The organism is Cohnella luojiensis (assembly GCF_004564235.1).
Classification (GTDB): domain Bacteria; phylum Bacillota; class Bacilli; order Paenibacillales; family Paenibacillaceae; genus Cohnella; species Cohnella luojiensis.
On sequence record NZ_SOMN01000001.1, the window covers coordinates 57672 to 288357 of the forward strand.

212 protein-coding genes, 1 other RNA gene, 2 pseudogenes and 2 other annotated features (2 of these 217 only partly in view) are annotated in these 230686 nt (G+C 51.6%); of the genes and pseudogenes, 185 read left to right on the forward strand and 30 right to left on the reverse strand.

The features are described 5' to 3' along the window. The 9 genes from E2980_RS23980 to E2980_RS00285 all read left to right on the forward strand — a co-directional run. A protein-coding gene (locus E2980_RS23980; RefSeq protein ID WP_167746921.1) for a hypothetical protein crosses the window boundary here: on the forward strand, positions 1 to 40 show its final stretch. It extends 98 nt beyond the left edge of the window; the window shows 40 of its 138 coding nt (coding positions 99-138); its start codon lies beyond the left edge, outside the window; its stop codon occupies positions 38 to 40. 18 nt (positions 41 to 58) lie between these two features. Next, the gene (locus E2980_RS00250) at positions 59 to 481 is read left to right on the forward strand and encodes a DUF86 domain-containing protein (RefSeq protein ID WP_135150125.1); all 423 of its coding nucleotides are present in this window, start codon (positions 59 to 61) and stop codon (positions 479 to 481) included. Positions 482 to 1233: 752 nt separating this feature from the next. Next, on the forward strand, positions 1234 to 1731 hold the full coding sequence (locus E2980_RS00255) for a DUF485 domain-containing protein (RefSeq protein ID WP_135150126.1): 498 nt from the start codon (positions 1234 to 1236) through the stop codon (positions 1729 to 1731). 4 nt (positions 1732 to 1735) lie between these two features. Next, positions 1736 to 2086: a YtxH domain-containing protein gene (locus E2980_RS00260; RefSeq protein WP_135150127.1), complete on the forward strand. Its 351-nt coding sequence runs from the start codon at positions 1736 to 1738 to the stop codon at positions 2084 to 2086. 171 nt (positions 2087 to 2257) lie between these two features. Next, positions 2258 to 3070 carry a glutamate racemase gene (gene racE / locus E2980_RS00265; RefSeq protein ID WP_135150128.1) on the forward strand — a complete coding sequence of 271 codons (813 nt, stop codon included), beginning with the start codon at positions 2258 to 2260 and terminating at the stop codon, positions 3068 to 3070. Positions 3071 to 3207: 137 nt separating this feature from the next. Beyond that, complete coding sequence (locus E2980_RS00270; protein WP_135150129.1) at positions 3208 to 4101, forward strand: M14 family metallopeptidase; 894 nt, start codon at positions 3208 to 3210, stop codon at positions 4099 to 4101. A gap of 67 nt (positions 4102 to 4168) precedes the next feature. Continuing rightward, on the forward strand, positions 4169 to 4405 hold the full coding sequence (locus E2980_RS00275; protein WP_135150130.1) for a hypothetical protein: 237 nt from the start codon (positions 4169 to 4171) through the stop codon (positions 4403 to 4405). A gap of 68 nt (positions 4406 to 4473) precedes the next feature. Then, positions 4474 to 4776 (forward strand): iron-sulfur cluster assembly accessory protein, encoded by a 303-nt coding sequence (locus E2980_RS00280; protein WP_135150131.1) that lies wholly within the window; start codon positions 4474 to 4476, stop codon positions 4774 to 4776. Beyond that, positions 4763 to 5017, forward strand: coding sequence for a YuzB family protein (locus E2980_RS00285; protein WP_135150132.1), 255 nt, complete (start codon positions 4763 to 4765; stop codon positions 5015 to 5017). Before E2980_RS00280 ends, E2980_RS00285 begins: the two co-directional genes overlap by 14 nt. Before the next feature lie 59 nt (positions 5018 to 5076). Here E2980_RS00285 and E2980_RS00290 read toward each other — a convergent pair whose 3' ends face one another. Next, positions 5077 to 7068, reverse strand: coding sequence for an LTA synthase family protein (locus E2980_RS00290; RefSeq protein WP_135150133.1), 1992 nt, complete (start codon positions 7066 to 7068; stop codon positions 5077 to 5079). A 167-nt stretch (positions 7069 to 7235) separates the two neighbouring features. On the opposite strand from E2980_RS00290, the gene E2980_RS00295 reads away from it, so the two are divergent. From E2980_RS00295 to tyrS, 7 genes are all read left to right on the forward strand, one after another. Continuing rightward, positions 7236 to 7874, forward strand: a complete 639-nt coding sequence (locus E2980_RS00295) for an O-methyltransferase (RefSeq protein ID WP_135150134.1) — start codon at positions 7236 to 7238, stop codon at positions 7872 to 7874. Positions 7875 to 8362: 488 nt separating this feature from the next. Continuing rightward, positions 8363 to 10051: a peptide ABC transporter substrate-binding protein gene (locus E2980_RS00300; RefSeq protein ID WP_167746922.1), complete on the forward strand. Its 1689-nt coding sequence runs from the start codon at positions 8363 to 8365 to the stop codon at positions 10049 to 10051. A 118-nt stretch (positions 10052 to 10169) separates the two neighbouring features. Next, on the forward strand, positions 10170 to 11105 hold the full coding sequence (locus E2980_RS00305; RefSeq protein ID WP_135150136.1) for an ABC transporter permease: 936 nt from the start codon (positions 10170 to 10172) through the stop codon (positions 11103 to 11105). A gap of 42 nt (positions 11106 to 11147) precedes the next feature. Continuing rightward, positions 11148 to 12044 carry an ABC transporter permease gene (locus E2980_RS00310; protein ID WP_135150426.1) on the forward strand — a complete coding sequence of 299 codons (897 nt, stop codon included), beginning with the start codon at positions 11148 to 11150 and terminating at the stop codon, positions 12042 to 12044. Positions 12045 to 12077: 33 nt separating this feature from the next. Next, positions 12078 to 13094: an ABC transporter ATP-binding protein gene (locus E2980_RS00315; RefSeq protein WP_135150137.1), complete on the forward strand. Its 1017-nt coding sequence runs from the start codon at positions 12078 to 12080 to the stop codon at positions 13092 to 13094. Beyond that, positions 13091 to 14047 carry an ABC transporter ATP-binding protein gene (locus E2980_RS00320; protein WP_135150138.1) on the forward strand — a complete coding sequence of 319 codons (957 nt, stop codon included), beginning with the start codon at positions 13091 to 13093 and terminating at the stop codon, positions 14045 to 14047. Before E2980_RS00315 ends, E2980_RS00320 begins: the two co-directional genes overlap by 4 nt. 86 nt (positions 14048 to 14133) lie before the next feature. Next, positions 14134 to 14366: a binding site (T-box leader), on the forward strand. A gap of 49 nt (positions 14367 to 14415) precedes the next feature. After that, positions 14416 to 15702 carry a tyrosine--tRNA ligase gene (gene tyrS, locus E2980_RS00330; protein ID WP_135150140.1) on the forward strand — a complete coding sequence of 429 codons (1287 nt, stop codon included), beginning with the start codon at positions 14416 to 14418 and terminating at the stop codon, positions 15700 to 15702. Positions 15703 to 15762: 60 nt separating this feature from the next. Here tyrS and E2980_RS00335 read toward each other — a convergent pair whose 3' ends face one another. After that, positions 15763 to 16971, reverse strand: coding sequence for an MFS transporter (locus tag E2980_RS00335; RefSeq protein WP_135150141.1), 1209 nt, complete (start codon positions 16969 to 16971; stop codon positions 15763 to 15765). A gap of 185 nt (positions 16972 to 17156) precedes the next feature. Here E2980_RS00335 and hemE point away from each other — a divergent pair, with 185 nt between their 5' ends. The 9 genes from hemE (at position 17157) to E2980_RS00380 (ending at position 27763) form a co-directional block, all read left to right on the forward strand. Next, positions 17157 to 18215, forward strand: coding sequence for a uroporphyrinogen decarboxylase (hemE, locus tag E2980_RS00340; protein ID WP_135150142.1), 1059 nt, complete (start codon positions 17157 to 17159; stop codon positions 18213 to 18215). Further along, complete coding sequence (gene hemH / locus E2980_RS00345) at positions 18212 to 19156, forward strand: ferrochelatase (RefSeq protein WP_135150143.1); 945 nt, start codon at positions 18212 to 18214, stop codon at positions 19154 to 19156. The genes hemE and hemH overlap by 4 nt, the downstream gene beginning before the upstream one ends. Beyond that, positions 19156 to 20661: a protoporphyrinogen oxidase gene (gene hemG, locus E2980_RS00350; protein WP_135150144.1), complete on the forward strand. Its 1506-nt coding sequence runs from the start codon at positions 19156 to 19158 to the stop codon at positions 20659 to 20661. Before hemH ends, hemG begins: the two co-directional genes overlap by 1 nt. A gap of 20 nt (positions 20662 to 20681) precedes the next feature. Next, a complete protein-coding gene (gene mobA / locus E2980_RS00355; RefSeq protein ID WP_135150145.1) occupies positions 20682 to 21296 on the forward strand; it encodes a molybdenum cofactor guanylyltransferase in 615 nt (204 codons plus the stop codon). A gap of 14 nt (positions 21297 to 21310) precedes the next feature. After that, a complete protein-coding gene (locus E2980_RS00360) occupies positions 21311 to 22567 on the forward strand; it encodes a molybdopterin molybdotransferase MoeA (RefSeq protein ID WP_135150146.1) in 1257 nt (418 codons plus the stop codon). 18 nt (positions 22568 to 22585) lie between these two features. Beyond that, positions 22586 to 23101: a molybdopterin-guanine dinucleotide biosynthesis protein B gene (gene mobB / locus E2980_RS00365; RefSeq protein ID WP_240702781.1), complete on the forward strand. Its 516-nt coding sequence runs from the start codon at positions 22586 to 22588 to the stop codon at positions 23099 to 23101. A 328-nt stretch (positions 23102 to 23429) separates the two neighbouring features. Further along, complete coding sequence (locus E2980_RS00370; protein ID WP_135150148.1) at positions 23430 to 25160, forward strand: proline--tRNA ligase; 1731 nt, start codon at positions 23430 to 23432, stop codon at positions 25158 to 25160. Between the two features lie 277 nt (positions 25161 to 25437). Continuing rightward, entirely contained in the window at positions 25438 to 26469 is a 1032-nt protein-coding gene (locus E2980_RS00375) for an alpha/beta fold hydrolase (RefSeq protein WP_135150149.1), read from the forward strand. Between the two features lie 355 nt (positions 26470 to 26824). Then, on the forward strand, positions 26825 to 27763 hold the full coding sequence (locus E2980_RS00380; protein WP_135150150.1) for an aminoglycoside phosphotransferase family protein: 939 nt from the start codon (positions 26825 to 26827) through the stop codon (positions 27761 to 27763). Here E2980_RS00380 and E2980_RS00385 read toward each other — a convergent pair. The 3 genes from E2980_RS00385 to E2980_RS00395 are packed head-to-tail and all read right to left on the reverse strand — an operon-like array spanning position 27749 to position 30154. Continuing rightward, the gene (locus tag E2980_RS00385; RefSeq protein ID WP_135150427.1) at positions 27749 to 28486 is read right to left on the reverse strand and encodes an ABC transporter permease; all 738 of its coding nucleotides are present in this window, start codon (positions 28484 to 28486) and stop codon (positions 27749 to 27751) included. The genes E2980_RS00380 and E2980_RS00385 overlap by 15 nt on opposite strands. Before the next feature lie 52 nt (positions 28487 to 28538). Continuing rightward, positions 28539 to 29342, reverse strand: coding sequence for an ABC transporter permease (locus E2980_RS00390; RefSeq protein WP_135150151.1), 804 nt, complete (start codon positions 29340 to 29342; stop codon positions 28539 to 28541). Next, positions 29339 to 30154: an ABC transporter ATP-binding protein gene (locus E2980_RS00395; RefSeq protein ID WP_240702782.1), complete on the reverse strand. Its 816-nt coding sequence runs from the start codon at positions 30152 to 30154 to the stop codon at positions 29339 to 29341. Before E2980_RS00395 ends, E2980_RS00390 begins: the two co-directional genes overlap by 4 nt. 187 nt (positions 30155 to 30341) lie before the next feature. On the opposite strand from E2980_RS00395, the gene E2980_RS00400 reads away from it, so the two are divergent. The 8 genes from E2980_RS00400 (at position 30342) to E2980_RS00435 (ending at position 40422) form a co-directional block, all read left to right on the forward strand. After that, entirely contained in the window at positions 30342 to 30848 is a 507-nt protein-coding gene (locus E2980_RS00400) for a hypothetical protein (RefSeq protein WP_167746923.1), read from the forward strand. A 2-nt stretch (positions 30849 to 30850) separates the two neighbouring features. Continuing rightward, positions 30851 to 31777: a signal peptidase I gene (gene lepB / locus E2980_RS00405; protein WP_135150154.1), complete on the forward strand. Its 927-nt coding sequence runs from the start codon at positions 30851 to 30853 to the stop codon at positions 31775 to 31777. Between the two features lie 693 nt (positions 31778 to 32470). After that, the gene (locus tag E2980_RS00410; protein ID WP_135150155.1) at positions 32471 to 34321 is read left to right on the forward strand and encodes a cache domain-containing sensor histidine kinase; all 1851 of its coding nucleotides are present in this window, start codon (positions 32471 to 32473) and stop codon (positions 34319 to 34321) included. Then, on the forward strand, positions 34321 to 35952 hold the full coding sequence (locus E2980_RS00415) for a response regulator (RefSeq protein ID WP_167746924.1): 1632 nt from the start codon (positions 34321 to 34323) through the stop codon (positions 35950 to 35952). The genes E2980_RS00410 and E2980_RS00415 overlap by 1 nt, the downstream gene beginning before the upstream one ends. Positions 35953 to 35969: 17 nt before the next feature. Next, on the forward strand, positions 35970 to 37568 hold the full coding sequence (gene nagZ / locus E2980_RS00420) for a beta-N-acetylhexosaminidase (protein WP_276322217.1): 1599 nt from the start codon (positions 35970 to 35972) through the stop codon (positions 37566 to 37568). Between the two features lie 122 nt (positions 37569 to 37690). Then, entirely contained in the window at positions 37691 to 38947 is a 1257-nt protein-coding gene (locus tag E2980_RS00425; protein ID WP_135150429.1) for a CapA family protein, read from the forward strand. 58 nt (positions 38948 to 39005) lie between these two features. Beyond that, positions 39006 to 39776, forward strand: coding sequence for a glycerophosphodiester phosphodiesterase (locus E2980_RS00430; protein ID WP_240702783.1), 771 nt, complete (start codon positions 39006 to 39008; stop codon positions 39774 to 39776). Beyond that, a complete protein-coding gene (locus E2980_RS00435; protein WP_135150157.1) occupies positions 39769 to 40422 on the forward strand; it encodes a fumarylacetoacetate hydrolase family protein in 654 nt (217 codons plus the stop codon). The genes E2980_RS00430 and E2980_RS00435 overlap by 8 nt, the downstream gene beginning before the upstream one ends. A gap of 81 nt (positions 40423 to 40503) precedes the next feature. On the opposite strand, the gene E2980_RS00440 is transcribed toward E2980_RS00435, so the two are convergent. Then, positions 40504 to 41643, reverse strand: a complete 1140-nt coding sequence (locus E2980_RS00440) for an HD domain-containing phosphohydrolase (protein WP_135150158.1) — start codon at positions 41641 to 41643, stop codon at positions 40504 to 40506. Between the two features lie 172 nt (positions 41644 to 41815). Here E2980_RS00440 and E2980_RS00445 point away from each other — a divergent pair, with 172 nt between their 5' ends. The 4 genes from E2980_RS00445 to E2980_RS00460 all read left to right on the forward strand — a co-directional run bounded on the left by E2980_RS00445 (position 41816) and on the right by E2980_RS00460 (position 45657). Next, on the forward strand, positions 41816 to 43210 hold the full coding sequence (locus tag E2980_RS00445; RefSeq protein ID WP_135150159.1) for an extracellular solute-binding protein: 1395 nt from the start codon (positions 41816 to 41818) through the stop codon (positions 43208 to 43210). Positions 43211 to 43315: 105 nt separating this feature from the next. Next, positions 43316 to 44194 (forward strand): carbohydrate ABC transporter permease, encoded by an 879-nt coding sequence (locus E2980_RS00450; protein WP_135150160.1) that lies wholly within the window; start codon positions 43316 to 43318, stop codon positions 44192 to 44194. Next, the gene (locus E2980_RS00455) at positions 44194 to 45024 is read left to right on the forward strand and encodes a carbohydrate ABC transporter permease (RefSeq protein WP_135150161.1); all 831 of its coding nucleotides are present in this window, start codon (positions 44194 to 44196) and stop codon (positions 45022 to 45024) included. The genes E2980_RS00450 and E2980_RS00455 overlap by 1 nt, the downstream gene beginning before the upstream one ends. 111 nt (positions 45025 to 45135) lie before the next feature. Continuing rightward, positions 45136 to 45657 (forward strand): DNA-deoxyinosine glycosylase, encoded by a 522-nt coding sequence (locus E2980_RS00460; protein WP_240702784.1) that lies wholly within the window; start codon positions 45136 to 45138, stop codon positions 45655 to 45657. A 20-nt stretch (positions 45658 to 45677) separates the two neighbouring features. Here the strand turns inward: E2980_RS00460 and pepF are convergent, their stop codons facing one another. The 3 genes from pepF to E2980_RS00475 form a co-directional block, all read right to left on the reverse strand. Further along, complete coding sequence (gene pepF, locus E2980_RS00465; protein WP_135150432.1) at positions 45678 to 47468, reverse strand: oligoendopeptidase F; 1791 nt, start codon at positions 47466 to 47468, stop codon at positions 45678 to 45680. 157 nt (positions 47469 to 47625) lie between these two features. Then, positions 47626 to 47805, reverse strand: a complete 180-nt coding sequence (locus tag E2980_RS00470; RefSeq protein ID WP_135150162.1) for a hypothetical protein — start codon at positions 47803 to 47805, stop codon at positions 47626 to 47628. Positions 47806 to 47834: 29 nt separating this feature from the next. Beyond that, on the reverse strand, positions 47835 to 48068 hold the full coding sequence (locus tag E2980_RS00475; protein ID WP_135150163.1) for a hypothetical protein: 234 nt from the start codon (positions 48066 to 48068) through the stop codon (positions 47835 to 47837). 379 nt (positions 48069 to 48447) lie between these two features. Here E2980_RS00475 and E2980_RS00480 point away from each other — a divergent pair, with 379 nt between their 5' ends. Continuing rightward, positions 48448 to 48645: a cold shock domain-containing protein gene (locus E2980_RS00480; protein ID WP_135150164.1), complete on the forward strand. Its 198-nt coding sequence runs from the start codon at positions 48448 to 48450 to the stop codon at positions 48643 to 48645. Positions 48646 to 48808: 163 nt separating this feature from the next. Next, positions 48809 to 49555, forward strand: a complete 747-nt coding sequence (locus tag E2980_RS00485) for a YebC/PmpR family DNA-binding transcriptional regulator (RefSeq protein WP_135150165.1) — start codon at positions 48809 to 48811, stop codon at positions 49553 to 49555. An 89-nt stretch (positions 49556 to 49644) separates the two neighbouring features. On the opposite strand, the gene E2980_RS25060 is transcribed toward E2980_RS00485, so the two are convergent. Beyond that, on the reverse strand, positions 49645 to 50277 hold the full coding sequence (locus E2980_RS25060) for a transposase (RefSeq protein WP_135150166.1): 633 nt from the start codon (positions 50275 to 50277) through the stop codon (positions 49645 to 49647). 450 nt (positions 50278 to 50727) lie between these two features. After that, positions 50728 to 51897, reverse strand: a complete 1170-nt coding sequence (mnmA, locus tag E2980_RS00495) for a tRNA 2-thiouridine(34) synthase MnmA (protein ID WP_167746925.1) — start codon at positions 51895 to 51897, stop codon at positions 50728 to 50730. A 229-nt stretch (positions 51898 to 52126) separates the two neighbouring features. Here mnmA and cymR point away from each other — a divergent pair, with 229 nt between their 5' ends. The 15 genes from cymR to E2980_RS00575 all read left to right on the forward strand — a co-directional run bounded on the left by cymR (position 52127) and on the right by E2980_RS00575 (position 68247). Beyond that, complete coding sequence (gene cymR, locus E2980_RS00500) at positions 52127 to 52546, forward strand: cysteine metabolism transcriptional regulator CymR (protein ID WP_135150167.1); 420 nt, start codon at positions 52127 to 52129, stop codon at positions 52544 to 52546. A gap of 16 nt (positions 52547 to 52562) precedes the next feature. Continuing rightward, entirely contained in the window at positions 52563 to 53714 is a 1152-nt protein-coding gene (locus tag E2980_RS00505) for a cysteine desulfurase family protein (RefSeq protein WP_135150168.1), read from the forward strand. Between the two features lie 29 nt (positions 53715 to 53743). Then, positions 53744 to 54286, forward strand: coding sequence for a PRC-barrel domain-containing protein (locus tag E2980_RS00510; protein WP_135150169.1), 543 nt, complete (start codon positions 53744 to 53746; stop codon positions 54284 to 54286). Between the two features lie 6 nt (positions 54287 to 54292). Continuing rightward, positions 54293 to 54499 carry a hypothetical protein gene (locus tag E2980_RS00515; RefSeq protein ID WP_135150170.1) on the forward strand — a complete coding sequence of 69 codons (207 nt, stop codon included), beginning with the start codon at positions 54293 to 54295 and terminating at the stop codon, positions 54497 to 54499. A 153-nt stretch (positions 54500 to 54652) separates the two neighbouring features. Next, positions 54653 to 55723 carry an AI-2E family transporter gene (locus E2980_RS00520; RefSeq protein ID WP_135150171.1) on the forward strand — a complete coding sequence of 357 codons (1071 nt, stop codon included), beginning with the start codon at positions 54653 to 54655 and terminating at the stop codon, positions 55721 to 55723. Positions 55724 to 56084: 361 nt separating this feature from the next. Then, positions 56085 to 58718, forward strand: coding sequence for an alanine--tRNA ligase (gene alaS / locus E2980_RS00530; RefSeq protein ID WP_135150434.1), 2634 nt, complete (start codon positions 56085 to 56087; stop codon positions 58716 to 58718). Between the two features lie 319 nt (positions 58719 to 59037). After that, a complete protein-coding gene (locus E2980_RS00535) occupies positions 59038 to 59313 on the forward strand; it encodes an IreB family regulatory phosphoprotein (RefSeq protein WP_135150173.1) in 276 nt (91 codons plus the stop codon). A gap of 3 nt (positions 59314 to 59316) precedes the next feature. Continuing rightward, a complete protein-coding gene (ruvX, locus tag E2980_RS00540) occupies positions 59317 to 59730 on the forward strand; it encodes a Holliday junction resolvase RuvX (RefSeq protein WP_135150174.1) in 414 nt (137 codons plus the stop codon). 10 nt (positions 59731 to 59740) lie between these two features. Continuing rightward, positions 59741 to 60052, forward strand: coding sequence for a DUF1292 domain-containing protein (locus tag E2980_RS00545; RefSeq protein WP_135150175.1), 312 nt, complete (start codon positions 59741 to 59743; stop codon positions 60050 to 60052). A 10-nt stretch (positions 60053 to 60062) separates the two neighbouring features. Then, entirely contained in the window at positions 60063 to 60335 is a 273-nt protein-coding gene (locus tag E2980_RS00550; RefSeq protein WP_240702786.1) for a DUF1292 domain-containing protein, read from the forward strand. A gap of 66 nt (positions 60336 to 60401) precedes the next feature. Beyond that, positions 60402 to 61697, forward strand: a complete 1296-nt coding sequence (gene mltG / locus E2980_RS00555) for an endolytic transglycosylase MltG (protein WP_240702787.1) — start codon at positions 60402 to 60404, stop codon at positions 61695 to 61697. 162 nt (positions 61698 to 61859) lie between these two features. Further along, positions 61860 to 62744, forward strand: a complete 885-nt coding sequence (locus E2980_RS00560) for a peptidase U32 family protein (RefSeq protein WP_135150436.1) — start codon at positions 61860 to 61862, stop codon at positions 62742 to 62744. 25 nt (positions 62745 to 62769) lie between these two features. Continuing rightward, positions 62770 to 64029: a peptidase U32 family protein gene (locus E2980_RS00565; RefSeq protein WP_135150177.1), complete on the forward strand. Its 1260-nt coding sequence runs from the start codon at positions 62770 to 62772 to the stop codon at positions 64027 to 64029. Positions 64030 to 64194: 165 nt separating this feature from the next. Beyond that, positions 64195 to 66309 carry a methyl-accepting chemotaxis protein gene (locus E2980_RS00570; protein ID WP_135150178.1) on the forward strand — a complete coding sequence of 705 codons (2115 nt, stop codon included), beginning with the start codon at positions 64195 to 64197 and terminating at the stop codon, positions 66307 to 66309. A gap of 102 nt (positions 66310 to 66411) precedes the next feature. Beyond that, on the forward strand, positions 66412 to 68247 hold the full coding sequence (locus E2980_RS00575) for a peptidoglycan D,D-transpeptidase FtsI family protein (protein ID WP_135150179.1): 1836 nt from the start codon (positions 66412 to 66414) through the stop codon (positions 68245 to 68247). Here E2980_RS00575 and E2980_RS00580 read toward each other — a convergent pair. Continuing rightward, entirely contained in the window at positions 68180 to 69325 is a 1146-nt protein-coding gene (locus E2980_RS00580; RefSeq protein ID WP_135150180.1) for an AI-2E family transporter, read from the reverse strand. The genes E2980_RS00575 and E2980_RS00580 overlap by 68 nt on opposite strands. A 179-nt stretch (positions 69326 to 69504) precedes the next feature. Here E2980_RS00580 and E2980_RS00585 point away from each other — a divergent pair, with 179 nt between their 5' ends. Continuing rightward, complete coding sequence (locus tag E2980_RS00585) at positions 69505 to 70959, forward strand: polysaccharide deacetylase family protein (RefSeq protein WP_135150181.1); 1455 nt, start codon at positions 69505 to 69507, stop codon at positions 70957 to 70959. Positions 70960 to 71255: 296 nt separating this feature from the next. On the opposite strand, the gene ilvD is transcribed toward E2980_RS00585, so the two are convergent. Further along, positions 71256 to 72926: a dihydroxy-acid dehydratase gene (gene ilvD / locus E2980_RS00590; protein ID WP_135150437.1), complete on the reverse strand. Its 1671-nt coding sequence runs from the start codon at positions 72924 to 72926 to the stop codon at positions 71256 to 71258. 299 nt (positions 72927 to 73225) lie between these two features. Here ilvD and E2980_RS00595 point away from each other — a divergent pair, with 299 nt between their 5' ends. From E2980_RS00595 to E2980_RS00620, 6 genes are read left to right on the forward strand one after another with little or no spacing between them, the layout of a single operon-like run. Beyond that, positions 73226 to 73528: an urease subunit gamma gene (locus E2980_RS00595; RefSeq protein ID WP_135150182.1), complete on the forward strand. Its 303-nt coding sequence runs from the start codon at positions 73226 to 73228 to the stop codon at positions 73526 to 73528. A 47-nt stretch (positions 73529 to 73575) separates the two neighbouring features. Continuing rightward, positions 73576 to 73938, forward strand: a complete 363-nt coding sequence (locus tag E2980_RS00600; protein ID WP_135150183.1) for an urease subunit beta — start codon at positions 73576 to 73578, stop codon at positions 73936 to 73938. A 56-nt stretch (positions 73939 to 73994) separates the two neighbouring features. Beyond that, complete coding sequence (gene ureC / locus E2980_RS00605) at positions 73995 to 75707, forward strand: urease subunit alpha (protein WP_420808597.1); 1713 nt, start codon at positions 73995 to 73997, stop codon at positions 75705 to 75707. A gap of 7 nt (positions 75708 to 75714) precedes the next feature. Continuing rightward, entirely contained in the window at positions 75715 to 76449 is a 735-nt protein-coding gene (locus E2980_RS00610; protein WP_135150185.1) for an urease accessory protein UreF, read from the forward strand. Positions 76450 to 76494: 45 nt separating this feature from the next. Further along, positions 76495 to 77175: an urease accessory protein UreG gene (gene ureG / locus E2980_RS00615; RefSeq protein ID WP_135150186.1), complete on the forward strand. Its 681-nt coding sequence runs from the start codon at positions 76495 to 76497 to the stop codon at positions 77173 to 77175. Beyond that, complete coding sequence (locus E2980_RS00620; protein ID WP_135150187.1) at positions 77159 to 78121, forward strand: urease accessory protein UreD; 963 nt, start codon at positions 77159 to 77161, stop codon at positions 78119 to 78121. The genes ureG and E2980_RS00620 overlap by 17 nt, the downstream gene beginning before the upstream one ends. 316 nt (positions 78122 to 78437) lie before the next feature. Here E2980_RS00620 and E2980_RS00625 read toward each other — a convergent pair whose 3' ends face one another. Both E2980_RS00625 and sigK read right to left on the reverse strand, forming a co-directional pair. Continuing rightward, the gene (locus E2980_RS00625) at positions 78438 to 79100 is read right to left on the reverse strand and encodes a 3'-5' exonuclease (RefSeq protein WP_135150188.1); all 663 of its coding nucleotides are present in this window, start codon (positions 79098 to 79100) and stop codon (positions 78438 to 78440) included. A gap of 193 nt (positions 79101 to 79293) precedes the next feature. Then, a complete protein-coding gene (gene sigK / locus E2980_RS00630) occupies positions 79294 to 79995 on the reverse strand; it encodes an RNA polymerase sporulation sigma factor SigK (protein WP_135150189.1) in 702 nt (233 codons plus the stop codon). A gap of 180 nt (positions 79996 to 80175) precedes the next feature. On the opposite strand from sigK, the gene spoVAC reads away from it, so the two are divergent. The 17 genes from spoVAC to E2980_RS00715 all read left to right on the forward strand — a co-directional run bounded on the left by spoVAC (position 80176) and on the right by E2980_RS00715 (position 96789). Then, complete coding sequence (spoVAC, locus tag E2980_RS00635) at positions 80176 to 80688, forward strand: stage V sporulation protein AC (protein WP_135150190.1); 513 nt, start codon at positions 80176 to 80178, stop codon at positions 80686 to 80688. After that, positions 80672 to 81712, forward strand: coding sequence for a stage V sporulation protein AD (spoVAD, locus tag E2980_RS00640; RefSeq protein ID WP_135150191.1), 1041 nt, complete (start codon positions 80672 to 80674; stop codon positions 81710 to 81712). The genes spoVAC and spoVAD overlap by 17 nt, the downstream gene beginning before the upstream one ends. Then, positions 81712 to 82062: a stage V sporulation protein AE gene (gene spoVAE / locus E2980_RS00645; RefSeq protein ID WP_135150438.1), complete on the forward strand. Its 351-nt coding sequence runs from the start codon at positions 81712 to 81714 to the stop codon at positions 82060 to 82062. Before spoVAD ends, spoVAE begins: the two co-directional genes overlap by 1 nt. Positions 82063 to 82225: 163 nt before the next feature. Then, entirely contained in the window at positions 82226 to 83179 is a 954-nt protein-coding gene (locus tag E2980_RS00650) for an AAA family ATPase (RefSeq protein ID WP_135150192.1), read from the forward strand. Positions 83180 to 83181: 2 nt separating this feature from the next. Then, positions 83182 to 84423, forward strand: coding sequence for a DUF58 domain-containing protein (locus E2980_RS00655; RefSeq protein ID WP_135150193.1), 1242 nt, complete (start codon positions 83182 to 83184; stop codon positions 84421 to 84423). After that, entirely contained in the window at positions 84420 to 86639 is a 2220-nt protein-coding gene (locus tag E2980_RS00660) for a transglutaminaseTgpA domain-containing protein (protein WP_167746926.1), read from the forward strand. Before E2980_RS00655 ends, E2980_RS00660 begins: the two co-directional genes overlap by 4 nt. 149 nt (positions 86640 to 86788) lie before the next feature. Continuing rightward, positions 86789 to 87313 carry a YqeG family HAD IIIA-type phosphatase gene (locus E2980_RS00665; RefSeq protein WP_135150195.1) on the forward strand — a complete coding sequence of 175 codons (525 nt, stop codon included), beginning with the start codon at positions 86789 to 86791 and terminating at the stop codon, positions 87311 to 87313. Position 87314: 1 nt separating this feature from the next. Then, the gene (yqeH, locus tag E2980_RS00670; RefSeq protein WP_135150196.1) at positions 87315 to 88436 is read left to right on the forward strand and encodes a ribosome biogenesis GTPase YqeH; all 1122 of its coding nucleotides are present in this window, start codon (positions 87315 to 87317) and stop codon (positions 88434 to 88436) included. A gap of 34 nt (positions 88437 to 88470) precedes the next feature. Next, positions 88471 to 89313: a shikimate dehydrogenase gene (gene aroE / locus E2980_RS00675; protein WP_135150439.1), complete on the forward strand. Its 843-nt coding sequence runs from the start codon at positions 88471 to 88473 to the stop codon at positions 89311 to 89313. 281 nt (positions 89314 to 89594) lie between these two features. Beyond that, a complete protein-coding gene (gene yhbY, locus E2980_RS00680; RefSeq protein ID WP_135150197.1) occupies positions 89595 to 89891 on the forward strand; it encodes a ribosome assembly RNA-binding protein YhbY in 297 nt (98 codons plus the stop codon). Between the two features lie 23 nt (positions 89892 to 89914). Beyond that, a complete protein-coding gene (locus E2980_RS00685) occupies positions 89915 to 90502 on the forward strand; it encodes a nicotinate-nucleotide adenylyltransferase (RefSeq protein ID WP_135150198.1) in 588 nt (195 codons plus the stop codon). Then, positions 90492 to 91082 carry a bis(5'-nucleosyl)-tetraphosphatase (symmetrical) YqeK gene (yqeK, locus tag E2980_RS00690; RefSeq protein WP_135150440.1) on the forward strand — a complete coding sequence of 197 codons (591 nt, stop codon included), beginning with the start codon at positions 90492 to 90494 and terminating at the stop codon, positions 91080 to 91082. The genes E2980_RS00685 and yqeK overlap by 11 nt, the downstream gene beginning before the upstream one ends. 3 nt (positions 91083 to 91085) lie before the next feature. Then, a complete protein-coding gene (gene rsfS / locus E2980_RS00695) occupies positions 91086 to 91430 on the forward strand; it encodes a ribosome silencing factor (protein ID WP_135150199.1) in 345 nt (114 codons plus the stop codon). Beyond that, positions 91427 to 92350, forward strand: a complete 924-nt coding sequence (locus tag E2980_RS00700) for a CvfB family protein (protein ID WP_135150200.1) — start codon at positions 91427 to 91429, stop codon at positions 92348 to 92350. The genes rsfS and E2980_RS00700 overlap by 4 nt, the downstream gene beginning before the upstream one ends. 50 nt (positions 92351 to 92400) lie before the next feature. After that, entirely contained in the window at positions 92401 to 93198 is a 798-nt protein-coding gene (locus E2980_RS00705; protein WP_135150201.1) for a class I SAM-dependent DNA methyltransferase, read from the forward strand. A 54-nt stretch (positions 93199 to 93252) separates the two neighbouring features. Beyond that, positions 93253 to 93497 (forward strand) — a binding site (T-box leader). A 68-nt stretch (positions 93498 to 93565) separates the two neighbouring features. After that, positions 93566 to 96001, forward strand: a complete 2436-nt coding sequence (gene leuS, locus E2980_RS00710; protein WP_135150202.1) for a leucine--tRNA ligase — start codon at positions 93566 to 93568, stop codon at positions 95999 to 96001. A gap of 116 nt (positions 96002 to 96117) precedes the next feature. Continuing rightward, positions 96118 to 96789, forward strand: a complete 672-nt coding sequence (locus E2980_RS00715; protein ID WP_135150203.1) for a hypothetical protein — start codon at positions 96118 to 96120, stop codon at positions 96787 to 96789. A gap of 776 nt (positions 96790 to 97565) precedes the next feature. Here the strand turns inward: E2980_RS00715 and comER are convergent. Further along, complete coding sequence (comER, locus tag E2980_RS00720; protein ID WP_135150204.1) at positions 97566 to 98399, reverse strand: late competence protein ComER; 834 nt, start codon at positions 98397 to 98399, stop codon at positions 97566 to 97568. A 177-nt stretch (positions 98400 to 98576) separates the two neighbouring features. On the opposite strand from comER, the gene E2980_RS00725 reads away from it, so the two are divergent. The 7 genes and pseudogenes from E2980_RS00725 (at position 98577) to holA (ending at position 105518) form a co-directional block, all read left to right on the forward strand. After that, positions 98577 to 99062, forward strand: a complete 486-nt coding sequence (locus tag E2980_RS00725; RefSeq protein WP_205699903.1) for a ComEA family DNA-binding protein — start codon at positions 98577 to 98579, stop codon at positions 99060 to 99062. 31 nt (positions 99063 to 99093) lie between these two features. After that, positions 99094 to 99245: pseudogene (locus E2980_RS24530) on the forward strand (PLP-dependent transferase); the annotation flags it as partial. 26 nt (positions 99246 to 99271) lie between these two features. Continuing rightward, a complete protein-coding gene (locus E2980_RS00730; RefSeq protein ID WP_135150206.1) occupies positions 99272 to 99793 on the forward strand; it encodes a deoxycytidylate deaminase in 522 nt (173 codons plus the stop codon). Positions 99794 to 99891: 98 nt separating this feature from the next. After that, positions 99892 to 102468: a DNA internalization-related competence protein ComEC/Rec2 gene (locus tag E2980_RS00735; protein WP_135150207.1), complete on the forward strand. Its 2577-nt coding sequence runs from the start codon at positions 99892 to 99894 to the stop codon at positions 102466 to 102468. A gap of 267 nt (positions 102469 to 102735) precedes the next feature. Next, positions 102736 to 103284, forward strand: coding sequence for an RNA polymerase sigma factor (locus E2980_RS00740; protein ID WP_135150208.1), 549 nt, complete (start codon positions 102736 to 102738; stop codon positions 103282 to 103284). Then, positions 103281 to 104243 carry a zf-HC2 domain-containing protein gene (locus tag E2980_RS00745; RefSeq protein ID WP_135150209.1) on the forward strand — a complete coding sequence of 321 codons (963 nt, stop codon included), beginning with the start codon at positions 103281 to 103283 and terminating at the stop codon, positions 104241 to 104243. Before E2980_RS00740 ends, E2980_RS00745 begins: the two co-directional genes overlap by 4 nt. Before the next feature lie 243 nt (positions 104244 to 104486). After that, positions 104487 to 105518: a DNA polymerase III subunit delta gene (gene holA / locus E2980_RS00750; RefSeq protein WP_135150210.1), complete on the forward strand. Its 1032-nt coding sequence runs from the start codon at positions 104487 to 104489 to the stop codon at positions 105516 to 105518. Between the two features lie 108 nt (positions 105519 to 105626). On the opposite strand, the gene E2980_RS23985 is transcribed toward holA, so the two are convergent. Both E2980_RS23985 and rpsT read right to left on the reverse strand, forming a co-directional pair. Next, positions 105627 to 105806, reverse strand: a complete 180-nt coding sequence (locus E2980_RS23985; protein ID WP_167746927.1) for a hypothetical protein — start codon at positions 105804 to 105806, stop codon at positions 105627 to 105629. Between the two features lie 102 nt (positions 105807 to 105908). Then, positions 105909 to 106181, reverse strand: coding sequence for a 30S ribosomal protein S20 (gene rpsT, locus E2980_RS00760; RefSeq protein WP_135150212.1), 273 nt, complete (start codon positions 106179 to 106181; stop codon positions 105909 to 105911). A 128-nt stretch (positions 106182 to 106309) separates the two neighbouring features. On the opposite strand from rpsT, the gene gpr reads away from it, so the two are divergent. From gpr to E2980_RS00780, 4 genes are all read left to right on the forward strand, one after another. Next, the gene (gene gpr, locus E2980_RS00765; protein WP_135150213.1) at positions 106310 to 107314 is read left to right on the forward strand and encodes a GPR endopeptidase; all 1005 of its coding nucleotides are present in this window, start codon (positions 106310 to 106312) and stop codon (positions 107312 to 107314) included. A gap of 183 nt (positions 107315 to 107497) precedes the next feature. Continuing rightward, complete coding sequence (locus E2980_RS00770) at positions 107498 to 108727, forward strand: stage II sporulation protein P (RefSeq protein WP_135150214.1); 1230 nt, start codon at positions 107498 to 107500, stop codon at positions 108725 to 108727. Between the two features lie 19 nt (positions 108728 to 108746). Then, the gene (locus tag E2980_RS00775) at positions 108747 to 109142 is read left to right on the forward strand and encodes a hypothetical protein (RefSeq protein ID WP_135150215.1); all 396 of its coding nucleotides are present in this window, start codon (positions 108747 to 108749) and stop codon (positions 109140 to 109142) included. 113 nt (positions 109143 to 109255) lie between these two features. Further along, positions 109256 to 110308, forward strand: coding sequence for an undecaprenyldiphospho-muramoylpentapeptide beta-N-acetylglucosaminyltransferase (locus E2980_RS00780; RefSeq protein WP_135150441.1), 1053 nt, complete (start codon positions 109256 to 109258; stop codon positions 110306 to 110308). 358 nt (positions 110309 to 110666) lie between these two features. On the opposite strand, the gene E2980_RS00785 is transcribed toward E2980_RS00780, so the two are convergent. After that, positions 110667 to 110894, reverse strand: a complete 228-nt coding sequence (locus E2980_RS00785; protein WP_135150216.1) for a hypothetical protein — start codon at positions 110892 to 110894, stop codon at positions 110667 to 110669. Between the two features lie 30 nt (positions 110895 to 110924). Between E2980_RS00785 and E2980_RS00790 the strand changes: the two genes are divergently transcribed. The 3 genes from E2980_RS00790 (at position 110925) to hemW (ending at position 116075) form a co-directional block, all read left to right on the forward strand. Next, the gene (locus tag E2980_RS00790) at positions 110925 to 112868 is read left to right on the forward strand and encodes an endonuclease MutS2 (protein WP_135150217.1); all 1944 of its coding nucleotides are present in this window, start codon (positions 110925 to 110927) and stop codon (positions 112866 to 112868) included. Positions 112869 to 112973: 105 nt separating this feature from the next. Next, a complete protein-coding gene (gene lepA, locus E2980_RS00795) occupies positions 112974 to 114791 on the forward strand; it encodes a translation elongation factor 4 (protein ID WP_135150218.1) in 1818 nt (605 codons plus the stop codon). Positions 114792 to 114875: 84 nt separating this feature from the next. After that, a complete protein-coding gene (gene hemW / locus E2980_RS00800; RefSeq protein ID WP_135150219.1) occupies positions 114876 to 116075 on the forward strand; it encodes a radical SAM family heme chaperone HemW in 1200 nt (399 codons plus the stop codon). On the opposite strand, the gene E2980_RS00805 is transcribed toward hemW, so the two are convergent. Further along, positions 116072 to 116491: a DUF1572 family protein gene (locus E2980_RS00805; protein WP_135150220.1), complete on the reverse strand. Its 420-nt coding sequence runs from the start codon at positions 116489 to 116491 to the stop codon at positions 116072 to 116074. The genes hemW and E2980_RS00805 overlap by 4 nt on opposite strands. Positions 116492 to 116528: 37 nt before the next feature. On the opposite strand from E2980_RS00805, the gene E2980_RS00810 reads away from it, so the two are divergent. The 13 genes from E2980_RS00810 to deoC all read left to right on the forward strand — a co-directional run bounded on the left by E2980_RS00810 (position 116529) and on the right by deoC (position 128200). Next, positions 116529 to 117029 carry an N-acetyltransferase gene (locus tag E2980_RS00810; RefSeq protein ID WP_135150442.1) on the forward strand — a complete coding sequence of 167 codons (501 nt, stop codon included), beginning with the start codon at positions 116529 to 116531 and terminating at the stop codon, positions 117027 to 117029. 136 nt (positions 117030 to 117165) lie between these two features. Further along, positions 117166 to 118191: a heat-inducible transcriptional repressor HrcA gene (gene hrcA / locus E2980_RS00815; RefSeq protein WP_135150221.1), complete on the forward strand. Its 1026-nt coding sequence runs from the start codon at positions 117166 to 117168 to the stop codon at positions 118189 to 118191. A gap of 55 nt (positions 118192 to 118246) precedes the next feature. Next, the gene (gene grpE, locus E2980_RS00820) at positions 118247 to 118840 is read left to right on the forward strand and encodes a nucleotide exchange factor GrpE (protein ID WP_135150222.1); all 594 of its coding nucleotides are present in this window, start codon (positions 118247 to 118249) and stop codon (positions 118838 to 118840) included. Positions 118841 to 118896: 56 nt separating this feature from the next. Then, positions 118897 to 120744 (forward strand): molecular chaperone DnaK, encoded by a 1848-nt coding sequence (dnaK, locus tag E2980_RS00825; RefSeq protein WP_135150223.1) that lies wholly within the window; start codon positions 118897 to 118899, stop codon positions 120742 to 120744. Between the two features lie 85 nt (positions 120745 to 120829). Beyond that, positions 120830 to 121954: a molecular chaperone DnaJ gene (gene dnaJ, locus E2980_RS00830; RefSeq protein WP_135150224.1), complete on the forward strand. Its 1125-nt coding sequence runs from the start codon at positions 120830 to 120832 to the stop codon at positions 121952 to 121954. Positions 121955 to 122087: 133 nt separating this feature from the next. Continuing rightward, on the forward strand, positions 122088 to 122231 hold the full coding sequence (locus E2980_RS00835) for a YfhD family protein (RefSeq protein WP_135150225.1): 144 nt from the start codon (positions 122088 to 122090) through the stop codon (positions 122229 to 122231). A gap of 11 nt (positions 122232 to 122242) precedes the next feature. After that, the gene (locus E2980_RS00840) at positions 122243 to 122617 is read left to right on the forward strand and encodes a hypothetical protein (RefSeq protein ID WP_205699905.1); all 375 of its coding nucleotides are present in this window, start codon (positions 122243 to 122245) and stop codon (positions 122615 to 122617) included. A gap of 454 nt (positions 122618 to 123071) precedes the next feature. Beyond that, positions 123072 to 124076, forward strand: coding sequence for a 50S ribosomal protein L11 methyltransferase (prmA, locus tag E2980_RS00845; RefSeq protein WP_135150227.1), 1005 nt, complete (start codon positions 123072 to 123074; stop codon positions 124074 to 124076). Beyond that, a complete protein-coding gene (locus E2980_RS00850; RefSeq protein WP_240702790.1) occupies positions 124073 to 124738 on the forward strand; it encodes a site-2 protease family protein in 666 nt (221 codons plus the stop codon). Before prmA ends, E2980_RS00850 begins: the two co-directional genes overlap by 4 nt. 75 nt (positions 124739 to 124813) lie before the next feature. Further along, positions 124814 to 125581, forward strand: a complete 768-nt coding sequence (locus E2980_RS00855) for a 16S rRNA (uracil(1498)-N(3))-methyltransferase (protein ID WP_135150228.1) — start codon at positions 124814 to 124816, stop codon at positions 125579 to 125581. 2 nt (positions 125582 to 125583) lie between these two features. Further along, a complete protein-coding gene (mtaB, locus tag E2980_RS00860) occupies positions 125584 to 126936 on the forward strand; it encodes a tRNA (N(6)-L-threonylcarbamoyladenosine(37)-C(2))-methylthiotransferase MtaB (protein WP_135150229.1) in 1353 nt (450 codons plus the stop codon). A gap of 102 nt (positions 126937 to 127038) precedes the next feature. Continuing rightward, the gene (locus E2980_RS00865; RefSeq protein ID WP_135150230.1) at positions 127039 to 127470 is read left to right on the forward strand and encodes an NUDIX hydrolase; all 432 of its coding nucleotides are present in this window, start codon (positions 127039 to 127041) and stop codon (positions 127468 to 127470) included. Positions 127471 to 127501: 31 nt separating this feature from the next. Next, entirely contained in the window at positions 127502 to 128200 is a 699-nt protein-coding gene (gene deoC / locus E2980_RS00870) for a deoxyribose-phosphate aldolase (protein ID WP_135150231.1), read from the forward strand. On the opposite strand, the gene E2980_RS00875 is transcribed toward deoC, so the two are convergent. Further along, the gene (locus E2980_RS00875) at positions 128187 to 129140 is read right to left on the reverse strand and encodes a Na/Pi cotransporter family protein (RefSeq protein WP_135150232.1); all 954 of its coding nucleotides are present in this window, start codon (positions 129138 to 129140) and stop codon (positions 128187 to 128189) included. The two genes, deoC and E2980_RS00875, sit on opposite strands and share 14 nt — an antisense overlap. Positions 129141 to 129229: 89 nt before the next feature. Between E2980_RS00875 and E2980_RS00880 the strand changes: the two genes are divergently transcribed. The 37 genes from E2980_RS00880 (at position 129230) to rnpB (ending at position 171064) form a co-directional block, all read left to right on the forward strand. Further along, the gene (locus tag E2980_RS00880; RefSeq protein WP_240702791.1) at positions 129230 to 130624 is read left to right on the forward strand and encodes a class I SAM-dependent rRNA methyltransferase; all 1395 of its coding nucleotides are present in this window, start codon (positions 129230 to 129232) and stop codon (positions 130622 to 130624) included. A gap of 130 nt (positions 130625 to 130754) precedes the next feature. Next, on the forward strand, positions 130755 to 130976 hold the full coding sequence (locus tag E2980_RS00885; RefSeq protein ID WP_135150234.1) for a hypothetical protein: 222 nt from the start codon (positions 130755 to 130757) through the stop codon (positions 130974 to 130976). Positions 130977 to 131132: 156 nt separating this feature from the next. Next, positions 131133 to 134669 carry a helicase-exonuclease AddAB subunit AddB gene (addB, locus tag E2980_RS00890; RefSeq protein ID WP_135150235.1) on the forward strand — a complete coding sequence of 1179 codons (3537 nt, stop codon included), beginning with the start codon at positions 131133 to 131135 and terminating at the stop codon, positions 134667 to 134669. Next, the gene (locus E2980_RS00895; RefSeq protein WP_135150236.1) at positions 134666 to 138565 is read left to right on the forward strand and encodes a UvrD-helicase domain-containing protein; all 3900 of its coding nucleotides are present in this window, start codon (positions 134666 to 134668) and stop codon (positions 138563 to 138565) included. The genes addB and E2980_RS00895 overlap by 4 nt, the downstream gene beginning before the upstream one ends. A gap of 22 nt (positions 138566 to 138587) precedes the next feature. Further along, a complete protein-coding gene (locus E2980_RS00900) occupies positions 138588 to 139205 on the forward strand; it encodes a hypothetical protein (protein WP_135150237.1) in 618 nt (205 codons plus the stop codon). A gap of 87 nt (positions 139206 to 139292) precedes the next feature. Next, positions 139293 to 139703: a hypothetical protein gene (locus E2980_RS00905; RefSeq protein ID WP_338080584.1), complete on the forward strand. Its 411-nt coding sequence runs from the start codon at positions 139293 to 139295 to the stop codon at positions 139701 to 139703. A 131-nt stretch (positions 139704 to 139834) separates the two neighbouring features. After that, positions 139835 to 140194 carry a histidine triad nucleotide-binding protein gene (locus tag E2980_RS00910; RefSeq protein ID WP_240702792.1) on the forward strand — a complete coding sequence of 120 codons (360 nt, stop codon included), beginning with the start codon at positions 139835 to 139837 and terminating at the stop codon, positions 140192 to 140194. A 150-nt stretch (positions 140195 to 140344) separates the two neighbouring features. Next, positions 140345 to 140518, forward strand: coding sequence for a 30S ribosomal protein S21 (gene rpsU, locus E2980_RS00915; RefSeq protein ID WP_115990702.1), 174 nt, complete (start codon positions 140345 to 140347; stop codon positions 140516 to 140518). Positions 140519 to 140533: 15 nt separating this feature from the next. Next, complete coding sequence (locus E2980_RS00920; RefSeq protein ID WP_135150239.1) at positions 140534 to 140977, forward strand: GatB/YqeY domain-containing protein; 444 nt, start codon at positions 140534 to 140536, stop codon at positions 140975 to 140977. A 155-nt stretch (positions 140978 to 141132) separates the two neighbouring features. Beyond that, positions 141133 to 142512 (forward strand): NfeD family protein, encoded by a 1380-nt coding sequence (locus tag E2980_RS00925; protein WP_338080586.1) that lies wholly within the window; start codon positions 141133 to 141135, stop codon positions 142510 to 142512. A gap of 75 nt (positions 142513 to 142587) precedes the next feature. Next, complete coding sequence (gene floA / locus E2980_RS00930) at positions 142588 to 143577, forward strand: flotillin-like protein FloA (protein ID WP_276322226.1); 990 nt, start codon at positions 142588 to 142590, stop codon at positions 143575 to 143577. A gap of 37 nt (positions 143578 to 143614) precedes the next feature. Next, on the forward strand, positions 143615 to 144091 hold the full coding sequence (locus E2980_RS00935; protein WP_135150241.1) for a hypothetical protein: 477 nt from the start codon (positions 143615 to 143617) through the stop codon (positions 144089 to 144091). A 156-nt stretch (positions 144092 to 144247) separates the two neighbouring features. After that, positions 144248 to 144544, forward strand: a complete 297-nt coding sequence (gene yqfC, locus E2980_RS00940) for a sporulation protein YqfC (RefSeq protein ID WP_135150242.1) — start codon at positions 144248 to 144250, stop codon at positions 144542 to 144544. Positions 144545 to 144649: 105 nt separating this feature from the next. Beyond that, on the forward strand, positions 144650 to 145843 hold the full coding sequence (gene yqfD / locus E2980_RS00945; protein ID WP_135150243.1) for a sporulation protein YqfD: 1194 nt from the start codon (positions 144650 to 144652) through the stop codon (positions 145841 to 145843). A 15-nt stretch (positions 145844 to 145858) separates the two neighbouring features. Beyond that, a complete protein-coding gene (locus E2980_RS00950; protein ID WP_135150244.1) occupies positions 145859 to 146824 on the forward strand; it encodes a PhoH family protein in 966 nt (321 codons plus the stop codon). Between the two features lie 23 nt (positions 146825 to 146847). Beyond that, positions 146848 to 149115 (forward strand): HD family phosphohydrolase, encoded by a 2268-nt coding sequence (locus tag E2980_RS00955; protein ID WP_135150245.1) that lies wholly within the window; start codon positions 146848 to 146850, stop codon positions 149113 to 149115. Then, the gene (ybeY, locus tag E2980_RS00960) at positions 149112 to 149648 is read left to right on the forward strand and encodes an rRNA maturation RNase YbeY (protein ID WP_135150246.1); all 537 of its coding nucleotides are present in this window, start codon (positions 149112 to 149114) and stop codon (positions 149646 to 149648) included. Before E2980_RS00955 ends, ybeY begins: the two co-directional genes overlap by 4 nt. Further along, positions 149645 to 150019: a diacylglycerol kinase family protein gene (locus tag E2980_RS00965; protein ID WP_135150247.1), complete on the forward strand. Its 375-nt coding sequence runs from the start codon at positions 149645 to 149647 to the stop codon at positions 150017 to 150019. Before ybeY ends, E2980_RS00965 begins: the two co-directional genes overlap by 4 nt. Positions 150020 to 150044: 25 nt before the next feature. After that, a complete protein-coding gene (locus E2980_RS00970) occupies positions 150045 to 150470 on the forward strand; it encodes a cytidine deaminase (protein WP_135150248.1) in 426 nt (141 codons plus the stop codon). A gap of 23 nt (positions 150471 to 150493) precedes the next feature. Continuing rightward, positions 150494 to 151396 carry a GTPase Era gene (era, locus tag E2980_RS00975; RefSeq protein ID WP_135150249.1) on the forward strand — a complete coding sequence of 301 codons (903 nt, stop codon included), beginning with the start codon at positions 150494 to 150496 and terminating at the stop codon, positions 151394 to 151396. A 110-nt stretch (positions 151397 to 151506) separates the two neighbouring features. Continuing rightward, positions 151507 to 151656: a YqzL family protein gene (locus E2980_RS00980; RefSeq protein ID WP_135150250.1), complete on the forward strand. Its 150-nt coding sequence runs from the start codon at positions 151507 to 151509 to the stop codon at positions 151654 to 151656. 6 nt (positions 151657 to 151662) lie between these two features. Then, positions 151663 to 152475, forward strand: a complete 813-nt coding sequence (recO, locus tag E2980_RS00985; RefSeq protein WP_135150446.1) for a DNA repair protein RecO — start codon at positions 151663 to 151665, stop codon at positions 152473 to 152475. Positions 152476 to 152799: 324 nt separating this feature from the next. Beyond that, positions 152800 to 153687, forward strand: coding sequence for a glycine--tRNA ligase subunit alpha (glyQ, locus tag E2980_RS00990; RefSeq protein ID WP_135150251.1), 888 nt, complete (start codon positions 152800 to 152802; stop codon positions 153685 to 153687). After that, positions 153680 to 155761, forward strand: coding sequence for a glycine--tRNA ligase subunit beta (gene glyS, locus E2980_RS00995; RefSeq protein ID WP_135150252.1), 2082 nt, complete (start codon positions 153680 to 153682; stop codon positions 155759 to 155761). The genes glyQ and glyS overlap by 8 nt, the downstream gene beginning before the upstream one ends. 25 nt (positions 155762 to 155786) lie before the next feature. Beyond that, the gene (locus E2980_RS01000; RefSeq protein ID WP_135150253.1) at positions 155787 to 156593 is read left to right on the forward strand and encodes a pyruvate, water dikinase regulatory protein; all 807 of its coding nucleotides are present in this window, start codon (positions 155787 to 155789) and stop codon (positions 156591 to 156593) included. 232 nt (positions 156594 to 156825) lie between these two features. Next, on the forward strand, positions 156826 to 157959 hold the full coding sequence (locus tag E2980_RS01005; protein WP_135150254.1) for a glycosyl hydrolase family 8: 1134 nt from the start codon (positions 156826 to 156828) through the stop codon (positions 157957 to 157959). Beyond that, the gene (locus E2980_RS01010; protein WP_135150255.1) at positions 157956 to 158804 is read left to right on the forward strand and encodes a GGDEF domain-containing protein; all 849 of its coding nucleotides are present in this window, start codon (positions 157956 to 157958) and stop codon (positions 158802 to 158804) included. Before E2980_RS01005 ends, E2980_RS01010 begins: the two co-directional genes overlap by 4 nt. A 70-nt stretch (positions 158805 to 158874) precedes the next feature. Further along, entirely contained in the window at positions 158875 to 160449 is a 1575-nt protein-coding gene (locus tag E2980_RS01015; protein WP_167746928.1) for a polysaccharide deacetylase family protein, read from the forward strand. Continuing rightward, positions 160446 to 161696, forward strand: a complete 1251-nt coding sequence (locus tag E2980_RS01020; protein ID WP_135150257.1) for a glycosyltransferase family 2 protein — start codon at positions 160446 to 160448, stop codon at positions 161694 to 161696. Before E2980_RS01015 ends, E2980_RS01020 begins: the two co-directional genes overlap by 4 nt. An 18-nt stretch (positions 161697 to 161714) precedes the next feature. Next, on the forward strand, positions 161715 to 163952 hold the full coding sequence (locus tag E2980_RS01025) for a cellulose biosynthesis cyclic di-GMP-binding regulatory protein BcsB (RefSeq protein ID WP_135150258.1): 2238 nt from the start codon (positions 161715 to 161717) through the stop codon (positions 163950 to 163952). A gap of 217 nt (positions 163953 to 164169) precedes the next feature. Beyond that, positions 164170 to 164640, forward strand: coding sequence for a YaiI/YqxD family protein (locus E2980_RS01030; RefSeq protein ID WP_135150447.1), 471 nt, complete (start codon positions 164170 to 164172; stop codon positions 164638 to 164640). Between the two features lie 87 nt (positions 164641 to 164727). Further along, complete coding sequence (gene dnaG, locus E2980_RS01035; protein WP_135150448.1) at positions 164728 to 166551, forward strand: DNA primase; 1824 nt, start codon at positions 164728 to 164730, stop codon at positions 166549 to 166551. A 33-nt stretch (positions 166552 to 166584) separates the two neighbouring features. Next, entirely contained in the window at positions 166585 to 167727 is a 1143-nt protein-coding gene (gene rpoD / locus E2980_RS01040) for an RNA polymerase sigma factor RpoD (protein ID WP_135150259.1), read from the forward strand. Between the two features lie 88 nt (positions 167728 to 167815). Then, a complete protein-coding gene (locus E2980_RS01045) occupies positions 167816 to 168649 on the forward strand; it encodes a hypothetical protein (protein WP_135150260.1) in 834 nt (277 codons plus the stop codon). A gap of 11 nt (positions 168650 to 168660) precedes the next feature. Next, positions 168661 to 169479, forward strand: coding sequence for a tRNA (adenine(22)-N(1))-methyltransferase (locus E2980_RS01050; RefSeq protein WP_167746929.1), 819 nt, complete (start codon positions 168661 to 168663; stop codon positions 169477 to 169479). Continuing rightward, positions 169446 to 170561, forward strand: coding sequence for a Nif3-like dinuclear metal center hexameric protein (locus tag E2980_RS01055; protein WP_135150262.1), 1116 nt, complete (start codon positions 169446 to 169448; stop codon positions 170559 to 170561). The genes E2980_RS01050 and E2980_RS01055 overlap by 34 nt, the downstream gene beginning before the upstream one ends. Positions 170562 to 170651: 90 nt before the next feature. Next, an RNA gene (gene rnpB, locus E2980_RS01060) (RNase P RNA component class A) lies at positions 170652 to 171064 on the forward strand. A gap of 58 nt (positions 171065 to 171122) precedes the next feature. On the opposite strand, the gene E2980_RS01065 is transcribed toward rnpB, so the two are convergent. Continuing rightward, positions 171123 to 172988 (reverse strand): S8 family peptidase, encoded by a 1866-nt coding sequence (locus tag E2980_RS01065; protein WP_240702793.1) that lies wholly within the window; start codon positions 172986 to 172988, stop codon positions 171123 to 171125. A 224-nt stretch (positions 172989 to 173212) separates the two neighbouring features. Here E2980_RS01065 and E2980_RS01070 point away from each other — a divergent pair, with 224 nt between their 5' ends. From E2980_RS01070 to thiI, 5 genes are all read left to right on the forward strand, one after another. After that, entirely contained in the window at positions 173213 to 173713 is a 501-nt protein-coding gene (locus tag E2980_RS01070) for a DUF3907 family protein (protein ID WP_135150263.1), read from the forward strand. 80 nt (positions 173714 to 173793) lie between these two features. Beyond that, positions 173794 to 174009 (forward strand): DUF1540 domain-containing protein, encoded by a 216-nt coding sequence (locus E2980_RS01075; protein ID WP_135150264.1) that lies wholly within the window; start codon positions 173794 to 173796, stop codon positions 174007 to 174009. A gap of 103 nt (positions 174010 to 174112) precedes the next feature. After that, a complete protein-coding gene (locus tag E2980_RS01080) occupies positions 174113 to 174793 on the forward strand; it encodes a lytic transglycosylase domain-containing protein (protein WP_240702794.1) in 681 nt (226 codons plus the stop codon). 117 nt (positions 174794 to 174910) lie between these two features. Beyond that, positions 174911 to 176089 (forward strand): cysteine desulfurase family protein, encoded by a 1179-nt coding sequence (locus tag E2980_RS01085; protein ID WP_135150266.1) that lies wholly within the window; start codon positions 174911 to 174913, stop codon positions 176087 to 176089. Further along, a complete protein-coding gene (gene thiI / locus E2980_RS01090) occupies positions 176086 to 177318 on the forward strand; it encodes a tRNA uracil 4-sulfurtransferase ThiI (protein ID WP_135150267.1) in 1233 nt (410 codons plus the stop codon). The genes E2980_RS01085 and thiI overlap by 4 nt, the downstream gene beginning before the upstream one ends. A 29-nt stretch (positions 177319 to 177347) precedes the next feature. Here the strand turns inward: thiI and E2980_RS01095 are convergent, their stop codons facing one another. After that, positions 177348 to 178091, reverse strand: coding sequence for a TerC family protein (locus tag E2980_RS01095; RefSeq protein ID WP_135150268.1), 744 nt, complete (start codon positions 178089 to 178091; stop codon positions 177348 to 177350). A 122-nt stretch (positions 178092 to 178213) separates the two neighbouring features. Here E2980_RS01095 and E2980_RS01100 point away from each other — a divergent pair, with 122 nt between their 5' ends. From E2980_RS01100 to nasC, 9 genes are all read left to right on the forward strand, one after another. After that, on the forward strand, positions 178214 to 178876 hold the full coding sequence (locus tag E2980_RS01100) for a YjbE family putative metal transport protein (RefSeq protein WP_135150269.1): 663 nt from the start codon (positions 178214 to 178216) through the stop codon (positions 178874 to 178876). A 99-nt stretch (positions 178877 to 178975) separates the two neighbouring features. Beyond that, on the forward strand, positions 178976 to 179458 hold the full coding sequence (locus E2980_RS01105) for a hypothetical protein (protein WP_135150270.1): 483 nt from the start codon (positions 178976 to 178978) through the stop codon (positions 179456 to 179458). Positions 179459 to 179688: 230 nt separating this feature from the next. Continuing rightward, on the forward strand, positions 179689 to 181530 hold the full coding sequence (gene typA, locus E2980_RS01110) for a translational GTPase TypA (protein WP_135150271.1): 1842 nt from the start codon (positions 179689 to 179691) through the stop codon (positions 181528 to 181530). 13 nt (positions 181531 to 181543) lie between these two features. After that, entirely contained in the window at positions 181544 to 181861 is a 318-nt protein-coding gene (locus E2980_RS01115) for a YlaH-like family protein (protein ID WP_135150272.1), read from the forward strand. A 46-nt stretch (positions 181862 to 181907) separates the two neighbouring features. Next, positions 181908 to 182222: a hypothetical protein gene (locus tag E2980_RS01120; RefSeq protein WP_135150273.1), complete on the forward strand. Its 315-nt coding sequence runs from the start codon at positions 181908 to 181910 to the stop codon at positions 182220 to 182222. Next, positions 182219 to 183319, forward strand: coding sequence for an LCP family protein (locus E2980_RS01125; RefSeq protein ID WP_135150274.1), 1101 nt, complete (start codon positions 182219 to 182221; stop codon positions 183317 to 183319). Before E2980_RS01120 ends, E2980_RS01125 begins: the two co-directional genes overlap by 4 nt. A gap of 374 nt (positions 183320 to 183693) precedes the next feature. Then, complete coding sequence (gene nirB, locus E2980_RS01130; RefSeq protein ID WP_135150275.1) at positions 183694 to 186153, forward strand: nitrite reductase large subunit NirB; 2460 nt, start codon at positions 183694 to 183696, stop codon at positions 186151 to 186153. A gap of 4 nt (positions 186154 to 186157) precedes the next feature. Then, on the forward strand, positions 186158 to 188512 hold the full coding sequence (gene nirB, locus E2980_RS01135; RefSeq protein WP_135150276.1) for a nitrite reductase large subunit NirB: 2355 nt from the start codon (positions 186158 to 186160) through the stop codon (positions 188510 to 188512). After that, positions 188513 to 190636 (forward strand): assimilatory nitrate reductase catalytic subunit NasC, encoded by a 2124-nt coding sequence (gene nasC / locus E2980_RS01140; protein WP_135150277.1) that lies wholly within the window; start codon positions 188513 to 188515, stop codon positions 190634 to 190636. A gap of 324 nt (positions 190637 to 190960) precedes the next feature. On the opposite strand, the pseudogene E2980_RS25065 reads toward nasC, so the two are convergent. The 3 genes and pseudogenes from E2980_RS25065 to E2980_RS01155 form a co-directional block, all read right to left on the reverse strand. After that, positions 190961 to 191153, reverse strand: a pseudogene (locus E2980_RS25065) (transposase); the annotation flags it as partial. Between the two features lie 463 nt (positions 191154 to 191616). Next, positions 191617 to 192843 carry a nitrate/nitrite transporter gene (locus E2980_RS01150; protein ID WP_135150278.1) on the reverse strand — a complete coding sequence of 409 codons (1227 nt, stop codon included), beginning with the start codon at positions 192841 to 192843 and terminating at the stop codon, positions 191617 to 191619. Positions 192844 to 193109: 266 nt separating this feature from the next. Further along, the gene (locus E2980_RS01155; RefSeq protein ID WP_135150279.1) at positions 193110 to 193667 is read right to left on the reverse strand and encodes an ANTAR domain-containing response regulator; all 558 of its coding nucleotides are present in this window, start codon (positions 193665 to 193667) and stop codon (positions 193110 to 193112) included. A gap of 418 nt (positions 193668 to 194085) precedes the next feature. On the opposite strand from E2980_RS01155, the gene nirB (E2980_RS01160) reads away from it, so the two are divergent. The 4 genes from nirB (E2980_RS01160) (at position 194086) to E2980_RS23990 (ending at position 198252) form a co-directional block, all read left to right on the forward strand. After that, a complete protein-coding gene (gene nirB, locus E2980_RS01160; protein WP_135150280.1) occupies positions 194086 to 196578 on the forward strand; it encodes a nitrite reductase large subunit NirB in 2493 nt (830 codons plus the stop codon). A gap of 229 nt (positions 196579 to 196807) precedes the next feature. Continuing rightward, on the forward strand, positions 196808 to 197143 hold the full coding sequence (gene nirD, locus E2980_RS01165) for a nitrite reductase small subunit NirD (RefSeq protein ID WP_135150281.1): 336 nt from the start codon (positions 196808 to 196810) through the stop codon (positions 197141 to 197143). A 21-nt stretch (positions 197144 to 197164) separates the two neighbouring features. After that, on the forward strand, positions 197165 to 198007 hold the full coding sequence (locus E2980_RS01170; protein ID WP_135150282.1) for a uroporphyrinogen-III synthase: 843 nt from the start codon (positions 197165 to 197167) through the stop codon (positions 198005 to 198007). Positions 198008 to 198108: 101 nt separating this feature from the next. Beyond that, positions 198109 to 198252: a hypothetical protein gene (locus E2980_RS23990; protein WP_167746930.1), complete on the forward strand. Its 144-nt coding sequence runs from the start codon at positions 198109 to 198111 to the stop codon at positions 198250 to 198252. Between the two features lie 50 nt (positions 198253 to 198302). Here E2980_RS23990 and E2980_RS01175 read toward each other — a convergent pair whose 3' ends face one another. Continuing rightward, positions 198303 to 198842, reverse strand: a complete 540-nt coding sequence (locus tag E2980_RS01175; protein WP_240702795.1) for a YhcN/YlaJ family sporulation lipoprotein — start codon at positions 198840 to 198842, stop codon at positions 198303 to 198305. A gap of 200 nt (positions 198843 to 199042) precedes the next feature. On the opposite strand from E2980_RS01175, the gene E2980_RS01180 reads away from it, so the two are divergent. After that, the gene (locus tag E2980_RS01180) at positions 199043 to 200374 is read left to right on the forward strand and encodes a PhoH family protein (protein WP_135150283.1); all 1332 of its coding nucleotides are present in this window, start codon (positions 199043 to 199045) and stop codon (positions 200372 to 200374) included. 8 nt (positions 200375 to 200382) lie between these two features. Here the strand turns inward: E2980_RS01180 and E2980_RS01185 are convergent, their stop codons facing one another. Further along, complete coding sequence (locus E2980_RS01185; protein ID WP_135150284.1) at positions 200383 to 200880, reverse strand: hypothetical protein; 498 nt, start codon at positions 200878 to 200880, stop codon at positions 200383 to 200385. A 97-nt stretch (positions 200881 to 200977) separates the two neighbouring features. Between E2980_RS01185 and E2980_RS01190 the strand changes: the two genes are divergently transcribed. After that, positions 200978 to 202309, forward strand: a complete 1332-nt coding sequence (locus tag E2980_RS01190; RefSeq protein WP_135150285.1) for an extracellular solute-binding protein — start codon at positions 200978 to 200980, stop codon at positions 202307 to 202309. 4 nt (positions 202310 to 202313) lie between these two features. On the opposite strand, the gene E2980_RS01195 is transcribed toward E2980_RS01190, so the two are convergent. After that, the gene (locus E2980_RS01195; RefSeq protein WP_135150286.1) at positions 202314 to 203399 is read right to left on the reverse strand and encodes a hypothetical protein; all 1086 of its coding nucleotides are present in this window, start codon (positions 203397 to 203399) and stop codon (positions 202314 to 202316) included. A 91-nt stretch (positions 203400 to 203490) separates the two neighbouring features. Here E2980_RS01195 and E2980_RS01200 point away from each other — a divergent pair, with 91 nt between their 5' ends. Then, on the forward strand, positions 203491 to 204660 hold the full coding sequence (locus E2980_RS01200) for a class I SAM-dependent methyltransferase (RefSeq protein WP_135150287.1): 1170 nt from the start codon (positions 203491 to 203493) through the stop codon (positions 204658 to 204660). 75 nt (positions 204661 to 204735) lie between these two features. On the opposite strand, the gene E2980_RS01205 is transcribed toward E2980_RS01200, so the two are convergent. Further along, entirely contained in the window at positions 204736 to 204972 is a 237-nt protein-coding gene (locus tag E2980_RS01205; RefSeq protein ID WP_135150288.1) for a DUF2626 family protein, read from the reverse strand. A gap of 305 nt (positions 204973 to 205277) precedes the next feature. Between E2980_RS01205 and E2980_RS01210 the strand changes: the two genes are divergently transcribed. The 22 genes from E2980_RS01210 to ftsZ form a co-directional block, all read left to right on the forward strand. Further along, positions 205278 to 205922, forward strand: a complete 645-nt coding sequence (locus tag E2980_RS01210; protein WP_135150289.1) for an RsfA family transcriptional regulator — start codon at positions 205278 to 205280, stop codon at positions 205920 to 205922. A gap of 108 nt (positions 205923 to 206030) precedes the next feature. Next, positions 206031 to 206951, forward strand: a complete 921-nt coding sequence (locus tag E2980_RS01215) for a ketopantoate reductase family protein (RefSeq protein WP_135150290.1) — start codon at positions 206031 to 206033, stop codon at positions 206949 to 206951. A gap of 17 nt (positions 206952 to 206968) precedes the next feature. Continuing rightward, entirely contained in the window at positions 206969 to 207367 is a 399-nt protein-coding gene (locus tag E2980_RS01220; RefSeq protein WP_135150291.1) for a DUF3397 domain-containing protein, read from the forward strand. A 141-nt stretch (positions 207368 to 207508) separates the two neighbouring features. Beyond that, positions 207509 to 209152 (forward strand): bacillithiol biosynthesis cysteine-adding enzyme BshC, encoded by a 1644-nt coding sequence (gene bshC, locus E2980_RS01225; RefSeq protein WP_167746931.1) that lies wholly within the window; start codon positions 207509 to 207511, stop codon positions 209150 to 209152. Positions 209153 to 209176: 24 nt separating this feature from the next. Further along, complete coding sequence (locus E2980_RS01230; protein ID WP_135150293.1) at positions 209177 to 210439, forward strand: adenosylhomocysteinase; 1263 nt, start codon at positions 209177 to 209179, stop codon at positions 210437 to 210439. Positions 210440 to 210574: 135 nt separating this feature from the next. After that, positions 210575 to 211747 carry a DUF4349 domain-containing protein gene (locus E2980_RS01235; protein ID WP_135150294.1) on the forward strand — a complete coding sequence of 391 codons (1173 nt, stop codon included), beginning with the start codon at positions 210575 to 210577 and terminating at the stop codon, positions 211745 to 211747. Positions 211748 to 211875: 128 nt separating this feature from the next. Next, the gene (gene mraZ / locus E2980_RS01240; protein WP_135150295.1) at positions 211876 to 212313 is read left to right on the forward strand and encodes a division/cell wall cluster transcriptional repressor MraZ; all 438 of its coding nucleotides are present in this window, start codon (positions 211876 to 211878) and stop codon (positions 212311 to 212313) included. 74 nt (positions 212314 to 212387) lie between these two features. Continuing rightward, positions 212388 to 213344, forward strand: coding sequence for a 16S rRNA (cytosine(1402)-N(4))-methyltransferase RsmH (gene rsmH, locus E2980_RS01245; protein WP_135150296.1), 957 nt, complete (start codon positions 212388 to 212390; stop codon positions 213342 to 213344). Between the two features lie 43 nt (positions 213345 to 213387). Further along, positions 213388 to 213798 (forward strand): cell division protein FtsL, encoded by a 411-nt coding sequence (ftsL2, locus tag E2980_RS01250; RefSeq protein WP_135150297.1) that lies wholly within the window; start codon positions 213388 to 213390, stop codon positions 213796 to 213798. A 30-nt stretch (positions 213799 to 213828) separates the two neighbouring features. Continuing rightward, a complete protein-coding gene (locus E2980_RS01255) occupies positions 213829 to 216072 on the forward strand; it encodes a penicillin-binding transpeptidase domain-containing protein (RefSeq protein ID WP_135150298.1) in 2244 nt (747 codons plus the stop codon). Positions 216073 to 216159: 87 nt separating this feature from the next. Next, positions 216160 to 218082 carry a stage V sporulation protein D gene (locus E2980_RS01260; protein ID WP_135150299.1) on the forward strand — a complete coding sequence of 641 codons (1923 nt, stop codon included), beginning with the start codon at positions 216160 to 216162 and terminating at the stop codon, positions 218080 to 218082. A gap of 101 nt (positions 218083 to 218183) precedes the next feature. Further along, positions 218184 to 219671 carry a UDP-N-acetylmuramoyl-L-alanyl-D-glutamate--2,6-diaminopimelate ligase gene (locus E2980_RS01265; RefSeq protein ID WP_135150300.1) on the forward strand — a complete coding sequence of 496 codons (1488 nt, stop codon included), beginning with the start codon at positions 218184 to 218186 and terminating at the stop codon, positions 219669 to 219671. After that, positions 219671 to 221071 carry a UDP-N-acetylmuramoyl-tripeptide--D-alanyl-D-alanine ligase gene (locus tag E2980_RS01270; RefSeq protein WP_135150451.1) on the forward strand — a complete coding sequence of 467 codons (1401 nt, stop codon included), beginning with the start codon at positions 219671 to 219673 and terminating at the stop codon, positions 221069 to 221071. The genes E2980_RS01265 and E2980_RS01270 overlap by 1 nt, the downstream gene beginning before the upstream one ends. A 4-nt stretch (positions 221072 to 221075) precedes the next feature. Continuing rightward, positions 221076 to 222038 (forward strand): phospho-N-acetylmuramoyl-pentapeptide-transferase, encoded by a 963-nt coding sequence (mraY, locus tag E2980_RS01275; protein WP_135150301.1) that lies wholly within the window; start codon positions 221076 to 221078, stop codon positions 222036 to 222038. A gap of 24 nt (positions 222039 to 222062) precedes the next feature. Beyond that, positions 222063 to 223484 carry a UDP-N-acetylmuramoyl-L-alanine--D-glutamate ligase gene (gene murD / locus E2980_RS01280; RefSeq protein ID WP_135150302.1) on the forward strand — a complete coding sequence of 474 codons (1422 nt, stop codon included), beginning with the start codon at positions 222063 to 222065 and terminating at the stop codon, positions 223482 to 223484. 44 nt (positions 223485 to 223528) lie between these two features. Next, positions 223529 to 224626 carry a stage V sporulation protein E gene (gene spoVE, locus E2980_RS01285; protein WP_135150303.1) on the forward strand — a complete coding sequence of 366 codons (1098 nt, stop codon included), beginning with the start codon at positions 223529 to 223531 and terminating at the stop codon, positions 224624 to 224626. A 5-nt stretch (positions 224627 to 224631) separates the two neighbouring features. Further along, a complete protein-coding gene (murG, locus tag E2980_RS01290; protein ID WP_135150304.1) occupies positions 224632 to 225741 on the forward strand; it encodes an undecaprenyldiphospho-muramoylpentapeptide beta-N-acetylglucosaminyltransferase in 1110 nt (369 codons plus the stop codon). A gap of 158 nt (positions 225742 to 225899) precedes the next feature. Further along, positions 225900 to 226805 carry a UDP-N-acetylmuramate dehydrogenase gene (gene murB, locus E2980_RS01295; RefSeq protein ID WP_135150305.1) on the forward strand — a complete coding sequence of 302 codons (906 nt, stop codon included), beginning with the start codon at positions 225900 to 225902 and terminating at the stop codon, positions 226803 to 226805. A gap of 16 nt (positions 226806 to 226821) precedes the next feature. Beyond that, positions 226822 to 228096 (forward strand): UDP-N-acetylglucosamine 1-carboxyvinyltransferase, encoded by a 1275-nt coding sequence (gene murA / locus E2980_RS01300; RefSeq protein WP_135150306.1) that lies wholly within the window; start codon positions 226822 to 226824, stop codon positions 228094 to 228096. A 103-nt stretch (positions 228097 to 228199) separates the two neighbouring features. Then, positions 228200 to 228988, forward strand: a complete 789-nt coding sequence (locus E2980_RS01305; protein WP_167746932.1) for a cell division protein FtsQ/DivIB — start codon at positions 228200 to 228202, stop codon at positions 228986 to 228988. A gap of 187 nt (positions 228989 to 229175) precedes the next feature. Then, positions 229176 to 230423 (forward strand): cell division protein FtsA, encoded by a 1248-nt coding sequence (gene ftsA, locus E2980_RS01310; RefSeq protein ID WP_135150308.1) that lies wholly within the window; start codon positions 229176 to 229178, stop codon positions 230421 to 230423. Positions 230424 to 230475: 52 nt separating this feature from the next. Beyond that, positions 230476 to 230686, forward strand: partial view of a cell division protein FtsZ gene (gene ftsZ, locus E2980_RS01315; protein WP_135150309.1) — the beginning only. It continues 917 nt past the right edge of the window; the window shows 211 of its 1128 coding nt (coding positions 1-211); it begins with the start codon at positions 230476 to 230478; its stop codon lies beyond the right edge, outside the window.

Below are 230686 nucleotides of genomic sequence, written 5' to 3' on the forward strand. Positions count from 1 at the left end.
GGTTTGGTTGAAGCGCAGAGGCAGGCGCAAGAAGAAATAACAAGGGGGCAATTCGCCCATGTACGATGTGAACGTAAAAATGATTCGTGCTCGTCTAGCGTGTCTTCCGGAGCTGTCTCAAGCTCTGTCGGCTTCGACGGTGTCGTGGAAAGGCGGATTAATCGAAGGCTTGGCGCAGGAACGCGCGCTTCATCTTGCGGCGGAAATCGCAACGGATGTAGGGCATGCGCTAATCGACGGATTCATTATGCGCGATGCTAGCAGTTATGAGGATATTATCGATATTATCGCCGGTGAAGGGGTTATTACCGATCAGGTAGCGGTTCCATTGCGCAGACTGGTCTTACTGCGCAAGACGCTCGTGCAAGAGTATGACCAATGGCCGAGGGCCGAGCTGCACCCGCTGACGGCCGACCTGCCGAGGGTGTTAATGGGCTTCTCCGACCAAGTGGAGGAATACCTTCGCAAAGAGTTGATTTAACTTAACTGATTTACCCTTATCCGTCCATCGAATATGGCCCGGCTGCTTATGATAGCAGCGGGCTGTTTTTTTTGACCTAACCGCCAACCGCCAACCGCCAACCGCCAACCGCCAACCGCCATGCCGGCCTCGGTCGATATAAACGTATACTGCCGTCTGAAGGACGACGAAGCCGGTTTTCTTAACCTATCAGAAAGTATAAATCCCTGCCCTATTTCATTCCAAGGCAGCAATGGCTGGGATTGCCGTTACGATTGGAGTTAGGCAAGCCGGTGGAACGGTTAACGGAAGGAATTGCCGTTACGGTTGGAGTTAGGTAAGCCGGCGGAACGGTTAACGGCAGAAATTGCCGTTACGATTGGAGTTAGGCAAGCCGGCGGAACGGTTAACGGCAGAAATTGCCGTTACGATTGGAGTTAGGCAAGCCGGTGGAATGGTTAACGGCAGAAATTGCCGTTACGGTTGGAGTTAGGCAACCGGTGAGCCGGTCACCTCTAGAACGTTGATAATACGGCATACGATGACCTAAGTTGGAACTCCCGCCAAAGGCAAACGTCTAATTTTGTATCGGATCGTTCACGAGGCATTCGTCTTGTTCGCTAAAGTTTCAAATATCCTCCACCCCAAAAGACCGTCAGGCTTTGACGGTTTTTTTTGGCTTGTTTCGTGTGTCAAGACGGGCTATTGCTACTTATAATGTCATTAACCGCATGGGCATTCGCCCGGGTTTGGTTGCTAGGGAGGGTTCGCGGATGGCATGGGATCTGGCGGCATATGGGATAACGTTTGGCGTTATGGCTATTGCCATGGCTTTCGTCATGGCCGTGTTGACTATCTCTCGGTCGCTTAGACGTCTTGATCGTGCCGTGGCTCAGGTCAGCAAGGAAGCAGAGCTTTCCATGCAACACTGCAGGCAGTTGGCCGATGAGGCTAGAGAGACCATTGCCGCATCCAAGAAGAGCCTGGAGGGCTTCGCTACGCTTGCGGAGGGGGCGCGGGCGCTTGGCGAAGCTGTGCAGACGGCAGCGCAAACGGCCGTTCATGTGACGGACCTATACCGGGAATGCCTTATCTCGCCATTCCAAGCTTCTTCCGGATTTCGCGAAGAGAAGATCGATCGGTCATCGGATCTTATGGATATGGGTCGCAAGCTGTGGTCCATGTGGAAGAATCGACCCGACGGTAAAGGCTCGCCGGCCAATAACTGCCACAACCCGGAACCGAGTGCGGATCCATCTAGAGGAGAGTGAGAGTATGAGTGAAAAAAAATCCGTAAAATCGTTTCTATGGGGAACTCTTGCGGGCGCCGTTACAGGGGCGGTTACCGCCTTGTTATTCGCTCCTAAATCCGGCCGCGAGCTTCGCGGGGACATAGCGGATACCGCACAGAAGGTCGGAGAGAAAACGGCGGATATAAGCCGTCAAGCAGGCTCCGCCGTGCAATCGCTGACGAAACGGACTTCAAGCTTAGTCGTTGATGCCAAAGAAGCTGCCGGTCGGCTCGTGACGGATATCCGTTCGCGCAAAAATACGGATTCTTCATTAAGCGACGAGGTTGCCGCCGCGGAAGAATCATACACCGAAGACAAATCGTCCGCACTTTGACCCTAATAAACTAGTCCCATAACGAATTCAAGCACCGCCCCTCCCGCAGGGCGGTGCTTTCGTGCGTTGAACCTTGTCCGAATTTAAGCTAAGATGTAGGTACCTTTTACGGATTGGTCTCATAAATTATCAAGAAACGACCTTATCATACATGAAGAAAGCGGTGTTTCCGTGCAGCAAGCGATCGCAGTCCTTGACTCCGGCGTGGGAGGGCTGACCGTCGTGAAGGAAGTCATGCGTCAGCTACCCCGTGAGAAAATATTGTATTTCGGCGACACTGCAAGAACGCCTTATGGTCCAAGAGATGCAGAAGAGGTCATCGCATTCACGCGCGAGATCGTGGATTATCTCGTACAATACAAACCCAAAATGATCGTCATTGCCTGTAACACGGCAACAGCAGTTGCGCTGGATGAAATCCGGCACATGATCGATATGCCGATCATCGGCGTAATTAATCCAGGTGCCAGGGCAGCGATCAGCCGAACTAAGACCGGAATCGTTGGCGTCATCGGTACGGAAGGCACGATTAAGAGCGGTGCATACGATCTGGCGCTAAAACGGCTATCTCCGCGCGTAAAGGTTATCAGCCGTGCTTGCCCGTCCTTCGTGCCATTGGTCGAAGACGGCAATTTTCGCTCTCACGAAACGTTCCGAACCGTATCGGAATCCTTATTCGCTCTGAGAGATTCGGCAATGGATTGCTTGATTCTCGGCTGTACGCATTATCCTTTCCTGGCGGACAGCATATCGGAGGCGATGGGTCCGGAGGTTATCCTCATTAATTCGGCCGAAGAAACCGCTCGGGAAATCAGCGCTATCCTGCATGAAAATAATAGTCTGGCGGGAAGGGACGAAGTTCCCGTTCACCAGTTTTTCTGCAGCGGCGATCCAAGAAAGTTTCAGGACATCGCCCAAGCCTGGCTGGGAGAACAGATTCGGATAAATCCCGTCGTATGGCAGGTTCCCCATATTGGGGCTTAATGCTCTATCCAGCTCGAGAGAGTCGAACGCTTAAGAAGCGGTTGGCTATCCCGGGCTTTTTTTTGCCGGCGGCGGGTCATATGTCGAAGATGTTGCTCATACACCAATAGAACCTAAACGGAAGAGGAGGAATTACGATGACAATTAAAGCGGATTATGGACCGGAATTGATGATGAAGGACCTAAAACGGCTGGTTCGCAAACATCCATTCGTAAGCACAGGCTCGATAGGCAAGAGCGCGCTTGGGAAACCGATTCCTTACCTGAGAATAGGGGCCGGTCCGTTTCGTTGGCACTTTAACGGGGCTTGCCATGCCAATGAATGGATTACGACTCTTCTATTGATGAGGTTTGCGGAGGATTATGCTCACGCTTGCTCTAGGCGGCACCCCTTCTGGGGGAAGTCGGCTAAGGATTTGTTTTCACGCTGCAGCCTATGGATTGTTCCAATGGTTAATCCGGACGGAGTGGAGCTCGTTCAGCGGGGGATGACCGCCAAGCACCCTTACCATAAGGAATTGCAAGAATGGAACCGGGGCTCCAATCGGTTCCATAGGTGGAAAGCCAACGCGAGGGGAGTCGACTTGAACGATCAATTCCCCGCGCATTGGGAAGAGGAACGTAAGCGCCGGGGAATCCATGGACCGGGACCTCGCGATTATAGCGGGGAGAAGCCGTTGTCGGAGCCTGAAGCAGCGGCGCTTGCGCAGTTTACGGAACAAACGGACTTTCAAGCGGTTATCGCGCTTCATACGCAGGGAGAGGAGATCTATTGGAATTACAGAGACTGCGAACCGTCCGAATCACGGGCGTGGGCGGATCGCCTTGCCCTAGCGGCAGGTTATCGGGCCGTATATCTCGAAGGCAGCGATGCAGGCTACAAGGATTGGTTTATCTCCCGATTTCGCAGACCCGGCTTTACGGTGGAAGTCGGTTGGGGCCGCAATCCGCTTCCTTTAGCCGATTTTGATTACATTTACGACGATGTAGCAAGGCTGCTAGCCGAAGCGCTTGATTGCGCGCCCGTATGATTCGTTCAGGGGTTAGAGGGGTAAACTTGATAAAGCTCATGCTACAAGAGTAAGGAGGTACCCTCGCATGGCCCGTAGATCTTGGTTGGCATTATGGAGACATCTCCCCGGACGAGTGTGGTATATTCTGCGTTCCGAACGAGTAACGCTGCGGGACAAGCTGATCTTTATCATTCCGGTGGCGTTATATTGGGTATTGCCTGATTTCATGCCTTTCCTGCCGATCGACGACGCCGCATTTACCGCGTTAGCGGCTGGTTGGTATGCGCACGCGATGGAGCGCAAGTACGCAATCGGCAAGTAACGCGATCTTGCATGAATCCGGAGGTTTCATTACAATAGAACGAGAAACCGACGGGAGTGAAGCGCGATATGAATTGCAAAATAACCCGGAACGCAGCTAACGTTCTGCGCCGTGAATTGGACAAGCCGGAAAACGCGGACAAAAAATTAAAAGTATTCATCACCCATAGTCACGGAGACCATGCGCACTATGGTATGGATTTGGGCCAGCCGACGGATAAGGATGAGGTCGTCTCGACAGACAAGGAGATCGATGTCATTCTGACTAAAGGGGAAGAACTTCTCGACGGCGTCAAGATCGACTACCTGTATTTCCCTAAGGAAGGGTTTGTCATTACGAATCCAAGCAAGGGCAATCATGGAGACCACTGATAAAGAGCAACTCGCTCCGCTTAACGATATCCGGATCTGCGACAAATGTAAGCATATGCGGGTAAAGACGATGCTGTCCAAGTTGCAGAAGCTTGCGCCGGAAGCCGAGATCAAGGTAGCTTGCAAGTCTTATTGCGGTCCATGCTCCCGATATGCCTTCATCTTCATTAACGGTCGATATGTCACCGCTCCGACTGAGGATGAAGCGATTGAGAAAGCGCGCAAATACGTAAAGGTTTAATTTTGGCGAAAAAAGAACGCGGAAAGGGAAGACCTCCGCGTTCTTTGTTTGTGCGATTTTTACTTCTCGTTCTCGTCCTCGTCGTGGAACGTAGATATAAGGTCGTTCTCGATGACTCTGTCGGATATATTAAGATCCTGTTTGGCCGACTCCGCACCGGCGGCGCAGCTCGCTGAATCCGTAACGGCGGCGTCCCCGCCGTTAATGGAGTAGCAAGTGCCGCTTCCGGTGATACCATTGCCGCTCGGGACGAAATAGAATTTGCCGTCCGTATAGCCGCCATTGCGGAATACAACGGACTTCGGCGCTTCGGATAACATGCTGACTCCCATGAGGTATCGTCCGTCCATCGGAATTCCCAGCAGGTGCATGACGGTCGGCGTCGTATCGATCTGACCGACTGCTTTTTCCACTACGCCCGTATGCTCGTCATTAGGAAGATGGATGAAAAACGGAACTTTACGGACGATTCTGTCCTTGTCGATATCAGACACGGGGGCTCCGAAAAATTGCTCGTACAGCGTCCAATCGTATACGGAATTATCGTGGTCCCCGTAGAACATCAGGATAGTATCCTCCCATAATCCTGCATCCTTGAGGTATTCGATCAACGAACCTACGGCAGAATCCACGTAATGGGTTGACTGCAAATAATCGCCCATAATCGTGCCTTGCAGCTCGCCGACATGCAGCTCCTGGTTGGAATAGGGCAACTTGTAGGGGTGATGGCTTGACAAGGTGATCGTAAGGGCATAGAAGGGCGATTTGTTCCGCTCTTTCAGCTGTTCTACCGTCTGGCGGAAGAAGGACTCGTCGCCAAGCGACCAGCCGATCGGCTCATCGATCGTATAGTCCTTGATGTTGTAAAATTGGTCGTAATCCATGTTGCGATACATGTTATTCCGATTCCAGAAGCTTCCGTCATACGCGTGATGGACGGTTGCGTCATAGCCATCGCCCTTCACGATAGACGGGGCGCAATCGAATTCGTTGGCCGCGAAGCGAATGAAGGCGGATCCGGTTGGCAGCGGATGCATGGAGCAGCTTGTCAGTAAATCCGCATCCGACGTTCTTCCTTGTGCCGTCTGGTGATAGAAGTTAGGGAAATAAACGCTTTGCCCGATGAGCTTGTTCAGGTTGGGGGTGATTTCCTCTTCTCCTATCGACCGTCCGATAACGAATTCCTGGAATGCTTCCATTTGGACGATCAGCACGTTCTTCCCTTTGTATTGCCCGAAAAGAGGTTCATTCTCCATTTGCTTCTGAAGCTTAAGCCGATCTGCAAACCATTCCTTGGTTTCTTGGACCTCAGAGTCGGATATTTTCTCTCCGAACCAATGCTCTTTGGCGTATCGATAAGTATCATAACCATGAAAACCAAGCAAACCGGTTACATTGTAAATGGGGATGTTCCACCAGTTGCCGACGAACAGGCCTCTTGCCCAGCCATTCTTTTGCTCTACGACCGGGAAATAGATAAGAGCCCAACCGATTGCGAATACGAGGGTAGCGGGAATGAACTTTCGCCATAGGGTTTTACGAGGTGACAAGTAAGCGGTTCGGATAGCATGGGGATTGCGTTTGGCTGCATGCCGCCGCAAAACCCATCCCGCAAGGGCAAACGCTACAGGGATATCGGCAAAGAGGAGGAGGTCCTCCGCCCGGATCAGGCTCCATATGCTCGCTTGTAATTCGCCGACTTGACCGGCTTGAAGAAGAACCGGCACGGAAATGAAATCTTTGAAGTATCGGAAGTAAATCAGATCCGCGAATAGAAGAATAGATAAGATGAGCCCAAGCAAAGCGAGCGAAACCGCTCTTGCGCGGCGTCCAAGGAAGATGGTCCAGAAAGAAGCCAGCAGAACGGCGCCGAGATTCACGGCCCACTTCCAGTAGTTCATGCCGCCAACGTTGAATTGATGATCCAGCTCATTCAATTTAAACAACATTGAAGCCACGAGCAGGGTGATACCCCATAGAGGCCAAAACTGGAGCCCTTTAATTGACCATTGAAGGCCGCTGAGGGCAACGGTGCGTAACCGCGCTAACATGACAAAACTTCCTTTCCGCGAACGGCGATTTCTTAAGAATCGCCTAACCTAATGATTAACGCAATGTAAATAGTAAATAAAAAACAGTATAGCTCTTATGAAGGGGGATATTCAAACATTGTGGTAAAATGAAAGGATAAAGCCCAAAAGCGGAGGTATGTATTCTTATGAGCGTTTCGCCTGATCAATATTTCGACCGTCTATACGATAAAGATGAGGATTTGGAGAGAGTTATCGCAAGCATTCGAAAAGCCGGGATGCCGGAAATTTCAGTGGCGCAAGGCTATGGCAGGTTACTAACCTTCTTGATTTCGCTATCCCATTCGAGTTCCGTCTTGGAAATCGGTGCCTTAGGCGGATATAGCGGTATATGCTTGGCGAGAGCGCTGCCGGTAGGAGGGAGACTCGTTTCATTAGAGCTTAAGCAGGAATATGCGGACCTGGCACGGTCGAATATGGAGGACGCTGGATTAGGGGAGAAAGCAGAATATCTCGTTGGGGATGCATCGGATAGTCTTGCCGAGCTGATCCGACAAGAAGCTCGCTTTGACTTTTTCTTCATTGATGCGGATAAGGAAAGTTACCCTCATTATTTGGAGGAGTGCATAAAGCTTGCTAACGATGGGGCAATCATTGCGGCTGATAATACGCTCTTGCGAGGAAAGACGATCGATGATCTTAAGCAAGGACCTTCCGTGCTCGCCATGCGGCGATTCAACGAGATGATTGCACGGGACCCAAGGCTGATGGGAGTTCATTTGCCAGCCTACGATGGATTGGCATTAGCGAGAATTAAGCCAAAATAAGACACTTTGGGATCGGGAAACCCATCAAAAGCGAATTTTAAGTAAATTTTCGATACTTTTTCGCAAATGTATAAAGTATTCATGAGATTAATTTAAATTTAGTTAGGATTATACTAATTTTTTACCCATCCACATGCTATAAATGCAATAAAAAGGAATTAATATGAACAATTTTTCATAAAGCAAAAATCACTTTTTACAATTTAATCAAATGCGGTGAATGAATATACGAAAAAAATGATTATTAAACAAAAAAGTAAGCGTTTTCTGTTATTTTAATGTCATTTTCAGTTACTTTTGATGTAATGTAAAATTACACTGCCATAAACTCTCATTGCATAAACCGAACAATAATAGTACTATTTCTAATGTTCCAGCAAATTTCAATAACTATGAGATGGGTAAAATCATTGGATAGAATGAAGTTTGTTTGAGCGATGCATAGCATTAAATGCAATGATAGTCAAAAAAATCGGGGAGGCAACAGAATGAATTTTAAGAAGATTTTCTCGACTGCGATGGCAGTCACGTTAGCAGGATCGTTGCTTGCGGCTTGCAGCAACAACAATAACAAAGGCGGGTCCGAAGCGAGCTCTTCGCCATCTGCAAGTCAAGCGTCCCAGACGCCGGCTGAAACCAAAACGCCTGCAGAAATTCGTTTCACGCTTGCAAGCGAGCCGCCTAGCTTGGATCCGGCTTTGATGGTTGACGCTCAGTCCTCGATCGTAGCTTCCGGATTGTTCGACGGGCTTACGCGCCTTAACTCTGCAGGCGAGCCTGAGCCTGCAATCGCTAAAGATTGGAAAGCTTCCGACGATGGATTAACGTACACCTTCAATCTCCGCGATGACGCAAAATGGAGCAATGGAGATCCGGTAACCGCACATGATTTCGAATATTCTTGGAAACGAGCTCTGGCTCAAGAGACGGCTTCCGATTATGCTTACATGCTGTTCTATCTCGTGAATGGCGAGAAATACAACTCTGGCGAAGCTACTGCCGATCAAGTCGGTGTCAAAGCGACGGGAGATTATACTCTGGAAGTGAAATTGAATACGGCTACTCCGTACTTCAATAGCCTTGTCGCTCACTACACGTACTGGCCAGTAAACAAATCCGCTGTCGACGGCAAGCCGGAATGGGCTGCGGATGCTTCTACGATGGTTACAAACGGACCTTTCCTTCTGAAAGAATGGAAACACGGTGACAAGCTCGTACTCGAGAAAAACCCGAACTTCTACGACGCGGCTAAAGTCGGCTTCGACATGGCGACGATTACCCTTGTAGAAGACGCGTCCACCGTATTCAGCCTGTTCAACACAGACAAAATCGACTGGATCGGTGCCCAAGCGGGTGAAGTGCCGAGCGACCAAGTTCCGGGCATGGTTAAAGAAGGCAAAGCCGAAATCAAAACGATCGCTTCGACGTACTACTACTTGTTTAATACAAAACAAAAACCATTCAGCAATGTGAAAATCCGTAAAGCTTTCTCGATGGCGATTGAACGTCAATCGATCATCGACAACGTAACGAAAGCAAACCAAACACCTGCATTCGCTCTCGTACCGCCAAGTATCGCGGGTTCTGAAGGAAAATCTTTCCGCGAAATGTATCCGGACCAATCGTTCTCTTCCGAGAATGTGGAAGAAGCTAAGAAATTGCTCGCTGAAGGCCTGAAAGAAGAAGGTCTCGACAAGTTTCCTGAAACGACGTTGCTGTACAACACGAGCGAAGGCCACAAAGCAATCGCTGAAGCGGCAATCGACATGTGGCGTAAAAACCTCGGCATCGAGTTGAAGCTGTCCAACCAAGAGTGGGGTACGTTCCTCGAAACGAGAAAAGCAGGTCAATTCGGTATCGCTCGCGCAGGCTGGGGAGCTGACTTCAACCACGCGATCAACTTCACGTACGACTTGATCCACTCGAAATCCGGCAACAACGACGGTAAGTACAACAATCCGGAAGTTGACAAGCTGCTTGACGGTTCTTTCAGCGCAACGGATGACGCGTCTCGCCTTGACATGATTTCCAAAGCAGAGAAAATCGCTTTGTCTGATGACATGGCCGTAATGCCGATCTACTACTACACGACGGTAACGATGCAAAAACCAGGATTCAAAGACGTTGTATCCGACTACGCCGGTCACTTGGATTGGGCATTCGGAAGCAAAGAATAAGAATAAACCAATTCAATTTAAGCACCTCGGTAACTCATGACTTTGAAAGGTATATATAGATGCCTATATATACCTTTCATCGTTATATATCATTGGTAGAACGGGCGGGTGGGATCAATTGATTCGCTATGTATTAAAAAAATTCATGTTCATGCTGATGTCGTTGTTTTTCTTGATAACAGCGACATTTGTGCTTATGAACGCCGTGCCAGGAAGTCCGTTGCAATCCGAAAAAGCAACTAGCGAACAAATCCAGAAAAATCTAGAAGCTTATTATGGCTTGGATAAGCCGTTAATCGTACAATACGGAGTTTATTTGAAAAACCTCGTGCAAGGAGATCTTGGGATCTCCATGAAAAAGAAATTTCAAGCAGTGGACAAAATCATCGGTGATTCTTTCAAATATTCACTTAAACTTGGCCTCGTGTCCATAGTTACTTCGGTAGTTGTGGGTTGCATTCTGGGCATTATCTCAGCGATGTATCATCGCAAGTTTCTGGATAATTTCTCGATGATTTTAGCCGTTATCGGTTTATCTATTCCAAGTTTGGTCATTGCTCCGGTATTACAGTATTTATTGGCCGTGAAAATTGAGGCGTTTGAAGTGGCTGGCTTGAATCGTCCAATGGATTACGTACTTCCGACGATCGCACTATCTGCCGCTTCAATCGCTTTTATCGCCAGGTTGATCCGTTCAACCATGATAGAAGTTTTAAATTCCGATTTTATTAAAACCGCGAAGTCCAAAGGTCTTGCCGGACATCTGATCGTATGGCGGCACGCGCTGCGTAATTCGATGTTGCCCGTCGTGACGTTTCTTGGCTTCCTGATGGCTAACGTTATTACCGGTTCCGTCGTCATCGAGAAAATTTTCGCGATCCCGGGACTAGGCAAGTTCTTCGTCGAAAGTGTCTCGAACAGGGACTATCCGCTCATTATGGGCATTACGATTTTCTACGCCGTTATTCTTATGATAAGCCGACTATTGGCCGATATCGCCTATGTTCTGGTGGATCCACGCATAAGAATTTCCGGCGGAAAGGCAGGGAAGTAAACCGTGCAATCCGAATCCAAATCGGGCGCGATTCGTCCAGACATGTTTACGCCCGTTAACCGCGACTCCAAACAATCGGAAAAAATCGAAAGGCCAAGACTAACCGCTTGGCAAGATATACGTCTTCGTCTGCTTAGTAACAAACTGGCCATGACGGGCTTATGGATCATGGTCGTTGTCGTCTTATTCGCCATTTTTGCACCTATTTTTTCGTCCTACGATCATTTCACGAACGATCTGAGCAATACGAATCAAGCGCCTAGCAAGGAGCACTGGTTCGGTACGGATGATTTGGGCCGTGATTTGTTCGCAAGAACATGGAAAGGCGCTCAAGTGTCGTTGTTCGTAGGGATCGTTGCCGGTTTGATTGATTTGTTCTTCGGTATCATTTACGGAGGCATCATGGGATATTACGGCGGAAAAGTGGACGAATTCATGAACCGCTTCGCCGAGATTCTTTACGCGATTCCGTATTTGCTCGTTGTTATTCTTCTGCTCGTGGTTATGGAACCGAGTTTAACGACCATTATTGTCGCGATGTCGATTACCGGTTGGATCAACATGGCCTGGATCGTCAGAGGCCAGATGATGCAATTGAAAAACCAAGAATACGCGCTGGCATCCAAAGCGCTTGGCGCAGGCTCGATGCGTATTATATTCCGGCATCTGATACCGAACGCTATGGGTCCGATTCTCGTTACGCTGACGCTTACTGTGCCTAGCGCGATTTTCACGGAAGCGTTCCTTAGCTTCCTCGGGCTCGGCGTTCAATCGCCTGTGGCCTCTTGGGGGACTATGATCAACGATGGGGTTAAATCGATGACCATTTATCCATGGCGTTTGCTGTTCCCTGCGTTCTTCTTAAGCTTGACGATGTTCGCCTTTAATGTGTTCGGTGACGGATTGCGGGATGCGTTCGATCCGAAGCTGAAAACCTAAATAGAAAGACGCTGAAAGGAGGTCATGACCTTAATGAAATCGATTCTAGACGTTCAAAACTTAAGCGTATCGTTTGCCGTATACGGAGGCGAGGTTCAGGCGGTCAGGGATGTCAGCTTTGACGTTAAGGAAGGGGAAGCCGTCGCGATCGTCGGTGAATCCGGCTCGGGCAAAAGCGTTACGGCCCAAACGATCATGCGACTCATTCAGACGCCTCCCGGAAAAATCAAAAAGGGGAAAGTGTTTCTCGATGGCCAGGACTTGATGAGCTTGTCCGAGAAAGAGATGCAAAAAGTACGTGGCAACAAAATCGGGATGATCTTCCAAGATCCGATGACCTCGTTGAATCCGACGATGACGGTCGGCAAACAGATTATGGAGGGTTTGATTCAGCATCAGAGCTTAAGCGGCGCGAAGGCCAATGAACGCGTCCTTGAGTTGTTGACGTTGGTCGGCATTCCAAATCCCGAAACGCGCATCAATCAATACCCGCACCAATTTTCCGGGGGCATGCGTCAACGGGTCATGATCGCGATCGCGCTCGCTTGTACACCCGCCCTACTCATCGCGGACGAACCGACGACCGCTCTCGATGTGACAATTCAAGCTCAAATTTTGACTTTAATGAAAGATCTCCAAGAGAAAACGAAAACCTCGATTATTTTGATCACGCACGATTTGGGCATCGTAGCGGACATTTGTGACCGAGTAATCGTCATGTACGCCGGACAGATCGTAGAGACGGGTACGAAACATGAGATATTCAGTAACCCGCAGCATCCGTACACGAAAGGGTTGCTGAAATCTTTGCCGCGTTTGGATCAAGCGAAGGATGAGCCGCTTATTCCGATTTTCGGTACGCCGCCCGATCTTATCAAGCCGCCGCAAGGCTGCGGATTTTGCAGCCGTTGCGATTCGGCGATGCGCATTTGCGAAACGGAAATTCCGGAACAGACGAAGATCAGCGACACGCAATCGGTACGTTGCTGGTTGCAGCATCCTTACGCGAAAGAGCAAGGTTCGGATGCCGGCAAGGAGGCAAGCGCATGAGCAAACCGTTTATTGAAGTTCGAGGATTAAGCAAATTCTTCGATATCGGCAATAATAAAATACTAAAAGCCGTTAACAATCTCAGCTTCTCGATTCAGAAAGGCGAAACGTTAGGTCTCGTCGGAGAATCGGGATGCGGCAAGTCGACGGCCGGCCGAACGTTAATCCGTTTATACGAACCAACCGCGGGCAACGTCCTGGTCGACGGAACGGACATCACGAAATTATCGAAATCGAAGCTGAAAGCCCAACGCAGCAAAATGCAGATGGTTTTTCAGGATCCGTACGCTTCATTGAATCCGCGCATGACCATTTTGGACATTATTGGAGAAGCGCTCGATATTCACGGATTGGCCGGAAGCAAATCGGAAAGAAAACGCCGTGTGGAAGAGCTACTTGAATTGGTCGGCTTGAATGCCGAGCATGCCTCACGTTATCCGCATGAATTTTCCGGCGGGCAGCGTCAACGGATAGGCATCACGCGCGCGCTTGCGGTCAATCCGCAATTCATCGTATGCGACGAGCCGATCTCAGCGCTAGACGTATCGATTCAAGCGCAAATCATCAATCTGCTCATTGAGCTACAGAAGAAGATGGACCTCACTTATTTATTCGTTGCGCATGACCTTTCGATGGTTAAGTACATGAGCGACCGCGTCGCCGTCATGTACTTAGGCAAAATCGTCGAGATGGCGCGAAGTGAGGATCTGTATGCCAATCCGCAGCATCCTTACACAAAGGCGCTACTCTCTGCGATCCCAGTTCCGGATCCCGAAGTGGAGGCAGGCAAAGAGCGCATCGTTCTGAAAGGCGACTTGCCTAGCCCGGTCAATCCGCCAAGCGGTTGCCCGTTTCGTACCCGCTGCCCTGCGGCGACGGAGAAATGCAAATCGGATGTGCCGGAATTCCGCGAAGTCCGTCCAGGTCACTTCGCTTCCTGTCATTACGCTTAATCGAAACGCAAAAAACCATACTGGCGAACAACAGAAAGCTCCCCATTGACATGGGGAGCCAAAATGTTATAAAGTAATTCAAACGAATAGATGCGAAGAAGGGAATCAGTAGCGTTCGTATCCCGTGTTCCAGAAAGCCGGCGGCCGATGCAAGCCGGTACACGAGCAAACGCGAATTACGTCCCGGAGCTTCTTGAACCGAAACCGCGCTGCACCGAGCGGAAGGTCAAGACGGCCGTCGGCCGATATCCGGCAAGAGTGGAGAATGCGCTTGGCGCGTTTTCAATTTAGGGTGGTACCGCGATGACTCGTCCCTGTCTATGGACAGGGCGGGTCTTTTTTGATCCTAAAATGAAGGAGAGATTACGATGACTGAGCAAGCGACGCCTAACCCGTCTTTCGATTTATTAGAGGATTTGGAATACAGAGGATTGATTCACCAAACGACCAACCGGGAAGCTTTGCAAGAGAAGCTGGGCAAGGAAAGGGTAGTGTTATACTGCGGGTTCGATCCTACGGCGGACAGCCTTCACATCGGGCATCTGCTTCCGGTGCTTATACTTCGCCACTTCCAGAAGGCGGGCCATAACCCGATCGCGTTGGTCGGCGGAGGCACGGGCCTGATCGGCGACCCGAGCGGTCGTTCGACCGAACGCTCCTTGAACACGGCAGATACGGTGGCGGAATGGACGGGAAGGCTGAAGGGACAACTAACCCGTTTCCTGGATTTCAATTCCGAGGCGGCCGGCGCCAAGCTTGTTAGCAACTACGATTGGATCGCGCCGCTGGATATCATCACCTTCCTGCGCGATATCGGCAAGCATTTTACGGTCAATTACATGCTTGCGAAGGATTCGGTCGACTCACGGCTCGCTAACGGAATCTCCTTCACGGAATTCAGCTACATGATCCTGCAATCGTACGACTTCTACAAATTGCTCGCGGATCACGGCTGTACGTTGCAGATCGGGGGCAGCGACCAATGGGGCAACATTACTGCAGGTCTCGACCTCATCGGCAAAATGGGCGGAGGTAACGCCCACGGGATGACCTTCCCTCTGGTGACGAAAAGCGACGGAAAGAAATTCGGCAAATCAGAATCCGGCGCCGTCTGGTTGGATCGCAATAAGACTTCGGTATATGCCTTCTATCAATTCTGGATCAATACGGACGACAACGATGTAATCAAGTTCCTGAAATACTTCACGTTCCTGGACCGGGAGCAAATCGCCGAGTTGGAGGCGGAGCTTAACGAACGACCGGAGAAGAGAGCCGCGCAGCGCGAGTTGGCACGCGAAGTGACTCGCCTCGTGCACGGTCAGGAGGCCGTCGAAAGCGCCGAGAAGATTACGCAAGCATTATTCTCGGGAGATGTTACCCAGTTGAACGAAGCTGAGCTTGTCGAAGCGCTGCAGGACATGCCGACGACTGTCGTTAACGGAGAGGAAGTCCCCTTGATGGACCTTCTGATCACGGCCCAAGCGGCCCCTTCCAAGCGCCAAGCGAGACAGGATATCGAGAGTGGAGCGGTATACGTGAACGGCGAGAGGAATACCTCCGTCGATGCGGTAATCACGAAGCAACAACGGCTTCATGGTAAATACGTCGTGCTTCGCCGCGGGAAGAAAAACTACTTCTTAGTCAAATTCGAATAGGCATGCATCTAAAAAAACGGCAGCCCGGGGCTTGAGGATATCCATGCTCCGGACTGCCGTTTATGCTTGTTTCGAGGATTGTCTAGCCCGCAATGCTCCGGTCGCCCACACGCAGGTCATGATCAATAAAGCGCCAGACAAGATGAATAACCCCTCGATGCCGAAGAAACCGGAAAGTGCGCCTCCGACTATCGGTCCCATCATATTTCCGAGGCTAAGGGCGCTGCTGTTAAAGCCGAACGAACGGCTTTCCATCCCGTCCGGCGTATTCTTGCGAATGAGCGAATTGACGGTTGGGATCAACCCTCCCAAAAAGCAACCGAGCAGGAAGCGGAACGCAAGCAGCTGACCGACCGATTCGGCGAAGGCTTGCGGGATGAGCATAATTCCCGCGCCTGCCAGCGAGACGAGCAGGATCCGCGAAGGACCGATCCGGTCGCTTAAACGGCCGAGCAACGGCGCGCAGACCATATTGGAGATGCCGGTAACCGACCCGACGAAGCCTGCATAGAAGGCCAGATTCTCGGTCGTTCCGTGCAGCTTCTGCACATAGAGAGGAATCAGCGGCATAGGGCTTAACATCGCGAACTGAATCAAGAAAGTAATCGTAAGCAGGACCGGGAGCTGACGGATGACCATTAAGTCCTTGAAGCCCTTAAACACGCTAACCTGCCGCTTCATCGCTGCTGCGGTACGATCGAAGCTCTCGTGAACCATTACCCAGGAAATCGCGGACGCGAGGAACAACAGCGCACCCGTTATGTAGAAGATGGGACGGAACCCGAAGCTGTCCGCGAGCAATCCTCCGATAAACGGTCCGAGAATCGTCCCCGCCGTACCGCCGGATTGTAAAGTGCCCATGGCGAAACCCATTCGGTCCTTCGGCGTCGTTGCCGATACAAGGGTGATGGCCGCGGGAGTGAAGCCGGAGATGACCCCGTTAAGCATCCTCAACGCCAGCAAGTGCCATGGAGCCGTCGCAAAACCCATTAACACCATGACGATCGCCATCCCGAAGCCGGAGCGCAGAAGCATCATTTTCCGCCCATACTTGTCTGACAGCTTTCCCCATATCGGTTGGAACAGAAATGCGGTAATAAAGTTGGCCGCGAAAATAAAACCCGCCCATATGCCTATCTGATGCTCGTCGGTTAAGCCCAGATCCTGCTGCAAATATAAAGAGAGGAAAGGGATGATCATCGTCATGCCTGCCATAACCAAGAAATTTCCGATCATCAATACGGCCAAATTCACTTTCCAGCGTTGCATCGGGTGCTCCTTTCCCTACCGTTCTGTATGTATGGTAAGTATATCATAGGCTGAATACGCTCCTAATGACAGCATTGTCAAACTATTGTCATACTCCTGTGGGAGGATGAGGTTGTTCGGACGGTCCAAAAGGGGCATAATGAAAGCAAAGAATGCTAATACGATACATAAAAGAGGCAACCTAAATGATTAATAACGACGTTTTTTTGCGAGCCTGTCGCGGAGAGCAAGTAGAACGGGTACCCGTGTGGTATATGCGCCAAGCCGGACGTTACGATCCCGATTACCGCAAAATAAAAGAAAAGTACACGCTGCTTGAAATTTGCAAACAGCCGGAGCTTGCGGCGGAGGTTTCCCTAATGCCGGTACACAAGCTCGGAGTGGATGCCGCTATTCTTTATTCCGACATCATGAATCCGGTCGCCTCGATCGGTATCGACTTCGATATCGTGAAAGATATCGGACCCGTCATCCATAATCCCGTCCGAAACGCTGGCGATGTTGACCGCCTTAAGCCGATCGACGTGGAACGGGATCTCTCGCACGTGCTGGAAACGATCAAGATACTAGATCGCGAGCTGAAGGTACCGCTAATCACGTTCGCGGGAGCACCTTTTACCCTTGCAAGCTATATTATCGAGGGACGTCCAACCAAATCCTACATCCGGACGAAGACGCTCATGTACAGCGAGCCGAAGATTTGGCATAGCCTGATGGGGAAGCTGGCGGATATGGCCGCTACTTATTTGCGCGCCCATATTCAATCGGGAGCCAAAGCCGTTCAATTATTCGATAGTTGGGTAGGATCGCTAGCCCCTCATGACTTCAAGGAATTCGTGCTCCCCCACGTGGAGAGCATTTTTGCCAGCCTATCGGATTTGGATACGCCGAAAATCTATTTTCCCGGAGTAAGCTCAGGAGAATTGCTGCCTCATCTGACGGATTTGCAGGTTAATGTCATCGGATTAGATTGGCGAGTACCTCTGACGGAAGGCAGACGCCGGATCGGGGGCAAGTTCGCTATTCAAGGAAATCTCGATCCTTACGTGCTGACAGCCCCATCGGACGTCATTCACGAACATGCGCGTCGCCTGCTTGACGAAGGAATGAAAGAACCCGGTTTTATTTTTAACTTGGGTCATGGATTGTTCCCGGAAGCCTCCTTGGAAAAATTAAGGGACCTAACGGAATACGTCCACGCGTACAGCGAGGAGCGTATAGCCGCTTCAGGGGTGAACGCATGAGCCGTGCGGAAAGCAAAGCCATAGGCGTACTGGTCATGTCCTACGGAACACCAGAGAGCCTGGATGGCGTTGAAGCGTATTATACGCACATCCGCAGAGGAAATCCGCCTTCGGCCCAGCAATTAGAAGATCTTACGAGGAGATACCGTTCCATCGTGGGCGGCGTCTTTCCATTACGCGAGAATACGAACGGTCAAGCGGCAGCCCTGCAACGGACGCTCGATGAACGGGCAGGCTATGGAGCCTACGTTTGTTATCAAGGCCTGAAACATGCCGCGCCTTATATCGAAGACGGCGTTGCGGCGATGGCAGCGGACGGGATAGAGGAAGCCATTGGTATCGTGCTTACTCCCCAGTATTCCGCAATGAGCGTTGGCGGTTACATGAAGAGGGCGCAAGAGGAAGCGGCTAAACATGGCATAACGCTAATGGACGTGCAAGAATATCATTTGCATCCGGAGCTGATTGATGCGCTGAGCCGACGGGTGATAGAGGGATTAGACCGATTCGGCGAAAAGCGTTCGGATACGTTAGTGTTGTTCAGCGCTCACAGCTTGCCTGCTAAAGTTCTGGAGATGAACGATCCGTATGCCGACCAGCTTCTGGCTACTTCCCATGCGGTTGCCGAGGCGGCGGGAGTGGAGAATTGGCAGTTTACTTGGCAAAGCGCCGGACAAACCGGACAGCCTTGGTTAGGACCCGATATTCTGGAGACGCTGGGACGATTAAGCGACGAGGGCGTAAAGTCCGTTCTCGCAGCGCCGGTCGGATTCGTATCGGATCATCTTGAGGTGCTGTACGATATCGACATCGAAGCACGGAAGTTCGCGGAGGAGCGCGGCATCCGGCTGGAACGGATTCGCATGCTGAACGATGATCCGCAGTACATGGCCGCATTGGCCGATTCGGTTATCGGAATGGCCAACGGGAGGGCGAACTGATGGCAACGGGGAACATTCGCCGAGTGGCGGTGCTAGGCGGCGGTATTACCGGCCTTAGCGCCGCCTTTTATTTGCTGAAGCTCGCTAAGCAACGCGGAGAAGTGATAGAGGTTACGGTATTGGAAGGTTCGAATAGGCTTGGCGGTAAGATCAATACGCTGCGCCGCGATGGCTTCGTCATCGAAAGGGGTCCCGATTCGTTCCTCGCGCGGAAGCTTCCCATGATCGAGCTGGCTCGCGAGTTAGGAATAGAGGGGGAGCTGACCGGAACTAACCCGAAAGCCAAGAAAACGTATATCGCATTGGACGGTAAGCTCCATCCGATGCCGGAAGGACTCACGCTGGGTATCCCTTCCGATCCGGAGAAATTTATGAAGACGGAGCTAGTATCCGAGGAGGGTAAACTTCGGGCCTTGGAGGATTTGAACATTCCATCGGGCGAAGACCGGGGCGATGAACCGGTCGGGGAATTCCTAGAACGCCGGATGGGCAGGGAAATGGTAGAGCGGATATTCGAGCCGCTGCTTGCGGGCATCCATGCGGGAGACCTGTACCGACTGGGGCTTCAATCAACCTTCCCGCAGTTCAAGCAAATGGTTCGGGAACACGGCAGTCTGATCGCCGGTACGAGGGAAGCGCAAAGAGCCGCTTCCGAAGCAATAGGGAAGACAGAGCAAGCGAGCGCGGCCGCAATGGATGCTTCGGCAAGCCTTGTTCCGGTACATGATTCAAGCGAGTTGCCTTCTTCCGTATTTATGACGTTCCGCAACGGTTTGTCTACTGTAATCGAGGCGCTGGAGTCGAGCTTAATCACAGAAGGGGCGAAGATTAGTTTTGATGAGCAAGTCGAAGCTTTGGAGCTTGTTCCCGGTGAAAGTAAATCTAGTCGGAATGCTTACCGGCTTCGAATGGATGGCGATACGACGTTTGATGCCGACGAGGTGCTGATCACGCTGCCAGCCTATGAGACGGCAGGGCTGCTAGCGCCTCATGTCGACGTTTCCGCGCTCACGAACGTTCGCTATGTCTCGGTGGCCAACGTCGTCCTTGCCTACGATGAAGCCGGCTTCAATCAAGACCTTGATGGTTCCGGTTTTCTCGTGCCAAGAGGAGAGCACAGACACATTACGGCGAGTACTTGGACTTCATCCAAGTGGCTGCATACCGCACCCGAAGGCAAGCGCCTAATTCGCTGCTACGTCGGTCGGGCAGGGGACGAGAAGGGTGTCGAGCTAAACGATGTTATTCTCTCCGCGGTCGTGCAACGCGATTTGCATGATCTTACGGGACTTACGGCAACTCCCGAATTCGTCGAGATAACAAGGCTTCGTCATTCCATGCCTCAGTATCCGGTTGGGCACTTAGATGCGATTGCCGCATTGCGCGAGAATTTGATCACGCAGCTCCCGGGGGTCGTCGTGACTGGCGCGGCATTCGGCGGGGTAGGCCTCCCGGACTGCGTAGCTCAAGGAAAGCAGGCTGCCGAAACGATTCTGGCTAGGTGAAATCGGAGGGAGATGGCGCCATGGATAGGACCGCGGTTATTTTGGCCGGTGGCCAGGGACAGCGCATGGGCGGCGTAAATAAGGCCTTTCTCTCGCTAGGAAACGAGAGGTTCATCGAGCGCCAGATTAGAGTAGTCAGAGAATGGACGGACGAAATTATAGTCGTGTCGAACGACGAGCATTACAATTCGCAGCTTAAACAATATATCGATATAAGAATCGTTCGCGATGTTTACGAAGGCGAAGGTCCATTAGCGGGGTTCCATGCGGGAGTTTCGGCGGCAACCCGGTCGAACGTCTGGGTATTGGGCTGCGATCAGCCCTTCCCGGATGCTGCGGCTGCCGAGTATCTTCAAACCCGTTTGGACGGTGGGGCATTCCAAGCGGCAATTCCCCTCATGGAAGGCAGACCGCAGCCGCTGCATGCCATTTACCGGAAGGAAACGGGGATTATCGCGGAAAAGCTGCTTAAAGCTGGCGAACGCAAATTCCTTGCTCTGCTGGATCATTTTCATTGGTGCGGAATAGAGGAAGGGGAGTTTATCGAGCGTGGAATTTCATTAGTTTTTAACCATGACGTCGATACCCCGGAGCAACACGAGAAAGCAAATTTCTTATTTTCAGAGGAAAAATAAAGGAGCTACTCTTGATGCAGCCTTTGGACAGAACCGATAGGTTTAGACGGACGGCCCTGCAGCCGGAAGAAGCGTTGAAGCTTATTCTGGAAAGAGTAAGTTCCCTTTCCACGGAATGCGTTCCGTTAGCGGAAGCCTGGGGCAGGCGGTTAGGAGAGGCTCTAGTCTCTCCTCATCCGTTTCCCCCGTTTCGCCGTTCCGGAATGGACGGTTACGCAGTGCTTGCGTCGGATTTGCTGCAAGCCGCCCCGGACACTCCCGTCACGTTAGCCGTAGTGGAGTCGGTGCCAAGCGGTGTAGAACCCAAGCTGCCGGTCGAATCGGGACAAGCGACCCGGATCATGACCGGCGGCATGGTGCCGGAAGGCGCGGATGCCGTCGTGATGCTGGAGATGACGGCGACGGAGACCAGGGACGGGCAGCTCTTCGTCCAAATCGGCAAAAGCGTAAAGTCCGGGCTAAACATTGCGGACGTCGGTTGCGAGATCAAGGAAGGGGCTATGCTGCTCCCGCCCGGCCATTTGATAGGCTCGGGCGAGTCGGCTTTGCTTGCTTCATGCGGTTATGCGCAAGTCTCGGTCATACGGCGTCCGCGAGTCGCCATTCTGTCAACAGGCAGCGAGCTGCTCGAAGTAGATCAGCCGCTTGCTCCAGCCAAAATCCGTAACAGCAATGCTCCCATGCTAGCTGCCATGGTTAGGGAATGCGGCGCGGAGCCCATCATGCTCGGCAAAGTCCCGGATGATGCTAACGCGGCTCAAACGCTTGTTAGACAAGGGTTGCATGACTGCGATCTGCTGCTTACTTCAGGCGGCGTATCCGTTGGCGACTACGATGTGATGGTGGATGTGCTTGCCGCTCCCGACGTAGAGCTGTTATTCAATAAGATCGCCATGCGACCCGGAAGTCCGACAACGGCAGCAATCCTCAATCATAAGCTAATCGTCGCGCTTTCCGGTAACCCGGGCGCATGTTTCGTTGGCTTTCATCTATTCGTCGTTCCCGCGCTTAAAGCGATGCAGCTGGAGGCTCAGCCTGCGATGCTAAGCTTTCAGGCCTACCTTGGTACGGAGTTTCCTAAAATAAACGCTTATCGAAGATATATCCGGGCTCGAACCGAGCTGCGGGAAGGAACCGTATGGGTAACCCCTACAGGCGATGATAAATCAAGCCTTATGACCACGATCATCGGAGCAGATTGCCTTATCGAAATTCCCCCGTTAAAGAAAAGCTTGGAGATGGGGCAAATGGTTACGGCTTGGAAATTGTAGCGGTGGAGGCGGAGAATCGTGCATATCATACAAATCGTCGGGTTCAAAAATGCAGGGAAAACAACGTTAACCTGCGAGCTTGTCCGAATGCTCGCCGCCGAAGGATATCGAGTCGGCACCCTGAAGCATGACGCCCATGATTTCGAACCGGATGTTCCCGGCAAAGACACGTGGCAGCACCGGCAAGCCGGCGCGCACGTTACCGCAATCACTTCGCCTTCACGCACGGCATGGATTCAGGAGCAAACGACCCCTGTCGATGAATTGGTGTCCCGAATGGAATCCCATTCCCTCGATTATTTGATCGTCGAAGGCTTCAAATCGGCCCCGTATCCGAAAATCGTCCTTCTCCGAAGCGAAGAGGATTGTATGCTGTTGAACCTTCCAAACGTTATTGCCGCCTGTTATCGGGAGCCGAATTTACTAATCGAGACGGAAGCGGAAGCTTGCCATATCCCTATCTTTCTTCAGCCGGATATTCACTCCTTCGCGCCGCTGTTCCAATATCTACTCCCGCATTTAGGCTTGACATAAAGCGTCGAGTGATGTAAATTTACTGAAATCTATTCCATACTTTCATACACACAGGCTTTGACCGAGGATATGAGATTCGATACTTGTTGTTCCAGAGAAGAAACCCTTGGATGCGAGGTTTCGCAACAGTATGGTTTACTCCCCACCTTGCGAGCCGCGGCGGTGAAATTCAAGTATCCGCTGCCGGGAATTCCCGTTATCCGATCGAGGAATGCCATGATTTCATGACATTCGAATTTAGGGTGGTAACACGAACACATTCGTCCCTGGCGAATGTGTTTTTTTGTGCAATCAAGATCGAAGATCATACGAGGAGGTCGTCGAACGGATGCGACAAAGTACATTATTTGCCTTAACTTTTCGAGAAGCGCCATCGGATGCCGAAGCTATCAGCCATCAATTGTTGCTCAAAGCCGGATACATCAGACAACTAGCGGCAGGAGTATATGCGTATTTGCCATTGGGATGGCGCGTTCTGCGCAAGTTAGAGCAGATCATTCGGGAAGAAATGGACCAGGCCGGCGCTCAGGAATTGCTAATGCCGGCTATGCAGCCGATTGAGCTGTGGAAAGAATCCGGACGCTATTCGGTGTATGGACCTGAGCTCATCCGTTTGCAAGATCGTCACGAGAGGGAGTTCGCGCTCGGACCTACGCATGAGGAAGTGGTGACGACGCTAGTCCGTAACGAGATCAACAGCTATCGCAAACTATCCTTTACCTTGTATCAAATCCAAACCAAATTCCGGGATGAACGACGTCCGCGATATGGTTTGCTGCGGAGCAGAGAGTTTTTGATGAAGGATGCTTATTCGTTCGATGCGGATTGGGAAGGGTTAGACCGAAGCTATAGAAATATGTTCGAGGCTTATCGGCGTATTTTTGATCGTTGCGGATTGAATTATCGGGCTGTGGAGGCGGATGCCGGATCGATAGGAGGCGAAGGCGGAACGCATGAATTTATGGCGTTAGCCGATGTCGGCGAAGATACGGTCGTATGTTGCTCGGAATGCGATTACGCCGCGAACGTAGAAATGGCGGAAGCAGGATCGGCTTTGACTGCTTTCGACAATTCGTCGGCATCGTGCCCAATGCCAGAGGAATTCCACACTCCGGATCTTCGAACCATTGATCAGTTGGTTCAATCCTTGAATCTTGAAAGATCACGATTGATGAAAACGATGATTTATCAGGTTGATGATAAGGTCGTGGCCGTATTGGTCCGGGGCGACCATGAAGTCAACGAGATCAAAATCAAAAATTATATGCACGCAGAGACGGTAGTCATCGCGGATGCCGACACCGTCGAACGGGTAACCGGAGCTCCATCGGGCTTCGCCGGACCTGCAGGTCTCTCCGTTACGTTATTAGTCGATTATTCGATTGCTAATCAAGACGATTGGATTGCCGGAGCTAACCGAAGGGATCATCACGTTCGCCATATTCGTCCCGGCAGGGATTTCTCGATCGCGCATATCGGAGACTTCCGTAATATCGTTGAAGGAGATTCTTGTCCTAGATGCGCCAACGGATCCATCCAATTGTTCAAAGGAATTGAGATCGGTCATGTGTTCAAGCTTGGAACGAAGTATAGCAAGATACTAAACGCTTCTTACTTGGATCAAGAAGGTCAATCGAAGAGCATGATCATGGGCTGTTACGGAATAGGGGTATCGCGGCTATTATCCGCAATCGTCGAACAGAATCATGACGAGGAAGGGATCAAGTGGCCAACATCCATCGCGCCTTTCCATGTTCACATCATTCCTATTTCGACTAATGATCCCTTACAAGCGGAAATCGCCGAACGGCTATACGAGCGATTCCGGCATTCCGGAATAGAGGCGTTAATGGATGATCGTCAAGAGAGGGCCGGAGTGAAATTCAAGGATTCCGACCTGATGGGGATCCCTGTTCGAATCGTCATCGGCAAACTAGCTAACCAAGGCTTAGTCGAGCTGAAGCAACGCGAGCATGACGAGAATGAAACGGTGAAGATCGAGGATGTTTATGTTAAAGTTAAGGACTGGATTGACAAGACGGTTAGCCATCTCCTTTAATCATGAGGCATGACTTTTGGCATAAGGCATGAAATTTTTCATGCTTAAGCGTTCAAAAGTTGTGCTTTTTCTTTTGTAAATACATGACTTCCCATAGGTTTGCATTCGTTCGTTTCTTGTTAAAATCCATGTGTAAGGAAAAGGAGGGTTGCTCCGAGTTGGTATCTGAACTCATGCATACCTTATCTTGCAAAGGGGAATTGTAATGTCGTTGTAATTGGGGGGGAACTAGGTTTTATGTTGTAACAACCAAAATATTTTTAATGGAGGATTTATTATGTTAAAAGGAACAACGAGAAAGTATGCCAAATTTAGCGCATTTTTTCTGTTGGTAGCGCTTGTGTCCGCTCTTATTACAGCTTTCACAACAAACAACAATCAGAATAATGATCCATCCATAAACAAAGCTTATTCTGATAAGGAACTCGTCAAAACACTTCCAGGATTCAAAAACGCATACAAAACGGTAAATGGAGTCAAGCTTCACTATATTGAAGGGGGTAAGGGTGAACCGCTATTCCTTCTTCCAGGCTGGCCGCAAACATGGTATGCGTATCACAAAATTATGCCGGAACTAGCAAAGAAATATCATGTTTATGTCGTTGAATATCGTGGAATGGGCAGCTCTGACAAGCCTGCATCAGGCTATGACAAGAAGACAATGGCGTCGGATGTCTATGCCTTGGTCAAAGAGCTTGGCTATTCCAAAGTGAATATGGCAGGACATGACATTGGGGCATTTGTTGCTTATGCTTATGCAGCCAATTACCCTCAAGCTACGAAAAAACTAGCTTTGTTGGACGTTGCTCATCCATCTGATCGCTATCTGACAATCCCTCTCTTGCCGCCACCGGGAGTATACGATACAAGCGTTAAAGACCATCCTATTTACCCTTGGTGGTTTGGGCTCAACTCGGTTCCAGAGTTGCCGGAGAAATTACTGCAAGGAAACGGAATGCGTATTTATCAAGATTGGCTGTTTGACTATTTGGCCTATGGCAAGCCTGCAATGACCAAAGAGGTCAAAGAAGTCTACTATGCGGCCTATTCAAGTCCCGATGCCATTCGCGCAAGTAACGGGTGGTATAAAACATTCAGGCAAGATATTGAAGATTTGAAAACTTATCCAAAACTATCCATGCCAGTACTCGGTATTGCCGGCTTTGATGCCACATTTACTAATCTTGATGCACATTTGCGTCAATATGCGACTGATGTAAAATCGGTGAAACTGGATGGAGCAGGACACTGGATCGCAGAGCAGAAACCGCAGGAAACCATTAAACTGTTTAATGAGTTTTTCCAGTAACAAAAAAAGCAGTGCATGGCAAGTCTAAGCCATGCACTGCTTTTTTTCGTTCATCAAGAACGATAACCTGATTTACGGGTTAATGAGTTATCCGAAATCCGATTCAAGTCAGAAACCAAGCGTTTTTCCGTGAACAATTGTATCGAGATTGGGTTGCTGAAGTAGGGAATATTACCATTCAAAATGCAAAAAACCATCGCCCGTGGCGATGGTTTTTAACGTTTCAGGGAGTCCGATATTCAATAAAGACCTTATTCAACATCATAAATGACCGGAAAGAATAAGTCTATTTCTTTCTTCCTTTTCGTGTAACAATTTTATTAATTCCGGTAAAGATGAGGAGCGTTGAAGGACGATGATTCCAGAAAAAATGTTGAGCTTTCGCGGTAGATTCCCAGATTTCGAAGAAGTAATCGGATGGCAGCTGTTACGGAAATGGTCGTTGTCCGAGGTGTATCGAATGACCTTCGCAACGGGCAATTCGCGGATTGCGAAGTGGGGCGGCAATGAGATGGCCAGAGAGATGGACATTTATTTGCAATTGCTCAAGCCGCTTCAAATCCGGTCCCCGCAAATCTACGATTGCCATAAAGATTTCAGCGGTGGGTTTATCGTGATGGAGGATGCCGGCGAGAAGGACTTAGAGCAGCAGCCCTTCGCCCGGTATTTTATTGAAGCGGCCAAGGAGCTCGCGAGGATGAGGAAGACAGCTGCGGCATCATTGGAGCGCGATGAAATTCCAATGGATATCCGGAACTACTATTCGGTAACCTCTGCTGATTTTCTTGCTCAGCTCGAAGAGTTGCTCGCTAGCAAAGCATTATCCGATAATCCCATTATTCAACGCACTAGAGAGTGGTTCCCGGAACAGTTGGAACGGCTTTACCGGGAACAACCTTTAACCCTCGTTCACCATGATTTTCATGCGAAAAATCTCCTCGTTCAAGGAGAGCGTATTTTAATCATCGATTGGTCGAACGCCTATTTAAGCCCCCACCTTGGAGATTTATATTGCTTAGCAAAGGAAGCAAGCTCGTTCTGCGGCCTGACAGATAATGAAATCATGGATGCATATATAACGGAGTTTTGGAAAGAAGAATCAAGCAGAGATCAACTGGCTTGGCAATTGAAGATAGGAGGCATATGTTGGTTAATCCGTACCATCAAATGGCTCGTTTACGGAGGCACGGACGCGATTCCGGGCTCGGAAGCATGGATACCGGATTTGTTGGCCGACATGGAAAAGCTGCTGGATGATTCAGCGCTTACGGATAATGCGCTACGACCCCGTTGACCGGTAATGCCTTACGCCGAACCGCCATAAAAGCAAGCATGGGATGATGAACGCGCATCCCGCTAGAGGCGTTAGCATGTAGAGAAAAGAGTTTCCTTCGGTTCTGCCCAGGATGTATAGGAGAGGCAAGTAATTAACGCAGCCGAAAGGGATTACGTACGTGAAGAAGCGAGTGACCCATTTCTGGTAGATGTTCAACGGGTATTGCGCCATCTCCCTTCCACCGTCGGTGAAAATGTTGGCGATTTCCAGCCCTTGTATCGTCCAGAAGCACATCGTAGCCGTCAAAATAAAGATACCGGAGAAAATAAACACGCCGCTTACGATCATGAAGATTAAGGTAAGAGATTTCGCGATTGTCCAATCCACATGAATCTGACTTACGGCCCAAGCCAATACGAGTGAGCTTTGCAACAGCCTGCCGATGCGCGTGAACTCGAATTTGGAGCCGAGCACTTGGAGGACGGTGCTTCGAGGACGCACGAGAAGCCGATCGAATTCTCCATTCGCTACGAGGCTTGAGAACATATCGAAACCGCGGACGAAGCATTCGCTAATGGCGAAAGCCATATGAATAACGCCGAAGCTAAGTGCCACCTCGAAGAAATCCCATCCTTTGATTTGCCCGAATCGCTCGAATAGGAAATAAAGACCCGCGAAGACGGAGAAGGGGATGAAGAATTGACCGAACGATAACAGCCAGAATGACGTGCGGTATTGCATCTGGGATTTGAATAATATAAGCAAGTATCTGCCGAACAATTTCACTTAGGACTCATCCTCCTTGTACGACGACTCTTCGAAGGGCTTTACCCATCGCGTATTTGCCTATGGCAACCAACGCGGCCAGCCATAGGAGCTGAAGCGGGATAATCTCTAAAGCTTCCCACTTTGGAATGTGCCCCGAGTATACGCGAAAAGGGAAATCCGCCGTTAATCGGAAGGGCAGTACGTTTACGATCGACTGAAGCCAAGAAGGCATAAGCGGAATCGGGATGACCATGCCCGCCAGAAATTCGCCAATGACTCCGAACATGAGCAGGGAACCGGCAGCGGACATCGTAACAAAGGTAGAAATATAGATAAGCATGGATATGGCGACGAGGATAAAAAGTCCAAGAAGAAGAGCGATGATGAACAGTACCGCGGTGGCCATATCAACGGGTACCGATAAACGATAGGGCTGCGGCAAGAACACGGCGACGATGAGAATCGGTAAACACCTAAGCGCGGCGCTTGCGAGACGTTGCGCGAGCAGCTTGGCATACCAGAAGCCGTATATGCCGCTCGGACGGCAAAGCTCGTAAGCGATGTTGCCGGACGTGATGAGCTGGAACAGCTCGTTGTCGCGGAACCAGAGCATAATGAAGGCGAGGAATGCTTGTTGAAGCCATACGTAAGTGATTAGCTGGGATAACGAAATGGGAGGGGTTACGGGCGATTGGTTATAGAAAGCTTCGAATACCATGATAATGATGAAGCCCCAGAAAAACTGCGTAGCGATGCCGGCGAGCGCGGCGGAACGATACTGTAGGCCATTGGCTAGGCGCAATCGGAACACGGACAGATAGGCCTTCATGTGATTTGGTACTCCTTGTACATCCGTACGATGATATCTTCTATGGAAGGTGAATCGGATTGGGAATCCTCCACGTATCTCTCGCGCAGCGTAGTCAGATCTCCATCATACAGCAAGCTTCCTTTGCCGATCAGCAGGATCCTTTGGGCGAGCGCTTCGATATCATTCATATCGTGCGTGGTCAGGATGACGGTCACGCCTTTTTCCTTGTTGATTCGCGTAATGAATTGCCTGACCGCGATTTTGGAGACGGCATCGAGTCCGATCGTCGGCTCGTCGAGGAACAATATGCTGGGGTTGTGAAGGAGAGAGGCCGCGATCTCGCAGCGCATGCGCTGTCCGAGGCTCAACTGGCGCACCGGCGTTCGGATAATGTCTTCCAAGTCCAACGTTTCCGCAAGCAGCTTAAGATTGCTCCGGTACTCGGCTTCCGGTACGTTGTAAATGTCCCGTAGGAGATCGAAGGAATCAATGACCGGAACGTCCCACCAGAGCTGGGATCGCTGCCCGAACACGACGCCGATGTTCTTCACGTAAGCGACGCGGTCCAGCCATGGCGTATACCCCATGATCGTGCACGTTCCTTGATCCGGAACGAGAATGCCGCTCATTACTTTAATCGTAGTAGACTTTCCCGCGCCGTTCGGACCGATGTAACCGACGATTTCCCCGGGCGCTATCGAGAAGGAAATATCATTTAACGCTGCCACTTCCGAATACTCCCTGCGAAATAACGCTTTAACCGCGTTACCCACCCCTGAAGTTCTTTTCGCCACCTTGAAGCTCTTGCAAATTCCGCTAACCGTTATCAAATGTTTGTCCTCCTGTATGGAATAAAAGCGAAAGGAAGAAGATCTTACCATTCGCTTGGAAACGGTGTCAATAGAAAAGTGAAACCTCTCATAAATCAGTTTGAGGTAAAACCAGCTGCACTTTTATCAGTTAAACATGGAACTTATTTCCTTATAAAGCGTCTTTTAAGTGAAGGAGATGGAGGATATGAAGAGGCTTCGAATATTTGCAATCTTATTGAGCTTAACGATAGTTCTCGTAGGCTGTGACCATCCGGACAACGTGAATACGATGCCGGAAAAAATGCCGGACGATTTTAACTTTTCCGTGCGCTTCGGCATTACCAGCAAAAACGAAGTAAACACCTTCGATTCCACGGTTACGAAGGACCTTGTTGTTAATGGCACAGCGAAGGCAACGATTCGGCTTTCCGAGAAGGAGATGACCGATATTTATAACCAAATGCGCGAAATCGATATTTTAAGGGACTTAAAACTAGTAGCCCGATCGAATTGTTACAAAACCCCGTATTCTGAAGACTTTTGGAAAGTTCAATTGAACGCACAAGCAGTAATGTTCGACTGGTCCGATGAAGCTTGCGAAATGACCGAAAATGCCGAGAAGTTAAAACAATTACGCCAATTTATTCTCGACATCGTAAAGAAGAAGCCAGAGTATAAGGAATTGCCCGAGGCTGAAGGAGGTTACGATTAACGATGAAACGAATGACAATCATTTTTTCGTTCCTCATTATTTCCGTTATGACGATGAATGGTTGCGCGGATACAACGATCACTGATACGGTAACGGAGAAGAAAATAAAACAAATGAACATCCTCACCCCATCCTTAAGCTTGGTGAAAGTTGAAACGGACGGCATGTTATCGGATGTCGGTTACGCCGGATACCACCCGTTCGGGCTAGGAAGCAACGTGGTGGTTGATATGAGTTTCTATGCAAGCAACGAAGTTTCCCGTGGGGATATCGTCTTATTCAAGACAAAGAACAACAACAATCAAAACACGGATATGGCAAGAGTCGTCGGGCTACCAGGAGAATCGGTGAACATCGAAAAAGGCCAAGTCTATATCGACGGAAATAAACTGGATACGTTCTATGGGGATGACAGCTCTTCTAAAAACAATGATTCGATGGATGAACCGTTGACGTTACACGAAAACGAATATTTCATATTAGCGGACGTGCATTGGAGAGGGTTCAATGATAGCCAAACAACGGGTACCGCGTTTAGTAAAGAGGAGATTCTGGGAAAAGTCGTCGGGTATAACAAAAAACTGAACTACGATTTGGATTTTATCAAAAATAATGCAAGAATCGGTATGTCTGATCTCGAAGTCAGAGCTATGCTTGGCAATGACAATTATTCGCAGCATGTCGATAACAGCGATGTATGGATGTATGAATCCAAGAAGGCGGATGGTAAGCCGAGGAACTTAAACGAAGTGGCTTTCGAGGAAATTCAAAAGGGTACTTTGCGATACCAATTGTTCATCATCTGGAAAAAAGACAAAACCTTTATGTATTCGTACTTTTATAAGGGTGAAGACGGCGATGTATGGAACTTTAGCATTAATCCCGATGGAACAACGCAGCAAAATTCAGCTTCCAATCCAGTGAGCTAGAAATAAACCGTAATAATCACCTTAATAAATAAATGGCAGAGCTGTCTCAAAAGTGGATAACTTTTGAGCAGCTTCTTTTATTAATAATGGATTCACCAACTCTTGCTTAACGGCAAAACCTGCCGCTATGCGGTCCGTTGCCCGCCACTTGCGGGGGCTTAACGGCAAAACCTGCCGCTACGCGGTCCTTACCTCGCCACTTGCGTGGTCTTAACGGCAAAACCTGCCGCTAAGCGGTCCTTACCTCGCCACTCGTACGGTCTTAACCATGCCACGAAGCAAAGGGCAGCAGGCGCCCTACCTGCGTCCCCCTTCCCCCAGAAGGTTTTTGCAATGGAAAAATGGCGGGAGCTAGAGGCAGGAAGCGGGTATAGGTCTCGGAAGAGCGGAGCGTCCGCCTCTGTAAACCCTTTGCCACCTTTTCTGCATTTATCCATCAGGCAAAGGGTTTACAGGAAGCGGCTGGAGAGACTTATACCCGCGTACTGCCGCCTTAGCTCCCGAACCTCCTGAACCTCTCCTTTCAAAAACCACTGTCCATTTTTATCCCCCCATAATCGGAATAACATCTTATAGCCGCTCGAAGCCCTCTTTATAATGAAGGGAGCGGCAACTTTCCGCTACTCGCAACAACCAGATTACACCTGTCCTGTTATAATAAAGTCATATTATCGAGAGGACGGGCACCTGCAGATGAGTTTGAGCAAACGTATCTTTGCCGCTTTTTTCGCGTTCATCATCGTTCCGTTGTTCGTTCTTGGGAGCGTTTCCTACCTCGTTTTCCAGAAAGTCACACAGGAAAAGTACGCGGAGCAGACGGAATTAACCCTTAAGGCAATCGGCAGGAACATTAACAACATGATTAAAGAAGCCAACTACTTCTCCGACTTCTGGGTAACGACGGAGGATAGCGTGGAATCCGTGGAACAGGCGATAGACGCCAACACCGGCAGCGCAGAGATCGGAGGCGAGACCCCGCGGAGCCAAGAGTACATCGAATTGCTTGAGAAGGAGAGGCTTCGCCAGAGAGTGTTGTTGACTTATCCGGGAATCAAATCCGTGACCTTATATGGTAACGATAATCGGGAAGTCTCGGTCAATTTTACCAAAGACACGCCAATCAATCGCGAGAATCTCGAGAGCAATCCCATCTATGCCGAGGTACTGCGGAAGAACGGCGCACCCGTATGGGTAGGCCCGAACGAGGACGTCGATTTAACTGGCGAGAGTAATCTTTTTACGCAAATCCGGGTACTGCTCGACATTGATTCGCTCAAGAGCAAAGGGATACTGGTCACGCGCTTTCAGATGAGCGAGATTAACCGGATTTTCAGCTTCTACAGCAGCCAAGGGAAGATCGATCGCCGTTTTCTCATTGTCGCCGGGAATGGCAAGGTCGTATTCGACAACGAATCCGTAGCTGAAGGTGAAAATATCTCGAATTTCGTGGATACCGTCGATGGTATCGATATGGAGAGCGGCAAATCCCAGAGTACGACATTATCCTTCGATGGCCGCAAAAGCCTAGTGTCCGTTCAGGATTTACAATTGCAGCGCCTTGGAGTCGGGGATTGGAAGCTTGTCATGGTGACGTCCTGGCAGTATTTGTCCGGCGATATGGCTCTCGTGCTTCGTTGGATGGTTGCCATCACCGCCGTTTCTCTTATTCTGGCGCTTGTGTTTAACCTCATGTTCGTGCGCAGAACGGTTACCTTTATCGTGCGAGTCGTTAGGGCGATGCGTCAGGTAGAGCGTGGCGACCTCTCTACGCGGGTCAAGGTCGTAGGCAAGGATGAGACGACAACGTTGGCCCGCGGATTCAATAGTCTCGTCATGCGGATTTCGGAGCTGCTTGACGACGTTAAGCAAGAACAGTCGCGTAAGCGCAAGGCGGAGATGATGCTGCTGCAAGCCCAGATCAAGCCGCATTTCCTGTTTAACGCGCTCGAGTCCATCAATATTTTGGCGGTACAGAACGAAGGTCACAAGGTTAGCAAAATGGTGCAAAGGTTAGCGAACATTTTCCGGATCAGCATTCAGCAGAAGGAAGAAATCACGATCGAGCAGGAGCTGGAGCATCTTATCAGCTACCTGGAAATTCAGAAATACCGTTTCGAGGAATTGTTCGAATATACGATCGACGTTCCAAGGGAGCTCCTGAGCAGTACCATATTGAAATTAACGCTTCAGCCTCTGGTGGAGAACAGCATCCAGCATGGGTTCGAAGGAGTCGATTACATGGGACGAATTAACGTTTCCGCCCGCGCGGAAGGACGTAACATCGCCTTCTACATCGAAGACAACGGGATCGGAATCGACGAACAGCAGATGGCACGATTCGTTTCCAGCGGAATGACTACCCTGCAGCAAATGTATGAGGAAAATCCGGAAACCGGGGAACGTCGCGGGCTTGGTGTCGGGAACGTGGCCGATCGTCTTCGAATCCATTACGGCAACGGGTTTGGGCTTATCTTGTGCAGCGCGCCGGGGCACGGAACGGTTATCAAATGTCTTATTCCGCAAGAAGCGGGGAGTGGTACTTAATGAAGCTTAAAGCATTGCTGGTGGATGACGAAGTAAACATCCTGAAGAACCTGCAATTGGTCATCCCTTGGGATACGCTCGATATCGAATTAATCGGCACGGCACGTAACGGGGAGCAAGCTCTCGAGCTGGCGCGTTCGATGAAACCGCAGCTGATCCTTTGCGATATTCGGATGCCGGTCATGGACGGAATCGAATTTTTAAGCGCGCTTCGCGAGTTCGATACGGAAGCGGAGGTCATCATGATGACCGGGTATCAGGATTTTAGCTATGTCCGATCGGTTATACGCTATGAAGTAAAGGATTACATTCTGAAGCCGATCGATTACGAGGAGCTAGCGGAAACGATCAGGCGCCTTGCGGAAGGCGTTCGGGAAAGAAGCATCGAACAGCATTCCATGCAGCAAGAATGGAAACAGGTATTCCATCTGGCCTACGAGAAAGTGCTCTATGATCGGATAATCGATCTGGGGGGGACGTCGAACCGTTCTTTCCTGAAGCTCAGCGAAGCGGAGGGAGAGAATCTAGCCTTCGCCATGATGCTGGTGGACGTCGCGGACTATTCCAAACGGGAGAGGTCTTGGGAGGATAAGGAGCGCAAGCTTTGGAACTTTGCCATTCATAACATCCTTCAGGAGAATCTCGTTTCCTTCGAGGTTCCACACTCCGTATTGCAGGTGAGAAGCGGCGAGTGGTGCGTATTGATCGAACGGATTCCGCCGGATATTTACGACCGCGGGCAATGCATGGCTTGGGCGGAAAAGCTGCGTCAAGCGGTAGAAAGCTATCTGAAGCTAAACATCAGAGTCGCATTGCATCCATCCGAGGTGAGCCTGAAGCAGCTGGCCAAATCGTACAAGAGCCTGCAACGTTCGCTAAATCTGTCTCCGGCTGCGAATAAGGGCGTCATCATCTCCGAGAAGTCCAGAGGAAACGCGGATACGTCGCAGCAACTGTGGGACAGCATTGAAGAAATGGTGACGGGATTGAAGAGATGCGACCGACGCCGTACGGAAACCGCTCTGAAGGAGCTGAACGACAGCTTCCGATCGCTGCCCGAAACCTCATTCGAACGGGTCGCTCCTATCGTGCATTATTTGTGCATCCATTTGTTGCGGGAGATGCGCGCGATGGAAGTCATCAATCGAGACGAGGAGCTCGCGATTTGGAGTCAAATCGACCAGCATCATGGCATTCGCGAAACGCTGCTGGTCATCAATCGGCTCGTGGACCAATCTCTCGAAAGCGTCATGAAGAAGAAGACCAGCGATGTGCTTATGTTATCTGCAAGGGATTATATCGAACGCAACCTGTCGACAGAGCTTAGCATCGACCTATTGGCCGATTATTTAGGAATTAGCGGCAGCTATTTCAGTCTATTGTTTAAGCAGCATGTCGGGGAGACCTTCGTTGAATACGTAACGAAGCAAAGGATGGAGATGGCTAAGTCTTTGCTTGCCTTAAGCGATAAGAGCGTTACGCAGGTCGGCCAGATGGTCGGTTATGCGGAAAGGCGTTATTTCACGCGGGTGTTCAGCAAATATACGGGGATGCTTCCGTCTGAATTCCGCGAAAGGCAACAAAATCAATCCGGAGCGGAGCTGCCTGCTTGGGTGAATCACGAAGGATGATAGGGGGAGAGAAAATCGTGGCAGCGAACAAGAGCAATCGTTTTGAGCGGTTGGGATTGAAGGAGAAAATCGGACAGCTCTTCATGTGCGGCTTCGACGGCTTGGAGCCGACGAAAGGCTTCATGAATTTAATAAAGGATTACGGGCTTGGCGGCGTCATTTATTTCCGCAGGAACGTTCGGAACGCCGCTCAAGTCAAAGCTTTGTCAGCCAAGCTGCAGGAGGCATCCGCAGCTCCGTTATTTATAGCGATCGATCAGGAAGGCGGAATGGTCGTACGCTTGGAGGAAGGCGTAACGGTAATGCCTGGAGCGATGGCGCAAGGGGCGGCAAGCAATGCCGAGTTAACGCGCGAGGCGGCGAAATGGTCCGGCGCGGAGCTGCGCGAGATCGGGATCAACATGAATTTCGCTCCATGCTTGGATGTCAATAATAACCCGAATAACCCGGTTATCGGAGTCCGTTCCTATGGGGAAGACCCGAGTCATGTTGCCCGTTTGGGCACGGCTGCTATACATGGATATCGCGAAGGGGGCATCGTTGCCGTCGCTAAGCATTTTCCCGGCCATGGCGATACGGCTGCGGATTCCCACCATGAGCTGCCTTCCGTCCCGCATAACGTGGACCGCTTGAATGAGGTGGAGCTGCTGCCGTTTCGCAAGGCAATCGAGCAGAAGGTGGACGCCATCATGACGGCTCACGTGGTGTTCCCCGCTTTCGAACCCGAAGGCATTCCAGCTACGCTATCCCGGAGGATATTGTCCGGACTGTTGCGGGACGAACTAGGCTTTGAGGGCGTAATCGTGACGGATTGCTTGGAGATGAACGCGATCGCGGAGACGATCGGAGTAGCAAGAGGAGCGGTAGAGGCCATTAAAGCGGGTGCGGACCTGATACTGGTCAGCCACCGTTTGATTAGGCAGACCGCGGCTTTGGAGGCCGTGATGGAAGCTGTCATGACAGGGGAAATCCCCGAGTCGCGCATCGATGAGGCCGCGCGGAGAATATGGGAGCTTAAACAGTCGCGAGGTCTGTTCGTGAACGCGGCTCCCGCAACGAATCGGGCTCGTGCCGAAGAGGTACGGCGTCAATTAAGCGAAGCGTCGGTCACGGTCGTGAAAGGCGGAGAAGCGATTCCGTTATCGAAGAGCAGCAGTACGCTTGTCATATGGACGGAAGCTCGCGTCGGCACCGAGGTGATCGAGGTCATTTCTCAAGATTGGACGTTGGGTGCCGCTTTGGCTCAGTCGGGCTATGACATTCGGGAAATCAGAATCGGAATCGATCCGACGGCTGAAGAGGCCTCGGAAGTTCGCTCGGCGGCGGAAAGCTATCAGACGGTGATATTCGCCTCCTACGATGCTGGTTTCTCGTCCGGACAAACCGGATTGATCCGCGAATTGTCAGCGGACGGAAGGTTCAAGTTCGTATGGGTATCTCTGAGGACGCCTTACGATCTCTTGGTCGCTCCGGATGCCCCGACTTACTTGTGCGCTTTCGAGAACAAGCCCGCGATGATGACGGCAATAGCCGGAATCCTTTCCGGGGAGCTTGATGTGCTGGCGAAGCTGCCGGTGACGATTGGTGAGCATGAACGGTTATCCGTAGAAGAGTAAGCTGGGATGGGCGACAAAAGACGATTTTCTTCTCCGTTTCATTAGCGGTGGAAATCGTCTTTTTTGTCTCCTTGATGTATAATAACGGGCAGGAGAGAGACGACGGAAGGGCGGTATATCCCATGACTTATTCGCGTTCGAGGACGCAAAATCAACAGAAAACGAAACGTCGAAGCAGAACGCGGTTGTTATTTCTCGTTAATGCGATTTTATTGTTAGGCATCATCACGGTCGTTGCGCTCGTTTGGAAATCGAATCAGGATGGACAAGCCGTTAATTCCGGCAAACCGCAAGCCCAAAGCGAGGCATCTCCGAGCGACGAATGGCAGCCTTCTGAGATAACCCAGGAGCCGGCGGAAGAGGAGGGAGAGGAACCTGCCGCGTCGCCATCCGAAGAGGAAGATGACGTTTCCGTACCTTTGGAGGGCGATGGAGAAACCGTTTCTCTAGCGCTAGTAGGCGATATTCTTCCTGCAGCCAAGGTATTGGATCTTATGAAGATCAATGGATTCGATTATCCTTTCCGCGAGGCTAAGGCGGTGTTGGAAGCGGCAGACGTTACGGCCGGAAATCTAGAGACTCCGATCACGACGCGGGGCACGCCTGCCAAGAACAAGCAATACGTGTTCCGGGGAAGCGCGGAAGCCGTTCCGGCCCTGAAGGAAGCGGGATTCGATTTCTTATCCCTCGCGAATAATCATACATTGGATTATGGCTGGCAAGGCTTGAGCGACACGATGGACGCGCTTGACGATGCCGACCTGCAGCATGCGGGATCCGGTAACGACGATCGAGAAGCATTCGCTCCGGCATACATAGAAAGCAAAGGGATTACGGTTGGATTCGTAAGCGTTACCCGCGTCGTTCCGGAGGTGTCATGGAAGGCGGACCGCTCTCATCCGGGAGTAGCGGAAGCCTACTCTCCGAATCGCGCGGTCGCGGCGATCAAGGAAGCGAAGGAAAATGCGGATATTGTCGTCGTAATGGTGCATTGGGGCGTTGAAAGAGCCGAACGGCCTGTCGCGCATCAGACGGATCTGGCCCATCGGTTTGTCGATGCCGGTGCGGATTTAGTGACCGGAAGCCACCCGCATGTGCTTCAAGGCTTCGAAGCGTACAAAGGGAAATGGATTGCGTATAGTTTAGGCAACTTCGTATTCTCGACGACAGCGTCATCGAAGACGTCGGAAACCGGCGTATTGAATGCCGATTGCGGGAAGGATGGAACGTGCTCTTTACGGTTCGAGCCGATGTTCTCGAAGAATTCCCAACCGGCTCCGATGGATGACGTCGCAGCCAAAGCGCTCTTAGCCCGTCTGTCGACATTGTCTTATGGAGCCTCCGTGGAGGAGGATGGAAAGATTGTGGCGCAGAATTAGGAGTAGAACGAAAGGACTTGTAAATCTGCCTTTCCGATTTCCTTTGAGAGGGGTTAGTATGATGGATATAAGCAGGCGTGCTGCTCTCCATCCTTGCGTGGCCCATAGGGGATTCTCCGGCATGGCGCCGGAGAATACGTTGGCAGCCTTCCGGTTGGCGATGAGCCAGCCCTACGTGCAATGGATCGAACTGGACGTGCATCTATCCCGAGACGACGTACCTGTCGTTATTCACGACAGCACGTTGAAGCGAACGACAAACGCACAGGGATTGGTCAAGGATTACACGGCGGAGGAGTTAGGTCGACTGGATGCGGGAGGCTGGTTTCATCCGTCATTCTCGTCAGAAGGCATTCCCACGTTGGATGAGGTTCTTGCCCTGACGTCAGGAACCTGCAGGCTTAACGTAGAACTAAAGGGCGAATATGCGGACCGTGAGCTTCTTGCCCGTCAAACAGTAGAGGTTATTCGTTCACGTCATTTAGAACAAGATACCGTCATAACCTCGTTTGAGCCGGATATTCTTCAGGCAGTCCGTCGCTATTCCCCAACCTTGAAGACGGGGCTTATCATAGACGATCGACCTTCGGACCTTGTCGAGAAGATTAAATTCATCGGGGCATCATATTTATCCATAGGGTTCCAGCACTTGAACGAACGTTTGCTTGAACGGACGGCCATCTCGGCAATCGACGTCATGGCATGGACGGTTAATTCGGTTTCCGATTTACGCAGGTTATCCAGGCGTCCGGAGCCGTTCCAGTTATGCACGAATTACCCGGACCGCTGGTTAGCGGTTATGAAAGAGGAGAACCCATCCCATGAGTGAAAATAGAGCGCACCTGACTCCGTTAGATTTCCGCAACATCTATTGCGTTGGACGTAATTACCGGCTGCATGCCGCGGAATTGGGCAATGAAGTTCCTACGTCTCCGATGATTTTTACGAAGCCGACCCATGCCGTCATCGAGATGACGGACGGCAGCCTTATTGTCCCTGGATCGCAAGGAAGCGTACATTACGAAGCGGAGCTCGTATTCGCCGTAGGAAGAACGTATGAAGCGAGAATCGACTGCGGTGAGTTGTTGTCTTCGTTCACCGTAGGGCTGGATTTAACGCTCCGGGATGTACAGGAAAGGCTGAAGGCGAAGGGACAGCCGTGGCTAGCGGCCAAAGGCTTCCGCAATTCGGCTACGCTTGGACGTTGGAAGGATTTTCAGGGAATGAATGCTATGGAGGAGCAGGATTTCGGGCTTCGGATCAATGATAAAGAAGTACAACGGGGTAACGTTCGGGATATGGTATTCGATTTGCAAACTATCATAGATTTTATCGGACAAAATTATGGTTTAGCGGCGGGAGATTTGATCTATACGGGAACTCCCGCGGGAGTAGGTTCGCTGAACGAAGGGGATCTGCTGGAGGTTTGGTGGAACGAGGAGAGCTTAGGTCGAGCCCAGGTGAAAATGGGTTAGAGTAATCATATTTGTAAATCGTAAGCAATAACAAAGGAGCTATCTCAGGCGTCTGCCTGCAGATTAGCTCCTTCGTTGCTGCTACTCAGCTTCGTCGGTGAGCCTTTGGCGAATGTCCAGCAACTTCGGCAATTGTTCGAAGAAGACGTCCACGACAGCCGGGTCGAAATGACGTCCCCGTTCCTCTCGGAATAGATTCTCGATTTTCTCAATGGGCCATGCCGCCTTGTATACCCGTTCTGCGCTTAACGCGTCGAATACGTCGGCAACGGCCGTAATCCGGCCGAAAATGTGGATATCCTCGCCTTTCCTGCCCGCCGGGTATCCATTGCCGTCCCACTTCTCATGATGCTGCTCCGCGACGATCGATGCTGTGCGCAGGAGCTCTCGCTTGGATCCCCGGAGCAATTGGTGGCCGATCTTCGTATGCGATTTGATAATATCGTATTCTTCCTCGGTTAATTTTCCCGGCTTATTCAATACCGCATCCGGAATGGCGACTTTACCGATATCGTGCATGGGAGAGGCGGTTCTAAGCAATTCGGCCTGACTCGCGCTGAGTCCAAGTCCGATCGCTAGAACATAAGAGTATTCCGCGACGCGTTTCACGTGGTTCCCGGTTTCCTTGGAACGAATCTCGCCGACCTCGCCCATCGTGGAGATGATCTCACGCTGCGTATCGATAATTTCCTGGTGAAGCATGACGGATTCCAGCGATTTGCCGGCGTAGGAGGCGGCCAAAGACAGCAATTCGAGATCCCGGGCAGTGAAATATCCTACGGCCGTCAGCTTGTTGATGGCCTGATAAGCACCGATAATCTCTCCGTCATTGTTACGGAAAGGGACGGTGATGATCGATTTCGTATGGTAACCGGTCTTCCGGTCATTCTCGTCGTTATGCCTAGGATCGTTATAAGCATCCTCAATGATGATCGGTTCCCCGGATAGGACCGCGCTGCCCACCAACCCTGTTCCGAAGGGGATGCGGATTTCGTCAACGCCATGGGCGACGGTCGTGTAAAGCTGATGGTTGGGTTCGTCGATCAGCCAAACGGTGCATCTATCGGATAAGATCATTTCCCGGCCCATATCCGCCATGTGGACAAGCACCGCATTCAATTTCCGCTCGCTGGCGATCTTGGCCGTATAATCGAATATAATTCGCAGCAAGTCTTCCGGGGTCAGCTCTTTTTTAACCAAGTTAATCCACTCCTTAGCCATTCCCTATCCCTTATTCGCGGGAATCTTGTCGAATCCTGCTTAATCCCTCCAAATAATTGGAACGGAAGATGATCTTATCCCTCCTTAGTTGTTTCACTCCCTTACTTTGGTAGAATTTGCTCTTACAATAAGGGAGTAAGCAGCAAACACAAATCTTTGGGAGGTCTACCAAGTGAAAAGAAACGTAATGGTCATCCTTACCCTGATTCTCGCAATGTCGACAATGTTGGCGGCGTGCGGCGGAAAGAATAACAACAACGAAGCTTCTTCCCCGGCCGCATCGCCTAGCGCTTCTCCGAGCGCACCGGCTTCGGAGTCCGCTTCCCCAAGCGAAGAAACCGTAGAGCCTTTCACGGTATCGCTTCGCCATATTCAAATCGGCGAACCGCAAAAATTCCGCAAAGCGATTCTCGACGAAGTCGTTAAACGTTCCGAAGCGGAAGTTCCGGGCGTGAAATTCGAACTCGACGGTATCGAGGATGCAGTCAACCGCTTCACGAAGCTTCCTGCCGAGATGGCTGCAGGCAACCCTCCGAAAATCTTCGACTTATTCGGCGGTAACGCTGACGCGTTGAAATACGCGAAAGCAGGTCGTCTGCTCGACTTGACGCCAATCCTTGATGAACTGGGCATTAAAGACAAGTTCCTTAACGTATTCGGCCAATTCACGTTGGACGGCAAAATCTACGGCTTGCCGATCGGCGGTTCCGTAGAGGGCGTATTCTATAACACCGAAATTTTCCAAGCGAACGACTTGAACGCTCCTACGACTTGGGATGACCTGGTTAAAGCGGCAGACGCATTGAAAGCTAAAGGAATTACGCCTTTCGCAATGGGATCCCAAGCAGCTTGGGTACCGAATATGCTCGTAGGCACATTGGTCGGCCGCTTCGCTAACGGATTCCCGAACGGAATCGTAACCGGCGAAGTAAAATGGAACTCTCCGGAAGTCGTTGGAGCACTCTCCCTGTACCAAGATTGGGTTAAAAACGGTTACTTCACTAAAGGCGAGCTTGGCAAATCCTACGATGATATGCTGAATGACTTCGCTGCCGGCAAAGCAGGCATGATGTTCGACGGCAGCTGGCGTTCGTCCGCGTTCAAAGAAGGCGCGGTAGCAGCTTCCATGACCGGTAAAGTCGGTTTCGTAGCATTGCCTGCCCTTCCTAACGCCGCTGGCGACCAAACCTCGCTTAACGCAAACTTCAGTAACGGTTATGGCTTCTCTTCAGATCTGGACGAGAACGAGCTGAAAGCAGTTAAATCTTTCATCAAAAACCTGTACAACGACGAAATGCAGCTGCGCGGATTGCTTGAAGACGGCGTTCTTCCTTCCATGAAGCTGTCCGACGAGTCTTTGGCGAAAGTTACGGATCCGGTTGTTAAACAAGTTCTTGACGTGATGAAAGCAGCCGGTTCGACGTTCGTTCACTTCGATGCGATCGCTCAAAAACCCGTATACAGCGAAACCGAACTTCAATTGCAAAAACTGATCGCCGGTAAAGCGACTGCTCAAGAATTCGGCGACGCGGTCCAAAAGGTACAGGAAGTAGAAAACGCGAAATAATCGTAATCTATAGATATAAAGATTATCCATCTAGCTGGAAGTTTGGTAAGGAGGCACCACCCGCCCAGAGGGGGTGGGCCTTCTTCTCCATAGCGGGGAGGAACCATGAAAAACGCGCTCAGAAATCCTGCATCCTACTTAATGTTCATCATTCCAACGATTGCACTGTACGGGTTGTTTTTCCTGTATCCCATGTTCTCTTCCGTCGTTTATGCGTTTACGAACTGGAACGGTTTGGAGGAAACGAAGTTCATCGGCATGGCGAATTTCGAAACGGCGTTCGGAGATTCGAATTTCCGCAGCGCCATAATCAACAACATGTATTTCATCGTTTTCTCGGTAGGACTTCAGGTCCCGATCATCGTATTGCTTGCGCTGTTGATCAGCAACGTTAAACGTTTTAAGGGCTTTTACAAAACGACGGTATTCATTCCGTCCATTCTGTCCACATCCGTTATCGGGATTTTGTGGGGCTTCATCTATGATCCGGACATTGGACCGATCTCGGCAGCGCTCAAGTTCTTCGGCATCGAGCCCATCTATTGGTTGGCGGATTCGAAGTGGGCTATGATCGCTTTACTGCTCACGAATGCGTGGCAGTGGGTCGGCTTTTTTATTGTTTTAATCCTGGCGGCTATTCTCGCGATTCCCAAGGATATCGACGAAGCCGCAGCTATCGACGGTGCCAACGGCACGCAGCGCGCCTGGTACTTGACTATTCCGCTGATAAAACCGATTATCTCCGTTGTGGTCATGCTATCTATTGCCGGAGCGATGAGGGTAGTCGACATCGTCCTCGTCATGACGAACGGCGGTCCGGCAGGCACTACGGAAGTTATGGCTTCCTACATGGTGAATAAAGCGATCAAGTATGGCGATTACGGCTATGGCATGGCGCTGTCGATTATCATTTTCGCATTCGCGCTCGTATTCACCGCTATTTATCAGCTTACGCTCGGTAAGACGGAAAGGATTGAATACTGATGCCGGCCTCGATCAAAAAAACAATGCCTCACATCGTTTTGATGGCCTACGTCGTCATCATATTGTTCCCTTTCGTATTCGTCGTGTTTTCTTCCCTGAAGGAAAATAACGTTGAGATCTCGCAGGCACCGTTCGCCTTCCCGAAAGCCCTGTATTTCCAGAACTACGTAGACGCATGGGTACAAGCAAGCATCGACGTTTACTTCTGGAACAGCGCCTACCTCGGAATATCCTCGGCCGTCCTTGGCGTACTGCTGGCAGCCGGAACTTCATTCGCCCTCACGCGGATGAAATTCAAATTCACGAGCAAACTCATTTACCAGGTGATTTTGCTAGGGATGCTCATACCGGGTAACGTTCTGTTCATCGCGCAGTACATTCTGATGATGGATCTGCACATCTTGGGCAAGCATTGGGCTTTGTTCTGGCCATATACCGCGGGGGCGCTGCCATTTAGCGTATTGCTCATCTCCGCATTCATGAAAGCCATTCCTGCCGAACTGGAGGAAGCGGCAATCATCGACGGGTTGAGCGCTCCGGGATTGTTCGCGCGCATCGTCTTGCCGCTTACGGTGCCTGCGCTAGTTACCGTGTTCATCATCAACTTCCTCGGGAACTGGAACGAATATTTGCTTGCTAGCTTCTTTATCAGCAAAGATGCTCTTCGTACGTTGCCGACCGGGATGGTCGGTTTCCGGGACGCTTACCAGACGAACTATGCCTTGATCTGTACGGGGATCGTATTCAGCGTAACTCCGGTATTGGTCCTGTATGCTTTCTTGCAGGAGCAGATCATCGAAGGAATTACGGCGGGTAGCGTCAAAGGTTGATTGGATCGGAAGTTAGAAAAAAATGGCGTCGTCCCGAATTAGGGGACGGCGCCATTTTTATGTTATAACGAGGATAAAGGATAGAAGCAACCAAGAGGAGGTCGTTCATCCGTGCACGTTCATTCTTTTCCGCCCATCGTCGATTCAGGAGCCCGGATGTTGATTCTGGGCAGCATGCCCGGCGTCGCGTCCTTGAAGGCCCATCAGTATTACTGGAATCCGCGCAACTATATGTGGCGGATTCTATATGCGTTATTCGGCAAAGGTCAGGAGCCTGATGAGGAATACGAGAACAGAATATCGTTCGCCCTTCGAAACGGCATCGCATTATGGGACGTCATTGCCAGCTGCGAGAGGGAAGGGAGCCTGGATAGCAACATCAGGCTCGCGGTTCCCAACGACATTCCGGGTCTGCTCGAGAGATATCCGAACATCGCGGTTATCGTTTGCAACGGCACGAAGTCCTACGCCGAACTGAACAAGCATTTCGGCAAACATCCGGAGCTATTGAAGCGCAAGATCGTCCGCATGCCTTCGACGAGTCCGATTCCGACGAGGGATTATCGCGGATTGGACGATCGTCTAGAGGCATGGAGGGCAATTACCAGCCTTGACGTTTGCGCAAGGACGTGATGTGCGCCGCGTCGCGTTTATTACTTCGTTAGCTGTTCCATCTGTTCGATTAGTCCTTCGAACACGCTCATCGCTTGGCGGATCGGCTCAGGCGTGGACATATCGACTCCGGCTTCCTTCAGAATGTTGATGGAGTAGTCTTTTCCGCCGCTCTTCAGGAATCCGAGGTAACGTTCGACCGCCGGTTCGCCTTCGTCCAAGATCTGCTTGGCAAAGCTCGTCGCCGCGGAGAATCCCGTCGCGTATTTGTACACGTAGAAGCTATTGTAGAAGTGGGGAATACGCGCCCATTCCATCTCGATATCTTTGTCGACGACCATACCTTTGCCGTAGTAGTTCAGGTTGAGATCATAATAGATCGAGCTGAGCTCCTGAGGGGTCAGCGCTTCGCCGTTTTCCGCTTTCTCGTGAATGATTTTCTCGAATTCCGCGAACATCGTCTGACGGAAAACGGTCGTCCGGAATTGATCCGCATAATAAGTGAGGAGGTACATTTTCTCCTTCGGATCCGTCGACTTCTCCAGCAGGTTGTTCATGAGTAACGCTTCGTTTAGAGTGGAAGCGACCTCGGCCAAGAAGATCGTATATTGCGCATCGCGGTAATCGTTGCTTTTATCCGAATAATAAGAATGCAACGCGTGGCCCATCTCATGCGTTAACGTGAACATGCTGTTCAGATTGTCGTTATGGTTGAGCAGCACGTAAGGGTGGGTTCCGAACGCTCCCCAACTGTAAGCGCCGCTTCGTTTGCCCTCGTTCTCGTAGATGTCGATCCAACCGCCTTCGAAACCTTCTTGAAGCACCTTGCGGTAGTCATCCCCTAGCGGAGCTAGGCTTTCATAGACTTTGGTTTTTGCTTGCTCGTAACTGATTTCCATGTCGAACTCTTCAACGAGCGGAGCGAATAAATCGTACATATGTAACTCGTCCAGCTTGAGCAGCTTTTTACGTAAATCCATGTACCGGTGCATAAGGGGCAAATATTCATGAATGGTGGAAATCAAATTATCGTACACGGACTGCGGGATGTTGTCTCCGAACAGCGACATTTCAAGAGCCGACGGATAATGACGAGCTTTGGCATAGAAAAGATTCTTGGTCACGTTGGCATTCAGGGTGGATGCGAGTGTGTTTTTCCACTTGCCGTAAGTGTCGTACATCGCTTTGAAAGCGTCGCGCCGTACTTCTTGGTTTTTGCTTTCCAGGAACTGAATGTAACGGCCGTGCGTTAATTCGACTTCCTCGCCTTGCTCATTCTTGACCTTAGGGAACTTCAGATCGGCATTGTTCAGCATCCCGAATATCGTACCCGGCGCTTGAGAGACGTTGCCGGCTTGAGCAAGAAGAGATTCCTCGTTCTTGGACAAGATATGCGGCTTTTGGCGAAGCATCTCTTCCAGCGTACGCTTGTATTTCGCTAAGGACGGATCCGCAATAAGGCCGGTTAGTTGTTGCTCCGACAGGCTTAAAATTTCCGGCGTGATGAAGGAGGTGGCTTCGCTAACCTCTACGCTTATTTTCTTGGATTTATCCGACAAAGCTTGATAGGTAGGCTCGGCGGTATCCTCGTGGTGGCGCATGTTGGCGTATACGTAGAGTCTTTCGGTCAAGAGAGAGATTTCGTCATCTAAGGCAAAGCAGCTCGCGATGGATGACGCATCCTTGAGTTTGCCTTGATAGCTAGAGATTTCGCCGATAAGGCCCTTTACGCGACTGAATTCGGCGTTCCAAGCGGCTTGGTTCGGATACAGATCTTCCAGTTTCCAACGGTGCTCCTGCGGGGTTTCGGTTCTTTTGGCTACTTGTTTCATGGGCAAATTCAACCTCCTAGATAAAGTATCGTGTGCAGCGGTCGCAGATGTGCAAAGCAATGAAATGGCCACCATCGAGGCGGTCAACGTCAGGACATACGGTTTCATGGAACGCCTCCGGTAAGGAATGAGTTACCATAATAGTATGATCCTGGCGCTAGGTGCCTATCCGGAAGAAGCTGTACACGATCAGGAAGAAAGCAAATATCACGAGTAAAATGGACGTGATCGCCATCGGCCTGCGCAGGGGCTCGGGAATCCGCTCCCTGGACATGATTAGAATGACCGCCAAGCTGAAGGACGCAATAATAAAAATAATACTCGCTTCGGTGTTCATTAACGAAAACCTCTTTCCCCAGTTGTGGGTTATATGCTTTTCAATTTCTCCATCGTTTCGCGAAGACCTTCTTCGCCATCGGGGAAATCTGTGGCGAGGAACCGTTTCTCCGCCCAATCCATCATTTCGGGACGGCTAATGAATTTGTGGCAGACTTCTCCCCATTGATCCGATATTTCCCTGACGACAAGCGTTTTTCCTTGAACTTCTACAGTCAGCATATTGTAGTTATCGTGCTTATAGACGGTGTGTTTTGTAAACATGTTAGTCTCCTGATCTGGGCAGTTTTGCCGTTTTTCTCATCATAGAAGAGATGAACTGAGAAATCAACGTAACGATGGAAAAAATAGGTTGACAGCACATGCGGCCACTATTTGTTTCTTTACGAGCTAAGAATCTATCCATAAATTTATATGTAATGGGAGAAATACCCTTTCATTACTGATATCTTTAGAGAGTTGGGCAACTTTGCGATGAAAGGGTCTCATCCTTCGGGATCAACGTTCATTCTAGTCCCAAGTCACTTGCTGCGCATGGTTAAAAGGGTTAAAAGTCAAGGTTGAATATATTGCAGAAAAGGGTAATTTCGGTTATAATTATCTTATTCGCCGACTGACGGCGAGATTTTAGGAGGTTTTTCATTTGAGAGGAACAGTAAAGTGGTTTAACGCGGAGAAGGGCTACGGTTTTATCTCCATCGAAGACGGAAATGATGTATTCGTTCATTTCTCTGCAATCCAAGGCGAAGGCTTCAAAACTTTGGAAGAAGGCCAAGCGGTAGAATTCGAAATCACGCAAGGCAACCGCGGTCCGCAAGCATCCAACGTGGTTAAGCTGTAAGTCACGCGAGCGCGTTGACTTATTATCATATCACGATCTAGCAAATCAACCCCTGGCGGCTGTCAGGGGTTTTCTCTTGATTACCTTTGACCTTGCCTCTGGCGAAGTGGTACACTATTTCTGGGTTTTTATCGATAATAAAGTTTCTCGGGGGTAAACGGTTATGCCAAAATTCAAGCTTTTTGCGGGCCGCAAAGGTAAAGCGGATCAAGCCAAAAACAATCGTTTCGTAAAGCTGGCACGTGAGATTTACGTACAAGCACGCAGGGGCGGTCTAAACCCTGAAGCCAATTACGGCCTCAAAACGGCGATTGCAAACGCGCGCGCGATCCAAATGCCCGCTGACAATATTGAAAGAGCGATAAAAAAAGCGGCCGGTGGGGCTGACAGCGTTGATTACGAAGAAATACTATACGAGGGATACGGACCAGGCGGCGTTGCCATCATGGTAAAGTGCCTTACTGATAACCGCAATCGCACTGCCGCGGACGTTCGCTCTATTTTCGGCAAGCGTGGAGGAAACCTGGGCGAGACGGGTTGCGTAGCCTATATGTTCGACCAGAAGGGCTTGCTTGTATTGACTCGAGAGGAAGACGATGGGCTTGACGAGGACAGCTTCATGATGGAAGCCCTGGAAGCAGGGGCGCAAGATGTCGTAAGCGAAGAAGGAAGTTTTGAAATCTTGACGGCGCCTGAAGATTTCGATAACGTCAAAAGCAATCTGGAAGCTGCCGGTTATAAATTCGAGACGGCGGGAGTTCGCTGGTTGCCGCAAAATACGGTAGCTGCCGATGGCGAGAACGCCGATAAGCTCCTAAAGATGATGGATGCCTTCGAGGACAACGACGACGTGCAGGACGTCTACCACAACTTTGAGATCAGCGATGACGAAATGAGCCGTTTGGGTTAATCCGCAATGGGTCATTCCCCGCATTCAGCTTTATCAGTATTCACTCTGTACCTAACAAGAGGCCGAAAGGCCTCTTTTTTCCTACTCTATCAAGCGATTGTTCGTTTTATTCTATATTCATTTAGTGAGTAAATTGTTGTGGAACAATACATAGTTAGCTTGTCTATTGCAGTAGAGGGGTCATGTTGGTTGTTATTTCGGAATCGAAATTCGTAGAAATAGCTTTCTCTACGACGCTCGGAAATGTGCCGATAATGCTTGCGAATGAACCGCTCAGCCTTCTTAAGCAATCTGAGCTTAGCTTTCTTCACGATGTGAGGGGTTTGTGGCTCATTGGGTATCCAAAAAGCGAAATACGCATCGTATTCGCCTTTATACATAGCGAGTCTGACATTATAAAGCAATAGCAAAGCGGTTCGGTAATTAAGTTTCAGCGTTTTGGAAATTTTGCGTGCGGAACATCTTTCCCCAGATGCAACCCAATAGAACGTTAGCAGCCAGTAACGGAGAGGGAGCTTCGTGCGGTGCATGATGGTATTGGATGTAGTTGAGGTCTGAGTCTTGCAATAAGAACATTCGAATAAATTTCGAGTTTTGATGTAGCTGTATTTGCTTTCCCCGCATTTCGTGCAAATAAAGCCGCGGGGCCACCGGACTTGGAACAAATAATCCCTGCAAGCTTGTTCATCGGGGAAGCGTTCCATGAATTTTCGAATGGACATTAGACGTATAACTGCCACATCCTCTTGAAAATACGAATATATGTTCCTGTTAATTTCATTATACAGAACACATGTTCCCTTTTCAATACTTTTTTTATAAATATTTCAGATTTTTTTGGTTTGATTACCCGATAATAAGCTCCTGAGTCATCTGCATATATAGTTTCTACGAAAGGTATATGCAGATGGCTCAGGAGAAGGCGAAAAGTGAGACATTCGTTAGAATCAAGGGAACGGTGTGTGCAGATGGCTCAGGAATCGATGAAAGGTGAGACGATCGTTAGAATTAAGGGAACGGTGTGTGCAGATGGCTCAGGAGACACCAAATGGAGTTTAGATCATTGGTTGAGTAGAGGAATTAGAATTGAGAGGTGAGAGTGGCGAGAAGTAACTTGTTAAAGGGAAAAGCCGCCAACCACGAAGGTTGGCGGCTTCTATTAGTGTAACTGCTTAAGCAGTTGTACCAGCAACACCAGCTGGCTCTAACATTTGAACTTTATTGATCGTCCCTCCGCCAAGGCAAGTATCGCCTTCGTAGAAAACGACTGCTTGGCCGGGGGTGATCGCTTTCTGTGGAGCATCGAATTCTACGAGATAGGTTCCGTCATCATGAGGAGTAATCGTAACCCCCTGATCTGGCTGGCGATATCTGAATTTTGCTGTACACCTGATGGGCGATCTAGGTGTTTGCGGGCTGATCCAATTGACGCCAGCAGCGGTTAGGCTTACGGAATAGAGGCTCGTGTGAGTATCCCCTTGCACGACGTACAAGGTATTGCTATCTAAGTCTTTGCTGGCAACGAACCAAGGCTCCCCATTGCCGGAGCCGCCAATACCAAGGCCTTGGCGTTGGCCTAGCGTGTAATACATGAGTCCGTCATGCCTGCCTTTTACTTCTCCGGACACAAGGTCTACCATGTTTCCTGGTTTCGCGGGCAAGTATTGGCTCAGAAACTCTTTGAAGTTGCGTTCGCCTATAAAGCAAACGCCGGTGCTATCTTTCTTCTTGGCGGTCGCGAGACCGGCTTCTTCCGCGATTTTGCGGACGTCCGGCTTGTTGAGATGGCCAATCGGGAACATCGCCTTTGCAAGCTGCGACTGATTCAAAGCATGCAGGAAGTACGACTGGTCTTTGTTCGTGTCGACGCCGCGCAACAGCTCGTATTTGCCGTCCCGAAGCTCAACGCGCGCATAATGGCCGGTTGCGATGACTTCTGCGCCTAAATCCAATGCCTTCTGCAGAAATTCGCCGAATTTGATCTCCCGGTTACACATGACGTCCGGATTTGGCGTCCTGCCGCGCCGATATTCCTCAAGAAAATATTCGAATACCTTATCGCGATATTCCTCTTCGAAATTGACCGTATAATAAGGGATTCCGATCTGATTGCACACCCGACGTACGTCCTCGGCATCTTCCTCCGCGGTACACACGCCGAACTCATCGGTATCGTCCCAATTTTTCATGAATACCCCGACCACGTCGAAGCCTTGCCTTTTCAACAGGAGCGCCGTAACCGAGGAGTCTACTCCTCCGGACATGCCCACGACGACGCGAACCTTGGATGGATCAGGGAACCTATCTGCAATAGAAGCCATAGAAGCCTCTGCATTACTCATAACTCATCTCTCCTTACTGCTAGCTTTTCCGATTACCTTCTTATTTTATCACAATCCCTATGATTTCTCATGTGAGGCGGGTCCTTCATGAATATGTCACGTTTTTTTTGACCACAAAGGAAATAGTTGTGATAACATAGATTTATTATGGGGATACCCTCCATTTAACTATGCGATTAAGACACATGGTAAACAATTCTATGCTTAGCGCATGAAAGCAGGTGTTCTCTTGAAAATTTCGACGAAAGGCCGCTACGGCTTGACAATCATGATGGAACTTGCGGCTAAATTCGGCGAAGGGCCGATTTCCTTAAAAAGCATAGCGGAGAAGAATGGTCTTTCCGAGCATTATTTAGAACAATTAATCGCTCCGCTCCGCAATGCGGGGCTCGTCAAGAGCGTTAGGGGAGCCTATGGCGGCTATATTTTGTCCAAAGATCCGGAAACGATCACCTCGGGAGACGTGATCCGCATTCTGGAAGGTCCCATAAGTCCCGTTGATTTTACGGAGGAAGACGACCCTGCGAAACGCGACCTGTGGTTGCGAATTCGCGACAGCATAGCAGAGGTTCTCGACTCGACGACGCTGCAAGACCTAATCTCCTATAAAGGCGCGGACGAGCTCGACAATTACATGTTCTACATTTAGAAGAAGGTGCAAGGGCATGAACTCCATCTATTTTGATCACGCGGCGACGACGGCCATGAGCCCGGAAGCGCTCGAAGCTTACATTGAGGCAGCCACTGCAGGTCCGGGGAATGCTTCGAGCCTGCATGCTCATGGGCGAACCGCTAAAGAAAGGATTTCCTTGGCCAGAGACTTATTCGCAAGTCTATTGCAGTGCGAAGCCTCGGAAATTATATTTACGGGCAGCGGAACGGAAAGCGACAATTCCGCTTTGTACGGTGCGGCCTATGCTCAGCGCAAACGAGGTCGAAACCGTATCGTAACGACAGCGGTCGAGCATCACGCCGTATTAAACGCATGCCGTCATCTAGAAACTCAAGGATTTTCCTTGACGGTATTGCCTGTGGACGAATACGGGCGCGTCGAATTATCGGATGCGATGGCCGCGATCGATGATACGACGGCGATCGTCAGCGTAATGGCGGGCAATAATGAAACCGGGACGATACAGCCGATTGCCGAAATCGGCGAATGGGCTCGCAAGCATAAAGCGGTAATGCATGTCGACGCGGTACAAGCCTTTGGTTATCTCGAAATAAACCTAAAGGAACTTCCTATCGATCTCTTAAGCCTGTCCGCCCATAAAATTAACGGGCCGCAAGGCGTGGGATTGCTCTACGTGCGCAAGGGAACTCCGTTTCAACCGACGCTTTACGGCGGATCCCAAGAGCGTAACAGAAGGGCCGGAACGGAGAACGTGCCCGGCATCGTCGCTTTCGCTAAGGCGGCGGAACTTGCATGCGGACAGCTTCAACGGAGAAGGAACCATGCGGAGGAAGTCCGCGGAGCTTTACTCGTCAAGCTACAAGAAGAGCTTGGACCAGGCCAATTCGTCATGAATGGTCACCCGGATGAGCGGCTCCCGCACATTCTAAATTTGAGCTTCGCCGGCATCTCATCCGAAAGCATGCTGATGAATCTCGATTTGGCGGGGGTTTCCGCTTCCGGCGGATCGGCGTGCACTTCGGGGTCCTTAAAACCTTCGCATGTTTTGTCGGCGATGAAAATTTCTTCCGAAAGAGTGTCATCTGCCGTACGATTTAGCTTCGGTTTGGGCAATACTAGGGAAGAAGCCAATAAAATGGCGAAAATAACTGCAACCATTTCCGCTCGTTTGCGTAATAGATAACAAGCGCAGGAAATGTTAGGAGCCCGGTTATGATCCAAGTGGAGCGGGTTCTCGGCTTGCCGGTGCTGCTCGAAAGCGGTAAATGCATTGGGAAAGTCAAAGACCTATGGTTCGACGAGTTCTGGAGCTTGGTAGGAATTGTCCTAGACAAGCATGCCCGTTCCGGCCTCATACGCAAAATGCCCAAGATCGTCTATTGGGAAGATATCGTTCACTGCGGTGAGGATGCCCTGTTGATTCGCGACAGTACGGTAATTGCCATTAAAGACAGCAGGCAACTGTTACGGACTTTCCATACGGGTGTCGTGCGGCTGAAATGCATGCCGGTCTACACGATTGAGGGACAACATTTAGGTGAAGTATCGGACGTTTACGTTAAGACGACCGAGGGTACACAAATAATAGGATATGAATTAACAGACGGTTTTCTTGCGGACTTATTCGAGGGAAGGCGGAAATTATTCCTGCCGGAATCACCCGAGAATATAACGTTGGGCGAGGATGCCATCTTGGTACCGGCTTCTTACGAGCGGATACTTACGAGAGACCATACGGTGGAAAGTGACAGGTGAAGACGGATGATGAGATGCCCGAATTGCAGTTCCAAAGACATCGGTAAAATCGGTTCCCATCAATTTTATTGTTGGAGCTGTTTTATCGAACTAACGGTGAACGGCGAAAAAATGTCGGTGTACCAAGTCGAAGAAGATGGGACACTAAGCTCCCTAGACGATTTATTTTTTGAGGAGCCCATTCCGGCTCAGATTCAAGCGAACGGAATGTAAGATCGGAACACATGCGAAACATCGAGCACTCTGCCCCTCCTTTGGGAGGAACAGGGTGCTTTTTTATTTGACATGGTTTACCTGCATGGACAAGTACATATACTAGAAAAGAACGTGAAAAGCCTGTTGTTGGGTAATCGGGAGGTGGGGAAGATGGGCCGGTTCGCTCAGAGCCGATTGTTTACTGTGCTTGTCTACGCCATACTTTTCTTGCTGGTAATGTTCCTTATCGTCTTAGTGCGGCCAATGCTCATGTCCGTCTATGATTTTCTAAAAGCGGTGCTGGCTCCGTTTCTCGTCGCGATGGTGATCTCTTATACGCTTAATCCGATCGTAAACCTGCTTCACGACCGGAAAGTACCGCGAACGGCTGCGGTCCTGCTTATTTATGCGGTATTCATATCCGTATCCGTCGTGATCCTGATGAACGTCATTCCGATGTTCATGAATCAGGTTGAGGAACTGAATGAGCATATGCCGGATTTAACGATGAGAGCGCAAAGCATAGTGGATCATTTCAACAACAACAAGCTTCTGCCGGGGACCGTAAGAGAAGGAATCAATAGCTCGATCAGCAGCTTGGAAAAGCAAGTCGAACAGCGGATCGCGGATTTTCTGAACAATATCGGCGCCGTAGTGAACGTTCTATTCATCGCGATGATCGTGCCGTTTCTGGCTTTTTACATGATGAAGGACCTGGATGTGTTCGAACGCGCGGCATTGCAATACGTCCCCCGCGCTAGGCGCAAGCATGCGGTTAGACTCATGAAGGACATCGACGCGGCATTGGGGAGTTACATACGCGGACAGCTGATCGTATCCGTATGCATCGGAGTGTTGGCTTATATAGGATACTTGATAATTGGGATGCCGTATCCATTGCTCATGGCCGGGTTTGTCTCGTTATTTGACATCATTCCCTACTTGGGTCCTTTCTTCGGTGCATTACCCGCGTTGCTCATGGCCACTACGATTTCTTGGAAAATGGTGCTGATGGTCATTATCGTCAACATGATCTGCCAGAACCTTGAAAGCAACGTGATCAGTCCACAAGTCGTCGGGAGATCGATGAAAATGCATCCTCTTACGATTATTTTGGTGCTGTTAATCGGAGGGGAGCTTGCGGGCGTATTGGGATTGATACTGGCGGTTCCTTTTTACGCGGCTTTGAAAGTCGTCGTCCAGCATGTATCTGCCTACTACATTCACAGAAAAACCGTTTGACAGCAAAGAAATACGTTGTCTATAATTTATATAATCAGCATATTTGCAAAACGATGACGAAACATAAGTACTTCGTAGTCCGCATGACCAGAGAGAAGATTCCGCGCGCGTTTCATGGATCGAAGTCCGATCCCGCGAACGTCGCTTGGCTGAGAGAATCTTCGGTGCGAAGGGCGAGGGAAGCTAGTTTCGGAGTGCGGATTGAAGTCCGCCGGCGAGGGCCGTTATCCCGGCAAGAGGAGATTGCATGCTTAACGATGCAATAACCAGGGTGGTACCGCGAAGATCTTCGTCCCTGATTTCAGGGGCGTTTTTTTATTTTTTTGGAGCTATATTGAGGAGGAACAACCTAATGAAACCGATGAAAGCAGCAGAAATCCGCAGTAAATGGTTAGCGTTCTTCGAAAGCAAAGACCATAAAATCGAACCAAGCTCGCCGCTTGTTCCGCATAACGATCCATCACTGCTATGGATTAATGCCGGAATGGCTCCGCTAAAGGCTTATTTCGACGGCCGCGTAATACCGGAAAATCCAAGAATCGCGAATTCGCAGAAGTGCATCCGTACGAACGATATCGAGAACGTAGGTAAAACTCGCCGTCACCATACTTTCTTCGAGATGCTCGGCAACTTCTCCATCGGGGACTACTTCAAGGAAGAAGCGATCACGTGGGCGTGGGAATTCCTGACGGGTCCGGAATGGATCGCGTTCGACCCCGAAAAATTGTCCGTAACGGTGTACCCGGAAGATGAAGAAGCTTATCGCATCTGGAACGAAAAAATCGGGCTTCCGCACGAACGGATTGTCAAGCTGCAGGACAATTTCTGGGATATCGGCGAAGGTCCTTGCGGACCCTGCACGGAAATCTTCTACGACCGAGGGGATAAATACGGCGATCTATCCGATCCCGATGTCACGACCGGCGGGGAGAACGAGCGTTTCCTGGAAGTATGGAACGTAGTGTTCTCGGAATTCAATCATAACAAGGACGGCAGCTATACGCCGCTTCCCAATAAGAACATCGATACGGGAGCGGGACTCGAAAGATTTGCATCGATTTTGCAGGATGTAGACTCCAACTTCGACACCGATCTCTTCATGCCGATCATCGAGCGGGCCGGCGCAATTGCCGGAGTAACTTATAAAACGAACGAAGAGCAGGACGTAGCCCTCAAAGTCATCGCCGACCACATTCGGACGGTAGCATTCTCCGCGGGCGACGGCGTACTTCCTTCCAATGAGGGTCGCGGTTACGTCATACGCAGATTATTGCGCCGCGCGGTCCGTTACGGCAAGGTGCTGGGCATTGACCGTCCGTTCTTATGGGAGTTGACGCCTACCGTGGGCGAAATCATGGGAAGCTATTATCCGGAAGTGTTGGAAAAACGCGAATTCATCGAAAAAGTTATCCGCACGGAGGAAGAGCGTTTCCATGAGACGCTGACGGACGGATTGGCGATATTGGCGGATCTATGCCAGAAGGCTCGCGCGGAAGGCCGTTTGGTGATCTCCGGGCCGGATGCCTTCAAGTTGTACGATACGTACGGCTTCCCGTTCGACCTGACGGAAGACTATGCGACCGAGCAAGGCATGACCGTCGATCGGGCCGGTTTCGACTCCTCGATGCAAGAGCAGCGCGATCGTGCGCGCGCAGCCCGTCAGGAAACGGACAGCATGAAGGTGCAAGGCGGACCATTGGCTGAATATACCGAGAAAAGCGAATTCGTAGGATATGAAAACCTGACGGCCGAGGTGCGCGTCATCGCCATCGTAGCCGACAATCAATTCGTCGAAGTTGCCGGCGTAGACGAGAAAGTATTGGTCGTGTTAGACCGCACGCCTTTCTATGCGGAGAGCGGCGGACAGGTTAGCGATAGCGGTATTCTATTCGGTAACGGCGTAAATGCGGTGGTTAGCGGATTAAGCAAAGCTCCGCATGGCCAGTCCGTACATCAAGTCATCGTTACGAGCGGTATTTTGCGGGTCGGCGATACGTTAACGGCATCCGTTAACGCATCGGAGCGCAGCGACATCGTTCGCAATCATACCGCGACGCACTTGCTCCACAGAGCTTTGAAAGACGTGCTCGGCGAGCACGTCAATCAAGCGGGCTCGCTCGTAGAGCCCGAGCGCCTGCGTTTCGATTTCTCGCATTTCGGCGCGATCACGGCCGAAGAGCTTGCTGAAGTCGAGCGCCGCGTGAACGAACAAATCTGGATCGGCACTGAGCTCGATATCGGCTTCAAGCCGATTGCAGAAGCTAAGGCCATGGGCGCGATGGCGCTGTTCGGGGAGAAATACGGCGATATCGTTCGCATCGTCCGCGTTGGCGACTATAGCTTGGAGCTTTGCGGCGGATGCCATGTCCGGAACACGTCGCAAATCGGATTGTTCAAGCTGATCAGCGAAGGCGGAATCGGCTCCGGCGTACGCCGGATCGAGGCCGTGACCGGACGAAATGCCTACAACTATATGGATGACCAACTGAACGTCCTCAAAGGCGCCGCAGCTCAACTGAAATGCGGAGTAGCCGACGTAACGAAGCGGATCGAGGCCGTGCAAGCTGAAGTTCGCCAGCTGCAACGCGATAACGAATCGCTCCAAGGCAAGCTTAGCCGCTTGGAAGCGGCCGACCTCGTCTCCGCGGCGCAAACCGTCGGCGGCGTCACCTTGCTTGCCACCCAAGTGAACGTCGGCGGCATGGATGCCCTTCGCGGCGTTGCCGACGAGCTTAAGCTCAAGCTCGGCTCCGCCGTTCTCGTGCTCGGTTCCGTCTCCGACGACAAGGTCAACTTGGTCGTCGCCGTAACGCCCGACCTCGTGCAGAAAGGCCTGCACGCGGGCAAGCTAATCAAAGACATCGCCGCCATCACCGGCGGCGGCGGAGGCGGCAAGCCGGAGCTCGCGCAAGCCGGCGGCAAGGATCCTTCCAAGCTGTCCGATGCTTTGGCAGCAGCCGAGAAATTGGTTTTGGCTCAACTGGCAGGAAAGTAAGTTTGCTTTAGGCTATCGACCGCAGGGAGGGAGTAAAGGTATCTCTCGTAAGAGTTTACGTCCGCCTCTTGGAGCCCATTGCCACCTTGTAATCTCATCAAGGCATCAGAAACACCGGGGCCCCCGCAAAGTAATCGGAATCAGCTTCGTTAGCATCAGGGTCACTTTGTGGGGTAAAAGAGTTGCGGCTGAAGAGAGATACCTTTGCGGACTCCCCATTACGTCGATAAATGTAGCCACTAATTTCCTGTCCACAAAAGATTATGTTATTATAATGAAAAGTGCTTAAGAGTTTGTCAGTGAAAGCGAGGTGCTGGAGATGAGCTCGTCGGACAAAAATCACATGGACCAGACCGTCAAATTCGACGTCGTGGCCGATCCACATGAAGTATCCGCCCGTGATATTTTGTTTACCGTGCATGATGCCTTGGTGGAGAAAGAGTATCATCCTATCAATCAGATTGTCGGCTATTTGCTCTCGGGCGATCCCGCCTATATTCCGCGCCACAACAACGCTCGAAGTCTGATCCGCAAGAAGGAACGCGACGAATTGATCGAAGAGCTCGTTCGTTTTTACCTTCAGCAGAACCGGTAACCGATGCGCATTATGGGGTTGGATTACGGGGAAAGACGGATCGGCGTCGCGATGAGCGATTTGTTCGGCTGGACGGCCCAAGGTCTTGAAGTTATCGACCAGAAGATCGTCACCGATCCGATGGCGCGCATAGCTGAATTAATCAAACAATACGAAGTCGAGTCGATTGTCGTAGGATTGCCGAAAAACATGAACGGAACCGTCGGTCCAAGTGGTGAATATTGCATTGCATTCGCGGAAAGCCTTAAGCAAACACTATCCTTACCTGTACAGCTTTGGGATGAAAGGCTGACTACAGTATCGGCGGAACGCGCGTTGCTCGAAGCAGACGTCAGCAGGCGCAAGCGTAAATTAGTCATCGATAAGATGGCGGCGGCTATATTACTGCAAAGTTATCTTGATTCCATTTCGAAATGAGGGAATAGCCATGACAGATACGATTAACAACAACGACGACAATAACGAAGAAGAAGCGGAAATTATTTACATCCCCGACGACGAAGGCAACGACGAAGCATTCGAGGTCATCATGCGGTTTGAGCTTGACGACGGAACGGACCGCAAATATATGATGGTCGTACCGGCCGAAGAGGATGGCGACGAAGAGCAGGAAGTATTCGCTTTCCGTTATGACGAAGAGAATGACGAAATCAAGCTCTACCCCATCGAAGATCAAGCGGAATGGGACATGGTCGAGGAAACCTTTAATACCTTGATCGGTGAGTTCGATGCCCAATAAGCTATCAGACTTGAGACAACAATATGGGGATTCCGTTGAGCTGGTTACGGACGATGGCTCATCGCTAACCTTCCGAATCCTTGCAGAACTAACCGTTCAAGGCAGCCAATACGCGATCTTGCAATCGGAATCCATGAAGCAAGAGGATGAGATTGAAGTATTCAAGATCGTCGCCGACGACAATGGCGAAGCGCAGCTCGAAACGGTTACGGACGCGGAAGAGTGGGAGCTCGTCGAGGAAGCCTACGATGACTCTCAATTTGGAAATGACGACCAGCCTTGAATAGGTGGATGAAGAGCGGGCGACCGCTCTTTTTTACGAATTAAGGCTTGCTGGAGGGGAAAAAGAGTGGATAGAGATGATGAGCCGACATCAGGATGGAAATCCATATACGGCAACAAGGTGACCGGGGATGAAGACAATTCAAAGGGCACGAACGAGACGGCGGCGTCTACGGAGACAAGCAGACTCTCTTCCTATGCGAATGGGCCGGCAAGTCCGACTCGCAACGAAGCGGCGTCAGTCCATAGCACCAAGCAGGAAACTCCGCGCGCGACGACAGTTTCGTCCGATCGCCGTCGCAAGCCGCGTGTTTTGCTTTGGTCCTTCTTGATCGCTCTCGGAATGGTATTGTCTGTAACCGGCGGACTTTTATTTTATTTATGGAATGGACTGCGCCCGCCCGCGGCATCCTCTACCCCCGTCCAGATTACGATTAGTTCGGGGATGCGCGCGCAGAAGGTCGCGGATGTGCTTGAACAAAGCGGACTTATTCGGAGTGCTTTCCTTTTTAGCGGTTGGTTGAAGATCGAAGGCGAAGGCTCGCGATTCCAAGCGGGAGTATATGAGCTGACGCCGGGAATGACCCGCGAACAAATCGTGGCCAAGTTGAATAACGGCGATATCGTAGCTGCCGCGACTATTCGGTTTACGATTCCGGAAGGGTTCACGGTCCAACAAATGGCCGCAAGGTTATCCGAAACGGCCGGCGTTGATAAAGCTAAGTTCTTGGAAGTTGCGGGAAAACCAGAGCTATTGACCGGATCCATGTGGACCAAGACATTGCCGACCGACAATAGTCTGAGGTTCCCGCTTGAGGGATATCTCTTCCCGGAAACCTACGAAATGAAGCGGGGAAGCACGGAAGCCGACATCATCAATAGAATGCTAGCAGAGCTTGATCACAAGCTCGATCAATTACCCGAAGATTGGCAGAGCACTTTGGAGGAGCGAGGGCTTACCGTCCATCAATTGCTTACGATTGCTTCCTTGGTAGAGCGCGAAGTCGTGGTCGATGATGAACGGCCGATCGTATCCGGCGTCATACAGAATCGCTTGAAAGAAAAGATGCCGCTGCAGATCGACGCTACGATTCAATATTTGCTCGATAAACAGAAGGAACGTCTGCTCGAGGAAGATCTGAAGGTCGAAAGTCCATACAATACTTATTTGAACGCCGGATTGCCGCCTGGACCGATCGCCACGCCGAGCTTGAAGTCGATTGAAGCTGCGCTCTATCCAGAGGAATCGGATTACTTTTATTACGTAACCAAGAAAGACGGAACGAACACTCATTTGTTCGCGGTTACGTACAAGCAGCATCAGAAGAACATACAGCTTAGCGAGAAAAACGTAAAAAAATAATAAAGACGCGTTCGTGAGAACGCGCCCCGACCCGGCGAGCTTGGCTAGGCTTCCTAACATAGGAGTCTTGCTCAGAACGCCGGGTCGAAGACTTCCCGGAGGTGTATTCCCATTTCTGCCGTTATTCCAGAGTTGCAAATCTCCGTTGGTTCCATCGAGCAAATGGAACGATATATTAATGCCGGCGCAACGGCGGTATTGATCGGCGAATCCCGTTATGGTATGAGGCAACCAGGTGAAATCGGTGCCGATCACATAAAGGAAGCGGTCACCGCGGCCCATCGGCTAGGAGCTAAAGCATACGTGAACATGAATAAACTGTACCGTAACGATGAGCTTGGTTCTCTACCTGAATACTTAACCTTGGTTAAGGATGCTGAAGCCGATGCTATCGTTTTCGGGGACCCGGCCGTATTAATGAACTTAAGGCAGTATGCACCGGAACTGAAATGGTTCTGGAATGCCGAGATGACAGGCACGAACTCAAGCGCCGCTGCCTACTGGGGACGTCGAGGGGCTGCCCGCGCGGTCCTTGCGAGAGAGCTGAACGAGGAAGAGATCGCTGATTTGAAGAGCAAAGCGGAAATGGAAATCCAAATCCAAGCGCACGGGATGACCAATATTTATCATTCGCATCGCAATCTCATTCAAAGTTATTTAGAACATCTTGGACGCGAGGCTACGTTAGTTCGTAAAGGGGCGGATCAAGGGTTATTCCTCGTCGAAGCGGAACGTCCTGACGAGAAATTTCCCGTATACGAGGATGACAACGGCACCCACGTCATGAGCCCGGACGACATATGCTTGTTGGAAGCGTTGCCGGAGCTTATCGCCGCGGGAGTGGATAGTTTATTTGTTGAACCCCTGCTGAAATCGGATGCTTATAATGAAACCGTGCTGAAGAGTTACAGACAGGCTTTGGATCTCTGGCAGCGGAAACACGACGAGTACGTTTTCAATAACCAATGGCTGACCGCGATACGGAAGTTGCAAAATCCCGATAGGGAGCTTGGATTCGGCTTCCTTTATAAGGAACAAGTTTATTAATGAAGAATGCAAGGAGGGCTTGAGGATGAGCCAATCTCTCATACAGGATCAACCCCGAATGAGCGGTAAACGGCAGAGGCTGACGAAGCCGGAGTTATTGGCGCCGGCAGGAAGTTTGGAAAAGTTGAAATTTGCCGTCCACTATGGCGCGGATGCCGTATATATCGGAGGCCAGAAATACGGGCTGCGGTCTAACGCGGATAATTTCAGTTTCGAGGAAATGCGCGAAGGCGTGCAATTCGCCGCGAAGTACGGCGCCAAAGTATTCGTCGCGACGAATATTTACGCGCATCAAGAGGATTTAGACGGCGTGGAGGAATATCTCAAACAGCTTGAGGACGCGGGAATCGCGGCTATCATAGCTGCGGATCCTGCCATCGTGGAAACCGCGCAGCGGGTGGCTCCTAAACTCGAGGTACATCTCAGCACCCAGCAATCGACGATGAATTGGCAAGCCGTGCAATTCTGGAAAGAAGAAGGCTTGCCTCGCGTCGTGCTTGCCCGGGAAACGACGATGGAAGAAATTCGCGAGATGAAATCACGCGTGGATATTGAACTCGAGGTATTCATCCACGGCGCGATGTGCTCTTCCGTCTCGGGCCGTTGCGTTCTCTCCAATCATTTTACGGATCGCGACTCCAATCGCGGCGGCTGCTGCCAATCTTGCCGATGGAAATACGATCTGCACGCGGATGAGCAATCCGTTATGGAACCGGGGCAAAACCCTTTCACGATGAGCTCCAAGGACTTGTGCATGATCCAGCATATTCCCGATCTAATCGAAGCTGGAGTAGATAGCTTTAAGATCGAGGGCAGGATGAAGAGCATCCATTACGTGGCATCGGTCGTAAATGTGTACAGACAAGCTATCGATGCTTATATGGCGGATCCGGAAGGTTATCAGCTACGACCCGAGTGGGTAGAAGACATCGGAAAAGCAGCCAACAGGCCGCTCAATACCGGCTTCTTCTATGCGGTACCCGGGGCGGAGGAGCATATCTACGAAGCGGAAGAAAAGCCTGCTCCTTATGATTTTGCCGCTATCGTGACGGACTATGACGAGACGACTGGAATTGCGACCGTTCAACAACGCAGTCCTTTCCGCCCAGGCATGCAAGTGGAGTTCTTCGGGCCGGGGGGCAGACAGTTCGTTCAGCAACTAGGAGAAATAACGGATGCGGCAGGTAATCCCCTTGAGGCAGCGCGGCATCCGCTGCAAAAAGTTCTCGTAAAAACGGATCACCCCGTTTCTCCGTTGGACTTAATGCGTAAGCGTCTGTCCTAATGTTTTTCGTTCAACAAAAGAAATTATGAAAAAGACTTGTCGAAATCTCTCGAATAAGTAATACTTGGCACCCAAGGAGCCGATATATACTTAAGGGACATTTTGGCAAGTCTTTTTTACTGCCGCTAGTCAGTGGTCACTACATAGGTTGGAGGGTTATAACAGATGAATAAGTCGTGGCGTGAGAAGTTGGGAACAGAAGGTTTGAAGAAAGCAACAAAAAGTGTAAGCGGTTTATCTAAGCGAGTCGGTGACCAGTTCAAGGGGACGAAGATCGAGAATCCGATACGCTCTGTAGGCATGAAGTTGTTTTTGCTGATTTTTTGCAGCATATTAGCTTGCGTCCTATCGCTAGGTTGGTTTTCGTATTCTAAGTCCAGTTCGATCATACAGAAGAAGGTAGCCGACTCCAGCAGCCAGACCGCACAGCAGACCGCGGGAAAAATAGCGTTGCTCCTCGACGGTTACGAACGTCAATCCTTGCAATTCATAACGGACAGCACTTTTGTTAGTTTGTTAAGCGCGTTAGCGATTACGAATGATGATTACGAGGTCTTCGACACGGCACGTCAGCTAACGGAAAAGCTAAGCAGCATAGCCATGGCCGATTCCAGCTATGAATCTATCTCGCTAATCCCCGTGAATAACGATGGGCAATTCATGACGACGGGCAGCTCGATCGTCAAGGAAGGCCTCATGGATTTGCCTTTCCTGAAAGTCATCGAAGAAGCGAACGGCAAAGCGGTATGGAATCCAACCATGGCTGCCGGTCTTGACGGTAGCCGGAGTACCCCTACTTTTTCATTGGGAAGAATGTTGAACCAAGGAAAACCCTATTACTTGATTCTTGAAATCAAATCTAAAATCTTGGAAGAACAGATGAAAACGGTAAACTTCGGAGAGGGAAGTTCAGCCTATATCGTTGCTACTGACGGCACGACAGTTTACGGACCGGATATTAAAGAATTCGGTTCCAAGTACAAATATGAGCTTCCTGGCGAAGAAGGTTCCGCAACGATAAGCGTGGATGGAACCAAGACGTTGTCCTCGGCAGGGGTAATGGAAACGAACCAATGGAAGTTGATCGGTAACATCCCCGTTTCCGCTCTCGTTAAAGATGCTAAGGCGATCAGCAACCTGACTTGGTTGATGTCGTTAATAGCCGCGCTAATCGCCGGGGGAATCGGTCTTATCGTGATGTTGTCGGTCGGCAAGCCGCTCGCCCAATTGAGGACGCTGATGAACGAAGGGGAAAGAGGAAATCTGACCGTTCGTTCCACTATCCGCAAAAAAGACGAAATCGGCCAAGTGTCGGATAGCTTCAACCGGATGATGGAAGAGATCACCGGTCTCGTTCGCCAGACGAACCTCTCGGCTCAAGAAGTGTTGGATACGGCGTCTTCGTTGACCGAATCCTCTCGCAAAACGGCCGGAGCCGCCAAGGAGATTGCCGTCGCAACCGAAGAAATCGCGAACGGCGCGACCAACCTTGCGGTCGAATCGGAGAAGGGCACGGATCTGACGATACAGATCGGCGCCCAAGTCCAATCCGTTATCGATTCCAATGTCGAGATGGGCCAATCGGCTAATGAAGTCGAAGAAGCCGGTCGCAAAGGTACGATCTACATGGGAAGCTTAATCGAGAAGACTGGCCAAACGGAAGAAATGACTCGCTCCATGGTAGAGAAAGTCGATAAGCTTAAAGAGAGCACGCGTTCAATCCGTAAGATCTTGGACGTACTAGGCAATATGACAAAACAGACGAATATCTTGTCATTGAATGCCACGATCGAGGCCGCCAGGGCGGGCGCTGCCGGCAAAGGTTTCATGGTCGTAGCCGACGAAATACGCAAGCTAGCCGATCAGTCGCGCGAATCAATCGGCGTCGTGGGCGGTATCGTAGAGAAGATCCAACACGAGATTGACGAGACGGTAACCGTTTTGTCGGACGCGTATCCGATCTTCCAGGAGCAGATCGATTCCGTTCGCGAAGCGAATCAGATCTTCATTACCGTTCAGGATAACATGGGCAGCTTCGTAGATCGATTAGAGTCGGCAACCGATTCGGTTCGCCATCTGGAGGACGCGCAATCGACATTATCGCTCGCGATGAGCAATGTCAGCGCCGTTGCCCAGGAAGCATCCGCAACCTCCGAGCAAGTCGCATCGCTCAGCAACGAGCAATTGAACATCAGCGATGGATTAGTTCAATTGTCCAATCGCCTGGAAGCCGTATCCGGCCAGCTGCGCGAATCGCTGAGCAGATTTACAGTAGCATAATAGAATACCGACTAGACAGGCAGGGAAAATCCTTGCCTGTTTTTTATCTTTTCCGCAAATTGGAAATAATAGAGGAAAGCCGGAGAAGAGAAGGGAATATTCATGAAACGGGATTGGGCGATGAGAGGATTTCATTTGCTGCTGTTATTCGCTGTTATATTCGGAATTGAAGGGGCTAAATTGGCTTGGCTGCAATTCGGCTTCGGCGGATCGCATACGGCTAGCGGCTCGTTGAAGATGAGCGCCATGCTTCAGCGTTCCGATTCTCTTGTGTTGGATACCGGTCGCGGACAATTCATGGATCGCAAGGGACGGTTGTTGACGGGCGGCACGGTGCAAAGCTTGGCGGCATTTCCCGATAACGGGATGCCAAGAGGCACGGAGCAGGATGTACGGCTATTGGCGGATAGCCTTGATGTGGAACCGAAGAAATTGGAGCATTGGTTAGCGCAACTGCGAGAGCCTGAAGCATGGAAAGGAAACCATTCCGCGCGTGCGCTAGGTCTAACCAAGGATCAAATCCTGATTGCGAAACAAACCGATCTGCTCGGCGTGGCGGTGCTTCCTTTCCTGAACCGTTATCCTGCGGAGGTTACTCCTCTTCATGCGATAGGTTATCTCTCTCAGCATCCCGATCAAGTACGCAAGGTTTATGGGGAGCAAGTGTCACACCATCATATGAGCATAACCAATCCGATCGGGGGGGCGGGTTTGGAGAAGTCGATGGATCGTTTACTGCAGGGAATAGCCCCTACCACGGTAAAGCAAGTTACCGATGCGGCTAGACGCCCGCTGGAAGGTCTGGGGCTTCGCGTAACCGCTCCCGACAATCCCCATTTCCCTTTGCAAGTGACGACAACACTGGACTTGGACCTGCAACGCGTCGTAGAGAATGTAATGGAGAAATACGGAATCAAGAAAGGAGCGGCTGTCATACTGGACGCGGCTAATGCGGATATCTTGGCCATGGTGTCGCTTCCTAAGCTGGATCCTTATCATATAGGAGCGACTGGGACGGACGAACGCAATCATGCGCTTGTTGCGGCTCCTCCGGGATCCGTGTTTAAAACGGTGACGTTAGCCGCTGCTCTAGAGTCGGGCGTGACGACTTGGCATGAAATTTTCCATTGCGACGGTCACTATGGTAAGTACGGTTTGAAATGCTGGAAGGAAGGAGGGCACGGCAATCTGACTTTGGAGCAGGCTTATGCCGAATCGTGCAACGTTGCATTCGCTGGATTGGCGGAGCGAATGGACCCGGCTTGGCTGCAGATCACGGCGGAAAAAATGGGGCTTGGCAGGCAAATCGGCTGGCATACGGAAAGCTTCGTCGACGGTAAGCCGATAAGGTTGCTGGGCGAGGAACAATCAGGGTCGATCTTCTCGAGCAAGGAAGCAGCCAAGGATGGAGGGGTAAGAACCGGTACGGGCATTGGACAACGGGATGTACGAGCAACTCCTCTGCAGTTAGCTAATATGGCCGTTACGATCTTGCATAGCGGACACGTATTCGCGCCTCGTCTCGTGAAAGAGATTCGTTATGCGGATGGCACAATATTAGCTTCGATGCGGAATCAATCCGCGAAATCCAAATACGGTCAGATCGAACCGCAGACGGCAAAAAGGCTAAGGCAAAGCATGCGGTCCGTCGTGACGGAAGGAACGGCGGCGAACGCTCTGAATGGAGCGGCTTGGCCTCTTGCGGGGAAGTCCGGAACGGCCGAGCTTGCGGGCAAGCAAAAAGCCCGTAACGACCAATGGTTCGTCGGTTACGGGCCTGCAGAGGAAAAACCGCGTTACGCCGTCGCCGTGCTGATCGAGGATCAACCGGCCGGATTGCGCAACCGCGGGGCGACATTATTCGGAGCGATTATGGACGGTCTTCGCCTTCAGGAATTAAAGAGTCGGCGGGCTGCGGAGCAAAAGGCGCAACGGTGAACTCCTCGTGCGGAAAACGTATCCACTTGTGAAAGTAGCCTTGATCGTATAACGCCTTGAGCAGGATCATCAAGATCGGGGCCAAGATGAGACCCGTAACGCCGAACAGCGATAACGAGACCATCATGAAGGCTAACATCGTGAAGGCGGAGACGCCGACCGTCTGTCCCGTGATGCGGGGCTCAAGAAACTGCCTCGTAAGCGTGACGACGACAAGCAAGACCGTCAGCCAAATCGCTAAATTCGTCTCTCCCGTTATGAACAAGTAGGCAACCCATGGGATGAACAACGTATTGACTCCCAGAAGCGGAAGAACATCTAAGATACCCGCCAGTAAAGCAATGGAGAAAGCGTTGTTTACCCGCAGTGCCAAGAGAGAAATGAAGATAACGATAAACGTAATGCTAATGAGCTTGCCTTGAGCTTTTAGATACGCGCCGATACCCTTAAACACGTTGTTTCGCAGAAACTCGAAAGCAACCTTGAAAGTCTTCGGGGAACGTTCCTTGCTGAGCTTTTTCCAAGTATCGATCTCTAAGCTTAAGAAGTAGGCGAGTATGATGGCAATCGAGAAATTCAATACGAACGACGAAAAGGAAGACAGGAATCCGACCATCCATTTAAGGAAGAGGACAGCCCAATTTGCTCCTAGGTCGGTAACGAACGCGGTTGCTTTGGTAAGCTTATCCGCAAGCTCGACAGGCAATCCTTGAATCTGTCCTTGCAAGTTCCCCGAGATATTGGCGATTTGCTCTTTCAGGAGCTCTTGGTATTGCGGAAGATCCTTAATCAGTTGTTGGATCTGCACGGTGAAAATATAACCGATCCCGATAAACGAAGCGAGAATGACCAGAGTGAACAATAACACGCTTATGCCGGACGCGATAGATTTACGCAATCCCCAACGATTGAGCAACCTGGCCAGAGGTTCGATAATCCAGAACACGAGAAAAGACAAGAAAACGGGAGTCGCGAGGTTATACAAGTAGCTGAACACGTACATCGTAAGCCAAACGGTCAGCGCGATCAAGCCAATGTCGAACGCGGTCCGCCAATACTTCTGATACAAAGAAAACATTTTTATACCCACCCTTTTCCGCGCGCCGAGAGCACGTCCATTCCATTTATTGCTTATTGTACACGATATCAAAAAAGATGCCTATAACCATGCCTATTTTGCGGACGTATATGATAAAATAAGAGACGGGCACAAACCGCGCGCAAGATAAATATGGCAATCAAGATGGTGGGGAAGGCATGGAACTCATCCTTTGGATCGGTTTTTATTTTTTGACTTTTTATGCATTTTTACCGGCTTTAATCAGCCGGATTTTTGGTTTTAGGGTGTTTATGCGAGGTCAATCGGCGAACGAAGTCTCCCTGACGTTCGATGACGGCCCCGACCCGGTCTATACGCCGAAGCTGTTGGATCTGCTCAAACGGTATGGAGCGAAGGCAACCTTCTTCGTAGTCGGCGAGAACGCGGAGAAGAATCCCGATCTCATCGCGCGGATTCATAAGGAAGGTCATATTATAGGTATCCATAATTATGTCCACCATACAAATTGGTTCATGCGTCCGCGAACCGTTAAACGGCAGATCCATAGGACCTCGGATGTCATTAAAAGAATCACGGGCGCGAGGCCGATGTATTATCGTCCGCCATGGGGGATCGTAAACGTATTCGATTACGCGAATCTCGGGTACTTGCAGATCGTGTTATGGACATCCTTGTTCGGGGACTGGCGCAAGCGGGTAGGCGCTGACAAGCTTTACAAGCGAATGAGGCAAAAGCTTAAACCCGGACAAGTATTCTTGCTTCATGATTGCGGAATTACCTTCGGCGCCGACCGTGACGCTCCGGCCCATACGATCTCGGCGTTGGAACGTATTCTGGACGATGGACGCGATATGGGATACCGCTTCGTCGGGATCGATGAAATGATTGCGATCACGGAAGAAGCGAAGAACGGAAAGAACGGCCGCCGGAAGGCTGCGAGGAGAACAAGCATGAATAGAAGCGATTCCGCAACCGAGATCAGCCACTCTATCGGGCCACTCAAGAAAGCGATCGTCAGTCTCTGGATGCTGTGGGAGAAAATATTTCACGTCCTGTTCAGGCTGCACCCCGTAGGGGACGGCAAGTTCTTTAATTACCGGATTAGGCGTTATTCGGGACCGCCGATCGACTTGCGCGGAGAACAAACTTTACGTTCCGGCGATCACATCATGGAAATCCATTTCGAGAACAAAATGCTGTTCGATCTCGGAATGAATTCCAAATCGACGCTGCAAATCGGCATCCGAATTATTCGGGAAATGGAGAGGGCTTTGCCGAATATGGCAAGAGAGCTCGCAACGGCACTTAACGGGGAGAAGGTTAAGGCACTCTATGGCGTATCGATGATACACAGGGGATCCGAATCGCTTGGATACCAGAATTTCGATTTGCCCCGCGGGCTTTTCTCGTGGATGACGAACGTCTACTTGCGTATTCTCATGCGCGTCATTCATCCGGCCGGCAATCAACGGGTTCGCGACAAGGGCGACTCTATGAATCCTCGAATGCTCCTTATGACCCGGGATATCTTGTTGACTTGGGCAGACGAGTCGAGGGTAAAGAGAAGACCTGACCGGGCTCGTAAGTCTGTGGAGACGCAAGAAGTAGCGGCAGCCGAGTTTGAGGAAGGTACGATAGGCAAGCTCGTGTGAACAGTTTGAATCGCATTACGCACGGAATAGAAAAAAGAAGCTGCTCAAAAGTGGATAACTTTTGAGCAGCTTCTTTTTGGATTCAAAGAGATTTCACGATTTCAAGATACATTCTATTTAATCGCCCTTATGATTGGAAAACCTACGTCAACGGGAAGCATAGCAGCACGGTGAAAACCTGCCGCTACTCGGTCCCTACCTCGCTGCTTGCGCGGGCTTAACGGCAAAATCTGCCGCTATGCGGTCCCTGCCTCGCTGCTTGCGCGGGCTTAACGGCAAAACCTGCCGCGGGCTTTTTACATCTTCATGACTCCGCCCTTGCTGGCATTGGTGACCATCGCGGAATAACGGGCGAGGTAACCGCGCTTGATCTTAGGTTCGAAGCCCTTCCACTCGGAGCGGCGACGGTCCAATTCCTCGTCGCTGACTTCAAGCGTGATGGTGCGGTTGTTCATGTCGAGCTCGATGATGTCTCCGTCCTCTACGAACGCGATCGGACCGCCTTCCGCAGCTTCGGGAGAGATGTGGCCGATAGCGATTCCGCGCGATGCTCCGGAAAAACGTCCGTCGGTAATCAGGCCCACTTTCGTGCCTAGACCCATACCTACGATCTGCGAAGTAGGGGCGAGCATCTCCGGCATGCCGGGGCCGCCTTTCGGTCCTTCGTAACGGATGACGACGACATGGCCTTCTTTAACCTTGCCTTCCGTAAGGCCTTGAAGAACCTCGTCTTGAGAGTCGAAGCAGATAGCCGGACCGCGGTGGTAACCGCCAACCGACTTGTCTACGGCTCCGACTTTGATGATCGAACCGCCCGGAGCCAGGTTGCCGAACAGGACGGAAAGACCGCCTTCTTTGGAATGCGGGTCATCGATCGGACGAATAACCGAATGATCCGTTATCTCGGCGCCTTCGACGTTCTCGCGAAGCGTCTTGGCGGATACGGTCAGCACGTCGCCGTTTAGCGCGCCTTCTTTCTTGAACAACTCGTTGATGATCGCGCTCACGCCGCCCGCGTTGTGCAGGTCTTCGATATGGTGATCGGAAGCGGGAGCTAACTTGGACAGATAAGGGACGCGTTTGGCAACTTCGTTGATGCGCTCGATCGGGTAATCGATCCCTGCTTCATGAGCCAGCGCTAACGTATGCAGAACGGTATTGGTGGAACCGCCCATCGCCATATCGAGAGCAAAAGCGTTATCGATCGAAGCGAGCGTCACGATGTCGCGCGGTTTGATGTCTTTCTTTACCAGCTCCATGAGCTGGGCCGCGGACTTCCTTACGAACTCGCGGCGCTCGGGAGCGACGGCAAGAATCGTGCCGTTGCCCGGCAAGGCGAGACCCAGAACTTCGGCTAGGCAGTTCATGGAATTCGCCGTGAACATACCGGAGCAGGAGCCGCAGGTAGGGCAGCCGTATTGTTCAAGCTCGGTCAAGCTTTTCTCGTCGATCTTGCCGGTCATGAAGGCGCCAACGCCTTCGAAGACCGAAGTCAGGGAGATTGCCTTGCCATCGCTCGTGCGGCCTGCTTTCATAGGTCCGCCGCTGACGAATAGGGTTGGGATGTTAACGCGCAACGCGGCCATCATCATCCCCGGAGTGATTTTGTCGCAGTTCGGAATACATACCATGCCGTCGAACCAGTGGGCGTTAACCATCGTTTCGACGGAGTCCGCGATGATTTCGCGGCTGGCTAACGAGTAACGCATGCCGATATGGCCCATCGCGATGCCGTCGTCTACGCCGATCGTATTGAATTCAAAAGGAACGCCGCCGGCTTCGCGGATCGCATCCTTGACGATTTTACCGAATTCTTGCAAATGGATGTGCCCTGGAACGATATCGATATAAGAATTGCAGACTGCGATTAACGGTTTGCCGAAATCCTCTTCCTTAACGCCGGCCGCGCGCAGCAAGCTGCGGTGCGGAGCACGGTCGAAGCCTTTGGTGATCATGTCTGAACGCATTTTTTTGTTAGCCAACTCTGTTCCCTCGCTCTCGGATAAACGAAATGTATTATCCTTGATTTTATCACACTAAAGGACGAGTTGACTAGAAAAGGCTCATATAATAAAGACTGGCATTAGCAGGGGGTTGAAGGGGGTGAATCGAGACTGCATATGTTAAGTGTGCGTTAGTTGTAGGTTGTCTCGGGTGAACAATCGACAATAATATTTTGGTTAATGTAATAAAACATCACATATAAGATTTACTTTCAGATAGGGGTTTCCTATAATGAAAGGAAAGTTCAGGAAGGGGATGCGGCATGAATCTAACGGAACGCGAGAAGGAGAAGCTGCTGATTACGGTCGCGGCCGACTTAGCCCATAGGAGATTGGCTCGCGGAGTAAAGCTTAATTATCCGGAGTGCATCGCGCTGATCACGTCCGCAATTATGGAAGGCGCTAGGGACGGGAAATCGGTTGCGGAGATGATGGCATACGGAACGACGCTGCTCACTAGGGATCAAGTAATGGAGGGCGTTCCCGAAATGATCCACGAAGTCCAAGTGGAGGCGACCTTCCCCGATGGGACGAAGCTGGTCACGGTTCATCAACCGATCGCATAAATCCATCGATCGTATAAATTCAACTATGGACAAAGGAGACTTCGAATATGATTCCGGGAGAAGTAAGGGCTAAATCAGGCGAACTAGAGTTAAATGCGGGAAGGCGCACGATCGAGCTGATCGTGAACAACGTAGGCGACCGTCCGGTGCAGGTCGGCTCGCATTTTCATTTTTTCGAGGTCAACCGCTCGCTTGTTTTCCATAGGGAATCGGCATTCGGAATGAGATTGAACATACCTGCGGGTACGGCCGTACGATTCGAGCCCGGCGAAGAAAAGCCGATTATGCTAGTCGAGCTAGGAGGCGCCAAACTCGCTTACGGACTGAACGGAATATCGAACGGGGATGCTTCGGGCGAGATGAGTCCGGAGATAGCGGAACGGTTAAAGGCTTGGAATGCCCTGAAGTAATCGGCGCGTTACATAGATGGAGGAACGGCTAACGGGAGGGATAAACGATCATGCGAATGGAACGTCAAAGCTATGCGAATATGTTCGGCCCGACGACCGGAGATGCGGTTAGGCTGGCCGATACGGGGCTGTGGGCGGTGATCGAACGGGATCACACCGTTTACGGAGATGAGTGTAAATTCGGCGGAGGCAAGGTCATCCGTGACGGCATGGGCCAATCGAGCCGCGCGGTGAGAAGCGAGGGCGTTCTGGATACGCTGATCACGAATGCCGTGGTGATCGATCATTGGGGAATCGTGAAGGGCGACATCGGGATCAAGGATGGCGTTATCGTCGGCATCGGCAAGGCAGGCAATCCGGACATTATGGACGGCGTTGATGCGAATATGGTCGTCGGAGCCAGCACGGAAGTTATTGCCGGCGAAGGAAAGATCGTGACGGCGGGCGGCATCGATACCCATATCCATTATATTTGCCCGCAACAGATCGAGACCGCGCTGGCTTCCGGGGTTACGACGATGATCGGCGGAGGTACGGGGCCGGCGACGGGAACGAACGCGACAACCTGCACCCCGGGAGCATGGCACTTAAGGCGCATGCTGGAGGCTGCGGAAGCTTTCCCGATGAATCTCGGATTTCTTGGAAAAGGGAATGCTTCTTCCCTGCAGCCACTCGTCGAACAGATCGAAGCGGGAGCCATCGGCCTGAAGCTGCACGAGGATTGGGGCACGACCCCTGCGGCGATCGATGCTTGCCTTTCCGCGGCGGATCAATACGACGTTCAGGTGGCGATCCATACGGACACGTTGAACGAAGCGGGATTCGTCGAGGACACGCTAAGGGCGATCGGCGGCAGAACCATCCACACCTACCATACCGAAGGAGCCGGCGGCGGTCACGCACCGGACATTATCAAGGCGGCGGGGGAACCGAATATCATCCCTTCGTCCACGAACCCTACCCGTCCTTTTACGGTGAATACGATCGAAGAGCACTTGGATATGCTGATGGTTTGCCACCATTTGGACAGCAGCATCCCGGAGGACGTCGCTTTCGCGGATTCCCGCATTCGTCCGGAGACGATTGCGGCAGAGGACATTCTGCACGACTTGGGAGCGTTCAGCATTATCAGCTCCGATTCGCAGGCGATGGGCCGAATTGGTGAAGTCATCACCCGCACTTGGCAAACCGCGGATAAGATGAAAATGCAAAGAGGACCTCTTGCCGGCGACGATGAGGGTGGTCAAGGAGACAACGAGCGGATTAAGCGTTACGTGTCCAAATATACGATTAACCCGGCCATCGCCCACGGCATTTCCCATCTCGTCGGATCCCTGGAGCCTGGCAAATGGGCAGACGTGGTCCTGTGGAGTCCGGCTTTTTTCGGAGTCAAGCCGGATATGATTCTGAAGGGCGGAAGTATCGCTTACGCGCAGATGGGGGATCCGAACGCGTCCATCCCTACGCCTCAGCCGGTATTCGGCAGACCGATGTTCGCATCATACGGGAAGTCCCTTTTCCAAAGCTCGATCACCTTCGTCTCTCAGGCTGCTTTCGACCGGGGAATCGCCGAGGAGCTCGGCTTGCAGAAGCGGGTCGAGCCAGTCGTTAATTGCCGCAACATCGGCAAGAAGGACATGATTCGCAACGACGCAACGCCAACGATAGAAGTAGATCCGGATACTTACAAGGTATCGGTAGACGGCGAATTGGCCATATGCGAGCCGGTTTCCGTCGTTCCGATGGCCCAAAGGTATTTCTTGTTCTAACAGGAGGATGAAGAGAGGAGGCAGATCGGAAGTGTCGTTAGAGGGCGAAGTTTCAACGAACCCAGGCACATGGCTCTCCCTGCAACTGCTCCTTGATTCCGCGCTGCCCATCGGCAGCTTCGCTCATTCTTTCGGATTGGAGTCGCTTGTGCAGGATGGTCGAATCCATGACGGAGCGGGATTGCGATCCTACATGGAAGCCATGCTTCGTCACAGCTGGGCGACTAGCGATGTCATGATCGTTAAGGCAATTTACGGCAGTGCGCTGGATAATAATGATTACTCGTATTTCATCGAGAAACTAGTTCATCTACAGAGGCTTGCGCCGGAAACGCGGGATGGTCTGGAGAAAATCGGCAGAAGACTGCTCAAGCTCGCTCCGGAACTATTTCCTTACCTTTCGTTCAGCAAGCTGCAAGAAGACGTCCGCGGCGGCCGTTGTTACGGAAGTTACCCTCTTATCTACGGAATCATCTGCCGCGAGCTTGGCATTCCGCTTGACCGCGCCGCGGAAGGTTACTTGTATACGACGGTAGCGACTTGCGTGAACGCCGCGCTGCGATTGATTTCGATGGGCCAGACGGAGGCGCAACGCATGACGGCATCTCTCTTCCCTGCCGTCGTTGAGTCATGGGCCGCCGTTCGCGAGATGGATCCGTCGGAAGCTTACAGCGGAATGCCGCTGGCGGAGCTGGCGATGATCCGTCACGAGACGTTATATTCCCGACTGTTCATGTCATGAGTTAAGCAAAGCTTTACACAATATAAATTCTCGGAGGGATTACTTATGTGCCAAGGAAAAGAAGGTCAACATCATCACCACCCGGAATGGGTAACGCCGCAAGCGGAATCAGGACGACCCATGCGTATCGGAATCGGAGGGCCGGTTGGCTCCGGAAAAACCAAACTCGTCGAGCAGCTTGCTTTTCAGTTGAAGGATAAGATTAATCTCGCCGTCATCACGAACGACATCTACACGAAGGAAGACGCGCGGATTTTGTCCGATACCGGTTGCCTGCCGAATGAACGGATAATCGGAGTCGAGACGGGCGGTTGTCCGCATACCGCGATTCGCGAGGATGCCTCGATGAATTTCGAAGCCGTCGAGGAGCTGGAGCACCGTTTTCCCGACTTGGATTTAATCTTGATCGAGAGCGGCGGAGACAACTTGGCTGCGGCTTTCAGTCCTGAACTGGTCGATCGTTTTATCTATATCATAGACGTTGCACAGGGGGAGAAAATTCCCCGCAAGGGCGGACCCGGCATCATGAGGTCGGATCTGCTTATCATCAACAAGATCGATCTGGCGCCATACGTGGGAGCGAGCTTGGAAGTGATGGAGCATGATTCCCGGCATATGCGCGGCGAAAGACCGTTCGTCTTCACGAATTTATTCGGGGGCCAGGGGCTGGACGTGGTCGCGAATTGGGTAGCGCAGGAGACCGGCCGCCATGCGGCCGCAGTCTAACATGTCTTTACTTGCAAGCGGTGAACTCGCCAACGGAATTGGAATCGGGATCGGAAATGGGATCGGAACCCCATCCGTAACCGAAAGGCTCTCCGAGCTTCGGGCTGCCGTTGGGTTGGTGAAGGATAAACCCGAGCTTGTCTCGCGCTACCATACTTCTCCGCTGAAGATCGCCAAGACTTTTTCGCTGCAAAATGGAGACTGGCGACAGCTGGCTATCGTGCAGATGGACGGATCGCCCGGTCTGCTCGAAGGTGACCGGTATTCGTTCGATTGGCAGCTGCAAGAGGGAGTGCGTCTCTATGCGACCAATCAGGCTTATACCCGCGTCCATCCTTGCGAGACAGGCGGCGATTCCCGGCTTTATCAACGGTTTAACTTGCAATCCGGCGCCGTGATGGAATGGATTCCGGAGCCTATTACGCTCTTTAGGGATGCACGCTTCATCACGGAGACGGAAATCGATTTGGCTGAAGGCTCGGTCTGTATGCTCGGGGAAATTTTCTGTCCGGGAAGGCTTTCTAGAGGGGAAGTTTTTGCTTTCGACCGGTATGATGCAAAGGTTTCCGTTCGTTACAAAGAGGAGCTCATCCATTATCAACGGCAGAAATGGGAGCCTGCCATTCTGCCGATCGGCAATGTCGGATGCTTCGGCAACTTTACGCATATGGGCATGTTTTCTGTATTCTCGGATTTGGTTTCCGCGGAAGTGGTGCATCAGGTTCGTGAGAATATGGAAAAAGCGGAGGGTATTCCCCAAGGCATTAGCTGGGGAATTGCGCGAACTGCCCGTTACGGGTTGGTCGTTCAGGTTGCGGGCAACGCGGCGTGGAGGCTGCAAAGGTTATTGCTGGTTGCATGGGACAGCGTTCGGTCGGTACTGCTGGGCCAGCCTCCCCTGAGGTTGCTTAAGGAAGCGTGGATGACCGGAACGAGTTTCGGGTGAATAGCAACGCCAGACGTGCTTATTTCCTCTCGAGAGGCAAGTTTCGGGTGAATAGCACCGCCAGGTTTGCTTATTTCCTCTCGAGAGGCAAGTTTCGGGTGAATAGCATCGCCAGGCGTGCTTATTTCCTCTCGAGGGACGATTTTCGGGTGAATAGCAACGCCAGGCGTGCTTATTTCCTCTCGAGGGACGATTTTCGGGTGAATAGCAACGCCAGACGTGCTTATTTCCTCGCTTGAGACTAATTTCGGATTAATAGCAACGCTAGGCTTGCTCATTCCCGCCAATAAATAGCCTCAATCCATCTGGATTGAGGCTATTTGCTTTGCTCGGGGAACAGGCCGGCGAGCCCGGCGAAGGGCAGGTTCTCATAGTGGTCGGTCTTATAGACGACTTCACTCTCCACTTTCGTCTCTTCGCTCAGCTTATTGCGTTTAAACTGAAATTGGTCGAATAGCTTAACAAGAATTTGCGCCGTATTAATCGCATCGTCCATCGCGCGGTGATGAGAACCGGAGAACGGAATTTCCAGCATCTCCAGAGCCGGCTTTAACCCCATTTGCTGATGTTTCTCGAGCTTGTATATTTTGGATAACATTTTCTGAAGATTGTTATGATTAACGATCCATTCGGTTGAAATTTGATGTTGGCGGCACTCCTGAACGAGCTGACGCTGGTCGTCCGGTCCCCAGGCGCATAGGTAATACTCATCCGTGCCCATCCATTCGGTATAGTCGCGAATGACTTGAGGGAGCGTACCCGCCCCGTTGACGTCTTCTTGCGTGATTCCGGTAAAAGCGGTTGTATCAACTGTAAGTTGGGGAACGATGACGGGCTTCACGAACGCTTGGAACGTTTCGATGATTTGCGGAATATCATCCACCAACCCGACTTTAGCGGCTCCGATTTCTATAATTTCAGCGATTTGGCCCTTTTTGCGGCGAACCGTCATTTCCAGGTCATATACGATAATGGTCACTTCAAGCACCTCTAAGACAATCCAATGATATAGTCCGTACCTTTGTTATTATAGTCTTCCGAGAAGCGTTTGTCAGTGTGGAAAAAAGATGAATAAAAAAACAGCCCTCCGTAAATTTACGAGAGGCTGCTAGTAAGTTCTGTATTCCAAGTCGGATTGAGCTATCTTCGGGGCTTTGTTTTTTGATTACGAATTACCGCTTCGCCTTATAAAACTCATGATAAAGCTTCATGAGAGCCCTCTTCTCAATGCGAGACACATAGCTCCGACTAATCCCCAGCTCCCGCGCGATCTCGCGTTGCGTCCTTTCATCCCCGCCGCCGTCCAAACCGAACCGGCCGCGAATCACTTCCTGCTCGCGGGCATCCAATATATCCAGATTGCGATAGATTTTGCTCTTCTCGATCTTGAGCTGCACCTTCTCGACGACTTCGTCGGGCTCCGTACCGAGGATATCCTGCAGCGTAATTTCGTTCCCTTCCTTATCCGTTCCGATCGGGTCGTGCAAGGACACGTCCTTACGAGTTTTCTTCAAAGATCTCAGATGCATTAATATCTCGTTTTCAATACACCTGGCAGCGAAAGTAGCAAGCTTAGTCCCCTTATTCGGTTGAAAGCTTTCGATGGCTTTGATAAGTCCGATCGTGCCGATGGAGATGAGGTCTTCTAAATCCTCTCCGGTATTATCGAATTTCTTAACGATATGGGCAACCAAACGTAAGTTGTGCTCGATAAGCAGGTTACGCGAAACGGGGTTACCCTCCGCTAGTCGCTGCAAATGCATAGCTTCTTCGTCATCGGTTAATGGCTGCGGGAAAGCGTTATTTTTGACGTAGGAGACGAGCAACGACAATTGCTTCAGGAACAGGGCTATCGATGTGATTAAACCGGGCACGGTAAGGCCACCTCCGGATGTAGGTTCGGTTTGTGGAAAAGAAGCATTACCATTGTATGTGGGTTTCCGCCTATCCGTGCCTGTTCCACGGCTTAAAAGTGAAATCCTCGAATGGAAATAACCCTCCATGGGAAATAATGAAAACGATAAGTTTCAATTAATTCCCATGGAGGTGTTTGTATGGCGGAGAAAAGTGCCGGACGCGGGACGAAGTCCTATAAGCCGGTGTCCATGTCGTCCAAAGAATACCAAGCTTTCGCCAAGGCGAGGGAGCCTTCCCGTTCCGTGTGGACCAATTGTTTGAAGGCGTTCTTGGTTGGTGGGTTAATCTGCACGATCGGCCAGGGAGTTCAGCAATTTTTTATGGCGGTGTTCGATATGTCGGCCAGAGAAGCCGGCAATCCGACCGTAGCGATCATGATTTTGCTCTCGGTCATTCTGACGAGCATGGGCGTCTACGATAAAATAGCCCAATGGGCGGGCGCCGGCAGCGCCGTTCCGGTAACCGGGTTCGCCAATTCCATGGCTTCGGCCGCAATCGAACATCGGAGCGAAGGTTTAGTGCTAGGCGTCGGTTCCAATATGTTCAAATTGGCCGGTTCGGTAATTGTATTCGGCGTCGTAGCGGCATTCGTTATCGGCATCATCTTCTGGGTTTTCGGAATCGGGGCGTGGCATGCTACTACAGGGTAAACGAACGTGGGTTTATCCCAAGCCGCCCGTTATTATCGCCACCGGGACGGTCGTAGGTCCCGATGAAGGAGAAGGTCCGCTCGCGTCTGATTTCGATTTGGTGCATCCGGATTTGGAGGTAGGGCAGCCAAGCTGGGAGAAGTCGGAGAGAGTGCTATTGGAGCAGGCTTCCGATATCGCGCTCCAACATGCGAAGCTATCGAAGGATAAGCTGAGTTTCTTCGTCGGCGGAGATCTCATGAACCAAATTATTAGCAATTCATTCGCTGCGCGTACGTTAGGAGCTCCCTATCTAGGAGTTTTCGGTGCTTGTTCTACCTCAATGGAATCGCTTGCCGTGGCTTCTCTCATGGTGGCTTCGGGAGCAGGCGAATATGTGATGGCCGGCACTTGCAGCCATAACTGTACGGCCGAGAAACAATTCCGATATCCGACAGAATACGGCTCGCAGAAGCCTCCTACGGCGCAATATACGGTTACGGGAGCCGGGGCATCCATCGTCAGCGGCGAAGGGGATGGACCGGTAATTACGGCTGCTACTGTTGGGAAAATCATGGATCTGGGCATCAAAGACCCATTTAATATGGGGGCTGCAATGGCACCTGCGGCAGTCGATACCATCCAAGGCCATTTTCAGGATACGGGAAGGGAACCCGGATATTACGACCTGATCGTGACGGGAGATTTGGCCGGCGTCGGTCATCCCATCGCCACCGAGATGCTGCGCAGGAACGGGGTTCCGATAGAGCAGACTATTTTCCACGATTGCGGACTGATGATCTACGATGTGGACAAACAGAAGGTACAAGCGGGCGGAAGCGGATGCGCTTGCTCGGCGGTAGTGACCTATGGCCACTTGCTCAAGAGGATCCGCAAGGGAGAACTAAAGAGAATTCTCGTAGTGGCCACCGGCGCATTGCTTAGTCCGCTCTCCTATCAGCAAGGCGAGAGCATTCCTTGCATAGCTCATGCCGTTGCTATTGAAGCACAAAACTCTAATCGGCAAGGAGGTGCCGTCCAATGATGCCTTACGTATGGGCATTTGTGGTTGGCGGTGCGATTTGCGTAATTGGCCAACTGATGTTTGACGTGATCAAGTTAACGCCGGCACACACGATGGCTACATTAGTTGTTGCAGGGGCTGTTATGGATGCGTTCGGCTGGTATGATCCGTTGGTCGAATTTGCCGGAGCCGGAGCTACGGTTCCCATCACGAGCTTCGGTAACTCTTTGGTGCACGGCGCGTTGACCGAATTAACTCAAGTCGGCGGGATCGGGGTTATCACGGGGATATTCCATGTTACGAGCGCGGGGGTTTCCGCGGCGATTATTTTTTCCTTTTTGGCGGCTCTTGTCGTGCGTCCGAAAGGGTGAAATTTAGATAATGGAGTAGATTACAGCCAGACCCCGATCGGGTTTGGCTGTTTTTCTATTGTTTTTTGGAAGAAACTAAAATATACGACAGCATCCAAATTCCGGTATAATAGGTGGAGGACTATATAAAAACATCAATGTAGATTCCATAGGAGGTACGGGAATGGATCAACACGCCGCGATGCAATTATTAGATCAAATTAGACGAAACATGGAATCTTGTATTTATGGAAAAAAAGAGGAAATCGCTTCCATGCTTACCGCGATGCTTGCAGGCGGCCATGTGTTAATCGAGGACGTGCCGGGAACCGGCAAAACCCAGATGGTTAAGGCGTTAGCTTTATCGATAGGCGGCGTGTTTCACCGCATTCAGTGCAATCCGGACTTATTGCCCACCGATATCACGGGGGTATCCATTTATCATCCGAAGCTCGAAGAGTTCGTATTCAGGCCAGGACCGGTTATGGCAAACCTGCTGCTAGCCGACGAGATAAACCGCGCAACGACGAAAACGCAATCGGCACTATTGGAAGCGATGGAGGAGAGAAGGGTATCCGTCGACGGAGAGACCCACAACCTGCCGCATCCGTTCATGCTGTTCGCCACTCAGAACCCGATCGAATTCGAAGGAACCTATAGCTTGCCGGAAGCCCAACTGGATCGCTTCTTAATGAAAATCAAATTAGGTTACCCGGACGAGGCTTCCGAGAAGCGTCTCATTCTGGAGCCGAGCGCCAGCAGGGCAGCCGAATCGTTAAAAGCGGTAGCCTCCGTAGAGGATATCGCGCAGATGCAACGGTTAGCGGAAGGCATTCATTTGGAAACGACCGTAGCAGATTACTTAATAGCTCTAATTCGCGGTACTCGGCAGCATTCGGCCGTGCTCCTAGGCGCAAGCCCGCGCGCAGCCGTTGCCTTATCAAGCGCGGCGAAAGCCTACGCATTCTTAAATCACCGCTCATTCGTATTGCCCGATGACGTGAAAGCAATGGCTCCTCTCGTTCTAAGCCATAGGCTGCACTTGCGTTCCGAAGCTAGAATGCAAGGTACGACGACCGTGCAAGTTCTGCAGGACGTTCTTCGGTTATTGCCAGTGCCCGTTGGGATGGAGCGTTAATCATGCCGCGGCTTCATATGCCACGCGCGTGGTTGTTCAGCGCGATCTTATACTTAACGTCCTTTTGTTATTTGTTATTCCAAGGCGGCAAAACCTCGCTCATGTTATTCGTAATCCTTAATGCCCTGGCCATCTATCTCATTCTCGGAAGATGGAGCGGAATCGGCGGGGTCCAAGGGATCCGGGTAACGGATACGGGAGAAGGCCATTCGGCGCTTCTAACCGCGGGAATGAGACTGCAAGTCAAGCTTCGGATGCAGATTCCGGGCTTCTGGCCGCTTTCTTATATTATAGTAAGGGAAAAACTAATCCGCACGACGGGCGGGGAATCGCAATTATATGAAATGTCCTTCGTGCCCGATTATCGCCGCAGAGGCGAAGTCCAATTCGAGACGGCTCCGTTGAGGAGAGGGCGATATCAATTTCAGAAAACCGATTGCTCGACGAGAGACATCTTCGGTTTGTTCGAGCACAGGGGGTCTTTCGTCCAACCGCTTCATATTCAAGTGCTGCCTCAGACGGTGGCGCTCAGGGACTGGCGGCTGTTTCGCCGTTCGCAACGGGGAGTCTTTCATCATACGTTCACGTCGCTCTGGGCAAGGGAGACGACGCAGATCGACGGAGTTAGGGAATACATCCACGGGGATAGGCTATCGCGGATACACTGGAACGCTACGGCCAAAACCGGCCAATGGAAGTCCAAGGAATTCGAAAGGGAGGCGCTGCCTCGCGTCGTGTTCGTGCTCGATCGAAACGCTGCTTCGTTTGCGAGCTCGGATCAGTTCGAGCTTGCGGTATCCGTAGCGGCTTCCTTGCTTGAATTAGCGATCGCCAGAGGGATGCCCATCGGATTCGTTTCTTCCGGAGAAAGCTCTTATTGGTTCGGCGAAGGAAGAACGCCTGTATCCAGGGATGAAGTTCTACAGCATTTGGTTGATGTCGAACCAGATGGCAAGCAATCGATGGGACAGCTTCTGAGTCAAGTGGCAGAGCGCTATGAGCCAGGTATTCATATTGTGATCATAGGGTCCTCTACGGACGACCAGACGGTTGTAGCCATGAACGCTCTCGAAGGAAAGAGAATGGTTCCAAGCGTTATCCATATCGCCCACAAGCATCAATCTAACGATCAATCGGCCAAGCTCCTTCAATGGCAGATGTTATGCCAATCCAAGCAATGGGAATTTTGCAGCGTTTCTCAATTGGACAAATTACCCCTGGCATTGGGGGTGGTATCGGCATGAAGCTGAAAATATCCGGTCAATTCTGGCGTCATCTATTGCTGGAACGTCTTCACAGAATTCTGGTTCTGGTAATCGTATTGCAGCTTATTCAATGCTTCACCGATTACTGGTGGGAAGAAACGTATTCAATTATCTACGGCGCATTGGCGGTAACCGCGGTAACCGAGTTGTTGTTCACGCGTTTGCTCAGGATTCGGGTTGCTATTCAATGCGTAACCGTAATCGGTTTGATCGTGTGGAAAACACCCATGGAGTGGCGAGGGTGGCCGGACAGTTGGCGAACGTGGGATGACGTGAGCAGCTTCTTCTCCTTCCACTCCGGGCAGTTGCATCCTTTCTTCGAATTGACGATTGGAGTGATTGCGCTCGTTCATGTGTTAGCCTGGGTAGGCTCTAGGCGTGCCGGAGCCATTATCGTTGTCGTTCTGTCGATTGCGGTTATGGCTTCAGTGGATTCTTTCTTCCCGCTGGAGCTATGGCATAATATCGCATGGATCGTTACCGCAGGACTTGCCTGGCTCGTTATTCTTCATTTAAGGCAACTGCAGGTTCGTCATCCGGACAGCTGGGAGGCTCTTGCGGAAAGACCTATCGATATCGCTTTTCCCGCCATCATCATCATTACGATCCTGCTTCTGACGGGTATTTTTATGCCGCGGGCTCCCGTGTTGCTTGAAGATCCCTATACGATATGGACGGAGGCTCAGGGACGGGAGGTCCCGGTCTTCGCGGGGGAAGGCGGCGTGCAGAAGACCAGCTCTTCGGGCAGTAAAGGATCATCTCTCTCCGGTTATAGCAGAGATGACCGGAAAATCGGCGGAGGCTTTCAATTCGATTATTCGCCCGTCATGACGATAACGACCTCGCAGAAGAGCTATTGGCGCGGGGAGACGAAATCGGTGTACACCGGAAAAGGCTGGGGAGACATTAAATCTCCGCAACTCATCCCTAACGCGTATGGCAATAAGGCGGATCTCGAGTTATCTGCACCTCGGGCTGAAGGGGTAAAAACGGTAGAGGTCATTCAGACCGTAACCGTGTCACGTAAAGATAGGATGTCCGTCTTGTTCGGAGCAGGACCGGTCTCCTCCGTGTCCGAGCTTAAGAGCAACAATAACGCCGGTTTGAGCTGGAACCCGGAAGAGTGGGAGCTGCGCTGGAGCAAGCCTGCTAGCGTAGAATCCTATTCGGTCGTCTCGCAGGTGGCCGTTCTCGACGAGAACGCCCTGCGCGAAGTGACCGCGCCTCCAGATGGAAGCATCGACCTTGCGAAATACTTGCAGCTTCCGGACACCTTGCCTGAACGCGTTCACGATCTTGCCCTAGAGCAGACAAGCGGGCTGACGAACGACTACGACAGGGCGAAGAAGCTGGAGCAGTTCCTCAAAGACTCGTTTCCTTACACGAATACTCCCGATCTTACTCGGCGTACGGATCGGGCGAATGGAGATATCGTGGATGCGTTCCTATTCGAAATACAGGAAGGTTATTGCGATTATTTTTCCACCTCTTTCGTAGTTATGGCTCGGTCGATCGGGTTGCCGACCCGTTGGGTGAAAGGTTACTCGACCGGCTTCGATCCTTCTACGTTGGATCGGGCTCGCTTCGGCGGACCTGGCGAGGTACCGGATCCTTCCGGTGCGGGTACTTATACGGTCCGTAACGCGGACGCTCATTCTTGGGCCGAAGTGTATTTCGAAGGATATGGATGGATTCCGTTCGAACCAACCTCCGGATTCTCCGTGCCGCAGCCTATACCTGAAGGCGAAGTGCTGCAGCCTGATGTGGATACCCCCGTAGACGCTGCTCCTTCCGATGTAGACGCGGGAGAGAAGAACAAGGACTGGTTGGTACCGGCGGGTGCAACTGGAGTCGTTCTCATTATCCTCTCTCTCGTGTTCATAGGTTACCGGAGCAGACGCGCTCAGCAATTATGGAACCATATCCGAAATCGAGGGAATACGCCTAACCAAAGGGTTGTCCGCGAGATGGAAAGACTGCTGTCCTTCCTCCAACGCCAAGGATTGCGAAGGGAAGCGCACGAGACGATCAGGGAAACCTTTAACCGCTGGGGAAATAAATTCTCTTCCCTGCGAGGCGAGTTCGATGGGGCTTTGACCTCTTTCGAGCAGGCCAGGTATGGACACGATAACGGCAGCAGCCAACTTTTGAACGATTTTAACGATGCTGCAACCAAAATCCGCAAGGCATTATAGGAAAATAGAAACGACTGGTTTACCGGTTGCTGGTAAAAACGGGGGAGAGCGGATGTCCGCGCTTTCCCGTTATTTTTTTGCATGGCAGGGTGGGGTGTGTTATATTTTGAGGAAGATTAGCCGTAAACAGACAGGAGTTATTATTGAAGATGTTTAAGCGTTTGCTTCCCGATCAAATCGTAAATACCGTATTTGATATTGATTTGGATGAGCTGAAAGCTCGAGGTGTCCGAGGCATCATCACGGACCTTGACAATACCCTTGTCAGCGCCAAAACTCCGCTAGCCACCCCGCAATTGGTCGGCTGGCTGGATTTAGTTAAAGATCAGGGTTTTAAGGTTGTCATTCTTTCCAATAACAATAAGACGCGGGTTGGCAATTTCGCCGAACCGCTCGGAATACCGTTCATTCCCGCGGCGCGCAAGCCTGCAGGGGCCGCGTTCCGCCGCGCGATCAATCTCATGGAGCTTACTTCCGAACAAGCCGTCGTCGTCGGCGACCAGATGCTGACGGACGTATTGGGAGGCCGACGCGCGGGATTGCATACGATTCTAGTGACGCCGATCGCCCCTCGGGAAGAGGGCTGGGCTACGCAAATCAATCGGAGAATCGAGAAAATCGCTTTAGCCCGATTACGGAAAAAAGGGCTATGGCCGGATAAGGGAGGACGCTAACATGACGCTGGATCAACAGATGCCTCCTCGTTGCGCGGGCTGTGGAATATCACTCCAAAGAGATGATCAGAAGAAACCCGGATTCGTGCCGGCTTCTTCATTAGACAAAGAGGAAGCCGTTTGCCAGCGCTGCTTCCGGATCAAGAATTATAATGAAGCTTCTTCCGTGACCGTGGATCAAGACGAGTTCTTGAAGCTGCTGGGCGGAATCGCGTCGACGGATAGCCTAGTCGTTCATATCGTCGATTTATTTGATTTTCAAGGCAGCTTAATTTCCAGCTTGCAACGTTTCGTGGGGAACAATCCGGTGCTCCTGGTCGTGAACAAGATTGACCTGCTTCCGCCTGTTACGAACTGGAACCGGTTGCGGAATTGGGTACAGAAACAGGCTCGCGAAGAAGGTCTGAAGGTTGCCGACGTCGTGCTGTGCAGCGCGCGTCGTAACATCGGCTTCGACCGGGTGGTCGAAGCCGTCAACGCTTATCGTCAGAACAAGGATGTCTACGTCGTCGGAGCGACTAACGTCGGCAAGAGCACCTTGATCAATCGTTTAATCTCCGACTATAGCGATCTGAAGCGCGAGCTGACCGTCTCTCGGTATCCGGGCACGACTCTAGATGCGGTGCACATTCCTCTGGATGACGGAAAGAGTATCATCGATACCCCGGGAATCGTCTATTCCTGGCGGATGTCGGAGATTATCCCGCGCAAGGATTTGGCTGCGTTGCTGCCGGAAAAGCCGCTTAAACCGCTGACCTATCAGCTCAACGCGAAGCAATCTTTATTCATAGGCGCTTTGGCCCGATTCGACTTCGTAGAGGGAGAACGCCAATCGTTTACGGTGAATGTCTCAAGCGGACTTACCGTCCACCGAACTAAGCTGGAGCGCGCCGATGAGCTTTACGAGCAGCATCGTGGAGTCATGTTGAGTCCTCCCAGCTTAGAGGACATGGATAGTTTTCCGGCTTGGACGCGTCATCGCCTAAGAATTCCGGCAAATTCTCAGCAGGACGTGTTTATATCCGGCCTCGGGTGGATTCAGGCGAACGGGAAAACGGGCGCTACCGTCGACGTGCACGCGCCGCGCGGGATTAAAGTCATGCTAAGGGATAGCATCCAGTAACAGAACCCTCTTCGGGAGAGGAGCAAGCAGCTTGATGGATAGCCATACCGTGTTATTCGGGGTCATCGGCGACCCTATTCGCCACTCCAAATCGCCGATCATGCTGAATCGGGCTTTCCGGGAGCGCGGAATCAATGGAGCCTATGCGGCTTTCCACGTTGCTCCAGGACAATTGGAGCATGCGATTGCCGGAGTACGCGGTCTTGGTTTTAGGGGATTAAACGTAACGATTCCGCACAAAATTGAAGTGATGAGCTATCTCGACGAAATAAGCGAGGGTGCTAAGGCAGCCGGGGCGGTCAATACGATCGTTAACGATAATGGCCGTCTTATCGGATACAACACGGACGGAATCGGTTATGTTCGTTCTTTGAAAGAAGAAGCAGAGCCGAACTTGGCCGGCAAGACGATCGTCTTACTCGGCGCCGGCGGCGCTGCCCGCGGAATTCTCTGGGCTCTAGCTCAAGAAAACCCGGCTTCGATCCTGGTCGCCAACCGAACCGAGTCCAAAGCCGCCGAGCTATCGGCCTCGTTCTCTCCGGATCTCCGCATCTCTTCTATTCCGTGGAGCGAGCTTCGCGATGCATGCCGGGCCGCGGATGTTGTCATCAATACGACTTCCGTCGGAATGTCACCGAATATCGACGCCCTTCCGATCGATCCTTCTTGGCTCAAACCCGGTTCGGTCGCTAGCGACTTAATCTATAATCCGCTCAAGACCGCCTTCCTCCAGCAAGCCGAGCTAATCGGTTGCCGCGTTCACGGCGGTCTGGGCATGTTCATCTACCAAGGCGCTTACGCCTTCGAATTCTGGACCGGCAAATCCGCCCCCGTCGATGCCATGCGGGCAGTGGTCCTGGAGTCTTTTGTAAAATAGCCGTTTTTCCGGTGTTGGTCAAAAATTACGATGTCTCGTTGTGGGTGGAGGAAAAGGGATTGGCACGGAGAGTTTACGTCCGCCTTTAAAATCGAGTTGCCACCGCTATGTCATCTGATAACAACTTGATAATAGCTTTTGGGGCCCCCGCAAAGTAATCGGATTAAGCTTCGAAGCATTAAGTTCACTTTGTGGGGTATAGATGAGGCGGAGTGCCAACCCTTTTTCATAACCCCCGCTTACGAGCATCCGGATTTTCACAATAGAAAGCAGGAAAATGAATGTTAACAGGAAAACAAAAACGCCACCTACGATCGCTAGCCCATCATCTCACCCCTATTTTCCAAGTCGGCAAGGGCGGCACCAACGACCACTTGATCCGCCACATCGAAGAAGCCATCGAAACGCGGGAGCTCATCAAAGTATCCGTGCTCACGAACTGCAGCGACGATCCTCGCGAAATCGGTGCCGAGCTGGCAGAGAAGTCCGGTTCCGAGCTTGCGCAAGTGATCGGTAAAACCATCGTCCTTTACAAGGAATCCAAGGACCACAAGCAGATCGTGCTTCCGCGTCGCTAATACCAGACGAAGGGCGGGTGCCTATGCTTAGAATCGGCTTGCTCGGAGGAACTTTCGATCCGGTCCATAACGGACATTTGCTTGCTGCGCAAGCAGCCCATGAAGCGGCCAAGCTCGATGAGGTTTGGTTTATTCCGACATTAATGCCCCCGCATAAGTCTCAACCCGGCGCGGACGGCGACAAGCGACGACAGATGCTGGAAGCGGCAATCGCCGGTAACCCGGTCTTTCGGGTAGAGGACATTGAGTTGCGGCGCGAGGGAACCTCCTATACGATCGATACCGTGACGGCTTTGCAGGATCAACATCCGGAAGTGCAATTCTACTGGATCGTCGGTTCCGACATGGTCTCCGACTTGCCCAATTGGCGGAAAATCGATGAGCTGGCCGATCGCCTTTCCTTCATCGGTTTGGAGCGACCGGATCAGGCCGGCGACGATTCCTTACTGCCGTCCTTTATCAGACGGAGGTTACACAGAGCGGCTATGCCACCTATGGGCATCTCCTCTTCGGAAATCAGGCGAAGGTGTAAGGAAGGGCGTTCCATCCGATACATGGTCCCGGATCCTGTTCTTGAATTCATACAAAGGAATGAATTATATGAATCTTGATGGATTAAGGGAAGCTACCCGACGGCAAATGCCGGAGAAGCGATGGCAGCACACGCTCGGGGTCGTCGATACCGCGATTGCGCTGGCGAAGCGATTCGACGGAGATCCGGTCAAAGCGGAGCTTGCCGCATTGCTGCACGATTATTCCAAAGCTTGGGCCATCGACCGAATGGAAGGGATCATCCGCGAACAGAAGCTTCCGCCGGAGCTATTGATTTACGATAAGGAGCTTTGGCACGCGCACGTCGGGGCCTGGGCAGTAGAAACCGAGCACGGAATTACGGATGAAGAGATTCTGGATGCTATCCGTTACCATACTTCCGGACGGGAAAACATGACGAAGCTGGACAAAATCGTTTGTTTAGCGGATTATATAGAGCCTGGGCGGGATTACCCCGGCGTGGATAAGATCCGGGAGCTAGCAAAGAGTAACGTGGAGGAAGCGTTGATCGCCGCCTTCGATTCGACGATTAAGTTGCTTATCGAGCGAGGAAAGCGTGTTTTTCCATTAACCGTATACACGCGGAATGATCTTATCATGCAATTCAAAAAATCGAAGAACATAGAAAACGGAGGCTGAGACATGGCAGGAAACTCAGAAAAATTGTTGAAATCGGTGCTTAACGCTGCCGAAGAGAAAAAAGCTCACAATGTCGTGGCTTTGAATCTGCAAGGAATATCGCTTATCGCGGATTATTTTGTCATCTGCCACGGGAATTCGGACACTCAGGTGCTGTCCATCGCTTCCGAGATTCGCAAAAGCGCAGAGCTCAGCGGCAAAAGAGTTCGCGTGGAAGGGTTGGACACGGCGCGTTGGGTACTGGTAGATATGGAGGACGTGGTTGCTCATATTTTCCATCGCGACGAGCGTGAATATTATCATCTGGAACGCTTGTGGTCCGATGCGAAGGCAGTTGAATCCGTATGAACTTAACAGCCGGAACCTTGCAGCAATTGTGGGTTCGCAGGGAGGTATCTCCTCATGGCTGGTTCCTCGGCCCCGAAGCGGAAGACGGCTTGGAGGTTCTGCTTCCCTACGGGGAAGTTGTCGGTGATCGGCCGGAAGTCGGAACGGAAATCGAAGCATTCCTGTTTCATGACGACAAGGAGCGGATCACCGCTACCTTACGTAAACCGTTAATTACTTTGGGCGAGATGGCAAGGCTTAAGGTGGCGGATTTCCATCCTCATTTCGGCTTTTTCCTTGAGATGGGCATTGGTCGCCAGCTTTTGCTGCCTTTAAAAACGTTTCCTATCGAACGCAAGAACGTATGGCCGCAAACCGGAGACGAGCTGTTCGTCGTGATGAAACAGGACAAGGAGGGACGCATGTTGGCCCGCCTTGCCAAAATCGACGATTTCGAGCCCCATGTGTTCCGCGCCCCTACCTCATGGCTTAATCAATGGCGCGAGGGCTGGGTTACGGACGTCTACCGCGACGGCGTATTTACGCTGGTCGACGGCGGCGTGCTAGGGTTCGGCGCTCTTGGTTACATAAACGACGCTACCATGGTCCATCCGCTTCGAATCGGCCAAAAGTTCAGCGCCCGGGTAACTCAAGTGCGCGAGGACGGAAGGGTTTCGCTTAGTGTCAAAGCAAGCAAAGAAGCGGGACGATTAGAAGACTCGGAGCGAATTCTGGCGTTTATCAAAGAACGTCCGGGCGGAGCGATGCCATACTCCGACCAGACAGGCGCCGAGGATATTCAGCGGCGGTTCCAGTTGAGCAAATCCGCCTTCAAAAGGGCGCTCGGCAAGCTTATGAAAGAAGGCCTCGTCACTCAGAAGGGCAACTGGACGCACCTGAATACGGTAGAGGATGGGTCGGAGGAAAAGCCGGAATCTTAAGATGCGGCACAACTGGATTAGCTGCATACTCACAGACTGGGAGGACGACTATGCGCACTTATCGGCAATTCGCCGCCGTCTATGACCGTTTGATGGAAGAGATGCCGTATTCGGATTGGATGAGTTTCGCCCGACGCTGCTGGGATAATTACGGTATGCCGAAAACGGTAGTTGATCTTGGCTGCGGAACGGGCAACATGGCGATTCCGCTCGCGCGCTCCGGCTTTAGCGTGTTCGGAATCGATATCTCCTCGGAGATGCTATCGGTTGCCCTCAACAAGTGGGACGAACCGACCTCCCGGGGAGGGTATCGGGATGATCCCGGAACCGTTCGCTGGTTGCAGCAGGACATGCGGGATTGGGATCTTCCGCAACCCGTGGATTCGGTGATCAGCTTTTGCGACTGCTTGAACTATTTAACCGATCCGCAGGACATTCAGGCAACGTTTCGCCAAACCTATGCAGGGTTGGCTCCGGGCGGCTTGTTCTTATTCGACGTCCATTCTCCAAGGCAATTGGAGAGATACGCGGACGAGCAGCCGTTCGTTTACGACGAGAAAGATGTTGCGTATTTATGGACGTGCGAATACGATCCGTCCCGTAAAGAGATCGAGCATTCGCTGACGTTTTTTATCCAGGAGGAATCGTCATCCGGGAACGGAGTCGTCGGACCCTTGTACAGTCGATTCGAGGAATCCCATGTGCAAAGAGCCTATGATCCCGAGTGGATTGCGGAACAACTGTCGGACGCGGGATTTGAAATTCTGCATCGCGTAGCCGATTTTACTTGGGAAAAACCGAGCGAGGAATCGGAGAGATTGTTCTATGTCGCTCGCAAACCGAAATGAGCAGGCCGGTATTCACTTGACATCATTCGCGTGAATTGGCTATAATCATGGCATACTTTGGCTGTGATAAGGAGCAGTACTCGTTAGACGTTACCCAGAGAGCCGGCGGATGGTGCAAGCCGTTTAACGCAGACGACGAACTCGCCTTGGAGCCTCCGAGCTGACCGGATCTACTCATTCGGGGTTGATTCGACAAGCAAGGCGTCACCTCTCGTTACGAGGCATGAGTGGGCGGCTATCCAAGCAGGATGTCCGTCAACTAGGGTGGTACCACGGGAATTAATCCTCTCGTCCCTAGCGATAACGCTAGGGGCGGGAGTTTTTTTGTTTGACCTGAGAAGAGAAGAACATAAGGGAGTTAACGAACATGTCGCAAGAACAAGGGCAAGGCTATCAACCATTGAGGATCGAGCCGAAATGGCAACGTTACTGGGATGAAAACAAAACGTTCCGTACGACCGAAGAAGCAGGCAAGCCTAAATTCTATGCGCTGGATATGTTCCCGTATCCATCCGGAGCGGGTTTGCATGTCGGACATCCGGAAGGTTATACGGCGACCGATATCGTTAGCCGCTACAAACGCATGAAAGGCTTCAACGTTCTTCATCCGATGGGATGGGACGCGTTCGGCTTGCCTGCCGAGCAGTACGCTCTTCAGACTGGACGCCATCCGCGCGAGATCACGGTGGAGAACATCGATAACTTCCGTCGCCAAATCAAATCGCTCGGGTTCTCGTACGATTGGGAGCGCGAATTCAGCACGACGGATCCGGATTATTATAAATGGACGCAATGGATTTTTATCCAATTGTATAAGAAAGGCCTTGCCTATGTGGCTGAAGTGCCGGTTAACTGGTGTCCGGCGCTCGGCACGGTGCTTGCGAACGAGGAAGTCATCGACGGCCTCAGCGAGCGCGGAGGCCATCCGGTAATTCGCAAGCCGATGCGCCAATGGATGCTGAAGATTACCGAATACGCGGAGAGGCTGCTTGAGGATCTCGAGGAATTGGATTGGTCCGAGAGCATCAAGGACATGCAACGCAACTGGATCGGCAAATCGACGGGTGCGGAAGTAACGTTCGCCATCGACGGTCACGATGCTGCATTGACGGTGTTTACTACCCGTCCCGACACGTTGTTCGGAGCGACTTATTGCGTATTGGCGCCGGAGCATGAGCTTGTTGGCGTAATTGCATCGGCGGAGCAAAAAGCCGCGGTAGAAGCTTACGTTGAACAAGCTGCGAGGAAGAGCGACTTAGAGCGTACGGATTTGGCGAAGGACAAGAGCGGCGTGTTTACCGGTGCTTATGCCGTTAATCCGGTGAATGGCGGCAAAGTTCCGATCTGGATCGCGGACTACGTGCTTGGAGGATACGGAACGGGAGCTATTATGGCCGTTCCTGGCCATGACGAGCGGGATTGGGAGTTCGCCAAGAAATTCGGCTTGCCCATTCTGGAGGTCGTTTCGGGCGGAAATGTAGAGGAAGCGGCATACACTGGCGATGGAAAGCTGGTCAATTCCGATTTCTTGAACGGATTGGCGACGGCGGAAGCGATCGCTGCCATGATCTCCCGGTTGGAGAAGGATGGCAAAGGGAATGGCAAAGTGACCTATCGCTTGCGCGATTGGTTGTTCAGCCGCCAGCGCTACTGGGGCGAGCCGATCCCGGTATTGCATTATGAGGATGGCACCATGGACACGATTCCGGAAGAGGAGCTTCCGTTGCTGCTTCCCGACGTGGACGCGATCCAGCCTTCGGGCACGGGCGAGTCTCCGCTCGCTAACGTTACGGACTGGGTGAACGTGATAGATTCGCGAAATGGCAAACGGGCTCGCCGCGAGACGAACACGATGCCGCAATGGGCCGGCAGCTGCTGGTACTATCTGCGATTCATCGATCCGCACAATGCCGACGAGATTTGCTCGCCGGAGAAGCAACGCGAATGGCTTCCGGTCGACCTGTACATCGGCGGCGCGGAGCATGCGGTTCTTCACTTGCTCTATGCGCGTTTCTGGCACAAGGTGCTGTACGATATCGGCGTGGTTAACACGAAGGAGCCGTTCCACAAGCTCGTCAACCAAGGTATGATCTTGGGAATGAACAACGAGAAAATGTCCAAATCCCGCGGCAACGTCATTAATCCTGATGACATCGTCGGGGAGTTCGGGGCGGATACGCTTCGCGTATACGAAATGTTCATGGGTCCTTTGGAGGCAACGAAACCTTGGAATACGAACGGGGTGGAAGGCGTCTACCGCTTCTTGTCCCGCGTATGGAGATTGTTCGTTGACGATAACGGCAGCCTGAACGGCAAGATCCAAGATGTCGCCGGGGATGAAACGTTCCGCCGGACATGGCATAAGAGCTTGAAGAAGGTCGGCGAGGATTATGAGGCTCTGCGCTTCAACACCGCGATCAGTCAAATGATGATCTTCGTCAACGAAGCTTACAAAACGGAAACTTTGCCGACGGAAGCGATGACGCACTTCGTGCAGATGTTGTCTCCGATCGCGCCGCATATCGCGGAGGAACTGTGGGAGAAGCTTGGATATGCGGGTTCCGTCAGTTACGTCGCTTGGCCTCAGTACGACGTATCGCTTACAGTGGATTCCGAGGTCGAGATCGTTGTTCAGGTCAGCGGCAAAATCGCGGATCGCATGAACATCCCTGCGGATCTCGACGAGGCGGGCATGCAAGCGCTGGCTCTTGAGTCCGAAAAGGTGAAGGAGCTTATCGAAGGCAAGACGATACGTAAAGTCATCGCCGTTAAAGGCAAGCTTGTTAACATCGTGGCTAACTAAATTAGACGCAGCTAAAACTGCACCTGCATATTTCGCAGCGCGAAGCACGCGCCGCTTGTCTCCATTAATGGAGCGGGCGGCGTTTTTATTTTTCCGGAGACAAGGGAGGCATGGAAATGTTCGAAAATGAGTTTGAGAGATTTATTAAGGAACAGATTGATTCTGCCGTCGGGCAGCGGCTAGATATGATGAAGAGGGACTTGACAGGTACGAAGCGCCTATTGGAGGTCGTTGTTTGGCCGGCTCTGAAGTCATTCGAGGGGGTAAAGCTTGAATATGAAATGCTCACTACAACCGGAGTAAAAATGTACGTAGACGCTTACTATGAACCGCTTATGATTGCTTTCGAGTGCGAAGGATACGTCTCCCATGCGGAAAGGATCACGCGCGACCGCTTCGATTTCGAGAAAACGCGCATCAGATCAGTCGGGAAATCGAGAAAGATGTTCATGCCTTATAGCAAGGATCAATTAGACAAACAACCTGAGATGTGCAGACGAGACTTTTTAGAAGTATTAGGCCAATATACGAGCATCTCGGGGAGTAAGTTCATGGAGGAACTATCCGTATACGAGCGGGAGGTGATCCGGTATGGGGTCCTTCTGAATCGCCATATTCGGTTGGAGGATGTGAAATATTGCTTGAAATGTGAGTATAAGCGTGCCTATAACGTGGTGAACCAATTAATTGATAAGAAACTGATGAGAGCAGTAGGAACCACAACTCATCGGATTCACCAGTACGAACTGTTGCCACTGGCAAAAGAGTATTTGCTTGGACTAGCATGAGGTTGCTTAGTTCGAGTTAGTCAAACTAAATGCCTGCAGGGAGAGGGTGTTGAGCGCCGTAGTTCGAGTTAGTCAAACTAAATGCTTGCTGGGAGTGGGTTGGAGCGTCGTAGTTCGAGTTAGTCAAACTAAATGCCTGCTGAGAGTAGGTGAGGAGCGTCGTAGTTCGAGTTAGTCAAACTAAATGCTTGCTGGGAGTGGGTGTGGAGCGTCGTAGTTCGAGTTAGTCAAACTAAATGCTTGCTGGGAGTGGGTGTGGAGCGTCGTAGTTTGAGTTAGTCAAACTAAATACCTGACAGAGGGGGGGGAGGAGCGCCGTAGTTCGAGTTAGTCAAACTAAATGCCTGCAGGGAGAGGGTGTTGAGCGTCGTAGTTCGAGTTAGTCAAACTAAATACCTGCAGGGAGCGGGTTGGAGCGCCGTAGTTCGAGTTAGTCAAACTAAATGCCTGCAGGGAGCGGGTTGGAGCGTCGTAGTTCGAGTTAGTCAAACTAAATACATGCAGGGAGTGGGTGAGGAGCGCCGTAGTTCGAGTTAGTCAAATTAAAAGCCTGCAGGGAGTGGGTAGGAGCGTCGTAGTTCGAGTTAGTCAAACTAAATGCCTGCTGAGAGTAGGTGAGGAGCGTCGTAGTTCGAGTTAGTCAAACTAAATGCCTGCAGGGAGTGGGTGAGGAGCGCCGTAGTTCGTGTTAGTCGAACTAAAAACCAAAAAAGGCGGCTTGCACCGCCGGCACAGCAAGAGTTAATGCAGATTCCCCATACGGACTAGCAGACTCACTAAGTGCGTTCCCTCGGGAATAAGGAGGAGTCGACGCGGTCGAGATCCTCGGCGAATTTCTCGTGGGTGGTGTACAGCACCTGGATGAACGCGCCGCGAGTCGATTTGCGCAGGACGTCTAGCGCTGCAGCCGTGATCCCTCCGGGAACCGATACTCTGGCCTGCAATTCGCTTGGGGAGCAGGGATGTTCCAGCATGAGCCGCGCCGTTCCCAGCATCATCTCGCAGGCAAGCGCCGTGGCCGTCTCCTGTTCCATACCCGTAGACTTCACCGCGGCGTCGATAAACTGCTCCAACAAATAGGCGAAGAAAGCCGGTCCGCAGCTTGATATGTCCGATGCGACGCGAACTTCTTCCTCCAGGATTTCAATGGGTTGGCTAATAGCGGAGAACATCATCAATAGATCATTACGATCGGAATCCGTCAGTCGGGTACCCCACATAAACAGCGAAGCTCCGCTTCCGACGGCGTTAACGACGCTCGGAATGATTTTGGCGACTTTGCAAGGAATAAGTTCCTCCAAGGATGAAATTTTTACTGGACTCGTAATCGAAATGACAACCTGTTCCGGAGTCAATACGGAAGAAATTTCATCGAGTACCCTGCGAAAATCCAAAGGTTTAACGCACAAAAACAAATAATCGGCCCCAATCGCCGCCGCTCTATTCGAAGCGGCAATTTGCAGGCCGGGATATTGATTTGCCAGAATGTCTAGCTTGGAGGGAGTTCGGGAACTCACCGCGATGTTGTCCGGCCGCATGGCGCCGGCGCGTACGAACGCTCCCACTAATAAGCTTCCCATACTACCCGCACCGATGAAGCCGATCTTCATCCTGTCCCCTCCCAAAGCGAACTATTTACATCCCATTGTATGAACTAGTGCTTGGGCATCATGCCGGTTTTTCATTTTACGAGATCAATCGAGAACGGAGGCTTTAACATTCGAAAAGAAAATAAATGGAATGCCCATAAATTCGCCGTGCTTAGTCTATTCATCTTAGGAGGCGTTTTGCTGGCCTATAGTTTGTTTCGCGGTTCGACCGTATCATCTATTCCAGGCTGGACTCCGGTTAACGAGTCTCTGATCGCGGCAATCGATAACGTAACGGAGTCCGATCGACAATCGGGCTCGGAAACCGCTGCTCGCTTTAAAGGCGATGCAACAAAATTGCCCGCGAAAGAATCGCCGCAACCCTCTCCAAAAGGATCTCCTAGTCAAGACCAAGGCACGGTAAATCCGGCAATCCCAAGCGTTACACACCCAATCGAAAATTCGCATGCAAATGATTCCGCATTGCTTGACTTGAATCAAGCGACGCAATCGGAGCTGGAAACATTGCCTGGCATCGGCGCTGCCAAAGCTAAGGCCATCATAGCTTATCGCGAACAGCTTAGCGGATATCGGAGCGTAGACCAGTTGCTGGACGTGAAAGGCATCGGACCGAAGCTGTTCGAGCGCATTTCTTCGAAGGTACGAATCTCTAACAGGAAATAAAATCCATGGCAAATATGAGAAAATAGTTGAGAATCCTGCGAGTACGACGCATCAACAGCATAGCGAAGCGTAGCAGATCGCAGCGGGCGTTCAACCGGGAATGATCCATTTGTCGGTCGGCACGGAAGGAATCAAGGATATTCTTATGATCTGGAGCAAGCGTTGACGGCAAGTCAGAAGTAAGCGGCATAACAAGCTAGTCGGAGGTAATGGAGATAATGGCAGCCTTGCGTAAAGACTGGGATACGTATTTTATGGATATCGCTTTTATGGTTTCGACCCGTTCCCGTTGTCCGCGCCGTCATGTCGGGACGGTGCTCGTGCAGGGGAAGAAGCTGCTGGGAACGGCTTATAACGGAGCTCCGATGGGAGTGCATGATTGCTCGGAAGCGGGTTGCATGATCGTCGAGGAATTTGAGCCCGCGCCTGCAGACGCTTCATCTACTGAAATGATCAAGAAACAACGGTGCATTCGTACGATTCATGCGGAACAGAACCTCTTGCTTTTCACGGATCGCGTGGACAGGGAGGGCTCTGTCGTGTATGTGACGGATCAGCCCTGCTGGACGTGCGCGAACATGCTTGCGAATAGCGGAATCGCGGAAATCGTGTATCATCGTCCTTACCCTAAGGATCATGGGAAAGTTGCTGCCCTTATGGGGCAAAGAGGATTGCTCTTCAGGCAAATCGAGAATTACGTTCCTCCGGCGGATACCGAAGTACAGGATTGATCTTAACGAATGATTATGCGGAAGAGGAAGAACCTCTTCATCGAGCGAGCCGGCTCGGTGGAGGGGTATTTTTCTTTTCATGAAGAGGAGGTGGAAAAATGAACGAAAGACCGTTAGTCGTCATCGCTTGTTGTTGGATCACGGGAATCTCCATTGGGTCGTTGTGTCAGGGAATGGCTGCGCACGCGGTGCTGCTATCTATATTAATCCTATTGTCAGGGTTTAGCCTGCTTGGAAAACTAACCTTGAAACTAACTGTACTTTGCGGAATAGCTTTACTGCTATCGTACGGTGAGAGGTTGTGGGTGGAGCAACGAAATATTTCGGATATCGAAGCTTCCGCTGCCACGATCGGGGCTGAGGTAGAATTGTCCGGTCACATCGCTTCAATCGTCGAAGTGGATGGGGATTTGGCTACGTTCAGGCTCAAGACGGAAGCCGTGAAGCTCGCGTTAGCATCGAATAAAGAGACGATTAAGGATATCGTCATAGTGAGAATCAAGCTTAGCCGCCAGACTGACCAAGCGATAGCGGCAGGTTGGCAAAGAGGAGATAGCCTGGGTATAAATGGAGTTATCGAGCTTCCGGGCGATGCGGGAAACTTCGGAGCTTTCGATTACCGCGGATATTTGATGCGACAAGGAATCCATTGGCAGCTAGCGGCCAAAGGAATAGATTCCGTAACTCTCACGGGTGAAACAGTTCCGATCGGCAAGAAACCCCTACGGGCTTTTGACCAATTGCGTAGCGAGATAGGAAGATTAATGGATCGGTTGTACCCCCATGATGATGCGGGTTATATGAAAGGATTGGTTGTCGGCATCCGTTCCGACCTCGATCCCGAGCAATACGACAACTTTGCCCGCCTCGGATTGACGCACGTGCTTGCGATATCAGGGCTGCATGTCGCGGTGGTCGTTTATTTATTGCTGCAAATCGGGGCTTGGACGAGATTGACCCGGGAACGAACGATCGATGTGACGATCGCGATGATGCCCATATACATGCTGGTCACGGGAGCATCGCCTTCAGCCGTTCGAGCGTGCTTGATGGCCATGATCGCACTATGGCTTGCCCGCCGTCACGCCCTGAAGGACGGACTTCATTTGCTGCTCGCCGCGGCTATGCTCATGCTCCTATTTAACCCGGTTCTCATCGAAGATGTCAGTTTTCAGCTTTCCTTCCTCGTAACGGCGGGGCTGATTCTGTTCGTTCCAACGGTCACGGCGTCGCTCCCCATTCCTTGGAAATGGCTCAGGGGACCGGTAGCCGTTGCTTTAACGGCGCAAGCGGTCTCGTTTCCCGTCACGATCTATTATTTTCACGCTGTCCACCTCCTTTCGTTACCGGCGAACTTTGTGCTTGTTCCCTTTATCAGTTTTATCGTGATGCCCCTTGGAATGGCTTCTATCGCTCTGGGGGCGATTTGGCTTCCGATGGGGATCATACCCGCAAAACTTGCTACGATAAGTAACCAACTGACATTCGGCGTGGTGGATTGGCTGAACGGATTTATTGAGCTAAGAACGGTGTGGCCGCAGCCCTCGTTGCTATGGGTGGCTTCAGCTTATGTGCTCATGAGCGTTGGAATCGTCGGGTTAAAAAGAAGACTGGCGCGAAAAGAAGAGCTAGAGTGGTGGGTGAAACAAGCAAACGAAGGTGAGATGCAAGAAATAACCGCTCCGCTAATCCGTACATATTCGGGATCCAGAGACAAGAAGTACAGATCGGTTATCTTACGTTCGATGTTTTTCTTGCTTGGCTCCGGGTGGTTCTCGTGGGGTTATCAGCCGGCCTGGCTGGATCGCCATGCAACCGTCCAATTCATTAGTGTAGGTCAAGGAGATAGCATCTTGATCCGAACCGGACGGGGTAAGCATATTCTGATCGATTCCGGAGGAACGCTTAACTTTCGTAAGCCGGGAGAGGAGTGGAGGATGCGCCGCGATCCTTACGAGGTCGGCCGCAAGCTGTTGGTGCCATTGCTGTTGACACGCGGAATTAGGGAGCTGGATGCGTTGGTGCTTACTCATTTTGATATGGATCATATCGGAGGCGCGCAGGCGGTACTTAGCAATATTCCCGTGCGTAAGCTAATATTCAACGGTTCGATAAAAGATTCGCCAGAAGCCATTAACTTGCTCCGATCGGCCATCGATAAAGGAATCCCTTGCTATGCATTGCATACCTCCATGGAGTGGGCGGTAGATAACACGACGATTGTCCAAGCGTTATTTCCAGATCAGGAGGGTACGAAAACGGGGAATGAGGTAGAAGTAAGAAACGAGCAGAATAATCTTAGTATCGTGCTGCTAGTATCGGTTTATGGCCGAAGTTTCCTTCTTCCGGGAGATCTGGAGGAGGAAGGGGAACGGGAAGTCGTCAAAGCAGATCAAGGGACTGGAAATGTTGTTCGTAGGGTAGACGTGCTCAAGGCCGGACATCATGGCAGCAAAACATCTACCACCTCCGAATGGGTGAACCATTGGCAACCTCGGGAGACGGTTGTTTCCGCAGGCTTGAACAACATGTACGGACATCCGCACGAAACGGTGCTGGAACGTTTAGCTGATGCGGGGAGCCTCGTTTGGCGGACGGACTTAAACGGGGAAATACAATATCGGGTTAATACGGATGGGAGTATGGAACGCAGAATGGTGCACGTAAAAAAGTGAACCGCCGCAACTATTTTATGAGAATTATTAACTCTCTTTCATTATTTCGATAGAGTTGGTAGGGGAAGATTGTCGCGGCTAAATGTTGCGGGATAACCTTCGCTTTCGCATATCCAGCATAAAACATTATGCCTTTTCGAACATTTTTGCTAGACTTATAGTATATATAATTATAAATTTATTAAATTACCGAAATTTCCCTCGGGGGGATTGCAACCTTTAATTAGACATTAACGTCTGTGAAGGTGCAGGGGAGGAGGATCTTCTGTGGTGGAGCCGGCTCTGATCAAAGCCGCACAAGCGGGCGACCGGGAAGCTCTCGTTACGCTACTCCGCGAAATTGAGAACCAAGTATATCGCACTGCTTATTATTTGCTGAATAACGAGCAAGATGCTTTGGATGCTTCTCAGGACGCGTTAATCCGAATTTATACGAAAATTGATTCCTATGAGGAAAAAGCTCAATTTCGCACTTGGGTGCAACGGATCGTCACGAACATATGCATAGACAAATTTCGGCGCAAGAAACCTTCCGTGTCCATCGACGAGCATGATATGGTTTTTCAGGCGGGGGATAATGTGGAAACCGAGGTTCTTTCCGCATACGCCGCGGAGGAAATTCGAGAGGCTATCGGCAAGCTGCCGGAGCATCATCGTACCGTTGTCGTGCTGCGTTATTTGCAGGATTTTTCTTACAACGAAATTGCCGATTCATTGAATTTACCTCTCAATACCGTTAAGTCTTACTTATTTAGAGCCCGGCAACAATTGCAAACTCTTCTTCATGATTATCAGAAAGGTGGTGTCCGGGGATGATTTGCCAAGAGGTGATGGAACTCATGCAGCGTTACATTGACGGCGATTTGGATCAACAAGAAACGTCGCTCATGATGGATCATGTTGGTCAATGCCCTGACTGCGCCGCCATGTTAGCTAGACTGCAGAAATTATCGAGCGAGCTGGAACTTTTGCCGCGCGTCGTACCTAAGTATAGTCTCGTAGACGCTATTCTGCCGGAATTGGAACGTCTACATTCTGTCGATTCGGCTGGAGGCGCCGGCGTTAGCGGAGAAGACTCCGACACGAAACCGGCAACGTTAAGATCGCGCCGCCCTTCTCGACACTTAATCGGGAAAATATCCGGAGTCGTCGCCGCGGGCGTCGTTGCGGGACTGCTGTTGTTTAACGATCCGGGTCAATGGTCGTTGGGCGGAAGCAGCAAAAACGACGATGCCGCTCCTATGGAATTTTCCGAGGCGCCAGCTGCGGAGAATGTAAATCCGATGTTGGAGAAAAGAGCTGCTAACGACTCTTCAACTCTAACAACAAAGGAAAAAGGTACGGAATTCGCCGACAATTCCAGCGGTACTAAATCGATCTCCGGAGCTGAAAATGGTTTCGAGGAACCGACATCCGAAGACTATGGCATCACGGCTTCAGGGAGCACCGAGCAAGCAGCCGTACCTTCTATGGAAGCTCCGTCTCTCGTCAGTCCCGATGGTCAGGTGAATCCGCTCGACGATATCCCTGCTACGTTGTCCGAATCGCCTGACGGGAAGTGGAAAGCCGTCGCGGTGGATGGTGAAGGAACTTACCGGATTTATAAAACCGCCGATGATAGCGAATGGTATACCTCCGAGCGTAAGGATGGCAAGATTGGTCTGCTTAACTGGAAAGAGGACAGCGCGGTACTGTATTTTACCTTCACCGACGCCGAAGGAAATCAAAGCCAATGGCAATTCGACATGGCTACTTCAACGGAATCAAAGCGTTAAATCCTTCGTCACCTTTTGCGCGCGAATGCGTATAGTGTACGGATGGAGTTGACGATCGTCTTTGGACCATCGTCACGGTCGTTCGCGCCTGGTACCATGGACCGGCCGGCGAACGTTGATATAGATGTCCGAGGACAGAGGGATCGCGCCTTGCAAAAGGTGTGATCTCTTTGTTGTTTGTTGTACAATTAAGGAACTACATAAAGTTGGACTATCAGAGCCGTTTATACTTGGAGGAGCGCAATGGACGCCAAACAAGCTTTTCGAGCAATCAAGCAGGGTAACGTTTCCCCGATTTACGTGTGCTACGGTACCGAATCCTATATTATGAACGAGTTTATCGAGCGACTCATGGAGCAGCTTGTCGAGCCCGAACACCGGGAGATGGCAGTCGTTCGCTTCGATACGGCTGAAACTCCGCTCGACGTTATTATAGAAGAAGCGGAGACCCTTCCGTTCTTGGTGCCAAGTAAAATCATTATGGTTAGGGATAGCGTGCTGTTCGCCGCCGGCAAAGAATCGAATAAAGTCGAACACCGCCCGGAGAAACTTCTTGCTTATATGGGTCAGCCCTCCGAAACGACGGTGCTTGTCTTCGTGGTTCCCCACGAGAAGCTGGACGAACGCAAGAAATTGGTGAAAACCGCGAAGGGGAACGATTCCGTCATTTCGTTCAGCCCGTTGCAATCGGAAGAATTGCTGCAATGGCTGCTTAAACGAGCCTCTAACCAAGGACGATCGATGGATAAGCAAACAGCGGAGGAGCTTCTGCGCCGCGTAGGCACGGATATGCATGCGTTAGCCGCGGAGACGGATAAGCTATGCTTGCATGCGGGGACTGGCGGCTCCGTGACGCTTGAGTCTGTTCGATCGCTCGTGCCCATGGCAACGGAGCAGAACGTCTTCAAGTTAACCGAGGAGCTTGCAGCGCTGAGGACAGCGGAGGCGATTACGCTGTACTACGACCTGCTGAAGCAACGCGAGGAGCCGATCAAACTGATGGCGTTGCTTGTGCGCCAATTCCGCAACATGTTGTACGTCAAGGAGCTCGGCAGCCAAGGGTATTCGCCGCAGCAAATGGCTTCTCAGCTCGGCTTGCATCCTTATGCCGTCAAGATCACTGGCGAGCAAGCTCGGAAGTTCAGCCAAGAGCGTTTGGCCAGCATGCTCTCCGAGCTCGCAGATCTCGACTACGCCATGAAAACCGGCCGCGTAGAAAAGTCCCTCGGCCTCGAGCTTTTCCTCCTACGAACCGGCTCCCAAGGCGCAAGCTAATACAACAAACTAATTTTTATAACAAAGAGCACAGCCTAAGCAGTGCTCTTACGCTTTCCTGAAACCCACACCAGTGTTGGGTTTTATTTTTTTGAGCATTGGTTCGATTCAGAAAGGAGGTATAGAGGAAAAAAGTCCCACGGAAAGTTTACGGCCGCCTTTGTAATCCAGTTGCAACCGCTCAGCCAATTCAATGGCAATTGGATTACAACCAGCGGTGGAGTGGGACTTTTCTTCCGGCATACCCAGGTTTTCTGAATCATTCTGCTCTAATTTAATGAAACCCAACAAAAAAAGCCATCCTATATGCAGTAACACCTGCTGAGGATAGCTTTTTTCTGGCTGCAGCGTCCAGGGACAAGGCAGCCGCATATGCGTCAGGCGCAAGACTTAAGCTTGCGCGGACAATGCGTTGATTTTTTTGGCCAGACGGGATTTTTTGCGAGCAGCTGCATTCTTATGAATGAGCCCTTTGGTTGCCGCTTTGTCCAACTTCTTCTGAGCCGCGCCGTAAGCCGCTTTAGCAGCGTTAGCATCCGTTCCTACGACCGCTACGTCAGCTTGTTTAACAGCCGTACGAAGAGCGGATTTAGCCGAAGCGTTGCGCAAGCGACGAGCTTCGTTCGTTTTGGTACGTTTAATGGCGGATTTGATGTTTGGCATTCTTTTCACCTCCAGATAAAACAGAAGTATTTCTCTACACAACTTGTAACATTCTATCATGCAAGGGGGTAAAATGCAAGCTAATTTCCCACCTCATTCCGCAAGCGAAAGGGGCATGATTTCTTCCCATGACTAGCGATTTGTCAATGTACAACATACGCACGGACCTGGCGCTCGAGGCGAAGGAAATCGCGACCGAAGGGCAGCAATCGGCAACGATACCCGGAGTATGGTCCGAGACGGAGAACGCGGAGGGTATTACCGTCACCCGTATGGAAATTCAGACCGAGCAAGGAGCCCAGCAGATCGGCAGGATGATCGGACACTACGTCACTCTCGAGGTGCCGGAGCTGCGACAAGGGGATACGACGCTTCAGGATAAAGTAGCCACCTCGTTCGCGAAGGAATTCGAGGCTTTCTTAAAGAGGCTTGGAATAAATACGACAAGCAGCGTGCTCATCGTCGGATTAGGCAACTGGAACGTTACGCCCGATGCCTTAGGTCCGATTGTAGTGGAGAACATTTTGGTTACCCGCCACTACTTCGAATTGATGCCCGATCAGGTTAGTCCGGGTTATCGGCAGGTCAGTGCCGTAGCTCCCGGCGTCCTAGGCACGACGGGAATCGAGTCAAGCGATATCGTTCAAGGCATCGTGGCGACTTCGAAGCCGGATCTGATTATCGCCATCGACGCGTTAGCGGCCAAATCGCTCGAAAGAGTAAACACGACGATTCAGATCGCGGATACGGGCATTAATCCAGGCTCGGGAATAGGAAACAAGCGCAAGGGGCTTACGAAGGAAATATTGGGAGTACCTGTTATCGGGATCGGAGTGCCGACCGTGGTATACGCCTCGACGATAGTAAACAATACGATGGATCTCGTTTTCGAGCATATGAAAAAACATACGAACAATACCGACCCGCTGTTCGGGGTGTTCGGGAAAATGGACGAGACGGAGCGATTGCAATTGGTCAAAGAGGTATTAAATCCGCTAGGCCACGATCTCCTCGTAACTCCCAAGGAAATCGACAAATTCATGGAAGATATCGCGAACGTCATTGCGAGCGGACTTAACGCAGCGCTTCATGAAGCGGTGGATACGGATAACGTTGCAGCGTATACGCATTAACTTCGCATACGATACTCGCTGACCCCGGCTCTCGCGAGAGTCGGGGTTCTCGCTGTTCATCGACAACTCTATCAACCTCTGAAAAGGCGGTTCTATCATTTTTCTTTCTCTCATATGATGGGATACCTTGAGAAAATAAGAGAAGGAGCATCCGCAACCTGGAGGCTCCGGGGGAGGAAGTCGATGAAACGTATTGTCGTATCGCCGAACTGGCCGTTAATTCGCGCGAGATGGCGCCGGGTTTTGATTACCGGCCGCGCTTATTTCATTCTTAGCGTCTGCTCCATGGTGCTGTTCGTTCTGCTAGGGTTAGGCGGCATGGTGCAGAAGTCGTTAGCCGCTTCTCCCGTCCAGTCGATGAAGGGGTTCGCCGCTTCCTTGTCCGGGCAGTTTTTTCAATCGCTTCTGAGCATGGAGCTTCCGCATATGGATGCCACGGATGGTTCCCCTTTCCAAACGGGGAGGATGGCAGCCTTCTTGCTAAGGTTCATGACCGACGTAAATCCTAACGATCCCAAAAGTTTAATAGCTTTGGAAATGCCGGGAATGGACCGGGACCAATCCGTATTGCTTCGTCCAGGTTCCGGGGAACCCGAAGCCCCGGAGGATCACGGTCCGATCGAAGGCAATGATCAACTTCCTGATCAGGATGGGACGCTGCATCCCGACGAAGAAACGGACCCCGCTGAGGATACGGCAACGCCTGAACCGCTTCGGCAAGAAGAGAATCCTCCGAGCGTAACGGAAACCCATTCCACGGAAGGCCGTAATGTCGTTTTCATCTATCATTCGCATAATCGAGAGTCTTGGTACCCGGAATTGAAGTCCGACAAGAAGGATCCTAGCTCCGATACGGTCAATGTTACGCTGGTCGGCAAGCGACTCGCGAAGCAGCTGGCATCGCTAGGAGTAGGCGCGTCTCATTCGTCGAAGGATTATTTGACCACCGTTCAGGGCTATAATTGGAATTATTCGTACAAATATTCTTTGCAGACCGTTCGTCAGGCGCTGGCTTCCAATAAGCAGCTTAAATTTTTCTTCGATATTCATAGAGACTCGCAACGCCGCAAGAAGACGACTGCAACGATCCGCGGAAAAGACTATGCGCAGGTATATTTCATTATCGGGCACCGCAATCCGAATTGGCGGGAGAACGAGGAATTCGCTAACCGAATCCACGAGCGGCTGGAGAAGGATTATTCGGGATTGTCCCGAGGTGTATGGGGCAAGACGGCCGCCAGCGGCAACGGGGAGTATAACCAGTCAATTGCTCCGGACAGCGTTCTGCTTGAAATAGGCGGCGTCGACAATACGTTGGAAGAGTGTTATCGCACGGCGGACGTTCTGGCTAAAGTGATTGCCGAGCTTTATTGGGAGAACGAAGAAGCAGTAAAAGTGAACGCGAAGAAATGAAGGGAAGGAGGGGACGAGGATGCGGCGCGATACGTTCAAGTTGCTTGTTTTCGCGGCAATTTTAGGTTTTGCCGTTCTCTATGGAATGGAACTGTCTTCGAAAGGAATCGAGAACGTGAACGGCTCATTGGTATCGGATACGAATGGACAAGCCGTCGAAGAAGGGGATTGGACGCTGCCGGCGAACCAAACTCCCCGGGATAGCCAATCTCCGGATCAGGAGGCGTCAGCCCAAGGCCGGAGAGAGGCTGAGGATAACCTTAAAGATTGGGATGAAGCCGAGCTCGGCATTCCCCGCAACGATCGCGAACCGATTGTCGACCGCGTCTCCGGTAAAACCGCCGACGTGCTGCACGATTTGTCGCGGAACGGAATCCGTATGGTCGTATCGATCTTCGATAAGGTGATGGGATAGAGTAGTCCACGAAAGACGAGCGAAATTAAGTTTATGCGTCATCGTGCAACCAGTATAATAAAGAAAGTGAATAGTCCCATACGAATGATAGGTGAATTCGAGTGAAAAAAATTATGTTCACGGGTGGCGGTTCAGCCGGTCACGTCACGGTAAATATGGCTTTAATTCCTCGCTTTCTGGGTGAAGGCTGGGCAGTCGAATATTTAGGCTCAGAAGACGGTATAGAGAAAAAATTGATCTCATCCTTCGAGAATGTACTTTATCACGGTGTTGCAACCGGGAAACTAAGAAGATATTTGGATTGGAAAAATATAATTGACCCATTCAAGGTCGTTAATGGAGTCCTTCAAGCTTATAGATTGATAAGAAAACAGAAGCCCAACGTTCTCTTTTCCAAAGGAGGGTTTGTTTCTGTTCCAGTTGTTATAGGAGCATGGCTCAATAAAGTACCTATAATTATTCATGAATCTGATGTAACGCCAGGGTTGGCTAATCGCATTTCTATTCCTTTCGCAACCGGGGTTTGCACGACCTTCGCTGACACAGAGAAGTACCTGCCGAAAAGCAAAACGTATTTCGTTGGACCTATCATTCGCGAGGAATTGAAACATGGAAACATAGATCGAGGAAGAGCTTTCTGCCAGTTTACTGATCAGAAGCCAGTGCTGCTCATTATGGGCGGAAGTCTTGGAGCGAGGCAGATTAATAAGTCGGTGAGGGCTGCTTTAGGGTATCTAGCGAATCGTTATCAGATTGTGCATCTTTGTGGAAAAGATCAGATAGACTCATCTATTCAATCTCCGCTCTATAGACAATTTGAGTATATCCAAGAAGAACTTCCCGATTTGTTGGCTATGTCAGATATTGTTGTTTCAAGAGCAGGAGCGAATTCCATTTTTGAATTTTTATTTTTACGTAAACCAATGCTCCTCATCCCTTTAACGAAGGAGCAGAGTCGTGGAGATCAGATCGTGAATGCCCAATCGTTCAAGGCTTCAGGCTTCTGCGAAGTGCTTATGGAAGAGCAACTTAACGCGGAGACATTGGCAAGTAACATTGAAATAATTTATCGAAATCGATCTACATATATCCATAATATGAATCAATATGAACAAAAGGACGCATTGTCTTCCGTAATTGAATTGCTAAGAAGAGTGACCAAGTAACAACTATTCTCGCCAGCAAATGGATTAGAATGTTAATCATCATTAATGGCTGGAAATCAAGATGGAGAAGCTCCGAATACATTGTTTTTCATCGTAAATGCAGCACTTTTGCTTCTGAACCCTTTTATTTGGCCTAAAGTAAGATGTTTCTCATCGTAATTCACTCGGATGATGAATGCGAATTAATATTAGCGATGGTTTTCATCGTACTACGGCTTGACGTCGATGGTTCGGCTGTCATATGATTATGGTAATCATGTTTTAAAGGGGCAAATTTTTATGTTGGTATTGGTTCTTAACTGATTTATCTGATACGTCGCGAACAAAGGTTAGGTTAGAAGACCGTCCTTCGGATGGTTTATATCCTTGCTTCTTCTTCGCGGCACTGATAACCAGTGAAGAACCGGTCAAGACCGCCCCTGCGAAGATTTATTTCGGGGAGATCAGCCGTGCTCATCAGGGTACGGCTTTTTTGCGCAAAAAAACGGGGATGAACCCTTATTTGCGTACTCCCGTGAAATGTTTTCCGGCAGGCTGCGAGCTTGCGCCGATGGCGCTCGTTCTTGCGGCCTGTTTTTATTTTCACACCTTTTTCCACCTATTGGAGGGTTTAACTTTGAGACAACATTCGCTTAACAAATTAGAATACAATCGCGTGACCGGCATTCTGATGAATTATGCCGTTACCTACTTGGGGAAACGCCATGTGGAGAAGCTTCAACCGCTTCAGGACCGGGATGTCATTAAGCGAAGGCTGACGGAAACCCAAGAAGCTTGCCTGCTACTTGCCAAGGGAGGGCATCCGCCGCTTCCATCGTTGGAAGGGATGGAAGTAATGATGGGACTGCTCGGAACGGGATACGTCATGGCCGAGCAGGATTTCGGATGCCTGGCCCAATTCGCTCGCAGCTGCGAGCAATTGCGCCAATATATGTCCTCGAAGAAATCGGAAGCCCCGGTAGTCGCGGCATACGGTACGTCGATGCATGATCTTAAGCCACTCCGCGAATCGATCGAGATTTGTATCGACAGAGGCCGTATCGTGGATACGGCCAGCTCGGAGCTGTTGAAGATCCGCAAGAAAATCCGCATCGCGGAAGAGAGACTGCAGAAACGGCTGGAGGGAATGCTCTCCAAGTTTTCCGATATTCTGCAGGAGCGTTTAGTCAGCCAACGAGGCGGAAGATATGTGCTTCCGGTTAAGAAGGAGTATCGCAAGCGAATTCCGGGGACGGTTCTGGATGAGTCGTCCAGCGGGCAGACGGTATTCGTCGAGCCTTCGGAACTAGCGGGATTGCAAATGGATTTAAGCGCGCTGAGGGTAGAGGAAAACCGGGAGGAAACGCAAATCCTGGCACAGTTAACGGGCGAGGCGGAGTCGTATTCTTACGAGTTGTCGGTTAATCTGGAGACGGTCGGCCACTACGACTTCCTGTTCGCCAAAGCTAAATGGGGGCTTGCGATCGGAGGAACCGCTCCCGAGTTGAACGAGGAGCGGCTCATCGACCTGCGCGATGCCCGGCACCCGTTGCTTGCGACGAAACCGGTTCCTCTGAACATCAAGCTGGGTGACGGGTATCAGGCGTTGCTGATTACCGGTCCGAATACGGGCGGCAAGACGGTCGCGCTCAAGACCGTTGGCCTGCTCACGCTGATGGCGCAGTCCGGCTTGCTAATACCGGCGGCAGAAGGAAGCCGCCTTTGCGTGTTCCGGTCGGTGGAGGTCGATATCGGCGACGATCAGAGCTTAGATTCTTCGCTAAGCACATTCTCTTCGCATCTACGTAACGTCATCGATATTCTGGCTCACGCCGGATCTTCCACGTTGGTCTTGCTAGACGAGTTAGCGACGGGAACGGATCCGGGCGAGGGCGTCGGACTTTCCATAGCCGTGTTGGAAGAGCTATATAGACGAAGGTCCGTCATAATGGCCACGACCCATTTTAACGAAATCAAAGAATACGCACGGGTCACTTCAGGTTTCCAGAATGCCAGGATGGCTTTCGACGAAGAAACGTTAAGTCCGTTGTACCGTCTGGATATGGGGGAGGCCGGCAATAGCTATGCTTTCGTCATAGCTGCGAAGCTGGGGATATCTTCAGCCATCATCGATCGGGCGCGGACGATCGCGGATAGCTTGAAGGATGGCAGGGGTAACGGTTCGGTTCCCAAACAGGCGAAAGGTGATGCTAATTCACCGCAGGCGAGGGACAGGGACAATCATCGTTCAACTCGCAAGGTAAAGCCTTCGGCAACGGAGGGTGAATTGTCCGTTAAGTGGGCCATTGGCGACGTCGTATTCAACCCGCAGCTGCGCAAGCCTGGGGTCGTATATCGATTGCCTGACGAAAGAGGCAACATGGTCGTTCAAGTACAGAAGGAAAAGATTACGATCAACCATAAGCGCATTCGCAAATTTATCGACAAAAAGCATCTCTATCCGGGTGAGGATTACGATATGGATATCGTGTTCGAATCCGTCGAGAATCGGAAGAAACGGCATTTGATGGGTAAGCGGCACGTAGAAGGATTAACGATCGAGAAGCCTTCGGAGGATTAAGTCGAGAAAGGCAGAATGGATGTCTCATTGATGCCTTGGTTCTACGCTGTTATAATGAAGTGATCGTCAACTGACGCATGGAACCGGCTGGGGGTACTCATTGGAATGGCTGAAATTACTTTTAAACAGACTCACATTCGCAATTTCTGTATTATCGCGCATATCGACCACGGTAAATCGACATTGGCCGACCGCATATTGGAATATACGGGCACGCTGACTTCCCGCGAAATGCAAGATCAAGTATTGGATTCGATGGATCTCGAACGCGAACGGGGCATTACGATTAAATTGCAAGCCGTTCGTCTGTTATACAAAGCGGACGACGGCGAAACGTACATGCTTCATCTGATCGACACTCCCGGACACGTGGATTTCACTTACGAGGTTTCACGGAGTTTGGCGGCTTGCGAAGGCGCTCTTCTTGTCGTCGACGCCGCGCAAGGTATCGAGGCGCAAACGTTGGCGAACGTCTATCTGGCCCTCGACAACAATCTGGAGATCGTGCCGGTCATTAATAAGATCGACTTGCCGAGCGCGGATCCGGAGCGGGTCAAGAAGGAAGTCGAGGACGTCATCGGTCTCGATACGAGCGATGCGGTGCTTGCTTCCGCGAAGAACGGCATTGGAATTAAAGAAATCCTGGAGCAAGTCGTACAGAAAATACCCGCTCCTGCCGGTGATCGCAACAAACCGCTTAAAGCGCTCATTTTCGACTCCCATTACGATCCCTATAAAGGGGTTATCTGTTATATCCGGATCGTGGACGGAACGATCCGCGCGGGCACTCGCATGAAGTTCATGGCAACGGGAGCGAATTTCGACGTCGTCGAGGTCGGCACCTTCATGCCTCGTCCGACCGCGGTTACCGAGTTGGGGCCGGGAGATGTAGGCTTCGTGACCGCTTCGATCCGGAACGTGAAAGATACGCGCGTAGGGGACACGATTACGGATATGAAGAACCCTACGGCGGAAGCTCTTCCCGGCTATCGTCGGGTTAATCCGATGGTATTCTGCGGATTGTATCCGATCGAGACGACCGATTATAACGATTTACGCGACGCTTTGGAGAAGCTGGAGCTTAACGATGCTTCCCTTCGCTACGAGCCGGAATCGTCCCAAGCGCTAGGTTTTGGCTATCGTTGCGGATTTCTCGGCATGCTTCATATGGAAATCATTCAGGAGCGTATCGAGCGCGAATTCAATATTCCGCTGATTACGACGGCGCCGAGCGTTATTTACAAAGTCACGCAAACGAACGGCGAGGTATTGGAAATTTCCAATCCTGCCGATTATCCGGAAGCGGGCAAGATCGACTTCGTAGAAGAGCCTTACGTTAAAGCTTCCATCATCGTCCCTAACGATTTCGTGGGAGCGATCATGGAGCTTTGCCAGAATAAACGCGGAGAGTTCATCGATATGCAATACCTGGACACGAACCGCGTTACTTTGAAATACAACATGCCGCTGGCGGAGATCGTCTACGACTTCTTCGACCAACTGAAGTCCAGCACGAAGGGTTATGCTTCCTTCGACTATGAATTAACGGGCTACCGCCAATCCAGTCTGGTGAAAATGGATATTCTGCTTAACGCCGAGAAGGTCGACGCGCTTTCTTTCATCGTGCATAAGGACAGGGCGTACAATCGGGGCCGGGTCATCTGCGAGAAGCTCAAAGAGCTTATTCCACGCCAAATGTTCGAGGTTCCGATCCAAGCCGCCATCGGCCAGAAGATCGTCTCCCGCGAATCGATCAAGGCGATGCGCAAGAACGTTCTCGCGAAGTGCTACGGCGGTGACATTTCCCGGAAACGGAAGCTGCTCGATAAGCAAAAAGAAGGTAAAAAACGCATGAAGCAAGTCGGTAACGTCGAAGTGCCTCAGGAAGCGTTCATGGCCGTGCTTAAGCTGGACAACGATTAATATACTCATTTTTCAAGGATGGCGGGCTAACGGCCCGCTATTCTCTATTTTCCGCAAAATCAGAGTTTGAACGAGGTGAACCCGATGCAAGTTCTACCAAACGCGACAGAATCCATTAAGGTGCCTCCGGTCCATACATGGACTCCGCGAGCGCTTTATATCCATATCCCTTTTTGCACGAACAAGTGCTTCTACTGCGACTTTAACTCATACATTGCCGCGGGACAGCCCATAGACGCCTATTTGGACGCGTTGGAAAATGAAATGAAGCTGACTGTCGCGGAATTGCCGCCGACGATCATTGATACCGTGTTCGTGGGCGGGGGAACGCCGACCGTGCTTAACCCGGCGCAAATGACCCGTTTCCTGGCTTCCGTCAAGAAGCATTTTCCGCTTGCCGATAACGTCGAATTCACGATGGAAGCAAACCCGGGAACGACGGATATGGAGAAGCTTGCGGCCATGCGCGAAGGCGGCGTCAACCGAATCAGCTTCGGGGCGCAGACGTTCGATGACGGCTTGCTGGCTGCGATCGGAAGAATACATGCGGCTCAAGATGTCGTTCAGAGCATCGCGAACGCGAAAGCCGCCGGATTCGCGAATCTGTCCATCGACCTAATGTTCGGTTTGCCCAACCAGACGCTGCAACAGCTGAAGGATAGCGTGACCAAAGCTTTGGAGCTGGATTTGCCGCACTATTCCCTCTACGGCTTGAAGGTGGAGGAAAATACGTTGTTCCATCGCCTCTACCAACGCGACGAGTTGCCCCTTCCCGAAGAGGACGACGAGCTTGCGATGTATGAGCATCTTATGGAACGGTTAGGCGGAGCAGGCTACCGGCATTACGAGATCAGCAACTTCGCTAGACCGGGCTTCGAGAGCCGTCATAACACGACGTATTGGCACAATGAGCCCTACTTCGGTTTAGGTGCCGGTGCCCATGGCTACGCGCTTGGCAAACGCCATATCAATATCAAAGGCGTGCAGTCATACATTGATGCGGCTAACAAAGCGCTTCCCCGGTTGGATGAAAGTTCCGTTAGTACCGAGGAAGCGATGGGAGATTTCATGATGGTCGGCCTGCGCTTGCAGGAAGGCGTTACGCTGGCTGGCTTCGAACGTCAATTTGAAGGTATGCATTTAGAAGAAGTATTCGGGGATGCACTGCGAAAGCTAGTAGGGCAGGAGCTGCTCGAGCGTTATGAACAGGATGCGTATGCGGGCTACCGCTTGACTCACCGGGGTATCCTGTTCGGCAACGAGGTTTTCGGCGCTTTTGTTTAAGACGGTTTCAACGATTCGTTAAATTTACCCGATCCGCCCTTGGCGATGCTCAGCGTCTGCCAATCGGCGGATTTGTTTGCTTTAGCGACGTAAACAATCTGTCCGACATGGTAGCCGTAGTGGGAAATTTGACGATGAATGGCCTGCAGCACGGAATGGGCTTGACCGCGGATCGTCACCGTGCGCAATAAATCATCCGGCGTTAGCTCCTCCAAGGAGTCGAACAGAACCGCCCAACCTTTTTCCCATAATTGCATAAGCTGCGCCAATCCTTCGATATCATCGACGAATTCATCGTCGCGGTTGCGATCGGGCTTCTCTCCGATTTTCCGAACAGCTTTTGAATCGGCGCGATAAACAATCCCTTTCACGACGATGGAAATGTCTCTTGAGGATTCATTCGCATTGTTGTATATTTATACATATATTTATGCGATGAGAGAAGGAATTCACATGTCGGTCGTCTGCCGAAAAGCATTGCCCGAGGATGTAGATGCTCTATATGAACTTATACAAGGTTATGCCGCCAAAGGGATTATGCTGCCTCGTTCCCGCGAGGCTTTAATGCGCAGTATCGATACCTTCGTGGTCGCGCAGGACGGAGAACGACTCATCGGTTGCGGGTCGTTGTGCCGATTAGGCAGCGATCTCGTCGAGATTCGATCGCTCGGCATCGTAGACGGTTATAAGGGACATGGAATCGGCAGCCGACTCGTGGATGTTTTAATGGAAGAAGCCAAGGCGCTTGGCATTCCTAAAGTCATGGCGTTAACCTACGAATCGGCTTTTTTTCAGAAAAACGGATTTAAAATCGTCGATAAAGAGATTTTTCCTGAGAAGGTATGGACCGATTGCGTGAATTGCCCTAAGCAGCTTTGCTGCGACGAAATCGCGGTCTTGAGGCTAACCGAGCCTGTGCCCGCCGGTGAACGATTGAGTTTCGCCCAAATCTGATTGAACCAGCCAAACCGAGCGGGAACGTCCTTGACATGACCGCCCTCGGTTTGGTATTTTTGTATTAGCAATTAGCACTCATCGAAATGGAGTGCTAACGAAGTTAAATTACGGTATGCATAAGGAGGAGTCTCGGATGCTGAGCGAACGTCAACGAATGATTCTAAACGCGATTATCGACGATTATATTCGTTCCGCCGAACCTGTCGGGTCCCGCAGCATCTCCAAGCGCGGAGACGTAACCTTTAGTCCTGCTACCATTCGCAACGAAATGGCGGACTTAGAGGAAATGGGCTTGCTTGAACAGCCGCACACCTCCGCCGGCAGAATTCCTTCGATCAAGGGCTACCGTTATTACGTTGACCATCTCGTTACTTTGGACGGCGTGGGGGATCAAGATGCTCGCAAGCTTCGCACCTATTTCGCGGAGAAGATGAACCACTGGGAAGGCGTGATCGGTCACGCGGCGACGATCTTGTCCCAATTGACCAATTACACGTCGATCGTGCTCGGGCCGGAAATGTTCAGCACGACGCTGAAGCATTTTCAGCTTATTCCGATCAATGACGTTTCCGCCGTGGCTATCATCGTCGCGAACACCGGACATGTAGAGCACCGGACCATCACCATTCCCGACGGCATATCGATGGATGACATGAACAAGGTCGTCAATTTATTGAACGAGAAGCTGACGGGCGTTCCTTTCTACAAGGTCAAATCCGTATTGCACAGCGAGATCGCCAATGAGTTAAGCCGTTACGTAGAGCATTGCGAAGATATCTTAACGCTTCTGGAGCAGACGATTACCGAAGAACAGGAGCCCAAAGTTTTTTTGAGCGGGGCTTCCAACATGCTCACCCAGCCGGAATTCAAGGATGTCGACAAAGCGAAGAGTATCCTGGGTATGCTGGAGGAAACGCAGCTGCTGATGCAGCTGTTTCAATCCAACCCCGGCGGCATTCACGTGAAAATCGGCACGGAAAACGCGCTAGAAGCGATCAACCAATGCAGCTTGATTACGGCTACGTACTCTTATGAAGGTCAATCCCTCGGGACGATCGGAATATTGGGACCCACGCGCATGGAATACGGCAAGGTCATTAGTTTACTGAATTATTTATCCAAGGATATCGCGGTGATGATGTCCCGTTGGTATAAGTAAAGTCGCATTGCATAGCACCCAACCAAGGGTGGCACGGTAAGGAGGTGAATCCTGCATGAGTACGAACGAGACGAAGGAGCCAGTAAACATGGATGAGCATCAAGAGGACTCTTCGGAAAACAAAGATACGGGTTCCGAGGTGAAAGAAACATCCCCTGAGGATAGCGAACAACCGGCCGCTGCCGAGAGCGGCGAAGAAATCGGGATCGCAGCCGAGCTTCAGCGTCAGGCGGATGATAACCATAGCCGCTATTTGCGCGCGCAAGCCGATTTCGATAATTTCCGTCGGCGTACATTAAAGGAAAAAGAAGAGCTTTCGCAATACGCATCCTTGAAGCTGATTACTCAGCTGCTGCCGGTGCTGGACAATTTCCAGCGCGCGCTACAAACGGGCGGAGAGGGCGCGGAAAGCGGATCTTTCGCTAAAGGCGTAGATATGATCTACCGTCAGCTATTCCAGGTGCTGGAGGCGGAAGGACTGAAGCCGATGGATTCGGTCGGCCAGCCGTTCGATCCGGAACTGCATCAGGCTATTATGACGGTCGAAAGCGAAGAGCACGGGGAAGGCATCGTCGTCGAGGCGATCCAAAACGGATATTGGCTGAAGGACAAAGTCATTCGGCCCGCGATGGTTAAAGTAAGCGGCTAAGCAGCGAGATATCGCATCCCAATCATTGCACTTATATGAAGGAGGAACATACAGTTATGAGTAAAGTAATCGGAATCGACTTAGGAACAACAAACTCTTGCGTAGCGGTAATGGAGGGCGGCGAAGCCGTAGTCATCCCTAATCCGGAAGGAAACCGCACGACCCCTTCGGTCGTCGGCTTCAAGAAAGACGGCGAGCGCGTAGTCGGCGAGACGGCCAAACGTCAAGCTATCACTAACCCGGATCGTACGGTAAGCTCAATCAAGCGCCACATGGGAACAAGCCACAAAGAAACGATCGAGGGCAAAGCATACTCCGCACCGGAAATTTCCGCGATTATCTTGCAGAAGCTCAAAGCAGATGCGGAAGCATACTTAGGTCAACCAGTTACGCAAGCGGTTATTACCGTTCCAGCATACTTTAATGACAGCCAGCGCCAAGCAACCAAAGATGCCGGTAACATCGCGGGTCTTGAAGTTCTGCGTATCGTTAACGAACCGACGGCGGCAGCTCTTGCGTACGGCTTCGAGAAACAAGAAGACCAAACGATTCTCGTATTCGACTTAGGCGGAGGTACGTTCGACGTCAGTATTCTTGAGCTAGGCGAAGGATTCTTCGAGGTTAAAGCGACAAGCGGCGATAACCACCTGGGCGGCGACGATTTCGACCAAGTCGTGATGGAATGGCTTGCCGCGGAGTTCAAGAAAGAGCACGGCATCGATTTGCTGAAAGACAAAGCTGCTGTACAACGTTTGAAAGACGCAGCGGAAAAAGCGAAAAAAGAACTATCCGGCGTCGTTTCCACGACGATTTCCTTGCCGTTCATCACGGTTGTAGACGGAGTTCCTCAGCATTTGGAGCTTAACCTTAGCCGTTCCAAATTCGACGAGCTTACCGCAGGCCTTGTCGAGCGCACGATGGGACCTACTCGCCAAGCATTGTCCGACGCGGGCATGACTTCGAAGGATATCGACAAAGTCGTATTGGTTGGCGGATCTACCCGTATTCCTGCCGTACAGGATGCGATCAAGAAGTTAACGGGCCAAGAGCCTCATAAAGGCGTTAACCCTGACGAAGTCGTTGCCCTTGGCGCGGCCGTCCAAGCGGGCGTGTTGACTGGCGAAGTCAAAGACGTTGTTCTGCTGGACGTTACCCCGTTGTCCCTGGGTATCGAAACCGCGGGCGGCGTGTTGACGAAAATGATCGATCGCAACACGACGATTCCGACAAGCAAATCGCAAGTCTATTCTACTTACGCGGATATGCAGACGCAAGTTGAAATCCATGTCCTGCAAGGCGAGCGCGCGATGGCGAAAGACAACAAAACGTTGGGTCGTTTTATTCTGAGCGACATTCCGGCTGCGCCGCGAGGCGTACCGCAAATCGAAGTCACTTTCGACATCGACGCGAACGGTATCGTTAACGTATCCGCTCTCGATAAAGGAACAGGCAAAAGCCAAAAAATCACGATCACTTCTTCCAGCGGCTTGAGCAAGGAAGAAATCGACCGCATGCAGCAAGAAGCCGAATTGCACGCGGAGGAAGACAAAGCTCGCCGCGAGCTTGTAGAAGCGAAGAACAGCGCGGATCAACTTATCTATAGCGCTGACAAAACGATCAAAGACCTGGGCGACAAAGTCGATGCGAGCGAAATCGATAAGGCGAACGCGGCTAAAGAGAAGTTGACGGCTGCTCTCGCTTCCGATAACCTTGAAGAGATCAAAACGGCAACCGACGAATTGACCGAAATCGTGCAACAGCTTTCCGTTAAGCTCTACGAGCAAGCGGCTCAAGCTCAAGCCGGCGGTGCCGAAGGCGCAGATGCCGGTACCGGTACCGGTCCATCGAGAGAGAACGTCGTGGACGCGGATTACGAAGTCGTCGACGAAGAAAAGAAAAACTAAGGTTTTCTAGGATAAAACCGAAAGTCAAAGTGACTTCGCCCTTGGGCGAATTCATTTTGACTTTCCTTCATGAGGAGGTGGAGAAGTGGCGGACAAAAGGGATTATTATGATGTGCTGGAGCTGCAGAAGAACGCCTCCGCGGACGACGTGAAGAAGGCTTATCGCAAGCTTGCCCGTCAATATCACCCCGACGTCAACAAGGCGGCGGATGCCGAGACGAAATTCAAGGAAGTTAAGGAAGCCTATGACGTCCTTAGCGACGATCAGCAACGAGCTCGTTACGACCAATTCGGCCATCAGGATCCGAACGCGGGATTCGGCGGCGGCGGCGGAGCGGATTTCGGCGGCGGCTTCGGGGACATCTTCGATATGTTCTTCGGAGGCGGCGGTGGCGGCCGGAGAGATCCGAACGCGCCTCAGCGCGGCAATGACCTGCAATATACGATGACGATCGAATTTAAGGAAGCGGTATTCGGCAAAGAAACCGATATTACCATCCCGCGTACCGAAACCTGCGATACGTGTCATGGGAACGGCGCCAAGCCGGGCACGAAACCGGAGACTTGTTCGGTTTGCCGCGGCTCCGGCCAGCAAGAAGTGGCACAGAATACGCCATTCGGGAGAATCGTTAATCGTCGCGCTTGCTCGGCTTGTTCGGGACGGGGCACGATTATTAAGGAACGATGCGGAACTTGCGCCGGCAATGGTCAAGTCAAGAAGCAACGTAAAATTCACGTTAAAATTCCTGCCGGGGTCGATGAAGGCGCTCAACTGCGCATAAGCGGAGAAGGGGAAGGCGGAGTGCGAGGAGGCCCTTCCGGCGACTTGTACATCGTGTTGCGGGTGAAATCCCACGAGTTCTTCGAACGCGAAGGCGACGATATTTATTGCGAGATCCCGCTAACCTTTACGCAAGCGGCATTGGGCGACGAGATCGAGATCCCGACGTTAACCGAGAAGGTTAAGCTGAAAGTGCCCGCAGGTACTCAGACGGGAACTTACTTCCGTCTTAAGGGTAAGGGAGTTCCGAAGCTGCGCGGTTACGGACAAGGCGATCAGCAAGTGAAAGTAACGATCGTAACGCCGACACAGTTAAGCGAAGATCAACGCGAGCTTTTGCGCGATTTTGCCTCTAAGAGCGGCGAATCAACGCATGAGCATAGCAAGTCCATCTTCGAAAGAATGAAACGCGCAATACTAGGCGAATAATTCGTTTTGCAAGAACCGTCGGGGAACCGGCGGTTTTTCTTTTTGCATAAGCAGGGCATGAGAAGAGAAATATATGTAAATCATTGCTGCGTGAAGGTTTAATGCGCATGCAAGAGGGAGGAATGAACGAGATATGGCAAATGAAAATAAGCAATTACCGATCGGTTCGGCGAAGGATGTTGAATTCGCGGACGAGCTTGCGGACAGCGAGGACAAAGAAGCGCAGGAGCGAGCGGCGGCAGCGGATCGTCGGGCTACCTCGAACGAAGGGGAGTGACGGAGTTGGACATGCAGCCCATTCAGGCCAGGTTCGCGACCCAAGATCAAGCCGAATCCGCCATGCGCAAGCTTGCCTCGCTTCGAAGCGATCGTTTTCGATTAGAGCGAGTAATTAACGGTTTCGGCAGCTCCTATGCTTCCGATCAAGCAGGGGCAATTCAAAGCTCCGACGTTGACGGTTTGACGGCATCCTTGTTAGCGGGCTCTGCCTTTCAGTCCTCGTCGGGCGTGATGGCTTCCGCAGACGCTGTTGCCAATCAATGGGACGCGACTACAGAAGGTAGCGGACCCGTTTCCGAATTTACGTTATCCGCAAACGTACCCGGCGAAGCTGCCGAACAAGCTAGGACCGTCATCGAACAAGCCGGCGGTCAGATCGTATAGGCAAGAGAGACGCATCGTGAACTCACGTGGTGCGTCTTTTTTGCGCGTGCGGCCATTATCCCCTTCGCTCAGTGCTGGATAGCAACTCATTTCTCGCGCGTATGTCCATTATCCCCTTGGCTCAGTGTTCAATTTTAGGAAGAAGATCCAAGCATTTTCTTTTCATTGCCGCAAAATACGACAATAGGGCATGACTAGCCTAGCCTGAGCGAAAGGGATAATGGCTATAAGGTTGTTCCTGAGTGAATGGGATAATGGCTATAAGGCTTGGGTATTGGCTGTAAATCTCTTCCTTAACTAAGGGGATATTGGCGATAAGAACGCGATTAAGTAGATTCCGCGCGTGATTCGTTTTTTTGCATCGGGCAAAACAGTACGTGTATAATGAGATTCATTGAATGGCCATACGTACGTAGAGTGTTACGTTTTTGGTTGATTATAGGGAGGAACAGATTTGCGCTGGCATGAACTAACCGTCCTGGCGACGGAATCATCTCAAGAAATGGTTACCCACTATCTGACGGAGCTTGGAGCGGGCGGCGTTTCGGTCGAAGAAGCGTGGTCGGAGGATAAGCCTAGAGATACTTCTTTCGGTCAATTGTACGACACTCCGTTGAATGATATCAGACCGGGCTATGCGGTATTCAAAGCTTACTTCTCGGAAGATACCAAGATGGAGCCCATTGCCATAGAATTGAAGGCGTTATTGGAAGGGTTGCCGGAATTCGGATACGATGCGGGAGAGTTTACGATTGAGCTTGGTGACGTGCACCAAGATGATTGGGCGGACGCTTGGAAACAGTATTTCAAACCGATAGCGATCACCGATCGTCTTACGATCAAGCCTACTTGGGAGGACTATACTCCGCAAGGGGATGAACTTGTAATCGAACTCGATCCGGGAATGGCATTCGGTACGGGAACGCACCCTACGACTGCACTTTGCTTAAAAGCACTCGATAGCGCGATTAAAGGCGGAGAGCAGATTATCGACGTCGGCACAGGTTCGGGAGTTCTTGCGATCGGGGCGATGAAGCTAGGCGCATCCAAAGTATTGGCGCTCGATCTTGATCCGGTTGCGGTTACTAGCGCTAAGGAGAACATAGAGCTTAACGGCTACGAGAATGACGTTGAAGTTAGACTTAGCGATTTGCTCGGCGTTCTGCGCGAGAGCGAAAACGTATCCGATGAACCCTCATCGGCGCAAATTGTCGGTGTTACGCCACCGGTTGATCTCGTCGTTGCCAACATTCTAGCGGAAATTATCCTGCTTTTCCTCGATGATGTCTTGGAAGTGCTTAAACCCGGCGGGATCTATATCACATCCGGTATTTACAGCAACAAAGAAATGATAGTCGAAGCAGGACTCCTCGCGGCAGGTTTCGAAATCGTAGACGTGCTAAGGCAAGAGGAGTGGATTGCGTTCGTAGCAGGTAAGCCGAAGGGGGATGGCCAGTGAACAATTTTTTCTGGTTTCCGATTGAGCACCTTCCCGTCATTATCGTTATTATGCTGATCGCCTTTAGCGTGCATGAATTCGCTCACGCTTGGACAGCTTGGAGATTCGGAGACGATACGGCTTACCGGGAAGGCCGCGTTACTCTAAATCCGATGGCACACTTAGATTGGATCGGGATGCTTTTTCTTATCCTGGCTGGATTTGGTTGGGCCAAACCCGTTCCGGTTCGTCGAAGCAGATTCAAAAATCCGAGACTTATGAGCATAATCGTTACGGCGGCAGGACCTATAAGCAATTTATTGCTGGCATTTCTTTTTCTATTATTAATCAATGTATTGGATGTATTCCACGTATTCGATCATGCAACGAATGATTTTCTGATTAATTTAGGAGATTTTATTAATTATTGGCTTTCTATAAACCTTGCGTTATTTCTTTTTAACCTTATTCCCGTGCCGCCTCTGGATGGCTACCGGATCGTAGAAGAATTTTTGCCGATCAGGATTCGCATTCGAATACAGGAGATGGGCCAATGGATAACGTTCGGCTTCCTCTTGATCATCTTTATCCCTCCTCTTCGCGACTCGACGATAGGTCCGCTAATGAATTTGAGATGGCCGATAGTCGACGGAATGAATCGGATTTTAAATTTGATTTTTTAACAATTCCTTACGGTAGCAAAAAGCCCATGAACAAGGTAAGATGTAGGATGGAGCATCGGCAGGAGGCTATTGAAGATGCAGCGTTATTTTGTGCCTGAGGCGCAGATGGGACAGCTTTCCGTTATGCTCGAAGGAGAAGACGCCCGGCATGTAGCCGCCGTCATGAGATCCAAACCCGGCGATCGTTTCATTGCCTGCGACGGCAACGGCCGCGATGTATTGGCTAAGATCGTATCGGTTGAAAAAGATAAAATACAAGCGGAAATAATCGAAGAGTTGGTTTCGCAAGCCGAAATGGCTTGGAAGGTAACGGTGGCGCAAAGCTTGCCCAAAGGGGACAAGCTGGAAATCGTCATTCAGAAGGGAACGGAAGCGGGAGCGACCGTGTTTCAACCTTTCCTTTCCCAGCGTACCGTCGTGCAGTACGACGAACGCAAAGAAGCGAAACGCATCGATCGATGGCGCAAGATCGCCAAAGAAGCGGCGGAACAAAGTCATCGCAGCGTCATACCACAAATCAACACGGTCGCATCTTGGAAATCTTTGATCAAGATGTTCGCGGAGTTCGACCTCGTCTTGTTCTGTTACGAAGAGGAAGGCCGTACCGGAGTCGGGTTGCGCGATGTGCTGTCCAACATGATCTCAACGCACACGACGGCCGCTCCCCGCGTTATGATAGTCATCGGACCCGAAGGCGGCTTTACCCCCCAGGAAGCGGATGAAGCGGCAGTATCAGGTGCTAAGTTAATCGGTTTAGGAAAAAGAATATTACGGACGGAGACGGCGGCGTTATACGCGCTTGCCTGTCTCGCCTACGAGTCCGGAGAGTTGGGAGGAAACTGAAGATGCCGAACGTGGCATTTTATACGCTTGGCTGCAAAGTCAATTTCTACGATACCGAGGCGATCTGGCAGCTATTCAAGAACGAAGGCTACGAGCAGGTCGATTTCGAGCAGACGGCGGACGTTTATTTGATCAACACTTGCACGGTTACGAATACGGGCGACAAGAAAAGCCGGCAAATTATTCGCCGCGCCGTTCGCCGCAACCCGGATGCTGTCATCGCCGTAACGGGCTGTTACGCGCAAACCTCTCCGGCGGAGATCATGGCCATCCCGGGAGTCGATCTTGTCATCGGAACCCAGGACCGAGAGAAGCTGATGTCGTTCGTTACCGATATTCGGAGCGATCGAAAGCCGGTAAACGCCGTTCGCAATATTATGAAGACTCGGGAGTTCGAGGAGCTCGACGTTCCGGATTTCGCGGAGCGTACGCGAGCGTTCCTGAAGATCCAAGAGGGTTGCAACAATTTCTGTACGTTCTGCATTATTCCGTGGTCCCGCGGACTTTCCCGCAGCCGTAAACCGGAGAGCGTGCTGAATCAAGCCCGCCAGCTTGTGGAATCGGGTTACAAGGAAATCGTCCTGACCGGTATTCATACCGGAGGTTACGGGGATGACCTGGAAAACTACCGGCTAGCGAATCTGCTGGCCGATCTGGATAAGATCGAAGGACTGGAACGCATTCGCATCAGCTCCATTGAAGCGAGCCAGATCGACGAGAAGATGATCGCCATCCTCAATAGCTCGCCGAAGATGTGCCGCCATCTGCACATTCCTCTCCAAGCGGGCGACGACGACATTCTGAAGAGAATGCGCCGCAAGTATACGACCGCGGAATTCGCGGAGAAAATCCGCCTCATTCAAGAAGCGATGCCGGGAGTAGCGATTACGACGGACGTTATCGTCGGTTTCCCGGGCGAGACGCAAGAGCAGTTCGAGAACGGCTACAAATTCATGGAAGCCATGAACTTCGCGGAAATGCACGTGTTCCCGTACTCCAAGCGGACGGGGACTCCGGCAGCGCGCATGGATGAGCAAGTGGATGAAGAAGTGAAGCACGATCGCGTGCATCAACTGATCGATCTGTCCGAACGGATGCAAGCGGCTTACGGTCGCGAATGGGTAGGCCGCGTGCTTGACGTCATTCCGGAGCGCGAAGCCAAGGGCAAGGAAGGAACCGGCCTGATTTCCGGGTATACCGACAATTATATTCAAGTCGTATTTAACGGCGATCCTTCGCTAATCGGCAAGCTTTGTCGCGTCCGCATTACGGATTCCGCGGTAAATGAATGCACGGGCGAGCTTCTTGAGGTGCTGGAGCAAGACAACCGCCGTCCGATAGCAATGCAAGCTTAGAGATCGAGTCGATGATTTCATCGCAAGGCAGGCATGCGCAAGCTTGCTCCTCCCGATGAAGTCTTTTTCTCGTACATAGGAGCAACAAAGGGGGAACGTTAAATGGTAAAGGAAATATCCGCTGGAGGCGTCGTCTACCGCAAGTTCGATGGTCAATTGGAAATTCAGCTTATCGAAGATCGTTTCGGAAAGATGACGTTGGCTAAGGGTAAAATGGAGCCGGGGGAGACGGTGGAGCAGACGGCCTTGCGGGAGATCCTAGAGGAAACGGGCATATCGGGTCAAATCGCAGCCCCTCTTACCGTTATTTCTTATCGTTACGAGCATGCGAAGTTGGGTTCGGTTCAGAAGGAAGTCCATTATTTTCTCGTTGAAGCGGGAGATGATCAGCTTCAAGCTCAGATTGAGGAAATATCGGGAGTAGCTTGGCATGAACCGGCGGCAGCTTGGCAATTGCAGTTCAAATCGGGTTATGACAACAATGATGAAGTACTTCGGCTGGCTTACGAGAAGCTGGGTTTGAAACATATATAAAGAATTCCGGGATCGGATCGAGGTGGACCTCATGCAAGAAGAAAATCAATTCCCGTTCTGGCAACCGTCGGTTTCGCTGGCAACCCATATCGATTATACGGTTGTCACCGCTAATTCGGGGGCGAACGAGCTGATTCATTGCTGCGAGGAAGCAGCGTCGGAAGGCTTTTACAGCTTATGCGTCAACGGGGGCTGGGTCAGGCTGTGCAGGGAAAGATTAAGCGGGACGAGCGTGAAGGTAAGCGCCGTCGTCGGATTTCCGTTAGGAGCCCAAGCAACCCGGGCGAAAGCGTTCGAAGCTTCCGCCGCATTGGACGACGGTGCCTCCGAGATCGACATGGTATTGCCCATAGGAAAATTAATCGACGGGGATCGCGACGCCGTTGAAAGGGACATCGCCGCCGTCGTGCAAGCCGTACAGGGCGGAGCGCTTATCAAGGTCATTCTGGAAACCGGATTGTTGACGGATGAGCAGAAGCGGCTTGGAAGCAAGATAGCAGAAGCCGCGGGAGCGGATTATATCCAAACCTCTACCGGATACGGCGGTTCCGGAGCAACGGCAGCGGATATTATTTTACTTAGAGGCGAAATCTCGTCATCGGTGGGGATCAAGGCTTCCGGAGGCATCCGAAACGCCGAATCGGCTTTCGCCTTGCTTAAAGCCGGGGCCAACCGGATCGGAAGCAGCTCCGGTCCGGCAATCCTCCAAAGCTTCTCTAATCGTGCTTAAGAAGGTACGCAACAGGCAGCGCGAGCAGAGAGCAGGCTATATTAAAGATTGTCTGCGCATGCGCGATTTGGGCGGCGGCATCGTCGGGGGCTAGATAGGCGGCGGTTCCGTGAAGTACTCCGATCAGGGGATAGAAGAGCAACGCTCCTCCCAGGTTAAGGGCAAGCTGCGACATCGCGACGAAGCGTCCTCCAGGACCGCCGCCGAGCGAGGCGACCAAGCCGGTGAAGCAAGTACCTATATTCGCGCCCAGAACAATCGCGATACCGGCTTCCGGAGAAATCGCGCCCGTGGCCGCGAGCCCCATGCACATGGCGATGACCGCGGCGCTGGAGTGCACGAGCGCGGTAAGAAATGCACCGCCGAGCACTCCCCATAGAAGATTGTCGTGGGCATGGCGCATCAAAGCTTCGAAAGTACCATTTTCCCGTAAGGCGGGACCCATTCCTTGGAGCAATTTGAAGCCGAAGAGGAGCAATCCGAATCCGCCCAAGGCTACGGATACATAACGCAATGGCATGCCCCGTCTTGGTAGAGCCGCGGGATCTCTCCATTCATTGAACAGGAGCGTAACGGTCCATCCGATCGCGCTTAGGGCAAGCAGGGGCAGACCGAAGCGATGCAATTGCAAGCTCATCAGTTCCGTCGTTAAGCAAGTCCCTATATTCGTTCCGAGAATAATGCCGAAGCTGCGCGATATGGAGAGCCAACCGGCATTGACGAAGCCGATCGTTAGGACGGTCACGGCCGTACTGCTTTGAAGCAATGCGGATGCGGCCGTTCCGACGGCGAATCCATGCAACGGAGTAGCGGTCGAACGAGACACCCAGATGGCCAGCTTGCCGCCCGCCCAGCGTTCCAGGGAGAGCTCCATGACTTTCATCCCCGACAGCAGCAACGCGAACCCGAGCAAGGACGGGATTATAAAACCGGATAACATATTCGCACCCCCAACTTAACACTATGCAATAACAGGACAAGTTTATGAACTACGATCCGTTTATACTTGGGACAAGGAGTGGATGGCAAGTGAGCAATCAAGCAGCGGTATGGTTAAATAAAGGGCGGCGCCCGCGGTTAGAAGAAGGACATCCTTGGATTTACGCGAACGAGATCGCCAAGACGGAGGGCGAAGCGACGCCGGGTCAACTGGTAGAGGTAAGAGATCATCGCGGGCTGCTGTTAGGAACGGGTTATTGGAATCCGGCATCCCAGATCACCGTTCGCATGGTGGCGTATGGACCTCTGGATAAGATGGATACCGAATTTTTCCGTAAACGCTTCGAGCGCGCTTCGGCCCACCGGACGAGGTTTCTTGGCGAGGAAACGTCTTGCCGTCTCGTATACGGCGAGGCCGATTTTCTGCCCGGGTTAGTCGTGGACCGGTTTAACGACATCTTGGTCGTGCAAGTGCTAACGCTCGGAATGGAAATCGCCAAGGAAGATTGGCTTCGGGCTTTGATCGAAGTGTTCGCTCCAAGCGGAATTTACGAGAGAAGCGATGTTGGCGTACGTACGTTGGAAGGCTTGGAGGAAAGAACAGGCGTTTTGTACGGGGTGTGCCCAAGACACGTGGAAATCGTGGAAAACGGGCTGAAAGTTCAGGTCGATATCGAAGGCGGGCAAAAAACGGGTTATTTCTTCGATCAACGGGAGAATCGGGCTTCTATTAAACCGTTGGTACGAGGGTGGGGAGCGCGCAGTGGGATCAAGCTTGCGGAACGGCTGTCTGAGGAGAGCGGAGTAATCGAGATGGTTCCGGTCAACGAAAAGGGAAGCATCGTTGCTTTCCCCTATTGGGACGGAGCGACCGTGCTGGAATGCTTTGCCCATACGGGGAGCTTCACCTTGCACGCCTGCAATTATGGCGCGAAGAAGGTGACCTGCCTCGATATTTCGGAGCATGCGCTGCAGACGGCCCGTCACAATGTGGAGATTAACGGGTTTACCGACCGGGTTGAATTCGTTGCCGCGGATGCTTTCGAATATTTGCGCCAGCAAGTCGCCGGACGCGATGAACGGCAAACGAGAGCGAATGCCAAAGAGGCGGGGGTCAAGGTGGATACCTCCAAGCCGCTGACGGCCGAGGGCAAAACATGGGACGTGATTATTCTCGATCCTCCCGCGTTCGCCAAGACGAAAAGAGCGGTCGAGGGCGCTTGCCGAGGATACAAGGACATCAACCTGCAAGCGATGAAGCTGCTGAACGAGGGAGGTTACCTGGTTACGGCGAGCTGCTCTTACCATGTAAGGCCGGAGCTTTTCTTGGAGACGATTCTCGATGCCGCCAAGGACGCGGGTAAAATCATTCGCCGCATCGAATGGCGCGGAGCGGGCAAGGACCATCCTCAGTTGGCTGGCGTAGAAGAAGGGCACTACTTGAAGTTCGGCATTTTCGAGGTGCGCAGCCGCAAAGATTTATAAATCGTCGCCCCGGGTAAATTGTTAAGAGAATGTTAGTAAATGATGGGATGATTAATCGCCGTTTCGGGAACATTTCTAACGCCTCTGGATTATCTTTATCACAGAGGCACGGGAACGGGAGGTAAGGATTATGGTACATGAAGTGATATTATTCGGAAAAAGGGCCGTACCGCTGGAAAACAGGGCTAAAGCGCTGAGCAGCCGAAGCCGGTTCAATAATCGGATGAAGGACATGAAGGGCGATCTGGAATTCCGCCGCCGCTGGAAGCATGTTAGCTGCATCGAATTATGGTTTGATGCCGCGATCTTCAAATACGACGATGGCAGCAAGTGGTACATGAATATTTCATGAATCAAGCGATTGTCGCGAATGAAAGACACATCTTCTAAATTTGAGGGATGTGTTCTTTTTTTTGCCATACCGAACGTCTGTGCGCCTATCGGGCTTTGTGGTACAATGTACTTCATATTCGATTAGCTGCACGGAGCTAGATGGAGGTCGGGAAGGATGTCACTTCGGCTCATAACGGGTCGTTCCGGAAGCGGGAAGACGCGTCTTTGCTTGGACGAAATACGAGGCAAGCTGCAGCAAGATCCCCTCGGCGCGCAGCTCCTATGGATCGTGCCGGAGCAGGCGACTTTTCAAGCGGAATACGCGATGGTGACTACGCCGGGGATGACGGGCTTCATGCGCGCGCAAGTGCTTAGCTTCCGCAGGCTCGCGTTCAGGGTCATGCAGGAAACGGGAGGATCTGCGGTCGTCCCGATTCACGATAACGGCAAAGCAATGCTTTTACATAAGATACTGGAAGCCAGAAGAGAAAGCCTGCGCCTGTTTCGAGGCGGAAAAGCGGAGTCGGGGCTTATTTCGCGGATTAACGAATTACTCACCGAAATGAAACGGTACGGCGTGGACAGCGCTAAGCTTTCCGAACAAGCGGAGGCTGCGGCGCAACGCGCGGATTCGAGGATGGAATCGCAGCTACTGACGGACAAGCTCCACGATCTATCCTTGATTTATTCGGAAATGGAACGAGAGTTGATCGGTCATTGGTTAGACGGAGAGGATATGTTGAGCTGGCTTGCGAAGGGAACGGCGAAATGTTCGTTCCTGGAGGGAGCCGAAATCTGGCTGGATGGCTTCCATGGGTATACACCTAGCGAGTATGCGGTCTTGGAGGCGCTCTTAAGAAAAGCGGTTAGGGTAAGCGTAACTCTGTGCGTCGATCAGCCCTATGGCGCCGGCGAAAGACCGGACGAGCTTGACGTATTTCATCCCACCGCCGAGACTTCCGCCCAATTGTGCGAAATGGCGCAGGCCGCGGGGGTAAAGCTGGAGACTCCCGTCGAGTTAGATCCGGAAGTCGCTCCGCGTTTCATAGAGAACCCCATGCTCGCCTTCTTGGATAGAAATTGGGGGAACCGCAAGCGATGGGAAGGCGACTCCGCCATTTTACGTCCGGATCATCCCAATTGCGGGATATCCTTGCACCAAGCGGTTAATCGCAGAGCCGAAGCCGAAGCCGTGGCAAGGGATATGCTTTATCGCGTTAGGGAGCAAGGGAGCCGATGGCGGGATATGGCCGTGTTCGTACGTCGGATGGACGATTATTCGGATTTGCTGGCGGCCGTATTCGACGATTATGGCATTCCGTATTATTTGGATGGCAAATCGACCGTTTCGCATCACCCTTTCGTGGAATTCGTTCGTTCGGCTTTGGAATGCGTAACCGGCGGCTGGAAGGCGGAAGCCGTTTTTCGTTGCGCCAAGACGGACTTGCTAGGGACGCCCGAGAGGCATGTATCGAGAGACGAAATCGACCGATTGGAAAATTACGCGCTTGCGGTCGGTATAGACGGCTGGCGCTGGCATTCCGCCCAGTCTTGGTTTCCATTGTACCGAGGCGACATAGAGGAGGAAGCGGCGTCTAGCGGTGGCAATGAAGCCATGCAGAAGCTGATAGAAGTAAGGGATGCTCTGCTAAAGCCTCTTCTAGCGCTTGAGGAACGTATGAAGTCTGCTAAGTCCGTCAGGGAGCTATGCGAAAGCCTCTTCGATTTCTTGGAGATGACGGGAGCCGCCGATAAGCTTGAAACGTGGAGCATGGAGGACAACTCGGCAGGCAAGCCGGGTCGGATGGCGGTTCACAGGCCTCTCTGGGATGCCGTGATCAATTTGCTAGACCAATTGGTAGAGCTCATGGGAGAACAATCACCCGACCAATCTCTGTTCACAGGTATGGTTGACTCCGGATTGGAAGAGTTGAAGCTAGGCGCGGTGCCCCCTTCGCTCGACGGCGTGCTGGTCGGCAGTCCGGAAAGGACTCGGTCCGATCGGATCAAGGTCCTCTATTTGCTCGGCGCGAATGACGGCTTGATGCCGATGCGAATTTCCGAGAACGGACTGCTCGCGGAGGAAGAGCGGGAGCGATTAGCCGTTACGGGGTTATCGCTTGCTCCCGGCTCGAAACGCCGATTGCTAGACGAGGCATTCCTTGCTTATTTGACGTTGACTACGGCGTCCCATCACCTTTGGGTCAGCTATGCGGTCGCCGACGAGGAAGGGCAAGGTTTGCTTCCATCGGAGTGGATCGGCAAGCTCCGGAAGAGGTTCCCAGGAATCCCCGTCCGTCAAGTGGCGGCGGAGCCGCAGGAAACCCAATCGGAAGAGGAGCAGCTTGAATATGCGGTGCATCCTGGCAGGGCGATGACCCATTTGTTGACGAGATTACGCAGTTGGCGACAAGGGGAGGCCATTTCCGGCGGCTGGTGGTCGGTCTATAACTGGTTAATAGAGCAAGAAGGCTGGCGGAATCGGCTAGCTTCTCTAATATCCTCTTTAAATTATACGAACGAAGAGAAGCCGCTCGCTCCGGAAACGAGCCGGCTGTTATATGGAGATCGTCTCTTGGCAAGCGTCTCTCGCATGGAACGTTTCATTGCATGTCCGTTCCAGCATTTCGCCGTCCATGGGCTGAAGCTGCAGGAACGCCGGCTGTTCCGGGTCGATTCCCCGGATATCGGCCAATTGTTCCACGCTGCCTTGCGCCAGACGACGGAGAAGCTGTTCGCGGAGGGCCCCGCCGGATTAGACGCAATGCGATGGCAGATCGAAGCAGCAGCGGCGGTGGACAAGCTGTTGCCGCGCATCCAATCGCAAATCCTGCTGTCCTCGCACCGCCATCAGGTGATGGCGCGCAAGCTTCGCGATATCGTCAAGCAGGCATCCGCCATTTTAGGCGAACATGCCGCGCTGTCGGCATTCAAACCCGTCGGGCTGGAGATGAGCTTCGGGCCGAACGGCTTGCTCCCTCCGCTGTCCCTCGAACTGGATGGAGGGCGATGGATGGATATCGCCGGCAAGATCGACAGGGTGGACGCGGCGCAATCCTCCTCGGGACTGCTCCTGCGCATCATGGATTATAAGTCGAGTGCGATGAAGCTGAAGCTGGACGAAGTGGCGCACGGTCTATCGTTGCAGATGCTTACCTATTTGGACGTCGTCGTTTCCCATGCCCCGCATTGGTTGGGACAAGCGGCCAAACCGGCAGGCGTTCTCTACTTCCATGTACAGAATCCGCTTCTACTTACGCCCAACGGGATGGCGAAGGAAGAAGCGCGCAATGCCTTGTTCAAGCAATATCGCATGCAAGGCTTGCTGCTATCCGACGGAGAATCCGTCAAACTGATGGATGAATCTTTGAATCAAGCGAGCAAGTCTGCCGTGGTGCCGGTGGAATTCAAGAAGGACGGGACCTTCTCCGCGCGCTCTCAAGTCGCGAACCAAAGCGAGTGGGAAGTGTTGAGAGGATCCGTGCGCTCGCAGATTCGCCGAATCGGCAAACGGATTATCGACGGCGACGTTGCGATTGCCCCTTATCGTTTAGATAAACGCAGTCCTTGTACGTATTGCGACTTCAGGCCTGTATGCCACTTCGATAGTCAGATGGAAGGAAATACGTATCAAGCATTAAGCAAGTCCGGCAGCCGCGAGGAATTGTGGCAGCGGCTCGCCGATAGCGCGAAGGGGAGGGAACCGCATTGAAGCAGCCTAGACATTGGCCGGCCAAGCCGGAGAATAGCCGTTGGACGGATGAACAGTGGGCGGCAATAACGGCCGATGGATCCAATCTGCTAGTTGCGGCTGCGGCGGGTTCCGGAAAAACGGCGGTTCTCGTGGAAAGGATTATCTCGAGGATCGCGGACGAAGAACGGCCGTTGGACGTTGACGCCATGTTGGTAGCTACGTTCACGAAAGCGGCAGCGGCGGAGATGAAGGAAAGAATTCGCCATGCGCTTGAAGAAGCACTGGAGCGGAATCCGGATTCCAGGCATTTGCGCCGTCAAATCGCGCTGCTGCCAAGAGCTTCGGTGACGACGCTCCATTCCTTCTGCCTAGAGATAGTGGAAAAATATGCACCGCTTATCGAGCTGGATCCCGGCTTTCGTATGGCTAACGAGACGGAAGCCGAGCTTCTTCGAATGGATACGCTCGACGAGCTGTTCGAGGAGCGTTACGAGATCGAAGGGGAAGCCGGGGCGCTAGCTTCGCTTGCCGATCGTTTCGGAGGGGAACGGAGCGACGAGCCGTTGCACCGACTCGTATTGGAGCTGTTCGAGTACGCGGGCAGCCATCCTTGGCCGGAGTATTGGCTTAGGCGGATGGCGGCCGAATTCGGGAAAGCGCAAGCGGAAGAGCTCCTTCAATCGTTGTGGATTAAGAGCCTGCGAGAGGATGCAGTCCTTCTGCTTCAGGGTACGCTGCATCTCCTGCGCGGAGCGCTTCGCATTGCCCATGAGCCCGGTGGACCCGAGCCGTACATCGATACGCTGTTCGCCGATATCGACGGGCTGGAGAAGGTTGCGGTTGCCTTCGAGGCCGGGAATTGGGAGGATTGGCAGGCTGCGGTCGCCGATATCTCTTTCGGACGCCTCAAAGCATGTAAAGGCGATGATTACGACATCCATTTGATCGAGCGCGTAAAAGGGCTAAGGGATGCTGCGAAAAAGGCGGCAGGCAGGCTGTCCGAGGAGTGGCTTGTCCGCTCGCCGGAGCAGTACGCGTCCGAGCTTCGCGAGCTCGCCCCGGCAATGGAACAATTGGCGGAGCTGGCGGTTCAATTCGGAGAACGTTACGAGCAAGCGAAAAGAGAGAAGGGGCTGCTGGATTTCGGCGACCTGGAGCATTATGCGTTACGAATCTTGCGGGATCCTTCCTCGACGCCCGAAAGCAGCATGCCTTCGCTGGCGGCGCTGAATTTCAGAGAACGCTTCTCGGAAATTTATTTGGACGAGTATCAGGACACGAACGAAGTCCAGGAAGCGATCGTCGCGCTTATCGCGAGGAAAGATCCGGGCAACGTCTTTATGGTCGGCGACGTCAAACAGAGCATCTACCGTTTCCGTCTGGCAGAGCCGGGTCTTTTTCTGCACAAGTACAAAACCTATGAAGCATTTACCAAGTCCGAAGAGATGACGGAAGCTTCCGATGCGGACGGGCTGCGCATCGATCTGGCGCGGAACTTTCGCAGCCGGCGCGAAATCGTGAACGCGGTGAACCATGTGTTCCGCCTGATTATGCGGGAGCCAGTGGGAGAGATGAATTACGATGCGCGAGCGGAGCTGATCTATGGGGATGGTTATCCCGATGCCAACGAGCCGAACCCCTATTCGGTCGAATTGATCTTGTTGGATACAGCCGCGACGGTCTCAAACTCGTCAGAGGAAACACCTCCCGGAACGGAGGCTGCGGAAACACTGGGCGCAGAAGGGAACGAGAACGCAGCGTCCGCAGAGGAAGGATTAGCGGAGGAAGTCGAAGATTTGGAGTCGGCTCAGTTGGAAGCAAGATGCATTGCTGCCGAAATTCGCAAGCTAATGGGGATGGAAGGGGATGGCCTGAACCCCTTTATGGTTTTTGACGGTAAAGCAAAGCTGCATAGGCCTGTTCAGTACAGGGATATCGTCATTTTGCTTAGGGCCGTAACCGCGCTGGCACCCGCCTTCCTTGACGAGCTGAAAGCCGCGGGCATACCTGCCTACGCGGACTTGGCAACGGGCTATTTCGCGGCTACGGAAGTGGATATCATGCTCTCGCTATTGTCCATCATCGACAATCCTCATCAGGATATTCCTTTGGCCGGCGTGTTGCGCTCGCCTATCGGAGGTTTTACGGCCGAGCAGCTCGCCCGGATTCGGCTGGCACGCCGCACCGGCTCGTTCTGGGACGCCCTCAACGCAGCTGCCGAGGGAGACGAGTCCAATTCGACTGCCGAGGAGACCGGCAATTTCGAAGGCTTCCGCGAGGCATTGGCGGCATTCGCGCGGAAGCTTGAAGAGTGGCGCGATTACGCAAGAAGAGAGCCGCTAGGAGACTTGCTGTGGATGCTATATCGTGAAACCGGCTATTATGACTACGCAGGGGGATTGCCGGGCGGCGGCCAGAGGCAAGCGAATTTGCGGGCGCTAATCAATCGCGCTGTCCAATACGAACGCTCCTCCAGGTTCCGCGGACTGTTCCGGTTTCTCCGGTTTCTGGGCCGGATGCGCGATACGGGGGCCGATCTGGGGGCGGCGCGAGCGCTCGGAGAGAGCGAGAACGTCGTCCGAATCGTATCCATCCACCGGAGCAAGGGGCTTGAGTTTCCGGTAGTATTCGCGGCGGGACTTAGCCGGAACTTCAATCGAAGAGACCTGAACGGAGCTTTCCTTAAGCATAAGCAACTAGGTTTCGGGCCAAGGGTAGTAGAGGGAGATACGCGGGTAACCTACCCGACCTTGCCTCAACTGGCCATTCGCCGCAAGCTGGCCGCGGAGATGCTCGCGGAGGAAATGCGGGTATTGTACGTTGCATTAACGCGTCCCAAGGAAAAGCTATATTTGATCGGAACAAGCAAGGATGCCTCGAAGCAATGGGAGCAGTGGAGCGAGACCGCGGCGATGGCGGAGGATGCCCTTCCTACGCATTCCGTTGCCGCTGCAGGGAAGTACTTGGATTGGCTGGGCTCGGCCGCGGTTATCGCCAGCGAATTCGTCGATCCCGCGCGACGTTGGTCGTGCAGGATCGTTCCGGCAAACGTATTTACCCGCCAATCTGCTGCCGCACATGAGCCGAAGCCCGACGAGAGTCAAATTTGGAACGCTGTCTTGAGCAGGGATAAGATAGATATTGTGGAATCAGCGGCGGCAAGACTCGTGACCCAAATCCTATCATGGGAATACAAGGAAGCTTCCGCAACCCAAGTAGCCGCAAAAACCTCGATTACCGCTTTGAAAAATCGGCTTGCTCCCGTGGATGCCTCGGAATCGGAAGCGTTATCCCCGCAAGGACTGGTTCCTTTCGACGAATCGCAGCCGGCCGAGCACAATGCAGCAACGTTCAGCCTGCGCCGTCCGAGATTTATGTCAACCCGTCGATTGACGCCGGCGGAACGCGGTACCGCGTTCCACTTGGTCATGCAGCACCTCCCTGTGCATGAGGATCTCGACGAATCGGAAATCGCGGAGATGCTGGACCGTTTGGTGGAACAGCGGATCTTGTCCCGGGAGCAACGGTCCGGTATAGAAGCTGGTGTAATCGCGGCGTTCGGCCGTTCAATGCTGTACGCTCGAATGCGAGAGGCATCCAGGGTGTGGAGAGAAGTTCCGTTTACTTACGGAATGGATGCCGCGAGGGTGTACCCGGGCGTAATCGAACCGTCTAACGGGGAGACGGTCATTATACAAGGCGTAATCGACTGTTTGTTCGCTGAGGATGACGGGCTCGTGCTCGTTGACTACAAGACGGATGTCCTTAAAGGAACGGATCCCGATGTCGCGGCGGAGAAGCACCGATTCCAGGTTGAGAAATATAGCGAGGCGGTTCAGAGTATACTGGCCATGCCCGTAAAGGAAGCTTATGTTTATTTCTTCGACGGCGGCCATGCCGTTCGTTTGATCTAATCGGAGAAGCGGGAGTGAGATCATGTCGGATAACGTTCAGAACAAAAGATCGTATACGGTAGCGATTTTATTAATTATCGTCGTTGTATTGATGACGTTTATCATTATCTTTTATTCGAAATATTTATTAACCAAGCAGTCGCATACGACCGATCAAGGGCAACGATTAGCCGAGCGGTACGTTTACGCGCTGATCTTCGCGGAACGGCTTCGCGACGGTTCGGACGGGCTTCTGAATGCCAAGTCCGAAACGGAACGGCTTCGCGCGGCACGCATGCTGGGCGAAGCAACGCTCGCGTCGGGGGAGACGTTAGGCTTGATCCTTGCGGCCACGGAAAGATCAACGGGGAAATCCGGCGAAGAAGAAGCTAAACCGTTCATCTCCGCGATGAACGCCGTCATAGGGGCGAAAAGCCCAATGGCGACGATTGGCGAACAAGAGGGTCCGCTGACCGAGGAAGAGTCGGCCGCGTTAAATCTTGTTCGGGACGGAGCTGCCCAAATGCGGCAAGCGCTGAGCGGGTTCCGTCCGCCTTCAGGCGAAGCGGGCTATCGTCAAATGGTCACGATCGGGGATTGGGTAACGAACGCCGTGGATGCTAGCGATGCACTCATCCAATTAGCAGGCAAACTTCAATAATAATTGTGCGCCCATTTTTCTTTACCAAGTAGCCATTCGCCCAAGACGGCATATGCTGTGGGTAAAGCGCCCAAGGAGGGAATGCTATTGGAAAAGATTAAACCAACTAAACCGGCTGAGCATCACCATATGCCGAAACACCCCAATCAACCGATTCATCACCCGGTTAATAAGTCGATGCCAATGCACAAGCCGGTAGACCAGCCGGCGGCTAAAAAGGCGGTAACGAAATCATTGTGCGAATCCCACATGCATCGATACGTTGAAGTTCAAGCAGCCGATGGGTACTGTTACGACGGTATCGTGGAGCATGTGGACGATGAATGGGTGTGTCTGGCTGTTCCCGGACACGCCAATGAAATGCGCGGATTCTTTCCCGGAGCCGGATTCTATCCGCCGTTCGGTTCTTTTTATCCGTATCGCCCGCGGAGATTCAATCGTCTAGTGCTGCCGTTGGCAGGGCTAGTGGCATTATCATTGCTGCCGTATTATTGGTGAAAACTACACAGACCAAGCAGAGATTAGACTTGCGGAGGTGCCGCAGGTCTCTTTTTGCTATTCGCGCGGTTGGACTAACGAGGGTGAATCAGGTATGATGGAAGCAAATGACACTTTGGGAGGCGCGTTCTTTGCCGGATTGCTTATTCTGTAAAATCGTCGAGGGAACCATTCCCGCGCGCAAAGTATTCGAGGATGAATCAGTCGTCGCTTTTCACGATATCCAGCCGCAAGCCCCGGTTCATTTACTGGTCATTCCTAAGAAACATATCGCTACGATGAACGATTGCGAAGCAGATGATTCCGCCTTGTTGGGACATACGTTATTAGTTGCGCAAAGGATTGCCAAGGAAGCCGGCCTAGCGGAGAGCGGATATCGTCTCGTCAACAATTGCGGAAGCGATGCAGGACAAGTGGTTTTTCACCTGCACTGGCATATTCTTGGCGGAGAGAAATTAGCAGCCCTTAATCCGGCACAGAAACAGGTTTAGCTTAGAAAAGTCCGAAATGGTGCAGAGGAAAAACTTAACGCGATTTGAATTCAAGTTTTCGGGAGACTCAAGTTGACACTCCCTTTCCTCATCACATATAATATAGTTTGATAACCGTGTTGTGGTCTATTGCGGAGGGAGGGAAAACAGGTGGCAGAAACGAAAGTAAGAAAAAATGAAACAATCGACGCTGCACTCCGCCGCTTTAAGCGTTCCATTGCCAAAGACGGCGTTCTCGCGGAAGTGAAGAAACGTAAACATTACGAAAAACCAAGCGTAAAGCGGAAGTTGAAGTCCGAAGCCGCGCGTAAACGGAAGTTCTAGGAGGAATCCGCACTCATGAATCTCGCGGAACGTTTGAACGAAGACATGAAACAAGCGATGAAGGACGGCAACAAATTCCGGCTTCAGACTATTCGCATGGTTCGTGCATCGATCAAAAACCAAGAAATCGAGCTGCGCCGCCCGCTTGAAGATAACGATACGCTTAATATATTGAGCCGTGAACTCAAGCAGCGACGTGATTCCCTCGAGGATTTCAAACGAGGGGGTCGTGAAGACCTAGTCAGTAATGTTACAGCAGAAATTGAGATCATCTCCGAATATCTTCCACGACAGCTAACCGAAGAAGAAGTCAAAGCTATCGTAGTACAGACCATGCAAGAAACCGGTGCTTCTTCTAAAGCCGACCTGGGGAAATTGATGGGCGCCCTAATGCCCAAGGTGAAGGGAATTGCGGACGGCAAACTCGTCAACGCAATCGTCCAACAATCTCTGCAATAATTCCGACTGAACGACAGGCACTCCCTTAACGGGGAGTGCTTTTTGCTTATTCAAACTCCAATTGATTTATGATGATTTTGAAGGGATTGAAACTATAGTCCCGTCGAACCGTATTTACTTTTGTCTTGGAAATATTAGCTTTAGGAGGAATGGTCTTGATTCTAACGGACTCGAATCGCCAACGTATCGCCGGCTGGACAAGAGCGATGAGATTTACCTTGCTCATCATTTTGTCGGCAATACCCTTATTGGGCATTATCGTTGATAACGCTCGCGCTGCAGGGACTGAATCGGAAGGCGCCGTATACGTCATTCCGGCGCATCAGACCGTGCAAAGCGGTCTCGCCTCCTTCTTGGACCGTGCGATGACCGAGGCGGAGGATGCGAAAGCTTCCCTAATCGTGCTGGACATCGATACTCCTGGCGGACGGCTAGACACCGCGGAGGAAATCGGTAAGCGCATTCGCAGCGCTACCGTTCCGACGGTTGCTTTCGTCAGCGGCAAGGCGGCTTCGGCGGGCGCTTATCTAGCGCTGAACGCCGGAGACATCGCGATGGCTCCAGGTACGACGATCGGGGCGGCTATGATCGTGGACGGAGCCGGGAATGCCGTCGAGAATCCGAAGCTCGTATCGTTCTGGAGCGAAGAAATGGCAGCCGCAGCGCAGATTAATGGACGTGATCCTGCTATTGCGGTAGGAATGGTAGATCCTAACCGAGTCGTTGAAATGAAGGAGATCGGCGAAACCAAAGAAAAAGGACAGATCATCTCCTTGAGCGCCGAAAAGGCTTTGAAGGTCGGTTATTCGGAGAAGATGGCCAAGACGGCGGAGGAAGTCATCGCTTGGAAAGGGTTATCCGATAGAACGGTCATCGCGCTCAATCCCTCATTCGCCGAAAGGGTTTCCGCGGCGGTGACGAGTCCAGGCTTTGGCACTTTGCTGTTAATTATCGGCATCGCGGGAATCGCCATCGAATTTCTCGTCCCCGGCTTCGGAGTTCCGGGAATTATCGGTCTTATCTCATTCGGCCTCTATTTCTTCGGTCAATCGATCGCGGGTTTCGCGGGCATGGAGTCATTGGTCGTGTTCCTGATCGGGATTGGCCTGCTCGTGCTAGAGGTATTTATTCCGAGCTTCGGTGTTCTCGGTATTCTTGGGATCGCTGCTGTCGTATTCGGAATCACGATGGGGGCATACGATAAGGGCAATGCGTTGCAATCGCTAGGAATTGCCATTCTCGTTGCCGCGGTCATCGTCGGCGTTTTCGTCTACATTTTCCGCAAGAGGGGGATCTGGAACCGGTTCATCCTAAACGAGCAGCTTACGACGGACAAGGGCTTCGTCCCGCAGCAATCCCGGGAAAAATGGATCGGGCAGGAAGGGATGACGACTTCCATGCTTCGCCCGTCGGGTATGGCGGATTTCGGCGAACAGCGGCTTGACGTGATCACATCCGGGGAATTTATCGAGAAGGGCAGACGGATACGCGTAATCTCGGTGGACGGAACAAGAATTCTCGTGAAGGAAATTTAACAGGTTTTACCGAATTAACTTGATATGCAGAATGGGCAATACCATTAAAAATGTCGGAGGTTAACAATGGATAACATGGACGTACAGCTTTTGGTCATTATTGCAGTGGCCGTTATCGCGATTTCGGTATTTATGAGCTTTTTCCCGTTTATGCTCTGGATATCGGCTCTCGCTTCCGGAGTGCGGATTAGCATTATTACCTTGGTGGCTATGAGGTTGCGGCGCGTCGTTCCCAGTCGAATCGTGAATCCGCTGATCAAGGCGACGAAAGCAGGATTGGGCTTGAATATTAACCAACTGGAAAGTCATTTCCTTGCCGGCGGTAACGTTGACCGCGTCGTAAACGCGCTAATCGCGGCGCAACGAGCGGATATCCCTCTCGTGTTCGAACGCGCGGCCGCAATCGATTTGGCCGGACGCGACGTCCTTCAAGCGGTTCAAATGAGCGTAAACCCGAAGGTTATCGAGACTCCTGTCGTATCGGCGGTCGCGAAAAACGGCATCGAGGTCAATGTCAGAGCTAGAGTGACGGTGCGAGCGAATATAGACCGTCTTGTCGGGGGAGCAGGTGAAGAGACGATTCTTGCGCGCGTAGCGGAAGGGATCGTAAGTACCAATGGTGCTGCGGAATCCCACAAAGACGTTCTGGAAAACCCAGACCTGATCTCTAAGACGGTTTTAGGCAAGGGATTGGATGCGGGTACCGCCTTCGAAATTCTATCCATTGATATTGCGGACGTAGACGTAGGAAAGAACATCGGAGCTCACCTGCAGACCGAGCAAGCGGAAGCCGACAAGCGCATAGCCCAAGCGAAAGCGGAAGAGCGCCGCGCCATGGCGGTAGCCCAGGAGCAAGAGATGAAGGCGCGCGTGGTCGAAATGCAAGCGAAAGTGGTCGAAGCGGAGTCAGAGGTTCCTCTTGCGATGGCCGAGGCATTGCGTTTGGGGAAGATCGGCGTTATGGATTATATGAACTTGAAAAACATTGAAGCCGACACCCAAATGAGAGGCTCCATCGGCAAGCAAAACGACTTGACGGGCGGAGACGGCCACCAGAAGCCATGACCTTACGCGCGAATTTCTTAAGTAAGGAGGTTGTAACATGGAGCGGCTAATTTCATTCCTGATGCATAACTTTTATTTCGTCATCATCGTGGTCGGAATCATCTATTCGCTCTTTTTCCGCAAATCTCCGCTTGAACGGCCCCCTAACCGGATGCCGGACTTCGGAGGCGGCGGCCAGAATGGGCCTAGACGCCCTGGAGAATTAAGGCCCCCAGTGGCACAGCCTACGCGGACAGAGCCTGCAGACACCCATTTCCCGGCTCCGCAGCGGCAGACGCAACCGAATCCGGTCAAGACTCCTTCTCCGATTAGGGTTTCCACTGTCGGAACGGAGGACTCTCTCTCGGAGGAAGCGCAGCGGAAGCGGGTCGCAGTAAAGCAGCCAGAATCAAAGGGGCTATCCCGGCCAGATCGAACCCACTCTCCGGCACTTACGCCGGAGGATCTCACTCGCGCCGTTGTCTGGGCGGAAATTCTCGGCCCGCCGCGAGCGAGACGTCCTTTTCGGAGATAAACCGGTAACAATACGATCCATCAACCAACGCAAGCGAGTCCTTCGGGACTCGCTTTTTGGCGTCTTTGCGCAAGGCTGCGCAAGCTTGGACGGGGCTCGCTTCATAAAGAAGTTCTTCCGTGCATATGTTTACCGTATAGGAGGGAGGACCGCCCAATGATGCGTGTAAGTCGGAAGCTGCGCAAATGGACCGCAACGATTCTCGACCTGCCGCAGGATGTGGTGCTGGACTTGCCGCGCATCACGATGATCGGGGGCCTTCAGGTGACGGTGGAAAATCACCGCGGGATACTCCATTTCTCCCCGGAATTGCTTCGGTTGGCGATGGACAACGGGGAACTGGAAGTGACGGGCCAAGATTTGATTATCCGGAATATCGGGGCAGAGGAAGTGTTCGTTGAAGGGAAAATCATGGGCGTCCGGCTGCAGCCTAGAGGGAAGAAGCCCCAGTGACGCTTAATCGACAATAAGTTTCGATACAAACGCGTACCGCCGTCTCAAGGACGGCGAAAGCCGTTTTACTTGAAGGACAAGCTCTAAGCCGGGAGGAGAGCAAGCATGAAAGGGACTTGGGTGGCAATGCTGCGCGGATACGTTGGGGTTAAGCTCATAGGGGGAGAGGCGGAGGCATTCCTCAATGCGGCTACGAGCGAGCGGATCGGACTGTGGAATATCGCGTTTACGCCTCGAGGCGAGCTGACATTCGGGATAATGGTGTCCGATTTTTTTCGCCTGCGTCCGGTGCTGCGCAGGAATGGCAGCAGGACGCGAATTATTTCTCGCCACGGACTTCCCTTCCGAATGGCGCGATTATCCAGAAGAAAAACCTTCGCGGGCGGGATGCTCGCTTTCGTGGCGGCCTTGTTCATCCTCTCCACGATGGTGTGGGAAGTCAAGATCGAAGGGAACTCCGCCATTCCGGAGGAAAAAATACGCCAGATGGCGAGAGCAGAGGGAATATATGCCTACCAGTGGTCCTTCCGGCTGCAGAACGCCGCATCATTGTCGCAAAGATTGGCGCTTCGTTTGCCCGAAGCAGCGTGGGTCGGAGTGGACAAAACGGGGACGTCCATCAAAATTACGGTTATCGACTCGACTAAGCCGGAGAACAAGGCTCCGGCAAGCCCGAGACATCTCGTCGCCAAGACGGACGCCGTCATTACGCGGGTCATAGCGGAGAATGGGCGACCGAAGGTTGAGCGCAATGATCGGGTACGCAAGGGAGACATTCTGATTTCCGGCCTATTGGGAGACGAGAAGCATAGCAAAGCGGTCGTATCCAAAGGTAAGGTGATGGGTCTTGTCTGGCACGAATTCCGTATCGAATCCCCTTTGTCAACCAAAACAAGAAACCTCACGGGCGCCTCCCAAGATCGCGGTTACTTGATCATTGGCAACCGCGCGCTTCAGATCTCCGGCTATGGCGGGCACGATTTTGCGGACTCGCAAACCCGCACGACGGTTAATAGGGCGCAGCTATGGAACAGATGGCTGCCGTTCGGAACGATGAAGGAGCATGAACTGGAAGTCGTTGAAATAGAGAAGAAGCTGACTCCCGCAGAGGCGAAGGAGGCGGGACTTAAGCAAGCCCGCGCCGAATTGCTTGCCAAAGGAGGGCAAGACGCAATCATCAAGGCGGAAAAGATTTTGCATGAACAAACCGAGAATGGTAAAGTGTTGTTAACCGTTCTTTTTGAAATGGAACAATCTATCGAGGTCGAACGTCCTATATTAGAAGCATCCATCGAGTAGGGGGAATGAGGCTTTTTGACGGAACTGAAAGAATATACGACTATCCCGTTACGCAATGCGGCTGAAGGCTTAGCGCTATTCGGCCCGCAGGACAAGTTTCTTCGTATAATCGAAAAGGAAACCGTGTCGCATATTCATTCCAGGGACGCGGAAATTTATATTGAAGGACCGGCGGAGGAAGTACGCTCGTTGCAGCAGCTGTTCGATACGCTCATACAGCTTGTGCAGGGCGGTCTCCAACTGAACGAACGCGATGTCCGATACGCTCTGGAATTGTCCCGCGAACTGAAGGCGGACGAACTGCTTTCCTTGTTCAAGGGCGAGATCACGTCCACTTTCCGCGGCAAGCCCGTTATTCCCAAGACTCTCGGACAGCGGCATTACGTGACCACGATCCGAAAGAAGGATATCGTATTCGGAATCGGCCCCGCGGGCACGGGCAAGACGTATTTAGCGGTCATGTGCGCGGTCGCGGCTTTGAAGGAAGGAAGGGTGAAGCGCATTCTTCTGACGCGCCCGGCGGTCGAAGCGGGCGAGAGCTTGGGTTTTCTGCCAGGCGATCTGCAGGAAAAGGTCGATCCGTACTTGCGCCCTCTCTACGATGCGTTGAATGACGCGCTAGGCTTGGAAGGCGTAGCGAAAGCGATGGAGCGAGGCCAGATCGAAATCGCGCCGCTTGCTTACATGAGAGGCCGGACGCTCGATGATTCCTTCGTCATCCTGGACGAAGCGCAGAATACGACTCCCGAACAGATGAAGATGTTCCTGACGCGGCTTGGCTTCGGATCACGCATGGTTATTACGGGCGACGTCACCCAAATCGATCTTCCCAAAGGGAAAAAGTCCGGATTGATCGAAGCCGAGCGCATCTTGCGCGACATCGAGGAAATCGGAATCGTATTCTTTACCGATCAGGACGTAGTTCGTCACGCCCTTGTGCAAAAAATCATATTGGCCTACAATGCGAACAGCGAACAGTAAACCATAAGGGAGGGGAGTGCCGGATGAGTCGGAACAAAAGCGGCCAGCCTAGCAATCCGCTTTCCTTGTCAGGGGCAGCGGCAGGATGGAAGCACAGCGCGGCAATGCGTTGGCTCCTGCTCCTGCTTTTTGTATTTTTGTTTTATTTCAGCATTGCGCCGCGGCTCGTTCCGGAAACCTACGATATTACGCTTAACGGCAAGAGCGATAAGGATATCAAAGCTCCGCGACAGGAGCTCGACGATAAGGCTACCTTGAAGGCGCAGGAAGAAGCGGCCGAGAAAGTCGGACCGATCTATTCGATCGTGGCCCTTAGAAACGAAGCGTTGATCAACGAGATTTTTACGAGAATCGAGCAGCTGAATCTGGACGATCAGATCACGGAAGCCGATAAGGTCGATATCTTTCGCAGGGTTATTCCCGAGCGCGTAGAACAATACATCGAGAATTTCGTAGCGACGAACAGCGGCTCCGAAACCTACTCCGCCGGCTTGCTGGAGGAGATGGAGCAGGTCGTCCTATCCCAGACCTATTCCATACCGGAGGAAACCTTCTACAAAATCCCGCGCTTAACTCCCGAGCAATTGCTCGAAATGCGGACGATAGGAAAAGAGGTCGTGCGCAAGCTGACCAGCGAGTCGTTGACCCAAGCGGAGACGGCCCGCACGAAGGTCGCGGAGCTTGTCAACGCGAGCTCCCTGTCTCTGAAGACGGAACGGGAAATCGTTCAGGAGCTGGCAAGGCTCGCCATTCTTCCGAATAAATTCTACGACAAGAAGGCGACGGAAGACGCGAAGGTGGAAGCAAAGCAGAATACGCCTCCCGTAATGATCAAGCAGGGAGACATCGTGGTCAAAGCGGGACAAGTTATAACGGAAGACATCTATGAGAAGCTGGATTCCATGGGTCTGTTGAAGGAACGTAAAAATTACTTGCCGCAGCTGGGCGTCCTGCTTTTTGCTATTATTTTCACACTGGCTTTGTATGGGTATGGGGAATTAACGACCGTCGCTTCGGCTGCTCATAAGCGGACGAACGTGCATTGGGTTATGCTGCTAATCACGTTCGGGCTTAACATCCTATTCATGCATTTAGTTGCCCTGACGCATAGCTCGGAATGGCCTTTCGTTGGATACTTGGCTCCGATCGCAATGGGGAGCATGCTGGTTACGTTACTCTTGGATCTGCATCTGGGCCTCGTCAGCTCCTTTCTGTTCACCCTATTGGCCAGCATCATTCTGAACGTGGAGCAAGAGCATGTTTTCGATTTCCATTACGGGTTCGTGGCCGCGGTCGTAACGTTCACCTCCATTCTGGCCATTCATCGGGCCAGCCAGCGATCGTCAATATTAAAGGCTGGAATCATGGTCAGCCTATTCGGCTCCGTGGCCGTGCTGGCCCTCATGTTGGTCAACCCGGAGCCTAACAGGATACAGCTTATCCAATCGGTTATCTTCATGTTCTCGAGCGGGCTGCTGACGGCGGTATTGGTTATCGGATTGATGCCATTCTTCGAGGTCACTTTCGGTATTCTGTCCGCGCTTAAGCTCGTGGAGTTATCGAACCCGAACCATCCGTTGCTGCGCAAGCTTCTAACCGAAACGCCAGGCACTTACCATCACAGCTTGATGGTCGGCAATCTGTCTGAGGCGGCGGCTGAATCCGTCGGGGCGAACGGGCTGTTATGCCGCGTAGGATCGTTCTATCATGACGTCGGGAAGACGAAGAGACCCCTTTATTTCATCGAGAACCAGAACGGAGCAGGCAATCCGCACGACAAGCTCGATCCCAAGGTCAGCGCATCGATAATCATAGCGCATGCCAAGGATGGCGCGGACATGCTTAAGATGCATAAACTGCCCAAGCCCATTCGAGACATAGCCGAGCAGCATCACGGGACGACCCTTTTGAAATATTTTTACTACAAAGCAGTCAAACAAGCGCAAGAGCAGGGCGTGGACAACGAGTGGACCGAGGACGATTATCGCTACCCCGGGCCTAAGGCGCAATCCAAGGAAGCGGCGATCGTGGGGATAGCGGACTGCGTAGAAGCCGCGGTACGTTCGCTGAATCATCCGAAGGTAGAGCAAATCGAAGACATCATTGGGAAAATAATCAAAGAACGGCTGGATGACCATCAATACAACGAGTGTGACTTGACACTGAGAGAATTGGACAAAATTGCGGAGACGCTTAAGGAAACCGTAATCGGGATGTTCCATTCCAGAATCGAGTATCCGGACGATAAAGAAGTAAAGAAACTGAGAGATGTGAAGGAGATTAAACCATGACTCTAAGTTTAGAGTGGATCGACGAACGTGAAGGCGGAGCGGGCGAACGCGAAGAAAAATGGATGGATGTATTGGAACGGCTTTTGCGGATCGCAGGGGAGAAGGAGGGGGTTACGGACGGGACCGTCACGCTAACCTTGACGGACGATGAAGGCATTCGCGAGCTGAATCGTCAATATCGCGGGCTGGATAAGCCTACGGACGTGTTATCCTTCTCCTTGATCGAAGGCGAGGAGCCGAATATTCAATATAATGACGAATACGAGGCTTCGGAAGATGGCAGCGAAGAATGGAAGGACGAGGAGAAGGCGGGGAACCCCTTTTCCGACTTGCTCGGGGATATCGTCATTTCCGTTCCTAGGGCTCAAGCTCAAGCCGAAGAGTACGGGCACAGCTTCGAGCGCGAGTTAGGATTCTTATTCGTGCACGGGTTTCTCCATCTTGTGGGATACGACCACGGAGATGAGGAGCAGGAGCGGGAAATGTTCGCTAAGCAAGAAGAAGTACTTAAAGCGGCAGGGCTATCCCGATGAGCGGCTGGCGTTCGCGCGAGGTTCGATCCTTCCGTAACGCCGTTGCGGGTATTTGGGAAACGTTCCGGAGCGAACGTCATATGCGATTTCATCTTGTTGCCGCCTTCATCGTCATCGCCATAGCCGCATGGTGTAAGCTGGAACGTTGGGAATGGCTGTGGTTGATAGCAGCTATTTCAAGCGTATGGGTTGCGGAACTATTCAATACGGCAATTGAACGGACGGTAGATAGGCACTCCCTCGACGTTCACCCGCTGGCAAAGGCCGCCAAGGATACGGCGGCAGGCGCCGTGTTGATAGCAGCCTTGTTCGCCGTGACGGTAGGATCGATCGTGCTCGGCCCCCCGTTGTGGAAAGTTTGTTTTCAGTAGATGGTCGAAACGGAGGAAATCATAAATGAGCGTCAAAGACCTTTCCCTTACGATAGAACAATTTCTGGATGCGGCCAATAATGCGCGTTCGAATGCTTACGTGCCTTATTCCGGCTTTAAGGTCGGAGCCGTCGTGCTTGATAAGCAAGGACGTCTGCACAACGGCTGCAACGTGGAGAACGCGGCATATAGTCCGACCAATTGCGCGGAGCGAACGGCATTGTTCCGAGCGATAGCGGACGGCTGTAAGGCAGGAGAATTCCAAGCGATTGCCGTAATCGGCGAAACCGAAAGCCCGATTACCCCGTGCGGCGTATGCCGTCAGGTGTTAGCGGAGCTTTGCGAGCCTGAAATGCCCGTAATCCTCGGTAATTTGCAAGGAAACTACCGCGTTACGACCGTATCCGAGCTATTGCCGGGTGCTTTTACTTCACGGGATTTGAATAAATGAGCGGAATCGAAGGAGATTAGGCTATGCAGAAAAAAGGCTTCAAATCAGGCTTCGTGGCGATAGTAGGACGACCTAACGCAGGGAAATCCACGCTGATGAACCAAGTGATCGGGCAGAAAATCGCGATCATGTCCGATAAACCTCAGACTACCCGGAACAAAATCCATGGCGTGTATACTACGGATGACGTTCAAATCGTTTTTCTGGATACTCCGGGAATTACGAAACCTAACTCGAAACTCGGCAACTACATGCTGAAGGCCGCGGAGAGCGCCTTTAACGAAGTGGAAGCAATTCTCTTCCTGACGGACGTGACGGAGCCGATCGGCGGCGGAGACCGTTATATCATCGAACAGCTCAAGAAGGTAAAAGACACCCCGGTTTTTCTCGTTCTTAACAAAATCGATAAGATTCATCCGGAAGAAATGCTTCCGGTCATCGATAAATACCGAAAGCTGATGGATTTCTCCGAAGTCGTGCCGGTTTCCGCGCTCCAAGGCAACAATGTAAACGCGTTGCTCGAGCAAGTGTCCAAGTACTTGGGCGAAGGCCCGATGTATTACCCGGCCGATCAAATCACGGATCATCCCGAGCAATTCGTGTGCGCGGAATTGATTCGCGAGAAGCTCTTGCAGCTTACCCGGGAAGAAGTGCCGCATTCCATTGCGGTGGAAATCGAGAGCATGAGCGTCGCCGATAACGGACTCGTAAATATCGGAGCCGTCATCTTCGTCGAACGGGATTCCCAGAAGGGCATTATCATCGGGAAGAGCGGAGCCCTCCTGAAGGAAGTCGGCAAGCTTGCCCGGCAAGACATGGAGCGTCTTCTCGGCTCCAAAATCTTCCTGGAGTTATGGGTCAAGGTAAACAAAGATTGGCGCAATCGCGAGTCTATCCTTAAGACATTGGGTTACCGCAACGATTAACCGGCGAATATTCCGATTTCGTAAAATGTGTCAGGCATATCGAGACCGCGCTAGTGACATCCTAATCCGTGAAAGTGCAATTCATTTTCGACCGGAGAGGATGAGGCGCTGTGCGGGATTTCACGTGGCACGTGTTTACGCAAACCGGCGATATCGAAGCTTATCTGCTTTATAAGGAAGTGCACAATCTTGGAGCTTCCGAACTAGGAACGGATTACGGGTCGGAAGATGAAGAGGGTCATGTCGTGGACGAGGAATGAGTGCCGATGTTATATCGGGTGGAAGGGTTAGTCATTCGAAGCACCGATTACGGGGAAGGAAATAAAATTATTACCCTGCTTACGCCAACCCATGGCAAGCAGGGCGTTATTGTGCGCGGAGCGAAGAAGCTGAAGAGCCGATACGGTTCGTTGGCGCAACTCTTTACATACGGCGACTTTTCTTATTATAAAACCGGAAGCTTGGGAACCTTGAACAGCGGGGAGATTATTACTTCGTTTCAGGAGCTGAGACAAGGGCTTGAAGGTCCTGCATATGCCGCATACGCGGCGGAGTTAACGGATCGCGCGATCAATGACGATGAAGCGGCGGCTTACCTGTTCCATCAGTTGAAAGCTTGCCAGATTGCCCTTGCGGAGGGAAAAGATCCTCAGATCGTCGTGAGAGCTTACGAGATGAAGGTCTCGAGCGCGGCGGGTTATGCTCCTTTGTTGGATGAATGCGTAAGCTGCGGAAGACAGGAAGGCCCTTTTCGGTTCAGCTCGACCGCTGGCGGGGCGTTATGCTCGTCATGTAAATATCGGGATTCCTCGGCGCTTGAGTTGGAAGAGACGGTATGGAAGCTTTTGAGGGTTTTCTCTGCGTTGGATCTGCGCAGACTGGGCAACATCGCGGTCAGGGATAGCTCCAAACGTCAATTGCAATTAGCGTTAAGGAGATGGATGGATAACCATCTTAGCCTTAACCTGAAGTCTCGAAATTTCCTGGATCAGTGGGAGAAATACGGCGATCTTCTCGGAGAGAGGATAAAGCGCCCCGAGCCGGCTGCGGAGGCCGAGACGGGAGACGGTCCCGTTTGACAGGCCGCGTCGCGGTAGTTTAGAATGGCATCATAACGTTTTGTCTCTGTGAAGGAGAAAGTAGCCGAATACCGTTAGCAATCGCAGCGAGCCGGGGATAGTGCAAGCCCGGAGACACGGATCGGCGAAGGGCGCTCTGGAGAGATTCGCACGAATGAGGAGGGTATTTCCTTCGTGGTCAGCGGGTTACATAACCGAGCCTAAGGAAAGCCAAGTAGGGTGGAACCGCGGGAATGTTCAGCTCCCGTCCCTATGTCTGCCAAGGCAGACGTGGGACGGGGGCTTTTTATGTTATTCAGACACTCCAAAGGAGCGAAACAATCGATGAATTTTCAACAAATGACGTTGACGCTGCAGCAGTTTTGGGCAGAACAGAATTGCATAGTCGTGCAGCCTTACGACACGGAGAAAGGCGCGGGAACTCTTAATCCGATGACGTTCCTGCGTTCGCTTGGACCTGAACCGTGGAACGTTGCATATGTCGAGCCTTCCAGAAGGCCTGCCGACGGAAGATACGGTGAAAATCCGAACAGGCTTTATCAGCATCATCAATTCCAGGTCATCATGAAGCCATCCCCCGACAACATCCAGGAGTTATATCTAGATAGTCTTAAGAGGCTCGGCTTGGATCCCCTACATCACGATATTCGGTTTGTTGAAGATAATTGGGAGCATCCGGGGCTTGGTGCTTGGGGCCTTGGCTGGGAAGTGTGGCTGGACGGAATGGAGATTACCCAGTTTACTTATTTCCAGCAGGTTGGCGGTATCGATTGCCATCCGGTCGCGGTGGAGATTACTTACGGGATGGAGAGGCTCGCTTCATACATTCAAGAGAAAGAGAACGTGTTCGATCTCGAATGGGTGAACGGCGTCACTTACGGGGACGTATTCAAACAGCCGGAATACGAGCATTCCAAGTATACGTTCGAAGTATCGGATACGGCTATGCTGTTTCAATTGTTCTCCACCCACGAGAGAGAAGCCAAGCGAGCGATGGACGCGAATCTCGTCTTTCCCGCTTACGATTACGTGTTGAAATGCTCCCATACGTTTAATCTCTTGGATGCTAGAGGGGCCATTAGCGTAACGGAGCGTACGGGTTATATTACAAGAATTCGGAACCTGGCTCGCCAAGTGGCGGCCACCTACGTGCAGGAGCGGGAACGGCTTGAATTCCCGTTGCTTAAGAAAGGAGCTGCGAACAATGGCTAAGGACCTGTTGCTGGAAATCGGCTTGGAAGAAGTGCCTGCCCGTTTCGTGAGGGGCGCGATGGACCAATTGAAGGAAAAGACGGAGAAATGGCTGACGGATAGCCGGTTGGCTTTCGACGAAGTTAAAGCATACGCGACCCCTCGCCGTTTGACCGTACTCGTCAGAGGCCTTACCGATAAGCAAGCGGACGTAACTGAAGAAGTAAAGGGACCGTCCAAAAAAATCGCATACGACGAGAACGGCGCCCTCAGCAAACCCGCGCAAGGCTTTGCCCGCAGCCAAGGCGTCGATCCGGAATCGTTATTCATTCGCGAAGTAGCGAACGTCGAATATGTATTCGCCACGAAAAGCAGCCTCGGCGTAGAGACTTCGTCTCTGTTGCCCGAAGCGTTGCCTGCATTGGTAACCTCCTTGACGTTCCCTAAAAATATGAGGTGGGGTAATTACGAGCTTCGTTACGTAAGGCCGATCCGTTGGCTCGTGGCGCTTCACGGCTCGGAAGTCGTGCCATTCGAAATTACCGGAGTAACATCCTCTAACAAGACGCGCGGACACCGGTTTCTCGGCAAGGAAACGTTGGTGGAAGAGCCTTCCGCTTACGTTGAACGATTGCTTGCCGAGCAGGTTATCGTAGACGTAGAGGTTCGCAGGAAAGCCATTCTTGACGGAATCCATGCCCTTTCGCAAGAACGGGGCTGGAATATCGCGGTCAAGGAGGATTTGCTTGAGGAGGTATTGTTCCTCGTCGAGACTCCGACCGTGTTGACGGGCTCCTTCGACCCGTCGTTCCTGCAAATCCCGCAAGAGGTTCTCATTACTTCCATGCGCGAGCATCAACGTTATTTCCCTGTTTTCGATAGCGACAATCGGCTTCTGCCGCATTTCGTGACCGTAAGGAACGGCGACAGCCTATCGCTTGACGTCGTCTCCAAAGGGAACGAGAAGGTATTGCGTGCCCGTTTGTCGGATGCGAAGTTCTTCTATGAAGAAGACAAGAAGCTGGTTATCGCGGATGCGTTGGCTAAGCTTGAGAATATCGTTTACCATGAGGAGCTTGGATCTATCGCGGACAAGGTGCGACGCGTTCGTATCGTAGCCGACCGAATCGCGAGGCATCTGCGTCTTGTCGATACGGATCTGGAAGATGTCAGCCGCACGGCGGATATTTGCAAGTTCGACCTCGTGTCGCAGATGGTTTACGAATTTCCCGAACTCCAAGGCATCATGGGAGAAGATTACGCGCGCAAGGCCGGAGAGCGCGAGAGCGTAGCCCGCGCGATTAACGAGCATTATTCTCCTCGCAATGCAGGCGATCGGCCAGCTGCTTCTCTTGTTGGAGCAATCGTCGGAATTGCCGATAAGTTGGATACGATAGCCGGCTGCTTCTCCATCGGCATTATCCCGACGGGTTCGCAGGATCCTTACGCGCTTCGCCGACAGGCGGCGGGAATCGTCAATACTTTGCTCGCGCACGAGCTTGAGATCACATTGGCCGATTTATTCCAAATCGCTTTAGACGTTCAAGCGGTTAGAGGGTTGAAGCGAGAAGCCTACGATATAAGTAGGGATATGCAGGAGTTCTTCTCCCTACGGATCAAGAATGTGCTGTCCGATCAATCCATCCGATACGATGTCGTAGATGCCGTTCTCGGAGCGGGCGTATCCGATGTCCGTCGGACTCTCCTGCGGGCGCATGCCTTGCAAGCCGTCACGGCAGATAGCGGCAAGGCGGAGTTCCGTCCGGCAGTCGAAGCGTTTAACAGGGTTTGTAATCTTGCGGCAAAAGCGGACTCCAAACAAGTAGACGTTGGGTTATTCGAGGATGCGGCGGAAGGGCGGCTCTTCGAAGCATGGCAGCAAGCTCATGGCGAATTTATTAGCGCCGGCACCGAAGCGAACATGGCAGGAGCACTGTCGGCCCTTTCATCCCTTAGCGGACACGTGGCAGCCTTCTTCGAAGCGGTGATGGTCATGGCGGAAGACGAGGCCGTACGACGCAACCGTCTGGCCATTCTGGCTCTCGTAGCCGACGACGTTAAACAATTCGCGGATTTCTCCAAGCTGTCGGGTTGACTATTTACCGGAAGGAGCAGGGCGTATGTCGCAAGTTAGCGTGACCGTATATGTGGTGTCGGACTCCGCGGGGGACACGGGAGAGCTTGCGGTGCGCGCTGCCGCAGCTCAGTTCCACCCCTTATCCGTACACATTCGCCGCGCGGCGTTCATTCAGAGCCGTGAAGGCATCGATTCGATTCTCGCCGCCGCGCAAGCCGAGAACAGCATCGTGCTGTACACGTTGGTCATCCCGTTCCTGCGCGATTACATGGTCGAACAGACGAGCAGCATGAATCTGACGGCCATTGATCTACTGGGACCGCTCATCGATAATCTAGAGCGCGCGCTGGGCCATGAATCCCGTCACGAACCGGGATTGAACCATTTGCTTAACGCGGACTATTTCCGTAAGGTCGAGGCGGTGGAATTCGCGGTTCGTTACGACGATGCCCGAGACGTTACAGGAATACTAAAGGCGGATATTATCCTCGTGGGTGTATCGCGGACATCGAAAACTCCGCTCTCGATGGTGCTCGCACATAAGACGTACAAGGTTGCCAACGTTCCCTTGATCCCTGAGCTAGTGCCTCCCAAGGAGCTGTATCTCGCATCTCCGAACAAGGTGATCGGGTTAACGATTGATCCATCATCCTTGAACGCCATCCGCAAGGAGCGGCTCAAAGCTCTTGGCTTGCCGGATTCAGCGCCTTACGCGACATCGGAGAGAATTCTAAGGGAATTGGATCATGCGCGATCCGTGATGGATAAGATCGGGTGCATCGTCATCGATGTATCGAATAAGGCGGTTGAAGAAACCGCCAGCATCATTTTGGAGCATTTCCAGGGGTAACAAAAAAACATCAATTTATTTGGAGAACCGACAAGGTTCTCTTTTTTTTGATCACAGCGATCGCTTTACTGGAACCAGTCGGAAATTGTTTTTTGTTCAGACTTTGTCTGGTTTTATGTGGTAGAATATAAATTGAACTCATATTGTCGAATTTTGAAATATATACAGGTCTTTGTTCCTGATGAGTAGTAGTATTTACCTATAAAACGTGATTTTTGAAAGGGACAGAAGAATGTCAAGAAAGAAGTTATATGTATTCTTTTTTATCGCTGTCTTTCTCCTTGCATCGATATTTTTGATTCTTTTTCCGAAATTCAGAGAATCAAGAACGGAATATAAAGTAGACGCGGAGGCGAGTCTATTGTTCCGTGTATTCTATAAGAGCTTTATGGATGATTCGGGAGGCATCTATACCAATTTGCGTAACGACGTACCTAAGGTTTCAGGGACGGCAACTGGCCATCAGATGCTTTCGGAATCGACTGGATTGATGATGCTTTACGCCTTAAGGAATGGGGATCAAATGTTGTTTGATCAGCAGTTTAGTTTCTTGAACAAACATTTGATTACGAAAACCGGGTTGGTTCGTTGGATGGTTGATCTAGAAGATGACTCCCATGATGTCTCCTCCAATGCTAGTATTGATGATTTAAGAATAATCTGGGCATTAAGAGAAGCGGACCGAATGTGGGGGCAAGAGAAGGGGCGATTATACAGTAAAAAAGCTGAGAAAATTTCAGTAGCACTACAGAAGCATAACGTTACTGGCGGCATTCTTACCGATTATTTCGACTGGAAATCCGAACAGCCTGCTGATTCGGTCACTTCCTCTTATTTAGATCTTAAAACGATTTGGGATCTTGCAGAAAATGATGAAGATTGGAAGCCTGTTTATGAGTCATCCTTACAGATATTGAAGGAGGCGGCTCTATCTAACGGTTTATATAAAAAAACGTATAAATGGAAAACAGGAGACTGGGAGCCTATAGAGTCGGTGCATTTGGTAGATACCCTATACTGTGCCTACCATTTGGCCGAAGTCGGCAAAGATGTATCCCCGACCATTCGATTAATTGAAACACGGATGGAAGCAGAAGGAAAGCTTCATGGTAGATTACATCCGGACGGAACGTCAGCAGGGGATTTGGAATCCCCAGCTGTTTATGCCCTTGCAATTAGGCTTTTGGATATCGTTAATCCCAAGCATCCCATTATAGAGAAGTTGAAGCAGCGGCTTCAGGATATGGCCGTGTCCGATTCGAACTCAATGTACCAAGGCGCATTTGTACATCTGCCCGATCTCGAAGGATATTCGTTTGATCAATTGCAATCGCTTTTGGTCGAGAAAAAGGAGCAGTTACTTTGAAAAGATTCGATCGAATTTATATACTTCAACTTTTCATGTTTTTATCTATGGTTGTTTGGGCTTTGTATCTAGCTTTTACTATCGAACTTTATCCTCTGAATTACATATGGTTTGGGTTGGTGACCTTGCTCAGTATTCTGGGAGTGATGAGGGGGCTTCTTGCGTCTCTGGTTGCGGCAATCTTCGTCATTTTTGGCTACGGAAGCTGGATCCTTTATCGGTTATATATCGAGAAATCGATCGCGGACATGGTTTTTAACGACCTATTCTGGATGTTTGTATTTCCGATTGCTACCTTGATTTCTGGTATTTATGGACGGGAACTGAGTGATATTTCCAAGCAAGTCGCCCTCTTCGATGAGAATTTCAGTGAACGCATTACAACAGATGATGTGACCGGGTTCCAAAACAATAAACAATTCAAGCAGGATCTGGACGAGGAAGTTTCCAGGAGTATCCGTTATAAGCGTACTATGACCTTGGTACTTATGGAAGTTGCCCACTATAAAGAGCTGTGGAAGTCTTATGGTAAGATCACCGGAGATCAAATATTGAAGCAAATCTCTGGTCAAATCGAAGTAGTATTGCGAGACGTGGACAAAAAAGCGTATTTGGGCGATGGATTATTTGCTGCTATATTGCCTGAGACACCTATAGAAAATGCGAACATCGTCAAAATCAGAATGCATGAAGCTGTGATGAGAACGGATTTTATTGTTGCTGCCCGAGGTAAACGGATGAAAATAAAATTGAAAATCGGCATCGCAGGCTGCCCGGATGAAGGGGAAGATCCTACCACTCTCTTTGACAAGGCCAGGGCCGGAATGGTGTATGATGTCGGCTAATCGGTTGTCGGCATTCATTTGTTTATGTCTTGTGTGGATCGTTGTCTTAACGTTCGGTTTCACCAATAGGATGACTGCGCAAGCCGATGGAATAGATCCAGTTGGATTACACAAGCTGCTTATCGTTTACTCTGAGGAATCCGTCCAAGAAAAGGCGATTATGCTCGCCAATTTGTCAGGTCATTTCAGAATGACAGCGGAAATGGTGACGTTATCTGACATGACTGTCTCTCGAACGAAAGAAGCGGAATTCGTGATCTTCATCAGTTCACCCTCGCCAGATCTGCGTAAAATCGCCGAAAACAAATTGAGAACTTTGAAGGTACCGATACTTTGGATCGGTGAACCGCCGGGGGGACAAGAGCGGAATCACAAAACGCTTTCAGCTATTCGTTACCTTTTTAAGGAACTGACGTATACCGATCGAAGCAGCCCGATATTCCGGCTCCCGGAACTCGGGGCATCAATTAAGCCTATCGTGCTGGCCGAAGCTTCAGACGGTGATCAAACCGTACCTCTGCTGGTTGCAGCGGAAAGTCGCTGGTTTTTCCTTTCACAACAATTGTTCGGGATCCCCGGAAAAATATTGGAGGATGGGCTGCATGATTTTTTCGGGGAAGCTCATGAAGAGCGCCATGAAGGGTATATCAGGATCGAAGACGTACACCCATATGTGGAGCCGGAGCGATTGATAAAAATTGCCGATCTCCTCTATGAACGAAACATTCCGTATATGGTAGCGGTCATTCCGGTATACGTCAATCCGAAATCCGGCGAGCACATCCAGATGGGTCAACGGCCTGAATTTGTTCGTACATTAAAATACATGGCTGATCATGGCGCAAGTATTATAATGCATGGGTATACGCATCAATATCGGATGTCTGAAACCGGCGAGGGATTCGAGTTTTGGGATTCTATCCAAGACACTCCCGTGGATAATGAGGAAAAGTATACTTTGGACAAGCTAGATCGCGGGATCGCCGTACTGCTCAACAATGGTATTATTCCGGTGGCTTTTGAGCCCCCGCATTACACAATGTCGCAAGACGGATACCGGTTGCTTTCTCGATATTTTTCCACCCTTGTTGCACAATTACAAGTTTCAGATAGAACTTATTTATTGACGCAGCAGCCTCCTTACCGGTTGGACAGTAAACGCCATGGCTTGCACGTCATTCCTGAAACGATTGGATATGTGCTTAACCAACCGGGTTATCCGGAACTGATGCGCCCAGAAATCGATCAAATGATGATGGTTAGAGACTCTGTAATCGGTGGTTTTTTTCACCCGTATCTTCCGATTGAGAAACTGGAGGAGCTACTAGACATCTTGTACGTTTATCCCTTGGATTATATCGATTTAAACAGAGAGAACAATCGCGTGTTTTCGGATTTCGCTGAAATCACATCGTCCATCGATGGCGTTCAAGTAAAGGTATTAGACCAGGTTAAGCTCGATCGGTTGGGGGCACCACCGCCGGTCGTAAAAAAAAGCTTGCTTTCAGATTTGACTTATCTGGTGACTTGGGGCATTGCGTTTATAGTCCTTGGGTTTCTCGTCCTGTTCGTTTATATTCTGATTCGGCTCAATCGTAAGAAGAGAGCGGCCATCTTTACCGAAAGAGAGGCGAGAAGCAGATGAGCGGAAATACTTTGTTTTTGATTTCACTTTTTTCCATTTGGCTCTTACTGTTGTATCATATGTTTTTGGCGCTCGGTGGATATTTGTATTCGGTTTGGGTGGAAGGACAAAAGCAACATCCGCTTCCCGTCAAAAAGCAATGGCCAAAGGTAACGATTCTGATTCCGGCGCACAACGAAGACATCGTCATCCGGAATACTCTGGAATCAATGGTGGAATTGGATTATCCGAAGGACCGATTGCAAGTCATTGTTATCAACGATAATTCATCTGATCGGACTGGTGAAATTTGCGACAGTTTTGCCGATAAGTATCCGTTCATACAACCGATGCACTCCTTTCCGCCTGAAGGAGGGATAGGAAAATCAGCGGCGTTGAACCGGGCGCTGAAACATGCTACAGGCGAATTCATCGCTGTATACGACGCAGACAATAATCCTGAAAAAGCAGCGATCAAACAACTCGTAGTTGCCTTTGACGATCAGCCGTTAATCGGGGCGGTTGTTGGAAAGTTTCGCGTCATCAATGCTCGAAAAAACTTGCTGACCCAATTTATTAACATAGAAACGATAAGTCACCAGTGGATGACGCAGGCCGGTCGGTGGAAATGGTTCCGGATCAGTTCCATTCCCGGTACCAACTTCATGATCCGAAAGCATGTTTTGGTGCAGGTCGGAGGGTGGGATGGAGAGGCGCTTGCGGAAGACACAGAGCTCAGCATTCGAGTTTACGAAGAGGGGTATTCGATTCGGTTCTATCCTCTTGCGATCACTTGGGAGCAGGAGCCGGAAACTTGGAAAGTATGGTTTAAGCAAAGAACAAGATGGGCTCGCGGAAATCAATACGTCATCATAAAGTACTTGCCCAGGTTGCTCACCATGAAAAGAAAAAAAATGATCTTCGACTTGCTTTATTATTTCTTTACTTATTTTCTATTTCTCGGTGGTGTTCTTCTATCTCACACCGTCTTTCTATTAAGTGCGCTGGGTGTAGTCGAAATGACGCTGCCAGGGCCATTTATCCTCATCTGGTTACTAGCTTACATGTTGTTCATCATTGAAATTATGATTACTCTCGCGATAGAACGGACGGAATTGACACTCAAAAATTTCTTTATCGTGATCCTGATGTATTTGACTTACTCTCAGTTGTGGATCGTATTGGTTATTCGCTCTTTATGGCTTCATATTAGATCCGTCATTCGCCGAGAAGAATTCAAATGGGACAAAACGCAACGTTTTCAGTGAAGATGGGATGTGACTGATATGTATCGAAAACGGATAGCATTTATATTGCTGGCGGCGCTTGTCGTTTCTTTCCTGCCGGCGCATGTTTCCGCCGCAGTAAACAATAACCAGGCGACTTCGGACAATTTGGCAGAACGTCTAATGGCCAAACTTGAACAGACACCGCTTGCAGGCCAAACTCCTCCTGAAGTTGCCCGTCTTGGTGAATCGGAAGCGACATCATCCGTGGAAGAGGTTCTTCCACGGGGGGTTCAGTCGGAGAATCTGTTCGTATATTCTGATGATTTGGTTGTTCAAGGGGTAACAAACCGGCAAGATTTTTATTTTGAAATGACAGCGAGTCGGGTTCTTTACAAAGGATCTTTTTTGGAATTGATATTCAGCCATTCCCCGACGTTTCTTCCTAAAAAATCAACATTGACGATTCTGCTTGATGATGAGCCGCTCGGCAGCGTTTTTCTAAACGAATCTAACTTAAAGCGAACAAGCTGGAAGGGGGATTTATCTGATAAAGAGCTCAAACCGGGCTTTCACAAGCTTTCGGTGATATCCCACATGGAAGCATCTGAGAACTTGTGCGACGACCAGAACAACCCTGCCAACTGGTTGATATTGCATAAAGAAAGCTTGGTCCATTTGCGGCTAATGCAGGCTTACGATCAGGCAGATATGGCATATTATCCAAGTCCATTTTTAGAAAGGGGAGGGTTGGCCCCGCTACAGACTCTACTTGTCGTTCCTGATGCCGCGAATGAAACCCAGTTGAAGGCACTTGGAGAGATGGCCGGATTTTTCTCGTCGGAAGCACCAGCCAACTTGTTGTCTTTTCAAGCGTATAAAGAGTCGGACTTAAATGGTGAATTGCTGAAGAAAAATATGATTTGGATTGGAAACAAAGATCAATGGGGAGCTTATGGTAGGCAATTAACTAGTCAGGGAGCCGCCAATGGAAAGGTTAAGATTTCAGTTTCGCCATGGAATTCAGAAAGCACGGTGTTGAGTATCAATGGCTCGAATCAGGAAATCGCTTCCGCTGTAAATCAACTTGTGACACCGAGCCTTTATGGGCAATTGTCCGGTCAGTCTTATGACATTGTCGGGATGGCATCATTAGCAGAAACTGTCAATTCCGCCAACGACGGGAGTAATCTTTCGCTCGAGGATCTCGGTTTCGGGGATTTGGTCGTTGAAAGTCCAATCGTAGGAACGACACGGATTACGTATTCTCTTCCAACAGAGGCCGATACGAACAAACCAGGTCATTTTAAAATGCATTATAAGCACGCGAAAACGTTGAATTTTGCCCAGTCCCTTGTGACGGTGAAGGTGAACGGCCTTCCAGTTAAAAGTCGATATTTGAATGAAGAGTCGAGCGATTTTGGGGCGCTTGATATCGAAATTTCCTCCGATTTAATGGCTAATCGTAATCTGATTATCGATGTTGCGTTCCAATTCAGTTCAGCTCAAGGGGCTTGTACCGGAAATACGCAAATCGGGAACTGGGCTGTTATCAGCAAACAGTCGCTGCTGAGCTTCCAATCACGACCAAACGGTTCCATGTTGTTGGAAGAAATACCGTATCCTTTCGTTATCAGGCAGCAGTGGAATAACACGATGTTTGTACTGCCGTCCACTCCGACTTCTGCGGAACTCAGTTTGTTCGCTACTTTCTGTGGTTTGATCGGAAAGAATGTGAAAACTGATTCGGGAAGCGATCCATTCTTTGTTCGCTTTGATGATCCAGGCCTACCAGCGGCTGCTGCTCAAAAGAATGTAGTCTTTATCGGCATCGCGGACAAAATTCCGAAGACCTTGTTAGAGAAGTCAGGGTTTCCGGTGAAACTGAAAGACGGGAGATTTATACCGGCGAACGGTCAAGTCAACCTGCTGCCGGAAGCGAGAGACGGGTTCTTGATGACTATGGTCTCTTCGCCTTACGGGGAGAACGGTCAAGTACTCGTAGTGACGGGAATCGACGAACAGTCATTAAAACGAGCTAATGAGCAGATCGCAAATCCAGTTCTACGTGCCCAAATAACCGGGAAAACAGCTTACATCGATTCTTTGGACCGTGTAAATACGGTTCAAGGAGCACCTGCTATTATGGTAAAATCGACGATGTTAGATAAGGCATCGGAGTTACTTGACATAACCAACAACACGGTGTTCATGCGGTTCGTATTTATCGGACTGTTTGTCCTTGTACTTGGTGTCATAGGGATTCTGCTATGGTTCACCCGCAGAAGAAGCCGCTGATTACGTTGCAAATGTCAGAAGACATATAATTATGAAACATAATACCGTTCAAACACGTATATGGAAAATAGAATTTGAAGTATATCTTATTATAGTATAGAATTTTAAGGTTATCAGATAATGGAAACAAAATTTGATGCCATTAAAGCAGGATTTTGATTCTCGTTAGCGTATATAATATAACGGCAAACTTTGGGTGAATCGCGTGGTGATGTCGATGCTTGTCCCACGTCATCGGGTCGTGGTTGATGGCGATGCTTGTCCGGTAAAGGCGGAAATTGCCAGAACCGTGAGGAGCTGCGGAGCTACCGCGCTTCTTGTTTCGAGCCATGCTCACGTGCTTGTGCCGGAACCGTCCGTCGAAGTGGTGACCGTCGACGCCAGCGATCAATCGGCGGATTTGTATATCGCTAATGTTTTGACGAAGAACGATATTCTGGTTACCGGGGATTACGGCCTGGCAGCATTGGGATTGGCGCGCGGATCGGCCGTCTTGACGCCGCGGGGCAAGGAAATCCGGGAAACCGATATCGAAGGTTTGTTGGAACAACGTCATTTCTCGGCCCGTCAAAGGCGAGGAGGCACTCGTACCAAAGGGCCGCGGCCCTTTACCGACGAGGATCGCGATCGGTTTCAACACAAACTGACAACTCTATTGCGAGGGTTGCAGGAAAATCCCGACCTTTAGCGAATTGTATTACGTGCAAGAAAGTGACCTGCGATGCGATTGTTCGACAATCGAGGTCTCGTGCACGGGGAAGATCAGGTGGATCCCATGAATTACGGAATGATACCCCAAACGGTTATCGATGAAGTGTTGCGGCGACACGAGATCTCGGATACGGTCGGCAAATACGTTCATCTGACCAAGAACGGTAAGTATTTGAAGGGCTTATGCCCGTTTCATTCCGAGAAAACGCCTTCCTTTACGGTTACGCCGGAGAAACAAATTTTTCATTGCTACGGCTGCGGTAAAGGTGGAAACGTCATTAAGTTCGTGATGGAAATGGAAGGGGAATCCTTTCCCGAAGCGGTCAAAGCGCTAGCCGAAGAAGCTGGCATTCCCATTACGTGGACGACCGCGAGCGCCGAAGAGCCCTCCGCTTTCCAGAAGGAAAAGAAAATTCTCCACGAAGCGCATGATTACAGCTCGAAATTGTACCATTATCTTCTTCGCAATACGGAGGTCGCAAAGCCGGCGATGGAGTATTTGCAGTCCCGCGGGATCAATGATGCCTTAATCGAGCAATTCGGCATCGGATACGCGCCTGCAAGATGGGACACCCTTACCCAAGCGTTAGAACGAAAAGGTTATGTTCCGGCGGAAATGGAGGCCGGAGGATTATTATCAAAACGGCAAGAAACGGACGGTTACGTTGACCGCTTCCGCGACCGCATCATGTTTCCGATTCATGACTCTGGCGGGCATATTGTCGCTTTTGCGGGAAGATTGCTTTCGGATGGGCAACCTAAATACCTGAACTCTCCGGAAACCCCGCTCTTTAACAAAAGCCGAACGTTATACCGGCTTCATGAAGCTAGGCCGGCTATACGCCGCGCAAGACAGGTTGTCTTGTTCGAGGGCTACGTGGATGTCATCAAAGCTTGGTATGCGGGAGTTCATAATGGCGTAGCCACGATGGGCACCGCGCTGACCGTGGAGCATGCAGCATTGCTCAAACGGTTCGCTGACGAGGTTATCTTATGTTACGACGGAGATGATGCAGGACAAGCCGCGGCGCACAAAAGCATTCCCCTGCTGGAAGAGGCGGGATTCCGCGTTCGGGTAAGCGTGCTTCCGAACCGAATGGATCCGGACGAGTATATTACGTCATTTGGACAAGAGCCTTTCGTTCGGGAATTCATCGAGGGAGCGATTTCCGCGGTCAAATTTCAGCTTATATATTTAAGGAAATCCCATATACTCCTAGAAGAAGATGGAAGGATTAGGTATTTGCGCGATGCGGTTCGAATCGTAGCAAGACGGGATTCTCCAACGGAGCGGGAGCTATTGCTTAAGGAGCTGGCCCAAGAGTTCGGCGTTTCCTTGGATACGCTCAAGCAGGAATGCCTCGAGTTCAGGCAACAGGAGAAATTGGGAAACACAGGGGATATTCCGGCCGGATCGTGGAATAATGTATGGAATGAAAAGAGATCGCAAAAGAACCCTCCGCTGGGTGCCGCGCATGTGAATGCGGAACGGCAATTGCTATCCTGGATGATGCAGGACAAAGAGGCTGCTCATCTCGTTCAGCAGAAGCTCGGCGACCGTTTTCACAATGAGGATCACGCGGCTTTAGCTGCTTATTTATATGCATATTACGCCCAGAACAACGATCCTGATGTTGGCAGGTTCGTCGCGGTCTTGCAGGATGACCGCTTGGAACGAACCGCTAGCGCCATCGCATTAATAGACATTCCGTTTGGCGAACGGGAACTGGAAGATTGCATTCGTACGATCGGTCGCGCTTCTCTCGCTAGGGAAGTTGAACGGTTGACCGAAGAATTGAATCGCGCTCAACGAGCTGGCGACTATTCGCTTGCAACACAAATGGGTATAGAGATTATCGCCCTGGAAAAGCAGCGCAAGCAATTCTGATGCGCAGGCTGATCAGGGAGGAGGGAGTCGGCAATGGCAAACGATCAACACAACGGACTGGAAACGGAATTGACATTGGAACAGGTCAAAGCTCAACTGATTGAACAAGGCAAGAAAAAATCTTCCTTGACCTATAAAGACATCATGGAGAAGCTTTCTCCATTCGATCAGGATCCCGAGCAGATAGACGAATTCTTCGAGCAGCTGGCGGATATCGGTATCGAGGTTTCTAATGATCACGACGAACTGGGACGCGAACGGCACGGGCATGGAAGCGGAGAAGAAGAGGAACGCGACGAATTTAACTTCGATGACGATCTGTCGCTTCCGCCGGGAATCAAGATCAACGATCCGGTAAGGATGTACTTGAAAGAAATCGGTCGCGTACCGCTTCTTGGGGCAGATGACGAGGTTGAGCTGGCCAAGAAGATCGAAATCGGAGGACCGGACGGCGAGGAAGCGAAAAAAAGGCTGGCAGAAGCCAACCTTCGTCTAGTCGTCAGTATTGCGAAGCGTTATGTCGGACGGGGTATGCTGTTCTTGGATCTTATCCAAGAAGGTAACATGGGTCTGCTTAAGGCCGTAGAGAAATTCGATCATGACAAAGGCTTTAAGTTCAGTACTTACGCAACTTGGTGGATTAGGCAAGCCATCACGAGGGCGATCGCGGACCAGGCAAGGACGATTCGGATTCCCGTCCACATGGTGGAGACCATCAACAAGTTGATTCGCGTCTCGCGTCAGCTGCTGCAGGAATTGGGTAGAGAACCTACGCCTGAAGAGATTGCGGAACAGATGGAACTAAGCGTGGACAAAGTCAGGGAAATCATGAAGATCGCGCAAGAACCGGTTTCCTTGGAAACGCCGATCGGCGAAGAGGACGATTCTCATCTAGGCGACTTTATCGAAGATCAAGAAGCGTTGGCTCCGGCCGATGCCGCAGCGTATGAGCTTCTCAAGGAACAACTGGAAGACGTACTGGACACGCTAACCGAGCGGGAAGAGAACGTGCTTCGCTTGCGTTTCGGTCTGGATGATGGACGTACGCGCACGCTTGAAGAGGTGGGCAAGGTATTCGGCGTTACGCGAGAGCGTATTCGTCAAATCGAAGCCAAAGCGCTTCGTAAGCTGCGTCATCCAAGCCGCAGCAAACGACTGAAGGATTTCTTGGAATAAACCCGAACGATAAATATGGTGCTGCAGAGACCTTTGCCGTCATGGTTGAAGGTCTTTTTCTTCACATCGGGTAAAGAGGAGCGTCGGCATGGCATCTATGGATGAAGAGAAGCGCAATCTGATCGTGAAAGAAATTGGAGCCTGGCGGCGTAACAAGTTATTGCCCGAGCAGTATTGCGACTTCCTGCAGAACATATACTTAGAAGATCTGAATGACCGGCCCAAAGGTTTACTAGGTAATGCCGTAAAGAAAGTCGGGCAAGCATCAGGAAAGATGTGGTTTCTTGCATTTGGTATTTTTTCCTTGATTTGTTTGGTTGTACTTCATTTTAGCGCGTTTCCGGTGTCAATGCAAATAGGTCTGTGCGGCGTAATCACGGCGGCTTTTATCGGGATTGGCGGCAAGATGAGAGTGGAGAACCCGTTGCGCGGAATGTCGATTATCGGGACCGGGATGGCGTTCATGGCCGGCGTCGGCTTTGGGATTTTACAGCTTAACGGATGGGCCGGCAATTCCGGAACGATGTGGTTGTTAGGATTATGCGCCGCCGTATGGATCAGCTTGGGAATTTATCTCCGGTCGGCATTGATTCATGGGTTCGGCTGGTTGGCGGTCGTCGCGTTGTATGCCTTGCTTCTGTCAGAGTATGCTCCGACTCCTTCGCTGCTCGGAGTTCAAGTTTATTGGATTCCGGCATCATTGCTGTTTCTCTGGCTGAGTTGGTTCCTGCACGTAAGGCACAAATCCGCCGGAGCCGTATTGTTCTCGACGGGATTGATTCTCTGGTTCATGCCGGAAGTTTATTCGGCTCTCTACGCTATCCATAAGGAATGGATTCAGGCGGAGATCTTGCTTAAAATCGTAATCGCGGGAGTAGGGATGTTCCGGTTACGAAAACAATGGATGGAATGGGTTGCATAAGGATGAAGAATATGACCGATATAAAGGAAACGAAGGATAACGGAGCAGGCCTGAAGCTGTCCCGCCGCTTGTCGGCGTTAGCGGATTGGGTTCCGGAAGGTGCGCGCTTCGCCGATATCGGGACGGACCATGCGCTGCTTCCGGTATTCCTGGCCCGGAATGGCAAAATCAGTTACGCGGTTGCGGGAGACGTTCATGCGGGTCCTGTCGATGCGGCGAAACGACAAGTAACCGAGGCCGGTGTGGAGGCTATCGTTTCCGTTAGATTAGGGGACGGAATGACGGTTCTGTCACCTGGCGAGGTGGATACGGTAGCGATCGCCGGAATGGGAGGAAGCCTCATGGCCAGAATCCTCGATCAAGCAGGCGAGAGGATGAAGGGAGTCGGCACACTTGTGCTTTCCCCTCACGTGGCCGAAGATGCGGTCAGGCGGTGGCTTGTCGAGCATCATTTCGTCTTGGACCGGGAAATGCTGCTCGAGGAAGATGGGGTCATCTACACGTTAATGCGCGCGGTTCTTGAATCGGATCCGGGGAAGTCGCTGATTCGAAACAAGCAATTGTATGACGAAAGTTTGCTTTCTCCCGGAATGCTGAAGGTATCGGCTACTCTATTGTATGAGATGGGGCCTCTCCTGCTTAAGCAACCAACCGATGCTTTTCATCGAAAGTGGGAGCAGGAGATCGCCAAGAGGGAAAGGGTTATCCTTCAGCTTAATCATGCTTCCGCGCCGGAAGCCGCAGAAAAAGCCAAAGAATGGGAAGAGGATGTTCGAGAAATTCGGGAGGTGCTGTCATGTTTGCCCGCGGAGAAACGATCCTCCAATTAATGGAGCGGCTGGCTCCCAAGCATTATGCGGTACCGGATGATAAGATCGGTTTGCAGGTCGGCTCGGTCGCTAAGGAAGTTCGTCGCGTGCTTGTCACTCTCGACGTTACACCCGCCGTTATCGAAGAGGCGGCTGCATTGGGTACGGAACTGATTATCGCGCACCATGCAGTCATCTACAGGCCACTGGCGCACCTGCGAACGGATACCCCTGCTGGAGCATTGGCAGCCAGCTTATTGCGAAACGACATTGCCGTCTATATTTCCCATACGAATCTCGATACTGCGGAAGGCGGAATCAACGATTGGATGGCGGACGCGCTTGAGCTCACCGGGCGTAACGTGCTGGAAGAGGTGCATACCGACAAGCTGTACAAGCTTGTAATGTTCGTTCCCGAATCGCATCACGAGGCTGTGCGAACAGCTGTGTTTAATGCAGGAGCCGGCTGGATCGGTAATTACAGCCACTGCAGCTTCAATACGGAAGGGATAGGCACGTTCCTGCCGAGGGATGGCAGCGAACCGTTTATCGGCAAACAAGGCCAAATGACACAGGCCAAAGAGATTCGAGTGGAAACGATCGTACCGGATAGCGCCAAGAAGAAAGTCATATCCGCCATGCTGAAGGCGCACCCTTACGAAGAAGTCGCTTACGATCTTTATGGCATGGATCTTAAGGGTAAATCCTTCGGGTTAGGAAGGGTTGGCAAGTTGCCGGCCGCGGAAAGCTTGGATCAATTCGCCGACCGCGTAAAAAAAGCGTTCCAAGTCCCTTTCGTTAGAATGGTAGGGGATGGCGATAAGCAGGTTCGCAAAGTCGCCGTTCTCGGCGGGGCGGGCGCAAGATATGTTCGTCATGCGATTTTTGCCGGAGCGGACGTTCTCGTAACCGGGGATATCGATTTTCATTCCGCGCAGGATGCGCTTGCCGCAGGGTTAACCATTATAGATCCCGGCCATCATGCCGAGAAAATCATGAAGCCCAATGTCGCTTATTGGCTTTCGGAGCAGCTTAAGAACAAGGGCTATGCAACCGAAGTATTCGCATCGAAGGTAGAAACGGAACCTTTTCAATTACGATAATCATCCAAAGAACCAGCTCTTTGGCAGATGCACCATTCATTCCCGTTGTCAGCGAGGCCGATTCGCGATATACTAGTCATTGCAACCCGGAAAGTTTGACAGACAATCGCTGGTGGCTTCGCGCCACGAGAGGAAAGTCCGGGCTCCACAGGGCAGAATGCTGGATAACGTCCAGTCAGCGCGAGCTGAAGGATCAGGGCCACAGAAATGGACCGCCGATGGCTGCTTCGGCAGATCAGGCAAGGATGGAACCGTGGTGTAAGAGACCACGAGGAGCACTGGCGACTTTGCTCCTGGTAAACCCCATTTGGAGCAAGACCGAGGAGAACGCGGGCGTGTGAACGCCGGCCCTAGCCCGGGGTGCGTTCGGGTTGGTCGCATGAGCTGTATAGCAATGTACGGCCTAGAAAGATGATTGTCGCTTCAGCAAGTGGGAGGATCGCTTAATGTGATCCGTTATGACCACATGAAGTACAGAACCCGGCTTACGGCAAGCTTTCCGGCTTACTTATTTAACGAAAAGGCCTTCCCGATCAAGACATTGGGAAGGCCGTTTTTATATTATTTTACTTTCAGCCGCTCAAGCTGCCGCCGAACTTGTTGGGGGTAGAGCTGCAGGGAGGTGTTGGATCCGCTTGCCGACTGCAAGGCGGACCTGACGTCGATCTGGCCGAAGCCATACTCGGCATCCTGGCCTGACGTTCCTAGATCCTTAGCCGTGCGTCTGAGCAGTTCCATGACCTCTTCGTTGGTGAGACCGGGATTAGCAGCCCGTACCAATGAGGCAAGCGCGGCGACATGCGGCGAAGCCATGGACGTTCCGGATAAAGCCGCATAACGGCTTCCGGGGTAAGTGCTCGGTATGGAAGTGCCGGGAGCGGCGACGTCGATGTAATCCCCGTAGTTGGAGTATTCCGCCCGGGTTTCGTCCGAATCGGTCGCAGATACGGCGAGCACTTCCGCGTAGGCGGCAGGGAAGCCCGGACGATCCGTATTGTCATTGCCGCTTGCGGCTACGAGCACGACGCCGCGTTCATGCGCGTACTTCAGCGCATCGTGCAGGAATTCCGCTTCCGCGTAATTACCCAAGCTCATGTTAATGATCTGAGCCCCATGATTGGTAGCCCAAATAATTCCTTCCGCTACGGAATATGTGGAGCCTGCGCCTGAGCTGTCGAGCACTTTGACTGGCATGATTTTCGTAAGCCATGTCATTCCCGCGACGCCTTCGTTGTTATTGACCGAGGCGGCGATTATCCCCGCAACATGCGTGCCATGACCCACGTCGTCATCAGGAGGACTGGAAGGATCCACGATATTCGTACCTTCTACGAGGCGGCCGATGAGATCGGGGTGATCGGCTTGAACTCCCGTATCCAGCACGGCTACGATAACGTCTTCGCTGCCCTTGGTCACTTTCCATCCCGTTTCCGTCGCGATTTCGGGTAGATTCCATTGATATTCCGAATACAATGTATCGTTGGGGATAATCGACGTGTCCATATCCATATCGTTTTCCCTCACATTGGTTAAATAAAGATAGTGGGGTTCAACGAATTCAGGATCCCATTTATTAAGAAAGTATTGCTTAAGTCCCTCCGTTTGATGTTTCTTGGATCGGAATACATAAGTCTTACCCGTGTGGCGAACGACGGTCAAATCAAGATCCTTGCGTAATTGCAACAGCTGTTTCTCTTCCAACGGAGCTCGGAATTTGACTACGATCTCGTCAATGGAGTAATGGCTCGCATTCCCGTTGTCCTCGCCGGAGCGAACGGTTGTCTCCTCACCCGTACCTGGTATGGCGGACTCTATTCGGTATCGCCCTTCGGAAGGATAAGGCACGAGACGCATATTACGCCGTTGATGCCGCTCGACTGCTTGAATAACTTCCGTTGAAACGATAGCGATAATGCTTTGATCGGCTGAAGGTAACGGCTTACGCTGCGACATCACGAAATAACTTTTTCCATTATAGGAAAACGTAGGAGAAGAGTAACTAACTCCTTTCTTTGCAGCTGAACGCGCTTTGAGTAAATACGGCTTCGCCGCACGATTCAAGTCTGGCTTCACTGATCCGTGGGTATCCTGCCGATTCCCGTTCTTCCACTCGACATACAGGATTTCCGGATGCGTGGACAGAAAATGACTTAACCGGCGACCGACAGCGTCCTTTGATTTGCCTCGCAAGAAGCTTTGTACATCGCGCGTTACCTGGGAACGCGATAAGAATTCGGTTGCTTTCATATCCCGCTGAACTGTTTGTTGCTTGTACAGGGCTTCCTTCTTGGTAGCGGATTGTACCTCCGAAACGCGGGAAGGAGGAGAAGCGCGATGATCCGGCACCAAACCATGCGGTAGAAAAGGAAAAGCGAATAGAACGACGGCAAACGTAAACAGAACAGCTAGAAGCTTATTACGGCGCAAGATGATTCACTCCTCTGCACCCCCATTCTAACGGGAGTTCATGTCTTTAGAATGAAAAGGATGGGTGAAAAATATACGCCGCCTTTCGCCCTTGCTAGTACCGTTTCTTTTGAATTTATGTTACGATAATGAGGGTTTCGCGATTAGATAAAGCGGGACTATTTTGCTTGATACCCATCTAGCTCCTAAGGTTATGCGTTGCACAAGGGAAAGGGGAACATTCCATGCCATCTGCCAATATTAAAGCGCTTGCCGAATCCAGCCGAGACAAACTAAAAGCGGCAATCGATCCGATTGAACATTTTCTAAACCACAACGCGCTTGAGCAGCTCGTCCAAGACGATAATGCCGACAGCTCCAATTTCTACAGCGGTTTATTATCCGATTTGCGTCATCTGCTCGTTTTCTCCGAAGTCGCATACGAGAAACTGGGCGCCGTTCTCAGACGCCCGAATTTCGATAACGAGCTGGCGGAGCGCGCATTGTACGAAGCGTACCATAACGGGGTGAACTCCTTTTTCTATCCGAAGAACGAATGCTACTCCGAGGATGGCCGTTATGCTTATACCGGTCAGGATGCGATTCGTTTCCGCGTTAAACCTGTACGTTCTGCCCGCGACGTCATCTTGAGCATTTCCCGGGTATATGAAGAACTGCGCGATGACCTTTCGTACTACGAGAGCGATTATCTTACACTTCGGCGCATGCAAAGCCAATCTAAATAACAATTATGCCTGCAACCTCCACCCCTCTGTCCGTATACCCGTGTTCTTCGGGTACACAATAGGACAGGGAGGTGATTTTAATGCCGAATGGCGTAGCATGCAGCGTGAGCAATTGTTCTTACTGGAATCAAGGTAACCGTTGCGGCGCACAGGAAATCGCGATCGAAGTGGATTCGCATGCCAAGAACCATTGGAACGAAGAATTCGCCGAAGAATTTTACGGGCATAAAGACTCCGCGCGAATGTCTTCCGTCACGTGCTGTCTAACCTTCCAACCGAAATCATCGGATAAATAGGACTTAGGGATGATTTGGTCGAAAAATGTCGGGACTAGTCGGAGTCCGGTAGTTGATGTACAATGGAAATAACCTACAATTTGACTATCGGGAGCTAACCGACGTGAATGTAACGACGGATCCACGAATTTTGAAGCAAATGCTTCTGACGCAATGGATGACGGAATTGAATCCTTTATCCAGCAAGGCTGCGGACGGAACCGCAAGCGAAGGCTCAGGACTATTCGATATGCTATTAAGCCAATTAACGACGGCGGATTCCCCGTCGCAAGGAACGGAATCAACCTCGAACGAATTAAATCGTCTTACGGCGATTTCGGCACCGACTGCTACCTGGGGAGGAGCATTAACCGATGATAGCGGTTCATCCTCGGCATACGACGGCTTAATTTCCGAGGCAGGAGCTAAATACGGGGTAGATCCGGCGTTGATTAAAGGAGTTATCCAATCGGAGTCTTCCTTCAATCCCAACGCGGTATCCTCGGCGGGTGCCAAGGGATTGATGCAACTGATGGATGGTACGGCTCGCGATTTAGGCGTATCGAATTCCTTGGATCCAGCGCAGAACATCGATGGAGGCACGAGATTCCTGTCCTACTTGCTAAGGAAGTACGACGGAAACGTATCGACTGCGCTTGCCGCATACAATGCGGGCCCGGGACGCGTAGACAGATCGGGTATCCAGAACGATCAAGATCTCGCCTTGAATCTTCATAAGCTGCCAACGGAGACGCAGAATTACGTTCGCAAGGTTCTGTCAGCATCCAACCAATGGAGCGTCTAAGCTGATCATATGCCTTCGCGGCAAGTATAGGGGATCAAGACGGAAGGCCAAAGCCTGACTTCCGTCTTTGATCCTTTTATTATGAACATCCCGTGTTTACAGAATGGGGAATTATTAATGAAAACTTATTATTACGACCATTGCGCATCTACTCCGATGTTGCCAATCGTTATCGAGACGATGACCGAGCTAATGAAGCTGCATTACGCGAACGCTGCCGCATTGCACCGTTCCGGATCGGAAGCGATGAAGCTGGTCGAACGGGCGCGTGCAAGCATCGCGGATAGAATGGGAGCAGAACCTCGGGAAGTCATATTTACCTCCGGAGGAACGGAGAGTAACAATCTGGCGCTCAAGGGCATGGTCCACAAGTCGGTTAGGGCGACAAAGCATGTCATTTCCACCGCGACGGAGCATGCTTCCGTATATGAATGCGTTCGGCAGCTCGAAGCATTCGGTATTCATACGACGATATTGCCGGTCGATCATTCGGGAAGAGTGAATCCGGAAGACGTGGCAAAGGCGATTCGTAAAGACACCGTGCTTGTTAGCGTTATGCAAGTGAATAATGAAACTGGAGTTGTCCAGCCGATCAGGGAGATTGGCGAGGTCATATCCGGATTTCCGCATGTTAGGTTCCATGTAGACGGCGTTCAAGCGATCGGCAAGGTACCCTTTTCGTGGGAAACATGGGGAGTGCATCTATACACAGGTTCCGCGCATAAATTCGGCGGTCCTAAAGGAATGGGTTTTCTGCTCGTCAAGAAAGGAATCGAGCTTGCTCCCTTGTTAAGCGGCGGTGAACAAGAGGAAGGCTTTCGTTCGGGAACCCATAACGTTCCGGGCATTGTGGCTATGTCGCAAGCGCTTCGGCTAACGTTGGAAAGCACCGATGCAAGGCGCGAACGGATGTACGAGATGAGACGACAATTGCTCGGAATCATCGCCGGAATTCCCGAGCTCGTCTTGAATGGGATTGGCGCGGACGGCATCGGAGCGCAGACGGAAACCGCTCCCCATGTCGTTAATGTATCCTATCCGGGAATGCGCCCGGAGGTTATAATTCACATGCTTGAGAAGCATGGAATTTTAGTCTCCACGCAATCCGCTTGCTCATCGAAGAGTTTAGAGCCAAGCAGGGTTCTACTGGCTATGGGACAAGACGCTGACCGGGCATCTGGAAGTATCCGGATCAGCTTAGGCGACGAACATACGCAAGAAGACATAGAAATTCTAGGCGAGAGGCTCAAGATGGTCGTGACCAAGCTGAAACCGCTGGAGAGGAAAACGAAATGAAATATGATCTCGTCTTGGTAAGATTCGGAGAGATTACGATTAAGGGGCGCAACCGCAACCGTTTCGAGACCATGCTGCTTAATCAGATCAAGCTGGCTTTGAAGGGGATGCCGGCTCTGGAATACGTCAGGGGATACGCACGGGTGTACATCCATCTGAACGGGGAAAAATATGAGCCGATCGCGGAACGGTTGAGGGATATTTTCGGCATTTTCACTTTTAGTCCCGTTATGAAATCGGAGCATGACTTACAAACCATTCGGGACAATTCGCTGGAGCTGATCAGAAGCTTGAGTCCTTCGCCGAGAACATTCAAGGTATCCGTTAAGCGGGGCTGGAAGCAGTACCCTCACGATTCCACGGAAATGAACCATCTCGTCGGCGCCCATGTTCTGCGCAACACGCCCGACTTGAAGGTTGACGTACGTCAGCCGGACGTGGAATTAAAGATCGATATCCAACACGAAAATACTTACATTTTCTGCGAAGTAGTGAAAGGCGCCGGGGGTTTCCCGCTCGGAATGAACGGCAAGGCGATGCTGCTTCTCTCGGGTGGCATAGATAGTCCGGTGGCAGGCTGGATGGCGATGAGAAAAGGGCTGAAAGTAGAAGCGGTCCACTTCCACAGCTACCCGTTCACGAGCGAGCAAGCCAAGGATAAAGTCGTAGCGCTGGCCAAGCGATTGGCTTACTACGGCGGCAAGATCAATTTACATCTTGTTCCGTTCACGGAGCTGCAAACGAAGCTGCAGACGCAGCTGTCGCAATCCGGACAGGATAGCTTAATTATCACTCTCATGCGGCGCTTCATGCTCAGAATTACGGAAAAGCTGGCTGAACGGAACGGAGCTCTTGCCATCGTAACCGGGGATAGTCTTGGACAGGTTGCTAGTCAGACGCTCGGCAGCATGAACGTGATCGGGCGCTCATCTTCACTGCCGTTGCTGCGCCCCTTGGTAATGATGGACAAGCAGGATATAATCGGGTTTGCGGAGAAAATCGGCACGTTCGAGACGTCGATTCTTCCTTTCGAGGATTGCTGTACGTTGTTCGTTCCCAAAGCGCCCGCAATCAATCCTAACTTAAAGACCGTGGAACACATCGAGGCTCATCTAGGCGATGAGTTGGAACGTTTAATCGACGAAGCTGTAGCCGGAACGGAAATGGTCATGCTGAGGGAAGACGGGATAACGGATTCCGAGGAACAAAAAGAAGACGCTTGGTTCTAATCGTATAAAAAGTAAGCCGTGAAGCGCAATTAATGCGTTTCACGGCTTTTTTTGGTGGCGAGCGTCGGACTCGGCGTTTTTTCCTCATCACGACGCGAATTGATTGCGTTGGTCCAAACTCCGGCAACGATAACGAGCACGACCAGCGTGGCGATAAATATCCAAGTGAAAACAGGATTGCTGGTGAAGAACGATTCGAATTCCTTCTCGTGAGTAATCATCTTGGCGGCCGTATAAGCGAGGACGCCTGATCCCAAATAAATGATCCATTGGTATTTTTCGATAATCTTGATAAATAGCGTGCTTCCCCAAACGATAATAGGGATGCTGATGAGTAGCCCAAGTACGACGAGGAAGTAATCCCCATGCGCTGCCCCCGCAACCGCGATAACGTTATCGAGCCCCATGGCCGCATCCGCTATGATAATGGTTCGAATAGCCGCCCATAATGTTGAACCTGCTTTGATATCTCCATGCGCGTCCTCTTGGACGAGTAGTTTATAAGCAATCCAGATGAGAAGCACTCCCCCGATGGCAAGCAGGAAAGGAATTTTGAGCAAGGAGACGACAAGCATCGTGGCCACGACTCGAATGATTACCGCACCGGCAGTGCCGCCGAGAACGGCTTTTTTCTGCATTTCCTTCGGCAAACTTCTGGCTGCTAGACCGATGACGATGGCATTGTCTCCCGCAAGCAATAGATCGATGAACACGATCGTACACAAGATCGTCCAGAAGTCCAAGCTCAATAGGTCCCATCCAAATAGTTCCACGATATAATCCCTCCCCGATTAATTCAAGCAGTAATACGTCCTAGTTGCGAAATCGATTCAAAAAAATTCCATCACATATCCTCTCCGGCTTGTACATAAAACAGGTATGAGGGGGTGGCTGCATGGGAACGATGGAAACTTTAATCGTTTTTCTCGAAATCGTCATGATTAATTTGCTTTTAAGCGGCGATAATGCCATCGTCATCGCGATGGCGGGAAGAAGATTGCCGATTCATCAGAGAAGGAAAGCGGTATGGTGGGGCGCCATTGCGGCTATCGGGCTGAGATGCGTATTAACACTGGGGGCGATAAAGCTGCTTCACATCCCTTACCTCCAGACAGCGGGTGCCATTCTGCTCCTAATTATTGCCTTGCAGCTGCTGCTCGACAACAAGGAAAAATCGGCAAATACTCATGCGGCCTCAACCTTGACGGGAGCCGTGTGGACGATCGTAGTCGCCGACTTCGTCATGAGCCTGGATAATGTTCTGGCTGTCGCGGCCGTCGCGAACGGGGATACCGCCATGCTCATTATCGGAATCGTCATGAGCATCCCGATAATTATTTGGGGCAGCTCGTTCATTATGCGCGTTCTTGACCGGTTACCCGGATTGCTTTATTTGGGCGGGGGACTGCTCGGCTATACGGCGGCGAAGATGGCTCTAAGCGATCCTGGATGGGCGCCGTACGGGTATCTGCTTCAACCTGCATATGAAAAGCTGGTTCCGCTGATGACGGTAACGGGGCTCCTGGTTCTTGCTTTATTCATTCGCCGAAAGCACTAGTTTTTTCCCCCGACTTCCATTAAACTAAAGAAAAAGATGTCACGTTTCGTAACTTTTGGCCGTGGCGTTCAGAGAATGGGATGAAGTGGGGGAACCATCGTGAACAGACAATCCGCCGCAGTCGGTATCGGAATAGTGGCTGTTGGATTGATAATTCTTTTAGGCAAGCTGGGTGTTTTTGCTTTTATCGGAGCCGTTTTCTGGCCGTTGTTCATTCTGATTCCCGGCGTATTGCTCCATGTGCTTTATTTCGGTAGAATGGTTCCTTCGGTTGCCCTGATTCCCGCCGGTATCCTGACGGTCGTGTCGGTCATTCTGCTCATCGGCAACTGGTTCGGATGGGGATTGATGAAATACTTGTGGCCGCTGTTTCCATTCGCGATTGCGGTCGGTTTATATGAGTTTTACGTATTCGGCTACAGTCGCTCGAAACAAATATGGACGGCCGCGATGGGACTTGCCGTCCTGTCGATCGTTTTGTTCGGGATAACGTTACTTTGGACTTGGGGAATATACGTGCTAGCCGCTGGCCTCATTGGCTTCGGTATATGGCTAGTGCTTCGTCGCCCTAGGACTTGGTAAAAAGTCGCTAATCGCGTAACGTTTTACAATGATGTTGGCTTTTCGAATGATGTAGCGTATAATAGAAGGGATGAGGACCAGCGGATGCTTTGAACGAAGCGCTGCGTCAATCGTACCGGTGATGCAAATTAACGTCGGCCTCCGAGTCGGCGTTTTGTTTTGTGGATTTAGAGAACCCTATGATTAAGGCAAATTAGGGAACCAGAGATAGATAAATGAGGAGTGGAATTATGCATTCAAGAGACCGTATTCGCAACATCGCAATCATTGCCCACGTTGACCATGGTAAAACGACGCTAGTTGACCAGTTGCTGCGTCAATCGGGTACATTCCGCGAGAACGAACAACTGCAAGACCGCGCGATGGATTCCAACGATCTGGAGCGGGAACGCGGCATTACCATTTTGGCTAAGAACACAGCCGTTAACTACAAAGATTATCTTATTAATATCGTCGATACGCCTGGACATGCCGATTTTGGCGGAGAAGTAGAGCGGATCATGAAAATGGTCGACGGCGTGCTTCTTGTCGTGGACGCGTTCGAAGGCTGCATGCCGCAAACGAAATTCGTACTTCGGAAGGCACTGCAACAAGGCCTTACGCCGGTAGTCGTTCTGAACAAAATCGATCGTCCTGCCGCTCGTCCCGCGGAAGTCGTGGATGAAGTGCTTGAACTGTTCATCGAGCTTGAAGCTACGGATGATCAATTGGAATTCCCGGTTGTATACGCATCGGGACTGAACGGTATCGCGGGCAATACGCCGGATGATTTGCAACCGACGATGGAGCCTTTGTACGAGATGATTCTCGAGCATATCCCATCGCCGAAGGAAAATCCCGACGAGCCATTGCAATTCCTTGTTACTTTGCTGGATTACAACGAATATATGGGCCGGATTGCCATCGGTCGCGTCAACCGCGGTCGCATTGCCCAAGGTCAAGTCGTTGCGGTTATCAATCGCGAAGGCCAAGTCAAGCAAGCCCGCATCGAGAAGCTTTTCGGCTTCCAAGGGCTGAAGCGGATCGAAGTGGAAGAAGCGGCTGCTGGCGACATCGTAGCGATCGCGGGCCTTAAAGAAATCAATATCGGAGAGACGATCGCCGATCCGGCTAATCCGGAAGCATTGCCGGTACTCGCCATCGACGAGCCGACTTTGCAAATGACGTTCCTCGTGAACAACAGCCCGTTCGTCGGCCGCGAAGGCAAATGGGTAACTTCCCGTAAGCTGCGCGAACGTTTGTTCAAGGAAATCGAGACCGACGTTAGCTTGCGCGTTGACGAAACCGATAGCCCGGATGCATTCGTTGTCAGCGGACGCGGAGAATTGCACCTTGGTATCCTTATCGAGAATATGCGTCGCGAAGGCTTCGAGATTCAGGTTTCCAAACCGGAAGTTATTCTAAAGATGATCGACGGCGTAAAAAGCGAGCCGATCGAGCGTTTGTTGATCGACGTGCCGGAAGAAAGCATGGGCGCGGTCATGGAAAGCCTGGGAACGCGCAAAGCGGAAATGGTAAACATGATCAACAATGGAACGGGTCAAGTACGTCTGGAATTCCTTATTCCAGCGCGCGGTCTGATTGGATACCGCACGAACTTCCTGACGCTGACGCGCGGATACGGCGTTATGAACCATGCGTTCGATAGCTACGGACCAATGGTTGGCGGCCAAGTCGGCGGACGTCATCAAGGCGTGCTGATCGCGAGCGAAACGGGCAAAACGACAATGTATGGTATGATGTCCGTAGAGGATCGCGGAATTCTGTTCCTCGAGCCTGGATTGGACGTATACGAAGGCATGATCGTCGGCGAGCATACTCGCGACAACGACATCATCGTCAACATCTGCAAAGAAAAAGCGCTAAACAACATTCGTACCGCGAACAAGGAAGAAACGGTGAAGCTGAAATCGCCTCGCCTGATGTCCCTGGAAGAAGCGCTTGAATATTTGAACGACGACGAGCTCTGCGAGATTACTCCTAAGAGCATTCGCCTTCGCAAGAAAGTATTGAACAAGAGCGAGCGCGAAAGGTCCGAGAAACAACGTCGCGTGGCTGAAGCCGGAGTGTAATAGGAGGATAACTATGCAGCAGTGGCTCCATGATCATTCGGTGATTTCCTATCTGCTCATCGTTGCCTGTACGGTTTATATCTTCAATACCGTCTTCAGGGTGGGGAAGCTTCCCATCCTGAAGGAAATTCTCGTTCACGTCGTGCTGGCCTTGGGCTGCTTGGTCCTGCTGTTGTTGCAGCTCGATAAACTGCCCATTATCCAATGCATGGCCGTTGCCGTCGGAATGATGGCGCTCCTGCGGATGCGCCAATTTTACGATAAGCGCAAGGCGTACCGGATGAATAAAGCTAACGGTTCAACTAAAGCGAATTCCGCAGACCCGCAGTAGATTAACTCGAACGAACAGAAGGTATAAGTCGAACGGGGGAACAGCCGTGTCTTTAATGGATGCCTTGTTCTATTGGTTGCAGATGAAATGGGTTTCCTCCGCCCATCCCGATGATGAGGCGGCAAGGGAAACCCTTCTCTTTTTTGCGCAGATTTTGTCGGAAGACCACGGATTGACGTCGTTTGAAGTCAGTTCTATGGACGCCGGCAAAGTCCATGTTACCTATTTGAAGTTCGACGGTTCCTCTCGTACGGTATGGTTCGATCGGGAAGCCGTGGAGCAGTTGAACCGGGAAATGTTCGGAAGCCCGGATAACGGCAACGATGATTCCGACGAAGCGGAAGAGGAGGAAACGGTTTGAGTAACGATACGCCTTTGCCATCACGCACGAAGTACCGCGCCACGCCACCTAAGTCCTCTAAGCCGCCAGGGAGAAAAATCCGTTGGGGAAGGCTTGCGTTCCTAACGTTAGGTCTGATCATTCTTGCCTTGGCTTGTTATGTAGGTTTCTTATACATAGTCGGCGATAAAAACTTGGATAAAATAGCTAGACAAGACGATGGCAAGGTAAGCGCGTCCATTCCTAAGGAAGACCGGGCGCAGGTTAAACCGATCGCTCTCGTCCTATTGGGATTGGATACGCGCAGCGAGACGGGCAGCATGAATACCGACGTCATGATGGTAGCGGCGTTTAATCCGAAGACGAAAACCGCGACGGTCGTCTCTATTCCCCGCGATAGCGACTTGCAGTTGGAAGGATACAAAAGACATAAGGCTAACGGCTATTATGCGGCTTTTCATTCTTTCGGTCGGAATGAGAAAAATTTAGAGGAAGATCAACTCCCAGATTACGCGCGTGACCAAACCCGCGAAATGCTGGCTAAATTTTTCGATATTCCCATCCAGTACACGGCTGTAATAGACTTTCAAGGCTTTGTTGACGTGGTCGATGCCCTGGGAGGGGTTGATGTCACGGTCGACAAGGATATGCGTTACGTGGATACGGTCGACGACACGGATATAGACCTCACGGCCGGCGAGCAAACGCTCGACGGCGAGCAGGCGCTCGGGTTCGTACGTTACCGAAAATCCAATCGCGGAACGGCCCCTTCCAGCGACTTCGAGCGGAACGAAAGGCAAAGTCAAGTACTTGGAGCGATTGCTGACCGCATGAAGTCGTTCAGCAGCGTTACGAAAGTCGACGACGTCCTGAATGCCGTTGGCGATAATATGAGAACCGATATTCCTAAATCGCAGATCCAGAATTTGATCAAAACGTATTTCCGCATCAATCGTTCGGACATTCGCTTTATTCCCTTAACCGGGGAATGGAAAAGCCCTTACGTTTATTTGGACGACGCGAAGCTTCAGGAGGCTAAGCAAGCATTATCCGAGGAGCTTAACCCGGAAGGGCGTCCTGTCGAGTCCCAATCAAGCACGCCGGCCGCAGCGGAGTAATTCCATTATTCCGGCGCCAACATCATATTGAACGACACAGAGCCCCTTGAGCGCATTTGCCCAAGGGGCTTTGTTGTAGGGGAAATCAAAAGTCAATTTTGATGTTATTTTAGTTTACGCACCCGACTATTTTTAACCGCTAATAAGCTTTGTAAATGAAAAACACGTTGAAAAAGGAGTTTAAATATTGTAAAGTTATTATATTACGTTAGAATTTATGACATATCCCCAGTTCTAATCCTCGATGAGAGACAAAGATGTCTCTTGCGTATTCGAAAACCTTGCCGAGCTACCTTAAATGGCGAATGAGACAACGGAGTCTCTTGCAGAAATTACACTTCGTTGAATGATTCTGATTTTAAAGGAGCATACGCATGGACAAATCCACTACTACCTCGACACCCTCTTTACCAAATAAGAAGAAACCGAAGCTTGTGCTGGTCGGGAACGGAATGGCAGGCGTTAGTTGCGTCGAACAGCTATTGAAGTTAGCTCCGAACCGCTATGAGATTACGATTTTCGGCAGCGAGCCGCATCCCAACTATAACCGTATCTTGCTCTCCTCCGTACTGGCGGGAGACGCGGATATGAAGGATATCGTTATTAACGATTGGTCCTGGTACGAAGATAACCATATTACGTTGCATACCGGTCATGCGGTCAATCACATCGACAAAGAGCGCAAGCTTGTCCACGCGGATGGCGGAATTAGCGTTCCATACGATGAGTTGATTATCGCGACGGGTTCTTTGCCGTTCATGCTTCCTCTGCCGGGAGCCGATAAGGAGGGCGTCATTGCCTTTCGGGATATTAAAGATTGCGAGACGATGATGGCCACGGCCCGGAAATATAAAAAAGCGATCGTCATCGGCGGCGGATTGCTTGGCTTAGAAGCGGCCCGAGGACTGCTTAACTTGAATATGGAAGTATCCGTCGTCCATATCCATCCCTTTCTCATGGAACGGCAACTGGACCAGCCGGCGTCGCTGATGCTGCAACGGGAACTGGAGAGCCAAGGGATGAAGTTCCTTCTCTCCAAGAATACCGATTCGATCCTGGGCAAGAAGCGGGTAACGGGTCTGCGGTTCACGGACGGCTCCGAAGAGGCTGCGGAACTCGTCGTGATGGCGGTCGGGATTCGTCCTAACATCGCTCTTGCCAAGAATAGCGGAATCGAGATCAACCGCGGAATCGTCGTTAACGATTACATGGAGACGGACGTCCCGAACATCTACTCCGTCGGCGAATGCGCGGAGCACCGCGGGATCGCGTACGGACTGGTCGCGCCTTTGTACGAGCAAGGCGCCGTTCTGGCCAAAAGGTTATCGGGCGTGGAAACGCCGGGTTACCAAGGCTCCGTCGTATCGACGAAGCTCAAGGTATCGGGCGTTAACGTCTTCTCCGCGGGCCAATTCAAAGACGCCGCCGATACCCGGGCGATCCGGTTGCAGGATGAATTGGACGGCGTCTATAAGAAGATCGTCATCCGGAACGGGAAGGTAATCGGCACGGTTCTGTTCGGGGATACCGCCGACGGCTCCCGTTTGTTCGCGATGATCCGCAGCGGTGAGGACGTCGCGGGCAAGGAGAAGGAAGTGTTGCTCGGCGCGGGCGCCGGAGGTTTGGCCAAGTCCGGCGCGGAGCTAGTCGCCGCGATGAGCGACGACGAAGTCGTTTGCGGATGCAACGGCGTCAGCAAAGGCGCGATCGTACAGGCCATTCAGGAAAAAGGATGCGCGAGCGTGAACGAGATCAAAGCATGTACGAAAGCATCGGGCTCATGCGGAGGCTGCAAGCCGCTCGTGGCGGACGTCTTGACGTACGTGCTTGGTGCGGATGGAGTAAAAACCGTTAAGGAAGGCATCTGCGGATGTACGGCCCTAGGTCGCGACGAAGTCGTGGAAGCCATTAAGAACATGCATTTAACGACTTCCAAGGAAGTCATGAACGTCCTGGATTGGAGCAATACGGAAGGATGCTCCAAGTGCAGGCCTGCGCTTAATTACTATCTGGGCATGGTATGGCCGGAGGAGCACGAGGACGAGAAAGAGTCCCGGTTCGTCAACGAGCGCAACCATGCGAATATCCAGAAGGACGGTACGTATTCCGTCGTTCCCCGGATGTACGGCGGCGTAACGACTCCAAAGGATCTGATGAAGATAGCCGAAATCGCGGATAAATACGAAGTGCCGCTCGTGAAGGTAACGGGCGGACAACGGATAGATCTGCTCGGGGTAAAGAAGGAACATCTGCCGGCGATGTGGGCTGATTTGGATATGCCTTCGGGTTATGCGTACGGGAAGGCTTTGCGTACGGTAAAGACGTGCGTCGGCTCCACGTTCTGCCGTTTCGGCACCCAAGATGCCATCGGAATGGGAATTAAGCTGGAGAAGAAGTTCGAGAGGTTGAACACGCCCGCGAAAGTGAAGATGGCCGTATCCGGTTGCCCTAGGAATTGCGCGGAAGCGACCATCAAGGACTTCGGCGTCATTGCGATAGACGGGGGCTGGGAGCTTCACGTCGGCGGCAACGGGGGAACCAAGCTTCGCGGCACGGATCTTCTTTGCAAGGTCAAGACCGAAGAAGAGGTGCTCGAATGGTCGGGCGCTTATCTCCAATATTACCGGGAAACGGGCAAGTACAACGAACGCACCTCCGAGTGGCTGGAACGCGTCGGGTTGGACGCGGTCAAAGCGGCTTTGGATAAGCGGGAGGACCGATTGGCGCTCGTCGAGAGGATCGAGCAGACGTTGGAGCTCATGAAGGACCCTTGGAAAGAAATCGTGGAGCAGAAGAACTTGAACGAAACCTATATGCCTATAGGGAGGTCTTAGGCCTATGGAGAAACGTAAGCTCGTTCTGATCGGTAACGGAATGGCGGGCGTCCGATGCGTCGAAGAAGTGATGAAGCTTGCGCCAGGGGTTTTCGATATCACGATTTTCGGCGGGGAGCCTCATCCGAACTATAATCGCATCATGCTGTCCAAAGTCTTGCAAGGCGACACTCAAATTAAAGACATTACGATCAACGACTGGCAGTGGTATCGGGATAACGGCATAACTTTGCATTCGGGCGACCCGGTCATCCGAATCGACGCGAACGAGCGAATCGTCGTCAGCGGCAAGGGAGTAGAAGCGCCTTATGATTATCTCATCCTGGCAACGGGTTCCTTGCCGTTCATGCTGCCGCTCCCCGGAGCGGATCTGCCGGGAGTGACCGCATTCCGGGATATTAACGATTGCAATACGATGATGGCTGCTTCGCGTAAATATAAGAAAGCGGTAGTGATCGGCGGTGGATTGCTCGGGCTGGAAGCCGCGAGAGGTTTGCTCAATCTGGGGATGGAGGTAGATGTCGTACACATCTACCATCACATCATGGAACGGCAACTCGATTCGGATGCGGCGGAGATGCTGCGGAAAGAGCTGGAAAAGCAGGGAATGAAGTTCCTGCTCGGCAAGCACACGGAGAAAATAATCGGCAAGAAGAGAGTCGAAGGGCTGCTGTTCAAAGACGGGACGAAGGCTTCGGCCGACCTGATCGTCATGGCGGTCGGCGTCCGTCCCAACGTCAAACTGGCGATGGACAGCGGGATAGACGTCAATCGGGCGATTGTCGTGAACGACCGGATGGAGACCAACGTTCCGGGAATCTATGCGGTAGGAGAATGCGCGGAACATCGGGGAATGGTCTATGGCTTGGTCGCGCCGCTCTATGAGCAAGGAAAGGTGTTGGCCAAAGCGATCTGCGGCATGGAAACGGAAGGATACGGGGGCTCTATTCTTTATTCGCAGTTGAAGGTATCGGGGGTCGAAGTGTTCTCGGCCGGTGAGATCAGGGATTCCGAAGTCGCCGCGTCGCTGAAGGTGCTCGACGGCATTCGGGGAACTTACAAGAAAGTGACCGTACGGGATAACCGTATCGTGGGAGCGGTATTGTTCGGCGATAGCGGCGAGGGCAACAAGCTTCTCGGATACATTAAGCAAGGAGCCGACGTATCGGTATTGGACGGTCCGGCCGGGGGCGGAGCAGATTCTAGCGAAGATGCGGTCTGTTCTATGTCCGAGAAGGAGACGGTATGTTCCTGCAACGGAGTCACCAAGGGAAGCATCGTCGCGGCTATTCGCGAAGGCAAGCTCGAAACCTTCGAGGAGGTAAGGGAGTGCACGAGAGCGTCCAGCTCCTGCGGAGGCTGCAAACCTATGGTTTCGGCCCTGTTGCGGGTAACGTTGTCGAGCGAAGAGAACGAGGAGACGGCGAAGGAAACGGTATGCGCATGCACGGATTTAAGCCATGAGGAACTAAAGGAAGAGATTCGGCGCGATAACGTTTCCGCGCTCACGGCGGAGGGAGTCAGAGAGCATCTCGGTTGGAAAACGAAGTCGGGGTGCGCCGTCTGCACCCCGGCTCTCGGGTATTATCTCGGCAGCCTGAAAGGATCCTTCACTCCGGATGAATCGACGGCGCTTGCCGACGGTACGTACTCCGTCGTTCCCCGAATGCATGGCGGGCTTGCCCGGTCCGAGCAGTTAAGGCGTATTGCCAACGTCATAGATAAGTACGGGGTTCCCCATGCGAAGCTGGGCAACGATAGGTTCGAACTGCTTGGCGTCTCTGCGGAAAACTTGGGAGCGTTGATGTCCGATTTGGATATGGCTATCGCTGCGGAAAGCTACGGACAGCCGGTCACGGTTAGCTCATGCGAAGGCATGCGGTACGACAGGCTTGCATTGAGGGATTCGATCGGCATGGCGATCGCGCTAGAAGAACAGTTCGAAGGCGTACGGATGCCGACGGCGCTGTCGGTCGGCGTGTCGGGCAGTCCGCTGCATCGCGCCGGCACGCTGGCTAAGGACTTAGGCATCGTCGGCGCGCCTGGAGGTTGGGAAATACATGTCGGAGGCAGCTCCCGGGGCTCCCTGCGGCAAGCGCAACTCCTCAGTGCGGAGCCTTTGGATCAAGCTGCTTTGGACTTGGCTTCTGCTTTCCTGCAAGCTTTCAGGGAACAGGCGCGTTATGGGGAAACAACTCGGGATTGGATCAATCGCGTGGGACTTGTCGCGCTAAGGGAGCAACTGTATGACAGGGCCTATGTTTCGGGATTGTTGGAGCGCCTCGACGCGGACCGGGTTAGAGCCTTGGAGATAGCAATGGAACGGCAGCCGGAAGCTGCGGGGGAGCGGGTGAAGTAGATGAGCCAGATGGGAACGGAGCTTAAAGAGCGGGAGAAGTCGATTTTCGATACGCAGTGTCCCTTCTGCAGCGTGCAATGCAAGATGCAGGTTGTCGAGGATACGGATCAGAACCGGCGCAAGACCTATACGGTCATCGCCAAGCCGAATGCCGCATCCGAAGGAAGGCTCTGCATCAAGGGGATGAACGCCTACCAGCATGCCCTTACCGCGGAACGGATTCTGCGGCCGATGGCCAGAGTTGACGGGCAACTCGTGCCGGTTACGTGGGAGGAAGCATACGAACGGATAAAGGCTAAATTCTCGGAGCTTTGCAATCGTTACGGATCCGACTCCATCGGAGTTTACGGAGGGGGTTCGTTAACGAACGAATCCGGTTATTTATTGGGAAAATTCGCAAGGGTGGCGTTGCAGACCAAGTATATCGACTATAACGGACGATTCTGCATGTCTGCCGCGGCGTCTGCAGGAAACAAAACCTTCGGCATGGACAGGGGGCTGACGAATCCGTTGTCCGACATCGCGCTTGCCAAGTGCATCATCTTGGCAGGGACGAACATCGCGGAATGCCAGCCGACGCTCATGCCGTATTTCACGAGAGCGAAAGAAAACGGTGCTTACATTATCGTCATCGATCCAAGGGAAACCGGAACGACGGCGATCGCGGATCTTCACTTGAAGGTGAAGCCCGGAATGGATGCGGCGCTTGCCAATGGCATGCAGAAGGTATTGCTGGAAGAAGGATTGCTGGACAAGAAATTCCTGACGGACAGGACCGTCGGGTTCGAGGAGCTGAGAGCTCATCTGCAGCAATTGGATCTCGAGGAGATCGCGGAATTAACCGGAGTTCCGTCCGAGAGTATACGCAAAGCCGCGAACGCATACGGTAAATCTTCCACCGGCATGATATTCACGGCTCGGGGAGTAGAGCAGCAGACGGATGGCTACATGGCGGTACGCAGCTTCCTGAATCTGGTGCTTATGACCGGGAAGATCGGCAAACCCGGTTCGGGATACGGCGCGGTCACCGGCCAAGGAAACGGACAGGGAGGCAGGGAGCACGGGCAGAAGGCGGATCAGCTTCCGGGCTACCGGATGATCGATAATCCGGATCACCGGGCGTACGTAGCGGGAGTGTGGGGAATCGACCCTCGCGACTTGCCCGGCAAGGGAGTCTCCGCTTACGAGATGATGGAGAAAGTGCATCAGGAGGAAATTCGGGCTTTGTTCGTGATGGGTTCAAATCCTCTTGTATCCAACCCGAATGCCGATTTCGTGGAAGAAGGCTTGAAGAAGCTCGATTTCCTTGTCGTAGCGGATATGTTCCTATCGGAGACGGCCCGCTTGGCCGACCTGATCTTGCCGGTATCGGCATACATCGAGAATGAAGGGACTCTAACCAACATGGAAGGGCGCGTGCTTCTAAGGGAGGCTAACCGCCCCGTGCCGGGCGAGGCCAAGCACGATTGGCAGATTCTCAGCGGCATCGCGGATCAGCTCGGCAAAGGAAAATACTTTGACTTCGGTTCTTCGGAAGAAATCTTTAACGAGCTCCGACTAGCCAGCAAGGGCGGTATTGCCGATTATTACGGCATAACTTACGATAGGCTCCGCAAGGAAGAAGGGATCTACTGGCCTTGTCCTACGGTTGAGGATAAGAGTACGGGTCGTTTATTCGAATCCTCATTCGCGCATTCCAGTGGCAAGGCGGAAATCGTATGCGTAGAGAACCACTTGCCGGATGAACCTACGAACGAGCAATATCCACTAACGCTCACGACGGGCCGTGTACTGACTCATTATTTAACGGGCGTACAGACGCGAAGAAGCCATACTTTGGCTGCTCGGGATTTCGAATCCTTCGTGGAGATCCATCCCCGAACCGCACGCAAGCTTGGGATTAAGGATGCTTCCCTAGTGCGCCTCGAGTCGAGAAGAGGAGACATCGTAGTAAGAAGCCGCTACAGGGCGGACATTAGAGAGGATACCGTGTTTGTTCCCATGCATTGGGGGGATATTCAGAACGTGAACAAGATTACCAATCCGGCGTTGGATCCGACTTGCCGGATGCCTGGTTTCAAATCGTGCGCGGTGAGAATGACGATGCTCTACCCAGGATCATAGCTATTATTTCGGTTACTACTTAGGTCTCCCCCATATTTACTATTCTCTATAGCTATTCAAGGCCAAAAAAGTGCCTTCAACGAGCCGCAACCTGATTAGCATGAAGCGCGAAGGCCAAAAAAGTGCCTTCATCGAGCCGCAACCTAATGAGCATGAAGCGCGAAGGCTAAAAAAGTGCCTTCATCGAGCCGCAACCTAATGAGCATGAAGAGCGAAGGCCAAATCACTCCCTAAAAAAAGGAGACCTAAGTAGTAACTTATTTCGTTACTAAACGCGACTCGTCGCGTTTTTTTTTTATTTCTATGGATCCCGACATCGGTGGTTCAGTAGGCTGTGGAAGCCAAGCAGGTGTCCAGGTTCTGATGGGCTGCCATTTCTCTATTTCGCTCAATTGCGGCTTCCTTGAGTGGATTATGGGCAAGCGAAAGCCACCCGACCTCTAAGCTTACCTTCGGTAAGCCACGAAGCAGAAAGGTGCCGGAATCCCCGTATTTGTCCAAACACTTTCCGGTTCTCACAGTTTACGCTACGGTAATGACGATATTCAATCTAGCACCTGATTTTCGGTTTTCTCTTTGCTTTTGCGGTGAAAGATTAACTCTCCGCGTATCCGTTGGCTGCTAGTCCCGATCTGGACATTGTTTCTTTTTAGTGTTTCTATGGGTTAATTTTGTTAAATCGATGAAAAAAGAGGGGATGTATCCCCTGTAGGAGCGACAGCGTTTGCCTTTGGAATCGTGAAATCTCCTGGTTACGAGTTTACCTATTCAGATTTCACGATTCCAACCCGGGGCCCCCGCAAAGTAATCGGAATTGGCTACGAAGCTAATCTTCACTTTGCGAGGTGGAGCAGCAACCGGAAGGGGATTCATCCCCTCAAAATCCATAATCGAATAAAAGAAAGAAGCTGGTCAAAAGTTATCCACCTTTGAGACAGCTCCTGTTTTCATCGAGAGATGGAGTAGGCTATTGGATCGGGTTACGCGGATAGTTCGGTTTGAACGTGAGCGCGGCCGCCTTGACCGACCCAGGAAGACTTCCAATTTTTCTGTACGGCGAGGATCGCCAGGATGCAGACGATCGCAATACCGCTAAGGATGAGGAATCCCGTCGTATAGCTTCCGGTGAATTCCTTGATGTTGCCGAGAATCTTCGGCAGGAAATAACCTCCTAATCCGCCGGCCGCACCGACTATGCCGGTAATCAAGCCGATTTCCTTGCGGAACCGTTGGGGAACGAGCTGGAACACCGCTCCGTTACCCATTCCGAGCAAACTCATCATGATGAACAACAGCACGGTGACGACGGTGAGAGGGGGCAATCCGGATATGCTCGCCATAAGGATCGCGACGCCGCCGTACAGCATAATGAGCATGCGGATTCCGCCTAGGCGATCGGCTAGCCATCCTCCTAACGGACGAAAGAAACTGCCTGCGATAACGCAAAGGGTAGTAAAGTCTGCTGCGCGAATAGGAGCCAACTCGTATTGAGTGTTGAAAAATATCGTTAAATAAGTAGCCATTCCGACGAATCCGCCGAACGTTACGCTATAGAGAAGACAGAAAAGCCAAGTGTCCCTTTGCCCAAGCAGCTTGCCATAGTCCTTTAAGGTTGCGGGAGCAGGCTGATTCGGACTATCTTTAGCCAGAATGGTGAACGCAATGAAGGTGATGGTGATCGGGATAAGGGCAAAGCCGAAGACGATGTGCCAATCGCCATAGTGAGTCGCAATCCGGTTGGCGAATAAAGTAGCGAATACGGTTCCGCTATTGCCGGCTCCGGCGATTCCCATAGCTAATCCTTGGTATTGCGGCGGGTACCAACGGCTAGCAAGCGGCAGCGCGGCCGCGAAGCTGGCGCCGGCGACGCCAAGGAGAAGAGCCACGTAATACATGCTGGATAAAGTGTCGGCGAATTGCCACGCCCAGACCAGTGGGATCATGGTGATGAGCATGCCGAGTTGTCCGGTTCTCTTAGGGCCTATTCGATCCGTAAGAAAGCCAAGAACCAAGCGTAGAGCGGAACCACCCAAGGTGGGAAGGGCAACCAGGTTGGCTTTCTGTGACGCCGTCATGTCAAAGTCGTTCATGATAATAACGGCAAGAGGCCCGAGCAATACCCAAATCATGAAGCTTACATCAAAATACAGGAATGAACTGAACAACGACGGCTTATGTCCCGCTTGCAAAAATCCTTTTCCAGCCATAGCGACTCTCCTCCAATTATGAAACCGTTTTATTTAGGAATAAGAAAAGCCGGCACAGTCGAAATAATCGACTGATACCGGCTTCATTGCCCGGAATGCGTACGCCCTTGTACGCGAATCCGTAGTTATATTCGATAGTTAGGTGATGCTCTCAGGGTAACCGGTCACGGCTGCGTCGCCGAAACCCGCTCCCTCGATCGAGGGTGATAACGCCATTATATGTTTGAGGTTAGCGTTATGTCAACATAATTAACATTTGATTCGTATTAGCCATGGATAAGTTGATAAACCTTAACGATTGAAGACGCGACTTCTCCCATTCTCTTCCGTTCGTTCATAGCCTGCTTGCGAAGAAAATCGTAAGCCTCGGATTCGGTTATCCCTTTGATCTCGCAGAGGATTCCTTTGGCTTGATCAATCCACTTGCGCTCCTCGAGTCGCATTAACAATTGTTCCTTCTCTTCATGCCAACGTTTACGTTCCGAACAGCAACGGGCAGCCGCTTGCAGGGCCCAATCCACTTCATGACGCTTCATGCCGGGATATAAAAGTCCGTCTAGCGAGTATCCCCAATCCGGATCCTTGGGAACGCGGGTTTCATTGCACATCCAAAGGATCGGAAGGCGCTGAATGTTAATAACTTCGATGTGTTTCTCGCGCAATTTAGCATAAGGAACGTGAAGAATGGCTACTGAAGCAAGCGGCAACGTTTGGCGCAATTCCGCTTCCGCCCGGACGAGCGTCATGTTTCTATAGGTATTGTTCAAGTCGATGATCGGGGCGGGGTCCAGCTCGGAATCCTGCCATACTAAAGGTTTGTTCATCTTTGTACTTCCCCCTTTCCGTTCATGATCGGGATGCGCAAAAATCGGGACCCCTCAGACTATGTAATGTAATATAACATATGCATCGAAATGTTGTCGAGAATATCCTTATGTTATAAAATAGGCAGATTATTAAGGTTGCAATGTGAATTATGTTGACATTAAAATGTTTGACACTTTATAATATAGCTATAATTTAACATGAATTTTGTAGTGATTAGGCACAACGGCGTGTCGTCACTCTGGCAACGAAGCCTATCCTTTTGCTCGCAAAGGGATAGGCTTTTTGTGTTCAACTATCAGAAAGTATAAATTTCTATGTCTATATACTCATCTGATAGCTCGATACAAACGTATACCGCCGTCTTGAGGACGGCGAAGCCGTTTATACTTGACACGCTGAAAGGGGGAGAAAACAATGAAACAAAAGTTAGTCATGATAGGTAACGGGATGGCCGGAGTTGCGTTTGTGGAGCAGCTGCTGAAGCTTAACCCGAACAAATACGACATCACGATTATCGGCGCGGAGCCCCACCCTAATTACAACCGAATCATGCTTTCATCGGTACTGGCCGGAGATGCCGAACTGAAAGACATCGTACTTAATGACTGGGATTGGTACCACGATAACCAAATAATGCTCCATACCGGCCATACAGTAACGGGCATTGATACGGTTTACAAAAAAGTGGATACCGACCAAGGGCTCCAGATTGAATATGACGAGCTTGTGCTGGCGACGGGTTCCTTGCCGTTCATGCTCCCGCTTCCGGGTGCGGATAAGGAGGGAGTCATCGCTTTCCGGGATATCCGCGATTGCAACACGATGATCGAAACGAGCAAGAAATACAAGAAAGCGGTCGTAATCGGCGGAGGTTTGCTCGGCTTGGAGGCAGCGCGCGGTTTGCTTAACTTGAATATGGAAGTAAGCGTCGTCCATATTTTCCAGCATCTAATGGAAAGGCAATTGGACCCTACAGGCTCCAAGATGCTTCAAGAACAATTGGAAGGCCAAGGGATGAAGTTCTTGCTCGAGAAACAGTCGGATTCTATACTCGGCAAAAAACGAGTCGCGGGATTGAAGTTCAAGGATGGCACCGAGGTAGAGGCGGATCTCGTGGTCATGGCGGTTGGCATTAAGCCAAACGTACAGTTAGCTAGGGTTAGCGGAATCGAAGTGAACCGGGGCATCGTGGTTAACGACTTCATGCAGACTAGCGTGCCGGGCATCTACTCGTTGGGAGAATGCGCGGAGCACCGCGGAATCGTCTATGGATTGGTTGCCCCTTTATATGAGCAAGGCGCGATTCTAGCCAAGAAATTGGCCGGATCGGAAACGGCAGGTTATGCGGGCTCGGTTCTTTCGACTAAGTTAAAGGTGTCCGGAGTTCAAGTGTTCTCTGCCGGACGCTTCACGGATGAGCCGGGCACGAAAGCGTTGCGCGTACAGGACGATCTCAGCGGTATCTATAAGAAAGTCGTCTTCCAAGAAGGGAAAGTCGTCGGAGCCGTGTTATTCGGAGATACTTCCGATAGCTCGAAGCTGTTCTCCCTGATCCGCAGCGGGGAAAGCTTTTCCGGTCGCGAGAGGGAAGTATTATTCGGGGCGGAAGGCAGCGGGGGCAGCGGCGGCTCAAGCACGACGGATCTAGTGGAAGCCATGAACGGCAACGAGATCGTATGCGGATGCAACGGCGTCACGAAGGATACGATCGTGGAAGCCATCACGGAAAAAGGCTGCGTAAGTCTCGGGGAAATCAAAGCTTGCACGAAAGCTTCCGGCTCATGCGGCGGCTGCAAACCGTTGGTCGAGGAAGTTCTTGCTCTAACCCTTGGGGCGGATAACGTTCAGAAGGTACAGGAAGGAATATGCGGGTGCACGTTGCTAAGCCGCGACGAAGTGGTAGAAGCAATCACGAGCATGAAGCTGACGACCTCAAAGGAAGTCATGCACGTGCTGGAATGGAAAAATCCCGAAGGCTGTTCCAAATGCCGCCCGGCTTTGAATTATTATTTAGGAATGTTATTCCCGGAGGACCACGAGGACGAGTTGGAAAGCCGTTTCGTTAACGAGCGCAATCATGCGAACATCCAGAAAGACGGAACATTCTCCGTCGTTCCGCGGATTTACGGCGGGGTAACAACTCCGGAAGAACTGCAGCGCATTGCCGACGTAGCGAAAAAATACGACGTGCCGCTCGTGAAGATTACGGGAGGACAACGTATCGATTTGCTCGGAGTGAAAAAAGACGATCTTCCGAACGTCTGGAAGGATCTCGACATGCCGTCCGGGTATGCCTACGGCAAAGCGTTAAGGACCGTGAAGACCTGCGTAGGCAACACGTTCTGCCGTTTCGGCACGCAAGACGCCATCGGGATGGGAATCGCGATGGAGAAGAAGTTCGAACGGCTAAACACGCCTGCCAAGGTTAAGCTTGCCGTATCCGGTTGTCCGCGCAACTGCGCCGAGGCGACGATCAAGGATCTTGGCGTCGTTGCGATCGACGGCGGCTGGGAAATCTATGTGGGGGGCAACGGCGGAACCCGCGTAAGGGCGGCCGATCTTCTGACGAAAGTTAAAACCGAAGATGAAGTGCTCGAATGGACCGGCGCGTACCTCCAATATTACCGCGAGACCGCGAATTTCAACGAACGTACGGCGGAATGGCTGCAACGCATCGGTCTCCCAAGAATCAAAGACGCTCTTTCGCTCCAATCGGAGCGGGAAGCCCTAGTCGGCCGGATCGAGAAGACGCTCGATTTAATGAAGGATCCTTGGCAGCAGATTCTCGAGAATGAAGATCTACGCAAAGCATTCGACTCCTTAACCGCCGCCTCTCCGGACGCTTCCGCCGGCGGCGCCGACAACCGCGCCCAAGGCGCCCTCGTCGAGAAACCGCCTACTGACTGATTCAAGTGAACCTGGGCTGACGGTTGGTTATTTTTTGTCCCTGCGAGCGTGGCGAAGGCGCGGAGGAAAAGGGTGTTCACGGAGAGTTAACGTCCGCCTTTAAATCCGAGTTGCTTCCGCTTAGCCGGAATAAGAGCAACTCGGATTTAACCAGCGGCGGAGTGAACACCCTTTTCCGGAGTGCCTGAGATTCCGCGCGAAAACAAAATATGAACTGGAGTGGAAGACCATGGCGAACATCCTTATAGGACATCTCAAAGACTTCACGAACCAAAGAGCAAGAGTCGTCCATTCCGGCGGCATCGAATGGGCCGTATTCCTTCTATCCGACGGCAGCTTCCGCGCTATCGAGAATAGCTGCCCTCACAAGGCCGGCAAGCTTTCCGAAGGCATCGTATGCGATCATCACGTCTATTGCCCTTTGCACGATTGGAAAATCGACCTGAACGACGGTCAAGTCCAAGCTCCCGATCACGGCTGCGTCAACGCGCTTGAAGTATTCCACGACGAGGCAACCGGCAAGGTTTACTTGCGTAACGACGGACAGTTGAAACGTACTTCCTAACTTTCGAGAGGGGGTTACAGCATGGGTAAGCTAACGGGTAAAAATATAGCAGTCACCGGTCCCCGCTGCGAGGAAGAATTCACCCGAATGGTTCTCAAGATGGGCGGGCAACCCTTCATATGCCCCGCCCAGGGCAACGTCTACTCCGATGAAGAGCAGCTTGGGGAACAGCTTAGAGCACTGACGGCCAGCTCAGTGGATTGGCTCGTGCTGACGACGGGAATCGGCACCGAGGCGTTAGTCGCAAAAGCCGAATCTTTTGGCATGAAGGAAGAATTATTAACCTTCATGTCCAATACGCGAATTGCCGCACGGGGGTATAAAACGGTAAATACCCTGCGCCGTCTGCAGATCGAACCAGCCCTTAAGGCTGACGACGGCACTACGGAAGGCATCTATAGGGCATTGTCCGTATATCCGCTAGAAGGAGCCAAGATTGTTCTTCAGTTGTATGGGGATCCATCTCCCAAAATTTCCAATCGCCTAAGAGAAGCGGGAGCCGAATGCATAGAGTTGCTTCCGTACATTCACGTTATGCCGGAGGCTGGGCCTATAGATACATTGATCGATCGTTGTCTCGATGGCTCAATGGATGCCGTCGTCTTTACGAGCACCGCGCAAGCCCGTTGCTTTTTTCACAGAGCGCGGACGACGAGCAAGGAGCAATCCCTTCTCGATGCATTCGAAAACCATGCTCTCTGCGTAGCCGTTGGCAAAGTGACCGCGGAAGCGCTGCATGACGAAGGGGTGATCCGCGTTCTCTATCCGGAAGAAGAGCGTTTAGGTCCCTCCCTTGTGGGGGCAGGCCGCTGGTTCGAAGCGCGTTCTAGCATTCGCGAAGATTTGCCTGCAGTCGCCCAATAGATGCGCTGATATTCTTTCAATCCTACGCGGTGAAAGTCCGTTGGAAACTGGTTGATCATGTGATATAATGAAGCCAGAAATTCCACTTAGGAGGGCTGCGGGTGGCGGAAACGAAAACCTCTCTAACCGAAGCTCTAGTAACCGAACGCCCGAAAGGGAACGCCTTTCTGCCGATATGCGTGGATATGGAAGCGAATAAGAGCTGTGTATCGCTTGGAACCCCAAGCGTATGTAGCTATGTTTGAAGCCCAGTGAATTTTCACTGGGCTTTTTGTCGCTTTTTGGACTTATTCGATTACGGGGTCCCCATATTCTCTGGGGCTTTTGGCGGGACGATATTCCTTGGGATTTGGGGAATGACGCGTCCGACGATATCGGCGAGCTCTTCCGCGAACCCGGCAACGGGTCGTCCGTTATTGATGTCCAATCGGATCTCCCGGATCCTCTGGGCAATGTCGATATCCGCCGTCACAAGAGCGTCTACTCCGTATGGATCTTTACGGAAGGCTTCGGCAACCGCATACTTGAGCGTCCCGACTTGAGTTCTTTCCATCTTGTCGTCAACATCGATGCCAACAATGGCGTACCTGCCGAAGACGACGCAATTGGCGTCCTTAACGCCCTCTACGCCGCGGGCCAGCGATTCCAGATGAGCGGCGACTTTGTTCGGATTATCGATATTCCTCCTGGTTGGCCCATTTGCTTGCGCTCTCGGACGGTTATCCGCTGGCGCAGGCGCCGACTCCTGGTTACCACAGCCTGCGGAGCCCATTGCCAGAAGAAATAGCATAAGCAATGCGGTTCCGTAAGCGATCATTTTATATTGCTTCAACAATGTCCTTCACCACCCTGATTTGGAGGGATGCCTTTATTAGCCAAGGCGATTAATCCATAAATCGCGATCGGCTAACACAGGAGAAAACGTTCGATGGTCCTATTGTTCCCAGTCAATCGATCACTATGTAAACCGCTTTGGAGAAATCAAAAAATTATGATGGCATTATTAGACAAATAGCCGACCCTGGAGGGAATACCATGCGTAAAATCTATGTACTGGATACGAACGTGCTCTTGCATGATCCGCTCTCCTTATTTGCTTTCGAAGACAATGAAGTCATTATTCCATCGGTTGTATTAGAGGAAATCGATTCCAAGAAAAGGCTCGCCGACGAAATCGGACGCAATGCGCGCAATATCTCGCGGGAACTGGACGGCATGAGAGCCTTAGGACCATTGCATAATGGGGTGAAGCTTCCGAATGGCGGATTGTTAAAAGTGGAAATGAATCATCGCCGCTTCGTGAGAGTGCAGGAATTGTTCGGGGAAATGACCAACGACAATCGGATCCTCGCGGTGGCGTTGAATTACCATATGGAAGAGCAGGAAAGCGGGGATCCCCGTCCCGTAATCATCGTGAGCAAGGACGTTCTCGTCCGGGTGAAGGCGGACGTACTCGGGATTACCGCCCAGGATTACCTTTCGGATCAAACCGTTTCCGTGTCGGACCAATATACGGGACATAACACGTTGCATGTTCATCCGTCGGTCATAGACGAATTTTACTCTACCCGTTCCTTGAGCGTTAACCAGCTCGGGATTAGAGCGACGTTGCATCCGAATGAATTCGTTATTTTACGCGATGAATTAGGAACGTCCAAGTCCGCGCTCTTGAAGGTGACCTCCGATGGTCATCGGCTGGAGCCGCTGCATATGAGCAACGATCCGATATGGGGAATTACGGCTCGAAACGCGCAGCAACGCATGGCATTAGAGCTGCTGCTTAATGACGATATTCCGCTGGTTACTTTGACGGGGCGCGCAGGTACGGGGAAGACGCTGATCACGCTTGCGGCCGGACTCATGAAGGTGGAAGACGAGCATCGCTTCAAGAAGCTTCTGATCGCGCGTCCCGTCGTTCCGATGGGGAAGGACATCGGCTATCTGCCGGGGGAAAAAGAAGAAAAGCTGCGTCCGTGGATGCAGCCGATCTATGATAATTTGGAGTTTCTGTTCGATACGAAGAAAGCGGGAGACCTCGATAAAATTTTAATGGGAATGGGAAGCATTCAAGTCGAGGCGCTCACTTATATCCGCGGCCGTTCCATCCCCGGACAATTTATCATCATAGACGAAGCCCAGAACCTGAGCAAGCACGAGGTGAAAACGATCGTATCCCGCGTCGGGGAGAACAGCAAGATCGTGCTGCTCGGAGATCCGGAACAAATCGATCATCCCTACCTCGATTCCCAGAGCAACGGTCTTACTTATTTGGTGGAGCGGTTCAAGGAAGAGGGAATCAGCGGACACGTTACCCTCGAGAAAGGGGAACGCTCGCGCTTGGCCCAACTTGCCACGGAGAGGCTGTAATACGATTTCTAGTAACGCCACTCCACGGCGCAACCGTAGGCTTTCGCGATTCTCTCCGCCAGTTCGGCGAGCTGGCGATCGATGAGATGAATGACTAACCCGTTTTCCGTAAGGCTACCGATGAGATGTTCCTTGAGCTGCAGCAAAGCCGGGGCGGGTTCCGCATCCGGCTTTGCCGCGTCTAGGGAGAACAAAGCGACTAAAGCCAAGTCGACGAAGATGTTTTCATTGCGGGTGACGATCGCATAATCCTCATAAAGCTCCCCTTGCTCCAGTTCTTCCGAAGGAAGCAATACGAGCTCGCAACGTTCGGAGGGAACGCGATAATGCGCCAATAGCTCCAAGACGGAAGGGATAGATTCCTCCGAGTCGAACACTAGCAGTTCCTTAAAGCGATCGAATAACGGCGCCCGATCGGCAATCCCTTTCACGATCTGCGCATAAAACCCAGGCAGCTTGCCATCGGGCAAATGCATATCCAAACCTATTTTCCGTTCTAAATTCATGTCTGCTCACATCCTCTCTAAGATTGCCTTTATTTCTTAGCATAACCGATAAAGCGCTTTCCAAAAAAGCGAGACATGCCGCGCTTGTCCTGTTATCATGAATAAAGCGATATTAAACGTTACGATGAAAAAGGTGAAGGCTGTGGCACGCCGTAAATCGGCCTTGGTATTCCTGTTGCTCTGCATCATGGTTATTCTTCTATCTCCATGGGCGGATGCACCTTCTCCATCCTCAACCGTTATTCCTTTGGCCGATGATGAAAGTTTGGCTATCGTTGAGCCCGTCACTTCCAAAGAAATCTCTCGTCTCGCCGTCGAAGTTGCTTTACCCGAGCGGGAATATCAACTGCTGACCGAACAGAATGATCAATTCATGCTGAGTCATCCTGACATCATTGTAGAATTGCGCAGGATAGATCCCGAGCAAGCTTATTCGACATTCAAGCGCTCCTCGGAAATGGGGGAGTCTGCCGATATTATGCTGCTTTCCAACGATTGGGTCAAGGAATTCGCTTCGTCCGGCTATTTGTTGCCGACGGATGCGGCCTTTGTGGGCAAAGCCTTGGCGGAGCAATTCGACGCTATCGTTGCCCCGTTGAAATGGAACGGTTATACATGGGGCGTTCCTCGCGAAATGGATCCGTTCGTCATGGTATGGAACAAGGGCAAGCTTCATGAATGGCTTGGTGAAGATGTGACTCTTCCGCTGACGATCGAACAATGGTTCACCTTAGCAAACATGAGCTCGGAACATGCGGAAGCGATGTCTTGGCTCTCTATAGACCGGAAGGATCCGCTGGCCTTGCTGGCATGGCTAGAAAATGCTACCGATGAACGAAGCGACGGGTTATGGGAAAAAGAAGACGAGCCTTGGACCGGTTCGTTGCATGAACAGGCCTTAATGCTGCTTCAGCAGCATAGGGCAACGTTGAATGTAACGACATCCAGCTCTGACACGATTCTAGCCTTGAAGCAAGGTACGACGATCGCTGGATTGCTTCCCTATTCCGAAGCATCCGCCGTGGTGGAAGAACCGCGTTTAGGCTCCGATCCTAATCTCGAGCTGGATCATCTTACGTGGAGACTTCCATATGTATCGCCTCGCGCCAACTGCTTCGCCATCTCCTCCAGCACGGATGCGGAAGAGGCTGCTTACGTGTGGATTTCCGAGATGACGGACGATCAAAGCCAACTGCGGCAACTGGATGAACTCAACAAGCTGCCCGTCTACCGTTCTCTTTACGACAGCGACAGGAAGTTGTCCAACCTGCTTCCAGGCAGAACGGGTCAAACCTTTCCCAATCAGGCGCCGCTGCATACGGGACCGGATCAGGTCGCTCGTTTGGCGCGATTGAGCAATCTCTGGAGTCGATTAGCTGCTGGACAGGTGACCGTGGCCGAGTGGAGGGAGGAGTGGCAAACGCATTGATGGGTTATCCTCCGATTGCAAGTTGTACGATTAGTTTGCCATCCTTCATCTCGACGCTTTGGGCTTTCACGAATTTGATCAGCTTCTGAGGATAGAAGCCTAAATCGAATTCCCTTTCCAGATCCGCTCGGGTCGTATCCGGCAATGCCAGCCCGTTGAATATCAAAGAATCCACGTGGAATCGGATAGAATTTTCCGGTTCCTCCTCAACCGTATACCGGCCTTGTATTTTAACCTGAATATGGCCGTTGTCGCCCTCCATCGTTAAGAGATCCTTATCGAAGGTAAAGGAAAAATCGTCAAAACGACTGTCTTCTTTCCTTAGAAATTCGTTTAATTGTTCGTCGGATATCGTAAGCTTCGTTTTTAAACCGTTGGATTCAATGATTCCTGGCGTGTCCTTCACATAGTCGGGCAAGTTTTTCATCGCGTCCGCAAGCGCCCTGAAATGCTGTTTCACTTCATAAATACCGACATTTTTCCAATAAGCCTGCAATTCTTCCATTAATTTCAGCATCATTTTTTCGTCGCCGCTGGCTGCAATCGCCTGTTCCAGCTCCTGCTGCAGGGCGGTGATCCGTTCGCGCTGGGCGATGAGATCTCTTTCCACCGCGTCTAGGTCGTTTTTATCCCGTTGCAATTGGCCATAACCTAACTTCAGCTCTTGATAATCCGCGCTATAATTATCCATCGTCTTGTGATCGGATTGGAGGATCATATCCATCGTATCCCACACTCGGATGAGCTCGGGAAGGGAGTTTGCGTTCAACAACGCGGACAACCAGAAATCCTTGTACCCCATATAGTAGGAACGCAGAACGCGCCCCGCCTTTTCCCTATGCACGGCAATGGCGATCTCTTGCGCGGAGAGTCGCTTCTCTCTAATCTCGATTTCGGTTTGCGTTTGACCTTTGAGATTGGAAATTCGCTCGATTTCTCTGTCGAGTTCTACGACGGACAAGCTCTTCTCTAGCAGTTTTCTTGTTTCCTCCGGCAGCGGCTCCGCGTTTACGGGCAACAAGGCGTTCGTACGCGTGAGGAATAGCAAGATGGCGGATGCCGTCAACACGGCGATTAGCAAGCGTCGCAACGGTGTCCCTCCTTTCATGGTGCACTCCGACCGCGCGCGATCTATGTTATTATAATATGACTACTTATCCGGGGAAAAGGTGGGAGAAGCGTTGAATACGCCGAATAGGGGAACGCCTCTTACCGCGGTGATCAAAGAAAAGATAGCAGCCAGCGAGAGACATGGAGTATCGGACGACGGAAAGAAGTTGTCTGCTATCCCCTTTCATCAGTATATGACGCTTTGCCTCTATCATCCCGAATTTGGATATTATCGTGCGGGGACTTCAAGGGTTGGCCGGGAAGGAGATTTCTATACGAGCGCCTTCGTGGGGGATATCATGGGCGAACAGCTTGCTTCCGAGCTGTCAAAGCTGGCAGGGCAATGGTTTGCCGAGGATGCGGACGTTGAAATCGTGGATTGGGGCGGAGGAACGGGACGTCTTAGCCGGCAAATGCTGGATGCATGGAATTCGGAGGAACGGCCGAAAACGTCCGCGCTAGGGAAGGCATTCAGACTGACCGTAGTCGAAGGAAATCCGGAACATCGACGACTAGCTAGCGAGCAATTAGCAGCTTACGTCCAATTCGGACAAGCCCTTGTCGTTGAAGAATGGGATAGAGATTCATTAGGAAAGAATCCCGCCATCATCGTGGCGAATGAGCTGCTAGACGCATTTCCCACCCACCGGTTGGTACAACGGAACGGGAAGCTGCTGGAATGGGGCGTTGCAGTATCGGAGGCTTCGGGCAGTTTGATCCATTGCTTGATGAAACCGGAAGATCCTCGCCTAGCGGCATGGATGAGCGAGGAAGGAACAACCCTTGCGGACAATCAAACCGTGGAAGTGAATTTGGATGCGGCGGAATGGGTAGCCGGTCTTGCTGGCCGTTTAACGAAGGCGATCTTGGTGTTTATCGATTACGGGGACGATTCATCGGAATTGCTCGCTCCGCACCGGATGGACGGCACGTTGCTGTGCTATTATAACCACCGCGCCCACAACGACCCCTTTTTCCTTCCCGGCGGGCAGGACTTAACGTCTCACGTGAACTTTAGCCATATTCGGCGATGCGCGGAAGCCAGTGGATGGAGAGAGCTATGGTATGGATCACAGAAGAGGTTTCTCATGGAGTCCGGCGTCATGGAAAAACTAAGCTCACATGCGCTTACCGATCCGTTCCATCCTACCGTAAGGAAGAATAGGGCTATTCGTCAATTGCTACTGTCGGATGGCATGAGCGAACTATTCAAGGTGCAAATTTTCATCAAGAAGGAATAGCTGGGATAACTATAAGAGGCTGCCCCGAGTCTTTGCAGACATCGGAGGCAGCCTCTTCGCGTTTTCGTTTGTTGGTTAAACCGGGATACCCATCTCGAACACGGTCCAGTACGTGAATCCGAGGAAAGCCAGTACCATGTATCCCCAGAACATGAGGAGATACGTCTTTTCGGTGAAATTCAAGTACCCGAGCAAGAAGAAAACAGCGGTTTGCATGAAGAACAACAAAGCGAATTCGTACATGTCGCCTGCAAACGCCATTAGGGCAATTACCAGTGTCCAGAAGCCGAGCACTCTAAACATTCGTGCCATCGATTATTCCCCTCTCATACACGCAAGACGATTTCTAAAGCATATTATAACGTTTGGGCTTAAGAGTGTAAACCCAACAAGTCGTGACGAATCGGCAAACTTTTCATCAATCCCCCCCTAATATTCCCTCCAATCATTTAACTATGTATTCCGCTTTCAGGCATATCGATTTGCCATATCAGGTATAGTGATTGGAAATATGGATATAAATAGAAGTATCCGATAGATTCTATGAATTCTACTACGGGCATAGAAATGAAGAAAGCAGCAAAATATACGTGATTCATAAGGAGGGAAGGGCACCCATGACGGCTGTGAGACAAGACGCATGGAGTCCGGATGACGACTTGATCCTGGCGGAGGTTACTCTGCGCCACATCCGCGAAGGCAGCACCCAATTATCCGCGTTCGAAGAAGTTGGGCAACGAATAGCCCGAACTTCCGCCGCTTGCGGTTTTCGTTGGAATAGTTGTGTCCGCAAAAGATACGACGAGGCCATCGGCATGGCCAAGCAACAGCGTCAGAAACGGAATTATCTCAAAAAGCAGGGGATCTCCACCATTTCCGGCGCGGAGCGATTGGTCGTAGAAGAAGGCGACAACGGAAAGAACGACCTATTGTCCGCAGAATCCATGTCATTGGAAGCGATCATTCGCTATTTGCGCCAATGGAAAGGTACAGTTCAGGAGATGAGCCGGCAGATTCGCCATCTCGAGAAGGAATTGAAAGACAAGGACGATCGTCTAAACGAGTATCGCGAGGTAAACGAACGTCTCTCTAAAGAAGTAAACGAAGTACAAACGGATTACCGGGTCGTCAATGACGATTATAAAGCGCTGATCCGCATCATGGATCGAGCTCGCCGCCTCGCATTCCTAACGGAAGAAGTAGATGAGGATAGAGCGAGGTTCAAGATGGATGCCAACGGTAATCTGGAACGAATCGAATAGGAATGATTGAACGCAAACCCGCGGGGGACTTTCCCCGCGGGTTTTGCTTTGACGATTCGGAATGTATAAAATTACGCTATCCATTTCTAAACGAAAGGAACGGAAAACATGGGGAAAGTAGCGGTATTGGGCGGCGGGTCCCTCGGTTTGTTGTTAGCAGGCAAGCTTCAAGCAACTTCAGGGAGCGATTGCGAGTTATGGACGAGAACCAGCAATCAGGCTGACTTATTGAATCTCAACGGAATTACGCTGCAGGATTCCGGGGGATGTTATTCTGACAGAGTTCATCCCGTTGCAAGATCGCTAGATAACGTAGGCTCCTTCGGTGAAGGAATCGTCTTGCTAACGGTGAAGCAAACCGCATTGACTTCGGATTTCCTCGAAAGGCTTGCCGCCATCGTTCCTAGCGGAGGGATGGTAGTGCTCTTCCAGAACGGGATCGGTCACCGCGAGCTTCTTCGGGAAGCGTTGCCGAACAGGAGCCTAGCGGTAGCGGTCACGACGGAAGGAGCGTTAAGGGTAGATGCTACTACCGTTCGTCATACCGGCAGCGGCGAAACCCGCATCGGCGTCGATGACGAAACCGATGCGAAGCTTCTATTCTCCCTGGAGCGCATGTTGAAACAGGCAGGATTTTCCGTTTTCCTGTCGAAACAGTTGGAAGGAGCGATAATGCGCAAGCTGCTTATCAACGCCGTTATTAATCCGTTAACCGCGATCTTGAGAGTACGCAACGGCGAGCTCGCAGCGACGAGTGAAAGACTGGCCTTAATGAAAGCCCTATTCCAAGAAACATACGGGATTCTGAGCGATTTCGGCTTAGACGATGAGACCGGTCTGTGGAATGCCGTTTTGCAGGTATGTTCAGCTACTCGCGACAATGAATCGTCCATGCTTCAGGACGTAATCGCGCATAAGGAAACGGAAATCGAATTCATTAACGGCGCGATTTGCCGGATGGCTAGCAGGCAAGGCAAGGTTGCGCATTGGAACGAGACGGTTACGGCCCTCGTCAAAGCCATCTATTGATAGGGAGAGGAAAACTCATGGGCTCCATCTGGAATGCATTAGTCCAGTCTTACGCTTTTTTGGCCACCGTGCCGATCATCCCGTTTCTTCTCGTCTATATCGTATCATCCTTGCGCGGAGGCGATCGTAAAGGAGCATTCCGGCTGGCGATGGACGTTACGACCGCTTTTCTGGTCGGTTGCGTGGCCATGCTGATCAACCGGCGCTTCGATACGAACTTCGGCCTTTTCTTCCTTATCTTATTGATGCTTATCGGTGGCGGCTTGATCGGCAACGCGCAAAACCGGATCAAAGGAAAAGTAGATACCAATAAGCTGTTCCGCGCGGTTTGGCGGTTATCCTTCTTCCTGTTATTCGTCCTATACGTCGTGCTGATGCTTATGGAGCTTTTGTTCCCTACCCGCGCTTCCTCTTGAATCCCCCATATCTCCCCCAGTCATTAATCCTATACCAACGGTTTTTATCTAAGTTTCAAGGGCGTAAACCTTTTGACGTGTATTCTGCTGTTGTGTACAATCAATCTGATGACACAACGACAGATCGGGGGAACTTTCCCTTTGAAAATTTCATCCCTTATCGATTCCAATCATTCCTCGTTAGCGGAGCGTTATAGGTTAGGAGATTCGGAAGTAAGCGAGCTGTTCGGCAAACATCCTTCCCAAAGCGGGGCATGGGAGCAAAGGGCAGCCCGATTAGACGATTCCTCAAGCTCGCGGGCGAGCCTTTCCAGGGTAGCTAAGGCGTTGCGGGACTATCAGGCTAAACTGCCTTATTATGCCGAAGCCCAAAGGTCTTTGGAAAAGCTGGAGCACCCGGACGGTCTCGTTGTCGTAGGAGGGCAGCAAGCCGGATTGTTCGGCGGGGCGCTGCTCATCTATTACAAAGCTTTATCGGTCATCCAGACCGCGCGAGACGCGGAGCGAAGGCTGGGAAGGCCCGTCGTTCCGATTTTCTGGATCGCGGGAGAAGACCACGACTTCGAGGAAGCGAACCATGTGAACGTCCAATCCGCCGAGAGCGGGATCAGGCGAATACGGATCGACCGTCCGGAAGGACCGCGGCATGCCGTCAGCAGAACGTCCCTATCGTCCGGTCAATGGGATTCCGCGTTACAAGAACTGGCATCGCAACTGCCGGATTCCGAGTTCAAACCGGATTTGCTCGAACGTCTTCAGAGCCATGTTGCGGATACGCCTTCTTTGAGCTTGGCATTCGCAAGACTTCTGGCGGATTGGTTCGGCAGTCAAGGATTGTTGCTGCTCGACGCGGACGATCCTAACCTAAGAGCGCTGGAAGCGCCGATGTTCCGGGAGTTGATTCATCGGAACGACGAGCTCGAGGCGGCTTTGAAGGCCGGCGAGGGACGGGTGCTTAATCTGGGCTTTAAGCTTCAGGCGGAGACCGCTCGCGGCAGCGCGAATCTATTCCTTCATCACGAGCAGGGAAGGCTATTGCTCCATAAGGAGCAAGGAAGCTTCGCCGACCGGAAGGGCAACGTCGCGCTAACCCGCGAGCAAATGCTGGAGCTTCCGGAACGTTCGCCGGATAGTCTAAGCACGAACGCGTTAACGCGTCCTCTTATGCAGGATTATTTGCTTCCGGTGCTCGCAGCCGTCCTTGGACCTTCCGAGCTCGCTTACTGGGGCATCTTGGGACCCGCGTTCAGCGAGTTCGGATTGTCGATGCCGCTGTTGATTCCGCGACAGTCTTTCACTTTTCTAGAGCCTTCTATCATTAAACTGCTGGACAAATACTCTTTAACGGCCGAACAAGCGATTTCCGGCTGGAGCGCTAGGAAGGAAGAGTGGCTCTGCGAACAGGACGAATGGAACCTGGAGGAGCAATTTCAACTTGCCAGGAAGCAGTTCGCGGATTTGTACGCGCCAATCATGAACACGGTGTCGTCGCTTCAGCCCGGGCTTGCCAAATTGGCGGAGACGAACCGGGATAAAATATTGGAGCAAATGGCTTACTTGGAGTCGCGGTCCAAGGATGCGATAGCCAAGCAGAATGATGCGTCGCTCCGTCAATGGGATCGCATTCACCAATCGCTTACCCCGTTGGATAAAGCGCAGGAGAGAGTTTACGGTACCGTGCATTTCTGGAATCGTTACGGCAGGGATTGGTTGGCGCAGTGGGTTGGCGTTCCTTACGAGGTAGCGGGAGGGCATCGGCTAGCGGAAGGCTTTACGACTTTATAGAAGAGAATTCGGAGGAATCATACAATGAAAACAGCATTAAAAAGCATTGTTCGCGATCCATCCTTGGCTCCCGAAGGCAAGCTCAAAATCGATTGGGTGCAAGCCCATATGCCCGTTCTGAACCAAATCCGCAAGGAGTTCGAGCGCGATCAGCCTTTTAAGGGATTACGCGTTGCCATCTCCCTGCACTTGGAGGCGAAAACGGCTTATCTGGCTAAAGTCGTGCAAGCGGGCGGGGCGGAAGTCGTCATTACCGGCAGCAATCCTCTCTCCACCCAAGACGACGTATGCGCTGCGCTCGTTGAAGACGGTATCGCCGTTTACGCGAAATACAATCCGGATCCGCAAGAATACAAAAACCTGATGGTCAAGACGCTGGAAACGAAGCCGGACTTGATCATCGACGACGGGGGAGACCTCGTATCTATCCTTCACTCGGAACGCCAGGATTTGATAGCTCAAGTACGGGGCGGGGCAGAGGAGACAACGACCGGTATTCTACGATTGAAGGCGATGGAGAAAGACGGTTCCTTGAAGTTCCCGATGGTTGCCGTTAACGATGCTTACTGCAAATACTTGTTCGATAACCGTTACGGTACGGGCCAATCCGTATGGGATGGCATTAACAGAACGACGAACCTTGTCGTTGCCGGCAAGAACGTAGTCGTCAACGGCTATGGCTGGTGCGGCAAAGGCGTGGCGATGCGCGCTAAAGGACTGGGCGCCAACGTCATCGTTACCGAAGTCGACGCCATTCGCGCGGTTGAAGCTTACATGGACGGCTTTACCGTGCTTTCGATGGAAGAAGCGGCTAAGGTCGGCGAGTTCTTCGTTACGGTCACGGGCAACAAGGATGTCATTCGCGGCGAGCATATTGCCCATATGAAAGACGGAGCCATCCTCTCCAACGCAGGACATTTCGATATCGAAGTGAATTTGGTGGAGCTGGCGGCCATGTCCGTATCCAAGCGCGTCGTTCGCCGCAATATCGAAGAATACGTGCTAAAAGACGGCCGTAAAATCTACGTGCTCGCGGAAGGCAGATTGGTTAATCTTGCGGCAGGGGACGGACATCCGGCTGAAATCATGGACATGACATTCGCGCTGCAGGCGATCGCCCTTCGTCACGTAAACGAGAATTACGAGAGCATCGGCAGCAAAGTCGTGAATGTTCCTTACGAGCTTGATGAACTGGTTGCCCGCACGAAGCTGGAGTCGCTTGGAATCAAGATCGATACGCTGTCCGAAGAGCAAAAAGCTTACTTGGACAGCTGGGCTTCCCACTAACTTCAAGCGATATCACGGATTCTGAATCCATCCCGCTCGCTCCCCGCGACGCGGGTTTTTTATTTTCTAAATTAGGGAACATTTACCTTCCCGCCAACGTCTGTGATTTCAGAAACCTAAAAGGGGGAGATCAAGATGAAGGGGAAACGGGGACGCGGCTTGCGGATCGGCATTTTGCTTATGATGGTGGTTATACTGCTGACGGGGAGCTTGACGGCTTGCAGCGGGAGCGACAACGACAGTGATTCCGCGGCGCCCGCCGCCTTGGAGCAAGCGGCTCCTGCGGAAGGAATGATGAACAATTCGGATCAGAAGTTATCATCGTCTGTTCAAAAATCCGTCTTAACCTCTGCCGATTCGGCGGCTGCGCCTGCGGAGGCTCCGCAAGCGTCTGCATCGTCAGGGACGTCGGCTGCGGGTTCAGGCGGGGGAATCGGCCCGATCGCGGACGCGAACGCCGGCTTCGGCCGCAAGGTGATCTACCGCGCGAACCTGGTTATGAAGGTAGAAGAGTTCAGGGTTGCCGAGGAACGGCTGCTCGATCTCATCCATCTTGGCGGGGCATACGTGCTGCAATTCTCGGATAGCCGGAATACGGACGAGGTTGGCGCTACTTACGTGATCAAGGTGCCATCGGAAGGCTTCTCGCCGTTTTTGGAGAAACTGCAGAAGATCAAGAGCCTGAAATTCGACCGCGAGGTGGAGGGCAACGACGTCACGGAAGAATTCGTCGATCTGGAAGCGCGCCTTAAAGCGAAGCAGGTGGTGGAATCGCGCCTACTGTCTTTCATGGACAAAGCGACGAAGACGAACGATCTCGTTATGTTCTCCAACGAGCTGGCCCGCGTACAGGAGGAGCTCGAACAGATCAAAGGCCGCATGCGGTTTTTGGATCAGAACGTCGCCTTCTCCACGATCAATCTGCGTTTGTACCAAGCGAACGGCATTGAGGAAGTCGTGGAAGTGAAAGCGGAAGAGAAGGAAGGATTCGCGGATCGCATCTCCGATGCCTTGACCGGAAGCACGAGAGTGCTTAGGCAGTTCGGCGAAGGGATACTCGTCGTCATCGCGGCTATGCTGCCCGTGCTGATCGTCGTGACCGCCATAGGCGTACCTGCGTATTACTTCGTGCGCAAACGCAGTTCCGCAAGGCGGATCGAGACGGAAGAGAAAAGAAAATCGTGGAACAAAACGCTGATCGATTCGGCGGATAACGACCAAGCTTCTCCGGTTGCCATCGCCGAGGAAGCCCTTCCGGAGTCCCATTCGGGTCAGGATGAGCAAGAGCCGAAAGACGGGGGTCGTTAATCCCGTAAAATAATATTTATTAAAATCCTGTCCTCGTGGCAGGATTTTTATTTTATGGCGCGAATAATCATCATAAGTGGTTCAGAGTGGTGGAAAGTGGTGAAAGATGGGGGAGGTGTGGAGAGCATATGTTTTTGGGCGAATTTCAGCACAGCATCGATGACAAGGGACGAATCATTATTCCGGCGAAATTCCGCGAAGCTCTCGGCACGGACTTCATCGTCACCCGTGGATTGGACAATTGCTTGTTCGTCTATCCCCGCGAAGAATGGGCCCAGCTCGAACAGAAAATCAAGAGCTTGCCTTCCATGGCGGCAAACGCAAGGGCGTTTTCCAGGCTGCTCTTCTCCGGCGCATCCGAATGCGAGTGGGATAAACAGGGAAGGGTAAACGTACCGAATCACTTGCGCGAATACGCGAAGCTGGATAAGGAATGCACCGTTATCGGCGTATCCAGCAGAGTAGAAATCTGGGATAAGGCAACCTGGGAGGAATACTCCAGGCAATCCGCCGGTTCTTTCAATGAAATCGCCGAGAAGCTCGTCGATTTCGATTTTAACTTCTAAGCCGTTTACAACTTATGCAACCATACACAAACAAGAAAGACGGACCCATGACCGGGTACCGGGAGGCAGCATCTATGTTTCACCACGTTACCGTATTGAAAGAAGAATCCGTGAAAGGCTTGAACATACGTCCGGACGGGATTTACGTCGATTGTACCCTTGGAGGCGCGGGTCATAGCGAGCTTATCGCTTCGCAGCTCGGTTCCCAGGGACGCTTGATCGCGCTTGACCAGGATGAAACCGCTCTTGCCAATGCGCGGGTGCGGTTGGCCCCTTACGGAAATATCGTGACATTGGTGAAAAGCAACTTCCGGTACCTGAAGATGGCGCTCCGCCAAGCGGGCGTTCCGGAGAAGGACGGCGTACCGCAAGTCGACGGAATATTGTTCGACCTCGGCGTATCCAGTCCGCAGCTGGATGAAGCCGATCGCGGCTTCAGCTACAACCTGGATGCCGAGCTGGATATGCGGATGGACCGCGACGAATCCCTCACCGCGAAAGAAATCGTTAACGAGTGGGAAGAGCGGGAAATATCCAATATTCTTCGGGATTACGGGGAAGAGAAGTTCGCCCGCAAGATCGCGGCGAACATCGTGAAGGCCAGGGAGAAGAAGCCGATTGAAACGACGGGAGAACTTGCGGAGATCATCAAGGTTTCGATTCCCGCGGCGACCCGCCGCACGGGACCGCATCCCGCGAAGCGTTCTTTCCAAGCGCTTCGCATCGCGGTGAACGATGAGCTGGGAGCATTCCAAGAGGCATTGGAACAGTCCATCGATTGTCTAGCCCCGGAAGGCCGGGTAGCGGTCATTACGTTCCATTCCTTAGAAGATCGAATCTGCAAGACGGCTTTCACCAAGGAAGTCGCAAGCTGCAGTTGTCCCACGGATTTCCCGATTTGCGTTTGCGGAGGCGGAGAAGGTCGCCTTAAGCTGACTCCGCGCAAGCCGATCTTACCCACGGAAGAGGAGCTGGAGGCAAATCCTCGCGCCCGTTCTTCCAAATTAAGAATCGCTGAAAAGCTCGGATAACCGGGCTAATTATAGATATAACTGAGAGGGGCACAAGGAACACATGGCATACTACGGCAACTTGGCGCTTCGTCCGGAGCGCGTACAGGAAGAGAAGGTTCAACAGAAACGTGCGCAATCGACTGCGACGCACCAAGCTAAAGTCGCACGTCGTCGTTCGATTCCGATAGGGGAAAAGCTATTATACTTGTTCACAATCGGATTGGTCGTTTTTATCGCGGGATTTATTATTTTCCGTTATGCGCAAATCTATCAAATCAACGGACAAATTCAGCAGACTAACAAAACCTACGAACAAGCAACGGAGCAAACGAAAGAGCTTCAAAGAGAAGTCGAGCGTCTAAGCAACCCCTCCCTTATTTTGGAAAAAGCGCAAGCGTTGGGTTACGGGCCTAAAAAGGATAAAATCGTCATTAATTCTTCCAAAGACGAAAATGCAGTCGCGAAACGCTAGGCATGATCGGGAAAAGAAGAGGGATTTGTCATGACTAAACGAATTAAATTGCGGTCGCTCCTGATGGGAGGGTTAATCACCCTCCTTTTTCTTGGTTTAATCGTGCGCGTCTATTGGGTGCAGGTGGTAAAAGCCGAGTTCTGGTCCGAGCAAGCCATGAAGACATGGATTACGAGCGAAACCATTCCCCAAGAGCGGGGAATGCTAATGGACCGCGACGGTAAAGTGCTGGCTGCGGATGCGCTCGCTTATACGATTGCCGTCAATCCGAAACGCATCGCCGAGCTGGAAGCAAAAAATCCGGATTGGAAGCTGGCGGACCGGATCGTTTCCAAGCTGCATGTCGTACTGGGTACGTCCGAAAGCAAGCTCAGGGAGATCGTCACGGCCAAAAAGGAAGATGGTACGTATCGGGACCAGCGGGAAGTCCGCCCGGACGGATGGAAGGTAGACAAGTCGGTGAAGGATCGCTTGTCCGCTTTTCGCGATGAGCTGCGCAAAATAGCAGGCGTAAAAACCGACGTAGGCCTTTATTTCATGGAGGAGCAGAAACGTTATTATCCGAACAACTCTCTCGCCTCCCATATTCTCGGATACGAGAGGAAGGACGGGAAAGCGGTCGGAGGACTGGAGCAGAAGCTCGACGAGCATTTAAGCGGCACTCCCGGGTTCATTACCTATCAGAAAGACGGTACCCGGACGCAACTGCCTGACGGTGATGTCGACTTTACGAAAGCTGTCGATGGCAAGAACGTGACGCTAACGATAGACTTTGAAATCCAGTTCTATATCGAGGAAGCGTTGCGGGCCGGATACGAAAAATATAAACCGATCAGCATTACGGCAATAGCCGCGGATCCGAATACGATGGAAATTCTCGGAATGGCCAGCTTGCCGGACTACAACCCTAACACGTATTGGGAGTTCGCGGACGACCAGGCGGCTTTCAAGGATAATGCGATTCAGTCGTTATACGAGCCCGGCTCGACGTTCAAAATCGTGACGTTGGCAGCTGCCGTCCAAGAAGGATTATTCAAGCCGGAGGACACTTACCTTTCGGGTAAAATCAGCTATCCGAACGTCAGCGAGATCCGCGATCACAATGGGAGGGGTTGGGGAGTAATCAGTTATCTAGACGGACTTAAGCATTCGAGTAACGTAGCTTTCGTTAAGCTGGGACACGAGATGCTGGGCAAGGAAAAATTGGTCAAATATATTGACGATTTCGGTTTCGGCAAGAAAACGGGAATCGAGCTTCCGGGCGAGATTTCTAGATCCTATAGTCTCGATTATCCGACCGAGGTGGTGAGGGCAACGTTCGGACAAGGAAAAGTATTGGTAACGCCGATCCAGCAGGTAGCTGCGGTAGCCGCGGTCGCCAATGGCGGCAAGCTGATGCAACCGTATATCGTGAAGTCTATCAGCGACCCGTCGACGGGCGAGAAGGTAGTGACAGAGTCCAAGGTAACCCGCCAAGTCATCTCGGGCGAGACATCCCGGAAGGTTGGCGAATACTTGGAAACCGTCGTGAGCGACAAAGAGATCGGAACGGGCAGAAGTGCATATATCCCCGGTTACCGTATTGCGGGGAAAACAGGAACAGCACAGAAGGTAGTCAGAAATAGCGAGACCGGCAAGAGCGAATATTCCAAGGACAGATATGTCGTTTCATTCATCGGATATGCGCCGGTAGAAAAACCGAAGGTCGTTCTGTACGTCGTCGTAGATGAGCCGCAGATCGATAATGCGGGCGGTGGTTCGGTTGCGGGTCCAATCTTCAAGGATATCATGGGCAAATCGTTGCATCACCTTGGAATCGAGCCGAATTTGCCGCAAACGGCAGAAGCTACTGAGACTCCCTCAGTTTCGACGGTTAATACGGCCGAAGTAACGGCAACCGTTCCTGATGTAACAGGGATGACGGTGTCGCAAGCGCGTAAACAGTTGACTCAGCGTTCCTTTCCGGTGGGCGTGCTCGGCAAGGGGAGCAAGGTGTTGCAACAATTGCCTAAAGGTGGAAGCGTGCTTCCTGCCTCGCAGCAAATCTATTTGTTAACCGATACGAAGCCCGGTAATGTACCGGATCTTAAGGGACTATCGCTAAGGGATGCCCTTGAGATGTGCTCTCTGCTGAAAGTCGCTTGTACCGTGGAAGGACAAGGTTACGTCGCTAGCCAGAAGGCCGTTAAGGTTGAAGGGAAATGGATCCTGCAGTTAAAGCTAAAGCCGCAAGGACAGCTTGCGGCGGAGAATCGCGAGTCGCCCTCGGGCTGAGGGCTTGTTCTAACCCTCTTGTCCCTGGAATAGTCTGAACTAAGCGAAAGCACGTTCAGGCGATCCCGGTAAAGGGGGTTTTTTACGATGAAGATTTCTCAGGTTACGGTCCGCAAGAGGTTGTATTTGGCGTTAATATTCGCGGTCATAGCGTTCTCGGCTTTGGTGATCAGGCTGGGCTACGTCCAGCTCGTGAAGGGCGGGGAAATCACGAAGAAGGCCGAAGATTCTTGGAGGCGCGATATTCCGTTCCAGGCGAAACGGGGAGAGATCGTAGACCGCAACGGGACCCGGTTGGCTTATAATGTCAGCTCGCCTACGATTATGGCAATACCGATACAAATCGTGGACGCGCGGGAGACGGCCCGTATTCTCGCAGGTCCGCTGGGAATGTCGGAGGAGAATCTCGTTAAACTGCTGACTAAACGGCAATCGAACGTGGAACTTAAGCCCGGAGGTCGTAAGCTGACGACGGAGAAAGCCCAGGAAATCCGCCAATTAAATCTTCCGGGCATCGTCGTATCGGAAGATAACAAACGATATTATCCCTTTGGCAGTTTGGCGTCTCATGTGCTCGGTTTTACGGGCAGCTACAACCAGGGTTTGACGGGTTTGGAGCTGAAATACAACGAGAGATTGACCGGCTTCAAAGGAAGCGTATCTTACCTGTCCGATGCCGCCGGGAGGAAAATGCCGCAATCCTCGGACCAATTCGTGCCGCCGCAGGATGGGCTGTCGCTTCAACTGACGATCGACCAGACGATCCAATCGATCGTGGAGCGCGAACTGGATCAAGCGATGATGCAATATCAAGCCAATAGCGTCATCGCCATCGCAATGAACCCGAAGACCGGGGAAATCTACGCGATGGGGAGCCGTCCTACTTTTCAACCCGACAAGTATCAGGAAGTCCCAGTGGAGGTCTACAATCGCAATCTGCCCATCTGGATGACCTATGAGCCCGGATCGACCTTCAAGATCATTACGTTAGCGGCTGCTTTGGAAGAAGGGAAAGTAGATCTGGAGCACGAGCATTTCTATGACCCCGGCTATATAGAGGTGGCAGGCGCGAAGCTGCGCTGCTGGAAGAAAGGCGGGCACGGCAGCCAAACCTTCCTGGAGGTCGTGGAGAACTCCTGCAACCCGGGGTTCGTGACGCTTGGGCAACGGCTGGGCAAAGATAAGCTATTCTCATATATCTACGATTTCGGATTCGGCAAGAAAACCGGAATCGACCTGAAAGGCGAAGAGAACGGCATCATGTTCAAGCCGAAGCAAGTCGGTCCCGTGGAGCTCGCCACGACCGCCTTCGGTCAAGGGGTGTCCGTGACGCCAATCCAGCAGATTACGGCGGTGTCCGCGGCGATTAACGGTGGGAAGCTATTCAAGCCCTTCGTGTCCAAAGCATGGATACAGCCGGAAACCGGAATGGTGCTGGAGGAAACGAAGCCGGAGCTCGTGAGACAGGTCATCTCGGAAGAAACCTCCAAGAAAGTAAGGGAAGCACTGGAGAAAGTCGTTGCGCAAGGAACAGGCGCGAAGGCATTCTTGGACGGGTATCGGGTCGGAGGAAAAACGGGTACCGCTCAGAAAGTCGTGAACGGACGGTATTCTAAGAACGAGCATATCGTTTCCTTTATCGGGTTCGCGCCTGCCGACGATCCGCAACTGATCGTATATGTCGCCGTCGATAACCCGCAGGGCATCCAGTTCGGGGGTGTCGTTGCGGCCCCGATCGTGCATAATATTATGGCGGATGCATTGCCTTACCTCGGGGTGAAGCCGCGAACCGTTCAAGTGGAGAAAGAATATAAATACGGCGAGCAACGGATCGTAACCGTGCCGAATCTCGTAGGAAAGACGGTTTCCGATCTTTACGAGGATATGAACACGAACTTCCAGTTAGCAACTTCTGGAAGCGGGAAAACCGTCGTACGGCAAGCGCCGGCAGCAGGGGCAAGGGTTGACCAGGGTTCGGTCATCCGAATCTACCTGGGCGCATCGGACTAAAGTTTGTTTTTCCCCTTGAATGAATGGGAGTCATTGGACCATAATGAGTGTACATTAAATTGTGTACATAACGTATTACGTCGTCAGGAGGCCGATTTCTTATGAATCTATCTGAATTGTCGCAACAAATGCTGATTACCCGAATCATCGGCGACCCATCCGTCCCCATTCATGGCTTGGAGAGCGATTCCCGCAAGGTGAAGCCGGGCAGCTTATTCTTCTGTTTGCCCGGTCATACGGTAGACGGACACGACTATGCAGCCAAAGCAATCGAGATGGGGGCTGCGGCACTCGTGACAGCGCGAGAATTGCCGATTGGCGCAACCCAGCTCATCGTGCCGGATACGAGGCAGGCGCTGGCTATCATTGCCGATTACTTCTATGGAAAACCGTCCCATAAGCTTCGCCCGATCGGAATTACGGGAACGAACGGGAAGACGACGATCACGTATTTAATCGAACAAATCTGGTCGGATACGGGCGTGTCCGCCGGGGTCATCGGTACGATAGAAACCCGTTATAAGGGCCAAAGCCTGCCGATGTCGGGAACGACGCCGGACGTGCTCGAGCTTGAGCGAATCTTCCATTCCATGGTCGAGGCCGGCACGGAGCGGTGCGTCATGGAAGTATCCTCCCATGCCTTGGAGCAAGGTCGCGTCAAAGGCTGCCGATTCAAAACCGCGGTCTTTACGAACTTGACGCAGGATCATCTTGATTATCATAAAACTATGGAAGCCTATGAAGCCGCTAAGGGATTGTTTTTCTCTAGGCTCGGCAATACGTATTCGGACAATCCCGAGGATCGCACCTACGCGGTTCTGAACGCAGACGACGAAGCATCGGCTCGATTCGCCAAATTGACAGCCTCCGAAGTACTAACCTACGGAATCGAGAAGGATGCCCATCTTAAGGCTTCGGAAGTGAAGATTACGGCGAGCGGTACTTCATTCTCGTTGGCTTCGTTCTGGGGCAATCGCCAAGTCAACTTGCGGCTTGTCGGCAAGTTCAACGTTTACAATGCGCTTGCCGCGCTCGGTGCCGCGCTCTGCGAAGGCATCAGCTTGGACGATGCGCTTCGCAGCTTAGAGCGGATTGCTGGCGTGCCGGGACGCGTCGAGCCTGTCAATGAAGGGCAGTCGTATGCCGTTATCGTTGATTACGCCCACACGCCTGACGGACTGGAGAACGTATTGAAGGCGGTAAATGAACTGACCACCGGAAACGTGATTTGCGTGTTCGGTTGCGGAGGCGATCGTGACACCAAGAAACGTCCGATCATGGGGCGTATCGCGGCCGAGCTAGCCGACAAGATCATCGTGACCAGCGACAACCCGCGTTCGGAAGACCCGCAAGTCATTCTAAGGGATATCGAGGCCGGGCTGAAGGATGCGGGGGTGTCCCCGGAACGGTACCAACTGGAGCCCAATAGGCGTATCGCGATCGAAAAAGCGGTTGAAATGGCAAGCCCCGGCGATGTAGTATTGATTGCGGGGAAAGGGCATGAAACCTATCAGATCATCGGAGGAAACACGCTGGATTTCGATGATCGCCTCGTAGCGAAAGAAGCGATAAGGAGTCGAATCCATTGATGCAGTCAACGGTTGGAAAAGTAGCCGAATGGTGCGCCGCCGCAGGAATCAGCGGTCAATCCGATAACGGCGGACTAGTGTTGACCGGCGTTTCCACCGATTCGCGCAAGATTAAGCCGGGACAATTGTTCGTGCCTTTGCGCGGAGAGCGATTCGACGGGCACGATTTTATCGTTACCGCGAAGGAAGCTGGCGCTGCCGCGTCCCTATGGGACAGTAGCATACCCTTGCCGAATATCGACATTCCGTTGATTCTTGTCGATGATACGTTGGCAGCTTTGCAAGCTTTAGCCGTCGGATATTTGGAAAGCTTGCGGGCTAAGGTCGTCGCCGTAACGGGCAGCAATGGAAAAACCACGACTAAGGATTTTGTTTCCTCCGTTCTATCCGCAAGGTATCTTGTACATAAAACCGAGGGAAATTACAATAATCATATCGGATTGCCGCTCACGATATTGACCGCGTCAATAGATACGGAAATCCTTGTTCTGGAGATGGGAATGAGCGGGCAAGGAGAAATATCCTTATTGTCTTCGTTGGGGCAACCGGACGTGGCGATCATAACGAATGTCGGAGAATCTCACTTGCTGCGGCTCGGTTCCCGGAAGAATATCGCGCGGGCGAAGCTTGAGATCACGGACGGATTGAAGCCGGGAGGCACGCTCGTCTATTATGGCGACGAGCCATTGCTAACGGAGGAACTCGCAGCCCTGAACCTTGCGAAAGAAGTGAAGGTCGTCACCTTCGGGGAAAATCCGGACAACGATTGGATCGCGCGGTATATCAGGGTCGCGTCCGACAGCACCAGCTTCGCGCTTGCCGGAGACGAGGAAGAGAGCTTTGAATTGCCGGTGGCCGGAAGGCATAACGCGGTTAATGCTCTGGCCGCGATCGCTGTCGGCAGGCAGTTCGGATTGTCGTTCGAGGAAATACGCGAGGGGCTAAGCTCCGTTAAATTAACCGGCATGCGGATAGAGCGCAGCTTAGCTAAGAACGGCGCTATCATACTGAATGATGCGTACAATGCAAGCCCTACCTCGGTTAAGGCCGCTATCAATCTGGCAGCCGAACTGACAGGTTATCGGAGAAAGTGGATCGTGCTTGGCGATATGCTAGAGCTTGGACCCGAGGAGTCGGCTATGCATGGTGATATTGGAAATTATCTTAGCGAATCCAAAACAGATTATGTCCTACTATACGGTCCGTTGTCGAAACGAACGCTTGAAGAGGCTGCTCCGAATTTCCCGGGAGGCAGAGTTAAGCATTTCGAGGAAAAAGGCGAATTAGCGGATTATCTGCTTAAACATGTGACTTTGGATGATTTGGTTCTAGTCAAAGCTTCCAGAGGTATGAGAATGGAAGAAATCGTAACGATATTGCAGAAAGGAGCCAGGGGGTGACGGAATGGACTACACATCTATCTTTTGGACTTTAGGCGTATCATTCGTACTATCCGTACTATTCGGGCCCCTGTTTATTCCGCTCCTGCGCAGGCTTAAATTCGGGCAGCAGGTGCGCGATGACGGGCCTGAGTCCCATCTGAAGAAATCCGGAACGCCGACGATGGGCGGTATTATCATCTTGGTTGCCTTAACTCTGGCGTTTTTGAAATTCGCGGACCAAGGGCCGGAATATTGGGCATTGCTTATCGCGTGTTTAGGGTTCGGTCTAGTCGGATTTTTGGATGATTATATTAAAATCGTGTTCAAGCGCTCGCTCGGATTAACCGCCAAGCAGAAGTTATTCGGCCAGCTTTTATTTTCAGCCATTTTCTGTTTTATCCTATACCAAATGGACCATAGCACTAGCGTTGGCGTTCCGGGTACGGATTGGTCCGTAGACCTAGGTTGGTCGTATTATCTGCTCGTTGTCATCATGTTCATGGGCTCTACGAACGCAGTTAATTTTACCGACGGGTTGGATGGCCTGTTGTCGGGGACAAGCGCCCTGGCTTTTGGAGCTTTCGCGATCATCGCATTGGAGGCGACTCAGCCTCAAGCTGCCGTATTCAGCGCCGCGGTTGTCGGTGCCGTGCTCGGATTTCTCGTCTACAATGCGCATCCCGCGAAAATCTTCATGGGAGATACCGGTTCGCTGGGTCTCGGAGGCGGTATTGCGGCGGTTGCGATTCTGACGAAAACCGAACTGCTGCTCGTCGTGATCGGCGGCGTATTCGTTCTCGAGATGCTATCCGTTATCATTCAAGTCGCTTCGTTCAAAACGCGCGGCAAAAGGGTATTCAAGATGAGCCCGATCCATCATCATTACGAGCTGTCGGGTTGGTCGGAGTGGCGCGTCGTTACGACCTTCTGGTTCGCCGGATTACTGTTTGCGGGCATAGGTTTACTATTGTACAAGGTGAGTTAAGCGCGATAAAGGGGCAATTACGAGATGATGCAACTTACATCCTACCGGGGACGGCATGTCGTCGTTCTCGGCTTGGCAAGAAGCGGCGTAGCAGCCGCTAAGCTATTCCACGGCATTGGAGCGGAAGTGGTCGTCAATGACAAGAAAGAGCGGGAACAGTGCCCTGAAGCCGATGAGTTGACGGCTTTGGGCATTTCTGTTGTGTGCGGGCACCATCCTGACGGGCTCGTGACGAAGGATACCGCGTTGCTTGTCAAGAATCCGGGTATACCTTACACCGCGCCGCCAATCGTAGCAGCGCTCCAGATTGGCGTAGAAGTGGTCAGCGAGGTGGAGGTTGCGGGACAGCTTTCTCCGGCTCCGATCATTGGAATTACCGGCTCAAACGGCAAGACGACTACAACTACACTGACGGGAGTGCTGCTGGAAGCCGCGGGCCTTAAGCCGCTTGTCGCAGGCAATATCGGACGCCCGCTTAGCGAAGCGGCGCTCGAGGTTGCCGAAAACGGCTGGCTAGTTGCCGAGCTTAGCAGCTTCCAACTAAAAGGGACGTCGGAATTTCGCCCGCGCATAGCGTGTTTGCTTAATATTGCGGAGACTCACTTGGATTATCATGGATCGATGGAGGATTATGTCGGTTCCAAGGCGAAATTATTCGAAAACCAAACGGAAGACGACATCTCGATCTATAATGCGGACGACGAAATTTGTCGCCGTTTGGCGGGTAAGTTCAAAGGGCGTTTGCTGCCTTTTTCCGTAACGAAGAAATTAGAGCGAGGCGTCATGGTTGATCCTCCTTATTCGAATATCCATCCCGGCGAGAATGAAGCCGAGCTGGAGAGATGGATTATCCATCGGGACGATGGGGGTCTTGAGCAGCGGATTCTGCGCGTCGAAGAACTGGGCATTCCCGGGCGCCACGCGTTAGCCGCGATCGCGATCGCGCTAGCTGCCGGCGCGAAGCCAAAGCAGCTTGTCGAGCCGCTCCGCAACTTCCGCGGAGTCGAGCACCGCTTGGAGTATGTCGGAACGTTCGGCGGCGTGAAGTTCTATAACGACTCGAAGGCGACGAATCCGATGGCGACGACGATGTCGATTCTCTCTTTGCCTTCCCCTCTGATTCTGATCGCGGGAGGCTTGGATAGAGGTTCCGACTATATGGAGCTATTGCCGGTATTCCGCGAAAGGCTCAAGGGATTGGCGACTATCGGGGAAACAAGGGAGAAGATCGGGCGCGTGGCCGAGTTATCCGGTTTAACGAGCGTGAAAATCGTCGAACCTGTAGAGGACGCCGAGCAAACGCTTCGCCGAGCCGTAAAGGAAGCCGCAGACATGGCGGAGCCGGGGGACATCGTCCTTCTGTCGCCCGCATGCGCAAGCTGGGACATGTTCCCGTCCTATGAGGTTCGAGGTCGCATTTTTAAGCAATCGGCGCATACGTTGTAGAAGGGGGCATGTCCCCACTTCTGCAAACCGTGAGGTGTCCGGTCATGGCCAAATCCCGTTCCGTTCCCGATGTATGGATGATCGCCGCTACGCTTGGCATTCTGGCCATTGGCGTGGTGATGGTGTATAGCGCTAGCGCTGTCGCGGCTTTTCATGATTATGGAGATTCCTATTACTATGTGAAAAGACAGCTGTTGTTCGCTTTGCTGGGAATCGTCTCCATGTTCGTTACGATGAACGTGGATTATACGTTATGGCGCAAATGGGCCGTTCCCGCACTGCTCGTCTGCTTCGCCATGCTGGTCATCGTGCTTGTGCCGGGGCTTGGAGTCGTTCGAGGCGGTGCGCGCAGTTGGCTGGGCATCGGTTCTTTCGGCATCCAGCCCTCGGAATTTATGAAACTCGCGATGATTTTATTCCTAGCGAAGCTATTATCGGAAAGACAGAATCAGATCACCCAGTTCACGAAGGGATTGCTTCCTCCGTTGGGGATAATTGGAGCTGCGTTCGCCCTGATTATGCTTCAGCCCGATTTGGGAACGGGGACGGTTATGATCGGAGCGTCTTTGCTCACGATTTACGTGGCGGGAGCAAGATTAGCCCATCTCGGTGGCTTAGCTTTGCTAGGCGTGTTAGGATTAGTAGGGTTAATAGCGGCAGCGCCTTATCGACTACTGCGAATTACGGCCTTTCTTGATCCTTGGCAAGACCCGCTAGGCGCGGGTTACCAGTCCATACAATCGCTATATGCAATCGGTCCTGGAGGGCTGGTCGGGCTAGGGCTCGGGATGAGCCGTCAAAAATATAACTATTTGCCGGAACCGCAAACCGATTTTATTTTTTCCATTCTTGCGGAGGAGCTCGGATTTATCGGGGGTTCCTTGCTCATTCTACTTTTCCTGCTGCTGATTTGGAGGGGCATGAGAACGGCGATTACTTTGTCCGATCCGTTCGGCAGCTTTCTTGCGACGGGAATCGTCGGAATATTCGCCGTACAGGTGCTGATCAATATCGGTGTCGTTATCGGCCTGCTGCCGGTCACCGGTGTAACGTTGCCTCTAGTAAGCTACGGGGGCTCCTCGTTAACGCTGTTGTTGACGGCTTTAGGCATCTTACTTAATTTATCCCGTTATTCGAGGTGACGTTCATGCGTGTCGTGTTAACCGGAGGAGGCACGGGGGGGCATATCTACCCCGCGTTGGCCATTGGCCGCGAAGTATCGGAAAGACAGCCGGGATCGTCTCTGCTCTATATCGGGACGAGCCGAGGCTTGGAAAGCCGAATCGTCCCGGAACAGGGCATCGCGTTCGAGGATATTACGATCACCGGGTTCCAGCGTTCCCTGTCGTGGGAGAACGTCCGGACCGTCGTGCGTTTCGTGCAAGGCGTGCGTCGTTCCAAGCAATTGCTTGGAAAATTCAAGCCGGACGTCGTAGTAGGTACGGGAGGTTACGTGTGCGGGCCCGTAGTATACGCTGCATCGCGTCTAGGAATTCCGACGCTCATTCACGAACAGAACGTGATTCCGGGCTTGACCAATAAGTTTTTAAGCCGGTACGTGAATGGCGTGGCGGTGAGCTTCGCGGAATCCGCTGCTTACTTCGATAAATGCCCTGACGTTATATTCGCGGGCAATCCATGCGCCACAAGGGTGCTGCAGGCTAATCGGAGCAGAGGCTTCGAATCGCTTGGAATGGCACCGGAAACGCCTTTCGTGCTCGTTGTGGGAGGTAGCGGTGGCGCCAAGGCTCTCAATGACGCCATCGTGCAAATGGTACCGTTAATTGACAAGATTCCAGGCGTTCATTTCGTATTCGTTACCGGAGAGAGATTCTATAAGTCAACGGAAGAAGCAATCCAACGTTCGCTTCCGGGTTCCTCGAATCGGGTACATGTATTTCCATATATCCACAATATGCCCGAAGTTCTCGCTGCGTCCACTTTATTCATCGGGCGCGCTGGAGCTTCTTTCCTCGCGGAGATCACCTCGTTAGGTATTCCGTCGATATTGATTCCATCGCCTAACGTGACGAATAACCATCAAGAGGCGAATGCGAGAAGCCTAGCGGACGCCGGCGCGGCGGTGATGATCTTGGAGCGGGACCTGTCGGGGAAAGCGCTTTTCGACCACGTCAATTCTATTGTGGGCGACCCCGCGCGTAGAGGAATAATGGCTAAGGCTTCGAAAGGGTTAGGCATGCCGAACGCTGCGTCGGCCATTTACGAACAAATCATCCGGTTACAACAGAGAAAATAAACATCAACATCTTGTCCTTCGGAATGGTGCTAATGGGCGATTGTCACCACCACCGCCCAGTTGTCATAAGATACAGCGTGATCGTGACTGCCGAACTTGCAAGCAACGGTAACGATGGCAAAGTGCAACCCTGAAGGACTCGTAAGGAGGATAACACCATGCAGCAGTTGGTCGCTCAGCTTGAACAAGAACGAATCGGCTACGTGCGGGAAAATGAACCGCTTGCCGGTCATACGACTTGGAAAATCGGCGGACCTGCGGATCTGTTTCTCATCCCGGGCACCGATGATGAGCTTGCAACGGCATTGCAGCTATTGCATCGCCACGGCGTGCCGTGGTGCGTGCTCGGCCGGGGGTCTAATACTCTAGTGTCCGATAAAGGGATTCGTGGAGCCGTCATCAAGTTAGGAGACGGTTTTGACGACGTGCGATTTGATGGCGAAGCGGTGTCGGCAGGCGCATCTTATTCGTTTATCAAGCTGTCGGTCATGTCAGGCAAGGGAGGACTTACCGGTCTTGAATTCGCGGGAGGAATTCCCGGAACGGTAGGCGGTGCCGTATACATGAATGCCGGTGCTCACGGTTCGGATATTTCACGTATCTTACAGTCAGCCGACATCGTCTGGGAAGACGGAAGTCGGGCAGTGCTCGGGAACGTAGGAATGGAATTCTCTTATCGCCATTCCATTTTGCATGAACGGCGGGGGATCGTGACCCGCGCGGTATTTCGGCTGGAAGGCGGCGACCGCAAGGAGATCGCTGCCGCTATGGCGTCTTACAAAGACCGCCGGAGACGTACCCAACCGTTGCAGGCGGCAACCGCAGGCAGCGTGTTCCGCAATCCGCCTAACGATCATGCCGCGAGGCTTATCGAAGCGGCCGGATTAAAGGGGCTAAGGGAAGGCGCCGCCGAAGTTTCCCAAGTACATGCCAACTTCATCGTCAATCACGGCGGTGCCAAAGCTGAGGACGTCCTCACCCTCATGCGACGAGTCCAACACACAATCGAACAAAAAAACGGAATCCTACTCGAACCGGAGGTTCTCTTGTTGGGTGAGCGGTAACCCGGAGGTGAAACCCTTGGACAATTTGGTGATTGAAGGCGGACTACCGCTTTCGGGCACCATTCGTATCCACGGAGCCAAAAATGCTGCTTTGCCGATTTTGGCCGCCAGCTTGCTCGCGGAAGGAAAAGTGACGATCCGCAACGTTCCACGGCTGCTTGACATCGAAGTCATGCTGGACATATTGCGGGATCTCGGGTGCAAGGCCCGACATCAGGATACGGTGGTGACCGTCGAAACGGCAGTCGCAACATCCTCTCACATTCCGGAGATGCTGATGCGGAAAATGCGTTCATCGGTGTTTTTGATGGGGCCCCTACTCGCGCGTTTCGGAGAAGTTCAGCTCTATCAGCCCGGAGGATGTGCCATCGGCGAAAGAAAGATTGATTTGCATTTGCGCGGTCTTGCGGCTCTTGGTGCGAATATAGAAGAAAGGGGCAGCAGGATCGTCTGCTCCGCCCGTCGTCTCAAAGGAGCCGAAATTAGCTTGGATTTCCCAAGCGTCGGAGCTACGGAAAATATCATGATGGCGGCTGTTCTGGCGCAAGGCCGGACAACGATCATCGGAGCTGCCAGGGAACCTGAAATACAGGATTTGCAGCATTTTCTGAATCGGATGGGCGCTCAGGTCGGCGGTGCAGGTACGGATATGCTCACGATAGACGGAGTGGAATCCCTGTACGGATGCGATTTCGAAGTGATTCCCGACCGGATCGTAACCGGAACCGTCATGGTCGCTGCCGCGGCTACGCGGGGGGAAGTAACGCTTGAGAATACGCAGCCGGGCCACCTGACATCCCTCATCCATGTCCTTCGGCGCGCAGGTGTTCAAATCGAGGTAGGCAGTGATATAATGAAAGTCGGTGCGTTCAAGCGTCCTTTGGCGGTTGATCGTATCGTAACTTCGCCATACCCTGCATTCCCAACCGACTTGCAGGCGCAAGTTATGACTTTACTATCGTTAGCCGACGGCGTAAGCGTGATTAAGGAAACGATTTTCGAAGGTCGATTCAAGCATGTGGACGAATTGTGCCGCATGGGTGCCGACATTCGGGTTGACTTGAATAACGCCTTTATTCGAGGCGTGCCTCAGCTATATGGCACTACGGTAGAAGCGACCGACCTGCGGGCAGGAGCTGCGCTGGTCATAGCGGGATTAGCGGCGCAAGGCCGTACCGTAGTCGAGCATGTTCACCATATCGACAGGGGCTACGATAGAATCGAAGAGATGTTCCGTCAGATTGGCGGCAACATCACCCGTGAAGTCAACAAAAGCAAGGTATTCAGCTAACGGTGACGCAAACCCCGCCGCAGAAGCATTCTTCCGCTGCGGGGATTTTTATGGATAAGCCCAGGACAAGCCTGTAATGCTTTATCAGAGAGGGGGACGGATGATGGCCGAACGCATACCCGTTTTAAAGCGGGAAGACGGCGATATCCCGCCGACAAGCCGGGGGAAGAAATTGCTGCGGCTCGTCATTAGCCTGGTTATCATTATTCTGATCGTGCTGTTTTTCCGCTCTCCGCTATCTAAAATCTCGGAGATCCAGGTTACGGGAACACAATATTTGAGCAAAGAGGAAGTCATTAAAGAGCTCGATGTCTCTATCGGCGACTCCTTTTTTATCCCGGGCATAGGTCAGCTAAAGAAACGGGTGAGCTCGTTAAAGCCCCTCGAAAGCGTTAAGATCGTCAAGAATTTTCCGGGCGTGCTTCAAGTAGAGGTCAAGGAATATCCGCAAGTGGCGGTACAACTCGCCGAGGACGGTAAAGTGTTTGCCGTTCTCTCGAATGGCTTGACCTTGCCCATCCCGGAAGGAAGCGTCCTGGATAAACTCATTCTATCGGGTTGGAAACAGGGAGATGCCAACTTGGTCGATCTATGCCGCGTGCTGAGCGGATTACCTAGCTATTTGCTTGCCGATTTATCGGAGATTCACCCCGATCCCTCGACATCATATCCTAATCGGATCAAGCTCTTCACCCGTTCTCGATTCGAAGTCGTTACGACGATTGATAGGTTAACTGATAAAATTTCCTATCTTAGCGATATCGTGCAAAATCGGGAGCCCGGCAAGATAATAATGTTGGAAGCGGACACTTATTTGCCCTATTCCGCGGAAAATGTTACAGGGAGTACGCAAGAAGCCGGTAAAGTTAAGGAAAAGGACTCTACTCAATAAACAAAAAAAATGATAGAATTTCATTTATGGGTGAAATGGGTAATAGATTAAGCTGCATGCTGTCATCCTTAACGAACCGTTAAAAAAATTGTAGAAAAAAGAGGGAAAACCTCGTGGATGTGGAATATGTAGAGGAAGCATCCCTAGTACGCAGCTACTTTCATCGATCTACGGGAGGTGCCACCGGTTGAGCAACAACGACCTCATCGTCAGCCTGGATATTGGAACTTCGAAAATCCGGGTGATTATCGGGGAGATCAGCAACGGGGCCATTAACATCATTGGCGTAGGATCTGCAGATTCCGATGGGATCCGCAAAGGCGCCATTGTAGATATTGACCAAACCGTGCAGTCCATTCGTAACGCCGTCGATCATGCCGAGCGCATGGTAGGTATTGGAATTAGCGAGGTTTACGTTGGGATTTCCGGCAATCATATCGCTTTACAGAGCAATCACGGAGTCGTCGCCGTCTCTAACGAAGATAGGGAGATTGGCGAGGAAGATATCGAACGCGTGTTGCAAGCTGCGAAAGTGGTTGCCTTACCGCCTGAACGGGAAATCATTGGACTTGTTCCCAAGCAGTTTTTAGTTGACGGGCTGGCGGATATTCAAGATCCGCGCGGCATGATTGGCGTTCGGCTCGAAGTCGAATGCACCATTATTACTGGAACCAAAGCAGCGGTACATAACTTGATGAGATGCGTAGAGAAGGCAGGTCTTCGTATTTCCGGCCTTATCTTGATGTCACTCGCATCAGGCATGATGGCTCTGACCAAAGACGAAAAGCAAATGGGAACGGTTCTCGCCGATATCGGCGCAGGATCTACGACACTTGCTATTTTCGAGGGAGGAAGCCTTGCTGCTGTATCGACGCTGCCGATTGGCGGAGACTACGTGACAAGCGATATTTGTTATGGTCTCAAAACCCAGACGGAGCATGCGGAGAAGATCAAGCTAAAGTACGGATGCGCTCGTACCGATGATGCTGCGGATGACCAGAAGTTTAAGGTCATGAGAGTCGGAAGCAACATGGAGAAGGAATTTTCTCAATTGGATCTGGCTAATATCATTGAACCCCGCATGCAAGAGATTTTCCAGATGGTTCGGCAAGAAGTAAAACGGCTTGGTTATCATGATAAAATTAACGGTTATGTACTTACGGGTGGATCAGTTTCATTACCTAGCGTGCTTCCATTGGCGCAGATAGAGCTTGAATCCAATGTTCGAATCGCCGTTCCGGATTATATCGGAGTGAGAGATCCGTCTTTCAGCAGCGGAGTAGGCATGATTCAATATGTAACCAAATACGTACGTACTCGCGGCGCAGTTGGAGCCAAGCGTTCACCGAAAGCGAAAGCGGCCGGAAATGCCAACGCGGTATCCAAGCCTGGCATTGTTGAATGGTTCAAAAACATGTTCAAGGAATTCATTTAAGCCGCCGCTTATCAGGAACCATTCATGTGAAGCAAGGAGGAGTTAGCAAATTATGTTGGAGTTTGATTTTGAAATGGAGCCTCTCGCGAAAATCAAAGTCATCGGAGTCGGTGGCGGCGGCAGCAACGCTGTAAACCGCATGATTGAGAACGGCGTCAAAGGCGTCGAGTTTATTACCGTTAATACGGATGCGCAAGCCTTGCATTTAACGAAATCCGAGCAAAAATTGCAAATCGGGGACAAGCTAACACGTGGACTCGGTG

What these genes read in the sequence shown, in the direction of transcription:
- E2980_RS00295 (WP_135150134.1), top strand. Translation starts at nt 7,236, where the DNA reads ATGAGCGTTTCGCCTGATCAATATTTCGACCGTCTATACGATAAAGAT.
- E2980_RS01045 (WP_135150260.1), top strand. Translation starts at nt 167,816, where the DNA reads ATGGCATCTATGGATGAAGAGAAGCGCAATCTGATCGTGAAAGAAATT.
- E2980_RS00250 (WP_135150125.1), top strand. Translation starts at nt 59, where the DNA reads ATGTACGATGTGAACGTAAAAATGATTCGTGCTCGTCTAGCGTGTCTT.
- E2980_RS00610 (WP_135150185.1), top strand. Translation starts at nt 75,715, where the DNA reads ATGAAGAGAGGAGGCAGATCGGAAGTGTCGTTAGAGGGCGAAGTTTCA.
- E2980_RS01305 (WP_167746932.1), top strand. Translation starts at nt 228,200, where the DNA reads ATGGCCGAACGCATACCCGTTTTAAAGCGGGAAGACGGCGATATCCCG.
- E2980_RS01100 (WP_135150269.1), top strand. Translation starts at nt 178,214, where the DNA reads ATGGGAACGATGGAAACTTTAATCGTTTTTCTCGAAATCGTCATGATT.
- hemH (WP_135150143.1), top strand. Translation starts at nt 18,212, where the DNA reads ATGAGCCGTGCGGAAAGCAAAGCCATAGGCGTACTGGTCATGTCCTAC.
- E2980_RS00275 (WP_135150130.1), top strand. Translation starts at nt 4,169, where the DNA reads ATGGCCCGTAGATCTTGGTTGGCATTATGGAGACATCTCCCCGGACGA.
- E2980_RS00730 (WP_135150206.1), top strand. Translation starts at nt 99,272, where the DNA reads ATGGAGATAATGGCAGCCTTGCGTAAAGACTGGGATACGTATTTTATG.
- E2980_RS00505 (WP_135150168.1), top strand. Translation starts at nt 52,563, where the DNA reads ATGAACTCCATCTATTTTGATCACGCGGCGACGACGGCCATGAGCCCG.
- E2980_RS00600 (WP_135150183.1), top strand. Translation starts at nt 73,576, where the DNA reads ATGATTCCGGGAGAAGTAAGGGCTAAATCAGGCGAACTAGAGTTAAAT.
- ftsL2 (WP_135150297.1), top strand. Translation starts at nt 213,388, where the DNA reads ATGGCATACTACGGCAACTTGGCGCTTCGTCCGGAGCGCGTACAGGAA.
- mraZ (WP_135150295.1), top strand. Translation starts at nt 211,876, where the DNA reads ATGTTTTTGGGCGAATTTCAGCACAGCATCGATGACAAGGGACGAATC.
- deoC (WP_135150231.1), top strand. Translation starts at nt 127,502, where the DNA reads ATGCAAGAAGAAAATCAATTCCCGTTCTGGCAACCGTCGGTTTCGCTG.
- holA (WP_135150210.1), top strand. Translation starts at nt 104,487, where the DNA reads ATGGACGCCAAACAAGCTTTTCGAGCAATCAAGCAGGGTAACGTTTCC.
- E2980_RS00585 (WP_135150181.1), top strand. Translation starts at nt 69,505, where the DNA reads ATGGAACTCATCCTTTGGATCGGTTTTTATTTTTTGACTTTTTATGCA.
- E2980_RS00775 (WP_135150215.1), top strand. Translation starts at nt 108,747, where the DNA reads ATGCGGCGCGATACGTTCAAGTTGCTTGTTTTCGCGGCAATTTTAGGT.
- grpE (WP_135150222.1), top strand. Translation starts at nt 118,247, where the DNA reads ATGAGTACGAACGAGACGAAGGAGCCAGTAAACATGGATGAGCATCAA.
- E2980_RS01235 (WP_135150294.1), top strand. Translation starts at nt 210,575, where the DNA reads ATGAAGGGGAAACGGGGACGCGGCTTGCGGATCGGCATTTTGCTTATG.
- alaS (WP_135150434.1), top strand. Translation starts at nt 56,085, where the DNA reads ATGAAAGCAGCAGAAATCCGCAGTAAATGGTTAGCGTTCTTCGAAAGC.
- E2980_RS01070 (WP_135150263.1), top strand. Translation starts at nt 173,213, where the DNA reads ATGCCATCTGCCAATATTAAAGCGCTTGCCGAATCCAGCCGAGACAAA.
- E2980_RS00385 (WP_135150427.1), bottom strand. Translation starts at nt 28,486, where the DNA reads ATGCAATACCGCACGTCATTCTGGCTGTTATCGTTCGGTCAATTCTTC.
- E2980_RS01190 (WP_135150285.1), top strand. Translation starts at nt 200,978, where the DNA reads ATGAATAAAGCGATATTAAACGTTACGATGAAAAAGGTGAAGGCTGTG.
- E2980_RS00575 (WP_135150179.1), top strand. Translation starts at nt 66,412, where the DNA reads ATGAAACGGGATTGGGCGATGAGAGGATTTCATTTGCTGCTGTTATTC.
- spoVAD (WP_135150191.1), top strand. Translation starts at nt 80,672, where the DNA reads ATGCTACTACAGGGTAAACGAACGTGGGTTTATCCCAAGCCGCCCGTT.
- E2980_RS01220 (WP_135150291.1), top strand. Translation starts at nt 206,969, where the DNA reads ATGGGCTCCATCTGGAATGCATTAGTCCAGTCTTACGCTTTTTTGGCC.
- E2980_RS00425 (WP_135150429.1), top strand. Translation starts at nt 37,691, where the DNA reads ATGACTTATTCGCGTTCGAGGACGCAAAATCAACAGAAAACGAAACGT.
- E2980_RS00515 (WP_135150170.1), top strand. Translation starts at nt 54,293, where the DNA reads ATGATGAGATGCCCGAATTGCAGTTCCAAAGACATCGGTAAAATCGGT.
- E2980_RS01185 (WP_135150284.1), bottom strand. Translation starts at nt 200,880, where the DNA reads ATGAATTTAGAACGGAAAATAGGTTTGGATATGCATTTGCCCGATGGC.
- E2980_RS00280 (WP_135150131.1), top strand. Translation starts at nt 4,474, where the DNA reads ATGAATTGCAAAATAACCCGGAACGCAGCTAACGTTCTGCGCCGTGAA.
- E2980_RS00595 (WP_135150182.1), top strand. Translation starts at nt 73,226, where the DNA reads ATGAATCTAACGGAACGCGAGAAGGAGAAGCTGCTGATTACGGTCGCG.
- E2980_RS00570 (WP_135150178.1), top strand. Translation starts at nt 64,195, where the DNA reads ATGAATAAGTCGTGGCGTGAGAAGTTGGGAACAGAAGGTTTGAAGAAA.
- E2980_RS01030 (WP_135150447.1), top strand. Translation starts at nt 164,170, where the DNA reads ATGCTTGTCCCACGTCATCGGGTCGTGGTTGATGGCGATGCTTGTCCG.
- E2980_RS00865 (WP_135150230.1), top strand. Translation starts at nt 127,039, where the DNA reads ATGGTAAAGGAAATATCCGCTGGAGGCGTCGTCTACCGCAAGTTCGAT.
- nirB (WP_135150280.1), top strand. Translation starts at nt 194,086, where the DNA reads ATGAAACAAAAGTTAGTCATGATAGGTAACGGGATGGCCGGAGTTGCG.
- E2980_RS01210 (WP_135150289.1), top strand. Translation starts at nt 205,278, where the DNA reads ATGACGGCTGTGAGACAAGACGCATGGAGTCCGGATGACGACTTGATC.
- E2980_RS01170 (WP_135150282.1), top strand. Translation starts at nt 197,165, where the DNA reads ATGGGTAAGCTAACGGGTAAAAATATAGCAGTCACCGGTCCCCGCTGC.
- E2980_RS01205 (WP_135150288.1), bottom strand. Translation starts at nt 204,972, where the DNA reads ATGGCACGAATGTTTAGAGTGCTCGGCTTCTGGACACTGGTAATTGCC.
- yqeK (WP_135150440.1), top strand. Translation starts at nt 90,492, where the DNA reads ATGAATCTTGATGGATTAAGGGAAGCTACCCGACGGCAAATGCCGGAG.
- E2980_RS00270 (WP_135150129.1), top strand. Translation starts at nt 3,208, where the DNA reads ATGACAATTAAAGCGGATTATGGACCGGAATTGATGATGAAGGACCTA.
- spoVAC (WP_135150190.1), top strand. Translation starts at nt 80,176, where the DNA reads ATGGCGGAGAAAAGTGCCGGACGCGGGACGAAGTCCTATAAGCCGGTG.
- pepF (WP_135150432.1), bottom strand. Translation starts at nt 47,468, where the DNA reads ATGAAACAAGTAGCCAAAAGAACCGAAACCCCGCAGGAGCACCGTTGG.
- lepA (WP_135150218.1), top strand. Translation starts at nt 112,974, where the DNA reads ATGGCTGAAATTACTTTTAAACAGACTCACATTCGCAATTTCTGTATT.
- E2980_RS00620 (WP_135150187.1), top strand. Translation starts at nt 77,159, where the DNA reads ATGCGGCCGCAGTCTAACATGTCTTTACTTGCAAGCGGTGAACTCGCC.
- E2980_RS00260 (WP_135150127.1), top strand. Translation starts at nt 1,736, where the DNA reads ATGAGTGAAAAAAAATCCGTAAAATCGTTTCTATGGGGAACTCTTGCG.
- E2980_RS00290 (WP_135150133.1), bottom strand. Translation starts at nt 7,068, where the DNA reads ATGTTAGCGCGGTTACGCACCGTTGCCCTCAGCGGCCTTCAATGGTCA.
- E2980_RS00650 (WP_135150192.1), top strand. Translation starts at nt 82,226, where the DNA reads ATGGATCAACACGCCGCGATGCAATTATTAGATCAAATTAGACGAAAC.
- yqfC (WP_135150242.1), top strand. Translation starts at nt 144,248, where the DNA reads ATGATGCGTGTAAGTCGGAAGCTGCGCAAATGGACCGCAACGATTCTC.
- ureG (WP_135150186.1), top strand. Translation starts at nt 76,495, where the DNA reads ATGTGCCAAGGAAAAGAAGGTCAACATCATCACCACCCGGAATGGGTA.
- E2980_RS00545 (WP_135150175.1), top strand. Translation starts at nt 59,741, where the DNA reads ATGACAGATACGATTAACAACAACGACGACAATAACGAAGAAGAAGCG.
- murG (WP_135150304.1), top strand. Translation starts at nt 224,632, where the DNA reads ATGCGTGTCGTGTTAACCGGAGGAGGCACGGGGGGGCATATCTACCCC.
- nirD (WP_135150281.1), top strand. Translation starts at nt 196,808, where the DNA reads ATGGCGAACATCCTTATAGGACATCTCAAAGACTTCACGAACCAAAGA.
- E2980_RS00875 (WP_135150232.1), bottom strand. Translation starts at nt 129,140, where the DNA reads ATGTTATCCGGTTTTATAATCCCGTCCTTGCTCGGGTTCGCGTTGCTG.
- hemE (WP_135150142.1), top strand. Translation starts at nt 17,157, where the DNA reads ATGATTAATAACGACGTTTTTTTGCGAGCCTGTCGCGGAGAGCAAGTA.
- E2980_RS01020 (WP_135150257.1), top strand. Translation starts at nt 160,446, where the DNA reads ATGAGCGGAAATACTTTGTTTTTGATTTCACTTTTTTCCATTTGGCTC.
- murB (WP_135150305.1), top strand. Translation starts at nt 225,900, where the DNA reads ATGCAGCAGTTGGTCGCTCAGCTTGAACAAGAACGAATCGGCTACGTG.
- ybeY (WP_135150246.1), top strand. Translation starts at nt 149,112, where the DNA reads ATGACTCTAAGTTTAGAGTGGATCGACGAACGTGAAGGCGGAGCGGGC.
- E2980_RS00955 (WP_135150245.1), top strand. Translation starts at nt 146,848, where the DNA reads ATGAGTCGGAACAAAAGCGGCCAGCCTAGCAATCCGCTTTCCTTGTCA.
- E2980_RS00655 (WP_135150193.1), top strand. Translation starts at nt 83,182, where the DNA reads ATGCCGCGGCTTCATATGCCACGCGCGTGGTTGTTCAGCGCGATCTTA.
- E2980_RS00430 (WP_240702783.1), top strand. Translation starts at nt 39,006, where the DNA reads ATGATGGATATAAGCAGGCGTGCTGCTCTCCATCCTTGCGTGGCCCAT.
- leuS (WP_135150202.1), top strand. Translation starts at nt 93,566, where the DNA reads ATGTCGCAAGAACAAGGGCAAGGCTATCAACCATTGAGGATCGAGCCG.
- E2980_RS00560 (WP_135150436.1), top strand. Translation starts at nt 61,860, where the DNA reads ATGGAACGATATATTAATGCCGGCGCAACGGCGGTATTGATCGGCGAA.
- dnaK (WP_135150223.1), top strand. Translation starts at nt 118,897, where the DNA reads ATGAGTAAAGTAATCGGAATCGACTTAGGAACAACAAACTCTTGCGTA.
- E2980_RS01150 (WP_135150278.1), bottom strand. Translation starts at nt 192,843, where the DNA reads ATGGCTGGAAAAGGATTTTTGCAAGCGGGACATAAGCCGTCGTTGTTC.
- E2980_RS00255 (WP_135150126.1), top strand. Translation starts at nt 1,234, where the DNA reads ATGGCATGGGATCTGGCGGCATATGGGATAACGTTTGGCGTTATGGCT.
- E2980_RS00705 (WP_135150201.1), top strand. Translation starts at nt 92,401, where the DNA reads ATGCGCACTTATCGGCAATTCGCCGCCGTCTATGACCGTTTGATGGAA.
- E2980_RS00440 (WP_135150158.1), bottom strand. Translation starts at nt 41,643, where the DNA reads ATGGCTAAGGAGTGGATTAACTTGGTTAAAAAAGAGCTGACCCCGGAA.
- mraY (WP_135150301.1), top strand. Translation starts at nt 221,076, where the DNA reads ATGGACTACACATCTATCTTTTGGACTTTAGGCGTATCATTCGTACTA.
- E2980_RS01115 (WP_135150272.1), top strand. Translation starts at nt 181,544, where the DNA reads ATGCAGCAGTGGCTCCATGATCATTCGGTGATTTCCTATCTGCTCATC.
- E2980_RS01265 (WP_135150300.1), top strand. Translation starts at nt 218,184, where the DNA reads ATGAATCTATCTGAATTGTCGCAACAAATGCTGATTACCCGAATCATC.
- recO (WP_135150446.1), top strand. Translation starts at nt 151,663, where the DNA reads ATGTTATATCGGGTGGAAGGGTTAGTCATTCGAAGCACCGATTACGGG.
- E2980_RS00920 (WP_135150239.1), top strand. Translation starts at nt 140,534, where the DNA reads ATGAATCTCGCGGAACGTTTGAACGAAGACATGAAACAAGCGATGAAG.
- rsmH (WP_135150296.1), top strand. Translation starts at nt 212,388, where the DNA reads ATGTTTCACCACGTTACCGTATTGAAAGAAGAATCCGTGAAAGGCTTG.
- E2980_RS00780 (WP_135150441.1), top strand. Translation starts at nt 109,256, where the DNA reads ATGTTCACGGGTGGCGGTTCAGCCGGTCACGTCACGGTAAATATGGCT.
- E2980_RS01050 (WP_167746929.1), top strand. Translation starts at nt 168,661, where the DNA reads ATGACCGATATAAAGGAAACGAAGGATAACGGAGCAGGCCTGAAGCTG.
- yqfD (WP_135150243.1), top strand. Translation starts at nt 144,650, where the DNA reads ATGAAAGGGACTTGGGTGGCAATGCTGCGCGGATACGTTGGGGTTAAG.
- addB (WP_135150235.1), top strand. Translation starts at nt 131,133, where the DNA reads ATGTCACTTCGGCTCATAACGGGTCGTTCCGGAAGCGGGAAGACGCGT.
- E2980_RS00535 (WP_135150173.1), top strand. Translation starts at nt 59,038, where the DNA reads ATGAGCTCGTCGGACAAAAATCACATGGACCAGACCGTCAAATTCGAC.
- yhbY (WP_135150197.1), top strand. Translation starts at nt 89,595, where the DNA reads ATGTTAACAGGAAAACAAAAACGCCACCTACGATCGCTAGCCCATCAT.
- E2980_RS00415 (WP_167746924.1), top strand. Translation starts at nt 34,321, where the DNA reads ATGAAGCTTAAAGCATTGCTGGTGGATGACGAAGTAAACATCCTGAAG.
- floA (WP_276322226.1), top strand. Translation starts at nt 142,588, where the DNA reads ATGGACGTACAGCTTTTGGTCATTATTGCAGTGGCCGTTATCGCGATT.
- E2980_RS01260 (WP_135150299.1), top strand. Translation starts at nt 216,160, where the DNA reads ATGAAGATTTCTCAGGTTACGGTCCGCAAGAGGTTGTATTTGGCGTTA.
- E2980_RS00900 (WP_135150237.1), top strand. Translation starts at nt 138,588, where the DNA reads ATGTCGGATAACGTTCAGAACAAAAGATCGTATACGGTAGCGATTTTA.
- E2980_RS01155 (WP_135150279.1), bottom strand. Translation starts at nt 193,667, where the DNA reads ATGAACAAACCTTTAGTATGGCAGGATTCCGAGCTGGACCCCGCCCCG.
- E2980_RS01075 (WP_135150264.1), top strand. Translation starts at nt 173,794, where the DNA reads ATGCCGAATGGCGTAGCATGCAGCGTGAGCAATTGTTCTTACTGGAAT.
- spoVE (WP_135150303.1), top strand. Translation starts at nt 223,529, where the DNA reads ATGGCCAAATCCCGTTCCGTTCCCGATGTATGGATGATCGCCGCTACG.
- typA (WP_135150271.1), top strand. Translation starts at nt 179,689, where the DNA reads ATGCATTCAAGAGACCGTATTCGCAACATCGCAATCATTGCCCACGTT.
- E2980_RS00510 (WP_135150169.1), top strand. Translation starts at nt 53,744, where the DNA reads ATGATCCAAGTGGAGCGGGTTCTCGGCTTGCCGGTGCTGCTCGAAAGC.
- E2980_RS00360 (WP_135150146.1), top strand. Translation starts at nt 21,311, where the DNA reads ATGCAGCCTTTGGACAGAACCGATAGGTTTAGACGGACGGCCCTGCAG.
- E2980_RS00450 (WP_135150160.1), top strand. Translation starts at nt 43,316, where the DNA reads ATGAAAAACGCGCTCAGAAATCCTGCATCCTACTTAATGTTCATCATT.
- E2980_RS00935 (WP_135150241.1), top strand. Translation starts at nt 143,615, where the DNA reads ATGGAGCGGCTAATTTCATTCCTGATGCATAACTTTTATTTCGTCATC.
- gpr (WP_135150213.1), top strand. Translation starts at nt 106,310, where the DNA reads ATGACTAGCGATTTGTCAATGTACAACATACGCACGGACCTGGCGCTC.
- E2980_RS00485 (WP_135150165.1), top strand. Translation starts at nt 48,809, where the DNA reads ATGCCAAAATTCAAGCTTTTTGCGGGCCGCAAAGGTAAAGCGGATCAA.
- E2980_RS00375 (WP_135150149.1), top strand. Translation starts at nt 25,438, where the DNA reads ATGTTAAAAGGAACAACGAGAAAGTATGCCAAATTTAGCGCATTTTTT.
- mobA (WP_135150145.1), top strand. Translation starts at nt 20,682, where the DNA reads ATGGATAGGACCGCGGTTATTTTGGCCGGTGGCCAGGGACAGCGCATG.
- era (WP_135150249.1), top strand. Translation starts at nt 150,494, where the DNA reads ATGCAGAAAAAAGGCTTCAAATCAGGCTTCGTGGCGATAGTAGGACGA.
- thiI (WP_135150267.1), top strand. Translation starts at nt 176,086, where the DNA reads ATGAAATATGATCTCGTCTTGGTAAGATTCGGAGAGATTACGATTAAG.
- dnaG (WP_135150448.1), top strand. Translation starts at nt 164,728, where the DNA reads ATGAATTACGGAATGATACCCCAAACGGTTATCGATGAAGTGTTGCGG.
- E2980_RS00835 (WP_135150225.1), top strand. Translation starts at nt 122,088, where the DNA reads ATGGCAAATGAAAATAAGCAATTACCGATCGGTTCGGCGAAGGATGTT.
- glyS (WP_135150252.1), top strand. Translation starts at nt 153,680, where the DNA reads ATGGCTAAGGACCTGTTGCTGGAAATCGGCTTGGAAGAAGTGCCTGCC.
- hrcA (WP_135150221.1), top strand. Translation starts at nt 117,166, where the DNA reads ATGCTGAGCGAACGTCAACGAATGATTCTAAACGCGATTATCGACGAT.
- glyQ (WP_135150251.1), top strand. Translation starts at nt 152,800, where the DNA reads ATGAATTTTCAACAAATGACGTTGACGCTGCAGCAGTTTTGGGCAGAA.
- E2980_RS00565 (WP_135150177.1), top strand. Translation starts at nt 62,770, where the DNA reads ATGAGCCAATCTCTCATACAGGATCAACCCCGAATGAGCGGTAAACGG.
- spoVAE (WP_135150438.1), top strand. Translation starts at nt 81,712, where the DNA reads ATGCCTTACGTATGGGCATTTGTGGTTGGCGGTGCGATTTGCGTAATT.
- E2980_RS01230 (WP_135150293.1), top strand. Translation starts at nt 209,177, where the DNA reads ATGAAAACAGCATTAAAAAGCATTGTTCGCGATCCATCCTTGGCTCCC.
- E2980_RS00410 (WP_135150155.1), top strand. Translation starts at nt 32,471, where the DNA reads ATGAGTTTGAGCAAACGTATCTTTGCCGCTTTTTTCGCGTTCATCATC.
- E2980_RS01015 (WP_167746928.1), top strand. Translation starts at nt 158,875, where the DNA reads ATGACTGCGCAAGCCGATGGAATAGATCCAGTTGGATTACACAAGCTG.
- nirB (WP_135150275.1), top strand. Translation starts at nt 183,694, where the DNA reads ATGGACAAATCCACTACTACCTCGACACCCTCTTTACCAAATAAGAAG.
- rsfS (WP_135150199.1), top strand. Translation starts at nt 91,086, where the DNA reads ATGGCAGGAAACTCAGAAAAATTGTTGAAATCGGTGCTTAACGCTGCC.
- E2980_RS00400 (WP_167746923.1), top strand. Translation starts at nt 30,342, where the DNA reads ATGAAGAGGCTTCGAATATTTGCAATCTTATTGAGCTTAACGATAGTT.
- hemG (WP_135150144.1), top strand. Translation starts at nt 19,156, where the DNA reads ATGGCAACGGGGAACATTCGCCGAGTGGCGGTGCTAGGCGGCGGTATT.
- E2980_RS00370 (WP_135150148.1), top strand. Translation starts at nt 23,430, where the DNA reads ATGCGACAAAGTACATTATTTGCCTTAACTTTTCGAGAAGCGCCATCG.
- ureC (WP_420808597.1), top strand. Translation starts at nt 73,995, where the DNA reads ATGGAACGTCAAAGCTATGCGAATATGTTCGGCCCGACGACCGGAGAT.
- E2980_RS01215 (WP_135150290.1), top strand. Translation starts at nt 206,031, where the DNA reads ATGGGGAAAGTAGCGGTATTGGGCGGCGGGTCCCTCGGTTTGTTGTTA.
- E2980_RS25060 (WP_135150166.1), bottom strand. Translation starts at nt 50,277, where the DNA reads ATGTCCATTCGAAAATTCATGGAACGCTTCCCCGATGAACAAGCTTGC.
- E2980_RS00310 (WP_135150426.1), top strand. Translation starts at nt 11,148, where the DNA reads ATGTTTACGCCCGTTAACCGCGACTCCAAACAATCGGAAAAAATCGAA.
- E2980_RS00770 (WP_135150214.1), top strand. Translation starts at nt 107,498, where the DNA reads ATGAAACGTATTGTCGTATCGCCGAACTGGCCGTTAATTCGCGCGAGA.
- E2980_RS01000 (WP_135150253.1), top strand. Translation starts at nt 155,787, where the DNA reads ATGTCGCAAGTTAGCGTGACCGTATATGTGGTGTCGGACTCCGCGGGG.
- E2980_RS00965 (WP_135150247.1), top strand. Translation starts at nt 149,645, where the DNA reads ATGAGCGGCTGGCGTTCGCGCGAGGTTCGATCCTTCCGTAACGCCGTT.
- E2980_RS00315 (WP_135150137.1), top strand. Translation starts at nt 12,078, where the DNA reads ATGAAATCGATTCTAGACGTTCAAAACTTAAGCGTATCGTTTGCCGTA.
- E2980_RS01055 (WP_135150262.1), top strand. Translation starts at nt 169,446, where the DNA reads ATGTTTGCCCGCGGAGAAACGATCCTCCAATTAATGGAGCGGCTGGCT.
- E2980_RS00855 (WP_135150228.1), top strand. Translation starts at nt 124,814, where the DNA reads ATGCAGCGTTATTTTGTGCCTGAGGCGCAGATGGGACAGCTTTCCGTT.
- E2980_RS00380 (WP_135150150.1), top strand. Translation starts at nt 26,825, where the DNA reads ATGATTCCAGAAAAAATGTTGAGCTTTCGCGGTAGATTCCCAGATTTC.
- rpsT (WP_135150212.1), bottom strand. Translation starts at nt 106,181, where the DNA reads ATGCCAAACATCAAATCCGCCATTAAACGTACCAAAACGAACGAAGCT.
- E2980_RS00435 (WP_135150157.1), top strand. Translation starts at nt 39,769, where the DNA reads ATGAGTGAAAATAGAGCGCACCTGACTCCGTTAGATTTCCGCAACATC.
- ilvD (WP_135150437.1), bottom strand. Translation starts at nt 72,926, where the DNA reads ATGCGTTCAGACATGATCACCAAAGGCTTCGACCGTGCTCCGCACCGC.
- nasC (WP_135150277.1), top strand. Translation starts at nt 188,513, where the DNA reads ATGAGCCAGATGGGAACGGAGCTTAAAGAGCGGGAGAAGTCGATTTTC.
- mnmA (WP_167746925.1), bottom strand. Translation starts at nt 51,897, where the DNA reads ATGAGTAATGCAGAGGCTTCTATGGCTTCTATTGCAGATAGGTTCCCT.
- E2980_RS00735 (WP_135150207.1), top strand. Translation starts at nt 99,892, where the DNA reads ATGAACGAAAGACCGTTAGTCGTCATCGCTTGTTGTTGGATCACGGGA.
- E2980_RS00660 (WP_167746926.1), top strand. Translation starts at nt 84,420, where the DNA reads ATGAAGCTGAAAATATCCGGTCAATTCTGGCGTCATCTATTGCTGGAA.
- E2980_RS01255 (WP_135150298.1), top strand. Translation starts at nt 213,829, where the DNA reads ATGACTAAACGAATTAAATTGCGGTCGCTCCTGATGGGAGGGTTAATC.
- E2980_RS00475 (WP_135150163.1), bottom strand. Translation starts at nt 48,068, where the DNA reads ATGTTTACAAAACACACCGTCTATAAGCACGATAACTACAATATGCTG.
- E2980_RS00810 (WP_135150442.1), top strand. Translation starts at nt 116,529, where the DNA reads ATGTCGGTCGTCTGCCGAAAAGCATTGCCCGAGGATGTAGATGCTCTA.
- E2980_RS01180 (WP_135150283.1), top strand. Translation starts at nt 199,043, where the DNA reads ATGCGTAAAATCTATGTACTGGATACGAACGTGCTCTTGCATGATCCG.
- E2980_RS01005 (WP_135150254.1), top strand. Translation starts at nt 156,826, where the DNA reads ATGTCAAGAAAGAAGTTATATGTATTCTTTTTTATCGCTGTCTTTCTC.
- E2980_RS00840 (WP_205699905.1), top strand. Translation starts at nt 122,243, where the DNA reads ATGCAGCCCATTCAGGCCAGGTTCGCGACCCAAGATCAAGCCGAATCC.
- ruvX (WP_135150174.1), top strand. Translation starts at nt 59,317, where the DNA reads ATGCGCATTATGGGGTTGGATTACGGGGAAAGACGGATCGGCGTCGCG.
- E2980_RS00455 (WP_135150161.1), top strand. Translation starts at nt 44,194, where the DNA reads ATGCCGGCCTCGATCAAAAAAACAATGCCTCACATCGTTTTGATGGCC.
- E2980_RS00335 (WP_135150141.1), bottom strand. Translation starts at nt 16,971, where the DNA reads ATGCAACGCTGGAAAGTGAATTTGGCCGTATTGATGATCGGAAATTTC.
- hemW (WP_135150219.1), top strand. Translation starts at nt 114,876, where the DNA reads ATGCAAGTTCTACCAAACGCGACAGAATCCATTAAGGTGCCTCCGGTC.
- comER (WP_135150204.1), bottom strand. Translation starts at nt 98,399, where the DNA reads ATGAAGATCGGCTTCATCGGTGCGGGTAGTATGGGAAGCTTATTAGTG.
- E2980_RS00390 (WP_135150151.1), bottom strand. Translation starts at nt 29,342, where the DNA reads ATGAAGGCCTATCTGTCCGTGTTCCGATTGCGCCTAGCCAATGGCCTA.
- E2980_RS01085 (WP_135150266.1), top strand. Translation starts at nt 174,911, where the DNA reads ATGAAAACTTATTATTACGACCATTGCGCATCTACTCCGATGTTGCCA.
- murD (WP_135150302.1), top strand. Translation starts at nt 222,063, where the DNA reads ATGATGCAACTTACATCCTACCGGGGACGGCATGTCGTCGTTCTCGGC.
- E2980_RS00970 (WP_135150248.1), top strand. Translation starts at nt 150,045, where the DNA reads ATGAGCGTCAAAGACCTTTCCCTTACGATAGAACAATTTCTGGATGCG.
- E2980_RS00745 (WP_135150209.1), top strand. Translation starts at nt 103,281, where the DNA reads ATGATTTGCCAAGAGGTGATGGAACTCATGCAGCGTTACATTGACGGC.
- E2980_RS00700 (WP_135150200.1), top strand. Translation starts at nt 91,427, where the DNA reads ATGAACTTAACAGCCGGAACCTTGCAGCAATTGTGGGTTCGCAGGGAG.
- E2980_RS00520 (WP_135150171.1), top strand. Translation starts at nt 54,653, where the DNA reads ATGGGCCGGTTCGCTCAGAGCCGATTGTTTACTGTGCTTGTCTACGCC.
- E2980_RS01270 (WP_135150451.1), top strand. Translation starts at nt 219,671, where the DNA reads ATGCAGTCAACGGTTGGAAAAGTAGCCGAATGGTGCGCCGCCGCAGGA.
- E2980_RS00320 (WP_135150138.1), top strand. Translation starts at nt 13,091, where the DNA reads ATGAGCAAACCGTTTATTGAAGTTCGAGGATTAAGCAAATTCTTCGAT.
- E2980_RS00580 (WP_135150180.1), bottom strand. Translation starts at nt 69,325, where the DNA reads ATGTTTTCTTTGTATCAGAAGTATTGGCGGACCGCGTTCGACATTGGC.
- yqeH (WP_135150196.1), top strand. Translation starts at nt 87,315, where the DNA reads ATGACGCTGGATCAACAGATGCCTCCTCGTTGCGCGGGCTGTGGAATA.
- tyrS (WP_135150140.1), top strand. Translation starts at nt 14,416, where the DNA reads ATGACTGAGCAAGCGACGCCTAACCCGTCTTTCGATTTATTAGAGGAT.
- E2980_RS00285 (WP_135150132.1), top strand. Translation starts at nt 4,763, where the DNA reads ATGGAGACCACTGATAAAGAGCAACTCGCTCCGCTTAACGATATCCGG.
- nirB (WP_135150276.1), top strand. Translation starts at nt 186,158, where the DNA reads ATGGAGAAACGTAAGCTCGTTCTGATCGGTAACGGAATGGCGGGCGTC.
- E2980_RS00665 (WP_135150195.1), top strand. Translation starts at nt 86,789, where the DNA reads ATGTTTAAGCGTTTGCTTCCCGATCAAATCGTAAATACCGTATTTGAT.
- E2980_RS00300 (WP_167746922.1), top strand. Translation starts at nt 8,363, where the DNA reads ATGAATTTTAAGAAGATTTTCTCGACTGCGATGGCAGTCACGTTAGCA.
- E2980_RS00885 (WP_135150234.1), top strand. Translation starts at nt 130,755, where the DNA reads ATGGTACATGAAGTGATATTATTCGGAAAAAGGGCCGTACCGCTGGAA.
- rpoD (WP_135150259.1), top strand. Translation starts at nt 166,585, where the DNA reads ATGGCAAACGATCAACACAACGGACTGGAAACGGAATTGACATTGGAA.
- E2980_RS00470 (WP_135150162.1), bottom strand. Translation starts at nt 47,805, where the DNA reads ATGAACACCGAAGCGAGTATTATTTTTATTATTGCGTCCTTCAGCTTG.
- lepB (WP_135150154.1), top strand. Translation starts at nt 30,851, where the DNA reads ATGAAACGAATGACAATCATTTTTTCGTTCCTCATTATTTCCGTTATG.
- E2980_RS01025 (WP_135150258.1), top strand. Translation starts at nt 161,715, where the DNA reads ATGTATCGAAAACGGATAGCATTTATATTGCTGGCGGCGCTTGTCGTT.
- E2980_RS00685 (WP_135150198.1), top strand. Translation starts at nt 89,915, where the DNA reads ATGCTTAGAATCGGCTTGCTCGGAGGAACTTTCGATCCGGTCCATAAC.
- aroE (WP_135150439.1), top strand. Translation starts at nt 88,471, where the DNA reads ATGGATAGCCATACCGTGTTATTCGGGGTCATCGGCGACCCTATTCGC.
- mtaB (WP_135150229.1), top strand. Translation starts at nt 125,584, where the DNA reads ATGCCGAACGTGGCATTTTATACGCTTGGCTGCAAAGTCAATTTCTAC.
- E2980_RS00715 (WP_135150203.1), top strand. Translation starts at nt 96,118, where the DNA reads ATGTTCGAAAATGAGTTTGAGAGATTTATTAAGGAACAGATTGATTCT.